This is a genomic window from Bradyrhizobium sp. Ken64 (assembly GCF_055807555.1).
This window is the reverse complement of sequence record NZ_JBVVPA010000001.1, coordinates 110,842-334,458: the sequence shown is the minus strand read 5'-3', so window position 1 is coordinate 334,458 and position 223,617 is coordinate 110,842. Positions and strand designations below refer to the sequence as shown.

The window sequence follows — 223,617 nt, the reverse complement described above, 5'->3', positions numbered from 1 at the left end:
GCCGTACCCGCGCCTATCGCCTGCGCGCGGTCGGCATGCTGCGCTATTATGCCGGCCAGACCACCGCGATTCACGGCGAGACCATCGAGAACTCGCTGCCCGGCGAAATCTTTTCCTACACGCTGAAGGAGCCGATCGGCGTCGTCGGCGCCATCATTCCCTGGAACGGTCCGCTGACTGCGACGATCTGGAAGATCGGTCCGGCGATCGCGACCGGCTGCACCGTCGTGCTCAAACCCGCCGAAGAAGCGCCGCTGACCTCGCTGCGCATTGCCGAACTCGCGATGGAAGCGGGCGTGCCGCCCGGCGTCATCAACGTCGTGCCTGGCTACGGCGAGACCGCGGGCGCGGCGCTTGCCGCGCATCACGACGTCGACAAGGTTGCCTTCACCGGCTCGCATATCACCGGCCAGTCGATCATCCGCGCCTCGGCCGGCAACCTCAAGCGTGTCTCGCTCGAGCTCGGCGGCAAGTCGCCGGACATCGTGTTCGCGGATGCCGATCTCGATGCGGCCGTGCCGGGAGCCGCGATGGCGGTGTTTGCCAATTCGGGGCAAATCTGCAGCGCCGGCACCCGGTTGTTTGTCGAGCAGTCGATCTACGAGGAGTTCGTCGGCCGCGTCGCCGAGTTCGGCAAGAAACTGCAGGTCGGCAACGGTCTCGATCCCAACACCCAGATCGGACCACTGGTGTCCGAGCAACAGCTCGAGCGCGTCACCAGCTATCTCGACATCGGCCAGAAGGAAGGCGCGCGGGCGCTCGCTGGCGGTGGCCGCGTCACCGAAGGCGCGCTTGCAAAAGGCTTCTTCGTGTCGCCAACAGTGTTCGCGGGCGTTCAGGACAGTATGCGGATCGCGCAGGAGGAGATTTTTGGTCCCGTCATCTCCGCGATCGCGTTCAAGGACATGGACGAGTTGGTCAAGCGCGCCAACGCCACCACGTTCGGTCTCGGCTCGGGCCTGTGGACGCGGGACGTCAGCAAGGCGCATGCGGTCGCGAAGAGCCTGCGTGCCGGCTCGGTGTGGGTGAACTGCTACCAAGCGATGGACCCGGCCGTCCCCTTCGGTGGCTACAAGATGAGTGGCTACGGCCGCGAATCCGGCAAGCAGCACGTCGAGGAATATCTCAACGTGAAGGCCGTCTGGATCAAGACGGCCTGACGCGCCATCGCGTCCGGACTTCAGCGGTCGAGTCTTGCCTGCGGCGACGCGAGTCCGCTTGCGGCGACCAAAGGTTGTTGCCCGGACGCTACAAGCGGTTTGAAAGCGCGCGTCGTCCGCGATTTTACAAGACTTGCTATCCCATTTCGAATGTTGGCCGGTTAGTTCTGGTCACCGTCAATCTTCGGAATTGGAATATCGATAATGCTTCGCTTTGCTCCGATCGTGTTTGTGGCTTTGGGCGTCGCCTCGGCGTACCCCGCGCTCGCGGCCGACATGACCGCACGTGCGCCGGCGTACAAGGCCTCGCCACTGCCCGTCGCCTACAACTGGTCGGGCTTCTACGCCGGCGTGAATGTCGGATATGGGTGGGGCGATGGTGCGAACGATCTCGCGCCGCATGATCCGGTCTTCACCGCCGGCGTGCTCGACGTCGCACTGGCGGGCGGCCTTGTCCCTGCTTCGCTGGCAACAAACGCGCGTGGCGTGATGGGCGGCTTGCAGGCCGGCTACAATGTGCAGACGGGCTCGTTGGTGTGGGGCGTCGAAGCCGATATCGCGGCGGCCGACATCAAGGGTAGCTCAACGGTGACCCGAACCTTGCCGGTCTTCCCGACGATCATGACCACGCAAGATCAGAAGGTCGACTGGTTGGGGACCGTGCGAGGCCGGATCGGTGCCACCGTCGTGCCCGACTTGTTGCTGTACGCGACCGGCGGTCTTGCCTATGGGCACGTCAAGGCGTCGACGTCGATCGTGGATCCCACGGGTGCGAGTGGCACGCCCTGCCTCAATGTAATCTGTAGCGCCGGCGCGGTGGAAAGCTGGCGCGTGGGCTGGACGGTCGGCGGCGGTGGCGAGTACCGCTTTGCGTCGAACTGGAGCGTCAAGCTCGAATATCTCTACTACGATCTCGGCAGCGAGAAATACACCATCTTCAATCCGCTGTTCCCTTTCACGCCCGGCCCGGCACGCGGCTTTGACTCAACCGCGAATTTCTCGGGCCACATCGCGCGCGTCGGTTTGAACTACAAGTTCGGCGCAGGCGCGGTCGTCGCAAAATACTGACCTGCAATTCTGAACAGACTACAAGCCCCGGGCTCGGCCCGGGGCTTTTTTTATTCCCCGCCTCTTTTGGCTGGCCAGCCATTCCCCCATGCAGCTTCCGAGCTGCGAGCCTTTCTCCTATGATCCTCGTCCTCTCATCGTTCATTTTGGGGCCGGCATGAAATTCGAGGCGTTGTTTCAACCGTTGCAGGTCGGGCCGTACAAGCTCGCGCACCGCATCGCGATGGCGCCGTTGACGCGCATGCGGGCCGAGCGCGAGAGCTTTTCGCCGCGGCTGCTCAACGCCGAATATTACGGTCAGCGCGCCACCCGAGGCGGCCTGCTCATCGCGGAGGCCTCGCCCGTGCTCTCGCACGGCCGCGGCAATCCGGCGACGCCCGGCATCTATTCGGAGACGCAGATCGCGGGGTGGCGCAAGGTCGTCGACGCCGTGCACGCCAAGGGCGGCATCATCTTTCTCCAGCTCTGGCATGTGGGCCGCGTCTCGCATTCCTCCTTCCACGGTGGGGAGCTGCCGGTCTCGGCCTCGGCGATCCCGATCAGGGCCGAAGGCATGAAGGCAATGACCGCCGACGGCAAGATCTCCGACTACGAGACGCCGCGCGCGCTGGAGACGGACGAGGTCAAGGGCATCGTCGAGGCGTTCAGGCAGGGTGCGAAAAACGCGCTGGCCGCCGGCTTCGACGGCGTCGAGATCCACGGCGCCAACGGCTATCTGCTCGAGCAATTCCTGCAATCACGCAGCAACCAGCGCAACGATCAATATGGCGGTTCGATCGAGAACCGCGCGCGGCTTCTGCTCGAAGTGACCCAGGCCGCGATCGACGTCTGGGGCGCGGGCCGCGTCGGCGTGCGGCTGTCGCCCCACGGCATCGCCAATGATTCCGGCGAGCCCGATCCGATGCCGCTCTACACGCACGTGGTGAAGGCGCTCGACAAGCTCGGTCTTGCCTATCTGCATTTCATCGAGCCGCGCTCCAGCGGCTCGGGGCGCGCAGAAGTCAACTGGCAGAACGTGCCGTCGGCAATGCTGCTGTTCCGCCCGCTCTACGGCGGCGTGCTGATGACGGCAGGCGGGTTCACGGGCGAGACCGCGAACGCCGCGATCGCGGAGGGACATGCCGACCTCATCGCCTTCGGCCGCATCTTCATCTCCAACCCCGATCTGCCGCGCCGCCTGCAGCACGATTACTCTCTCACGCCGTATAACCGTGCGACGTTCTACGGTGGCGAGGAAAAGGGATATACGGACTATCCCGCGTATGACGAGCTGACGCCGGTCTGACATTGCTGTAGCCCGGATGAGCGAAGCGATATCCGGGGCCTTCACCCAAGCTCTGGTCTTCCCGGATGTCGCTTCGCTCATCCGGGCTACGGAGTTATCGTGTTGCCCCGACGGACGCCACGAATTCCGTCATTGCGACCGATGGGGGAAGCAACCATGGCCAAAGCCGCAGCCGCCGCAGGAGTTGCAACCGGCCAATGCCTCTGCGGCAAGGTTACCTTCGAGATTGACGTCCCCGCACGCTGGGCCTGGCACGATCACTCCGCCGCCAGCCGTCGCGCCCACGGCGCCGCCTATGCGACCTATGTCGGAAGCTGGAAGAAGCGGTTTCGCATCACCGCAGGCAAGACGGCGCTGACCCGCTACGAGGACAAGGCAACGAAGACCGCGCGCAGCTTCTGTGCGCATTGCGGCACGCCGATCGTATTTGAGCGCCCGCGTGGGCCGCATATGGTCAACATCCCCCGCGCGCTGTTTAGGGAACGCACCGGCCGCCAGCCGCTCTATCACATCGCGATCGAGGAGCTGCAGGAATGGACCTATACCGGCGAGCCGCTGGTGCCGCTGAAAGGCTTTCCCGGTGTGGTCTGGCAACGCTCGAAAAAGAAGAAGCGTGCGGGCGGCGAGGATCCGTTCGAGCTGGGGCGGGAGGAGATGTAGCGCGAGCCGCGTACGCCGCTTTCGTGCCCCGGACGCAGCGCAGCGCCTCTTCGGCGGTGCGCTGCTGAGCCGGGGCCCATCTAACAACGTTGTCGGTGCACGATGGGGTCCCGGCTCTGCGCCGCAACGCTTGCGCGCTGCGTCGCGTCCGGGACACGAGAGCGGAGATCGGCGCGCGCTCATGCAACGCAGCCATGACCGCGCTTCCTTGCGCGCCTCCCGCGATTTCGGTCATCATGCGCCCGTCCTTGCGGCAACGTCCGCCTCTGGAGGAAACATGAAGAACAAGATCACCGGCCGCTCCGCCTTTCTCGCGCTGCTCAAGGACGAGGGCATCACGCATCTGTTCGGCAACCCCGGCACCACCGAGCTGCCGATCATGCACGCGCTGAAGGACCATCCTGATCTCACCTATGTAATGGCGATGCAGGAGAGCCTGGTGGTGGCGATCGCGGATGGCTATAGCCGCGCCTCCGGAAAGCTCGTCGCCTGCAACGTCCATGTCGCGCCCGGCCTCGGCAACGCGATGGGCTCGCTCTACAACGCCCAGTTCACAGGCACGCCGATGATCCTGACCGCGGGCCAGCAGGAGCAAGGCCACGGCCTGATGGAGCCGGTGCTGTACGGACCGCTGGTGCGCATGGCCGAGCCGCTGGTGAAATGGGCGGTCGAGGTGACGCGGCTCGAGGATCTGCCGCGCATCGTGCGCCGCGCCGCAAAAGTCGCGACCACGCCGCCGACCGGGCCGGTGTTCATTTCGTTGCCCGGCGACATCCTCAACAGCGAGGCCGGGATCGATCTCGGCCGCTCCACCCGCATCGACGCCCGCACAAGGCCATCGGACGAGGCACTCAAGGCGTTCGCCGCGCGGCTGCTCAGGGCCGAACGTCCTGTGATCGTCACCATGGACGAGGTGGTCAAAAGCGATGCGCTCAAGGAGGCCGCTGAGCTTGCCGAGCTATTGGGTGCGGCCGCGTACCAATCGTCGACGCCCTATGGCTCGCACTTCCTCTCGGAGAGCCCGAGCTTCGTCGGCACGCTGGCACGTGTCCAGAAAGTCGCGCGCGAGACGCTTGCGCCGTACGACCTCTTGATCGCGCTCGGCGGCGATCCCCTGCGGATGTCGGTCTACAGCGAGGTCGACGCGCTGCCGGAGGGTCTTGGCATCGTGCAGATCGGCCTAGCCGATTGGGAGATCGCCAAGAACTACGGTGCCGAGATCGCGCTGAAGGCGGATTTGAAGGAAACGCTGCGCGCGTTGATCCCGGTGCTGAAGGAGATGGGCGGCGCTGCCCTGGCGCAACGTGCGAGGCAGCGTCTCGCCGAGTTCGCCTCGAAGAACTGGACCGCAAGGCGTACCGCGCTGGTCGAGCAGATCGGCAAGGCCGCTGACCGCAGCCCCATCGATCCGGACTGGCTGGTGCTGCAGATGGTCGAGGCCATGCCCGCCAATGCCATCCTCGTGGACGAAGGCCTCACCTCCAGCCGCCAGATCACGGCGCTCCGCGCGCACCGCGATCGCTTCGACTATCACGGCCTTGCTTCCGGCGGCATCGGCTGGGGCCTGCCGGCTTCCGTCGGCGCCAGCATCGCTAATCCCGATCGCCCCGTGGTCTGCTTCTCCGGCGACGGCAGCGCGATGTATTCGATCCAGTCGCTGTGGACGGCAGCGCATCACAAGCTGCCGCTCAATGTGGTCATTGCCAACAATGGCGGCTACCGCATCATCAAGCAGCGTCTGCTCGCCTTCCATGGCGACGACAATTACGTCGGCATGGATTTTATCGATCCGCCGGTGGATTTCGCGGGCGTGGCGAAGGCCTTGGGATGCGAGGCGATCAAGGTCAGCGACCCCCGCGAGCTCAAGGCGACGCTGGCGTCGGCGTTTGGCCGGCCCGGAACCAAGCTGATCGAGGTGATGGTGGACGGGAAGGTGTAGCCCTACTGTCGTCCTGGCGAAGGCCAGGACCCATACCGCGTGATCTATCGACTGCGGGTGGTGCCGGTCCCGAACGACCCGTCTTCGCCAAATTGCTTCCTGGGGTTATGGGTCCTGGCTTTCGCCAGGACGACTGCGGTGGCGCTACCCCTTCCTCCCCACCCTGAACCCCGCCGCCGGATGCAGCGCACCCAGCCGTGCACGCCCCTCACCGAACAGCTTCTCCCGTAGCGTGCCCTGCGCGTACTCCGCCTTGTACCGCCCGCGCCGCGTCAGCTCCGGCACCAGCATGTCGGCGATGTCTTCGAAATCGCCGGGTGAGATCGCGAAGGCGACGTTGAGGCCATCGACATCGGTTGCCTCGAACCACGCCTCGATCTTGTCCGCGACCATCTCCGGCGTGCCGACCACGACGGGACCGGCGCCGCCGACGCCGACATGCTCGATGACATCGCGCACGGTCCAGACGCGATCTGGATCGGCGCGGGTGACGTTATCGAGTGCGCTGCGACCGGCGTCGTTCTGGACATGGCGCACCTGCTGATCGAGCTCGTAGCCGGAGAAGTCGATTCCGGTCCATCCCGACATCAGCGCGAGCGCGCCCTCCGGGCTGATGTGGCGGCGATAGTCGGTGTATTTTTCGTTCGCCTCGGCCTCGGTCCGCCCGAGGATGATCGTCATCATCGAGAACATCAGGATTTCCGCCGGATTGCGGCCGAACGCGGCGGCCTCCTGACGGATCGCCGACACGCGCGGCGCGATCACCTTGGCCGACGGTCCCGACATGAACACGCATTCGGCATGCCGTGCCGCGAACTGCCGTCCGCGCGGCGAGGTGCCGGCCTGGTACAGCACGGGCGTCCGCTGCGGCGACGGCTCGCTCAAATGGATGGTGTTGTTGATGCGGTAGTTCGCGCCCTCGTGGTTGACGCGATGGACCTTTGTGGGATCGGTGAAGATGCCGCGCTTGCGGTCGCGCAGCACGGCGTCGTCCTCCCAGCTCCCTTCCCAGAGCTTGTAGACGACCTGCATATATTCGTCCGCGATCTCGTAGCGGTCGTCATGACCGATCTGCTTGTCCTTGCCGGCGCCGCGCGCGGCGCTGTCGAGATAGCCGGTGACAACGTTCCAGCCGATCCGTCCCTCGGTGAGATGATCGAGCGTCGACATCCGCCGCGCGAACGGATAGGGCGGCTCGAAGGAGAGATTGCTGGTGACGCCGAAGCCGAGATTCTGCGTGACCGCGGCCATTGCCGACAGCAGCAGCAGCGGATCGTTCGAGGGCGACTGGGCTGCATTGCGCAAGGCTGCGTCAGGACTGTTGCCGTAGACGTCATAGACGCCGAGCACGTCGGCCAGGAACAGGCCATCGAAACGGCCGCGCTCCAGCGTTTTGGCAAGATCGATCCAGTAGGGCAGGCGATTATATTCGGCAGTGCGGTCGCGCGGATGGGTCCACAATCCCGGTGATTGGTGTGCGACGCAATTCATCGCAAATGCATTGAGCCTGATCTGCTTGGCCATGATGGTCCCCCGGCGCCCTGTACCGGGCACTCTTCGAATGATAGAGCCGCGCCCGAACTTGGCGAAGTTCTTGCATATAGCGCGACGTTGGCAAGGCCAAAATCAGCGGCGCTGCCGCGCTTGGCAAGCCAATCTCAAGAGAGCAAGGACGAAATCCCAAGACTATCGAAGTCCCCGCCACTTTCGGAGGCCTGCCCGTATCGGGTATGCTCCTTCGCCTCGCAACCTAAAAAGAAAATAATGACCAGAGCCGATGCCATCGCCCGCGCCCGTGACGATTTCAAATCGGGCGCGTTCCTCGCCGAACTCGACCGCCGCGTCGCCTACCGGACCGAGAGCCAGAATCCGAACCGGAGTGTCGAGCTGCGCGCCTATCTGGAACAGGAGATGGTGCCCGCTTTCGCCGCGCTCGATTTCGAAAGCCGGATGATCGAATCTCCCAGCGGCAAGGCGCCGTTCCTGTTCGCCGAGCACCACGAGAGCGAGACGGCGCCGACCGTGCTGATCTACGGCCATGGCGATGTCGTCGACGGCATGGAAGGCGAGTGGCGCGACGGCCGCGATCCCTGGCGCACCACGGTTTCGGGCATGCGAGTCTACGGCCGCGGCACCGCCGACAACAAGGGCCAGCACAGCATCAACATGGCCGCGCTTCGCGCGGTGCGCGAGGCCCGCGGCGGCAGGCTCGGCTTCAACGCCAAGTTCATCCTTGAGATGGGCGAGGAGATCGGCTCGCCGGATCTTGGCAAGGTCTGCGATCTCAATCGCGATGCGCTCAAGTCCGATCTGTTCATGGCCTCCGACGGGCCGCGCCTGTCCGCTGACCGTCCGACCCTGTTCCTCGGCTGCCGTGGCGGCATCCGCATTCATCTCGATGTGAACCTTCGCGACGGCGGCCATCACTCCGGCAATTGGGGCGGCGTGCTCGCCAACCCCGCGACCATTCTGGTCAACGCGATCTCGACGCTGGTCGACGGCCACGGCCGCCTTCAGCTGGACGCGCTGAAGCCGCCGCGCCTCACCAACCAGATCCGCAGCTATCTTGCGGACGTGCAGGTGGTGCCGACCGAGGACGAGCCGGCGTTGGCCGAGAATTGGGGCGAGGAGGGTCTTTCGGCGGCCGAGCGGCTCTATGCCTGGAACACGCTCGAAGTGCTGGCGATGTCGTCGGGCAATATCGAGAAGCCGGCCAACGCCATTCCCGGCCACGCCAATGCCGTGCTGCAACTGCGTTTCGTGGTCGGCACCAAGGTCGACGGCCTGATCGAAGCCGTCCGTGCGCACCTGGTCGAAAGGGGTTTTCCGATGGTCGAAGTGCGGGCCGCACAGAGCTTCGCGGCATCGCGCACCGATTTCGACAGCCCCTGGATCACATGGGCGGCGAATTCGGTGAAGGAGACCACAGGCAAGCCGCCGGCCGTGCTGCCGAATTTCGGCGGCTCGCTGCCCAATGACGTGTTTTCCGAGATATTGGGCCTGCCGACGATCTGGGTGCCGCACTCCTATCCCGGCTGCTCCCAGCATGCGCCCAATGAGCACATCCTGCTGCCATTGACCGAAGAGGCCTTGACGGTGATGGCCGGCCTGTTCTGGGATCTCGGGGAATTGCCAAGCGCGCTAACAAGCCCGCTAACGCGCCCGCCGGCCTGAGCCGTTAACCGGAGCCGCGATCCAGCCAAAAGTCACATTCTATTCCAATCCAATTTGTGCTTGCATCCCGCCGGCATCATCCTGAAAGGGGACCAAAAAGTGAAACATTTCCGTAGCATCGGCCTCGCGCTCGCCGCGACCTTCGCCGTCAGCCAGGCCGGGGCCGAGGAGCTGACCGGTACGCTGAAGAACATCAAGGACACCGGCGCCATTACGCTCGGCTTCCGCGACTCCTCGATCCCGTTCTCTTATCTCGACGACAACCAGAAGCCCATCGGCTTCGCGATGGACATCTGCTACAAGATCGTCGACGCCGTGAAGAAGGAGCTCAAGCTCGACAAGCTCGAGGTCAAGCTCAATCCGGTAACCTCGGCGACCCGGATCCCGCTGATGGCGAACGGCACCATCGACCTCGAATGCGGCTCGACCACCAACAATGCCGAGCGCCAGAAGCAGGTTGCCTTCACCAACACCCATTATTTGACCGCCAGCCGCTACGTCTTCAAGAAGTCGAGCGGCCTAAAGGCGATCGACGATCTCAAGGGCAAGACGGTGGTCTCGACCGCCGGCACCACCAACATCAAGCAGCTCACCGAGGCCAATGTTGCAAAAAGCCTCGGCGCAAACATCATCCCGGCCAAGGACCACGCCGAAGCCTTCCTGATGGTCGAGACCGACCGCGCTGTGGCTTTCGTGATGGACGACATCCTGCTCGCGAGCCTCGTTGCCGGCTCGAAGTCGCCCGCTGACTACGTCATCTCCAAGGACGCGTTCTCCAAGCCTGAGCCCTACGGCATCATGCTGCGCAAGGACGACGCGGCCTTCAAGAAGGTTGTCGACGCGGCGACAGCTGCGCTCTACACCTCCGGCGAGGGCCAGAAGATCTACGACAAGTGGTTCACGCAGAAGATCCCGCCGAAGGGCCTGAATCTCAACACGCCGATCTCGGCCGAGCTGAAGAACGAATTTGCCAAGCCGACGGACTCGCCGAACCCGGACGATTATAAGTAAGCTGAGTTGTTCGCCTCTCCCCCGCTTGCGGGGAGAGGCAGCATATTCCGGCCATTCTGGAGGGAGAGTGGCCGGACATTTGCATAGGCGCCGGGACATCGATGGCTGGCGCGTTCGCGCGGGGGACACGTGAACTATAACTGGAACTGGGGAATCTTTTTCCAGCCGAACCCGATGGGCACCGGCACCTATCTCGACATGCTGTTGTCGGGCTTGGTGCTGACCCTCAAGACGGGTGCGCTCGCCTGGATCATTGCACTGATCACCGGATCGATCGTCGGCGTGATGCGCACGCTGCCGTCGAAGGGGGCGTACTGGTTCGGCTTTGCCTATGTCGAATTCTTCCGCAACATGCCGCTGCTGGTGCAGCTCTTCCTGTGGTTCTTCGTGCTGCCGGAACTGCTGCCGAAATCTGCCGGCCTCTGGCTGAAGCAGCTGCCGAATGCGCCGTTCTGGACGGCGGCGATCGGCATCGGCTTCTTCATGTCGGCGCGCGTCGCCGTGCAGTTGCAGGCCGGCATCGGATCGCTCCCGCGCGGGCAGAAGATGGCGGCGACCGCGCTCGGCCTGACGACTTTGCAGGCTTATCGCTACATTTTGCTGCCGATGGCGTTCCGCATCATCCTGCCGCCGCTGACGTCCGAGTTCCTCAACACCATCAAGAACACGGCTGTGGCCATCACCATCGGCTTGCTTGAGCTGACTGGACAGGCGCGCTCGATGCAGGAATTCTCGTTCCAGGTGTTCGAGGCCTTCACCGCCGCGACCCTTCTCTATCTCCTCGTCAACGCCGTCGTCGTGACCGCAATGCGCTTCCTCGAGCGCTACGTCGCGATCCCCGGCTACATCACGGGGAAATAGCACCATGTTCAGCAATTTCGATTTCGAGGTTATCCGTCGCGCACTGCCCTATCTGTTTTACGAGGGCATGACGTTCACGCTGATGCTCACGGGGCTTGCGGCGCTCGGCGGTCTGATCTTCGGCACGGCCATCGCGCTGATGCGGCTGTCGGGCTTCAAGATCCTGGGCCGCATCGCCGGGGTCTATGTCGACTTCATGCGATCGCTGCCGCTGGTGCTGGTGATCTTCTGGTTCTACTTCCTGGTGCCCTATATCGGGCAGTGGGTGACCGGCGCGTCGCGCCCGATCAGCGTCGGCGCGTTCGCATCCTCGCTCATCACCTTCATCATGTTCGAGGCCGCGTATTTCTCCGAGATCATGCGTGCCGGCATCCAGTCGATCTCGCGCGGCCAGCCGGCCGCAGCCAACGCGCTTGGCCTGACCTACGCCCAGACCATGCGCTACGTGGTGCTGCCGCAGGCCTTCCGTAACATGCTGCCGGTGCTGATCACGCAGACCATCGTGCTGTTCCAGGACACCTCCCTGGTCTACGTGCTGTCGATCACCGATTTCCTCGGTGCGGCAAGCAAGGTCGCGCAGCGCGACGGCCGTCTGGTCGAAATGTATCTGTTCGCAGCAATCGTCTACTTCACCATTTCCTGTGTTGCGTCCTTCGGCGTTCGCCGCCTGCAGGCGCGCATCGCCATCATTCGATAGAGTCTGTCATGATCGAGATCAGCCACGTCGACAAATGGTACAGCCCGAGCTTCCAGGTGCTGACCGACTGCACCACGAGCGTCTCCAAGGGCGAGGTGGTCGTGGTCTGCGGCCCGTCGGGATCAGGCAAGTCGACCCTGATCAAATGCGTCAACGCGCTGGAACCGTTCCAGAAAGGCGACATCAGCGTCGATGGCACCAAGGTCAACGATCCCAAGACCAATCTGCCCAAGCTGCGCTCGCGTGTCGGCATGGTGTTTCAGCACTTCGAGCTGTTTCCGCATCTGAAGATCATCGATAATCTCTGTCTCGCACAGCAGAAGGTGCTCGACCGGTCGCGCGACAAGGCGCTGGCAAAAGGCATGCAACTGCTGGAGCGCGTCGGCCTGAAGGAACAGGCGCAAAAGTATCCCGCGAACCTGTCCGGTGGCCAGCAACAGCGGGTGGCGATCGCTCGCGCGCTCGCAATGGATCCCATTGTCATGCTGTTCGACGAGCCGACCTCGGCGCTCGACCCCGAAATGGTGAGCGAGGTGCTCGACGTCATGGTGGACCTCGCCCATGAGGGCATGACCATGATGGTCGTGACGCACGAGATGGGCTTTGCCCGCAAGGTTGCCAACCGCGTGATCTTCATGGACCGCGGCGAGATCGTCGAGGACGCCCCCAAGGACGATTTCTTCGGCAAGCCCCGCAGCGACCGCGCGCAGAAGTTCTTATCGAAAATTCTGTCGCATTAATCCTGTCGTCACTCCGGGACGCGCCTCTTGGCGCGGTCCGGGAATCCATATCCCCGACTGGTGGCTATGGATTCTCAGATGCGCAATTGCGCATCAAAGCTCGTCGCTTCGCGCCGCCCCGGAATGACGAATAGAGGGGTGATCGGCCGCGGCAACTGGCGTATAAGCGCACAAAATCCCATTTCCCCCAGGAGACCTGCCTTGGATCCGATCGCCTATGTCAACGGCTCATTCGTCCCGCTCTCGGACGCCAAAATTTCGGTCCTCGATCGCGGCTTCCTGTTTGCCGACGGTATCTATGAGGTCTCGGCCGTGCTCGACGGCAAGCTGATCGACAATGCCTCACATTTGACGCGGCTGGAGCGCTCGGTCGGCGAGATCCAGCTGAAGCTGCCCGAGACGGTCGAGCGCATCACCGAACTCCAGAAGGAGCTGATCGCGCGCAACAAGGTCGAGAACGGCCTCGTCTATCTCCAGGTCACCCGCGGCGCCGACAAGGGCCGCGACTTCGCCTTTCCCAAGGGCGACGTCAAGTCGAGCCTGGTGATGTTCACGTCGGAGAAGGACATCATCAACGCAGCCTCGGCCAAGACCGGTATCAACGTGATCACCGTGCCCGACATCCGCTGGGAGCGGCGCGACATCAAGAGCGTGGCACTGCTCGCGCAAGTGCTGGCGAAGCAGGCCGCGGCCGAGGCCGGCGCGGGCGAAGCCTGGATGCTGGAAGACGGCTACGTCACCGAAGGCGGCTCGTCCTCGGCGTTCATTCTCACCAAGGACGACGTCATCGTGACCCGCAAGAATTCCAACGCGATCCTGCCGGGCTGCACCCGCAAGGCGGTGGTGGCGCTGGCGGAAGAGCGTCAGCTCCGCATCGAGGAGCGTTCCTTCACGGTCGCCGAGGCGCTCGCCGCCAAGGAAGCCTTTGCCACATCGGCATCGCTGTTCGTCCAGCCGGTGGTTGCGATCGACGGCAAGAAGGTCGGCGATGGCAAGCCCGGCCCGATGGCGATGCGGCTGCGCGAGATCTACGTGGAGTTCGCCAAGGCGACGGCGGTTTAAGCCACACGCTCGGTGTCATCGCCCGGCTTGACCGGGCGATCCAGTACTCCGTGACGGGAGTGCTGGACTCGAGAAGCCGCGGCGTACTGGATGCCCCGGTCGAGCCGGGGCATGACAGTCGAATGTGTTGAGGCAGTTTGGCCTCATGCGTCAGCATCTCACGCCACTGACGCCTTCACCTTTACCGGATGAACCGCACGGAACGCGATCGCGATTCTGTTCCAGGCATTGATGGCGCCGATCAGCATGGTCAGGTTCACCGTCTCCGCATCGGAGAATTGCGCGCGGACCTGCTCGTAGACGTCATCAGGTGCATGCGTCTCGGAGATCAGCGTCACTGATTCGGTCCAGGCCAGCGCCGCGCGCTCGCGGTCGGTGTAGAGCGGGGATTCGCGCCAGGCGTTGAGGAGATAGATGCGCTGCTCGGTCTCGCCGCGCTTGCGGGCGTCCTCGGTGTGCATATTGATGCAGAAGGCGCAGCCGTTGATCTGCGACGCGCGGATCTTGACGAGCTCGATCAGCGATTTCTCCAGGCCCGTCGACTGGATCTGCTCTTCCAGTGCCATCAGGGCTTTCATCGTGTCGGGTGCGGCCTGGTAGAAATTCATGCGGGGTTTCATGGTCGTTCTCCTTGCTTGCTGGGTTGACGTCAGTGGGCGCCGCCGGCCGAGGCGTGGCCGGCCTTCTTCAGGAAGAGGGTGGCGAACAGCGCGACGATCAGTGCCACGCCGAGCAGATAGAAGGTGTCGCTGAAGGCAAGGATATAGGCCTGCTTCTGCACGATGTGGCCGATCGCGACATAGGCGCGATGCGATGCATCCGCCCGGTCGAGAATGCCGTGATTGACGAAGTATTGGGTGAGCTGTTCCAGCCGTGTCCGCGTCGCCTGCTCGAACAGCGAGACCGACTGCATCAGAACGTTTGAGTGATACTGCTCGCGCTTGGTCAGCAAGGTCTGTAACAACGCGATCCCGACGGCACCGCCGAGATTGCGCATCATGTTGAAGAGGCCGGAGGCTGAGCCCGCGTTTTCCGGCTCGATGCCCGCGGTCGCCACCGCAGATAGCGGTGCCATCACCAGCGCCTGGCCGATCGCACGAACCACGTTGGGCCAGAGCAATTGATCGGCGGCATAGTTGCCGGTCATGGTGATGTTCATGAAGTTGGAGGCCGCGAACAGGACGAAGCCGACGCCGATGATGAGCCGCGCATCGAGCTTCTGCATCAGCCGCGGCACCATGGGGATCAGCAGGAGCTGCGGCAGGCCGGTCCATGCCAGCACCATGCCGATCTGCTCGGCATTGTAGCCCTGGATGCGGGCCAGATATTGCGGCAGGATGAACACCGAGCCGTAGAGCGCGATTCCCAGCAGGAAATTCGCGAGCATGCCGAAGCCGAAATTGCGGCGGACCAGCAGTCGCAGATTCAGGAGTGGCTTCTTCACGGTCAGCTCGATGATCAGGAAGGCGGTCAGCGCCACGGCCGCGATGACAGATAGCTTGACGATGAAGGGCGAGCCGAACCAGTCGTCCTTGTTGCCTTCCTCGAGCACGGTCTGCAGTGCCGACAGTCCGATCGCCATGGTGATAATGCCGGCCCAGTCACCGTCGCGCAGCAGCGACAGCTTCATGGGCTTTGCGTCCAGTGCGTACCAGAGCATGCCGACCATGATCGCGCCGGGCACGAGGTTGACGTAGAAAATGTACTGCCAGCCGAAATTCTCGGTGAGATAGCCGCCGATGGTCGGGCCGATCGCGGGCGCGAACGTCGCCGACAGCGCGAACAGCGCAAGGCCGACCGGCTGCTTTCCGCGCGGCAGCAATGTGATGATGAGCGTGAACGCCATCGGAATCAGCACGCCGCCGGTAAAACCTTGCACTGCGCGCAGCACGATCATCTGCGGCAGATCCTGCGCCAGAGCACAGGCGGCCGACAGGACCAGGAACAGGACCGCGTTGGTGAGGAGATAGATGCGGATCGAGAACACCTGCGCCAGCCAGCCCGAGAGCGGGATCACCACGATCTCCGCGATCAGATAGGAGGTCGAGATCCAGCCGCCGTCATCGATGCCGGCGCCTATCGCGCCCTGGATATCGGCGAGCGAGGCATTGACGATCTGGATGTTCAGCACCGCCATGAAGGCGCCGAGCGTCGCGCCGATCACGGCGATCCAGGTCTTGGCCGAGACGGCGGGCGTTGCGGGGGCCGCGACTGGAGCGGGGATATTGGCCGGGGAGGCGGTATTGACGGTCCGTTGGAGCGTGCTCATGGAAGCCTCGTCTCGGTTACGGAGACAGGATGCATTAGGCGGACGGTTTCGATAATCGACGAAGTTTGGGAAGGATCATCCGGCCTGATTTGATAATCCCGCCGGACCCTTCCGGCTTCAGCCGCCGTTAGGACGGGCCGCGTTGTCGGCGAGATGCTTTGCCGTCTCGCGCTCGGCCATGACGGCCTGTTTGGTGTCGATGGTCGGCACCGCGGACATGCCGGGGCGCAGCAGGCCGGTCAGGCTGCGGTCGTCGAGCACGATCTTCACCGGCACCCGTTGAACGATCTTGGTGAAATTGCCGGTGGCGTTGTCGGGCGGCAGCAGTGCGAATTCGAGCCCGCTCGCCGGCGACAGGCTATCGACGTGGCCGCGCAGGGTCTGGTTATGGAAGCTGTCGACGTGCAACTCGACCGGCTGGCCGGCGCGGACATGGGTGAGCTGCGTTTCCTTGAAATTCGCCACGACATAGACCGCATCGAGCGGCACCACTGCCATCAATTGCGTGCCGGCCTGCACGAACTGTCCCACGCGCAGTGAGCGGGCGCCGACCGTGCCGTCGACCGGCGCAGTGATCTCGGTGTAGGAGAGATTCAGGGTCGCCTGCTCCGCGACCGCGCGCGCGTGTTCGAGCTGGGCTGTAGCCTGCGCGCGCTGGGTGGTGAGCACGTCGACCTTGCGTTGCGCGGCCACGAGGCCCGACCTGGCATGTTGCAGCTGCGCGTTGCTGGCGCGCAACGCAGCGTCAGTCTGTTGTGCGCGCTGAATCGTGCCGGAGCCCGACTTCATCAAATCGTCGTAGCGGGCGCGCTCCTCCTGCGCAAATTTCAGATTCGCGTCCGCAGCAGCGACATCGGCCGTGCTCTGCTCGATGAGCGGCTGCTGGAGTTCGAGCTGGGCGTCGAGGTTGCGCACCGATGCTTCCGCCGCAGCGACATCGGCGCGGGCCTGGTCGAGCGCCGCTTTGAAGTCGCGGTCGTCGATCTTCGCCAGCACCTGGCCCGCTTTGACCTTTTCGTTGTCGCTGACCAGCACCTTGGCGATGTAGCCCGAGACTTTTGGCGCCACGATCGTGGAGTCGGCCTTCACATAGGCGTCGTCCGTTGTCTCGAGATAACGGCCGTTGACCCAGTAGTCGTGTCCGTAATGGACAATCGCTGCCGTGCCCGCGAGGAACGCGAGTACCAACGCCGCCCGCCGGACCATATTCCGAGCCTGACCACGCACCGGCGCCGTGAGGGAAGCTTGAGTTATCTCAGTCGCTTGCTGGAAGTTTTCGGTGCGGGGCATCTCGGACATGGCAGTCTCCTATCGGCTGGCTGAGACTATCGGTCTTCTTCGCTCGATCGATAATCGGCGAAATACCGGAAGGATTATCCGTTGGGAGTGGATGGTCCGGCCATCTCGCCTTCGCCTAGGGTTTAAGGAGCCGGAGGTCCGGCTGCCCCAGAGCAATTGCCGCGTCTGTCGAGGAATTGCGGCTAACCCATCCGCCATGCACGGACCAGATGATCTGATGGATAATCCGAGGGAAATCCTTGCGATTGTCGATCAAGAGCGGATAATCAGTCGGCATGGACCGATTGACCAGTCTCGAAGTCTTCAGCCGGGTGGTCGAGACCGGCGGCTTCTCTGCAGCAGCCCGCAAGCTCAACATGTCGACCACCATGGTGAGTAATCACGTCCAGGCGCTGGAAGACCGGCTCGGGGTGAGGCTGCTTCAGCGCACCACGCGCAAGGTCAGCCTCACCGACATCGGCAAGGCCTATTACGACCGCTGCGTCCAGATACTTGCCGAGCTCAAACAGGCCGACGATATCGCGAGCGAATTGCAGTCGGTGCCGCGTGGCACGCTACGAATCCACGTCGCCACGCACATGGTGCCATTCGTCGCGCCGGTGGTGGCGAAACTTCTGTCGGCCTATCCGGAGCTCAAGATCGATCTGCGCATGGGCGAGGCCGACATCGACCTCATCGAAGAAGGCTATGACGTTGCTCTGCGCATGACCTCGCCACCGGATTCGAGCCTGATCGTCCGCAGCCTTGCCACCTGGCGTCACGTGCTGTGCTGCTCGCACGACTATCTCCACAAGCACGGTCGCGTGCAGAAGCTCGGTGAGCTCACCACACACAATTGCGGGCGCCATTTGAATTATCCGTTCGGCGACGATTGGCGCTTCTTCGATCGCAAGGGCGCACCGGCATCGGTGCGCATCTCCGGTAGCTTCATCACCAACAGCGGTGAGGCCTTGCGAAAGGTGGCGCTGGAAGGCGCTGCCGTCTGCCTGATGGCCGGATTTCTGATCCGCAACGATCTCGAGGCCGGTCGGCTGGTGCGCCTCTTGCCCGAATATCGTCCAGTCGAGATGTCGATGAACGCCGTCTATCCACACCGCCATCATCTGTCGGCCAAGGTCAGGACCTTCATCGACATGCTGGTGGAGTACAGCGCCGAACAGCAGAAGCTGATCAATCCGTATTCATGACGGGCGCGGCGGCGGCAATCGCCCGAACACGGCGTCGAGCGCCAAGCCGATCGCAAGCAGCCGGCGATCGCTTCCGGCCGGGCCGTCCAGCTCAAGTCCGATCGGAAGCTTGCTGACCGCGCCGAGCGCAATCGGGATCTGGATTCCAGGAATTCCGGCATTGCTGCCGGGATCGGTGTTCTGGATGAACAGGCCGAAATTATCCAGGCTGCTGGAATCGGGATTGGAGGCAATAGCGACGCGCGGCGTGGTCGGGAAGGCGATGGCATCGAGCCGGTTGTCGGCGAAAGTCCTGCTGTAGAGCGCCTGCAGGGCCGGACGCGCGGACCTGATGGCAGCGTCATAGATCGGCTCGGCATCGACCAGCGTATTGTCTGGACCAGGCAGCTTGCGCGGGATCACGAGGCCGTCATAGGTGCCCTTGACGTCGGGGCTAGCGATCTCCCGCGCCAGTGCGTCGATGGTGATGCCGGTGCCGGTGTGAGCAAGATAGGCCACCATGTCGTCATAGGCCTCGTACAGCGCGACGGGAAAGCCGACCTGGCCGTTGAGTTCGGCCAATTGCGGCATTTCGATCTCGACCACCGTGACGCCCTGCGCCTTCAGTTTCGCGACCGCCGCCTGGAAGGCGGTCTCGGTGTCGGTATCGAGATTGATCAGCATCGACCGCACGATGCCAATCCGCATCTGCTTCAGATCGGCTGCCTGAACGGCTTCGGCACCCGCAATGACGCGGTCGAGCAGTTCGACATCCGCCATGGTCGCTGCCATGGGCCCCGCGGTGTCGCGGGTGTGCGAGATCGGCGCGATGCCGGCTTGCGGATAGCGTCCGGCCGTCGGGCGCAGCGACGCGCATCCGTTCAGTGCGGCGGGGACCCTGACCGATCCGCCAGTGTCGGTGCCGAGCCCGCCCGCGACGATCCGCGCGCCAATCGCCGCGCCCGTTCCGGAGGAGGAGCCGCCCGCGATCAAGGCGCGGTCATAGGCGTTGCGCACGCCGAATTCCGCGCCGGTCTTGAACGCGGTGTTGTAGCCGGAGATGCCGAAGGCGAGCTCGTGCATGCTGGTCTTGCCGATGATGACCGCGCCCGCCGCGCGCAGCTTTGCGACCACCGGCGCGTCCGCCTTCGGAACGTAATGCTGCAGCGCTGGCGTTCCTGCGCTGCAGGGGAGCCCCGCGACCTCAATATTGTCCTTGATCACGATAGGAACGCCGCCGAGCAGCTTGTCCTTGTTGTCGGCCGCGTCGAATGCGGCCGCAGCCTTCAGGGCACCGGCCTCGTCCAGGGCGATGAAGGCATTCAGATCGGCATTGGCCTCGGCGCGAGCGAGAGCTTCCGTCGTGAGCGCGGTGCTCGTGATTTTTCCGGCGCGGAGGTCGGCCACAGCCTGGGTCAGGGTCAACTGGTCGAAATCCATGAGGCGTCACCCGGTTGCAGGAGCGCCATCAGGGCGCGCCTCGGCTCCAGAGGCTGAAGCCTCGTCGGCGCCCCGTCAACCGTAGGCGCGCATCTTTGCAGGTGATGGCGCATCGAGCTCGGCGAACAGCCGTTCGACCTCCGCCTTCACCTTCCCGATCGCGGCGTCCTTGACCGGCCCGTAGCCCCGGATATCCATCGGCGCTTTTGCAATGGCGACCAGACTTGGCAGATGCGCCGCGTCGAGCCTCCGGAGCAGCCGCTCGACGACGCCATCATACCAGGTGATCAGTTCCCGCTCGGCGCGCCGTTCCGCCGTGTAGCCGAACGGATCGAACGGCGTCCCGCGCAATCTCTTCAATCGCGCCAGCAGCGCAAGCGGCGTCTGGATCCACTGTCCGAAGGCGCGCTTGCGCGGACGTCCGCGGGCGTCGCGCTTCGACGGCAGGAACGGAGGGGCAAGGTGATATTGGATGCTGAAGTCGCCTTCGAATTCGTCTTTCAACTCGTCGAGGAACCCACCCTGCATGTGCAGCCGCGCCACCTCGTACTCGTCCTTGTAAGCCATCAGCTTGAACAGCGCGCGCGCGACCGCCTCGGTCAACCCCTCGCTATTCAGTTTGGCTTCGGCATTGCGAACATTTGCAACGAGCGCTCGATAACGCGCTGCATAGGCATCGTTCTGATAGGCCGTGAGGAAGTCGGCGCGGCGGTCGATCAGCTGGTCGAGGGTCTCGGCCTTCGGCGCTCCGTCCACCTTCGGAAAGAAGTCGGTATCGGCGGCCGCAATCCGGCCCCAGGCAAAGGCCTGCTTGTTGCTTTCGACCGCAACGCCGTTGAGCTCGATCGCGCGCAACAGCGCCGACAGCGAGACCGGCAGCAGCCCGTGCTGCCAGGCAAAGCCCAGCATGACGATGTTGGCATAGACGGCATCGCCGAGCAGGCGCTCGGCCAGCGCATTGGCGTTGATGGTGTCGAGATTGCCGTCGCCGATCACCTGGCCGATCGCGCGCAGGCGGGCGGGTGAGGCGAGATCTGCATCGCGGAAGCGGACGACGTCGCCGGTCGGCATCTCTGCGGTGTTGACCGCGGCGCGCGTGCCTTTCCGATAGGTGCCGGACGCCTTCGGCGAGGAGCTGACGACGAGGTCGCAACCGATCAGCGCATCGGCCGCGCCCTGGTCGATACGGACCTGATGCAACGCTTCGGGCGAGGCGGCCAGGCGGATATAGCTCAGCACGGGACCGAATTTCTGCGCAAAGCCGGTAAAATCCAGCACGGAGACGCCGTTTCGTTCGAGATGCGCCGCCATGCCGATCAGCGCGCCGACCGTGATCACGCCGGTGCCGCCGACGCCCGTGATGAGCAGATCATAGGGACGGTCGAGCGTTGCGGGCGCGGGCAAGGGAAGCGTGGCCGCGTGGCCGACCGCGTCGATCCGGCTCGCGCCCTTCTTCCGGCGCCTCGCGCCCTCGATGGTGACGAAGCTCGGGCAGAACCCGTTGAGGCAGGAGAAGTCCTTGTTGCAGGATGAGAGGTTGATCCGGCGCTTCCGGCCAAAGGGCGTCTCCTTCGGCTCGACACTGAGGCAGTTGGATTCGACCGAGCAGTCGCCGCAGCCCTCGCAGACGAGATCGTTGATATAGGCGAAGCGTTTGGGGTCGGCCATCTGTCCACGCTTGCGGCGCCGCCGTTTCTCCGTCGCGCAGGTCTGCTGATAGATCAGCACGGAGACGCCGGGGATATCGCGCAGCTCGCGCTGCACGCTGTCCATCTCTTCGCGCGGATGGATGGACACGCCGACCGGAAGATCGCCTGGCGAAAATTGCGCTGGATCGTCCGACACCAGCGCGACGCGCGCAACGCCCTCGGCGCGGACGCTGTGCGCGATAGCGTGGACGCTGATCGGGCCGTCGACGGGTTGGCCGCCGGTCATCGCGACGGCATCGTTGAACAGGATTTTGTAGGTGATGTTGGCTTTGGCCGCGATCGCCTGCCGGATCGCCATCGAACCCGAATGATAATAGGTGCCTTCGCCGAGATTCTGGAAAACGTGCTTGTTACCGGTGAATCGTGAGGAGGCGGCCCAGTTCACGCCTTCACCTCCCATCTGGATCAGGGACGATGTCTCGCGGTCCATCCAGCTCGCCATGAAATGACAGCCGATGCCTGCCAGCGCCTTCGATCCCTCGGGCACCTTTGTCGATGTATTGTGCGGGCATCCCGAACAGAAATAGGGCGTGCGCGTTGCACCAGAGACGTTGATCGTGCGCGCGGCCTCGGGCATCAAACCGGCTGCGCGTGCGGCGAGATTGAGGCCTGGGAACATCGGATCGAGCCGGCGTGCGAGTACCCCGGCGAGCGCACGCGGCGACAATTCCCCGATCCAGGAGATCAGCCGTGCGCCGGTCTCGTCGTGCTTACCGACCATGCGCTCGGGCTTTTCGCCCGGATAATCGTAAAAATATTCCTTGAACTGGCTTTCGATGATGCCGCGCTTCTCCTCGACCACGAGGATCTCGCGCTTGCCCTTCACGAACGCCATCGCGTCATGCAGCGCCAGCGGCCAGACCATGCCGACCTTGTAGATGTCGATGCCGATGCTGCGGCAGGCCGCTTCGTCAAGACCCATCAACCGCAGTGCTTCCATCAGATCGAGATGTGCCTTGCCTGTGGTGACGATGCCGTAGGTGGCGCCTGGGATGTCGTAGATGTGACGATCGATCGGATTGGCCTTTGCGAAGGCATAGACCGCATGCTTCTTCGCCTCCAACCGCTCTTCGATCTGTGGGCCCGGCAGATCGGGCCAGCGATAGTGCAGGCCGCCTGGCGGCGGCGCGAAGTCCGGCGTGTGGAAGACGCGCGGCGGGCGCAGCGCGACGGAGGCGCCGGATTCCACGATCTCCGAGATCGCCTTGAAGCCGACCCACATGCCGGTGAAGCGGCTCAGAGCGTAGCCATATTCACCGAATTCGAGGTACTCGCTGACGCTTGCGGGGTGGAGTGTCGGCATGAACCAGCTCATGAAGGCGACGTCGGACTGGTGCGGCATCGAGGACGAGACGCAGCCATGGTCGTCGCCGGCAACCACCAGAACGCCGCCATGCGGCGAGGAGCCGTAGGCGTTGCCGTGTTTCAGCGCATCGCCGGAGCGATCGACGCCGGGGCCCTTGCCGTACCAGAGCCCGAACACGCCATCGACCTCGCGGTCAGCCTGCGTCTCGACCTGTTGCGAGCCGAGTACGGCGGTTGCGGCAAGGTCTTCGTTCACTGCGGGGAGGAATTCAATGCGGTCCGGCTTCAGTCGCTCCTGGATGCGCCACAGTTCGAGGTCGATGCCGCCGAGCGGCGAGCCGCGATAGCCCGAGATGAAGCCTGCCGTGTTCAGTCCGGCGGCACGGTCGCGCCGCACCTGGTCGAGCGCGATGCGAACGATGGCCTGCGTGCCCGTGAGGAAAACGCGGCCTTCTTGGCGATCGTAGCGGTCGGAAAGCTCGTAGGCGTCGAGTGACGATTTGGCGTCCATGCGGACCTCCCGCGGCATCCTTGCCGGATAGGAGAAGGGTAGGCCTGGGCGACTGGTAGGTCTTACCTATCTTTCCGAACATTGCGCCAATTCTGGTAGAATTATCCAATCTAATATATATTCAGGTCGAATAATCCATTTTGGTGGCTTCCATGATCGAGGACCAGGATGCGCGGATTCTCGCCTTCCTTCAGAAGGACGGCCGCGCCACCAACCAGCAGCTCGCCGACGCGGTCGGCATGTCCACCTCGGCATGCTGGCGCCGGGTGCGCGCGCTGGAGGAGAGCGGTGCCATCCGGGGCTATGCGGCCCTGGTCGCGCGCGAGCAGGCCGGCTTTGCGATGTCCGCGATCCTCCACGTCTCGCTGGAACGGCACGACGCAAAATTCGTCGACGAGTTCGTCGCGCGGGTGACCACGCGGCGTGAGGTGCTGGAGTGCTTTGCGACCACGGGCGATGCCGATTACCATTTGCGCGTCGTCGTGCAGGACATGGCGGCCTACAACAGATTCCTCGACGACTTCATGTTCCGCATTCCCGGCATTCGCTATGTGAGAAGCAATGTCGTGCTGAAAGAGATCAAGACGGGCGTGGCCCTGCCGTTTTGAGCTGCGGCGTGTTCAAATCTGCCGCCTCACCCTCTCAGGATGAGGATCACCGCTCTTCCCGCACGAACCTGTTCCGCAGCGTGCCGATGCCGGTGATGTCGATCTCCACGACGTCGCCGTGCTTGATGTCAGGCGAGGGTCCGTCCGTGCCCATCCAGATCACATCGCCCGGCCATAGCGTAAAGTATTTGGTCAGCTCGACCAGGAACGGCACCACGCCAAAGATCATGTCGTTGGTGTGGAAGCGGTTGGTCTCCTTGCCGTTGACCCGGACGATCGTTTCCATCTTGGCGAGGTCGGCTTCGGTCTCGATCCACGGGCCCATCGGCTTGAACGTGTCGGCGTTCTTCGATCGCCACAGGCTGCGGTCGGCCTTCTGCCAGCTGCGTTCGCTGACGTCGTTGCCGATGGTGTAGCCGAACACGCAATCCATGGCATTCTGTTTGGTGAGATGCTTGACCTTCTTGCCGATGACGACGACGAGTTCGCCTTCGTAGTGGATCTTGTCCGTCGCAAAGGACGGGATCACGACCTCCTCGTCATGTGCGATCAGCGCATTCTGGGCGCGATAGCCGATCTCGGGTCTGTCCGGCACCGCTGGCACCTCCCCGCGCTTGTCGGCGGCCTCCTTCAGGTGCTTCAGATAGTTCAGGCCGACGCAGTAGAAGGTGCGCGGAATCAGCGGCAGCTCGATTCTAACCTGCGACAGCGGATGCGTGCGCGAGGTGCGCTGCCATTCGCCTAAGGGATCGCCATCGACGGCGATGACCTGGTCACCCTCGACGATTCCCCAGGACATCTTGTCCGCGGCGGTGAATTTCAGCCAGCGCATGCCGTGTCTCCGTTGTTATTCCACGGCATCGCGCGGCTCCACTTTCCAGTCGCCGGCAGCCGGCCGCTTGAGCCCGAGATTTTCCCGCAGCGTCTTGCCGCGATATTCCTTCTGGAACAATCCTCGCCGCTGCAATTCCGGGACGATATGTTGCACGAAATCGGCATAGGAGCCGGGCACATAGGTCGCGGCGATGACAAAACCGTCGCAGCCGCGCTCGACGAACATTTCTTCGAGCTTGTCCGCGATCTCCTTGGGGCCGCCAACCATCGCATCCTGGACCTGGCCGCGGCCGGAGAAGGTGACGAAATCGCGCGCGCTCGGATTGCTCTTGCCGGAGTTCTTGAGCACGCCGTCGCGGATGCCCAGAATGCCCTGCATGCTCTTCAACTCTTCCGTCGTCAGCGGCTCGTCGAGATCCTTGGAGGCGAAATCGTAATTGAGCGCTTCGGCCAGTAGCGACAGCGCGTCGATCTGCAGCGGCAGCTTGTTGATCAGCGCCATCTTGTCTTCGGCCTCGGCCTTGGTCGCGGCGCAGACCGGTGTCGTGAGGTTGCAGAGGAACATCGCCTCCGGATCCCGGCCGGCTTTCGCGGCCTCATTACGCACGGACGCATAGCCTTCCTTGGCGGCGGCGAGGTTGCGTGCGGCGGTAAAGATCACCTCGCCCCATCGTCCTGCAAAGCGTTGCCCGCGGCCGGACGCACCAGCCTGGATGATCACGGGATGGCCTTGATCCGAGCGCGGTACGGTGAAGGGACCGCGCGACCTGTAGAATGGGCCCCTGTGATCGAGCCGCTTCACCTTGGCTGGATCGGCAAAGCGGCCGCTCGTCTTGTCCATGATGAGCGCGCCGTCTTCCCAGGTGTCCCAATGGCCGAGCACGACCTCCATGAACTCGTCGGCCTTGTCGTAGCGGGAATCATGTTCGGGATGAGAGTCGCGCCCCATGTTGTGTGCTTCGCCGTCGTTGAGCGAGGTGACGACATTCCACCCGGCGCGTCCGCCGGACATCAGGTCGAGCGTTGCGAAGCGGCGGGCGATGTCGAAAGGTTCGAAATAAGTCGTCGAGCCGGTCGCCCCCAACCCGAGCTTCTCTGTAACCATGCCCATCGTTGTCAGCACGATCAGCGGGTCCATCTTCACGCAGCGGATACCGTATTCGACGGTGTGGGCGTGATCGTTGCCGTAGCGGTCCGGCATCGCCAGCCGGTCGTCGAAGAAGGCCATGTGGAACTTGCCGGCTTCGAGGATTTTAGCGATCTCCTGATAATAGTCCGCCGACATCGAATCGTCGCGCGAGTCCGGATGGCGCCATGAACTCGGCAAATTCGTGCAGTTCTGGGCCTGAAGGAAGCCGACCAGTACCATCTGCCGCGTCATGCTGCTGTTCTCCGAATTGCGTCAGGCCAGATCAAGGACCGTATCCAGCCTGTACTCGCGCGCCAGCGCGCGCAGTTTTTCCCACGTCGCATCCTCGATCTCGATGCCGTCGCGCCGGCGCTGCTGCTCGCGCACGCCCTCGATCTCTCCGGGATAGAACACGCCTTTGCTGCCCTCGGAGGGCGGGGTCGATTTGAGATAGTGCGCGAACTCGGCAACCTCGCGCTTGAAGTCTTGCAACGGGCGAAATGCGGCGACGTTGAACACGGCCATGAAGCAGCCGTCATTGTGCCGGCCCGTGGGCTCGACGCCGAAACCAAGGCCGGTGAGCAGGCCGCACAGGACCTCGACCATGGCGGCGAGGCCGCTGCCCTTGTAGCCCTCGGTTCCGCCGAGCGGCAGCAGCGCGCCGCCCTTGCGGTATTGGGTCGGATCGGTGGTGTGTCGTCCTTCGGCATCGATGATCCATCCTGTCGGAATCTCCTCGTCGCGGGCGACCGCGAGCTGGATCTTGCCGGCCGCGACCGCAGAGGTCGCCATGTCCAGATAGAACGGCGCATCGAGATCGGACGGCACCGCTATCGAGATCGGATTGGTGCCGAGCCGTGCCTCCTTGCCGCCGAACGGCGCCACGTGCTTCGGCGAGCGGCCGGAATCCGCCGTTGCGATCCCGATCATGCCTTCGCGCATCGCCATCAGCGGATAGGCGGCGAGGCGGCCGACATGGCTTTGCCGGAACACGGTGCACGCGGCGACATTCGCCGTCTTCGCTTTCTCGATCGTCAGTGCCATCGCCTCGGCGTTGACGTGGAAGCCAAAACCCCACTGACCGTCGATCACGGTGGTCGTCGGCGATTCCCGGACGATGCTCCATTTGGCGCCGGGTACGATGTGGCCGGCCTTGATCCGGTCGACATAGGTGGGAATGGCGATCACGCCGTGGGAATCGTGGCCGGCGAGATTGGCGTTGACGCAGCCGCTTGCGACAGCGTCGGCCTCTTCCTCGGAAGCTCCGGCGGCACGAAGCAGCGCGGCGCTGATGCGCGTGAGGCGGTCGGCCTGGACGATCGGCATGGCGTTTCCCCGGCTGGTGCCCTTAACAGGCTGCTTGTTGGGAGCCATGGTCTCAAAGCGCGGCTGCGATATCAATCTCCCGTAAACCAATACAGGGCTGCAAATTCGTAAACAGAACGCGTGGTCGGTCGAAACTGCCATCCCGTACAGCGGGATTTCGCGCCGGTTGTTCGCAGCTCGTTCACTTTGATTGACGGTTTGCGGGAACCAATAACCCCCACTTAGGCCATCCGCCCTCATAAGCTATCCGGGATAAAATGGCAGAGATGCCGGGGGAGTGAGATCGTGCAGAGGACCCTCGCGCGCACACTTGCAGCGTTGAGCGACATCAACGAAGCGATCCTTTACGCGAAGTCGCCGGACGAGCTGTACCAGAAGGTCTGCGACGCCGGGTTTTCGAGTGGGGACTTCATGGCCGTCGCCGTCTTCCTGGCGGAGCCGGATGGCCAGCGGCTGCGGTTTGCGGCCGGCTGCGGCGACGACGTTGCGCGGCTGCGTGCGATCAAGATCACCACGGCGGCCGGCACGCCGGAGGGATCGGGCGTCGGCGGCGAAGCCTTTCGCAGCCAGGGGATCTGCATCAGCAACGATTACCTGAACGATCCGCGCTCGCTCGCGTGGCGCGAGGGCGCGGCCGGGGCGGGTGTCGGCGCAGCCGCGGCGCTTCCCCTGATCTGCGGCGGTCGCAGTATCGGCGTGTTGTATGTGACCCGCTCGGGGGCAGGCACGCTCGACGAGGCGATGGTCTCGCTGTTCGAGCGGATGTCGAGCAATATCTCACATGCGCTGGAGAATTTCGCGCGCGAAACGGCGCGCCTGGACGGCGAGCGGGCAGTGCGGCGGCTCAACCGCATGTTCGGTGCCCTCACCGCGACGAATGAAGCAATCCTTCACGCGGGCACCGAGCAGGATCTGTACCAGCGGGTCTGCGATGCCGCTGTGTACAGTGGCAAGTCGCTTGCAACTTTCGTTCTGCTGCGCGAGCCGGATTCCGAATGGCTGACGCCGGTGGCAGCGACCGGACAAAATCTGGATCTGATCAGACAGTCGCGCTACTCGATCGATCCGGAGAGTCCCTACGGCAAAGGCATGTCCGGCGAGGTGTTCCGGACGCAGAAAGCGGTCGTCGAGGACGACCTCGTCAATCGTACCAAGGGGACCACCTGGGAGCAGGCCAACGTCAATGCCGGCGCCGTCGCCTGCGTGGCTGCTCCCCTGATCAAGCGTGGTACCAGCATCGGCGTGCTGTTTTTCTTCGTGAGCAAAGCCTGGGCGAAAGACGAAGGCATCGTCGCACTGTTGCTGCGCATGACTGAAACCGTATGCTTTGCGCTCGAGAATTTTGACCGCGACAAGGAGAAGGCCCAGATCGCGCTGGAGGAGGAACGGCTGGCGCGCATGTACGCGGCGCTAAGCGCGACCAACGAGGCCATTCTGCGGGCAAGATCCCGCAGCGAACTGTTTGATCTAGTTTGCGAAGCCACGGTGCAGGGCGCGAAGTTCGCCTCGACCTCGATCGCATTGCTCGACCGCGACGCGGGACTGCTTCGCATCGTCGCATCGTTCGGACCGAACGCCGCTGAGGTACGAACCTTCAGGTTGCCGGTCAGCGACGAGGTGCCGGAGGGACGCGGGCTGACCGGCACTGCGTTCCGGACGCGACAGCCTTGTATCAGCAACGACATCCTGGCCGACACTCGCCTCGAGCCTTGGCACGCCAGCGCGCGTCGCAACGGTATTGCGTCGTCAACCGCGCTGCCGCTGTTCAACGGTGACAGGGTCGAGGGCGTATTCCTGTTCAACTCGCGCGAGCGCGGCACTTTCACGGACGAGTTCGTCGAGCTCCTGCGCAAGCTCCAGGCCAACGTCGCCTTCGCGCTGGAGAATTTCGATCGGGCCGACGAAAAAGCGCGGGCCGACAAGCAGCGTGATCGCCTGAGTGGCATGTTCGAGGCGCTGAGCGCCACCAATGAGGCCATCATGCGCGCCAAGACGCGCGAGGAGCTGTTCGAGGTCGCGTGCCAGGCCGCCGTGCTCGGCGGGGTGTTCGCCTCCGCGACAATCGGCACTTTGGACGACAAACGTGAGCTTGTCCGGGTGGTCGCCGTGAAGGGACGCCTGCAGGAACGAATGGTGGGACGCACCTGCCTCGTTTCCGCCGACCATCCTGAGGGCCAGGGGATCATAGGGATATCGCTGCGGACCCGCCGGGCCAGTGTCATCAACGATTATCTGAATGATCCGCGATCGGTGCACTGGCATTCCAAGGCGATCGAGGATGGAACCCGGGCTGCTGCCAGCTTCCCACTGCTGAGGGCCGGCCAGGAGCCGATTGGCATCCTGCTTTTCCTCGCACCAGAAGAGAATACGTTCACACCCGATCTGGTCGAACTGCTCGGACGCCTGGCTGAAAACGTCTCTTTCGCCCTCGACAATTTCGATCGTGCCGAGGAGAAGGCCCGCACCGAGGCGCAGAAGGAACGCCTGACGCGGATGTTTGCGTCGCTGAGCGCCACCAACGAGGCGATCATGCGGGCGAAGTCGCGCGCCGAACTGTTCGACCTCGTCTGCCTTGCCGCCTCGAATGGCGCAAAATTCACCTCGACCACCATTGCACTGTCGAGGGCCGACAGCGACCAGCTGGAGATCGTGTCCAGTGCCGGACCATCGTCTGACACCACGCGCAATGTCCGCCTGTCAATCGACCCCGAACGTCCCGAGGGGCGCGGAATGAGCGGCACGGCGTTCCGCACCCGCCAGCCCTGCATCAGCAACGACTATCTCAACGACGACCGCGTTCGCGCCTTCCATGCCATTGTCCGCAACGACGGCGCGCGGTCGGGCGCGGCATTTCCGCTCGTCGCGCACGATCAGGCCGTCGGCGTCATGATCTACATGTCCACCGAGCCGGGCACCTTCACGGCCGAGTTCGTTGAGCTGTTGCAGCGCCTCGCCGACAACGTCTCCTTCGCGATGGAGAATTTCGACCGGGCCGACGAGAAAAACGAGGCCGACGAGCGGATCGAATACCTCGCTTCGCACGACAGTCTGACCGACCTGCCGAACCGCGAGACCTTCAACGCGCTGCTGCATGAGGCGATCGACGAAGCGCAGCGCCACGACCACCGCTTTGCGGTGCTGTTCATCGACCTCGACCGTTTCAAGGTCATCAACGATTCGCTGGGCCACGAGGCCGGCGATCTGCTCCTGCTCGAAGTGGCCAACCGGTTGCGTGGTGCGCTGCGCGCAAGCGACGTGGTGGCGCGGCTCGGCGGAGACGAGTTCGTGGTGATCCTCGACCAATGTGGCGAGATCGATGACGTGCAGCGCATCGCGAACGAGCTGTTGACGGCGCTTGCCGAACCGATGGAGCTGGCGGGGCATGAGTGCCACACCACGGCCTCGATCGGCATCGCGATGTATCCGACCAACGGCTCCGACGCACAGACACTGACCAAGAACGCCGACATGGCGATGTATCTCGCCAAGGAAGACGGCAAGAACGGCTACCGCTTCTTCTCCAAGGAAGTGAAGACGCAGTCGATCGAGCGGCTGTCGCTGGAGAGCGCGCTGCGCCGGGCGCTGGAGCGCGATCAATTCACTTTGAACTACCAGCCCAAGGTGGACATGGAGACCGGCCAGATCACGGGCGTGGAAGCCCTGCTGCGTTGGACGCACCCGGATCTCGGCAGCATCTCGCCGGCGCAGTTCATTCCGCTTGCGGAAGAGACCGGATTGATCGTGCCGATCGGCCGCTGGGTGGTGAAGGAGGCCTGCGCGCAGGCCATGGCCTGGCAGCGCCGCGGCCTCTTGCCGGTGTCGATGGCGGTCAACCTGTCACCGCGGCAGTTTGTGGACGAGCATCTGTTGCAGGACGTCGACGAGGCGCTGGCCGCCAGCGGCATGTCACCCGTGCTGCTCCAGTTGGAGGTCACTGAGAGCATGATGATGCGCAACGTCGGGCGCGCGCTCAAGGTGCTCGACGCCATCCAGAGCCGCGGCATTCGCTTGGCGATCGACGATTTCGGCACCGGCTATTCGTCGATGTCACTGATGAAGCATTTTCCGATCGACACCATCAAGATCGACCGCTCCTTCGTTCGCGACTTGCCGCAGGACGCGGAGGATCAGGCGATCGCGCAGGCGATCATCAGCATGGGCAAGGCGCTCGGGATGACCGTGGTGGCGGAAGGCGTCGAGAACGCCGAACAGGAGGCGTTCCTGCGCGCCCATGGCTGCGACGAGATGCAGGGTTTCCTGATCTCCATGCCGCTGCCGGCGCGGGAGATGGCCGAGCTGCTGCGGCCGATGGAGCTGCCCGTCGCGCCGCCGCTCCAGCCGGGGCCGGACCATGTCGCCACCGAGGCCGCGGCGCTACGCTTGAAAAGCGCTGTCGTCTGATGGCTGCGGGTGCAGTTCGCGGACGTCCTCGTCCCTGATCTCTGCCTTGCGTGGAAAATGATCGGGCCAGGGAAGCGAGGTTTGTTCGGCGAAGAGCGTGATAAGGACATGCGCTCCTTCGGCGAAGCTCGAGCCCTCGCCAAGGCCGAGCTCACGACACCAAGCCTGGCGCATCGGCTCGTGCGTGTCGAGCACCGCCATCGCCGGACCCCACCACCAGGCAGGCGCCGGCGATCGTTCGTCCTCCGGCACGGCATGCCAGAGGACGAGCTCGTCCATCATGCGCTCGAATTGCAGGCTTGCGGCCTGATGCATTCGTTCCGTGCTCCCTTGGGTCGCGCCTGAAAGCAGGCCGATGCGCGGACTCGATCGTGGCCTTCGCTGTGAAAAGCTGGCTCGCGCTATCGGCTGAGCCCATTGTGCCGCTTGTGTCGGCGGTCATACAAAACATGCGGCGGCCGGGAAAGTTACCGACGCCGACTGTGACGGTCTCTTTAGCCGCTTATGAGCCCGGCCCGCAAGGCGCAATACCGGCGCCGCTGGCGTTGAAAGAACGCAGTCGGGGCTGATGACCGGCGGGGGTCATGTCGTTCTCTACTCAGCGGTTGAAGGGCCGGTTGCGGCTGAACAGCAGATAGATCGCGCGTGGGTTGGTGGTCAAATAGCGCCAGAACAGGCGGCGGGGCTCGAGCAAGGTGCGCCAGGCCCATTCCAGCCCGATCTTCTGCATCCATCGCGGCGCGCGGGCGCGGCTACCCGACAAAAAGTTGAACAGGCCGCCGGATGTCTTGATGACGCCGACATTGGTGAGATGCGGGGTGAATTCCTCGACGAACGCCTGCTCGTTTGGCACGCCCAGCGCAACCCAGAGATAATCCGGCGCTAGCGCGTTGATCTCGTCGACCTTCGCGCGCAGCGCATCGCCACGGAGATAACCATGGCTGTAGCCGACGATCTTGAGGTTTGGATACATCTTCCGAACGTTCTCGACCGCAGCGGCGTTCTCGTCCTCGCTGGCGCCGAACATATAGAAGGTGCGGCCGACCGCCTCAGCCTTGCGCGCGACGACGTGAAACAGGTCTGTCGTGGCGACGCGCTCGGGCAGCGGAAACCAGGATTGCAGCCTGGACGCCGCCACCAGCGGCTGGCCATCGGCATTGATGAGGTCGGCGCCGCGGAACAGGCGCTCGGTCTCCGGTTCGGTCGAGCACCGGGCCAGCACCTCGCCATTGGCCGAGGTCAGGTGCAGCGGACGGCCGATGCGATGGCGCGGATCGGTCGCCTCGATCATGAAATCTGCGGTCGCTTCCAGGTCGATCGCAGCCATGCGGAGGCCGCCGATGGTGATCCGCGGCACGTCGGCGGTTGCGGCCCGGCCATCGAGATTGATGCGGCGCTCAAGCATATTGTCTGCCTCGTTGGCGAGCTTGGGCCATAGGGGTGAGTTCGTCGAGCACGACGCCGACGAGCTTGCGCTCGGCGCGGCCTAGCGTGCTCAATATCTCTTCCAGGCCGTCGTTGATGTCGAGGCTGGTCGGCAGCACCGCCACCAGCGCGTCGGCATCATCGAGCAGCTTACGGCTAGCGGCCGTGAGTGGTGCCGCGGGACCGTCGAGGATCACGAGGTCATAGCCGCCGGCGGAGCGCGCCTGCCCGATGGCCTTGCGGATGGCGTCGGTGGCCTTCCCTGCGTCGCGTTCGGCGGCCGGCAGTACCGAGATGCCGTTGAGTGTCTTGATCTCGCGCGCGGCCTTGCTGCCGATCGAAAGCCATCCGACCTTGCTCGGCTCGCTCTTGCCGGGACGGCTGACCTTGTTCGAGAGCGGGTGCGCCTGATGGTCGGCATCGATCATCAGCACCCGGGCGCCGTCGCGCGCGGCCGCGAGCGCGAAATTCAGCGCGGTCACGCTGCGCCCGGTGGTCTCACTGGCACCGACGAGCGCGATGACCGGCATTGTCTTTCCGCCGGCGCGCCGGGCCGCCGTAGCGCGCATGTCGCGCCAGGCGTTGAGCAGCGTCGTCAGTGGAAAGCCGGGGCGCAGCGTTGGCCAGCCCAGCCGGGTGAGGTCGATGCCGCCGCCGGTGGCGAGAATGGCACCGAGCGTGTGGATGACGTCGGCCTCCTGGAGGCGCGCGATCAGCGGCTTTTCGATCAGGGGCTTCTCGACCATCGAAGGTTGCAGCGGCGGGGCGGCGAGTTCCGGCAGTGCCTCCGCGACTTCCGGGGCTCGCGAAACTGACTGAGGCCGGGCGGTCTCCGGCGCCCGCGAAGGCTCTGGAGTTCGCGGAGCTTGCGGTAACGGAGTGCGATTGGCACGGGCCGGCGCCGGCGCGAACGCACCGGCGAGCAGCAGTTCGGCCGCGACGAACCAGCTCGATGCAGCGATTGCGCCGAAGATGAAGCCGATCATGGCGAACAGGCTCATCGCCGGCGGGAACGAGCGCCGCTGCGGCACCGTCGCCTCGCCGATGATTCGGGCCGCCGAGGTGTTCAGCGTCTCCTGCTCCTCGGTCTCGCGCGAGCGCTTGAGGAAGGATTGATAGACGTCACGGCTGGCATCGGCTTCACGCTCGAGCTCGCGCAAGCGCACGGCGGCCTGGCTGAGCTGGACACTCTGCCGCTTCTGCGCCTCCAGCGCCCGGCTGAGCGAGGCTTCAAAGTCGCGGGCGCGCGTCAAATCGTTCTTGGCGGACTGGGCGAAGCGGTCGATCTCTTCGTTGATGGTGCGCTTGAGATCCTCGACCTGCTTCTCGGTCTGGCGCAGCGCCGGATGACGCGGGCCGAGCTCGCCGGCCTGCTCCGCATATTTCTTGCGCGCGTCGGCATATTGGGCGCGCAGGTTCGCGATGGTCGGCGATTGCAGCGCCTCGGAGTTCGCGCCTGCATCTGCCGTCGTGCGTCGGCTCGCCTCGATCTGGTCGAGGCGCGCCTGCGCGTCCATCGTCGCGGCGCGGGCGGCGGAAAGCCGCTGGTTGCTGGCGGAAAGCTGCTGGTCGCTGATCAGCGCATCCTGGGTGCCGACGAAATTGTTCTGGGCCTTGTAGGTCGCGAGCACGGTCTCGGCGCTGCGCAGCCGCTCGCGCAGCTCCTTCAGGCGGCCGGAGAGGTCGTTGGTGGCGCGCCGGGCGGCGGACGCCTGCGAGTTGCGGGATTCCGCGAGGTAGGCGCTGGTCAGCGTGTTGGCGAGCATCGCCGCTTTCGCCGGATCGGTCGACCAGACCTCGATGTCGACGATGAAGCTCTTCTCGGTCTTGCGGATCGTGATGTGCCGGTTCAGCGCCTCGAGAGCGGCGAGCTGCACTTCCTTTTTCTCCGTGGCGGAGGGCGCGTGGGACTGAAGGCCGATCAGCCCGAGCAGCGACGACATCACGCCTTTGCCATCGGCGCCGCCGCCGAATTCGGGATCCTTGTCCAGATCAGCCTGCTGGATCACCTGGAGCAGCACGCTGTTGGACGTGATCAGGCGCGCCTGGCTCTCGACCACCATCGACATGCCGGAGACATCCTGCGCGCGAGGCGTCAGCTCGCGGTCGACGAGCTGAAGCTCGCGCGGGTCGACATAGAGCTGGGCGGTGGCGGTGTAGCGGGGCGTCAGGCTCTTGCCAACGGTGACGGCAAGCGTCGCACCGAGCAGCGCGGCCACGGCAATCGCGATCTTCCGCCGCCAGAGCAGATTGACCAGCTCCAGCACGTTGAAGCCGGCCTGAGGCCGCTGCTGCGGGGCCTCCGGTCTGGCCCGATCTATCGGCTGGTTATAGTCAAGCATGATCCCCAGCTTTCATTCCAAGTGCCGCGTGCTGAGGGGGTACTCTTCGCTCTACGCCACGCACCTCACATATAGGTGCCCACTCAACGCAACAGGGAAAATTAACCATACTCATTGAGGGACTATTCACCGAAATGGCAAACAAAGCGTTTAAGCGCATGCCGCTCTTCGACGCGTCGCCGTGACGCGTGCGATGGCGCGGTCCCTCAGAGATTAACGGTTCGTTACCCCGTGCGGCGTGGCCGCGAGGCTTCGCCGGTCTTGCGATCGGCCGCGCGCGCACCATGGCCGTCAGCTTTTCCGCAGGATGACGTGATAATCGCCGCGGCGGACGTCCGTCCCGCGCGGGAGCACGGCGTTGAGCACGGCGGCACCGGCGTCGACCAGGGCTGCGAGCAGCGGCTTGCGCCGGCGCATCTCGGGATAGCGCGGGCTCTCGACCTCACGGCGGTAGATCATCTCGAGGCCATTGGCGGCGGCGAACGCTTCGAGCCTCGGCAGCGACACCAGGGGATGGAAGAAGGTCGGGAACGGCGGCTCGCCCGGCAAGCCGGCATCCTTGATGCCTCGAATGTGCCGGTAGAACCAGACGTGGAACCAGTGCGGCGAGTATTTGGTGACGACCCCGGACAACGAGCGCGGATTGGGCGCGCCGATCAGGATCATCCCGCCCCGCTTGAGCGCATCGCGGAAATTCAGGAGTGCGGCGTCGACGTTGGGAAGATGTTCGATCACGTTGTAGCAGATCACCAGATCGAAGGTCTCGCGCCCGAAGCGGTAGGTCTGGACGTCACCGAGGATCGCTTCGTCCGCATAGCTGTTGTTGCGAACCTGGTCTTCGTCGATGTCGACGACGGTGACCTTGCTGCGGCTCAGCAATTCCGGTGGCAGGACGCTGCACGAGCCGCCTCCGGCTTCGTAGGTGGCGAGCTGGCCCTGCGGCAGTTCGCGACGCAGTACGTCGTGGACGGCGAGCAGGCTGTCGCGGGCTTCACCGGGGACGAGATCGTGCAGCGCCTGAGTGTGTGCACTGGCCGCGGGAATTTGGACCGCCGTGGCGGTCGCGAAATCGATCGTGGCTGGCTTGTTCATTTTTTTCCGACCGCGCTTGTTCGACTTAAATTTACAGGAAAAATCTCGTGTACCCGTAGAGCAAATCCGATGCCGCGACGCTTCACCCGTCGCAGTGCTTACGGTCAGGTTAATGAGCATGTGCGTTAACTACGGTATCTTCCGCGCCAGCCGCCATCGGCACAGTGGACCGCGAATTGCAGTATCACGCGCGCAAGGTTTGGCAGCAGAAACGCCCGAAAGCAGTTAAGTGCATGGATGGCGGAAAATCGGCGGCGTTGCGCCGTCGCGAGGCTCAAACCGGCCGTTCATTTTGGGACGTGCCTGTTCCGCGGCGATGTGCCGTCGCGGGACGACGCTGATCCCCGGGATCGAAGCAGGGCTTTTTCAATCTATCTCGGACATCTAGAACGTCATGACATTGATCCCGACAGACCTGTCCGCCATGCGTATCTCGGATGCCGTGCGCGATCCCAACCGGGAGATCGCGGCCAGCTCCCGGATCATCGACCTGTCGGTTGGTATCGTCGTCTGCATCCCCTGCTTCCGCCGCCCGCGGCATCTTCGGTTGACGCTGGACTCGCTCGCGAGCCAGCGCACCCCGCGCTCCTTCGCCGTCGTCATGGTCGAGAACGATGCGGTCCGGCGCGAAAGCGCGCCCGTTGCCGCGGAATATCTCGCCGATGGCAGGCTTCAGGGTGTCTGCCTGGTCGAGAAACGGCAAGGCAACGTCCAGGCGATCAACGCCGCGTTCGAGACGGCGCTGGCGCTGTTTCCCGCCGCGACCCGGTTCCTGATGATCGACGACGACGAGATCGCCTCGCCCGATTGGCTCGAGCTGATGGTCCGCACCGCGGAGGCGACCGGCGCCGATCTGGTCGGCGGGCCGGTGCTGCCGGTCTTCGAGGACCACAGCATGCCCTGGCTTTCGCGCCACCCCGTTTTCTGTCCCGCCTATGATTACAGCGGCGCTGTGCCCCTGATCTACGGCTGCGGCAATTGCCTGATCACGCGTGCGGCATTCGAGAGCTTCGCCCGTCCCGCCTTCGACCCCCGCTTCAACTTCCTCGGCGGCGGTGACTGCGATTTCTTCGTGCGCTGCCGCGATGCCGGCATGACGTTCCACTGGACGGCGGAGGCAGTCATCACCGAGACGGTGCCGCAAAGCCGCACCAGTTTCGGCTGGATCGTGAAGCGCGGCCTGCGCATCGGCGCGATCAATTATCGTGTGCAGTCCAAGGCCGCGCAGGGGGCAGCGGCGCGAGTGTGGGTCTTTGCGCAGATGCTCGCAAGGTTGCCGCTGGCGCTGGTGCGCGCGGCCGGTCTGCTGAAATCGTCGAAGGCCGTGGTCGCGATGCATCCCGTGATGGTCGCGCTCGGCTCGCTGCTCGCCGCGTTCGGCATTGAGCCGAAACCCTATGAGGCCTCGAAGATCGCGTCCTGACGCCGAGGCGGCGGGCTAAATACCAAAGCAGGCGAGGGCGACCCTGACCGCGGAGCGCGGCAGCGATTTGAGCGAGCGGCGCCCGACCATCCCGAGATAGGCCAAGGCCTGGCGATATCTGCCGAAGCGGACCGCTTGCATCGCCGAATACGTGACGAGATGAACCTCGGCGGCTTGGCGCAGTGCGGCCGCCATGCCCGCGGGCAGTCGTGCCATGATCAGCCCGTCGTCGAACACCCGCGCGATGGCCGGAAAGAAATCCTGTGGCGTCCGCACCGCAGCGTTCATGGTGTTGGCCGTGTGCAGGCGGTAATCGAGCAGAAGGTTCGGCGCAAATTCGAATTCGCCGATCGCGGCAAGGCGGCACCAGCAGTGCCAGTCCTCGCAATATCTGAGCGAGACGTCGAAGCCGCCGATGGCGCGGAAGGCCTCTGCACGTGCGAGCGCAATGCCGCCATTGACGATGAAGTTGCCGGCCGCGAGCCGCGTCAGCACGTCGCCGGACGGCTTGCGGCGTCCTTTCAGCAGATCCCGACGGCCGATCTGCCGTCCCTCGCTGTCGATCGTGTTGTAGTCGCCGTAGACGAGAACCGCTCGCGGCGCACCCCTCGCAGCCGCCAGCAGCGCCGCGACCGCGCCGGGCCGCAGGCGATCGTCGGCGTCGAGGAAGAGCAGCCATTGGCTGCTCGCATGCTGTGCGCCGAGATTGCGCGCTGCCGATACGCCGGCTGCGCCGTTGGTCATCAGGCGCAGTCGCGGGTCACGAATGGCATGGACGATGGCGGTGGTGCCGTCGGTCGAGCCGTCGTCCACGACGATCACTTCGCTGACCTCGGCCTGCGCCAGTGCGCTGGCGAGGGTTTCGCTAATATAGGCCGCAACATTCTTGGCCGGAATGACGACGGACACCGATGTGGTTGAGCCGACCTGCAGCGGGAGGCGCGCCGCCGGAACCACACGCGATGTGGCGGGCAATTCGAGAATGTCTTCCGCGGTGATCAAGATACGACTCGCCTTTAACCGTCTGTTAACCAGGGCGCGTCTGCGAGTTGGCAATGCGATCGAGCGCAACCTTGGCCGTCGCGAATAATACTCGCATTGGGAAAAAAGCGTCGCCACGAAGGCTGCCGCAGCGTTGGTTTCGTCAATTAGCGTTAAGCCGCCGGCATTAAGCCTGTGGCAAATTTGGAAGAGTGCGACAGCCGGTACCATGCGAGAATGCGCACCAGGCCGCCGCGGATGGATCCCAGTGCCCGCAAAGACATTCGACTACGATCCCGACGACATGGTCCTCAACCTGTTCTACGAGGACAAGGACGATCGCTGGTTTCCCGGCGATCGGCATCTGCGGCGCATGGCGCGTCGCATGCTGCTCGGCGAGCCGCGCATGAGCGGGCAGCTCCGCGTGTTCCTCAATCTCTGTGCGGGGCTCGATCGGCTCGGTATCCGCTATCGCGTCAACGACTACGGCTACATCGCGCGGCATCCGGGCGAACTCGCCTGCATCATCGGCCGCACCTTCCTGCTCGACAAGTTCGCCTGGAAAAATCCGATCCTGCTCGGCGTCGCCGCCCACAATCATCCGCTCGACGATCCCGACCTGTTCAGGCGCCTACCGGTCAAGAAGGTCGTGGTGCCAGGTCCATGGTACGCCGAGATGTATCGGCCGCATTGGCCCGACACGGAGGCCTGGCCGATCGGCATCGACACGGATCTCTGGGCACCGTCGCCGACGTCGCAAAAGAGCGTCGACGTCCTGATCTACGACAAGGTGCACTGGGACCGCGATCGCTACGCGGCGGAGCTGATCGAACCCGTCCGCGCCCGGCTCACGAGGGAAGGCCGCTCGTTCACCGAGCTGCGTTACGGCAGCTACAAGGAAGAAGACTATCGGGCCGCGCTCGCGCATTCGCGTGCGATGATCTTCCTGTGCCAGAACGAGAGCCAGGGCATCGCCTATCAGCAGGCATTGTCTTGCGGCGTGCCGGTGCTCGCCTGGGATCCCGGCGGGCCGTGGCGAGACCCCGACTACTATCCGCATCGCGTCCAGTTCGCGCCGGTGTCGTCGGTGCCGTACTGGGACGATCGTTGCGGCGCCAAATTCGTCGACATCGCCGGGTTTGAGGCGGGCTGGGATGATTTCTGGGCCGGGTGCGCCGCCGATACCTTCGAGCCGCGCGGCTTCGTGCTCGACAATCTCACGCTGGAACAGCGTGCGCTTCAATATTACGAGATCGCGCGGAGCATCGTGCGGGAGCAAGCGGTGCCGCAGAGCGCCGCCGGACTGGTTGACGAATGCTTAACAGGGATCGGCTAAGACTTGGAGCTCCGCCGGCTTCACCACCAGCCTCGAGCCATGGATCGCAGCGCCACTGACATGACCGATGTCGAGGTCCGATCGTTCGGCGGCGTCCTGCGCGATGGGCTTGCGAGGCTCAACGCCGTGCGGGCGGCGCGCTGCCTTGTTGCGGTCGCAGCCCTGCTCCTCGTGCTGGTGACGCTCGATCCGTTTCCTGACCTGCGCAACGAGGATGTCACCACCGTCGTCGGCGGACGGATGGCGCTCACTTATGTCGCCTGGGGCCTGCTGGCCGCGGTCGCGGTCCTGTTCGTCGCCGCAACGGATGCGCCTGCGCTGAAGACCCTGGTGACGCCGCTGCATCTCTGCCTGGTCGGATGGCTGTTGATCAACATCGTCTTCTCCGAGAATCGCGGAGTCTCGATGCAGCGCTTCGTGCTCGCGGCCAGCGTGATGTCGCTTGCGGTGCTGTTGCCGTTGCTGCCGCCGACGCAGCGCAGCTTCAATCTGTGTCTTGGCGGCGCCGCGCTCGTATTGCTCGCACTCTGCTATCTCGGCGTCATCATGGCCCCGCAATACTCGATGCACACTGCACTCGACGTCACCGAGCCGCAGTTGGCCGGCGACTGGCGCGGCAGCTTTGGCCACAAGAACATCGCCTCGCCGGTGATGACCATTTTGGTCTATGTCGGCATCTACCTGTCCGCTGTCGGCTCGTTCGTGATGGGCCCGGCCATCGCCGCGCTGGCCGGAATCTTCCTGATCTTCACCGGCGGCAAGACGTCGTCGGTGCTGTGTCTTGCAATCTACGCGCTCGCCTCGCTGGTCTGCGTCACGCCGAGCCTGTGGCTGAAGCGGATCATCTGCTTCGTGCCGCTGATCGTGATGAACCTGCTGACGGTTGGCAGCGTCCTGAGCCCGGCGCTCGGGACGATGACGCGGCTGCTTCCGCTCGATCCCACTTTCACCGGCCGTTCCGCCATCTGGGAGTTCGCGCTTGCAGCTGTCGCCGAGAAGCCGATCATCGGCCACGGCTACGCCGCGTTCTGGGACGACGTGACCGCGCGGCAGACCGCGCAGGGCGCCGAATGGGCGACGAGCGCGGCGCACAGCCACAACAGCTATCTCGACCTCGCGGTGACCATCGGCGTGCCGGGGCTGTTGCTGGTGATCCTCATCTTCGTGCTCGCGCCGCTCGGCAATTTCCAGACGGCCCGAACTCACAACCGCAGCGGTGCGTTGGCAAAGCTGTTCCTGACCGTATGGCTGTTCGGCCTGTACTACGGGGCCACCGAGACCTTCCTGCTCGAACGGCAGAATCCGATCTGGTTCATGTTCGCCGTTGCCGTGGCCGGCCTGTACTTCCTGGCCAGGTTCCAATGCGTCGCGGAAACGGAACCGGATGACATGTCGCAGTCGGTGCCGCCGCAGTGGCATCGGCTTAACGATAAGCGGTGAGGTCAGTTGTGGCCGCGACCAAACATAATCTATCCGGAGGCACCCAGTAATCGTATGTCCCGCGGATGACGATCCTCAGCGTCGAGCAACCAGATGGTCTTGTGTCCAGCACGTCGGGAATCGCGGTCGATTTCGTGCGTGACTGGGAGCGGGCCGCATCGCGCCTGAACGCAGGCCATCGCACTGCATTCCAGCATGGCTGCTGGCTCGGCGCCTGGTACGAGGCGTTCCACGATCTCTCGCCGCTGATTGCATTGATCTCCGATGCCACGACCGGCAGGGACATCGCAATGGTGCCGATGATCAGCCACCTCAGGCGCGGCATCCGCATCGTCGAATTCGCCGATTTCGGCGTCTCCGACAACAACGCGCCGATCCTGGCGCTCGATGCCGCGTTGGACGCGGCGGCGGCGGATGCGATCGGCAAGGCGCTGATCGACGCATTGCGCGCATTGCCGGACCGCTTCGATCTGCTCCGCCTGAAGAAGATGCCGGCCCAGATCGGCGGCAGGCCGAACCCGCTGGTGTCGCTCGGCCAGATCGGATCCTGCTCGCTCAACGGCAACCTCGTGCTGACCGGCGACGACTATGAAGATTACCAGGCCTCGATCAAGCGCATGCAGATGCCACGCTGCTGGCGCGTCTTCAATCGTCACGCCGGCGCGCGATTCGAGATCGCCACCGGTGTCGCGCGTGCGCGCGAGCTGCTGGACGTGATGGATGTCCAGCAGCAGGCGCGCATGCGAAAGCTCGGCTCGCGCTTCGTCCTCAACGACGAAACCCATGCGCAGTTTTATCGCGAGGTCGCGCGTCGGGGCGTCGCGAACGGTTACGCCGTCATTTCGGCGCTGGTCTGCGGCGAGGCCGTCGTCGCCACCACACTTGGCGTCAGGTTCGGTGCGACCTATTTTCTCCTGCGCATCAGCCATGCCGGCGATTCGTGGTCGAGCTGCTCGCCGGGACTGCTCGTGACCGAGCGCACCATGGCGGCCCTGCATGCGGACGGCGTGCGCCGTTTCGACCTCAGCATCGGCAACCAGGATTACAAGCGCCGCTTCGGCGCCGAGCCGCTGCCGCTGATCGATGTCAGCGTCGCGCTCTCCTGGCGCGGCATGCCCTTCGCGTGGCGTGACCATGTCGCGCAGGGCCTGCGCCGTCACCCCAGGCTCGCCGCCTTTGCGGCGCAGGCGATGGGCAAGAGGGCGCGCTGACGCGCTGCCCTGGATTGCAGGGTCACTCGATTATCGCAATCGCTGTGTTATCGTCGCCTGTTTCCCGGAGGCGACATGGAAGATCGTTCGGCAAAATATCGCGCATTCTATGCGCAATTGATCTGCGCCGCGGCGAGGGCCGCGGACCCCCGTATCGAGGAAGCCTTTCGCACCGTCAGGCGCGAGCCGTTCGTCGGGCCTGGACCGTGGTCGATCTCTCTCGGCGGTCACCCCTATGTCGCGACGCCCGATGATGATCCCGCCTACCTCTATCAGAACACGCTGCTTGCGCTCGACAGCACGCGGAGTCTCAACATCGGGATGCCCGGCGCGCACGCCTATTGGCTCAGCGGTTGCGCGGTAAAGGAAGGCGAGACCGTGATCCAGATCGGCGCGGGGAGCGGCTATTACACCGCGATCCTCGCGCATCTCGTCGGCCCCGGCGGCCACGTCCATGCCTACGAGATCGACGAACGTCTGGCGGGATTCGCGCGCGAGAATCTGAAGGAGATCGTCCATGTGGATGTGCGGGAACGTTCGGGCGTGGCGTCCGATCTGCCCAAAGCCGACGTGGTCTATGTCTGCGCGGGCGCGGCGCAGCCGGCCATCGAATGGCTCGATGCGCTCCGGCCCGGCGGGCGGCTGGTGTTTCCGCTCGCGCCCGAAGGCATGCTCGGCGGCATGCTGATGATCACGCGCCCGGACGACGGTGCGGTCTGGCCCGCCAAATTCCTCGGGCGGGCCCAATTCATCGGCTGCGCGGGACTGCAGGATGCCGATGCCGCCCGGCGACTGGCCGAGGCGTTCGCAGGGGGATGGGAGGGCGTGCGGTCGTTGCGGAGAGAGGGCGCTCCCGACGAGACCTGCTGGTTCGCCGGTGACGGCTGGTGGCTGTCGACGGCACCAGCGCCTGTCGCGACTGCGCCCATCAAGCCCCGCGCGGACATCACGCAGGCCTAGTGGCTAGAACATCATGACTTCGCGCAGCCGGCACAGTGAAAGCGGCCGCGTGAGGCCCTGAACAGGCTGCGGCAATACCAGCGCCGCGCCAGCGCCTGAGCGGGCCTGCGGATCATCTGCGCGATCAACAAGAGTTCGAAAGCCATTCGTATCGCTTGTCGTGAAATATCCTGACCACAGAGATGGGGCGGCATCCCCAGAAGAGAATGCCGCCCAGATCGCACCTGCCATGCAGTGGTTCGGACGTAAAGCTTAACCGCGCTCAGCCGTGCAGCTTCCTGGCTGTCTCCGCGATCTGGCGGCCCTGATAGCGCGCACCGGCGAGCTCGTTGGCGCTGGGCTGGCGGCTGCCGTCGCCGCCGGTGATGGTGGTGGCGCCGTAAGGCGCGCCGCCGGTGACCTCGTCGAGCTTCATCTGGCCGGCAAAGCCGTAGTTCAGGCCGACCACGACCATGCCGAAATGCAACAGGTTGGTGATGATCGAGAACAGCGTCGTCTCCTGGCCGCCATGCTGGGTCGCGGTCGCCGTGAAGGCGCCGCCGACCTTGCCGTGCAGCGCGCCTTTGGCCCAGAGCCCACCGGCCTGGTCCAGAAAGTTCGCCATCTGCGAGGCCATGCGGCCGAAGCGGGTGCCGGTACCGACGATGATCGCGTCGTAATTGGCGAGGTCCTCGATCTTGGCGACGGGGGCGGCCTGGTCGAGCTTGTAATAGGACGCCTTGGCGACCTCGGCCGGCACCAGTTCGGGCACGCGCTTGATGTCGACGGTGGCACCGGCTTCGCGGGCGCCTTCGGCAACGGCATTGGCCATCGCTTCGATGTGGCCATACGCGGAATAGTAAAGGACGAGAACTTTGGTCATGATGATCTCCGTTGGATGCAGATTTGATGCGTCGGTGTCGGGAGCGTCATGCCGGGGCAAGCCCGCCATGACGAAGGTGTTGCTAAGCCGCGTCAACGAGCACGATCTCGGAATCTTCCAGTGCCGTGATCTTCAGCGTTTCCTCGTCGCGGATCGCGGCGCCGTCGCGGGCGTTGACGCGCACGCCGTTGATCTCGACTGACCCCGCCGCGGGCACCAGATAGAGGTGCCGTGACTTGTGCGGCACGTATTCCGCGCTCTCGCCCGCCTTCAATGTGGTGGCGAGCACCCGCGCATCGGCGCGGATCGGCAGCGCGTCCGTGTCATGCTCGAAGCCGCTCGCGATGGTGACGAGCTTGCCCGAGCGATCTCCTTTCGGAAAAGGCTTCGAGCCCCAGGTTGGCTGTCCCCCGCGTGCGGTCGGCTCGATCCAGATCTGGAAGATGCGTGTCTTGGTCGGCTCGAGATTGTACTCGGAGTGGCGGATGCCGCTGCCGGCGCTCATCACTTGCACGTCGCCCGCTTCGGTGCGTCCCTCGTTGCCGAGGCTGTCCTGATGGGTGATCGCGCCCTCGCGCACATAGGTGATGATTTCCATGTTGGCGTGGGGATGGGCTGGAAAGCCGGTGTTCGGCGCGATCTCGTCGTCGTTCCACACCCGCAAGGCGCCGTGACCCATGTTGTCGGGGTCATAATGGCTTGCGAAGGAGAAATGATGCTTGGCGTTGAGCCAACCGTGATCGGCGCCGCCGAGCTTTGCGAAGGGTCTGAGTTCGATCATCTGCGTAATTCCTTGTTTGAGCGGGTGGCGCCTTGATCAGGCGCCGAAACCGCCGTCGACGTTGAGCACCGTGCCGGTGACGAAGGAGGCTTCCGGGCTTGCGAGGAAGACGATTCCGGCGGCGACTTCCTCGGGGCGGCCGAAGCGCTGCAACGCGTGCTGCTTGCGCTGGGTCTCGGCGAACTCGCCGCCGTCCTTCGGGTTCATGTCGGTGTCGATCGAGCCGGGCTGCACCACATTCACGGTGATGCCGCGCGGGCCGAGGTCGCGCGCTGCGCCCTTGGTGTAACCGACCACGGCCGCCTTGGTGGCGACGTAGTCCGCAAGGCCGGGGAACGAGGCGCGGTCGGCGAGCATCGAGCCGACGGTGACGATGCGGCCGCCTTCGCCCATCAATTGCGAAGCGGCACGGATCGCCGCGATCACGCCATGCACGTTGACGGCGTCCTGGCGGGCGAGCGCCTCGGTGTCGGCATTGGCATCGTCGATCGCGCCGCCGCTCGCGACGCCGGCATTGTTGACGAGGATGTCGAGATGGCCGAACTCCTTTGCGACATCGTTGACGAGCTGCGTCACGTCCTTGGCCGAAGCCTGGTCCGCCCTGAAGGCGCGGGCCTTGACGCCCCGGGCCTTCAACTCGGTGACGACCGCCTCCGCCTTTTCGGGAGAGGCGACATAGCTGATGGCGACATCAGCACCTTCATCGGCGAGTGCGCGGGCGGAGGCCGCGCCGATACCGCGCGAGCCGCCGGTGACGAGGGCAACCTTGCCTGAGAGCTTCTTGGTCATTGGATTTCTCCAGTCCTGAATTTCTGATGACCCTTGGATAAGCCTCCGCCTGTGGTATAGAAATAGAAACTGTCGAAACACATTGTTTCCTTAAGAAGCCCAATTGGATCCGCTTTCATGGCCAAACTCCCCGATTTCGAGGCACTCGCGATTTTCGCAAAAGTCGTGGAATTACGGTCGTTTGCGGGGGCCGCGGGCGAGCTCGCGATGTCGAAGGCGACGGTGTCCAAGGCGGTTACGCGCCTCGAAGAGCGGCTCGGCGCCCGGCTGTTCAACCGCACCTCACGCCGGCTCGCGCTGACCGACGCCGGGCACAAGCTCGCCGAGCGTGCGACGCGACTGCTGTCCGACGGCGAGGCGGCGGAGAACGAGGCGCTGGCGCAGTCGGTCGCGCCGCGGGGCCTGGTGCGGCTCGCTGTGCCCATGTCGTTCGGGATCAAGGCGGTGGCGCCGTTGCTGCCGGGGTTCTTCGAGGCTTATCCAGAGGTCTCGGTCGATCTGCATCTGAGCGATGCGACCATCGATTTGATCGGCGAGGGCTTTGACATGGCAGTGCGGATCGCACGGCTGCCGGACTCCTCGCTGATTGCGCGGCGGCTCTTCACGATGCCGCGCTTTACGGTAGCTGCGCCGTCCTATCTGAAGCGCGAGGGACGACCGACGCATCCGATGCATCTGGCCGCGCACAAATGCTTCAGCTATACCTATCTCTCTACGCCGAACGTCTGGCACTACACCAATGCGGCCGGCGAGCAGGCGAGTGTACGCCCAGGCGGCCAGCTCCGCGTCAACAACGGCGAAGCGGTGATGCCGGCGCTGATCGCCGGCTTCGGCATCGCAGACCTTCCGGAATTCATCGTCGGTGACGCCATCTCCTCCGGCGACGTCGAGGTGATCCTGAAGGACTGGAAGCAGCCCGAAGGCGCCGTGCATCTGGTGACGCCACCTGGCGGCCCGCGCCCCGCACGCGTCGAGGCGCTCGGCGATTTTCTCGCGGCCAAGCTGCCCGGTACGTGCAAGCAGCGGGCAAAGAAGAGCGAGCGAACAGCGTAGGTGCCGTAGGGTGGGCAAAGCGAAGCGTGCCCACCAATTCATGCGAGGGACCGCAAGTGCCTCAGTATCGCCGAGCGCAAGGCAACATGTTCTTCTTCACCGTCGTGCTAGCCGATCGGTCAAGTACGCTACTCGTCGACCAGGTTGATCGCCTACGCCAGATTTACCGAACGGTCGTGCAACGCCGGCCGTTCGAGACCGTCGCTATCTGTATCTTGCCGGACCACCTCCATGCGATCTGGGCGTTGCCTGAGGATGACGCCGACTTTTCGTCGCGATGGAATCTGATCAAGGGCAGCTTTTCGCGAGGCTTGGAGATCGGCGAGCGTTCAATCAGTAAATCGAGGAAGCGAGAGAAGGGCATTTGGCAACGCCGGTTCTGGGAGCACGCAATTCGCGACGATGCTGACTTGGAGCGGCACGTTGATTACATACATTTCAATCCTGTGAAGCATGGCCTCGTCGCGCGTGTGCGCGATTGGTCTTTCAGCAGCTTCCATCGCTATGTTGATCAAGGCGCCCTTCCTATGGATTGGGGAGGGGATGCGCGTGACATCGCAGGACACTTCGGCGAATGATTGGTGGGCACGGCGCTTTGCGCCTTTGCCCACCCTACGGCATATCGCCCAGTAGTACGACTAAGACACCTTCACGCCATCCTTCGCGACCACGCGCAAGTTCGGCTTCAGCGTTTCCTCCAGTTGCGACTTCAAATCATGAACACGCGGGTCGCGCGAGCGCTTCGCGCAGACCGCGTATTGATGCACGGATTGCGCCAAGGCGCGGCGCGCTTCCGGCGTTCGCGTCAATTCGGGCTTTGAAAGCCGCAGGACGATAGCGGCGAGATTCACCAGCATCTCGTCCAGCGCCACGTCAATGGTCTGAAGTCTATTCATCGCTCCACTCCCTGGGAGGCAACGGTAGAGTCCGGGGGGCGTTCCTGACCGGGCGGAACATGGCTAATGCTTCGTTAATCCCGCCGCGCGGCTTGTTCTTGTGGACGGTCACGCTAGGTTGGCAGCGACACAAAAAAACAGGGGGAGGAAGTCTGCCATGGATCGACGCGATGTCCTGCGCGCCGCTGCCGCATTGCCGTTGTTGCCTGTGTTGTCGAGTGCGGCTTTCGCGCAAACCTATCCCTCTCGCAACGTCACCATGATCGTGCCGTTTCCGGCCGGCGGCCAGGCGGACCTCGCGGCCCGTCCCGTCGCACAGGCGCTGGAGCGAATCCTCGGCAAGGCGGTCATCGTCGACAACCGCGCCGGCGGTGGCGGTGGATCCGTCGGCAATGCCGCGGCGGCGCGCGCCGAGCCTGACGGCTACACGCTGCTGATGACGCTGTCCTCTCTTGCAGTGCTGCCCGAGGCCGACCGGCTGTTCGACCGTCCGGTCGCCTACGAGCTCTCGCAGTTCATGCCGATCGCACGGGTGCTGGCCGATCCCACGCTGCTCGCTGTGCCGGCCTCGGCGCCGTGGAAGACGGCGCAGGATTTCGTCGAGGACGCCAGGAAGCGCCCCGGCCAGATCACCTATGGCTCGTCGGGGCCTTACGGCACGCTGCATGTGGCGATGGAGATGTTCGCAAACAGCGCCGACATCAAGCTGCTGCATGTGCCATTTCGCGGCGCAGGTCCCGCACTGACCGCGCTGCTCGGCGGCACCGTGCAGGCGATCGCCGCCGCACCGGGAACGCTGAAGCCGCAAGTGGAGGACGGCAAGCTGCGCGTGCTCGGCAATTGCGGCGCCAAGCGAATCGCAAGCTTCCCCGATGTGCCGACGTTCCAGGAGCTCGGCTACAAGGACGTCGAGATGTACATCTGGGCCGGACTCTTTGCACAGAATGCTCTTCCTGCACCGATCGCGACTCGCCTGCGCGAGGCGATGGCGCAGGTGATGACGAGCCCGGACGTGCTCAAGGCCTTCGAAACGTCGGGCAGTCTCGTCGCTTATCAGGACGCGCCGGCGTTCGCCGAGTTCGTGGCGGTCGACAGCGCGCGGCTGATTACGGCGGTCAAGAAGATCGGCAAGGTCCAATAGGTTCCTGGCCCGTTTTCACAATTTTTTGTTGGTCCAGAACCTCTCCGCGTCTCATTGATTGAACAGAATTTGAGAGACTCGCGAAGGAATCGGACATGCGAACAGAGCGGATTGCGCTGGGTGTGGCGCTTGCGATTGGGGGCATCGTCGCGCAGGGCGTTGCATCCGCTGAAGAGTATCGCGGAACCATGGAGCAGCAGATGGCCTGCACGCCGGATGTGTGGCGGCTGTGTAGCGACCAGATTCCTGACGTGAGCCGCATCACGGCCTGCTTGCGGCAGAACACGCCGCAGCTCTCCAGCGGTTGTCGCGCGGTGTTCCAGTCCAACAACCAGATGCCCCCGCAGCAGCAGGTTCCGGGCAACCGCGTGGCGCCGGCGCCGCGATACAACAATGTGCTGCCACCACCTCCGCAAGCGCAGCCGCGGCCTTATGACGATAGCGACGATTAGTGCTGCCCAAGGCATGATCCGGGCGCGCGCACAGCAGTGGGCGCGAAGATGCGGTTGTGCCGCCTCGTTCAGCGCTCGCCCTTGCCGCCCGACTCAGGTCGATCCCGGAGCGCCGTCCGCATGATGGCGCCGAAGAGCAAAGCTGCCACCGGCCAATGGAACCAGATCTTGTGCATGCCGGTGAAAATATTGATCAGAATCAGAAAGGCCGACACCGTGAGGGCCGCCGCAACCGGGCGGGGCAGCTTCGCCAGCCCGTCTGAAACGAAGCCCATCCAATTGGATGACTCGGATCTGTCGCGGCGCGCTGCGTCAGTTTGCGAGCCCGCCATTGCGGTCTGAGACGTCAGGCGTTCGCCAGGCGGAAAGCTCCGTGCTTGAGCGGTTTGGCCGCTCATGGTCACACGATAGCTGGTCACGGGCGCAATGTTTTTCATTGGACGCTGGCCGAGGCAGTCGAAGCCAACAGATAATTTGTTGTGCACCTGATCATAGGCGGAGCTGGAGATCACGATGCCGCCGGGCTCGGCAAGTTCCTGCAGACGCGCCGCGATATTGACCCCGTCTCCGTAGAGGTCGGAACCATCCACCATCACATCGCCGAGATTGATGCCGATGCGAAACCGCATCGGGGGAGGTGGGCCCGAATCCTGGTTGGAAATTTCCTGCTGAATCTCGACCGCACACTGCACGGCTTCGACGACGCTAGCGAATTCGGCGATGACAGCATCGCCCCAGGTATTCACGATCCGCCGTCATGGCGCTCCACCAATCGCGCGATGGCCGTGCGGTAGCGGCGGAGTGTCTCCAGCGTTCCCGCCTCGTCTGCTTCCATGAGACGAGAATAGCCGTGCACATCAGCGCATAGCACGGTGGTCAGCCGCCGTTTGACCTTATCGTCGGGCATGGTCCGTACATTAGCCTCCCTGACCGGCAAATGCATCAGGCATCCCGCAGCTGCCTTACGGCCTGACCTCGCAGACATCGACCCATTCCGCTGCGGTCAGCTCGGCCATCCGTTCCGGCGTGATGCGCACCGCGCTATGGGTCGAGCCGGCGGCCGGCACCACCACGTCGAAGGCTTTCAGCGAGACGTCGCAATAGACCGGCAGCGGCGCCTTCAGTCCGAACGGGCAGACACCGCCGACCTCGTGGCCGGTGACCTCCGCGACCTCTTCCAGCCCCAGCATCTTCGGCTTGCCGCCGAACGCCGCCTTCACCTTCTTGTTGTCCATGCGCGAGGTGCCGGCCGCGACGATCAGGATGACGCGCTCGCCGATCCGCAACGACAGCGTCTTGGCGATCATTCCGGGCTCGACGCCATAGGCCTCGGCGGCCAGCGGCACGGTGGCGGAGCTGATCGGGGATTCGATAACGGTGATGTCGGGGGCTTTTTCAGCGAAAAAATCGCGAACGGATTGAAGGCTCATTCAGATCGGCTCATTCCAGACTTATGGGCGGGCGGCGATGTCTAAGCAATCCCTGGCAGCTCCGAGAGCGCCCGGACACGATGATCCGGCGCAAAGCCGAGTTCGTCCATTTGGGTGCGGATCGCCTTGAACATCGTCAGCGGTGCCACGAGTTCGTTCTCGACGCAAGCCAGCGCCATCGCCTCGGGCGACACCCGTTCGATCCATGCAATGTTCAGTCCGAACGCTTTCGCGCCCGCGACATCCCAGGGATTGGAGGAGACGAACAGCACCTCGTCCGGCGCGGTGCCGAGCATCTCGCCGATCAGCATGTAAGCTTCCGGGCTCGGCTTGAAGATCTTCTTCGCGTCGACGCTGATCGTGGCGTCGAGCAGGGCGTCGAGACCGGAGTTGCGCACGAGCGCATTCAGCATGTCCGGACTGCCGTTGGAGAGGATGGCGAGTTTTCGCGGTTTCAGAGCCGTGAGCGCTGCGGTCGCATCCGGATAGAGATCGAGATGCAGGTACTTCTCGACGACGCGCTCGAATGCCTCGTTCTCGTAAGCGAGCCCGAGCACGCGCAGCGTATAGGCAAGCGAGTCGCGCGTGACGGCGGCAAAATCCTGGTAGCGCCCCATCAGCGAGCGCAGCCAGGTGTATTCGAGCTGCTTGATCCGCCAGATTTGCGTGATGATCTCACCGTAGCCGGGAAACGCATCCTCGGTGGTCTCCGCGACCGACTGGATGTCGTAGAGCGTTCCGTAGGCATCGAAGACAACGGCTTTGAGGCTCAATTGACCTGTCCTCCGGGATCGTTGCGGTCCACGGACTATACAAGGCGCCGCGAAATCGGTCCAAGACGCAATAGCGACTTGGGCCTCTGTTTTCTAGAATCTGATCACGATCTTGCCGAAATGTGAGCCGGTCCGCAGGTGCGCATATGCTTCGGGGACGTCGTCGAATTCGTAGATCCGATCGACGATCGGGTGGATCGCATGTTCGGTCAGGAAGCGATTCATCGCGGCAAAGTGTTCCACCGATCCGACGGTGACGCCGATGATGTCGGCATTCTCCCACTGAAGGCGCGCGAGGTCGGGCTTGGGGCCGAAACCCGTCAAAACCCCGATCTGGACGATCTTGCCACCTGAAGCGACCGATCGCAGCGATCGGTCGTAAGTGCCGGGACCGCCGAGTTCGAGGATATGACTGGCCCCTGCGCCATCCGTTGCCTTCATCAGGGCGACATCCCAGTCAGGCGTATCGCGGTAGTTGATGAGGATCGAGCCGCCCAGCGTCTTGGCGCGGGCGAGTTTTTCGTCCGAGGAGGATATCACGATCGCACGCGCTCCCAGGGCGGATGCGAATTGAAGACCGAACAGCGCAACGCCGCCTGTTCCCTGGACCAGCAGCGTGTCGCCTTTGCGCATCCCGCCGCGTGCGATCAGGCCGTGGAAAGCCGTGACGCCGGCGCAGGGCAGGGTCGCGGCCTCCACCGCAGACAAATGTGCCGGCACCGAGACCAGCGCGGTTGCCGGCAGCACGACATACTCAGCCAGCATTCCGTCCATCGTGTTGCCACCGAGGGATGACGGAATATAGCTGGACTTGAACGGCCCCGAGATCCAGTCGCGGAAGAACGATGCAGCGACGCGGTCTCCGAGCCGCCATTGCGCGACGTCGGCGCCGATGGCGTCAACGACACCCGCACCGTCGGAGAGTGGCACGCGGCCGTTGAACTCGCCTTGGCCTGCGCGGTCGAGGATCAGGAGGTCGCGGTAATTCAGACTTGCCGCTTCGACCCGCATGCGGACCTCGCCATTGGCGGGTTCAGGTTTGCTGATTTCGGCGCGCGCAAGGCGGCCAGCACCAGCATTCAAATGGTAGGCTTTCATCGTTGGCTCCCTTCACAAGTGGATTCACTTGGACGAGCAAAGTCTGTAAGGTCTGACAGTGCTGTCAGGGTCAAGAGGCTTCAGATGAAAATCGGCGAACTCTCCCGGCGGACGGGGGTCAGCGTCAGAATGCTGCGCTACTACGAAGGCGAAGGACTGCTTGCGCCGCTGCGGACGAACTCCGGCTATCGCGACTATGGCCCGGCCGAAGAGGAAACCGTACGGCGCATCAAGATGCTCGGCGGCGCGGGGATGACACTCGAAACCATCAAGCGCTTGCTTCCCTGCGTCAGGAACAACGATCCAGCTTTCACGCCATGCAACGAGCTGCGAAAAATACTCACGCAGCAGGTCGGCCTGATCGATGAACGTATCGAGACGCTCAGCGAAAGCCGGACAATCTTGGCGGGCTATCTGGCAAGCGTGAACTGATCGCATAACGCGGCCGTCGGATTCAGCGCGACAAGGCCGCCATCCGCGATTTAGACCTGCGCGGCGGCATCCGCTCAAGTCTTAGGCCTTGAGGGCCTGAGCGTGAGGGCTTCGATAGCAGCGTCGAAGCCCTCGATGCGCTGACGGGATCGCCCCTAGATCCCCAGCAGCTTCCGCGCGTTCGCCTTCAGCACCTTCGGCCGGATCTCGTCGCGGATCTCGATCTTGGCGAAATCCGACAGCCAGCGGTCCGGTGTGATCACCGGCCAGTCCGAGCCGAACAGCATCTTGTCCTGCAGGATCGAGTTGATGTAGCGCACCAGGATCGGCGGGAAATATTTCGGAGACCAGCCCGAGAGGTCGATATAGACGTTCGGCTTGTGGGTCGCGACCGACAGTGCTTCCTCCTGCCAGGGGAAGGAGGGATGGGCGAGGATGATCTTGAGGTCGGGGAAGTCGGCCGCGACGTCGTCCATGTACATCGGGTTGGAATATTTCAGCCGCATGCCCATGCCGCCGGGCATGCCCGAGCCAACGCCGGTCTGGCCGGTGTGGAACAGCGCGATCGCGCCGCCATTGTTGATTTCTTCGTAGAGCGGATAGGCCATGCGGTCGTTGGCGTAGAAGCCCTGCATGGTCGGGTGGAATTTGAAGCCGCGCACGCCGTATTCCTCGATCAGCTTGCGCGCCTCGCGCACCCCGAGCTTGCCCTTGTGCGGATCGATCGAGACGAAGGGGATGAGGACGTCGAGATGGTCGGCGGCGATCTCCAGCATCTCCTCATTCTTGTAGCGGCGGAAGCCGGTCTCGCGTTCGGCATCGACCGGGAAGATCACGGCGGCGATGTTCTTGGATCGATAGTAGGCGGCGGTCTCCGGCACGGTCGGCGGATGCTTGTGCGGCGACTTGAAATAGTCCGCCATCTGAGCCTGGAAGTCGTCATAGCCGTCGTCGGGGTGGGTGCCGCAGGGCTCCTCGGCATGGGTGTGGATATCGATGGCGACGACGTCGTCGATATTGGGCAGCTTCAGCTTCGGCATGGGTTTCCTCCCGACGGGTTGCCGAATTGATTATATGATATAACGAATTTGGCAAGGCATTGTGGGACAAGGCGTTGTAGTACAGGCGTCCTCCCGCGCCGAGATTGGGCCGATCCGGCCGCTTCTACTTTGCATGGGGTTGTTTTCCAGAATTTGCTGGGTGGGATCGGGGCAGTTAACATTGACATCCGGTCCTCCCATGCCTTAAGAACTGCCCCGTCCCGGGCGGTCGGTCCGCCAGCGGGAAAATCTCATTTTGCCTCATTCGCGCGTGCCGAAACGGTAGTGCCGAACACGGCCTTTCGAACGTTCAGGATTCTGCCATGAAGGTCCGTAACTCGCTGAAATCGCTGCGCGGTCGCCATCGCGCCAACCGCCTGGTCCGCCGCAAGGGCCGGGTCTATGTGATCAACAAGGTGCAGCGCCGTTTCAAGGCGCGTCAGGGCTGATATCGCCCTGCCGGACGCCCGCGCGCCCGCAAGACCACGGTCTCACACGAGTTTGACGCCGCCCTGCTTTGCAAGGGCGGCTTTGCGCGTTTAGACTTCGACCATGGCAGTGAGATTCCTCGTCGCGCGCACCCTGTGTCTGGCTCTTGTGCTGGGAGCCGCCGGACTTGCTCCGGCGCTGGCGCAGGCTGATCCGCCGGCCCCGCCCGGCAAGCAGAAGAAACTTCCGGAAGCGCCGGCCAAGCTGCCCAAGGTCGATCGCACCAAGAATCTCGATTTCCTGTTCGGCGCGCTGAAAGCTGCGCCCGACGAGGCCAGCGCCAAGCACGTCGAGGCGCGGATCTGGGCGATCTGGATCCAGACCCCGAGCGACACCGCGGCACTGCTGATGGCGCGGGCCAAGACGGCGGTCGACGCAAAAAAGATCGAGGTTGCGATCAAGCTGCTGGATTCGGTCGTGAAGCTCAGGCCCGATTACATCGAAGCTTGGAATCGTCGCGCGACGCTCTACTACATGCAGAACGATTATGGCCGCTCGCTCGCCGACATTCGCGAGGTGTTGATCCGCGAGCCCCGCCATTTCGGCGCGCTCGCAGGCCTCGGCATGATCATGCAGGAAGTCGGCGACGAAAAGCGTGCGCTTGAGGCCTACCGCAAGGCGCTCGCCGTCAATCCGCACCTCGAGAAGATCCCCGATCAGGTCAAGGCGCTGACCGAGAAGGTCGAAGGCCGCGACATTTAGCGGACAAGTCGATCATTGCTCGAGCGAATGCGGCGCTAGCCGATTAACCACGATGACACGCGCCGCGTTACGAGGGGTATGGGTGGCCCCGCCGCAGGCCTACCTTCATCGCGGGAGCACAGCCATGAAGCGTTTGATCTTTGCAGGTATGTTGCTGTTGGCATCGAGCACGGCGAGCCTTGCCGACGGACTGTTCTGGGTGGTCGGCAACCGCGCCACCGGACAATGCAACATCGTGACCAGCAATCCCGTGATCATCGGCGACGTCTGGTTCGGGGACGGTCCCTACAAGTCGAAGGCCGACGCCAAGCTTGCCCGTTCGACCATCCGCGCCTGTCCCGCACCCACGGCTGACGAGGAAAAGGACGAGGACACCACGAACTAGGTCGACAGCGACCTAGTGCAAAACGCTGCCTTCACGCTCGGCGAGGCCGCGATCGACCGCTGCGGCGTAGGCCTTTGCCAGCTCCGTCTCGAGGTGCTCGTTGATCAGCAGCAGCGCGCGCACGGCACCGCGCAGGTCGCCGTGGCAGCTTGCCACGATCTCGTCGATCGCAGTGTCTTTGGATCTCAGGCTCATCGAAATTCTCCGGTTCAAATCAGGATAAATCCTGCCGGTCTTTCCCGCATCCCCGAGGGTTGCGAGCACGATCGGCGCCCACCCGCGTCTAAATGGCGGAACCGACCGTGGCGATTATAAGGAAGCCGCGATGACGACGGCATGAAGCTGTTTCGAAGCCTGCGTGCTTCGGGGAGCGGTATTGATTTCGTTGCGTTTTTCCCGCTTGAATTATGCACATATCCACAGCCCCGCCATTTCAAGTGGAGCGCGGGGGCTCCCCGGGCGAAACTGCCGCCCGTAAGCCGCGTAACTGCCCTGTGCCCTGGATCGCCCGGATTCCATCCATGATCGTGATGTCAGTCGTGACCGCGCTGGTTCTGCTGGCGCTGGTCACGCAGGCCGGCGTCCTCGCCGTGCAACGCGCCTTTCCACCGCAGGGCCGGATGATCGAGGTCGATGGCGCCGTGCTTCACCTCGTCGATATCGGCCCGCACGATCCGGGCCTGCCGATCGTGATGCTGCACGGCGCGAGCTCCAACCTCGAAGCGATGCGGCGGCCGCTCGGCGACCTCCTTGCCAGGGATCATCGCGTCATCCTGATCGACCGTCCCGGCCACGGCTGGAGCACGCGGGCGCGGCGGCAGGATTCGACGCCGGAGGTGCAGGCGCGGATGATCGATGAGGCGCTTGGCAAGCTCGGGATCGATCGCGCGGTCTTCGTGGTGCATTCCTGGAGCGGCGCGCTCGGCGCGCGGCTGGCGCTCGATCATCCCGGCCGCGTCGCGGGCCTTGTGATGCTCGCGCCCGTCACCCATCCCTGGCGCGGCGGCGTCGGCCGCTACAACGAGATCATCGCAACGCCCGTGATCGGCCCGCTGCTCGCCTACACCATAACCCTGCCGCTGGGCTACTTCCTGAGCGAGCCTGGCGCGCGCAACGTCTTCCTGCCGCAAATGATGCCGGAAGGTTTCGTGCAGGACTCCGCGACGCCGCTACTGCTGCGCCCGCGCGAGTTCATCGCCAATGCCTATGATCTGGTGACGCTGAAGGAAGCGGTCGCCGCGCAGGTCGCGCGCTACGGCGAGATATCGGCGCCGGTCACGATCATCGCCGGCGAGCCCGACAAGACGGTGAAGACCGCCATTCACGCGCGCCCGTTCGCCGCCGCCGTGCAGAATGCCAAGCTGATCGTGCTGCCCGATCTCGGCCACATGGTGCAGAACGCGGTGCCGGATCTCGTGAAGACGGAGATCGAGATGATGATCGGGAAAATCGCGCCGGCGCAGGCGGCCGCCGATTAGCGGCCGCCGTTCCGCCGCTTACTGCTTGACCTTCCCGTCCTTGTCGAACTGCGACACGTAGGCCCAGAGATTGTTGATCTCGGTCTCGTTCTTGATGCCGGCGAATGCCATCTTGGTGCCGGGGATCTTGGCCTTGGGGTCCTTGATGTATTCCTTGAACTGCGCCTCGTTCCAGGTGATGCCGGAATTCTTGTTGGCGTCGGAGTAATTGTAGTCCGGCGCGGTGCCGGACTTGCGGCCGTCGAGGCCGTTGAGCTCGGGGCCGACCTTGTTCTTGGCGCCTTCGCCGATCGCGTGACAGGCCAGGCATTTGTTGAACGAAGACTTGCCGGCCGCGGCATCCTGCGCCATCGCGGCAGGTGCGGTGGCAATCGCGGTGAGGATGGTCAAGGCGCCAAAAATCAGTTTTGTCATCGGGTGCTCTTCGTCTCTTCCCTGGGGGCTGGTCAGTTGCATGCCTGATCGGCAATGGTCGGACCTGCCGGTTTTGGCAGGCCTGCTCGGATTGGACAAGCCGCCAAACCATGGCAGGTTTCACGATTTCCTACTTGTCCCAGAGCGAACTCGCGCAAGATCGTCGATCCGACTTTCGGATGGCCTACCCAAACCACCGCGGACGTGGTTGATTTCCCGCGACAAATCGATCGTGCCGCCTTGGCCGGAAGGATATGCCATGAAGGAAATGTTATGGCCATCATGATGCCCGCGAGCGACCAGGCCGTGCTCGCGCGCCGCGCTGAGATCGTGGCTGCATTGCGCGCAATCGTGCCGGGCGAGGGCGTGATCGATACGCCTGCCGAGATGCGGGCCTATGAATCCGACGGATTGACGGCCTATCGGCAGCCGCCGATGGTCGTGGTGCTGCCCGACACGACCGAGCAGGTTTCGCTCGTCCTGAAATATTGTGCAGCGCAGGGCATCAAGGTGGTGCCGCGCGGCTCCGGCACCTCGCTGTCCGGCGGCGCGCTACCGCTGGAAGACGGCGTGCTCCTGGGCCTCGGCAAGTTCAAGCGCATCCGCGAGATCGATTTCGACAACCGCGCCGTCGTCACCGAGCCCGGCGTCACCAACCTCGCGATCAGCCAGGCGGTCGCGCATGCCGGGTTCTACTACGCGCCGGATCCGTCCTCGCAGATCGCCTGCTCGATCGGCGGCAATGTCGCGGAGAATTCCGGCGGCGTGCACTGCCTGAAATACGGCATGACCACCAACAACGTGCTCGGCTGCGAGATCGTGCTGATGAGCGGCGAGATCCTGCGCATCGGCGGCAAATCGGCGGAGAATTCCGGCTACGACCTGATGGGCGTCATCACCGGCTCCGAAGGCCTGCTCGGCGTCATCACCGAGATCACGGTGCGCATCCTGCAAAAGCCGGAGACGGCGCGCGCGCTGATGGTCGGATTCGCGCAAGTCGAGGCGGCCGGCGAATGCGTGGCGCGCATCATCGGCGCCGGCATCATTCCCGGCGGGATGGAGATGATGGACAAGCCGGCAATCCACGCCGCGGAGGCCTTCGTCCACGCCGGCTATCCGCTCGACGTCGAGGCGCTGCTCATCATCGAGCTCGACGGTCCCAAGATCGAGGTCGACGAGCTGATCACGCGGGTCGAGACGATTGCGAACGCTTGCGGCTCGACCACCTGCCAGATCTCGGCCTCGGAGGCCGAGCGCAACCTGTTCTGGGCCGGCCGCAAGGCCGCGTTCCCCGCGGTCGGCCGCATCTCGCCCGACTATCTCTGCATGGACGGTACGATTCCGCGCGGCGCGCTGCCGAAGGCGCTGGCGCGCATCCGCGAGCTATCGGAAAAATACCAGCTCGGCTGCGCCAACGTGTTCCATGCCGGCGACGGCAATCTGCATCCGCTGATCCTCTATGATGCCAACAAGCCCGGCGAGATCGAGCGCGCCGAAGCCTTCGGCGCCGATATCCTGCGCGCCTGCGTCGAGTTCGGCGGCGTGCTCACCGGCGAGCACGGCGTCGGCATCGAGAAGCGCGATCTGATGCCGGAGATGTTCAGCGAGATCGACCTCAATCAGCAGCAGCGCCTGAAATGCGCCTTCGATGCCCAGGGCCTGCTCAATCCCGGAAAGGTGTTTCCGACCCTGCATCGCTGCGCCGAGCTCGGCCGCATGCACGTCCACGCCGGCAAGCTGGCGTTTCCTGACATCCCGCGTTTCTAGCGTCGCCTCGCTGCAACGCGCCAAATTTGATTTTCGCTGCAAACTTCGTTACCCGCTACAGGCGTGGATACGCTCAAGGTACGAGACGCCAAAGACGTCGAAGAGGTGGTGCGCGCGGCGATTGCCAATGAGCAGCCGCTCGAGATCATCGGCCATGGTTCCAAGCGCGGCATCGGTCATGCGATGGCGACCAACGCCGTGCTCGACGTCTCCGCGCTGAACGCCATCACCGCCTACGAGCCCAACGAACTCATTGTCACGCTCCAGGCCGGGGCGCCGCTGGCCGACGTGCTGTCGCTGATCGATGCCAAGAACCAGCAATTCGCCTTCGAGCCGATGAACACCGCGCCGCTGCTCGGCACGCCGGTATCAGGCACCATCGGCGGCATGATTGCGGCTGGCCTGGCCGGTCCGCGCCGGATCAAGGCGGGCGGGGCGCGCGACCATCTGCTTGGGGCGCATGCCGTCTCCGGTTTCGGCGACAGCTTCAAGACCGGCGGCAAGGTGGTGAAGAACGTCACCGGCTACGACCTCTGCAAGCTTCTCGCCGGTTCCTGGGGCACGCTGTCGGTCATGACCGAGGTCACGCTGAAGGTGATGCCGAAGCCGGAGGCCGAGCGGACGCTGTTGCTGCGCGGGCTCGACGATGCCGCCGCCAACAAGGCGATGACGGCGGCGCTCGGCTCGCCCTTCGACGTCTCCGGGGCCGCGCACCTGCCGACATCGGCGTTCCGGACCAAGATCGAAGGCCTCGGCGATATCGCAGGTCAAAGCGAGGCGTTGACCATGCTGCGGCTCGAGGGCATTACCGCCTCGGCCGCCCACCGTGCCGGCTCGCTGCGCGAATTGCTGGCGCCGTTCGGAACCGCGACGCTGGTCGAGGACGTCGCGTCAGCGGCGCTGTGGACCACGATCCGCGATGTCCTGCCGTTCGCGGCTGACGGCGCGCTGGGGGCCTGGCCGGTCTGGCGGATCGTCTGTCCGCCGGCGTCGGGCGCGGCGCTCGGGACGCTGCTGGCGCGCGAGACCGGTGGTGAATTGATCTACGATTGGGGCGGTGGACTGGTCTGGGCGGCTTTGGCACCGACGCCGGACGCGCATGCCCCGGCCGTGCGCGAACGTGTCAATGCGGCCGGCGGGCACGCCACGCTGATCCGGGCGGCCGAGGACATCAGGCGCACGATCGATGTATTCCCCCCGCAGGCCCCTGGCCTTGCCGCGTTGAGCGAGCGGGTCCGCGCCAGTTTCGATCCGAAGACCATCCTCAACCGGGGCCGGCTGACGCGGGGCGCTGCGGTATGAAGACGGAATTCTCACTCGCGCAGCTCGCCGATCCCGACATCGCGGAAGCCGACAAGATCCTGCGCGCCTGCGTCCATTGCGGCTTCTGCACCGCAACCTGCCCGACCTACGTGCTGCTTGGCGATGAGCTCGATAGCCCGCGCGGCCGCATCTATCTGATCAAGGAGATGCTGGAGAAGGACCAGACGCCGACGGCCGAAGTTGTCAAACATGTCGACCGCTGCCTGTCGTGCCTGGCCTGTATGACGACCTGCCCCTCGGGGGTGAACTACATGCATCTGGTCGATCAGGCCCGGGTCAGGATCGAGCAGCGTTACGAGCGGCCGCTTGCCGAGCGGTTGCTGCGCCGGGTGCTGGCCTTCGTCCTGCCGGACCCGCAGCGTTTCCGCGCCAGCATGTGGCTGGCGCGGCTGGCCCGCCCGCTGGCCGCGTTCCTGCCGACGCCCCGGCCGTCGGCGACACCCGGCCTGATCCTGCGCCTCAAGGCGATGCTGGCGCTGGCGCCGGACCGGCTGCCGCCACCGGGGCCCGCCGCCGGCAGTGTGTTCGCGGCACTCGGCAAGAAGCGCGGCCGGGTCGCGCTGCTCCAGGGCTGCGCCCAGCAGGTGCTGGCGCCGCGCATCAACCAGGCCGCCATCAGTCTCCTCACGCGCCACGGCATCGAGGTCGTCCTCGTCAGGGACGAGCAGTGCTGCGGCGCGCTGACCCATCACCTCGGCAACGACCAGGACGCATTGGGGCGGGCTCGCGCCAATGTCGCGGCGTGGCGCGCGGAAGCGGCCGGCGAGGGGCTCGACGCCATCCTGGTGACGGCGTCAGGCTGCGGCACCGTGATCAAGGACTACGGCTATCTTCTGCGAGAGGACGCTGCGTTTGCCGCCGATGCGGCGAAGGTCTCTGCGCTCGCCAAGGACATCACTGAATACGTCGCCGGCCTTGGACTCGCGGCCACCGCGCGACAGGACAACATCGTCGTCGCCTATCACTCTGCGTGTTCGTTGCAGCACGGGCAGAAAATCACGGGCCTTCCGAAAGAATTGCTTTCCAATAATGGATTCGTGGTGAAAGATGTGCCGGAGAGCCATTTGTGTTGCGGTTCGGCGGGGACTTACAACATTCTCCAGCCCGAGCTTGCGGGCCGGTTGCGCGATCGCAAGGTCGCCAACATCGCGAGCGTCAAGCCGGACATGATTGCCGCAGGCAATATCGGCTGCATGGTGCAGATTGCCAGTGGCACGTCAGTTCCGGTCGTACACACGATTGAGCTTCTCGATTGGGCTACGGGCGGATCGCGGCCGGCATTGAACGCGCAAGACTGAGCTTTCGAAGACTGAGCTTTCGAGGGCTGAGCTTTCGTCCGGAGGTGACGGTTGAAGACACCCGATCGACCATTGTTCGGCGGCAACAGGAGGACCACGATGGCGAAAGCGAAGAAGAAAAAAAGCAAGAAGGCCAAAAAGGCCAAGAAGGCGGTAGCGGCGAAGAAGACCTCAAAGAAGGCAGCCAAGAAGTCCGCGAAGAAGTCTGCCAAGAAAGCCACAAAGAAATCTGCCAAGAAGGCCGCGCCGAAGAAGGCCGCCAAGAAGTCGGCCAAGAAAGCCGCTAAGCAGGCTGCCCCTAAGAAGGCCGCCAAGAAGGCTGCGAAGAAAGCGACGCCGAAGAAGGCGAAGGCAGCTCCCGCGCCGAAGCCGTCAACGCCGGCAGCTCCGGCTCCCGAGGCCGCCGCCGAGACAAGCTGGGCGATGCCTTCGTCTTCTGCGGACACGACACCGGCCGAAGGACAAGGGTAAGCCCAAGGTCAGGCCGAAGGCTGGATCCCATCCGACGACCACGATCGACAACAGGAAGGCCGCAGCGGTGATGCTGCGGCCTTTTTTTGCATCGGCGCGCCGGCGGGCGGAGGATGGTCTTGTCCGGAAGCAGCCTGATTCGTGGTGGGGGCAGCACGGTACCGCAGGACCCGTACTAACCCGGGCCTCCCAGTGCACTTTGGAATGCAAATAATGTGTTCGAGAAGACACACAGGCTGACAACCTTCCGTGGAATCGTCAGAACGCCCAAAAAGTCGGCAGATGCCCGCGTTTTTTGCTTCTCGGTTTACGCCACTGCATCCAGATTGCCGCAGTTACGAAATTTGCAATCAGGTCGTGCGTTCCGGGGGGCTTCCGGGATCCGGCTGGGGTCTTAGAACTGGTGATGGGGATCGAAATGAAAAAAGTGGCTTTGTTGGCAACGGCGCTGGCAATGGTGACGGGCTCGGCTTTCGCGGCGGACATGGCGGTGAAGGCTCGGAAAGCCCCGCCGGTGGTTGCGTTTGATCCCTGGGATATCGCCTTCGGCGGCGCCATCATGAACGATTACATCTTCCGCGGTATCACCCAGTCGAACCACAAGGCGTCAGTCGCAGCCTATTTTGAGCCGCGCTACAACGTCACCAAGGACCTGCAGCTGTACGCCGGTGTGGCCGGAGAGAGCATCTCCTTCCCCAATCGTGCGGCCGCTGAGATTGACATTTACGGCGGTATTCGTCCGACCTTCGGTGCCTTCGCTTTCGACGTTGGTGTTTGGGGTTATCTGTATCCGGGCGGCACCTGCTACTATGGCGGCGGCGCTGTCACCGACACCGCAGGAAACGCGCTGAACGCTGAGTGTATCGCCAATACACTGACCAACTTCAACGTCGCGAAGAGGGATGCGAGCTTCTACGAGGTCTATGGTAAGGTGACCTACACCGTGAACGACAGCTTCTCGTTCGGCCTCAACGAATTCTATTCGCCGAATTTCCTCAATACCGGCGCTTGGGGCAACTACCTGTCGATCACCGGCAAGTGGATCGCGCCGAGCACGACATTTGGTTCGAGCGGCGTCGGAATGTACGTTTCGGGTGAGTTCGGCCGCCAGTGGTTCGGAACTTCGGATTCCTTCTATGGCGTGGCTCAGCTTGCTGGCTTCCCGAACTACACGGCAGGCATTCCCGAGCCCAGCTATAACACCTGGAACATCGGCATCGGATTCACCTATAAAGTGATGACGCTGGATCTGCGTTACTCCGACACCGACCTGAGCAAGGGTGATTGCAACGCTTTCACCAGCGCGTTCAATGCCACCGGCACCACTAGCGTTACCCCGATCAATCCGGGCGGTGCTAGCTCCAACTGGTGCGGCGCGGCCGGCATTGCCAAGCTGTCGTTCGACCTGACGGCAATGAGCAACCTGAAGTAAGCTTCTTCCCGAAGCGACTTGATGAGGGCGGCAGGGCAACCTGCCGCCCTTTTGCTTTTGGGGCTTTGGGGCCAGGCCACGGGCCTGCATGGTTCGAGAAGCCCGCGCGGCGGGCTCCTCACCACGAGGGCTCACAGATTTCACCCCGACGACAGACCTCCTCCTGAGAGCCCGCCAAAGGCGGACGTCTCGAAAGATGGCCGCAACGAAGGGCCATAGCGTCAGGCTTATTCGAGCCGTCTCAGCGTGCCGCGCTCGGCTCCTTCTCGACCGGCACACCACCGTCATCGAGGACGTGGATCGCGCCGTGCTTCACCATCGTCACCTTGCGGGTATGGAAGGCTTCCAGCGTCGAGCGGTGGCCGATCGAGACGAGGGTGGCCTGTGGCAGCTTCTCCGCCAGCAACCGGTACAGGCGGGCCTCGGACGGCTCGTCCAGCGAGGCCGTGGCCTCGTCCATGAACAGATAGTCCGGCGCGTGCAGCAGCGCGCGGGCGAGCCCGAGGCGCTGCTGCTCGCCGAGCGACAGCATCCGGTTCCAATGACCGTCCTCCTCAAGCCGCTCGGCGAGGTCGGGCAGCCCGACCGCGATCAACGCATCCCTGACGCGTGAGGTTTCGAACGCGCCCGGCGCGGCCGGGTAGACCACCGCGTCGCGCAGCACGCCGACCGGGAAATAGGGGCGCTGGGGCAGCATCATCAGCTTCGCCTTTTCCGGGACGAAGATGCTGCCGGTGCCGAACGGCCAGATGCCGGCGATGGCCCGGAACAGCGTCGACTTGCCGGAGCCCGATGGTCCGGTCACCAGCACGCGCTCCGGCGTCTGGACGGAGAAGGCGTCGGCGGCGACCAGCGGCGTGCCGCTCGGCAGGTTCACGCAGAGCTGCTCGAGCGCGATATTGCGATTGCCGCCGGCGGCCTTGAGGGCAATCGCAGGCTCGTGCGGCGGCAGGTTCGCGGCCGCATCGACCGACATCTCGAAGCCGTCGAGGCGGGCGACGATCGAGCGCCATTCCGCCAGCGACCGGTACGCCGTCACGAAGAACGACAATGCGCCCTGTACGCTCGAGAAGGCGGAGGCGGTTTGCATCATGTCGCCGAGCTGGATCTTCTTGGCGAAGAAGGCCGGCGCCACCAGCACGTAGGGAAAGATCACGGCGGCCTGCTGATAGCTCGCGGTGAACGCGGTGAGGCGCTTGGTACGGCTCATGATGGCGTACCAATTGCCGATCACGAAGCCGAAGCGATCCAGCAGGCGGCCGCGCTCGGCGCCTTCGCCCTTCAGCAGCGCGATCTGCTCGGAATTCTCGCGGACGCGGACGAGGTTGAAGCGGAAGTCGGCCTCATAGCGCTGCTGCTCGAAATTGAGATTGACCAGTGGAGCACCGATCCAATGCGTCAGCGCGGTGCCGAAGATCGCGTAGACCAACGCGCCCCAGCACAGATATCCGGGAATCATGAGGTCGGCGCCGAACAGGTGCAACGGCGCAGCGTTGGAAAGCCCCCAGAGGATGATCACGAAGGAGAACAGCGTCACGATCGATGAGAGCAGGCCGAGCCCGATGGTCAGGGTCTGCTCGACGAAGTTCTTGACGTCCTCGGTGATGCGCTGGTCCGGGTTGTCGGCCGCATCGCCCTTGAGCTGCATGCGGTAGTGGGTGGCGCCTTGCAGCCATTCGCCCAAATAGTGCCGGGTCAGCCATTGCCGCCAGCGGATCTGGAGCCACTGGTTCAGGTACAGCTTGTAGACCGCCAGCGCGATGAAGGCGGAGGCGAGGCCGATGAAGATCCAGATCTCCCTGACGAAGCTATCCCAGTCACTTGCCTGCAGCGAGCTGTAGAACCGATTCTGCCATTGATTGACCAGGACGTCGATCGCGACCAGCGCCAGCTCCATTGCGATGACAGCGGCGAGCAGGCCGCGGCCGGCCCATTTGTCCTCCGACCGGAAATACGGGGCGGCGATTCGCCAGACGATCGCGAGCGTGGCGCTGATGTTCTTCACAGAGCTCTGTCTCCTGAGGGGATGTGCACAACTGCCCGGGCCAAAGACCTGGGACGATGGCGGAAATCGGCGCACTTAGACTAAAGTCGCAAGTCCTGCAATTTGCGTTGGCTTGTCGCAGCTTGCAACCCTAGCATGGGCCCATCGGCGCGGGGTGGGGGCCTCCGGGATTTCGCGAGCTTGTGAGCGGACGGGAACCGCTGCATTCGCGAGGAATTCGCGTCCAGCTCGGGGGTTATCGCTTCAGCGTCAAGCAGGATCGGCTGTCCACGCGGGCCGCCTGCAGCACACATGCGTGGGGAGGAAGATCATGTGGAATCAAGTTTATGACCCGTTGCACAGCCCTGTGCTGTCGACGATCGCGGCGGCAGTCCCTGTCGTCACATTGCTGGTCCTGATCGCGAGCGGCCGCGTCCAGGCTCATATCGCGGCGGTCATTGCCGTGATCGTGGCCAATTTGATCACGATCTTCGTCTTCACCATGCCGGCGAACATGTCGATCCGCGCCTCGGTGCTGGGCATCGTCACCGGCTTCTTCCCGATCGGCTGGATCGTTCTCAACGTCATCTTCCTCTACCAGGTGACGGTGACCACCGGACGCTTCGAATTGCTCAAGCGCGCGGTCGGCGGCGTCACCGAGGACCGGCGGTTGCAATTGCTGCTGATCGCATTCTCGTTCGGCGCCTTCTTCGAAGGCGCCTCGGGCTTCGGCACGCCGGTCGCGATCACGGGCGCCGTCCTGATCGGCCTCGGTTTCTCGCCGCTTGCAGCAAGTGGCCTGTCGCTGATCGCCAACACCGCGCCGGTCGCCTATGGCGCGCTGGGCACGCCGATCCAGGGCCTTGCCTCGGTCACCGGGCTTGATCCCTACATCCTCGGCGCGATGGTCGGCCGGCAATTGCCGTTCTTCTCGCTGATCGTGCCGTTCTGGGTGGTGTGGGCGTTCGCGGGCTGGAAGGGCATGAAGGATGTCTGGCCGGCGATCCTGGTCACCGGCGTGTCGTTCGCGGTCCCGCAATTCGTGATCTCCAACTACGTCAATCCCTGGATCGTCGACATCGGTGCGTCGCTGATCTCGATGGGGGCGCTGATCCTGTTCCTGAAGGTCTGGCAACCCAGGCAGCTCTGGCTGTCGCCGGCGCTGCGCGGCCGCGATGAATCGGCCGCCACCATGGCCGCGGCAAGACCGATGGACAAGACGCCGCTGACGCAAAGCGAGCTGTTCAGCGCGCTGCTGCCGTGGATCATCGTCTGTATCGTGATGCTGATATGGGGCAATGGTGGATTCAAGACCTGGGCGAACTCGATCTTCACCTGGAGCTATCCCGTTCCCGAGCTGCATCAGATGATCAACAAGATGCCGCCGGTTGCGCCAGGGCCGACGAAAGAGAGCGCGGTGTTCGGCTTCACCTATCTCTCGTTCACCGGCACGGGCATGCTGATCGCCGCGATCATCTCCGGCTTCCTGATGGGCGTCGGGCCCGGCAAGCTCTTGATCCAGTACGGGCGCACCATCCGGCTGTGCGCGATCTCGCTGATCACGATCTCGGCGATGCTTGCCATCGGCACGCTGACGCGGCTCTCCGGCGTCGACGCGACGCTCGGCCTGGCCTTCGCTGCGACCGGCGTGCTCTATCCCTTCTTCGGCACGCTGCTCGGCTGGTTGGGCGTGGCGCTGACGGGATCGGACACCGCCTCCAACGTGCTGTTCGGAAACCTGCAGAAGATCACCTCCGAGCAACTCGGCCTGTCGCCGATCCTGATGGGTGCGGCGAACTCGTCCGGCGGTGTGATGGGCAAGATGATCGACGCGCAATCGATCGTGGTCGCATCCACGGCCACCAACTGGTACGGCCACGAGGGCACCATCCTGCGCTTCGTGTTCTGGCACTCGATCGTGCTGGCCTGTCTCGTCGGTGTGCTCGTGACGCTGCAGGCCTATGTCTATCCGTTCACGGCGATGGTGCTGAAGTAGCAGGCCGCGCCCGGCTTCAACGCAAATCCCCGCGAGGTTGGTCCTCGCGGGGATTTTTGCGTTGTGCATGGGCGAACCTTCTCAACGGCGCCGCCGTCTTATAGAAGGTGCCGCAAATCAGGTCGGTCGAGAGGTCTCATGGTTTCGTTCAGGCAGACGGTGTGTGCGGCGGTTGCAATGCTCGCGATGTCGACGCTCGCGCGTGCGGAGGACGGTTTTCCGTTCGGCACCGAGATGACGCTGGAGGCGCTGCCGCAGCCGGGCTCGAAGCGGATTCCGAACATCGAGATCGGCGACAATGGCGAGGTCGTGCTGGAGCTCTGGTGCAAGGGCGGCAAGGGCCAGTTCTCGGTTGCCGGCAACACCGTGATCTTCGTCCCCGGCCAGATCCAGGACCGATCCTGCCCGCCGGCAAGGGCCCAGTCCGACGACGATCTCGTTGCAGCCCTGGGCAGCGTCGAGACCTGGAAGCGCCAGGGCGACGTGCTCACGCTCGTCGGCCCCAAGCCGCTGCGCTTCCGCGTCAACGGCAATTAGGTCTCGCTCTCGTGTCCCGGACGCGCTGCAGCGTGCACGCTGCTGCGCAGAGCCGGGACACAGGTATCTGCCGTCGATCTCGTGCGCGGCTTCTGGGCCCCGGCTCAGCAGCGCATCACTGACGTGCTGCGCTGCGTCCGGGCTACGAGGGTCTACTTCCACACCGACTTGTCTGCGTCCCAGCGCTGGCCTTTCAGCTCCTTGGCGAGCGCCTCGACCGAACCGTTGTCGTCGGGCTGATCGCCTTCCTCGTCGGCCGAAGCATCATCCGAGAGATTGAGCTTGGCGCCGCTGCTCTCGTCGGTGGTCGTGGTCACGGGACTCCCGATCCAGAGCATGAGCTTGTCGGTCGTGCCGGGCTTGTCAGGCGAGACGAGACCCGCAACCTCGATCGTGTCGGTGAGCTCGAGCGCGGGAAAGTCCTGGTTCGGCCGCTTGAACACCAGCTTGAGCTTGCCGGTCGCCGGGTTGAAGCTCTGCGAGACCGGCTTTGCAGCGAGCGTCCTGCTCAGCACGCCAGCTACCGCGGCCGCGAGCTTGTCGCGGTTGATCTTGTCGCCGTCGCGCCAGTCGGCGGCGGCAATGCGGATGGTGCGGTCCATCTCGGTCATGCCCGCGGTCCAGCCCGCGGCGGTGACGCCGGGCGTCGCCTTGAATTTTGCCAGCAGCGCGCCGGCGCGCTCCGGATCGACCGACATGTTGATGGTCTGCTCGCCCGCGCGCAGCGCGTCGCAGCCGACGGTGAGGCTCGCCAGCGTCACCTCGACATCCTGGCCCTTCAGGCTCTTGAGGAACTCGGTTGCGGCATCCAGCTTGACCTTGACCGCGATCGCTTCCGGCGAGACGTCGGTGAAATCCTTCGGCTGTGGCGTGATGCCGTCGTCGGAAGTCTGGTTGTCGAGGAATTCCTTCTCGCTGAGATCGGAATTGTCTGGCGAGGTGACCTCGGTCACGGCCTGGCCAATGCTGATCTGGCCGCGGAATTCGAACGTGTCTCCGGCCTGTTTGCGCAGCAGCTTGACGGTGACTGGCGCCTTCGCGCCGAGGCTCTGCGTCGTACCCGTCAGGTTCTGGCCCGCGACCTGGAGATTGACGACGAAGCGGTCCTTGCGGTCGGAATTCTTCGCGACGGGATAACAGACGTCGAGCACGGCTGCGGTGACGGTCTTGCCCTGGCGTGTCTCCTTCAGGATCACATCGGCATTGCCGTCCATCAGCCCGTCGATCGAGGTGAAATAGCGCGTCTCGACGCCGCCGGGCGCCGTGGCCTTCGGCGCCAGCTTCATCTGGGCGGATGCGACCTCAGGCGAAACTGCAAGCAGAGCCGCCAGAACGGCCGTGGAGCAAAACAGAAGCGCGCGCATCGATGAAATCCCCGAGGCAATGGGGCATGATCCGGAAAAATGTGAAGCGGTTTTCCGATCAGATCAGGCCCAAACAATTCGAATCGGGCGTCACCGTAGTGGGTTTTGGCCGCCGGTTGAATTGGAAAGCACGGGCCATGATCGGCAAAAAGAAGGCCGCCCGGAGGCGGCCTTCGCAACACTGTCAGGCGAGGACGGCCTTAGAAGCCGCCCATACCGCCACCGGCCGGCATGCCGGAGGCGGCTTCCTTCTTTGGCGACTCCGCGACCATGGCCTCGGTGGTCACCAGCAGGCCGGCGATCGAGGCGGCGTCCTGGAGCGCGGTGCGCACCACCTTGGCAGGGTCGATGATGCCCTTCTCGACCATGTCGACATACTCCTCGGTCTGGGCGTCGAAGCCGAAGGTCTCGGACTTGTTCTCCAGGATCTTGCCGACGACGATCGAGCCTTCCACGCCCGCGTTCTCGGAGATCTGGCGGATCGGGGCTTCCAGCGCCTTCAGCACGATGTTGATGCCGGCCTGGACGTCGGCATTGGCGTTGGTCAGACGACCGACCGCCTTCTTGGCGCGAAGCAGCGCGACGCCGCCGCCGGGGACGATGCCTTCCTGCACCGCGGCGCGGGTAGCGTTCAGCGCGTCCTCGACGCGGTCCTTCTTCTCCTTGACCTCGATCTCGGTGGCGCCGCCGACGCGGATCACCGCGACGCCGCCTGCGAGCTTGGCGAGGCGCTCCTGGAGCTTCTCACGGTCGTAATCCGAGGTGGTTTCCTCGATCTGGGCCTTGATCTGGCCGACGCGGGCCTCGATCTCCGGCTTCTTGCCGGCGCCCTTGACGATCGTGGTGTTCTCCTTGTCGATCACCACCTTGCCCGCGCGCCCAAGCATCTTCACCGTGACGTTCTCGAGCTTCATGCCGAGGTCTTCGGAGATCAGCTGGCCGCCGGTGAGGATCGCGAGGTCCTCGAGCATGGCCTTGCGGCGGTCCCCGAAGCCCGGCGCCTTGACGGCGGCGACCTTCAGGCCGCCACGGAGGCGGTTGACGACCAGGGTGGCCAGCGCCTCGCCCTCGACGTCCTCGGCGATGATGACGAGCGGCTTGCCCGACTGCACCACGGCTTCCAGCACCGGCAGCATGGCCTGCAGGCCGGACAGCTTCTTCTCGTGCAGGAGGATGTAGGCGTCCTCGAGCTCGGCGGTCATCTTCTCGGGGTTGGTGACGAAATAGGGTGACAGATAGCCGCGGTCGAACTTCATGCCCTCGACGATGTCCACCTCGGTGTCGAGCGACTTGTTCTCCTCGACGGTGATGACGCCCTCGTTGCCGACCTTCTGCATCGCCTGCGCGATCATCTTGCCGATGGCGGCGTCGCCGTTGGCCGAGATGGTGCCGACCTGGGCGACCTCGGAAGAGGCGGCGACCGGCTTGGCGCGCTTCTCGATGTCCTTGACGACGGCCGCAACCGCGATGTCGATGCCGCGCTTGAGGTCCATCGGGTTCATGCCGGCGGCAACCGACTTGGCGCCTTCGCGTACGATGGACTGGGCCAGCACGGTCGCGGTGGTGGTGCCGTCGCCGGCCAGGTCGTTGGTCTTGGAAGCGACCTCACGCACCATCTGGGCGCCCATGTTCTCGAACTTGTCCTCGAGCTCGATCTCCTTGGCGACGGTGACGCCGTCCTTGGTGATGCGGGGCGCGCCGAACGACTTCTCGATGAGCACGTTGCGGCCCTTCGGGCCGAGCGTCACCTTGACGGCATTGGCGAGAATGTCGACGCCGCGCAGCATGCGATCGCGCGCGTCTCCGGAAAACTTGACGTCTTTGGCAGCCATGGTCTGCAATTCCTCTTCTTTTTTCGTGATGTGTCTTGCTTATTGGGTCGCCTCATTCCGAGGTCCGCGATCGAACCCGGCGGAATGATGCATGCCCGGATCGAGTGACCCGGGCATGCATTCAGCGGCCGTTCAGGCGTCTGGCCTTAGGCCATCACGCCCATAATGTCCGACTCCTTCATGATCAGGAGCTCATCGTTGTCGATCTTGACCTCGGTGCCCGACCACTTGCCAAACAGCACACGGTCGCCGACCTTGAGGTCGATCGGGATCAGCTTGCCGGCCTCGTCGCGGCCACCGGGGCCGACGGCGACGACTTCGCCCTGGGACGGCTTTTCCTTGGCCGTGTCCGGAATGATGATGCCGCCCTTGGTCTTTGACTCGGCGTCGATACGTTTGACCACGACACGGTCATGCAGCGGACGAAATTTGGATTTAGTCATGACGTTTCCCTTTGGAGGCTCGCTTCGGAAGGAGAGGAAATGGGCGGGCGGCGCTTCCGTCCACCCTTCCCGAGGATCGATCGGCGCGCGTTAGCAATCCATCTTTCAGAGTGCTAATGGTGCGTCCGGGAATATGGCTTGGCCGCGATCCTGTCAAGCAAAGGTGGTTAAGCGATTGGTGAGACGGATATAGGATGGTGACATTGGAAACTTGTTCGGGGCGCCGGCGTATTAAAGGACGTCATTGCTCCGGCAGCGGTTTTGCGCTTGGCTGCGTCAGGGGTGCGGCCATGGTTTTGTCCGGGGGAATGCCATGATCAGTTCGGCTCACGCGCGCACGGTCGCCAATCTGGCGGCGGCTTCTTGCCTGGCGCTGCTGCTTGGCGCCTGCGGCGGCGGCATGAGCCTGCCGTCCTTTTCTTCGTCCTCACCGCCCCCCGAGGCCGAGCCCGGCACCGGTCCGGAAATGCCCGCGTCGATCCGCGCCGACGAGATCGTCGGGCGCTGGGGCCTCGCCTCGTTCCAGAACCCGGCCGACCGCGCCCGCACCGAGGCTGCCGCCCGGGCCCAATGCAAAAATCCTTATGTGATCACCGCCGGCTCCTCCGGCGGCGTGATCATGCATCTGGCGGACCAGGCAACACCGCAGGAGCTGCGGCTGAAGGGTTCGCCCAGCGGAAAAAACTATATCGGACCGGCGGGTCCGACGCCCGGCGAGCAGGACCGCGAGATCGTCTCCTTCGACGGCCGCGTCCTCATCACCCGCTTCATCGACAAGGACGCCGCCACCCGCTACGGCAACATGGTCTACGTCCGCTGCGCGCCGAGGGCGTGATCGCGGCGCCGGCCTAGCCACTCGTCATTGCGAGAAGCGAAGCGACGAAGCAATCCAGGCTGCCTCCGCGGATACAGTCTGGATTGCTTCGCTTCGCTCGCAATGACGAAAAAAACGCCGGCTTGCGCCGGCGTTTTGTTTTTTCAGAGTGCCGCGTCCGCTCAGTCGAACAGCGCGTCGATGTCGTCCTGCGAGGCGTGGCCGACGTCGCCGGCGAGCTTCGGGCCGTTGAGAAGCTTGTCGTCATCGCTGCGGGTGTCGACCTGCGGCACGACGTGGGACTTGATCGCGTCGACGCCGCCCCAGATCTCCATCATGGAATTGATGTGCTGCTCGATGAACTTCATCGTGCTCATGACCTTGCTGATGCGCTGGCCGGTCAGGTCCTGGAAGTTGCAGGCTTCGAAGATCGAGATGACGCGTTCCTGGATATCGTCGGCGAGCCGCTTCTGCTGATCGGCCGATTGCACCTTGGCCATCGCGCTGGCCGCCTGGTCGATCGACTCGGCGGCTTCGAGGATCTGCTGGGTTGCCTGTTCGGTGCCGCCGACGACCGCGCCGAGCTCGCCATTGACCTTGGCCATTTCGCCGCCGTCGAAGCTCTTGCCATGCAGTGTCGCGATCTCGCGCTTGGTACGGTCGATGGCGTCGTGGATGAGGTCGAGCTCGACCTTCAGCTTCTCGCACTGCTCGATCTGCGCCCGGTAGGTATCGAGCATGGTGCGGGCTTCGGAGAGCTCGTGGGCCGTGGAGGCGTCGATCGCCGCCATGGCGGCGCTGCCGGACAAGGGCGCGGTGCCCTTCGCCATCTGTGCACGGATCGCACGCAACTCGGCCATGATCTCGCTATGCATCGGTGCAGCCTCCTCAATCATTTCGGGGCTGGGCATCTCGCCGACAATAGCCTCCTCGACACGAAAACGTTTGCGGTGAATAGCCATCAAGAACTCCCCCCACCTCACTCACGCGTCTTTGTAGGCAGAAGCGATTTAACACGAAGTTCACAGCCGGAACTATCGTCCCGGTTGTGCGCGACAGCTTGCAAACGAGCGATTAACCATGCGTGCGCGGCGTTCATCGAAAATAAACGCTGATCGCCAAATTGCACCGCTGCCGACGACGTGGTGAATCGAAACGGCGCTTCCGTTTACCAAACAAAACGGCTTTTGCTCTTTATTGACCACGTCGCGGGTGCGGATCAGCCATCACCTCGCCACGACGCGTGTGATCTAGACGAAACAGTACAGAGTACGTCGATGTTCAAGAAAATGTCTGTTGCGCTGCTTGGCAGCGCTTGCACCTTCATTGCCGGCGCCAACAGCGCCAGCGCCTTCGACAATAGCGTGCCGAACGATCCACCCGCGGTGCTGTACCAGCCGCAGGTGCCGCCTGCGCCGGTTCGCGTCGCCTCCAATTCGAACATGGGCGGCGGCTTCATCGAGTTCATCTTCGGCGACGGACCCGGTCGCGGTCCGGCCTACGCTCCGCAGCAGCCGGTGTATCAGCAGCAGCCAGGTTACTATGACCAGCGTCGCCTGCCGCCGATGGGCGAGCCGCAGATGCAGGGCGCAGGTCTCCAGCAGGAGGCGGTGGATCCGCGGCAGCGTCAGTTCGACCCGAGATTCGAGAAACAACTCGTTGACTATAGCGGCAACGAAAGCGCCGGCACGGTCGTGGTCGATACGCCGAACAAATTCCTCTATCTGGTCGAGGGCAATGGCCGCGCGATGCGCTACGGCATCGGCGTCGGCCGCCCCGGCTTCACCTGGTCCGGCGTGAAGTCGATCACGGCGAAGCGCGAATGGCCGGCGTGGACCCCGCCGGCGGAAATGATCGCGCGCCGTCCTGACCTGCCGAGGCACATGGAAGGCGGCCCGGAAAATCCGCTTGGCGCGCGCGCGATGTATCTGGGCTCCACGCTCTACCGCATCCACGGCTCCAACGAGCCCTGGACCATCGGCACCAACGTCTCCTCAGGCTGCATCCGCATGCGCAACGAGGACGTCATCGACCTCTACGGCCGCGTCAATGTCGGCACCAAGGTCGTGGTGATGTGAGACCTGACGGCATGCTTTGATGCCGGGGAAGTGAACGATCGTGAAGGGATGGCGGACTGGTGCGGCAAGGGCCGAAGCCTAGCTACGCATGGCAACTCAATAGGAGCAATTGCGATGCGTACGATCTTGGCGTTGGGTATCCTTGTCGCCCTGACCGCCTCGGCCAGTGCCGGGACGGCAAATCATAAGCGGCATGTCGCGCCTGCCACACAAAGTTTCACCCCCCATGTCACGCCGCGTGCGGCTGCGGGCTTTGCCTATGTTCCCTACGCGGCCCCGTACTCGTCATCGGGCGGATACAGCGATCCTTACCAAAGCCAGCACTGGGGCGGCTGACCTCAACTACCCTTTGAAACAAGACGGCCGCTCGATGGGCGGCCGTTTCGCTTTGGAGCAAGGATAAGAAGCGTCAGGCGTAATCGCTGCCGCCATCATCTCCGCCGCCGAAGTCGCTGTCGTCGGCGAAGTCGCCATTGTCGTTCTGATCGCTGTAATTCTGGTCGTCGTTCGAAGCGTGGTCGGCGAAGCCCTGCCGGGACGCATCACCACGGTCGCGGTTCGAGCCGATGTCGTCGAGGCCGGCATCGCGCGCGAGCGAGCCGCCGGACTGATCGCTGCCGCTCCAGGGACCTCCACCAGCGCTGCGATCGCCCAGAGCATTGGTGTCGCCGAAGGCCTGCTGATGCGATCCGCCCATCATGCCGCGAATGCTGGAGAGCAGCAGCGAGCCGCCGACGACGCCGGCCGCGGCTGCCGCCGCCGTGCCGAGGAACGAGCCGCCTCCACCGCCGACCGGCGGCGGCGCGCCATAGCCCTGGCCTGGGCCCTGACCGTATGCCTGCCCATAAGGCGGCTGGCCGTAACCGGGCTGGGTCTGCTGCATCGCCTGGCCGCTGTTCCACACCGGCCGCGAATCACGCGGCGGCACGTTCGGAACCGAGCCGCGCGACGGGGCCCCGCCGAACAGCGTGTCGCGCATGGTGTCCAGGAAACCGCCGGACTGCGCCTGCTCGGGCGCCTGCGCCGCCTCCAGCTCCTGGATGCGATTGTGAGCACGCTTCAGCGCCTCGTCCTGCAACAGCACGGTCTGCACCAGCGCATAGATCGCGCCGGGCGCCTTGCGCAGGCCGTCGGAGATCGCGGCGATCGCGTCGGGATCGCGCGGTGCATTTTCCAGTTTCGAAAGCCGGTCGAAAAGCTCGTCGACGAGTTGGCGTTCCTGCGGCGTCATGGTCAGTCTCCCTCGCGCAAAACAAGCGCGAGGCAGATGTAGGGTTCCATTGTGGCCCCAACAGTGCCGGCTGGATTAAATTTCGGTATGCGACAAGCTGCCTCTCGGGCGGCTTTCTCGCAAACTTTCGCCGGTTCACCCCAGCGTGACGCCGCTGTCCGTCAGCAGGCGCGCGAAGGCATCGCCGGCGAGATAGGCGTGCTCGCGTTCGCGGACATCCGTCATCGGGTCCAGCCCGGTGAGGATGTCGTCGACGAAGCCGGGATGGCACATGATGAGGCCGCCATCCGGCAGGCCTTCGAGGAATTGCCGCATCAGCGCGCCGAAATCGGCCGCCTGCGTGAAATCATAGGCGCCGGCGAAACCGGGATTGAAGCGGAGGCCCGCGCTGCCGGCGCGGCGGCGGAATTGCGCGCTGAGGATGTCGAGCACCATGGCTTTCGGTGAGGCCAGCCGCTGCATCAGCGGCAGGTCGCGTCCGCCCTGGCGCACCCACGCTTTTGGCGCGACTTCGGCGACTGCGTCGACAAAGCCGTCGCGCACCTGCGGGTAGAGCTGCACATGCTGATGACCGTCGACGAAGTCAGGCGCGCGTCCGAACGCTTTCGCGAAGGCTGCCAGCTGCGCCTTGACCTCGTTGCGAAAGAACTCGCGGTCGAGCCTTCGCGCAAGACCCGCGCGCAGCAGCTTCGGAAACGGGAGAAACATGTCGCCGTCGAGCGGACGGAAATGCATGGTGAGCGGCCGGAACGGTGCCGACAACGTCACGTGCAATCCGATCGCGCAGCGCGGGCTCGCTTGCGCCGCCGTCTGGAGCGCCTCGATCTCGCTGCGCTCGACCGCAGGTCCCACCATCATCACCGAGGTGGCGTTGAGACGGCCGCGTTCGATCAGGTCGCGGATGGCGCGATTGACACCCGGGCTGATGCCGTAATCGTCGGCGCAGAGCCAGATCCGCCGCGGCGGCGCGGCCGCGCTCATTCGGCCGCCGTCCTCTTCGAGGCGTCCAGGCTTGAAGCGTCCTGGCTTGAAGCATCCTGGGCCTTGTCGGTCTCGAAATGCTTTTCACTGTGCTCGGCGACGAAGTAGATCGGCCGCGCCTTCAGCTCGGACAGGATCTTGCCGATATATTCGCCGACGATGCCGATCATGATGAGCTGCACGCCGCCGATCGTCATCAGGCCGATCACGAGTGAGGGATAGCCGGGCACCTGCTTGCCGGTGGTCAAGACCTCCCACAGGATCGACAGACCGAACAGGAACGCTCCGCCTGCGAGGATCACGCCGAGCAGGCTGGCGAAGCGCAGCGGGGCCACCGAGAACGAGGTGACGCCTTCGATCGAAAGACCAAGCAGACGCGCGGCGCTGAAGGTCGTCACGCCATGGGTGCGCGGCGCGGGCTCGTAATCGACGCGGATCTGGCGGAAGCCGATCCAGCTCGCGAGGCCCTTGAAGAAGCGGTTGCGCTCCGGCAACTGCCTCAGCGCTGCGACCGCGCGCGGCGACAGCAGGCGGAAGTCGCCGGCGTCTTCGGGAATCTTCTGGCGTGCGCCCCAATTGATCAGCGCATAGAAGCCGCGACCGGCAAGCCGCCGCAGGAACGGTTCGTTGTCGCGATGCGCCTTGGCAGTATAGACGACGTCGTAGCCGTCCTCGATCCAGTGCCGCACCAGTCGCTCGACCAGCGACGGCGGATGCTGGCCGTCGCCGTCCATGAACAGCACCGCGCCGAGCTTGGCATGGTCGAGGCCGGCCATCAGCGCGGCCTCCTTGCCGAAATTACGCGACAGCGACACCACCTGGACGTCGATCGCGTCGGCCGGCAGTGAGCGGGCGATCGACAGCGTCGCGTCCGCGCTGCCGTCGTCGACATAGACGATCTCGCAAGCCAAGCGATAGCGCTGCCGCAAGGTCTTTGCGAGATCGCAGATGCGCTGGTGCAAGGCGGCGAGACCGGCCGCTTCGTTGTAGAGCGGGACGACAATCGACAGTCCCTTCGCGGCGGCGCTTGCCGCGGTGGTCGTCATGCCGGAAACGTCAGAGCCCAGCGTCATCGATCAAGGTTCCAGAGGCGATCAGGTTTTCTTGCAAGGTCATCTCAACAGCATATGGTAGCTGCCGTTTGCTGTCGCTACGCTGAACGGAATTGCTCAACAAACTTTGGGCTCACTGCCGCAGGAACGCCTCGAGCCTGGCGAACAGCGGGTTCTCCCGGTCGAACACGTAATCCAGCGAAACCACCGAGACGGTCTCGGCGCCATGCCCGCGCAGGAAGCTCGCGAGTGCATAGAGCTGGCCGGGCGGGCAGTGCAGCGTGAGCATGCCTGACGAGGTCGGCCCGCCGAACGGGGCTTCGACGCCGAAGCGCTCGTGGGCCTCGGTGAGCATGGCCGCGTCGCACTGGCGGAAGCGGGTGCGGACTTCGCGGTATTTGTTGGCCCGCGCCCGCGCCGCGATGTGATCGAGGATGATTCGCGCGGTCTCCCGCGCCTGCGGCGACCAATCGGCGTCCCTTGAGGCGACCAGATTGGCCTGGCTGCGCAGGATCACGCCGTCGTCGAGCACCCGCAATCCGTTGGCGGCGAGCGTCGCGCCGGTCGTGGTGATGTCGACGATCAACTCGGCACTGCCGGCGGCCGGTGCGCCTTCGGTCGCGCCCGTGCTTTCGACGATGCGGTAATCGGTGATGCCCTGGCTCTGGAAGAAGGCGCGGGTGAGATTGATGAACTTGGTCGCGACCCGCATCCGCATGTGATGCTGCTCGCGGAAGCCGGTGGTGACATCGTCGAGGTCGGCCATGGTGCGGACGTCGATCCACGCCTGCGGCACCGCGACGACGACGTCGGCATAGCCGAAGCCGAGGCCTTCGATCAGAGAGACGCGCTTGTCGGCGTCCGCGATGGTCTCGCGCACCAGATCCTCGCCGGTGACGCCGAGATGCGCCGAGCCGCGGGACAGTTGCGAGGCGATCTCGCTCGCCGAGAGATAGGCGACCTCGACATTGTCGAGGCCCGCGAGCGTGCCGCGATAGTCGCGGGCGCCGCCCGCCTTCGCCAGCTTGAGCCCGGCGCGGGCGAAGAAGGCCTCGGTGTTTTCCTGCAGGCGGCCCTTGGAGGGAACGGCCAGAACGAATGGCGCGCTCATGACTTAAGCTCCCACCTTGCGGCCGATCCGGGTCAGCGCATCCACCCAGACCGAGAAACCGACCGCGGGGATCGGCTCGGCCGATCCAAGCTGGGTCATCAGCCCGTCATAGCGGCCGCCGGCAACCAGCGGCTCGGCGCCGTTGCCGCGATGATGCAGCTCGAATTCGAAGCCGGTGTAGTAGTCGAGCCCGCGTCCGAACGCGGTCGAAAAGCGCGTCGCCTTCACATCGATGCCGCGCGCCGCCATGAAGCCGACCCGGCTTTCGAACTGGTCGACCGCAGCACTGAGGTCGAGCTTCGCGTCATTGGTGAGCGCGCGCAGCTCGGCGACGGCGTCATCGGGGTTACCCGATATCGACAGGAAACGCTTGAGCACGGCGATGGCCTCGCGCGGCAGCGCGCCGCCCTTCAGCGTCGACTGCTCGAGGAAGCGGTCGGCAATCTCGGCGGTGGTGCGGCCGCCGACATTGGTGGTGCCGGCGATCGACATCAGATCGGTAACGAAAGCGAGCGCCGCCTTGCGGTCGGAGCCGGCGAGCGCCGCAAGCACGCCCTCATATTCGCTGCGGGTCGCGGTGGTCGCGGCCGCCAGCCGCTCCAGATCCTGCTCCAGGCTGATCTTGCGGTTGAAATCCTTGACCAGGCGGCGGCGCCAGACTGGATAGAGGTCGAGCGCGTCGAGCAGCGCGTTGAACAGCGCCACGTCGCCGGTGCGGATCTCGACGTCGCGGACCCCGAAGGCGGCGGTCGCCTCCAGCGCCAGTGCCAGCATCTCGGCATCGGCCGCGGCGCGGTCCTGGCGGCCGAACGATTCGATGCCAGCCTGCAGGAATTCGCTGCTCTGGCCGTTGCGGTAGCGGAACACCGGGCCGAGATAACTGAACCCGGCCGGCTGGCCGGCACGGCCAGAGCTGAGGTAATCGCGGGCCACCGGAATGGTCAGATCCGGGCGCAGGCAGAGCTCCTCGCCGGAGAGGTCCGTGGTCAGGTACAGGCTCTTGCGGATATCCTCGCCGGAGAGATCAAGGAACGGTTCGGCCGGCTGCAGGATTGCAGGCTCGGCCCTGACATAGCCGGCCTGCGCGAACGACAGCAGCAGCGTGTCCGCCCAGGCGGCGGAGCCGGCAGCATTTGAGGTGGCAGTCGGAGTCATCTCGGGGTCCATCATCCCGGTGGAACCGGGCAGGGCAAGCAAGGGAAGCGAATTGCCGCAGGCCTTAGCATGGCCCGAAAGCGGTTTCGACCTCCAAAGGATCAATCGCTTAACAGTGTCGGAGCGACGCGCAGTCATCACAGGAGGCGAAGCTTAAATTAGGTCTCGCGCCAACTCGGGTAATATAATACCTGCCTATCCCGCTGCATCGACCCAGATGGACAGGGAGGCCTCACCCTCATTCATTTCGGGGCAGGGACGTCTCCGGGGCGCTTCCATGGGTCGCCTGGGGCGGAAAGCTCGGCCGCCTCCTCCGCAACTCATCCGCGAGCTGCCCGGACCGTTTGAGAACGCTCCACAGGTCGCATACTCAATTTGGGTAGGGGGACGATCCGTTCGCGGAACCTTCGTTTACAATGCGAAAGTTGGTTTCGATTCATGCGCAATGCAACCGATGTTACCCGTACGGTCTCACGACACGCGCTGGCCCTATATGCCGTTTTCGATCTGCGAGATGTTCCGGCACTACGACGAATTCGATCCGCTCGACCTTCTGATCGTTCATGCCACTCTCAATGCCGCGCGACCCGCGGCGCGCCGGCGTCAACGGGCCGAATGATTTGCGTGGCCCTAAAGTCGCCGTTTCCAAGAAGAAGCCCAGGTAAGCAGCAGAACATGGATCAAAGCCGTCTAGTCCCTGCTTGCGAGGGAATGCAAAAGAGTGCGGCGGATCGCTTGATGTCGTTCCAGGATCTCAAGCCGTCCTCGGCGCTCGAGCTCAAATCGTATGACATCGATCATTTCGGCGAGACCGAGAAATACGCCGGCGCATCGAGCATGCCGTTGTCGGCCGGGGCGACCGCGATCATGCGTGCCCGGCTCACCTTGCCGACCCTGACCCTGTCGCTGTTGAAAACCTTCCCCCGGATCATTCGCGGCTATCAGCTCACCAATGCTGCCGCAGTGGTGGTCCCGATGGATCACGTGACCTCTGTCCGCATCAACGGGCAATCAATCGGCGGTTCTGTTATCGTTCTAAAAGGCGGTTCAGATTGCCTGGTGCATGAGCCGGAGGGGCGTCTGCTGTCTGTCGTCTACTTCAGCCCATCCGGGCGTGAGCCATTGCCTGAATTAGGCGATGGATGCCATTTGCTGAATCCGGCGCCGGACGTGCTTGCCTCGCTGCGCCGTCTGATCTCGATATCGCTTGAAACCGCAGCAAATGACCCAGACTTCCTGAACGAGCCCGCTTCGCAAACGATTGTCGAACAGTCACTGCTCAGCACGATGGATGCGGCGATCTGGTCCAGCGTCGCAAGCGGACCTGTGTCATCCACCACCGAGCATTATCGGCGGATCGTAGCCGATATGGAGAAACTGATCCGGCGCGATCTGATGATCTGGCACAAGACGACCGAACTGGCGGAACAGGCGGGCGTGTCGGTCCGGACTCTCCAGAGTGCGACACGGGCCATCTGCGGCATGAGCCCACATCGCTATAGCCGAGTCTTACGCCTCTGGTCGGTGCGCAAGCAACTGCGCACCGGTCGAGTAGGCCGGAGTGTGAAGTCCTGTGCGCTTGCGCATGGTTTCTGGCATCTCAGCGAGTTCGCAGCCAGCTACAGAGAGGCTTTCGGAGAGTTGCCTTCCGAGACTCTGAACCGGTCGCTACGAGGCGAATAGCACGGTGCGGTCGCCGTCGACCTGGTTCGGTGGCCTGGGGCTGCTCGGACGATCGGCAGCCGGAAGGCCAACTAACAATTGCCTTAGCCGCGTTCACCACCCCAGTCGCCCAGCACTGCCTGCACCAGCGCCAGCGCGGCCACCGCGGCCGTGTCGGCCCGCATGATCCGGGGTCCCAGCGCCAGCCGCAGGATTTTCGGCTGCCGCAGCAGCAGCGCCCGCTCTTCCTCGGCAAAGCCGCCTTCGGGGCCGATCAGCACGTCGATGCCCTCCGCCATGCCTGCGTCTTGCAGGCTTTGAACGGGGTTTTCGAGCTCCGCCGCCTCGTCGCAGAAGATCAGCAGCCTGCCGACGACGCGCTGGCTGAGGAAGCGCTCCAGCGGCATCGGTTCGGCAACGGTGGCGATGCTGAGAATGCCGCATTGCTCGGCCGCCTCGACGACATTGGCGCGCATCCGCTCGGTATTGACGCGGGAAGCCTGGGTAAACCGGGTCAGCACCGGCTGAAGGCTGGCGGCGCCCATCTCGATGGCCTTCTGCACCATGTAGTCGAGCCGGGCATGCTTGAGCGGGGCGAAGACGTAGGCGAGGTCGGGCAGCCGGTCCTGCGGCCGGGTCTGCTGGAGGATGACGAGGCCGTCCGGCCGCTTGCGGCCTTCAATGGCGGCCTGCCATTCGCCGTCGCGGCCGTTGAACGCCAAAACCTCGGCCCCGGCGGTAAGCCGCAGTACATTGCCGAGATAATTGCTCTGGTCGCGGTCGAGCTCGACCCTGCCGTCCTGGGCCAGGGGGGCATCAACGAACAGGCGGGGGCCGCGGAAATCGTAGGAAGGCATCGTCAAAGGTCCGATTTGCCGCCGTTCTTAACCGAAAGCAGTACTTTCGGGGTAAATTTTGCCAAAACGGTGCGTCGGCGCGCCGCGCTCTCGCCCTATTCAACGGGTTGTTAAGGGCCGGCGGGAATCGTAAAATCGCGAGCACGCTGGTTGCGCTTCTATTGGGAAGACGCCGAACCCCGCAAGCTCCTGCCGGAGAGACTGCCTTGATGATCCGTCATTTGATGGTTCCGATCACTGCCGCCATGGTCACGATGGGCGCCGTTGGTGCCTATGCGCAGGGTTTCCCCGCGCCGCTGCCGAGCCAGGCCCCAACCAGTTCCGCCTTCCCGCCCGTGAATGGCTCGGCGCCCGTCGCCTCTGTCGGCGGCGCGCCGCAATCGTCCTTTCCCGTGAACGGCGCCGCACCCGTCGGTGGTGCCGGCGCCTTCAGCGCGGCCCCGCCGACGCAAGCCGGTCCCAGCGAGGACTGCATGAAGGCCTTCATGCCTCTGCGCGAGGATGCCGAAAAGCGCGGCAAGCTGATCAAGGCCGCGAGCGACCGTCACGCCCCGCCCGACGAGGCCTGCAAGCTGATCCGCAATTTCAGCCACGCTGAGACCAAGATGATCAAGTTCATCGAGGCCAACGCCTCGAAGTGCGGAATTCCGGCGCAGGTCGGCGCGCAGATGAAGGACGGCCACAAGAACACCGAAACCATGGCGGCGAAGGTCTGCAATGTTGCGCAGCAGATGCAGAACCAGCCGCGCGGTCCGGCCGGTCCGTCGCTGAGCGAAGTGCTGGGTTCGGGCTCGGCGCCCGAGGCCAATGCAGGCAAGAAGGGCGGCAGCACCTTCGACACACTCAACGGCAACGTCCTGACCCGATGATACACGTGCCGCCGATTTGAAGTTCCTACGGTGCCTGCCGCGAGATCCTCTTAGGAACTTCAAATCGATAAGCGGCACGTGAATTATAATTTCTTGCTAGTGCCCTTGTAGTTTTCGAAGTTCGTACCGGGATACGCCGCGATGGAATACGAACTTCGAAAACTGGGCACTAGCACATCAGCCCGCGTTGCCGATTCCACCGGCAACTGGGTTGATACGCGTGCGCCGCAATGGGCGCGGCCTTATCTGCGCTTGTCCCGCTTCGATCGTCCGATCGGCTCCTGGCTCCTGTTGATGCCGTGCTGGTGGTCGGCGGCGCTCGCCGCCGGAATGGCGCATGACGTCCGCGGCCTGCCGCTCACCATCATCCTGTTCTTCATCGGCGCCTTCGTGATGCGAGGGGCAGGCTGTACCTGGAACGACATCACCGACCGTGACCTCGACGACAAGGTCGAGCGCACCCGCTCGCGGCCGCTGCCGTCGGGCCAGGTGAGCGCGAAGCAGGCGCTGGCCTTCATGGTCGCGCAAGCGCTGATCGGGCTCGTGGTGTTGCTGCAGTTCAACCGCTTGGCGATCCTGACCGGCATTGCCTCGCTGGTGATCGTCGCGATCTACCCGTTCATGAAGCGCATCACCTGGTGGCCGCAGATCGTGCTCGGCCTCGCGTTCTCCTGGGGCGCCCTGATGGGATTTGCCGTCACCTTCGGACGGATCGACGTCACCGCGCTCGTGCTCTATGCCGGCGCGATTTCCTGGGTGATCGGCTACGACACGATCTACGCGCATCAGGACGCCGAGGACGATGCGCTGATCGGCATCAAGTCCACCGCGCGCCTGTTCGGCACGCATACGCACCAGGCGCTGATCCTGTTCTACGGCCTGGCGGTGCTGCTGATCGGCGTGGCGCTGGCGTCGGGCGATGCGCGCTGGCCGGCCTGGCTCGGACTTGGGGCCTTCGCCGTGCATCTGGCCTCGCAGATCGCGCGGCTGAATATCAGCGACGGCGATCTCTGCAAGCGCCTGTTCTATTCGAACCGAGATGCGGGATTTCTGCTGTTTGCGGGTTTGCTGGCCGACGCGGTGATACGGGCGGCTTAAGTCCGGGCGATGATCTCGTGCTCATCGCGATGCACCGACAACTCCCGTGCGACACCGGTGCGGCGACGCATCAGAAATTTTGGACGGCGGTCGCGGATCGCGTTGGCGCGGCGACGGCGCGGCGCGGGTTTGCGTGCGCCTTCGTCGAGCTGCGGAAGCGCGAACAGCTCGCTCCAGATCGCCCAGGCTTCAACGAGTTCGTCACCATCGGCGCTGACCAGCAGCGGAATGGAGAGCGAGGGATCGCGATGCACGAGGACGAGGGTCTGGGCCTCGTCGTTGCCGCGCAGCGCGACGCCGGTGAAGTCGCTGACGCGGACGTTGATCGCCATCCGCATGCCGCGGACGGCACGGTGCAGCACGACACGTTCGCGATGAAGTTCGATCTGCCGGACATATCCGTCGGCGCGCGGATCATGCGCATCGAAGCGGACCGGAAGGGAAAGGGGGTCGAGCCGCAGGGAGCGGCTCGACCCGGCGGGAGCGATCCCGCTTGTTGCTGTTTGACGCCTCACGGCTTTCGTTCTCCCCGCCGGGATTATGTTCCCGGTCGATGTGAGGACCTTAGCGCGCGCCTTTCCGAAACCGCTTAAAAAGGCTGGTTAATCCAACCTCACCGCCGCGCATGATTGACAAGACCTTGGCGCGCATGATTGACGAGACGTTGCGCGCAAGGTGCGAATCTGAGCTTTTGGTGGGCTGAAAATGCTTGAAGTCCGCGCAATCAGGGCACATCTGTGGGTTCCGGTCCCGCAGCCCGCCCCAACAGGATTTCGTTTGTGAACCCTTCACCAAGCTCGACGCTTTCGCCCAAGGATTTGTCCACAGCCAGTCGCGACCTATTCGATCAGTCTGCGCTCTCCGATCTCGCGCAGCGGCTGGTGGATGCTGCCAGGCGCGCCGGCGCGGATGCGGCCGATGCGGTTGCCGTGCGTGGCGTCTCGCAAGGCGTCGAGGTGCGCGACGGCCGGGTCGAGGAATCCGAACGTTCCGAGGGCGACGATGTCGGCTTGCGCGTGCTGGTCGGCCGGCGCCAGGCGGTGGTCTCGACCAACGATGCCAGCGGCGATGCCGTGACCAAGCTTGCCGAGCGAGCGGTTGCGATGGCGCGTGTCGCGCCCGACGACAAATATGTCGGTCTTGCCGATCCCGCACTGCTCGCGCGCGACTTCCCCGATCTCGATCTGCTCGACCCCGACGTGCCCGCGACCTCGGAGCTCGAGCGGCGCGCGCTCGAAGCCGAGGCTGCGGCGCTCGGTGTGAAGGGCGTGACCAAATCCGGCGGCGCCTCGGCCTCCGCCGGCATGGGCGGCATGGTGCTCGTCACCAGCACCGGCTTCCACGGCTCGTATCTGCGTTCCAGCCAGGGCATCTCCGCCACCGCCATTGTCGGCGACGGCACCGGCATGGAGCGCGACTACGACTTCACCTCGGCGCCGCATGGTGCCGACCTCTTGTCGCCGGAGATCGTCGGCCGTTCCGCGGGCGAGCGCACCGTGGCCCGCGCCAATCCACGCAAGGTCGAGACCTGCAAGGTGCCTGTGGTGTTCGATCCGCGCGTCGCGGGCTCGCTGGTCGGTCACGTCGTCGGCGCCATCAATGGCGCTTCGATCGCGCGCAAGACCAGCTTCCTGAAGGACAAGCTCGGCCAGCAGCTGTTCGCCAAGAACATCCGCATCATCGACGATCCCCTGCGCAAACGCGGCCTGCGCTCGCAGACGTTCGACGCGGAAGGCGTTGCCGTGAAGAAGATCGCGCTGATCGACGAAGGCGTGCTGACGACCTGGCTGCTCGATTGCGCCACCGCGCGTGAGCTCGGTCTCACCACCACCGGCCACGCCCATCGCGGCGTCTCCTCCTCGCCGTCGCCCGGGCCGTATAATCTGCATCTCGAACCCGGCACGCCGACACCGGCCGAACTGATTTCCGACATCAAGCAGGGGTTCTACGTCACCGATCTGATCGGCTCGGGCGTCAACGGCGTGACCGGCGATTACAGCCGCGGCGCCTCCGGCTTCTGGATCGAGAACGGCGAACTCACCTATCCCGTGAGCGAGGTGACGATCGCCGGCCATCTGTTCGAGATCTTCAAGTCGATGCAGCCGGCGAACAATCTCGAGTTCCGCTACGGCGTCAACGCGCCGACGGTGCGCATCGAGGGTTTGACGCTTGGCGGACGTTGACGCGAACGCAACAGGTGAAGCCATCCTGACACGCGACGCGGCGCTGCTGCAAGACACGGTGCGGGAGGCGGGCGCACTCGCGCAATCGATGTTCCGCACCGAGCTGAAGAAGTGGACCAAGGGCGCGTCCTCGCCGGTCTCGGAAGCCGACATTGCCGTCAACGATCTCCTGGAAGCGCGCCTGCGCGCGGCGACGCCCGACTATGGCTGGCTGTCGGAGGAGAGCGCCGACGACGAGGTGCGGCTGACGCGGCGCCTGACCTGGATCGTCGATCCCATCGACGGCACCCGCAACTACCTCAACGGCCACGACGAATGGTGCGTCAGCGTCGCGCTGGTCGAGGATGCCTCGCCTGTTCTCGCCGCGGTGTTCGCGCCGACCAGCGATGAGTTCTTCTTCGCCGCCCGCGGCCACGGCACGACCCTCAACGACAGGCCGGTGCAGGCGACGGCGGGATCCGGGCTCGACTTCTCGCGTGTCGCGGGTCCGAAGCCCCTGGTCGAGCGCCTGAAGCCGTCGCTGGGCGAGATCAAGCTGCATCCGCGAATCGGTTCGCTCGCGCTGCGTCTGTGCCGGGTCGCCCATGGCGCGCTGGATGCGGCTTTTGCGGGCGGCAACAGTCATGATTGGGACCTTGCGGCGGCCGATTTGATCGTGCAGGAAGCCGATGGTAGGATGAGCGATCTCTCCGGAGATCCCATCCTCTATAACCGCCGGCAAGTCACGCATGGGGTGCTGGTGGCAGCGGGTCGCGATCGTCATGCGAGCATTGTCTCGCATTTTCGAAACCGCCCCTTGCCGTGAAGCGCTTTCTCGTGCTTGTCGAACACTGCTTTGCCGGGCAGCCCGTTAGGAACAGAACCGATGCCAGATAGTGCCCCGCAACAACTGCTCCACCTCGTCGTCGGCGGCGAGCTCGTCGATCTCGAGCACAACACCTTCAAGAATCTCGACGACGTCGAGATCGTCGGCCTCTATCCGAACTATGCGACCGCGCACGCCGCTTGGCGGGCCAAGGCGCAGAGCACGGTCGACAACGCGCAGATGCGCTATTTCATCGTCCATCTCCACCGGCTGCTCGACCCGAATCAAGAACCGGCGCGTTGAAAAAGCTGCTTCGCAATACGCTGAGGAGCAGCTTCGTTCAGCGTGCCGTCGGAATCCTGGCGGCGGAATATCTGCGTCTGGTCTGGTGGACGAACAAATTCACGTTCGATCCACCTGACGTCTATGACCGCGTCGAGCCGCAGATCCCGGCGATCTTCGCCTTTTGGCACGGCCAGCATTTCCTCACCCCCTTCATCAAGAACAAGGACTGGTACAAGGCCAGGGTCCTGATCTCCCGTCACCGCGACGGCGAGTTCAACGCGATTGCCGCCGAGCGGCTCGGCATCGGCACCATCCGCGGGTCCGGCGACCATGGCGGCGCGTTTCATCGCAAAGGCGGGGTCGGTGCCTTCAAGGAAATGGTGCGGACGCTCCAGGACGGTTGTAATGTCGCGCTGACCGCCGACGTCCCCAAGCGCTCGCGCGTGGCCGGGCTCGGCATCATCATGCTGGCACGGGAATCGGGGCGGCCGATCATGCCTTTTGCGATGGCGACCAGCCGCTTCGTCCGGCTCAAGAACTGGGACCGCACCACCATCAACCTGCCGTTCGGGCGGGGCGCATTGGTCGGCATCAAGGAAATCCACGTTCCGCCGGATGCGAACGCCGCCACCATGGAAGCGCTGCGGCTCGAGCTGGAAGAGACCTTGAACGAGGCGACCCGCCGCGCCTATGCGCAACTCGGCCGGCCGGGACCTGCAGATGCCTAAATCGCTGCCCGGCTCGCTGCCGTTGACGCTGCGGATGTACCGGCGCCTGGCGCGCGGCCTGGTGCCGCTCGCGCCTGTGCTGATCAAGCGGCGCCTGAAGCAGGGCAAGGAAGATCCCGCGCGCGTCGGCGAACGGCGCGGCCTGTCCCGGGACGTGCGGCCGCACGGTCCGCTGGTCTGGATTCACGGCGCCAGCGTCGGCGAGGTCCTGGCCGCGGCGGCACTGATCGAGCGCCTGCGCGATCTGAACCTGCGCATTCTGCTCACCTCGGGCACCGTCACGTCGGCTGCCATTGTCGCAAAGCGCTTTCCGCCCGACGTCATCCATCAATACGTGCCGTATGATTCCCCGCGTTATGTCGCGCGCTTCCTCGACCATTGGAAGCCGTCGCTGGCGCTGTTCATCGAATCCGATCTGTGGCCGAACCTGATCCTGGCCGGCGCCGCGCGCCGCGTGCCGATGGTGCTGATCAACGGGCGGATGTCGCCGCGCTCGTTCCCGCGCTGGCGCCGCATGCAAGGCACCATCTCGGCGCTGCTGTCGCGGTTCGACATTTGTCTGGCGCAGTCGAAGACCGATGCCGCGCGCTTCTCGGCGCTCGGCGGCCGCGACGTCGTCACCACGGGCAATCTCAAGCTTGACGTGCCGGCGCCCCCGGCCGATCCCGCCAAGCTCGAACGGCTGCTGGCGATGACGCGCGGGCGTCCGGTCATCGTCGCGGCCTCGACCCATCCGGGCGAGGAGGAGATGCTGGTGGCGGCGCATCGCAGCCTCAGCGGTTTCTTCCCGCAGCTCCTGACCGTGATCGTGCCGCGCCATCCGGATCGCGGCTCCTCGATCACGGGCCTGATCACGGCGTCCGGCCTGAAGCCGGCCCTGCGCTCGCGCGACGAATTGCCGACGGCGACCACCGACGTTTATATCGCCGACACCATGGGCGAGCTCGGCCTGTTCTATCGCCTCTCGGACATCGTGTTCATGGGCGGATCGCTGATCCACCATGGTGGCCAGAATCCGATCGAAGCGATCAAGCTCGGCGCGGCCATCGTCCATGGTCCGCACGTCTTCAATTTCGCCGATGTCTACGAGGCGCTCGATCACAGCGGCGGCGCGCGCCAGGCCGACACGCAGGAACTGCTGATCAAGCAGCTCGGCCAGCTGCTCGCCGATCCTGCCCTGCGCCAGAAGATCCACCAGTCGGGCGCCGGCGTGGTCGAGGATCTCGGCGGCGCGCTCAACCGCACCATGACCGCGCTCGAGCCTTATCTTCTGCAGTTGCGGATCGAGATGGGGGCCGCCAATGCGTGAGCCGGCCTTCTGGTACCGGCCACGTTCGCTCGAATCCTACGCATTGGGGCCGCTGGGTGCGCTCTACGGCGCGATCACGGAACGGCGGATGCTGCGCGAGGGCGTCGACGCCGGCATCCCCGTGATCTGCGTCGGCAACTACCATGTCGGCGGCGCCGGCAAGACGCCGACCGTGCTGGCGCTGACGAAGCTTTTGCGCGAGCTCGGCGAGACGCCGGTGGTGCTCAGCCGCGGCTATGGCGGCAGCCTCAAGGGCCCGGTGATGGTCGACCGGACGCGTCATACCGCGTCCGAGATCGGCGACGAGCCGCTGATGATGGCGCGCGACGTCCCTGTCACGGTTGCGCGCGACCGCCTCGACGGCGTCGTGCTGGCGAAGTCGCAAGGCGCCACCGTGATCCTGATGGACGACGGCTTCCAGAATCCGCGCCTTCTCAAGGACACCTCGCTGATCGTGATCGACAGCGAGCGCGGCCTTGGCAATGGCAAGGTGTTTCCGGCCGGTCCCCTGCGTGCGCCGCTGAAGGCGCAGCTCGCGCGCACCGACGCGCTGGTCCTGATTGGCGGCGGCCGCGCCGCCGACGATGTCGCCGCCGAGCTTGCTCGGCGCAACAAGCCGGCGCTGCGCGCGCGGCTGACACCCGACGCCGGGTCGGTTGCAAGACTGTTGGGCACGCCGGTGTTCGCGTTCGCCGGCATCGGCGATCCCGAACGGTTCTTCCGCAGCTTGCGTGCTGGCGGTATCGAGGTCGCGGCTACGCGTGCCTTTGCCGATCATCACATGTTTTCGAACGACGAGATCGCAGCCCTCGCCGCGGAGGCCCGGCGCGAGCAGCTGATGCTGGTGACCACGGAAAAAGATCTCGCGCGCCTGCACGGCCGCGAAGGCGTGCCGGATGGCATCGTGCCTTTCGCGGTGCAGCTCGAGTTCGACGACCCGGCTGCGCTCAAGCGACTGATCAGCGATCATCTCTACAAGGCGCGGGAACGGCGGTTCTCAAGGCGCTGAAACCCACTGTCGTCCTGGCGAACGCCAGGACCCATTGCCACCGAATTTAGTTTTGCGATTCACTGTGGCTCCCGCTTTGCCTCACACGCGCTCGCGGGGTAATGGGCCCTGGCTTTCGCCAGGGCGACGAGGACATTCACGCGACGTTCATCGCAAAACGCCTACCGGTTTGAACCGCTCAGGAGAATGCGATGAAGTTGTTGCCCCCGGCCTCACGCTTGCGGCTTGGGCGCGCCCGGATAATGCCGCTCGAGCACGGCGGCGGGCGTGGCGTAGGCTTCCTGCAAATCCACGCTCCAGTATTTCAACTCGTCGAGCGGGATGCGCGTATCGGTGATCGCGCAGCGCACGAAGGTCCCCGGCGAGATCACGCGGAAATCGCCGTCGAGATACTGCACCTGCGCTTCGCCATGGCCCGAGGGGCCGAACTTGTTCAGCACGGTCGAAAGTCTCCGTGGAAGGCCGCTCCGGGATCACATGGGAGGGCGCGATGTGTTGGACGGGATGTAGCATAGATAGGGTGGCTTGTCCGCCCGGTAAACCCACCGGTTTGTGATGTTTTGGCGCCGTTTCCGCATGATAGTGCCTGAGCGAAGGATCCAACGGCAAAGTTCGATGCGCCTTCCGTTCACCGCCCTGTTCCTGACGCTCCTGATGTCGGCCGCGCAAGGCTCGCCGGCGCCGCAGCCGGTCGAGATTCCGCTGGCATCCGGCGTGCTGCATGCGCAGCTCTACAAGCCCGAGGGCACCGGGCCGTTTCCGACCGTGATCGCGCTCCACGGCTGCGGCGGTCTCGGTGGCCATTCCGATTCCGTGCTGCCGCGCTATCGCGAATGGGCCGAGCGGCTGCTCAGATCCGGCAACGCCGTCCTGCTCCCTGACAGCTACGGCTCGCGCGAGCTCGGGCCGCAATGCCGCGTCAAGGAGATGCACGTCAAGGCGCGGCGCGAACGCGTCACCGACATCGCGGCGTCGCGCGCCTGGTTGATGCGGCAGAGTTGGGTTGCGCGCGACCGCGTCAGCCTGATGGGATGGGCCAATGGCGCCAGCGCGTTGCTCTGGGCCGTGCGTCCGCAGAACCTCGCGCGCGATGTGGGCCCGGATTTCCGCGCCGCGATCGCGTTCTATCCGGACTGCAGGATTTCCGCGGGCCTGGGCTGGAGCACACGGGTGCCGACGCTGGTGCTGATCGGCGGCAATGACGACGTCTCGTCGCCGCCGGCCTGCCGCCAGATGGTCGATGGTGCGCATGGCCGCAGCGCGCTCGCGCGCATCGTGGTCTATCCCGGCGCCTATCACGATTTCGACCGCGCCAACACGCCGCTGCATGCAGCGAGCGGCAGCCTTGATGCCGCCGCACCCGAGCACGGCCATCTCGGGACGGATGCGCAGGCGCGCGCGGAGTCGCAGAAAGAGGTCGTCGAGTGGCTGGCGCGGTAATGGCAGTGCCGTAGCCCGGATGGAGCGAAGCGCAATCCGGGAAGGTCGTTGTGTGTGGCGCGAACCCCGGATTACGCTCCGCTCCATCCGGGCTACACGCTCCACCGCAGCGGGGCCGACCGTGAATCTACGGACCGCGCGCCGTGATGGTTTCAACCCGCGGCAACGCCATCATTCGACCACGATGTCGATTAAACGCAATCCCATGCGCAACCGCTTCGCCCTGTTCTCCTCCGCCCTGATCGTCTTCACCGTCGCGGTCTTCCTGTTCGAAGCCCATGCCGGCGCGCCGCAACTCGCGCCGGAACATTGCGGCTTCTGGACCACGATCGACGCAGGCTTGTCCTGCCGCTGAGACGCGCAGTCTTGTAGACCGGATGAGCGTAGCGATGTCCGGGGCCACTGGTCCCGCATATCGCTACGCTCATGCGGGCTACGACGGCTGAGCACAAGCCTCTCCCAGCGTCGTCCTGGCGAAAGCCAGGACCCATTACCCCAGGGAGTAGTTTGGCCAAGACTGGTCGTTCGGGATTGGCACCGCGCGTACCCGATAAACCTCGCGGTATGGGTCCTGGCTTTCGCCAGGACGACGGCGAGAATGTTGCGCCGCTGTCGCCCCTCAGAACAAATTCCCCTGATCCACCGGCTTGCCCACGCGCTTCGGCGCGGGCTTTGCCTCTTGCGCCGCCGCCTTCGCTTGCGAAGGCGCGCGCTTTGCCGTCGGTGCTGCACGATCCGCATCCGCGGTCGCACCCACACGTCCATCCGCAAACTCGATTTCGACCCTTGCACCAGGCCCGATCGCGTCTGCCGCATGCAGCGGATGCCCGGCCTCGTCGCGCACCAGCGCAAAGCCGCGCGCGAGCACGCCGCGATAGGACAGGGCGGAGAGCAGCTTGCCGCTGTTCTCGACCCGGGCATCGAGCCGCTGCAACAGCGTCACCAGCGCGCGGCCCGCGCGCTCGGCCAGGCGATGGGTGCGCTCGCGCTGGCGCGCAATCGCGTTGCGCTGCGCCTGCGCATTGGAGAGTTTTGAGGCGCGCAAGCGCACTTCCAGCCCGGCGAAACGATCACGCCGCCGCCGCAGCAGCGAGCGCGTGGACAGTCCGAGCCGCTCGCCGCACACGGTGAGGCGATGATCGGCCTGCGCGATCTGGCCGTGCAGCACCCGCAGCGTCAGCTTGGCGCCTGCGGCGGTGAACCTGCGGAAATGCGCGTGCGTGTTGGCCTTGAGGCAGCGGGGCAGGGACGCGCCCGCCGAATCCAGCCGCTGCCGCGGGATCGCCAGCAGATCGCCGGCGGCCGGCAGCGCGCGCGCGGCCGCACGCAGCTCGCTGCGACGGCTCTCCTGGCTGCGCAGCCAATAGGCGCGGGTGCGTCGCCCGAGATCGCCGACCTCGACAAAGAGATCGCTGCGCACCGGCACGGCCATCTCGGCCGCCGCGGTCGGCGTCGGCGCGCGCTTGTCGGCGACGAAATCGATCAGCGTGATGTCGGTCTCATGCCCCACCGCCGAGATCAGCGGGATCATGCTCTCGGCCGCGGCACGGACCACGATCTCCTCGTTGAACGACCACAGATCCTCCAGCGAGCCGCCGCCGCGCGCGACGATCAGCACGTCGGGCCGCGGAATCCTGCCGCCCGGGGCAATCGCGTTGAAGCCGCGGATGGCTGCCGCGACCTGCTCGGCCGAGCCGTCGCCCTGAACTTTCACCGGCCACACCAGCACGTGGCGGGGGAAACGATCCTCCAGCCGATGCAGGATGTCGCGGATCACGGCGCCGGTCGGCGAGGTCACCACGCCGATCACCTCCGGCAGCCACGGCAAGAGCTGCTTGCGCGCCTCGTCGAACAGGCCTTCGGCGGCGAGCTTCCGCTTGCGCTCCTCCATCAGCGCCATCAGCGCGCCGATGCCGGCCGGCTCCAGCGCCTCGATCACGATCTGGTATTTCGAAGAGCCCGGATAGGTCGTGAGCTTGCCGGTGGCGATGACCTCGAGCCCCTCCTGGGGCTTGAAGCGCATGCGGCCGTGCACGCCCTTCCAGATCACCGCCTCGATCTTGGCGCTCTCGTCCTTGAGCGCGAAATAGCAATGGCCGGAGGAGTGCGCGCCGCGGAAGCCGGAGATCTCGCCGCGGACCCGGACATGGCCATAGGTGTCCTCGACCGTCCGTTTCAAGGACTGCGAGAGCTCGGAAACGGTGAATTCGGGAGTGTTGAGCAGGGGTTCCGCTGAAGGCATCGGCAAACGATTCGGCATGTGGGGATCAGACCCGACGTTAAGGATTTTTGCAGCGCCGCGCCAATCCGGGGATTGATCAGAAGAGTACTCTGTATTATAGAGTTCTCTATAGTTTGTCAGTTTGAGGGGAGTGGATCATGGCAATTCGATCGCTGCGCGGCGTCTTGAGCGGACTGAAATGGGCCCTGTGTGCGGTCGGCGGCGTGGCGCTGATCCTGGCCGTGATGATCGCAACGCCGCTGGAGCGGCCGCCGGAGATGAAGTCGGTCTCCGACTCAGCCAAGGGCATCGACTGGACCACCCTCCCGCCGCTGGAGCGCTTCCAGGCCCGCGACGGCACCTGGATCGGCTTCCGCCACTACGCTGCCAAAGCGTTTTCAAGCGAAGTGGAAGCCGGTTCGCGTGAAGAAAACGCGTCAAAACAAGAATCCGGAGCCCATCGGAACGGAAATGGCTCCGGTGCTGCAACCGGCCGTGGCGCGATCTTCATCCACGGCTCGTCCGGCTCCAGCGGCACCGTCAATCATGCCCTGACCCATGCGATCGCCGCGCGCGGAGTGGAGACCTGGGCGCTCGACATTCGCGGCCATGGCGGCTCCGGCACGCGCGGCGACATTGGCTATGTCGGCCAGCTCGAAGACGACCTCGTCGACTTCGTCGCCGAGGTGCGCAAGACCGCGCCGGAGCTGCCGCTCACCCTGATCGGCCATTCCGCCGGCGCCGGCTTCTCGCTGCGCGTCGCCGCGACGCCGATCATGCAGGACATGTTCGTGCGCACCGTGCTGCTCGCGCCTTATCTCGGCTATGACGCGCCGACCAACAAGCCGCATTCCGGCGGCTGGGCCAATGCCGACCTGCCGCGCCTCTTCGCGCTCGCCACGCTGCGCAAGCTCGGCATCGACTGCTGTTCGCAGCTTCCGGTGCTCGCGCTCGCCGTGCCGGCGACTTCGGCCAAGTATCTCGTCGCCACCTATTCCGAACGCCTGATGCGCAATTTCGCGACGCGCGGCTATCGCATCGATTTTCCGGCGACGACCCGCCCGGTCACGATCTTCGGCGGCGCCGAGGACGAGATGATGATCTCGGACAAGTATGCGGAAGTCGTGCAGGCCATCAAGCCGTCGGTCGACGTCAGGATCATCGACGGCATCAACCACATGGGCATCGTCACCAGCCCGAAGGCGATCTCGCTCATCGCCGACGATGTGGCGACGCGCGGGGCAGGGCAGTCATGATGCGCCCCGTTGATGACAGGGTAACCGCATATGAGAGCGAACGATGGAGCGGCATCGGCGGTAGGCTCCCTCCCCCGCTTGCGGGGGAGGGCTGGGGAGAGGGCTGTCGCCGCAATGGGATCGTCGAGAATTGCGGAAAAAATCCCCAAGTGGAGAGAGCCCTCACCCGCCGCGCGCGGGACGATGCTGGCGCATCGCCCGGGTCGCGTCGGCCTCTCCCGCAAGCGGGAGAGGCCGGAGCAAGCCGCCTGGTCCGCCTGACGTCTCGAAGGACGAGGCGCTTGCTCAGCTGTCACCGAGCGTCATACGAGATAGCCCAGGGACGGAAAGGGACGACATGATCGACAGCAAGGAAGCGTCCGCGGCGCTGGCCGATATCGACGACATCGTCCAGCGCGTGAAGCAATCGCAGCTCTATGAGCTGGCGAGCCACGCTGCCGTCTGGTGGGGCATACTGGTGTTCGCCGCCAATCTCGTGACCTGGCTTTGGCCGGTCTATGCGGTCTACGCCTGGGTTGCCGCGGACGCTTTGGGCGCCGGCGGTCTGGTGGCGCTGCGCATCTTCAATCCGCCGCACCACTCCCACGGCGCCGCCTTCAACGTCAGACTCCTTCTGGTGTTCGTGCTGTTCTTCGCCTTCGGTTATCTCTGCACCAATTTGCTCGGTCATTTCGGTCCGCGCCAGCTCGGCACGTTCTGGCCGCTCTACTTCATGCTGTTCTATTCGCTGGCGGGTCTCTGGTTCGGCTATGCCTTCATGGCGATCGGTCTCGGCATCTCCGCGCTGACGCTGATCGGTTATTTCTACATCGGCGAGGCGTTTCCGCTCTGGATGGCCTTCGTCAATGGCGGCGGCCTGATCCTCGGCGGCCTCTGGATGCGGCGGATCTGATGGCCGAGCTCGACGACATCATCCACCAGCCGTTGCGGCTGAAGATCATGGCGGCACTGAACGCGCTGCCGGCCACCACAGGATTGGAGTTTTCCCGGCTGAAGAAGCTCACCGGCGCGACAGACGGCAATCTCGGTGCGCATATCGAGACGCTGGCCAAGGCGGGCTACGTTTCGGTGGAAAAAGCCTTCGTCGGCAAGAAGCCGCAGACCACGGTGACTGCGACTGCGGCGGGCCGCGGCGCTTTCGCGCGGCATGTGGCGACGTTGCAGGAGATCATTGCGGGGAGGCCGAACTAGGGTGCGTACTCATGAATTGCAAACCAGTCCGCTTTGCTCCGATGGCAACCACAAATGTGCAGCCGCTGCAAATGATGCGATGGGCAGCAGATTACGAAACTTCCACCGTCAGTCCAGCCCGCCATCGATGGAAATGTTAGGCTCACTTGGTGATATTTATCCAAATCCCTACAGCCGCGCGCGGACATAGAGAGGTGGAGTTTCACTTAGCATACCCAGCAATTACCTATTGATTATAAACGAGAAATTCAAGTTTGTTGCTTTGTTCTATAAATGTTCCTACTTATCGATAGTGCCGTTGATGCTGATCCCGCGCGTTATTCGTAAGCCCAAACAACCGTAGCGGAACCGGTCTAGACCGGCTTACTCTCTTGGATAGTGAGTCCTCACAATGGCAACCTTGGTGTCTGAACGACTAGACGAGCCTTGGCGGCGTCGAATGCTTCTCCCCGCCTACCAGATCAGCGAGGCTGCCGACTATGCTCAGGTAGCGCCGCAGACTGTTGCGGCGTGGCATCGGATTGAAGCCGAATTGCTCAAGCAGCGCGAGCAGCGGTCGGCGCTGAGCTACATGCAGTTGATCGAGGTTGCAGTGGTCGCGGCCTTCCGCAAAGCTGGGGTTTCCATGCCCCGGATCAGAAAGGCTCGCTCCTGGGCGGCGCATGAACTCAAGAGCGAGTTCCCGTTCGCTGAGTACAAGTTCAAAGAGAACGCCAAGCACCTGTATTTGGACGCGCAGCAAATCGACGTGGGGCCAAATACCGTTGTGCAAGCTGATGCTGAAGGCCAGCTAGAATGGGAATCGGTCATCGGTCGGCTCAAGGAATTCGAGTACGAGGAACATGTTGCCTTGCGTTGGCACGTAGCTGGTGCGGGAAAGTCGATCATTATCGACCCGCGTATATCGTTTGGCGCGCCTGCCGTTCGCGGAATTGCGACTTGGGTCTTGCGCGGTCGCCACGATGCCGGCGAGTCCGACAGCGACATCGCGGAAGATTTTGGCCTCGATAAAAGCGAGGTCCGAGAGGCATTAAAGTTCGAAGGACTTTTAGGGGCTGGGAGGCGTAAATCGCCGCGTCTAAACTGACGTTTTACTTTGATAGGAATTTCGGCAAGCGCCTTCCGGAAGCGGTACGGGCGGCGCGCCCGAAGTCATTTTCCGTCGAATACCACCACGACCCGAAGAACAAGTTCAAGTTTAAACATGATACGCCGGACGACGTGTGGCTTGAGGCGGTCGCTAAAGAGGGCTGGATTGTTCTGAGCCACGACCGAAAATTTCACACACTCCTGCCGGAGAAATCGGCAGTTAAGCAGCACAAGGCTGGTTGTTTCTATCTTCCAGGTGCGAACGACGAGACATGGGAAAAGCTGCGCTACTTTGTCCGCGCTTACGACGGAATGTCAGAGCGCGTGAGCGTGATAGCAAAACCGTTTATCTTTGAGTTTTCGAGCGCTGGGCGCTTTAAGGTCGTCTCACTCGCGTGACTTTTTAGGCGACCTCGCCACCATGTGGAACGCCCTTGACGGCATCGCCAATGGCATCAACTGCGATGGCTTTGAAATTAGTGCACTGTCACCGTAATACCCGTAGCTGACCTGCCGCCCGCAGCCGGTGGAGGACCGCTTGTGACCCAAAGCGGACATCGTTAGCGCTTAGTAACGACCGCATACTAAATGATCTTTCTTCGATTTGGGTTCTGTTGATTGGCATGATGCAACCTGCGCTCGTTGGACAACATGCAGCCAAGTTGGCAAAAACCTGTAAGAGCCATTAATGAAGGTTAAGCTCGCTGTTGCAGCTGTCTCGATCTTTGGTGCTATTGTTGTTGGCTATGCCTACATTCGTGGCTACCCGCCGCTCACCTCTCAATTTGTGCAGACCTGCGACAAAGCGGTTCAGGAGCGGCTGGCGGTGCCCTCCACCTATCAAAGGATTGGTGTAGACGAGTCTACGAGGACACTCACGTTCGACGAGTTTTTTACCGACCCGATGCGAGCCGTGCCTGAACCAGTCAGAAAATCGATGATCCAAGCCGCACGGGTGCCGCCGGTGCAGTATGTCGCGCTCATCGACTATCAGGCCCAGGACTTCATCGGCGCCATCATTCGAGAAAGAGCGATATGCACCTTCAACTCACTTGAGGGGGCCGATGCGCCAACCCGTAGCCATTGGGTGAAGATCGACGGCGAATTTAATTTCGATTGGTCCAAAAGGCAACCCAATGCCGCAAATCTCCAGCGGCGGATGCGGGAGAATCTGTGACGTGGCGACAGGTCGCCTGTTGGCCCATCGCTTCCGTTGACGTGGTGCCGCTACATGTCGGTTCACGAGGCTAGACCGGAAGTTTGCATCGGAGCGCCAAACCGGCGCGAATGTCCCATTGCGGACATATCGGGGCGTCGCGATCGCGGTGCAAATTGCTGTGCTCCCTTCTGGGAGAGGGCATCTCCGTTGGCAGACACGGGTACAGTCGGGTGAGGGGTCTGTCTCCGCAAATATTTGTGCGTTTGGATGGAAACGCCTCATTCGGCGCTTCGCGCGAGAAAAACCCTCTCGATACCAGCGCTCACCGTGACGCCGTTTTACTCCAGTGGAAGTCGCCAGGTATTGCGGACCAGCGCATTCCCAATGCGCAAGCCGCAACACCGCTACTAGTATGGACGGCCGCGGACGGAAGAGAAAAAACCGCTGACCAGGCCAACCACTTGAATGATCGTCCACTTTCCGCAGCGATGTTTTATCAAAGTCTCTTTCCGTCATGTTGTCGCGCTATCGCGCGGGGTTTTGACAGCGCACTCAGATACTTATCGGCATAGTAGTTTTCGGTCGCCTACATCAGCGGTTTTTTTGCAAGAGCGCTGATGACATTGCGTCCTGCTTAAGGCCTTACGATCACTCAGGATCTTTCTTGAGCGCCGAATAATCTTGGCACCACGTGCCGACGCTGACCCAATGGCGACATCGGTTCGGATCGTCTGAGCCAAGTAGCACGGAGCTAATGTGGTGGACCAATTTCAACGACTCGAAATACACTTCTTCGGAGCAGTTATCCGTGCAGACGGAGTGGTTGGCATAGCTGCGGCGGTTGTGATTATCACCATCATTCTGTTGATGTACTTGCACGCCGAGGGGCTGTGACGGACAATGGCGCTAGCGCTCAAGCAACTAATAGCTTCCTATCGAAGCGATTTGGACTCGCCTTTCCAAAAACTTCGCTATCAGGTGCGCATCAAGCAGGGCCGCACGTTCGATCGGATAAGTGAGAAATACGGCCACCATCAGGTCCGAGGCATCACGGCGCCAACGCTGCTTTACTGGTACAAGGTTTCGGGTTCTGGCGGTCGGACTGCCGCTGCGAATGAAATGATCGCGCGGCTTCGGGCTCTATTTAAGTTTGGCTTTACGCTGCTCGAAGATCCAGAGTGCAGGCGTCTTGCGGAAATACTTCGCGAGAGCCGGTTTAGCACTCAGGGACCGCGCTTCGTGCAGCTAACTGCCGAGCATGTCCAAGCTATCCGTTGCACGGCTCGCGAACACTTTGGTTGGTATTCGATAGCTCTCGTTCAAGCGTTTCAATTCGAATTGAGGCTTGGCCAAAAGGATGTAATTGGTGAGTGGGTTCCTGTCGGGGAGCCGGGAAGCTCCGACGTTGAAATCCATGGTCGGAAGTGGCTCCGTGGCCTACGTTGGTCTGACATCGATAAAAATTTGATCTTGCGGCACACGACAGGATCAAGCGGCCGCCCGATTGAAGTCGATCTGAAGAAGGCTCCGATGGTGTTGGCGGAGTTCAAGGCCCTTGGCCTCGACATTTTGGCCCTCCCAACGTCCGGCCCAATTATCATAAACGATGTCACCGGCTTACCTTGGTCCACGACCGAATTCCGCAGAAAGTGGAGATTGGTGGCTAAGAAAGCGGGGGTACCTGATGTGGTAAAGAACAGGGACAGCGTTCCAACGGGCACAATAGTGGGCGGCCCGGATCAGGCTCCAGTGTCGCAGCGGATTACGCTTGCGCGCATTAGTCAAGTTTGAGAAGGGCCCGTCGCTAGAAGGGCAGCTTCGAGGGCGTGTGTCTTTGCTCCTCAATCGACTAGGGGCGTGCTGATGCGCAAAGAACATCGCCAATCGGCTTCGGCATCGGTCTACGCCATGGATGGGCAGCAGGAGCACGCGCGCCCCGGAATGACGGGGAGTTCGGGGCAGGCCCCCCTTGAGCCCCACCCCGATTCGTGCGACCTCCGCCGCAAGCCAAACCCCTCATTCTGAGCCCTCGATGCACATTCTCCTGCTCGGTTCCGGCGGCCGCGAACATGCGCTGGCGTGGAAGATCGCGGCCTCTCCCCTGGTGACCAAATTCTGGTGCGCGCCGGGCAATGCCGGGATCGCGCGCGAGGCGGAATGCGTGGCGCTCGACATCGCCGACCATGCCGCCGTGATCGCCTTCTGCAAGGCGAATGCGGTCGAGCTCGTGGTGGTCGGCCCGGAGACGCCGCTGGCGGCCGGGATCGTCGATGACCTCACCGCCGCCGGCATCAAGGCGTTCGGGCCGGACAGGATCCCCGCCCAGCTCGAAAGCTCGAAGGGCTTCACCAAGGCGCTGTGCACCGAGTTCGGCATTCCGACCGGCGCCTACAAGCGCTTTACCAACGCCGCCGATGCGCGTGCCTACGTCGAGAGCCAGGGGGCGCCGATCGTGGTCAAGGCCGACGGCCTTGCCGCCGGCAAGGGCGTCGTCGTCGCCAAGACCGTGCGCGAGGCGGAGGACGCCATCGCCATGATGTTCGAGGGCGGCTTCGGCGAGGCTGGCGCCGAGGTCGTGATCGAGGAGTTTCTCGCAGGCCGCGAGATCAGCTTCTTCGCGCTGTGCGACGGCGAGACCGCCATTCCGCTGGCCTCCGCGCAGGACCACAAGCGCGTGTTCGACCATGACGTCGGTCCGAACACCGGCGGCATGGGCGCCTATTCGCCGACGCCGCTGGTGACGCCGGCGATCCACGACGCGATCATGGCCAAGATCATCAGGCCTACGGTATCAGGCATGAAGCAGCGCGGCACGCCGTTCCGCGGCATCCTCTACGCCGGGATCATGCTGACGACGCAAGGGCCAAAACTGTTCGAGTTCAACGTGCGCTTCGGCGATCCCGAGTGCCAGGTGCTGATGCTCAGGATGATGTCGGACATCGTGCCGGCCTTCCTCGCCGCCTGCGACGGGCAGCTGAAGAACTTTGACCTGCGCTGGCATCCGGAGGCCGCGCTCACGGTGGTGATGGCGGCGAAGGGCTATCCCGGCGACTATCAGAAAGGCACGCGGATCGAGGGGCTCGATGACGCCGCCAGGGTCGAGACCGCCGAGATCTTCCACGCCGGCACGGTCGAGAAGGACGGCGCCATCCTCGCCAATGGCGGCCGCGTGCTCAATGTCTGCGCGCTCGGCAAGACCGTGACGGAGGCGCAGGCCCGCGCCTACCAGGCCGTGGACCGCATCAACTGGCCGGAAGGTTTTTGCCGCCGCGACATCGGCTGGCAGGCGGTGGACGCCGAGAAGTCCAAGAGCTGACAGGCTTTTTTCGCGCGCCCGCGCAATTTCGGTCGTGCCCGTCGGCACTTCGAAATTGTGTAGGCGGCTGTTGGACTTAGCTACTGTGCATGGGGTTGTTTTTCGACTTTTTGTTTTGGGGCATTCTCAGGACCGAACAGATCCCGCGCTGACAGATAAGGATGCAGAAGATGTCCGATCTCGCCGACCTCTATCCCGGCTTCGCCTCCGAATGGATCAACACCTCCTTCGGCCGCGTCTTCGCCCGCGTCGGCGGCAAGGGACCGCCGCTGTTGCTGCTGCACGGCTTCTCCGAGACCAACGTGATGTGGCACCGCGTCGCGCCGCAGCTGGCCGACCGGTTCACGCTGATCATCGCCGATCTGCCCGGCTATGGCTGGTCCGACATGCCCGAGAGCGATGCGCTGCACATCCCCTACAGCAAGCGCGCGATGGCCAAGGCCATGGTCGAGGCGATGGAGCAACTCGGCCACGTGCACTTCGCGCTCGCCGGCCACGACCGCGGCGGCCGTGTCTCGTATCGGCTGGCGCTCGATCATCCCGGCCGGCTGTCGAAGCTTGCGGTGCTCGATATCCTGCCGACCTATAATTATTGGGAGCGGATGAACCGCGCCTATGCGCTGAAGATCTATCACTGGACGTTTCTGGCGCAGCCCGCGCCATTGCCGGAGACGCTGATTTCAAGCAATGGCGAGTTCTTCCTCCGCTTCAAGATGGCGAGCCAGACCAAATCGAAGACGCTCGATGCCATCGACGCGCGCGCGCTCGAACATTACATCGCCCCGTTCCGCGATCCCGCCCGCGTCCACGCGATGTGCGAGGATTATCGCGCCGGCGCCTATGTCGATTACGATCTCGACAAGGCCGATTTCGAGGCCGGCAACAAGATCACCATTCCCATGCTGGCGCTGTGGGGCAATGCCGGCGTGGCGCAAGCCGCCGCCACCCCGCTCGACATCTGGAAGCAATGGGCGACCAACGTCGTGGGCCATCCCGTGGATTCCGGCCACTTCCTCACCGAGGAGAACCCCGACGTCACCGCGAAGGCGCTGCGCGAGTTCTTTGCCGCGCCTTAGCGCCGCTCGCGAAAGAAGTCCTTGAGCAGCCGCGCCGCCTCGCTTTCGCCGACCCCGGAATAGACATCCGGAACGTGATGGCAGGTCGGCGAGGTGAAGAACCGCACGCCTGATTCAACCGCGCCGCCCTTGGGGTCGGCGGCGCCGTAATACAGCCGCCTCACCCTTGCAAACGAGATCGCGCCCGCACACATGGTGCAGGGCTCCAGCGTCACGTAGAGGTCGCAGTCGACCAGGCGCTCGCTGCCGATTTTTCTGGCCGCCTCGCGCAGCGCAACGATCTCGGCATGCGCCGTGGGGTCGTAATCGGTGAGCGTCCGGTTCGCCGCGGTGGCGATGACCTCGTAATTGCGGACCACGACGCATCCGATCGGAACTTCGCCCGCCTTTCCGGCGTTTTCGGCCGTTTTGAGCGCCAAATCCATGAAAGAGGGGGCTTTCAAGCCTCGTATCATCGCCAGAAACCTGCTAGTAGCTGCGCCTTCAGCAGAAGTGCTTACCGATTTTGCCTGAGCATGCGGCTCGAGACGAGCGCGCACAATGCTTTCTGGCCACCCCCTGAGTGAGATTATTCATGCCTCGCGACAGCGACAAAGACAACGATTCCCGCGGCCGTCGCGATCGCGGCCCGGCCAAGGGCGGTCCGGCCAAGGGCCGCTCCGGCAAGCCCCGCGGGCCCGACAAGAAGTTCGCCAAGCGCGGCTTTGAGGGCAAGGGCGATGCCCGCCCGCCCCGCGGCGACCGCGACAGCCGTCCGGTCCGCCGCCGCGAGGAGGGTGATGCGCCCCGCCGCGACTTCAGCGACCGCCCGAAGTTCAATCGCCAAGACCGGCCGCGCGAAGACCGGCCGCGCGGCGAGGATCGTGGCGAGCGCAGCTTCAAGCCGCGCGGCGATCGGCCCTTCAAGCCGCGTGAAGACCGTCCGTTTTCCGATCGTCCCTCGCGCGACGGCGAGAAGCGCCCGTTCAAGCCCCGTGGCGACCGCCCATTTTCTGATCGCTCCTCGCGCGATGGCGAGAAGCGGCCGTTCAAGCCGCGCGGTGATCGCCCGTCCTATGGGCGTGATGACCGTCCGCCGCGCAGGGATCGCGACGAGTCCCGTCCGGCCGGCCGAACCGGTGACGCGAAGTTTGGCGACAAGCGAGCTTACGCGCCGCGTGGCGACCGTCCGGAACGCAAGTTCGACGGCGAGCGGAAGTTTTCGCGCGGCGCACCGGACCGCAATCGCAGCGAGCGCAGCGATTCGAAGCCCTGGCAGAAGCGCGATGCGGCTCCGCGCGGCGACCGGCCGCCACGCAAGGACTTCAGCAAGGGTCCGCGCAAGGAGTTTGGCGGCAGCGACCGCGGTGGAGACAAGCCCTGGCAGAAGCGTGAGGATCGGCAAGGCGGCGGCGACGACCGTCCGCGCTTTTCGCGTTCGCGCGACGATCGTCCATCGGGTGACCGTCCGTTCCGCGAGCGGCCCAAATTCGATCGTCCCAAGGTCGATCGTCCCAAGTTCGATCGTCCACGCGATGATCGTCCGAGGTTCGATCGCGGCGGCGACCGCCCGAAATTCGATCGTCCGCGCGAGCGCTCCGAGGGCCGCTCCGACTGGCACGAGCATCCCCGCAGCGAAGCTCGCTCCGGTGATCGTCCACGCCGCGAAAACGAGGACGAGAGCAGGATCTTCGAGAAGCGTCCGGCCTTCGGTGGCCGCGGCGCTTATCGCGAGCGCGATCGTGATACCGAGCGGCGGCCGCGCCGCGAGGAAGAGACCAAGCCGAAGAAGGCCGGCGAGCGTATCGCCAAGGTGCTGTCGCGCGCGGGCCTCGCCTCGCGCCGCGATGCCGAGGAGATGGTCACGCAGGGCCGCGTCAGCGTCAACGGCCGGGTGATCAATTCGCCGGCGCTCGACATCACCTCGAACGATGTCGTCACCATCGACGGCAAGCCGTTGCCGGAGCGCGAGCGCACGCGGCTGTTCCTCTATCACAAGCCCCGCGGCCTGATGACGACGCATGACGATCCCGAGGGGCGTCCGACCGTGTTCGACAATTTGCCGGAAGGTCTGCCGCGGCTGATCTCGATCGGCCGGCTCGACTTCAACACCGAAGGCCTGCTGCTGCTCACCAATGATGGCGGGCTCGCGCGCACGCTCGAGCTGCCGGACACCGGCTGGCTGCGCCGCTACCGTGTCCGCGCCCATGGCGAGGTCACGCAGGCGCAGCTCGACGAGCTGAAGAACGGCATCGAGATCGAGGGCGTCAAATATGGTCCAATCGACGCCACGCTGGAGCGTGACCAGGGCGCCAATGTCTGGCTGGTGTTCGCGATCCGGGAGGGCAAGAACCGCGAAGTGCGCAACGTCTGCGCCCATCTCGGGCTCGAGGTGAACCGGCTGATCCGGGTGTCCTACGGCCCGTTCCAGCTCGGCGAGGTCCCCGAAGGTCAGGTCGAGGAGATCAAGTCCCGCGTGCTGCGCGACCAGCTCGGCGAAAAGATCATCGAGAAATCGGGCGCGCAGTTCGACGTGCCGCAGAAATCTGCCTCGCATGAGGGGGACGACGCGCCGCGCGAGAAGAAGCCGGCGAGCAAGCGCGGCGTGATCAATGACCGCAAGGGCCGTCGCGTGCTGGTGCAGCGCACCGGCAGCGAGGAAGCGCGCGAGCGTAACGAGGCTGAGGCGAGCGGCTACGGTCCGCCGCGCCGTCCCAAGCGCGGCTATCACGGCAAGCGCGATCTGGCGCCGAAGGAGGACTGACGTTGCGCGTCGTCGGCGGTCGATTGAAGGGGCGCAATCTGGCCTCACCGTCCTCGCGCGACATCCGCCCCACGGCGGACCGCCTGCGCGAGTCCGTGTTCAACATCCTCGTGCACGCCTATGACGATCCGATTGCGGATGCGCGCGTGCTCGATCTCTTCGCCGGCACCGGCGCGCTCGGCATCGAGGCGTCGTCTCGCGGCGCGAAATTCGTGCTGTTCGTCGACAACGGCGCGGAAGCGCGCGCCCTGCTGCGGAATAATGTCGAGACGCTGGGCTTGGGTGGCGTGACAAAAGTCTATCGTCGTGATGCCACCGATCTCGGCCCTGCCCATCCGGTCGAGCCTTTCTCGCTGGTGTTCCTCGATCCGCCCTATGGCAAGGGGTTTGCGGAGAAGGCGCTCGCGAGCTTGCGCGACGGCGGCTGGCTGGCGCCGGGCGCGCTGCTGGTGGTCGAGGAGGCCAAGGCTGCGCAGTTCGTCACGCCGGAGGGCTTCGAGGAATTGGAGCGGCGCGCTTATGACGACACGGAGTTCGTGTTTTTGAGGCGGCCGTAGTCTCGCTGCCGTAGGGTGAGCAAAGCGAAGCGTGCCCACCAACTCTGTTGGGATCGTGGATAGATGGTGGGCACGTTGCTGCGCGCCTTTGCCCACCCTACGGCACTGTCACCTCCGCCCGAACAGCTTCTCCACGTCGCTCAGCTTCAGCTCGACATAGGTCGGGCGGCCGTGATTGCACTGGCCGGAGTTCGGCGTGTCCTCCATCTCGCGGAGCAGGGCGTTCATCTCCTCCGGCCGCAGCCTGCGGCCGGCGCGCACCGAGCCATGGCAGGCCATGGTGGCGGCGACGTGCATCAGGCGGCGCTCCAGAGGCAGCGCCTCGTCCCACTCTGTCATGTGCTCGGACAGATCGCGCAAGAGCCCGCCTGCGTTGGTCTTGCCGAGCAGCGACGGCGTCTCGCGCACCGCGACCGCGCCGGGGCCGAAGGACTCGATCGCAAGGCCAAACGACGCCAGCTCCTCGCTGCGCTCGAGCAGGCGCTCCACCGTGGCCTCGTCCATCTCGATGATCTCGGGGATCAGCAGGATCTGCCGCTGCACGCCGTTGGCCGACAGCGAAGCCTTCAGCCGCTCGTAGACGATGCGTTCATGCGCGGCATGCTGGTCGACGATGATCAAGCCGTCGCGGGTCTGCGAGACGATATAGGTCTCGTGGATCTGGGTGCGGGCCGCGCCGAGCGGACGGTCGACCAGGTCGCTGACGGGCTGGCTCTCGATCCGCACGTCCGCACTGGGCGCGCCGACGTCGAACGCGGACTGTGCGCGCTCGGCGAAGGCGGGCGCAGCGGAGCCTTCGAATGATGGCATCGGCGCCACCGGGGCGGATGGCGACGCCCGCCAGTCCCAGCTTGCCGGGCGCGGCGTGAATGCGGGGCGGAACGACGACAGCGCGCTTTCGCCGCTGTTGGCGGCGGTGCGCCGGCCCTCCCGCGCAAGCCCTTCCTTCAATCCGTGCACGATCAGCGCGCGTACGAGGCCGGCGTTGCGAAACCGCACCTCGGTCTTGGCCGGATGCACGTTGGCGTCGACCTCGCGCGGATCGAGCGTGACGAACAGCGCCAGCACCGGATGACGGTCGCGCGGCAGATAGTCGGCATAGGCCCCGCGCACCGCCCCTAAGATCAGCTTGTCGCGCACCGGGCGGCCGTTGACGAAGAGATATTGCCCGAGAGCGTTGGCCTTGGTTAGCGCCGGCGCTGCGGCATAGCCGGCGACCACCACGCCCTCGCGCTCGGCGTGGACCTCGATGGCATGGCTGCGGAACTCTGCCCCCAGGATGTCGCCGAGACGCGTGAGGCGACCGGCGACGCCGGGCAGTGCCGCAGCCCAGGTCACCGGCGCGCGCTCTTCGCCCGCCAGCGTGAAGGCGATTTCGGGTCGCGCCATTGCCAGGCGCCGCACCACCTCACGGATCGCTTCTGCCTCGGTCCGGTCGGTCTTCAAGAACTTCAGCCGCGCCGGCGTCGCGTAGAAGAGGTCGTTGACCTCGACCCGCGTGCCGTGCGCGAGCGCGGCCGGCATGATCTCGGACTTCTCGCCGCCCTCGACATTGAGCGCCCAGGCGTGCGGCTCGCTGGCATGCCGCGTGGTGATGGAGAGTCGCGCCACGGAGCCGATCGAGGGCAGCGCCTCGCCGCGGAATCCAAGCGTTCGGATCTGCAGCAAGTCCTCATCATCGAGCTTGGAGGTGGCGTGACGCTCGACCGCCAGTGACAGGTCCCTGGCGGTCATGCCGCCGCCGTCGTCGGTGATGCCGATCCGCCGACGCCCGCCGCCATCGGTAAAGACGTCGATCCGGCTTGCGCCGGCATCGATGGCGTTCTCGACCAGTTCCTTGACCACGCTCGCGGGACGTTCGACCACCTCGCCGGCGGCGATGCGGTTGACGACCTGTTCTGGCAATTGGCGGACGGGCATGAAGGAACTCAAGGCGGTGTTCAGGCGCCCAATCTAGCCGCTCAAGCCGCCAAATGCATGGGCCAGGTCCGGACTACCCACATGACAGACCGCGCCCACCGAGCGGGCTCTCTCAGTCGTCGATGCCACGGCCGCCGCCCCGTTTGGATTTGATGTCGCTGCGGCGCTTCTTGCCCTCGAGCCGGCGTTGCTTGGAGCCAAAGGTCGGCTTTGTCGCGCGCCGCGGCTTGGGCCGGATCATGGCTTCGCTAAGCATCTCCGTAAGCCGGTCGATGGCGTCCTGGCGGTTGCGCTCCTGGGTGCGGAAGCGTTGGGCCTGGATCACGATCACGCCGTCCTTGGTCATGCGTTGCCCTGCGAGCCGGGCGAGGCGCAACGCGGCATCCTCTGGCAGCGTCAGCTTGCGGGTGTCGAAGCGCAATTGCGCAGAGGTCGCGACCTTGTTGACGTTCTGCCCGCCCGGGCCGGAGGCGCGGACAAAGCCGATCTCGATGTCGTCCTCGTCGATGACGAGATCGCGGGATATCCGCAGCATGGTGGCACCAGGAAAAGGATTCGCGCGCGCAACATATCTGCTTTGAGCGAAATTTGCCGCGCTCTATCCGTTCCCTCCCCCCTTGTGGGGGAGGGGCAGGGAGGGGGGTAGCCACCGGCGAGAGCAGAGTTCGTGGCTACCCCTCTCGCCAACCCTCCCCCACAAGGGGGGAGGGAGCGCAGCCGTGCCCTGTGCGAGAATGGTCGCTACGGCCAGTCAGTTCGACTTCGTCACCGGTGCGGCTGCCGGTTGCGCCGCGGCCTGCGGAGCGCGGCCGACGACGACGGTCAGGAGCCCCTGGCCCCAGAGGCGCCTTGCGGCCGCCTTGGCGTCGTCCATGGTGACTGCATCGACGACGGCGTTGCGCTTCTCGATATAATCGATCGGCAGCTTGTCCTGTTGATATTGCAGCAGCGCCTGCGCGAGCTTCGAGGAGGTGTCGAGCGCCAGCATCTGCGAGCCCTTGAGGTAGGACTTGGCCTCGTCGAGCTCCTTCTGCGTCGGGCCTTCTTCGGCGATCCGGCGCACTTCCTTGTCGATGGCGTCGATGGTGTCGCCTGCGCGGTCGGCGCGGGTGCCGGTATTGCCGATGAAGACCGCCGAATGCTCCATCCAGAGCAGCGATTCGAACACAGAATAGGCCAGCCCGCGCTTCTCGCGCACCTCGCGATAGAGCCGCGAGGACAACCCGCCGCCGCCGAGGATGTGGTTGACGACATAGGCTGCCATGAAGTTCGGATCGCTGCGCTTCACCCCGGGGCCGCCGAAGGTGATCACGGTCTGGGGCACGTCGAGCGTCACGAAGGCGCGTTGCGGCGGCTTGGCGGCCTCGACGTCGGGGACCGGCACGAGGTTGGCCTTGGCGGGCAGGCTGCCAAACGTGTGGTCGAGCAGCTTGCCGAGCGTATCGGGATCCACGTCGCCAACCACCGCGATCTTGAGCGTGTCCTTGGCGAGCACGCGGCCAACATAATCCTTCATATCGGCAACCGTGATGGTCGGAACGCTGTCGAGGTTGCCGTTGGACTGCCGACCGTAGGGATGACCGCCGAAGGCAACCTCGAGGAATTTGCGGCTCGCCAGCGAGGTCGGGTTGGTGGTCTCGCGGCGCAGGGCCGAGATTACCTGCGAGCGAATGCGTTCGACGTCGGCAGTTTCGAAATGCGGCGAGGTCAGCGCGCTTCGCAGCAGGTCGAAGGCCTCGTCCTTGTTGTCGCGCAGCATGCGCAGGCTGCCGCGGAAAGTGTCGCGGGTTGCGCTGAAAGAGAGCTCGATGGCGCGGCGATCGAGTCGCTCATGGAAGGTCTTGGAATCGAGATCGCCGGAGCCTTCGTCGAGGAGATCGCCGACCAGATTGGCGACGCCCGACTTGTCCTTGGGATCCTGGGCCGAGCCGCCGGCAAAGGAATATTCCATGGCGATCAACGGAACGGTCGCATCCTGCACGAACCAGGCCTCGATGCCACCCGGCGAGGTCAAGTGCTGGATCTTTGCAGCCGCCTGCGACGGCGAAACGGTAGCGAGCGCGAGTGCTGCGCCGGTGGCAAAGGAGAATGCAACGCGTCGAAGGAAGGGATGGGTCACGAACGCTTCTCCTCGCGCTTGGCGGCGCCGGTGTCCTTGATCAGATAGCCCGTCACCGAGCGCTTTTTCTCGAGCCATTTCTGCGCGACGGTGCGGACCTGCTCGGCGGTGACGGCGCGGATGCGATCTGGCCAGCTCCGGATGTCCTCGATCGACAGGCCCGTGGTCAATGCACCGCCATACCAGCGTGCCAGCACCGCCTGGTTGTCCTGGGCGTAGATCGCCTCGGCGATGAGCTGGGTCTTGACCCGCTCGAGATCCTCGGCACGGATCGGATTCTGCGCGATGTCGGCAATGACGCCGTCGATCACCTGCTCGACCTCGGCGAAGCTGACGCCGGATTTGGGGGAAGCCGAGATCGCGAACTGGGTCGGGTCTAGCGAGATGCTCGAATAGCTGGCGCTGGCGGAGACCGCGAGCGGCTTGTCGACCACGAGCGCGCGGTAGAGATAGGAATTGCTGCCGCTGCCCATCAGCTGCGCCAGCACGTCGAGGGCCGCGCTTTCGCCGGCCGCAGCCGTGGTCGCCGAGGGCACCAGGTAATAGCGTCGCAAGCCGGGTTGCTCGACGCGCGGATCGGCCAGGGTCACGGTGCGCGGCGCCGCGGGCTCCGGCTCCTGCGGGCGGACGCGGCGCGCCGGGATTGCGGGCTGGGCCGGGATGGAGCCGAAATTGCGGTCGACCAGCGGGCGGATGTCGGCGGGCTCGACGTCGCCGGCGATCACCAGGGTCGCGTTGTTCGGCGCATAGAAGCGGCGGTAGAAGGCGAGCGCATCCTCGCGATCGAGCTTCTCGATCTCCTGATGCCAGCCGATCACCGGCCGGCCGTAGGGATGATTGAGATAGAGCGCCGCCATGATCTGCTCGTTCAGCCGCGCGTCCGGATTGTTGGCGACGCGCATGTTGTATTCTTCGAGCACGACGTCACGCTCGGGCAGCACGTTCTCGTCCTTGAGGATCAGGCCGGTCATCCGGTCGGCCTCGAACTCCATCATCTTCGGCAGCTGCTCTTTCGGTACCCGCTGGTAATAGTTGGTGTAGTCCACCGAGGTCGAGGCGTTCTCGTTGCCGCCGACGCGGAGCACGGTCTGGGAGAATTCGCCGACCGGATGCTTCGATGTGCCCTTGAACATCAGATGCTCGAGGAAGTGCGCGAGCCCGGACTTGCCCGGCGTCTCGTCCGCCGAGCCGACCTTGTACCAGATCATCTCCGTGACAACGGGCGTGCGATGGTCGGGGATCACCACGACCTGGAGACCGTTGCTGAGCGTGAAACTGGCGGGCGGCGCAGACGTGACGGTCGTCTGGGCGAGTGCGCTGCCGACGTCGAGGGCAGATGTCGAGAGCAGCGCGGCGAAGAGGCAGGCAACCGATCGGTGTGAGGACATCACGATCCTTGTGAAAGCCCGGACTCCGATGTCCGGGCGTGAAAACACGGCATGCTACACCGCGCGACTTTGAGCTTCGGGTCACGAAGCAGAGAACGCGGTCAAGTTGTACTTAAAAATAGGTCATCTGCCGCGTCCGGCCTACACCGTACGATTGCGGCGGGTCTACGCCTGGTTGCGACGGGCAAGGAGCCTATTGCTCCCTTTCCTTACCCGACCTGACGTCGAAATAGGTCCGCCGCGACTTATCCTCGCCGGTACCATAGGCATAGCTCGACGAAGGCGTCTGATATCCCGGCGGCGGCTCGGTCAGAGACTGACGCGGCGGCTCGGACGTAAATGGCTTGTTCTCGCTCTTGTTGTTCGAAAACATGTTCCACAGACCGCCGGTATAACCGAGCTCGGCCGGGCTCATCGTCGGGTGGTTGACATCGCCGCCCGGCGCGACCGGATCCCTGCTGGTCTTTTCGGCGGCGGCCGTCTTGCTGGCGCTCAACTCGGCGGGCGACAGCGGCTGGGCGTTTTTCCAGTACTCCTCTGCCCCGTTGCGGCCGCCCTTTTTCCGCTGAGCGATGGCCTCCTTGCGGCGCCTCACGTCCGGATCCTTCGGCCAGTTCGGTGCGTTGGCGGCGTCGGCGCTGGCGGGCGGCGGCAAATCGAGCTTCGGCGGCACCACCAGCGGCGACCGCTCGCGGTACTCGATGCCCTTCTTTTCCATGCCCTTGGCGCCAATACCGGACATCAGATTGTCGATGAGCTTCTCTTCGAAGGTCATGTCGTCGTCATCGTCGCCGTTGTCACCGGCGCGGGCGGCGCCAGCCGACATGACGAGACCGATGCCGAGCGCGACAGCGGACAATTTCAACGCCCGCCAGAACCCCTGCCGGGGGTCTCCAACCATCGAACTGCTGGTCTTCGAGCTGCGCATCACTGTACCTGTTCCAAATTGTGGCAGTTTGCCGCTCTCGCGCGGCATAATCCCTCGCAAAAGCAAGGTTCCGCCTGCCGGTCCGTATCGGCCGGGATCAGGGCGCTTTTGCGGCGGGTACCCCCAGGAAGGAATCATACAATAGCGCCGCCACGCCAGCAACGATGGCCACGTCCGCGAGGTTGAACACGTACCAATTATAGGTCTTTCCGCCGATCTCGATGTGGAACAGGGCGAAATCGACCACCGCGCCATAGGCCAGGCGGTCGATACCATTGCCGATCGCGCCGCCGATGATCAGGCCGAGCGCGATGGTTGCCAGCAGGGTGTGCGAGCGGGCCATCCAGATCGCCAGCGCGACCACGGCGAGGACCTTGACCGCCATCAGCGCCATTTGCGCGGCCTGACCGTCGTTCTGGAGCCAGCCGAAGCTGATGCCGATGTTCCAGGCCAGCACCAGGTCGAAGAACGGGGTCACGGTCACCGCGCCGCGACGGGCGAGGTCGAACATGTTCAGCAGCCAGAGCTTTGAGGCCTGGTCGGCCACGAGCGTGACCACGGCCGTGAGGATGCCGGCGCGAAGCGGGGTCATAGGCGGGTGATCTCTGTCGCCACCACAAGCACCGCCGTCGTCCCGGCGAACGCCGGGACCCATACTCCGAGGCGATCATGGTTTGAAAGACTCGTGGTCATCAGCCTTCGCTGCAATCGGCGGTGGTGGTTATGGGTCCCGGCCTTCGCCGGGACGACGCAGAGTTAAACGCTGACCCCCAGCGCTTTCCATTCGCGCAGCGCCTTGGCGTCGCGCGGGGTGACGTCGGGGTATTCGGGGTCTTCACCCACCGTCGGCGAAATCTTCCAGGAACGGGCGCATTTGGTGCCGACCGCCTTTTCCACCATAACCGCCACGCCTGGAACCGCATCGAGACGGAAGGCGGAAGCCGGCGCCTCGCCCTCGCGCACCTCGTAGTTCGAGGTGATACAGATCTCGGCGAGGTCGGTGTCGAACAGGGTTGCAAGCATGTCGCGGTCGGCGACATAGATGACCGGCGATGCCTCCAGCGACGAGCCGATGTTCTTGGCGGCGCGTTCGAGCTCCAGCGCACCGGTGACGACGCGGCGGACGTTGCGGATCGCTTCCCACTTCGCGGCGAGCTTGTCGTCGCGCAAGCTTTCGAGGTCGTCGGGAAACTGCGTCAGGTGAACCGAGGGCTCGGCGTTGGGCCTGTACATGCGCCAGGCTTCCTCCGCGGTGAAGCTGAGGATCGGCGCCAGCCATTTCAGGATCGAGCTGCACAACAGATCGATCGTGGTCAGCGCTGCCTTGCGCGTCGGCGAGGACGGCGGATCGCAATACAGCGTGTCCTTGCGGATGTCGAAATAGAACGCGGAGAGCTCACTGTTCAGGAACGCGGACAAGGTTGCGACCACGGTCTTGTAGTCGAACTCCTGATAGGCCTTGCGGACGACGGCAGCACGGACCGCGAGTTCGTGCAGCATCAGCCGTTCGAGCTCGGGCATGTCGGCGGGCGCGACTGCGTCGGCCGGCCTGTAGTGATCCAGCGTTCCCAGCATCCAGCGCACGGTGTTGCGCAGCTTGCGATAGGTCTCGATGGTGTTCTTCAGGATCTCCGGGCCGATGCGCTGGTCGTCGGCATAGTCGGTGGCGCAGACCCACAGGCGCAGGATATCCGCGCCCGAATCCTTGATCACCTTCTGCGGCTCGACGGTGTTGCCGATCGACTTCGACATCTTGCGGCCGTTCTCGTCGAGCGTGAAGCCGTGGGTGAGCACGATGTCGTAGGGCGCGCGGCCGCGCGTGCCCGCGCTTTCCAGCAGCGAGGAATGAAACCAGCCGCGATGCTGGTCGCTGCCTTCCAGATACATCACGGTGTCGTCGCCGCCATCGACCTTGCGGACGATATTGCCGAGCTGCGGGAAGTTCTGGCGATCCTCGAGCACGAAGGCATGTGTGGAGCCGGAATCGAACCAGACGTCGCAGATGTCGTCGATCTTCTTCCAGTCTTCCTTCGCGCGCGATCCAAGGAAGCGCTCGCGGGCGCCTTCCATGTACCAGGCGTCGGCGCCTTCCTCCATGAAGGCCTCGGTGATGCGCTGATTGACGATCTCGTCCTGCAGGATCTCGGCCGAGCCGTCGCTCTTCTCGCGCACGAACACGGCGATCGGAACGCCCCAGGCGCGCTGGCGCGAGATCACCCAGTCCGGACGGTTGGCGATCATGCCGTTGATGCGGTTCTCACCCGACGGCGGCACCCATTGCGTGACCGAGATCGCATGCAGCGCGCGGGCCCGCAGTGTATCGCCCTTCTTGGCGTGGCCATCTTCGCTGATGTCCTTGTCCATCGCGATGAACCATTGCGGCGTGTTGCGGAAGATCACCGGCTTCTTCGAGCGCCATGAATGCGGATATTGGTGCTTGAGGCGGCCGCGCGCGAGCAGCTTGCCGGCCTCGACCAGCGCCTTGATCACGGCCTCATTGGCATCGCCCTTCTCGCCCTTGTCGTTGAGCACGCGCTTGCCGGTGAAGCCGGGGGCCTGCCCGGTATAGGCGCCGTTCTCATCGACAGTGTAGGGGATAGCGGTCGAGATGCCGCGCTCATCGAGCTCGCGGGTGTTGGCCATCCAGACGTCGAAGTCCTCGCGGCCGTGGCTCGGCGCGGTGTGCACGAAGCCGGTGCCGGTATCGTCGGTGACATGCTCGCCGGCGAGCAGCGGCACGATGAATTCGTAGCCGCCATCGAGGCCGCGCAAGGGATGGGCGCACTCCACGGCGTCCAAGGTGTCGCCGGGAATGTCGCGCAGCTTCTCATAGGCCGTGACGCGCGCCTGCTTGAATACCTCTGCGGCGAGCGCATCGGCCAGGATCAGGAGATCGCCGGTCTTCGCCCAATTGTCTGCGGCCGCATCCGTCACCTTGTAGAGGCCGTAGGCGATCTTCGGCGAGAACGAGATCGCGCGGTTGCCGGGCAGTGTCCAGGGCGTGGTGGTCCAGATCACGACCGAAGCATTGGCGAGCGCACCATGTGCCGGGGACGTGACGGGAAACTTCACCCACACCATGTCGGAGGTGTAGTCCTCGTACTCGACCTCGGCCTCTGCAAGCGCGGTCTTCTCGACCACGCTCCACATCACCGGCTTGGAGCCGCGATACAGCGTGCCGTTGGCGGCGAATTTCATCAGCTCGCGGGCGATCTGCGCTTCGGCGGGATAGCTCATCGTCTGATAGGGATGATCCCAGTCGCCGATGATGCCGAGCCGCTTGAACTCCTCGCGCTGCACGTTGATCCAGTGTGTCGCATAGGCGCGGCATTCCTTGCGGAATGCCACCATCGCGGCGGAGTCGCGGAAGTCGGGCTTCTGCTTGCCCTTGGAGCGGTAGTTCTCCTCCTCGATCTTCCATTCGATCGGCAGGCCGTGGCAGTCCCAGCCGGGCACATAGTTGGAGTCGAAGCCGAGCATCTGCTGGCTCTTGGTCACGACGTCCTTGAGGATCTTGTTCAGCGCGTGCCCGATATGGATGTTGCCGTTGGCGTAGGGCGGGCCGTCATGCAGCACGAATTTGGCGCGGCCCTGGGCTTCCTGGCGCAGCTTGTCGTAAAGGCCGATGTCGTTCCAGTATTTCAGCAGCTCCGGCTCGCGCTGCGGCAGGCCGGCGCGCATCGGGAATTCGGTTTGCGGCAGGAACAGGGTTTTCGAATAGTCTTTGGCTTCGGATTTTTGGGACTTTTGTGGCTTGTCGGACATGAGGCTGACTGGCTCGGAAGGGCGCGGGAACGGATGGCGATGCGGAATCGCGGGTGAAACGACAACATCCCGGTCTTGCGCCGAGCCGAAGGCTCAGGCGGAAGCCGGGCCGCTAATCCCTATGATGCGCCGCGCAAACATGGGCTCTCCATAGCAGGGGGCCAAGGGAAGCGCAAAAGGTTCGGCGGGCCCGTTTTCGGCCTCAGTCGATCGTCCCAAGCCTCGGAAACGCGTCCGGGGCGGCGGCGAGCATGGCGCGGGCACGGGCGGAATCGTCATCCATCTGGCGGATCAGGGCCTCCAGGCTGTCGAATTTCAGCTCCTCGCGGATGAAGCCGATAAAGGCGCAGTCGAGCGTCTGTCCGTAAAGATCGCCCTTGAAGTCGAACAGGAAGATTTCCAGCAGCGGCGCACCATTATCAAACGTCGGGCGGCGGCCGAAGCTTGCCACCCCGTCCAGCCGCTCCGCGCCGCGGCCGACCCGCACCGCATAGATGCCGTGCTTGAGGCCACAATTGGCATCGAGGCGGATATTGGCGGTGGGATAACCGAGGTCCCGGCCGCGCTTCTCGCCGTGGATGACCTCGCCGGTGATGAACCAGGGCGCGCCGAGCATGGCCGTGGCCTCGTCGAGTTGGCCTTCGGCCAGCGCGATCCGGATCGCGCTGGACGAAACCGGCCGCTCGTCGATATCGACATGCGGCTGCACGTCGACCTCGATGCCGAGCCGGGGCGCCTCGTTGACGAGGAGGCTCGGCGAGCCGACCCGACCCTTGCCGAAATGGAAGTCGTAGCCGACGGCGATTCCGCCGATGCCCAGGCGCCCGATCAGGTCGTGGTGAATGAAGTCTTGCGCGCTGGTCCCGGCGCGGGACTTGTCGAAGGTCATGACCACGGCGCCGTCAAGTCCGGTGCCGGCCAGAAGCCGCAGCTTGGCACGCTCGTCCGTCAGGCGGAATTGCGGGGTGTTGGGGCTGAAAAACCGGCGCGGATGCGGCTCGAAGGTCAATGCCAGCGCAGGGCGGCCATGTCTCCGGCCCATTTCCAGGGCTGCGGCGATCACGGCGCGATGGCCGAGATGAACGCCGTCGAAATTGCCCATGGCGACCACGGCCCCCCTTGCAATGGCGGAGTCCGGCGTGGTGTCGCGGATAACGGTAAAATGCGGAGCCATCAGGGGAATCTCGAGCCGGCGGGACCGGCCGGGACCGTGGCGCGACGGGCCGGATGAAGTCAAGCGGGAGGGGGCGGCCGCATCGAAAGCGATATCAGTCCACCGGGGGCGTTCCCAGTTAACGCGCTGTTTAACGCCTTGGTGCTAGTCCTTGGGCATGGAACCGCGGGGCTCCGGCCCGGCTGGTCCGATCGTAATATTTCCTGGTTTGCGTTTGGGGGAGTCGAGATGGCGGTTGATTTGTCGATGTCGGTTCTGGTGGTTGACGACTACAGCACCATGATCCGTATCATCAGGAACCTCCTGAAGCAGCTTGGCTTCGAGAATATCGATGATGCAAGCGACGGTTCGGCAGCGCTGAACAAGATGCGCGGCAAGAAGTACGGGCTCGTGATTTCCGACTGGAACATGGAGCCGATGACGGGTTACGACCTGCTGCGCGAAGTGCGCGCGGATCCGAACCTCGCCACCACGCCCTTCATCATGATCACGGCCGAATCAAAGACCGAGAACGTGATCGCGGCCAAGAAGGCCGGCGTGAACAACTACATCGTCAAGCCGTTCAACGCGGCGACGCTGAAGACCAAGATCGAGGCGGTCTTCCCGGACATGGCGAGCGCGTAAGGCGCGATCGAAGCCATCGATTGAATTCGGAAGGCCCGGGCGATTGTCCCGGGCTTTCTGCGTCGGGTTCGTCGTTCCGGAATCGACGCCCCATATCAAGCGGGAACGACGATCAGCCTCGCTACCACTTCAGTTCGCGCATCAGCGCCTTCGGCGGATGGCCGAACAATTCCAGCACGGAAGCCGGGTCGAGCTGGTCGAGACCCTCGAACTCCTCGGCATGGATGCCGCGGGTCACGAACAGGCAATCGATGCCGAACGCGCGCGCGCCGGTGAGGTCGGTCCGGACGGAATCGCCGATCGCGAGCACCTTTTTGCGGTCGATCTGGTGGCCCTGGCGTTCGCCGGCGAGCGCCATCGCGCGCTCGTAGATCGGCCGGTGCGGCTTGCCGTAGAAGATCACCTGGCCGCCGAGCTCGCGATAGAGCTCCGCGATCGCGCCGGCGCAATAGATCAGCCGGTCGCCGCGTTCCACCACGATGTCGGGGTTGGCACAAACCAGCGTCAGCTTGCGCTCGCGCGCCTTCAGCATCATGCCGCGATAGTCTTCCGCCGTCTCGGTCTCGTCGTCATAGAGGCCGGTGCAGACGATGTAATCCGCCTCCTCCAGCGGCGCGGTCACCGCATCGAGGCCGCGATAGATCGAGTTGTCGCGCTCGGGGCCGAGCCAGAACATCTTGCGGCCGGGATGGTCGGCGACATAGAGCCGCGTCAGGTCGCCTGAAGACACGATCGCGTCATAGGTCTCGTCGGCGACGCCGAGCTTGCGCAATTGCCGCTGCACGGAGTCGGCCGGGCGCGGCGCGTTGGTGATCAGGATGACCGTACCGCCGTGGCTGCGGTAGGTGTGCAGCGCCTCGCAGGCTTCGGGGAAGGATTCGAGACCGTTATGGACCACGCCCCAGATGTCGCTGAGCACGACGTCCACGCCAGCCACGAGTTCACGCAGGCTTTCGGCGAAATGCAGCGTGGTCATGATGCGTGCGGCCGATCAGATGCGGCGCGCGAGCGCGGCGTTGCCGGTGACGCGCTGTGGCGCAGACGCAGCCGACGTTGCGCTTGAGCTCGGTGTGCCGGAGCCATTGGATCCCTGAGTGTCCTGTGCCTGGTTCGGCGCGGCGGTAGCAGATGACCCCTCCGGCCGCAATGGCCGGGGCGGCGCGAACAGGAACCCTTGGCCGAACCGCACGTCATAGTCGAGCAGGTCGATCACGGCTCGCTCGCCCTCGATCCGCTCGGCGATCAGATCGATGCCGAAGCGGCCGAGCAGGTCGGAGAGGTCGGACGGGTGGATGTCCGAGGCCGAAGCCTGCCTGGGGTCGAGCAGGAGCGAGGCCGGCACCTTGATGAAGCGCACGCCGCGATCGGCGAGCTCGCGCGGTTCGATACGCAAATCGGTGACATGGTCGATCGAGAAACGGAAGCCGCGCTGGGCGAGCGCGGCGAGATTCTCGGTCTCGGCCGGGCCGAGATTGCGGAAGGTCGATTGCTTGAATTCCAGCACCAGCGAGGGCGCCAGCGCCCGATTGGCTTCGAGGAAATCGAGGTATTGCGCGAAGGTCGTGGAATTGCCGAGCGTGGAAGCCGCGACGTTGCAGAACACGCCGACCTCCTTGTTGCGTACCATCAGGCGTCGCAGCACCTGCACGCAGCGCAGCATCACCATGTTGTCGATGCGCCCGATCAGGCCGGAGGCCTCCGCAATGCTGATGAACTCCTCGGCCGCCACCAGCTGGTCGCGCTCGTCGCGCAGGCGCGTCACCGCCTCGTAGAAGCGGACCTTGCGCTGCGGCAGCGTCACCATCGGCTGGAGGAAGATGTCGATGCGGTTCTCGTCGATCGCGTTGCGGAGCGTCGCCAGCAATTGGGTCTGGTTGCGGCCGTTGGCGGCCTGAACCGGATTGGCGGTCTGGGTCGGGATTGCCGGCGCTGCCGGCCGTGGCGGCGGCGCGGGCGCCGGGGGAGGGGTGGCCGGCCGCTCCTCCTCGAATGAAGCCATCAGGTCGAGCGGCGCGTCCGGCTCCAGCCTCGCGACCGGAGCGGGGGCCGTCGCCGGCGCGTTGCCGGCCATCAGATCCTCATGGGCCGACACGGTGGAGGCGAGCTGCCTGACCAATCCGCCGAGCTCGTTGATCTCGCCGACCACCGACTGGATGCGGTCTGAGTTGGCCGAATTGGAGGAGGCGATGCGTGCTTCGATCGTGGCAAGCCGGCGGCCGAACTCGGCGACCTGGCGGGCGAGGTCGGCGGTGCCGCGCGAAAGATCGGCGATCTGGCCGCCGACATCGCTGCGGTCGCGCAGTCGCATCGACACTGCGTTGTAGAGGATCAGGAAGGTCAGCGCGGTCAGCGCCACGATCGCGGATTCGGTTCCGCTGATGCCGGCGACCGCGTAGAGCACGAGCCCAAGCGAGGCGGCGAGCAGAACCATGCAGATGGCGATGAAGATCGTCGAAATACGAATCATGCCGCGCGTTACGCCTCAAGAGCTGACTGCCTGACCGGGAAAACACGGGTGGCGTCTCGAACCCGTCACGCCGCATGCTCCCCCAAGCGGCATGAGATTAACATCATTGTTGATTCGAGGGGATAGCGGCTCTCTTGCGGCTCAAGTCAGGCCGGCCCGGCGAAAACCTTCCAGATAGCGCTCGCAGTCGGGGTTGAGCTTGATCGGCATGAACTCTGCGATCCAGGCGAGCGAGACGTTCGGCTGGGCGCGGCGGAGTTCCTTCAGCGCCGCACGGGCAATCTCGCCGTGACCCGCCATGCCGGCGGCCGCAGTCAGCACCCGGTGCGCGCCGACGAAGTCGCTACGCTGGCGCAAAGCCTCCTGGGCGAGCCGGATGGCCTCCTCGTCGTCGCCGCCAAGAAAACGGGCATAGGCGGCGATGCCGAAATAGACGGGAGCATAGGGGTCGCGCGGACTGAGACGGATGGCGCGGCGCGCGGCCTCGTCGGCATCCTGCCAGCGCCCGCAATAGCTCAGCGCCAGGCCATAATAGCCCTGCGCCAGCGCAAAGTTTGGATTGAGCCGCAGCGCGGTCTCGAATTCGGCAAGCGAATCGTCGAATCGCCGCGCGAACAGATCGACATGGCCGAGCGCATTATGGGCCCAGGCATCCTCGTTATCGGCGCGAATCGCGGCCCGCGCCGCACGCTCGGCGGCCGGCATTGCCGTGGTCATATCCATCCAGCCCATATGCGCCGTGAACATGTAGCTGGTGCCGAGCAGTCCGAGCGCCTTGCCGTAGTTGGGGTCAAGTGCGATGGCCTTTTCGAGCAGGGCCTGTGCGACCAGGTGGTCCTGCCGTGTCACGCGCCAATAGTGGGAGAGCGCGCGCATCAGCAGATCCCAGGCATCCATGCTCTCGGGCGCCTTGCGCTGGGCGCGAAAATTTTCCGCAGCGTAGAGCTGCGGCTCGATCGCGGCGACGATGTGTTCGGTGATCTCGTCCTGCACGGCGAAGACATCGGCGAGCTTGCGGTCATAGCGTTCGGCCCAGAGATGGCTGCCGGTGGCGGTGTCGTTGAGCTGCGCGGTGATGCGGACGCGGTCGCCCTCCTTGCGAACGCTGCCCTCCACGACATAACGCACGCCGAGCTCCTCGGCGACCTGCCGCAGGTGAACGGTGCGGCCCTTGTAGATGAACGAGGAGTTGCGTGCGATGACGAAGAACCATCGCAGCTTCGACAGCGCCGTGATGATGTCCTCGCTGATGCCATCGGAAAAATAATCCTGCTCGGCCTCGCCGCTCATATTGGTGAAGGGCAGGACGGCGATCGCGGGGCGGTCGGGCAGCGGCAAGCCCGCCGGTGTCGGCGCAGCCGGCTTGATCGCACCAGCCGGGTTTGTCGCCCCGGTGAGCTCAGTCACCTCGCCGACGAACCGCACGCCCTTGCGCGCAATGGTGCGGATCAACCGCTGCTGCTCGCCACTGTCGTCGACCGCGCGCCGCGCAGCGTTGATCCGGCTGGTCAGTGTCGATTCCGAGACGACGCGGCCGTTCCAAATCGCATCGAGCAGATTGTCCCGCGTCACCACGCGCTCGCGGTTGCGGACCAGATAGAGCAGAAGGTCGAACACCTGGGGCTCAAGGGAGACGAGCGCACCCGACCGCCGCAACTCGCGGCGCTCGGAATCGAGCATGAAATCCTCAAATTGGTACGCCACGCTGCGCCCCGGTCCACACTCGGAAATCAAGGTGTTCTCAGCCTAAAATAATGCCGGTCTCAAGGCCAGAAGGCCACTTGCGCCCTATCGTCCCGGCGTTTTCAACCGCAGGAGATTGCCATGTCGACATCCGCCGCCCTCAAGCCGACCGCCGTCCAACCCGATCTTGCTGCCATCAAGCAGCGTCAGCATGTTGCGTGGTCGTCCGGCGACTATGCCATCGTCGGCACCACCTTGCAGATCGTCGGCGAGCAGCTCTGTGAAGCCTTGGATTTGCGTGCCGGCAGCAAGGTGCTGGACGTCGCCGCCGGCAATGGCAATGCGACGCTGGCCGCCGCACGACGCTGGTGCGACGTGACATCCACCGATTACGTGCCAGCGCTGCTCGAGCGTGGACAGGAGCGGGCGGCGGCGGACCATCTGACGGTCGAATTTCGCGAAGCGGACGCCGAAGCGCTCCCCTTTGCCGATGCGAGCTACGATGTCGTGCTCTCGACCTTCGGCGTGATGTTCACGCCCGACCAGGACCAGGCGGCCTCCGAGCTCGCGCGGGTCTGTAAATCCGGCGGCAAGATCGGCCTTGCCAACTGGACGCCGCAGGGCTTCATCGGCCAGCTGTTCAAGACGATCGGCAAGCACTTGCCGCCGCCGGCCGGTGTGAAGTCGCCGGCGCTGTGGGGCACGCAGGCTCGACTAGAGGAAATGTTCGGCGGCGCGGCCTCGGAGATCTCAGCCGAGCCGCGCATGTTCGTGTTCCGCTATCGCTCGCCCGACCACTGGCTCGACGTCTTCAAATCCTATTATGGCCCGATGCTGAAGGCCTTTGCTGCGCTCGACGAGACCGGCCAGGCCGCGCTGCGGCACGATCTCATGACCCTGCTCGGTGAGTTCAATCATGCCGATGACGGCACGGTGGTCGTGCACAGCGAATATCTGGAGGCGGTGATCACCAAGCGTTGATTGTGGTCGAGTCATGGTCAGGCCGGCTTCGGCCTGACCATCGCGTCAGGATGGCACTGCGGCGCCGACCGTGTCGGCCGAGACGGCCTGGCGGGTGCCAAGCGGCTTGGGCGCCCCCGTGGTCGTGTCGCGCAGGGTCTGCCGTTCGATCTCCGAATTCAGCTCGGCCCCGAACATGATGACGATCGCCGACATCCACATCCACATCATCAAGCCGATCGCTGCGCCGAGCGAACCGTAGGTCGCGTTGTAATTGGCGAATTCGGACAGATACCATGACAGCAGCGCCGAGCCGGCGATCCAGAGGATCGCAGCCGCCACCGCGCCGACGCTCAGCCATTGCCAGCGCGGGGCGTCGCGGCTGGGCGCGAAGCGGTAGAGGACGGCGAGCGCCGCAAGAAGAATGACGAACAGCACCGGCCATCGCGCCAGCGCCACGATCGTCTTGCTTTCGGGCGCCATGCCGAGGTGATTGAGCGCGAGCGGGAAGGCAACGACGGCGCCCACCATCAGCAGCAGGGCAACGATGCCACCGACCGTGAAAGCCAGTGAGACTGAGTTCAGCCGGATGAAGCTGCGCTTTTCACGCTCTTCATAGGCGACGTTGATGGCGTCGAAGATGGCCTTGACGCCGGCATTGGCGCTCCAGATCGCGAGGACGAGGCCAAACAGGAAAGTGAAACCAAGGGTCGCGCCGCCGTTCGACACGACCCGGGCGACCTGGTCCTCGACGATCTGGAATGCGCCTTCGGGCAGCATCATCGCGAGCGATTGCAGGTTGGAACTGATCGTCGAGGGGTCGGCGAACAGGCCATAGAACGAAACCAGAGCCGTGATCGCGGGAAAGATCGCGAGCAGCCCGAAAAAGACGACGCCGCCGGCGGTCGCGAGCAGGCGATCGTCGTCGATGCGCTGATAGGTGCGCCAGAAGACGTCCTTCCAGCCTGCCCAAGGGATCGCGAACGGGCTTTTCGCGCGGCGGCCGCGGCCGGGCTGCGAGGCGGCACCCGTCGGGCTCGTTTCCGGCGAATTCGCCTCGCCTTTGCGGTGGTCTTGCGGAGGTCCCGGCCGGACCATGCCGGAATCCTGGAAATACCGTTCCGCGGTGAGCACGAACACGGTCGTGGCTGCCACTAACAGCCAGCTGTCAAATTGTTCGGCGCGCCGCATAGGCATTCAGGTCTCCGCTCCGTGGCCGTGACGCCGCCGGCGCGCGGCCGTGAGCCCGACCAGCCCAACGGCCGCGAGCATCAGCCCGAGTTGCACGGGCCGGTTGGACCGAGCCGGCCACGTGCTGCCGCCATGTCCTGGTTGATGTCCTCGTTCGCCCGGCGCGAGCGGCGCCAGGGGAATTGTCGTGGCGACCTCTTTCACCGCCTGTTTCACCGTTCCGCGCGGGATGCGCGGGGTGGCGATCGCCACGCGCAGGCGGCTGGCGAGCGGCACGATCGGCCTGGTCTTGCGCTTCATCTGGGCCATAGCCACGCCGGCGCAGGAGGCGGCCAGGATCAGAAGCACGCCGCCAACGGCGCCGAACCCCCAGAATTGCCCGTAATGGATTGCAACCCAGCGGTAGAGCGCGATCAGGCCGACGAAGAAGGCTGCGACGACGAACAAGCCCGCAACCGCGAGAAGTCCGGCCGCAGTCGCGTACGACGTCATGCGCCCTGTGGCCTGATTGCTCCGGTCACGGGCATAGGATTGGGCGGCGCGCTTGAGATGGTTGAGCTTGAGCGCGACGCCGGCGCGCAGCAATTCGCCCGATGGCGCAAGCATGCGGTTATCCTCCGAGTGCGAGAAAATTCGTCGGGGGATGAACGTGGCGGTATTTGACTTGTTCCGAACGAGGTCGGCCGCCGCAATGGATCAGCCGAGATCGGCTGCCGCGATCCAGAACACTTCGCCCTCGGAGTCCTCGGTGTCGAGCCAGAGCAGCGGCAGTTCGGGAAAGGCCTCGTCGACCAATTCGCGGCCGCGGCCGATCTCGCAGATCAGCCCACCATCCGGCGTCAGGTGGCCGGGCGCGTCGCGCAGGATCCGGCGCACCACGTCGAGACCGTCGGCGCCGCCGTCAAAGGCGAGCTTCGGCTCGGCCCGGCACTCCGGCGGCAGCGCCGCCATGCCTTCGGCATCGACATAGGGCGGGTTGGTGATGATCAGGTCGTATTTGGCGGCACCGAGCGGGGCGAACAGGTCGCCGCGATGCAGGCTGATGCGGTCATCGAGCCCGTATTCGCCGACATTTCGTCTGGCGACGTCGATCGCGCCCTTCGAGATATCGACGGCGTCGATCGTGGCGTTCGGAAAATGATGCGCGGCCAGAATCGCGAGGCATCCCGATCCCGTGCAGAGATCGAGCACCCGCTCGACCGCGCTGGGGTCGTCGATCAGCGAGCCGGCTTCGCCGTCTCCGCCGAAATGCGATTCCAAGAGCTCACCGATGAAGGAGCGCGGAACGATGACGCGCTCGTCGACATAGAACGGCAGGCCGCGCATGTAGATCTTGTTGACGAGATACGCGGCCGGTCTGCGGGTGGTGACGCGCTGATGGATGAGATCGACAATGGTCCTGCCCTCGGCGGCCGTGACGCGCGCGTTGGCAAAAATCTCGAACTGCTCGGGATGCAGATGCAGGGCTTCACAGACCAGGAAGGCCGCTTCCGCGACCGGATCGGGCGTGCCATGGGCAAAGGCGAGCTTGGCCTCATTGAAGCGGCTGACCGCATAGCGGACGAAATCGATCAGCGTGAGAAGCTCGCCGCGGCCCACTTTCGCGAGCTTTGGCGCGGCGCGGCCGCGCACGGTCTTTTTGGACGTTGTTGCCATCAGGATCGGGTCCAGCGTGCGGCGGCTTCGTCGTCGCGGGTCTGGGCCTCGACCCAGCCGGTGCCGGTGGCGCTCTCTTCCTTCTTCCAGAACGGCGCGTTGGTCTTGAGATAATCCATCAGGAACTCGGCTGCCTGGAACGCTGCCTGGCGGTGCTGCGAGGCGGTCAGCACCAGCACGATGTTCTGGCCGGGCATAAAACGGCCGACGCGATGGATCACCGTGACGCCGTTGAGGGGCCAGCGCGAGGTGGCCTCATCGGCATGGCGCCTGATCTCTTCCTCGGCCATGCCCGGATAGTGCTCGAGCGAGAGCGCGGCGATCTTCGCGCTGTCCTCGTCGCCGCGGCAGATGCCCGAAAAGCTCACGACCGCACCGATGTCGGTGCGGTTCCCGGTCAGCACCGCGATCTCGCGCGCGATGTCGAAATCGTCTTGCTGGATACGGATGGTGACCGGGCAGGTGGTGACGGGCATGGCCTAGCCGCCGGTCATCGGCGGGAAGAACGCGATCTCGCGAGCGCCCGCGATCGCGGCGTCCGACTTGACGTGGGCATGGTCGATCGCGGCGCGGATCACCTTCGGCTTCTCGAATGCGTAGGCGTAGGCTTCGCTTTGGCCGGATAGCCAGGCGATCAGCTCTTCCACGGTGCGCACGGTCGCGGGCGGCTCGATGGTCTCCTCGGCCTTGCCGATGCGCTCGCGCACCCAGGCGAAGTACTTCACCTTCATCCCTCATCCTCCTTGATGAGGTGATGGATGCCGGCGCCGAAATAGTCGTAGCCGGTGTACATGGTGAGGATCGCCGAGGCCCAGAGCAGCGCCAGTCCGATCATCGAGACCATGGGCACGACCTCATCGCCGGCCGGACCAGCCAGCAGGAAGCCGATGGCGATGAGCTGAACCGTCGTCTTCCATTTCGCAAGCTTGGTCACGGGCACGCTGACGCGCAGCGCGGCAAGATATTCGCGCAGGCCCGAGACCAGGATCTCGCGGCACAGGATCACGATGGCGGCCCACAGCGACCAGCCGTGAATGATGCCGTCGGCGGCCAGCATCAGCAGGCACGAAGCGACCAGAAGCTTGTCGGCGATCGGATCGAGCATCCGGCCGAACGCCGATTGTTGATTCCAGATCCGCGCGTAATAGCCGTCGAGGTAGTCGGTGACCGCAGCCGCGATGAAAATGGCGACCGCGACCCAGCGCAGCCACAGCGGGCCGTCCATGATCGACTGTGCGTAGATGCACCCGACCACGACCGGGATCGCGGCGATCCGGCCGTAGGTCAGGATGTTCGGGAGGGACATCGCGCGGCTGGTCGTCCCTCGTGTCGTGGCGATGTTCATCCGTCCTACCAATACCGCTGCAGCGTGAAGGTCAACCGTTCCGCTCCCAAATGGGGTGCGGGATGCGACGACCATATGACCGCGGCCCCCCTTTATTTCACCCCGGCTGGGGATGGAAATACTCGAAAATCCTGCGAGCGCTCTCGGCGCTCACCCCCGGAACCTTGCCGAGATCGGTGATTGAAGCCCGTTCGATCTCCTTCAGGGTTCCAAAATGATGCAGCAAGGCACGTTTGCGTGACGGACCGATGCCCGGAATCTCCTGCAAGCCGGCCTCGCGGATGTCCTTCTTGCGCAGCTTGCGGTGTGAGCCGATGACGAAGCGGTGCGCCTCGTCCCGCAGCCGCTGGATGAAATAGAGCACGGGGTCGCGCGGCTCCAGCTTGATCGCCTCGCGCTCCGGCATGAACAGGGTCTCGCGGCCGGCATCCCGGTCCGGCCCCTTGGCCACCGACATCAGCGCCACCTGGGTCAGGCCGAGATTTGCAAAGATTTCCCGGACCGCGTTGAGCTGGCCGCGGCCGCCGTCGATGATCACGAGATCGGGCCATCGCGGGAAGTCGTCGTCCTTGGTTTTGGCAGCGCCCTCTTCGGGCGGATTGATCAGGCGCTTGAAGCGGCGCTCCAGCACCTCGCGCATCATCGCGAAGTCGTCGCCCGGCGTGATCCCTTCCGACTTGATGTTGAACTTGCGGTACTGGTTTTTCACAAAACCGTCCGGGCCGGCGACGATCATGGCGCCGACTGCGTTGGTGCCCTGGATGTGGCTGTTGTCGTAGACCTCGATCCGCTTCGGCGCATGCGGCAGGCTCAGGGTCGTTGCCATGGCGTCCAGCAGGCGGCTCTGCGTCGCGGTGTCCGCGAGCTTGCGGCCCAAGGCCTCGCGCGCGTTGGTGAGCGCGTGGGTGACGAGTTCCTTCTTCTCGCCGCGCTTCGGCGTGGACACCTCGACCTTGCGGCCGGCCTTGATCGACAGCGCGTTGGCGAGCAACTCGCTCTCCTCGATCTCGTGTGAGAGCAGGATGTTCCTCGGCGGCGGCTTGTCGTCATAGAACTGGGCGAGGAAGGAGCCGAGCACCTCTTCCGGCGTATACGTCTTCTCCGCGCGCGGGAAATAGGCGCGGTTGCCCCAGTTCTGCCCGGTGCGGAAGAAGAACACCTCGACGCATGAGAAGCCGCCCTCCTGGTGGATGGCGAACACGTCGGCTTCCTCCACCGTGCGCGGATTGATGCCCTGCTGCGACTGGATCGCGGAGAGCGCAGCGAGGCGGTCGCGGTAGAGCGCGGCGCTCTCGAATTCGAGCTCGCCGGAGGCCTTCTCCATCTCGCTAGCAAGCTCCTGTTTCACCGCATGGCTCCTGCCGGACAGGAAGTCGCTCGCCTCGCGCACCAGGGTCGTGTAGCCGGGGAAGTCGATCTCGCGGGTGCAGGGGCCGGCGCAACGGCGGATCTGGTAGAGCAGGCAGGGCCGCGAGCGGCTCTCGAAGAAGGAATCCGTGCAGGAGCGGATCAGGAACGCGCGCTGCAGGGCGGTGATGGTGCGGTTGACGGCGCCGGCCGAGGCGAACGGGCCGAAATAGCGACCGGGCCGCGTCTGCGCGCCGCGATGCTTCAGGATCTGCGGCGCCCAATGGTCGCCCGTGATCAGGATATAGGGAAACGACTTGTCGTCGCGCAGCTGCACATTGAAGCGCGGCCGAAGCTGCTTGATGAGGTTGGCTTCCAGCAGCAGCGCTTCGGTCTCGGTGTGGGTCGAGATGATTTCCACGGTCACCGTGGCGGCGATCATGCGCAGGATGCGCGCCGGTTGCGGCGCACTCTGGCGCGCATAGTTCGACAGGCGCTTTTTGACGTTCTTGGCCTTGCCGACATAGAGTACGTCGGCGTTCGCATTGAGCATGCGATAGACGCCGGGCGAGGTGGGGGCGAGGCGGACCGCGCGTTCGATCGCCTCGTGGCCGGTCGCCAGCGGCTCTTCGCCGACGGTGCCGCTCTCTTCCAGGATGTCCGGCAGCCGCGCATCATCCTCGTCGTCGCCGTTCGCGGTGGCGGGATCGAGGTCCGGCGGCGCCGCTTCAATTTCCTGGGGCGGGACGTCGGGCGCGTTGCCGCGCACGGGTTTGCGCGCGCGTGCGTCGTCCGGATTGTCGGGGGAATCGTGAACCATGGTGCGAATTTAGGCGCTGCGGGTGCCGATTTGAAGTTCCGGCCGTGCCGCACGCACAGGATGGCGGCGCAGTTCCCGGTAACGCTTGCTTAAGCCTGTTAACAGCGCGGTAACCCGGCTTAACAGGCCTTTAACTTAAAACTCTCGATAAATCTTACGCGAAAAAGGGATGGTTCCGTAACCATGCGGTTTTGCCTCGCGCGGCGGCGTGGGCACCGCAGCGGTGACGGCAGTTGCGTTGGAGTGTGTGATGAAGGGGCTCGTTGTGGGCGCAGCCGCGTTGGCTGCAGTCGGCTGGACGGCTTCGGCAGAGGCCGCCGATCTCAATTACGGGCAGCGTGCGCCTTACACGGTCAATCAGCCGCTCAATGCCTATAGCTGGGCTGGTCCGTATCTTGGCGCCAATCTCGGCTACGAATGGGGTTCGGTGAGCAACAATCCCGCAAAGCCGTCAGGCTTCGTCGGCGGCGTTCAGGCCGGCTACAATTTCCAGAACGGCCCATGGGTGTTCGGTGTTGAGGGCGACATCCAGGCCGCCGGTGCCGACGACACCTTCGCGCCGTGGAAGTTCTCCAATCCGTGGTTCGGCACCCTGCGTGGCCGCGCCGGCTACGCCTTCAGCAACGTGCTGTTCTACGGCACGGCGGGCCTCGCCTTCGGTGAGCTGCGCGCGCAGACGTTCGGCTGGACCGAGTCGCACACCAGCGCCGGCTGGACCATCGGTGCCGGCGCGGAAGTCGGGTTCGCGCCGAACTGGAGCGCCAAGCTCGAATATCTCTATATCGATCTGTCGACGAGCCAGTTCGCGATTACGGGCGTGTCAAACGGCTATAGCGCCAGCGTTGTGCGCGCAGGCGTGAACTATCGCTTCTGATAGCTAAGAAGAAAATACCGGACCAACCTCCCGGCCGCTTGCGGCCGGGATTTTTTTTACGCCAGGCGCGCTAGGGAAGGATGACCAAATCGACCGCCTTCGGCCCCTTGCCCTTCTTGTCCGGTTCGACTTCGAAAGTAATGCGCTGTCCTTCGGCAAGGTCCTTCAGTCCGGCCCGCTCCACAGCAGTAATATGCACGAAGACGTCGCGGCCCCCGTCGTCCGGTTTGATGAATCCGTAGCCGCGCTCACCGTTGAAAAACTTGACCGTTCCCGTCATGGCCATCGGGAAACTCCCCCTCATTGCTCCTCCGTCGTGACGCAGACGCACGTCACGACATGACCGGGCCTTACGAAGCCCGGGAGCTGGCCATCCTTGGGCAGACCATTCGGTCCGACTGGATCTTTCTTAGGCCTTCACTCCGCCGCAACCATTCGCGGAAGCGGAACGTAAAGCCAGTCACTGCAACAGCATAATACGGTTCTCTGCAGATTGACTACCGCTCCTGCATATTTTTCCCAAGATGCCGGAGTGTTACGGTCTCGGCACCTCTAATCGGAATCTGGCAGCGCCACCCTGGCCGAGCGGCATTTCCAGCTCGGGCAGGATCGTCTTGAGCTCGCCCTGCAGCGTGTAAGGAGGATTGACGATCAAGAGCCCGCTGGACGTGAGGGCTGCGCCGTCAGCTTGCGGCGCCACGCTGAATTCGAGGCGCAGGCATTTTCCCGGCGGCTTTGCTGCGGCTGCGAGCCGCGCCACTGATTGCACCAGCGTGTCGGTGGCGCGCCGGCTCTTGGCGGGATACCAGATTACATAGATACCGGTCGGCCATTTCGCGAAAGCCGCCGAGAAGGCCTCGCCGAGCTTTTCGAACTCGTCCTTGGCCTCGAACGGCGGGTCGATCAGCACGAGCCCACGCCGTTCCTTCGGCGGCACGAAAGCCGGCAGCGCCATCCAGCCGTCGAGGTCGACCACGCGGGCCTGTTCGTCGCGGCGCAGCACGCCGATCAGCGCCTTGCGCGCCTTCGGCTCGAGCTCGCAGAGCAAGAGGCGGTCCTGCGGCCTCAGCAGGCCGCGCGCGATCAGCGGCGAGCCCGGATAGGCCTTGAGCTCGCCCTTCGGATTGAAGGCGCGGACGATGTCGAGATAGGGCTTGGTCAGCGCCATGGCGTCGTTCGACAGCCGCGCCTGCATCAGCCGCGCAATGCCCGTCAGCCACTCGCCGCCGCGGCGCGCCTCATCGCTTTCGAGATCGTAGAGGCCGGCGCCGGCATGGGTGTCGATGATGCGGAACGCGCCCGGCTTGTCCTGGAGATAGGTGATGATGCGCGCCAGCACGATGTGCTTGATGACATCGGCGAAGTTGCCGGCATGGAAGGCGTGACGGTAATTCATGCAAGAGCACTACGCCACGTGACGGCTTGAGCAAAGAGGCACGACGCCTGGGCTAGCCACCCCGGATCGGCGGCATCGCCACCTGGTCGCGGCGGCAGGCGCGGCGGTCGATCTCCTCGCAGGCGCGGAATTGCAGGTCCTTGCTGAGGCAGATGCGGACTTCCGATAGCCGCGTCCGGTTGCAGGTGATCGAGACGGCGGCATCGCTGAGGCCCGGATTGGCCTTGATGAAGGCTTCCTCCACCTCCGCCGGCGCCACCGTCTTGGCCTGCGACAAATCGAGATATTCGGCCGGAATCTTGATCGCGGCGCGCGCCTTCCGGATCGTCTCGAAATAGCTGCGGTCGGCGAGCCCCGAGCAGGTGCCGTGCTTGTCCCACTCGTTGAAGATCAGCCCCGGCGCCGGCATCAGGTCGAGCATGGAGGAAACGATGCTGCGGTTCAGCCGCGGCGACGGCCGCTGGCAATATTCCGGGAAACCGTTCTCATATTGCGGCCACAGACCATGGACCACGAAAGCGTAGGGCCGTCCGCTGCACTGGATCTGCGAGCGGCCGCCGCGCTCCGCCGCCTCTTCGCAGAAGGAGGGCGACCACGACAGCGACAGCACATAAAAATCGAATTCGCCGGGCGTGTTCTGCCGCTTGTCCTGGGCCTTGGCGCCACCGGCCAATACAGCCAGCCCGGCCGCAAGCGTCAGCGAGATCATCAGGCGGGAGAACGAATGCAATCTGGAATGAAACATGGCGACGCCCCTCAACTAGACTGTGCAGACGAGCCTAGCAGGCGATAGGAACATTTCAAGAACAAAATGCGGGCAACCGTCGGTCGGCCGCCTGATCGGTCCGGATCAGAGCAATTATTGCTTGGCGGCGCGGCAGGCCGGGTTGTAGGCCCAGTTGCGGTCGAGCCCGACCACGCACCATTCGACGCCCTGGCCGTAGCCGGCGAAGCCGCCATCCTCGACGATCGAGAAATGCACCTTGCGCAGCTTGCCATCGGTGAGCATGGCTTCGCCGGTGCAATAGCGGCGGGGAATGTTGTCGGACGCCCAGGGCCGGAACGCAGTCTCGTGAACCGCGGAGAAGCCGGTGATCTTCAACGAGGAATTCCAGAACGAGCTTTCCTTCTCCCAGAACTGGGTGGCGATCGTCGGCAGCGCCCTGTCGCATTCGGAGACGTTGCCGTCATAGCGCGGCCCGCTCAGCCAGAAATTCAGCTCCAGCGGATTGGCGGCCCTGGCCTCGCCGAGCGACAGCGCCCCGAACAGAAGGCCGAGCACGGCGGCAAAGCGGAGCGATTTCAGGAAGGTCGAGGCGCGCATGGGCAATCCAGACAGCATGATCTGCGAGGGTCGGACGGTGCCGCGAAGGCCGGGGGAGGTCAAGTGCAGCGCGGCAACACTTGCCGACGAGTTGACCGCAATGCTGCGTTAGAGGGGTCTTCCGTTCTTTCCACCGCCGCGCCGGCACCGTAAACTGCCGCCAACCAATCGGAGTGACGGGAATGCGAATCATTGCGGCCGCGGGCCTACTTGCCCTGGGTATGTTGGCGAGCCAGTCGGCGCGCGCCGATCTCCTTCCGGTGCCTCCGTTCAAGGGCAACGACACCGGCGGCATCATCGCCTATTCAATGGCAACCCAGGTCGATGCGCGGCAGGTCGCGGTCGATCACTGTGCGCGCTATGGCAAGGTCGCCAAATTCCTGGCGATGCAGGCCTATGAGGGCGGCTACATCTCGTTCTCCTGCCGCTGGGTGCCCTATGGCGCCGCCGACCAGCCGATCCGCACGCTCTACTGAGGCGCTTTCGCAACGCCGCTATCTCGCAGCCGGGAGCTTCCCACATGACGCGCAAACTCGCTTTGCTCGGCTCCGCCCTTTGCCTCGTCTTGTCGGCAGGCAGCGCCCGCGCTGACGACCTGCCGGTGCGCAAGGCGGGCCTGTGGGAATTGAAGATGGTCAGGACCGGCACGCCGGTGCCCGAGATGACCATGCAGCACTGCACCGACGAGACCGTCGACAAGGAGATGAACAACAACGTCTCCCCGATGGCCAAGCAGATATGCGCCAAACAGGACATCAAGAAGACCGCAACCGGCTATGTCAGCGATTCCGAGTGCAATGTCGCCGGCATCAGCACGACCTCGCATGCTGAGATCACCGGCGATTTCAATTCGGCCTATACGGTGAAGACGTCGTCGCACGCGCAAGGCGGCGCCGCCGGCACGGCAGGCCGCGACACGAGCATGCAGCTCGAAGCGAAATGGCTGGGGGCCTGCAAGCCGGACCAGAAGCCCGGCGATATCGTGATGCCCGGCGGCTTCAAGATGAACGTACGCGACATGGACAAGCTCAAGGCGCTGTTGCCGAAATAGGGTGAGATCGTAGCCCGGATGGAGCGAAGCGAAATCCGGGACCGGTGCGTCGATCGCGAAGAAAGGATCCCGGATTGCGCTTCGCTCCATCCGGGCTACATCAGCTACACCGGTATCCGCACGCTCGCCCTTAATCCCCCCATCGGGCTGTCGCCAAGCGTGATGTCGCCGCCATGCGAGCGGGCGATGTCGCGGGCGATCGCGAGGCCGAGGCCGGTGCCGCCTTCGTCCTGATTGCGGGCGTTGTCCAGCCGCAGGAACGGCTTGAAAACCTCTTCACGCAGATGCGCGGGAATGCCCGGCCCGTCATCGTCGACCGTCACGGTCAAATAACGGTGATCGCGCTGGCCGGTGATGGCGATGCTCTTGCCATAGCGAGCGGCGTTGGTGACGAGGTTGGCGAGGCAGCGCTTGAACGAGGCCGGCTTCACCGTGACCACGGGCAGTCCGTTGAACGCGACGGTCGCAATGTGGCCGTGGCGCTCGGCGTCGCTGCGCAGCTCCTCGAGCGCCTGCGCCATGTCGGTCGGCTGCGACTGCTCGCCGGAATCGCCGCGGGCAAATGCGAGGTAGTCCTCGAGCATCATCGACATCTCGTCGACGTCCTTGCGCATGCCCTCCATCTCGGGGCTGTCGCCGATCAGCGCCAGCTCGAGCTTGAACCGCGTCAGGATCGTGCGCAGATCGTGGCTGACGCCGGCGAGCATCGCGGTGCGCTGCTCCATCGTCCGCTCGATGCGCGATTTCATTTCGAGGAAGGCGACCGACGCGCGCCGCACCTCGCGCGCGCCGCGCGGGCGGAAATTCGGCGCCTCCCGGCCCTTGCCAAAACTTTCGGCGGCGTCGGCAAGTCGCAGGATCGGCTTGATCTGGTTGCGCAGGAATAGCACCGCGACGATCAGCAGGATCGAGGACGTTCCGACCATCCAGAACAGGAAGATCTCCGAGTTCGAGGCATAGGCGGCGCTGCGCTGCGCGAACACGCGCATCACGGCGTCGTCGAGCTGGATCCGGATCTCGACGAGGTTGGAGCGGCCGACCGTGTCGATCCAGAAGGAGCGCCCGATCTGGCGGCCGAGCTGCACCGACAGCGTCTGGTCGAGCAGCGAGAAGAACGGCTTTGGTCCCGGCGGCGGCATGTCGCCGGCCGGGAGGAAATCGACGACGAGGCCGAGGCGCTGCTGCGCGATGCGGCGGATCTGGTCACGATCCTTGTCTTGCGGATAGCCCTTGTAGACGTCGATCAGCGCGGCGATGTCCTGCACTACGGCGGCCGACAGGCGCCGTGTCACCGTGTTCCAGTGCCGCTCCATGAACACGAAGGCGACGACCGATTGCAGGATCACCATCGGCACGATCATGATCAGCAGCGCACGCGCGTAGAGGCCGGTCGGCATCCAGCCCTTGAACGCATTGCCCATCCAGCCATTGGCGGCGGAGACGCGGCCGGCGGCGCTCTTCAAAAGCGTCAGGCCGGTATCGATCGTGCTCATCGGTGGCGCTTCACTCTTTATGGCGAGGCTACCAGCCGGTAGCCGATGCCGCGCACGGCCTGGAGGAACAGCGGATTGGCGGGATCGGTCTCGATCTTGCGCCGCAGGCGGTTGATCTGCACGTCGACGGCGCGCTCGTTGACGCTGCCATTGCCGGTCAGCGCGCTGCGCGGCACGGTCTCGCCCGGTGTCTCCGACAGAATCCGCAGCATCTCGCGCTCGCGGTCGGTCAGGTGAATGACGTCTTCGCCCTGGCGCAGTTCACCGCGCTCGATGTGATAAATGTACGGGCCAAACGCGATCTTCTCCACCGCAGCGGCCTGTGGCGGCGGCGCGGCGCGCTTGAGGATGTTGTTGATGCGCAGCGCAAGCTCGCGCGGCTCGAACGGCTTTGCGACGTAATCGTCGGCGCCGATCTGCAGGCCCTCGATGCGCGCTTCGGCTTCATGCCGCGCCGTCAGCATCACGATCGGCACCGAGGACGAGGTCCGGATGAAACGGGCGAGATCGAAGCCGGTCTCGCCGGGCATCATGACATCCAGGATCAAGAGGTCGAAGTTCAGGCCCAAAAGCTTGGAACGGGCGTCGCTGGCGCTGGCGGCGGTCGAGACGCGATAGCCTTCGCCGGCAAGGAAGCGCGAGAGCAGATCGCGGATACGGCGGTCGTCGTCGACCAGGAGGAGATGCGGGGCATCGTCGGCGGGACGTGCCGGCGGGCGTGCGAGCGTGGCAGCGAGCGGCACGGTCACTCCTTGTCTTGATTGACGGTGGCAAAGATCGTCTCCAGCACCTTGTCCGGATCGTCGCGGTCGATCATCGCGCGCAGGAAGCGCTTGACGGTCTCGGCATCCTGCGGCGCCATCTCGGCGAGCGCCTTGGTGATGCGCGTGGTCTGGAGGCCGGCGAGCTTCTGCACCAGCGCCTCGCCCTTCGGTGTCGCAAACAGCAGGCGTTGGCGGCGATCATTGTCGCCGGTCTTCTGCACGATATAGCCCTCGTCCAGGAGCTGCTTGAGTACCCGGCCGAGCGATTGCTTGGTGATGCGCAGGACGTCGAGGAGGTCGGCGACCTTGAGGCCGGGATAACGATAGACAAAGTGCATGACGCGGTGATGGGCCCGGCCGAAGCCGAACGCCTCCAGCTCCTGGTCGGGATCGCCGACGAAATCGCGATAGGCGAAGAACAGCAGTTCGATGATATCCCAGCGCAAATTGCCTCCGTCGTCTGCGGCCGGCCGCGGCCCGGCAGCGTCTTGAGAAGGAGTCGCGAAATTTATGTCAGGCATATTGACGTATCTTGGGTTCAATGTTACAAAACGATCAGCCCGTACGAAATTTTAGATCGTTTCGCGTCGGGTGGGGCATCGAAGCACGGCGGCCGCAGTGGGCCGGACAGGCGGAGACGGCCGGAGCAGATCTACCGTGCGATTGTCGAACGGCATTTCGGCAAAACATACTGGACTTCCGTCTTCCGCAAAAGCATGTCCTCGGTGACATGCTGGCCACGGAAACCGGCCGTAACAAGGCTGGCGGCGGTCCGGCCAGAAACCAATCGAGCCAGCCGGGCCCAAATCAGGGCAGGCGGGTGCCAGAACGGCGCCGCCACCGGCAGCGGGAGGCAAGGACATGAGCATGAAATTCGACATCCAGCCCGCATCCAATCCGACCCCCGAGAAGGATCGGGTCGCCAAGCTGGTTGACCCCGGTTTCGGGCGGGTCTTCACCGACCACATGGCAGTGGTCCGCTACAACCAGGCCAAGGGCGGCTGGTACGAGGCGCGTGTCGAGGCGCGCACCAATTTCCAGCTCGATCCGGCCGGCGCCGTCCTGCACTACGCCCAGGAAATTTTTGAAGGCCTCAAGGCCTACAAGCGCGATGACGGCGGCGTGAACCTGTTTCGCCCCGACGCCAATGCACGGCGCTTCAAGGACTCGGCCGACCGCATGGCGATGGCGCAGCTCCCTGAAGACGTCTTCATCGAGGCGGTCGAGCAAATCGTGCGCATCGACCGCGCCTGGATGCCCGGCGGCGAGGGCAGCCTCTACCTGCGCCCCTTCATGATCGCGAGCGAAACCTTCCTCGGCGTCAAGCCGTCGTCCGAATACATCTTCGCGGTGATCGCCTCGCCGGTCGGCTCCTACTTCAAGGGCGGCCCCGCGCCGGTCTCGATCTGGGTGTCCGAGAATTACACGCGCGCTGCCGTCGGCGGCACCGGCGCCGTCAAATGCGGCGGCAACTATGCCGCAAGCCTGCGCGCCCAGGCCGAAGCGATCCAGCACGGCTGCGACCAGGTCGTGTTCCTCGATGCGATCGAGCGCCGCTATATCGAGGAGCTCGGCGGCATGAACGTGTTCTTCGTGTTCGACGACGGCTCGCTGTCGACGCCGCCGCTCGGCACGATCCTGCCCGGCATCACCCGCGATTCGATCATCGCGCTGGCCAAAGACGCCGGCAAGACCGTGCGCGAGGAGCCGTACTCGCTCGACCAGTGGCGCAAGGATGCGGCAAGCGGCAAGCTGAAGGAAGCGTTTGCCTGCGGCACCGCGGCCGTGATCTCGCCGATCGGCACGGTGCGGTCGGTGAGCGGCGATTTCGAGATCAGCGGCGGCGCCGCGGGCCCCGTTGCCATGGGGCTGCGCAAGCAGCTCGTCGACATCCAGTACGGCCGCACCAACGATCCGCACAACTGGATACGGAAGGTGGATTGAGGCTTCGTGTTCCGGGCAGAGTGCCGGACCCAAGCTCGCTAAACGGAAACGCAGCGCAACTTGCTTGGAAGGAGCTGCGCTGCGTTTGCACGAATGGCGCTGACCTTTAGTTGTTGAATCCATCGGTGCAACTGTGCGACAATGACTAGGACATCAAGCTTCACGTTGCGACATGCCTGCCAATCTCTCTCAGCCAATCAAATGGGCCGTATCCGCTGTCGTCACGGCAGTCGCTCTCTTCGGCATTCTAACATTGAGGCCTGGACCGGCGGTCGAGGTGGCGGACCGGGTCATCAGCGTGGCCGACACCGACGCCGAGATGAATGCCGCGATCGCTCGCGCACGCGCTACCTTGCCTGTCTTCTGGGCTTCCTATGAAGCGCCAAAGCGAACGGAGACGGAGCACGCTCTCAAGGTTCGATTTCCGAGCACCGGGAACGACGAGCACATCTGGATGAGTGAAGTGAAGAAGCTTCCGGGTGGGGAATATGCAGCGCGGTTTGGGGATACGCCGCGAAATCTGCCAGGAAAGCGGTTGGGAGACCTCGCCGCGTTCAAGGATGCCGACATCTCGGACTGGATGTTCATGCGCAACGGCAAGATCGTCGGCGGCGAAACCATCAGGCCGCTGCTGAAATCCATGCCGAAGGCGGATGCCGACGCGCTCCGGGCGCGGATGGAGCAGCCGTAAGGGCCTACCCGGCAGTTGCCGCACCCCGCGTCGGCTGGTAAATGCCGCGCATGGCCGAAAAACCCAAAAAATCGCCGAAACTGAAGGCGCGCCTGCCGCGCGGGCTCGAGGATCGCGATCCCGCCGCGATCCGGGCCACGCGCGAGATGGTGGAGAAGATCCGCGCCGTCTACGAGCTCTACGGATTCGAGCCCGTGGAAACGCCGGCGATGGAATACACCGACGCGCTCGGTAAATTCCTGCCCGACCAGGATCGTCCGAACGAGGGCGTGTTCTCGTTCCAGGACGACGACGAGCAGTGGATCTCGCTGCGTTATGATCTAACCGCGCCGCTCGCGCGCTACGTCGGCGAGCGATACGGGACCGATGGTCTGGTCCTGCCCTATCGCAGCTACCGCGTCGGCTACGTGTTCCGCAACGAGAAGCCCGGCCCCGGCCGCTTCCGTCAGTTCATGCAGTTCGACGCCGACACGGTCGGCTCGGCGACGCCGGCGGCGGACGCGGAGATCTGCATGATGGCCGCGGACACGATGGAGGCGCTCGGCATCGCGCGTGGCTCCTATGTCGTGAAGGTCAACAACCGAAAAGTGCTCGACGGCGTTCTGGAAGCGATCGGGCTCGGCGGCGAAGAGAACGCAGCGCGCAGACTGACCGTGCTGCGTGCCATTGACAAGCTCGACAAATTTCCTGCCGAGGAAGTTCGCAAGCTCCTCGGTCCCGGCAGATGGGATGGCGGCGAAGAGGGCAAGGGCGACTTCACGAAGGGCGCCAACCTGAACGCGTCGGAGGCTGACGTCGTTCTTGCCATCACCAAGCCGCGCGACGATTGGAAAGAGGCCATTGCCGCCGCGGAAACCTATCTCGCCAAGAGCGAAGTCGGTCAGGCCGGCGTGAGCGAGCTGGAAGAGATCGCCAAACTGGTGACGGCGTCGGGGTACGGCGCAGACCGCATCAAGATTGATCCGTCCGTCGTGCGCGGCCTCGAATATTATACCGGCCCCGTCTACGAGGTCGAACTGCTGCTCGACACCAAGGACGAAAAAGGCCGCCCGGTCCGTTTCGGCTCGGTCGGCGGTGGCGGCCGCTATGATGGTCTCGTCTCGCGCTTCCGCGGCGAGCCGGTGCCAGCGACTGGATTTTCCATCGGCGTGTCGCGCCTTCAGGCCGCGCTGACGCTGCTCGGCAAGCTCGACACGAAGCCCGGCTTCGGCCCCGTCGTCGTCACCGTGTTCGACCGCGATCGCGTCGCCGACTACCAGAAGATGGTTGCATCGTTGCGAACCGCAGGCATTCGCGCCGAGCTCTATCTCGGCAATCCCAAGAACATGGGCAACCAACTCAAATATGCCGACCGCCGCAATGCGCCTTGCGTCATCATCCAGGGCTCGGATGAAAAAGCGCGTGGCGAGGTGCAGATCAAGGATCTGATCGAGGGCGCGAAGGCGGCGGCCGCGATCGCTTCCAACCAGGAATGGCGCGAGAGCCGCCCGGCGCAGTTCTCGTGCAGCGAGGCCGACCTCGTCGCCAAAGTGCGCGAGGTGTTGGCGCGCCATGACGTGAGCTGGGGCTAGCCATTCGCTGACGCCGCCATGCCCGGGCTTGTCCCGGGCATCCACGTCCTGTTTGATGACGACCGTCAATGGCCGGTGTTCGGCCCCAAGGGAGAGAAAAATGCCTGAGATCACTGTCAGCATGGCCGTGGGCCGCACCGACGAGCAGAAGGCCGGCATGATGCGCGACATCACCCAGGCGCTGGTGAAGAATCTCGGCGTCGATGCCGACGCCGTTGTCATCCAGATCAACGAAGCCCCGCTCGCCCACAAGATGAAGGGCGGCAAGACGTTCGTGGAGCGCGCGGCGGCTGCGAAGAAGTAGCTACCGCTGCAGCTGCAAGCGCAACTGTCGTCCTGGCCTAGTGCGCAATTGCGCACGGGGGCCAGGACCCATTACCCCAAGCGGCAGTTGTTGCAGCAGGTCGTGGTTTCGGCCGCGCATGACAATGTTCAGTCGGGGTAATGGGTCCTGGATCGGCGCTCGCTTTGCTCGCTTGTCCAGGACGACGGGGGAGGCTCCATGGACGCACGCGACTTCATCAAGGTCGGCATGAGCGCCGAGCGCACGCTGGTGGTGCCGGTGGAGCGCACGGTCGGGCATTTCGTGCCCGGCATGCCGATGGTCTATGCGACGCCGATGATGATTCTGGAAATGGAGATGACGTCGGGCGATGCGATTCGTGCCGCGCTTCAGCCCGGCTGGGTCACCGTCGGCACCGAGGTCGATATCCGCCATCTTGCGGCAGCTTTGGTCGGTGCGACGGTGCGGACCAGCGCGAAGGTTTTCGCGGTCGAGCGCCGCGTCATCCGCTTCGAGGTCGAGGCCTTCGAGGGCTTGCGAAAACTCGGCGAAGGCCGCCACGCGCGCGGGCTCGTCAATGTCGAGATGTTCAACAAGCGGCTGGGGGCGACATAGGAGCCGCTTGCTCTGCCCTCATCCTGAGGAGACCGAGCAGCGGTCGTCTCGAAGGATCGCCCCGGGCGAGAGCGGGGCCTGCATGGTTAGAGACGGCGCTTCGCGCCTCCTCACCATGAGGGGATAGCTTCCTTACTTCGCCAATTCCTTCGACCGCTGCGTCGCCGCCGCGATCGCGCGGATCATCAGATCGCGCAGGCCTGGTTCGCCCATCAGCACGCCGAGCGCTGCGGCCGTGGTGCCGCCGGGCGAGGTGACGTTCTGGCGCAGCGTGCTCGACGGCAGATCCGATTGGTGGAGAAGTTCACCCGAGCCGGCGACGGTTTCGCGCGCGAGTTTTGTCGCCAGTGCCTCGGGCAAGCCGGCCTCGACGCCGGCGCGCGCGAGCTCTTCCGCCAGCAAAAACACATAGGCCGGGCCGGAGCCGGACACCGCGGTCACCGCGTCCATCAGGCTCTCATCGTCGACCCATTCGACCGAGCCGGTGGCCCGTAGCAGCGCATCGGCCACCGCGCGTTGCGGCGCGCTGACGCTGTTCGCGGCGACAGCCACCGTGATGCCGCGACCGATCGCGGCCGGCGTGTTCGGCATTGCGCGCACCACCGCGCCGCCGCAGACCTCCTCGAGCGAGGCGATGGTGGTTCCCGCCATGATCGACACCACCGCGGTCTTGTCGGAGACGAACGGCTTCAGCTTGGCGCCGGCCTCGCGGAACATCTGCGGCTTCACCGCGACCACGAGCGTCTCGACCTGGCCCGCCGTCGTCACATCAGGATTGAGCGCGACGCCCTTGGCGGCAAGTGCGGTGATCTCGGCCGAGATGTGCGGATCGATCACCGCGACCCGGCGCGGATCGAGCCCGCCCGAAAGCCATCCGGTCAGCATTGCGCCGCCCATCTTGCCGGCGCCGGCGAGCAGGATGGTGCCGGTGATGTTTTCGAGAGTGCTGTTCGCCATCGCTGTCGCCACCGCCGTCGTCCTGGCCTAGTGCGCAATTGCGCACGGGGGCCCAGGACCCATTACCACGGCTGGTTCTAGTGGAAGGATGGCAGGGCAACAAGCATCGCGAGCTATACAAAGACCTCGCGGTATGGGTCCTGGCTTTCGCCAGGACGACGGTGGAAGAAAGCCGGGCTCGCTCGCCGCCTCGAGAGTGCGCTTACGCCTCGCCCACCGTGTCGAACATCGCCGCGTCCATGGCTTCCGTCGTGGACTTGCCCGCCCACACCACGAACTGGAACGCCGGGAAATAGCGTTCGCAGGCGTGGATGGCGCCGGCGAGCATGGCTTCGCATTGCCCAGTGGAGGCGATGAGCCCGCCCGGTAGCACCAGGGCCTGCCGGTGCATGATCATGCCGGTGGTGGTCCACAGGTCGAAGTGCCCGACCCACAATTGCTCGTTGACCGCGGCGACGAGCCGCTGGACCTCCGGTCGCCGTGCAACCGGAATCTTCATGTCGAAGGCGCAGGCCAGATGCAGCGCCTCGATCTCGCCCATCCAGGTGAAGGAGATCTGGTAGTCGGTCCATTGTCCCTTGGAGACAATCGTGAGTTCGTCTTCGCCGGAGCGTTCGAACGGCCAGTTGTTGCTGGCAGCGATATCCTCGACCACCGCGAGCGGATGGTTTTTGGAATCGATGGTGCCTTCGAGCAGGGACATGCCGTCTCGACCTCTTGCCTTTTTGTTGTCTTTGATACGCACGCGGTTGGTCCGGCGCGCGCTCCCTTTAAATTCGTTAAGGCGATCCGTTCGGATCAGCGCGGGCTTGTCGCGGATCAACTGATGTGATTTGCGGAATCTGCGCAACTGGCTGCCGAGTCCGTCCACAAGTCAGGACTCGTTCGTCCACAGCTCATCTCCGCCACAATTATTAACGGGAAGAACAAATCGGAATCGGATTCGATGGCCCGCCAATCGTTAATTCCGTCCCGTGCCCCTGGACCACTATAGCGGCATGGGACCATGCGGTTTTCCCATGCGGAACCCGCTTGCCGCGGCCCCCAACCGGCGTCATATTTCGGTCAGGCCGTTCATTCCGGACGGCCGATGTTCTCAGGGCGGGGTGAAAGTCCCCACCGGCGGTAAGGGCCGTAAGGCCCAAGCCCGCGAGCGCCTTCCTCAAAGCCTTGCTGAGGGGAAGGGTCAGCAGATTCGGTGCAACTCCGAAGCCGACGGTTAAAGTCCGGATGAAAGAGAACGGTCGGTGGCAGACGCATCGCAGGATGCGGCTGTTTGTCGTTCCGTGTGCCCTGATTCTGGTCCTTAACTGAGGAAAGCCATGAATCAGATGTTGCAAGATACCCAAGCCGAAACCTCCCAACCAACCCAAACGCCACCGCCGGTTCCGCAGGATCCGGCGCCCGACCATCCGCGCTTCGCGAAACCGCAGCGGGTGGCCTTCGTGCAGGCCTGCTGGCACCGCGACGTGGTCGCGGAGGCCCGTATCGCCTTCGTGAGGGAGGCGGAAGCACGCCACCTCAATCATGTCGACGTGTTCGAGGTGCCGGGCTCGTTCGAGATCCCGCTGCACGCCCAGATCCTGGCCAAGACACGGCGCTACACCGCGATCGTCGCGGCCGGCCTCGTCGTCGACGGCGGCATCTATCGCCATGAGTTCGTCGCCGACACCGTGATCAAGGCGCTGATGGACGTGCAGCTGCGCACCGAGGTGCCCGTGTTCTCCGCGGTGCTGACACCGCAGCAATTCCACGAGACCGAGGTGCACTACGATTTCTTCCGCAGGCATTTCGCGATCAAGGGCGTCGAGGTTGCGGCCGCCTGTGCGGAGACATTGCTCGGGCTCGAACGCCTGCGCGGCCAGGTCGCCGCGGGAATCGTGTAACGCGGCGCAACGACCATCCCTCATCCCGAGGGGCGCCAAGCGCGTCTCGAAGGATGAGGGGCGATCGCCGCCGTCATTACCCCAATGACACGCCCGCTTTGGCGCGGCTGATCCCGAGGGCCAGGATGCGCTGCAGGAGAGCCGGATATTTGAGCCCGTCATGTAGAGCCGCCGTGGCGAATTCCTGGCTCTTCGCGATCTCGGGATTGGGATTGGCTTCGATGAAATACGGCGTGCCGTCGGCGGTGAGACGAAAATCGATGCGCGCGTAGCCGTCGAGGCCAAGCACCCGGTAGATGCGTTTCGCGGCCCGCTGGATCCTGGCGGTCACTTCCGGCGCCAGATCCTTCGCGGGCCCGTCGACGATGCCGACCTTCTCCTGATAGTCGGTGTCGTGCTTGGCCTTCTCCGTGGCGATGTGCCGTGACGAGCGGCCGCCCATGCTGCCGAATTTCAACTCCCAGACCGGCAGAACGCGTAAGCGGTTGTTGCCGAGCACGCCGACGTAAAGCTCTCGCCCCTCGATGAACTGCTCGGCGATGGCGGCGGATTCAACCCGCTCGTGGATGAAGGCGACCCGCTCCGCCAGCTTCTCGTCGGTATCGACGATCGAGGCTTGCGAGATGCCGAACGAGCCATCCATGTTCAGGCTCTTGACGATCAGCGGCAGCGCAAGACGCGTCGGGCGTTTCACCTTGCGGCGCATCGGGAAGACGGCAAAGGCCGGCGCGGCGATCCGGCGGTGATGCACCAGCGTCTTGGACAAGTCCTTGCCGCGGGCCAGGGTCAGTCCGCGCGGATTGCACCCGGTATAAGGGACCTTCATCAGCTCGAGATAGCTCGCGATGTGCTGGTCGAAAGCGACGTTGTTGTGGAATTCCTCCAGCAGCGTGAACACCACGTGCGGCTTGAACTCCTCGATCGCTTCGCGCACCGGCTTGATTTCCTCCTGCGCGCCGAGTGGTCGAACCTCGTGGCCGGCTGCGCGCAAGGTACTCACCACGTCGTATTCGGTTTTCCACGCGTTGATTTCCTGCGCGGTATGCCCGTCGCTGGAGTCCGGCGGCACGAAGTCCGGATGCATGAGGACCAGAATGCGCAGACGTCTCATAGCGCGATCCATTTTCGTCGAGACGGGCCAAACATCGTGTGCATCGTCTTGGCGGTGACGAGGACGATGAAGTCGAGAACGAGCTTCTGTTCGGGACCGGCGGCGCGCAGATCGAGCTCGCGACAACGAGAGATCATCTCGTCAAGCACGGCATCGAGCGTAAGTTGATTCTCGCCGGTCCATCGGGAGACCAATTGCCTGATCTGGGAGCGGTGGCGCCTGATCAGGGCCGAAGCCGGCTTTGAGCGGTGATGCCGTGGATCGGCCGAAAACAGGCGGGAGAGATCGCGGTCGTAGGTCTTGGGGGGCGTGAAGGCGTAGAACGCCTGCTTCTTCTTGTAGTGCTCTTCGAGCGTCTGGCTGAGCCGACCCAGCGTATCGACACGCTCCCGTGTCGTGATCGGCGGTCGCTTGCCCGCGATCTCGCCCATCAGCTCGTCGACATATTCGAGCTTCTTCAACGCCGGCCACCCCGCGTATCGCGTCCGCCAGTTCGAACGGGGCCGCAGCCACACCGCAAAGGTCTCGGCGAAATCCTCGTCCGGGTGGCTCTGCGCATACCACAGCCGCAGATGCTGGACATAGCGCCGGCTGGCCGGATTGGGCCGGTAGTAGCGTGGATAATGTTTCGACGACGGGCCGAACAGTTGCTGCCAGCGCCGGCGGCGCTGCAACTGGTAGCCGTGCTGTATGGCGTGGCCCGCTTCGTGACGGAGGATGGCCATGCATTCGCGCCAGGTCCCGCCCTCGACGTCGAACATCATCTTCTTCTCGAGCTTCATCAGGCGCGGATGAGCGAGATAGAACGGAATGGCGATGCCGGGAACGCCGCCCGGACTGAACCATTCGCTCGACATCCAGGTGTGCGGCCGCAGCCGGATGCCGCGCTCCTCGAGCTCCTCGTACAGCGTGCTGACGCAGTCCTCGAGCCAGGTGCCTTCGACCGTAACCCTCAGGCTGGAGAGGCGTTGCTTGAGCAACTCGTCATCCGACAGCTTCTCCCAGGCAAATTTCCGGCGTGGCATCGGGCATCCAGAGGGCAGAGATGACTCGGGATTCGGATGATGTCATGGGCGCTCGTTGGCAACAACCCGCGCCTTGCGCGTGAGGGAGCCGTAGGGTGGGTTAGGCGCAGCCGTAACCCACCTCTTACTTTCCGCGGGGGCAGAAGTGGTGGGTTACGCCGAGCGGTCTGCGCTTCGCGCAGTCCGCAGGGCTAACCCACCCTACGAGGTCAGCGTGCTTAGTCGAACAGGCTCGACACCGACTCTTCCGCCGCGGTGCGCGCGATCGCGTCGGAGATCAGGCTGGCGATCGGCAGCGTGCGGATGTTCGGCGCCTTGCTCACCGCATCGGTCGGCAGGATCGAATCGGTGATCACCAACTCCTTCAGCCTGGAGTTCGTGATTCGGGCCGCAGCGCCGCCGGAGAGCACGCCGTGGGTGATGTAGGCGTAGACGTCCTTGGCGCCCTTGGCGATCAGCGCGTCGGCGGCGTTCACCAGCGTGCCGCCGGAGTCCACGATGTCGTCGATCAGGATGCAGGTGTAGCCGGCGACATCGCCGATCACGTTCATGACCTCGGATTCACCCGCCCTCTCGCGGCGCTTGTCGACGATCGCGAGCGGGGTGTTGATGCGCTTGGCGAGACCGCGTGCGCGCGCCACGCCGCCGACGTCGGGCGAGATCACCATCGTCCTGGAGAGATCGAACTTGTCCTTGATGTCGCGCACCATCAGCGGCGCCGCGTAGAGGTTGTCGGTCGGGATGTCGAAGAAGCCCTGGATCTGGCCGGCATGCAGGTCCAGCGTCATGACGCGGTCGACCCCGGCCTGCGTGATCAGATTGGCGACGAGTTTTGCCGAGATCGGCGTGCGCGAGCCCGATTTGCGGTCCTGCCGGGCGTAGCCGAAATAGGGCAGCACCGCGGTGATGCGGCGCGCCGAGGAGCGGCGCAATGCGTCGGTGATGATCAGCAATTCCATCAGATGGTCGTTCGCCGGGAATGAGGTCGACTGGATGACGAAGGCATCCGAGCCGCGCACGTTCTCCTGGATCTCGACGAAGATCTCCATGTCGGCGAAGCGCCGTACCACCGCCTTGGTCAGCGGCAGGTCGAGACCCTGCGCGATGGCCTGCGCGAGAGCCGGATTGGAGTTGCCGGCGACGAGCTTGATGGAGCCGTTCTTGGCCGACATGGACGCTTCCTCCCGCGCTTTGCTGGACACGATGTTCAACATCAAACAATACCCACTGGAAGCACGGTTACGACGGGCGAGGAAATATCAGGCCGGAGGCTGCAATGGCAACCCGGGACGCTACGTTTTCCCTGCGAAATCCCGAGTCCGGCCAACGGTTTGGCCGGAAGTTGGGACCGTGGTTTCGCGGGGGTTATCGCTCGGCATAGCCCAGCGCCGAGGCCGGCATCTCTGCCACCGGAGCCTCCGGTATCACGCTCGCCACGGCCGGCCCGCGCAAGCCGGGAGCCGAGTTCGGCGCATCCGGCGTGCCGTTGATCATGTTGGAAAGTCCGCTGAATCCGGCCTGGGCGATCTTCCGCAGCACGAGGTCGTCGGCAGCGCTCCAAGGATCGCGGGCAGCATCTCGGCCGCCCTTGGCCGCCGTCGGTTCCTCGCCGGAAAGGCGCAGCGCCCGCTGCTGGTTGGCGTCGTAGACGTCCCAGACCCAGGCGATCACGGTCTTGCCGCGCACGATCTGGGCGGAGAGGTAGCTGCGCACGCGGTAGGCAGCCGTCCCCTCGCGGGAGACCACGGACAGGCTGCGCAGCTTGGATTCGCTGTCGAGCACGCCGACCATGCGGTCGAACACTTGCGGCGGCGGTCCGTCGATCGATTCGAACGCGACCGTCGCCCCGGAGCCGGCGCTCGGCGCCATCGCATAGGAGTTCGCGGCACCACCGCCACCGGCACAGCCGCCAAGCGCGGCCGCAGCCGTCAGCAGCATGACCGCCAGCACGCGCGAACCCGCGCGGCGCAAGATGAATGACGCATCCCTCATTGTGGAGGGCAGCGATATCGTTAAAACGCATTAACGTCTAGGGCGGGGGCGCCACAGCCCACTGTCATCGCGCGCAGGCATCGCCCCGGAATGATACGGGTTGCCTTTGTGTTCACGCTTCGAGCGCGATTGCGTGAACGTGGCGGCCGTAATCCGGCTCCTTGCGATGCACCGAGCGGCGGTAGCTGAAGAAGCGTTCGTCGGCATAGGTGTCCAGACCGAGATCGTCGATCATCAGGATGCCCGCGGCTTCCAGGCGCTTCCGGATCAAGCCGGCGAGATCGAACATCGCGTGTCCATCGCGCACCGATGGGATGAAGAACATGGCGTTGTCCGCATCCGCCTCGATGAAGCGCGCCACGAACTCGTTGCCGACTTCATAACTGTCCTGGCGGATCAGCGGGCCGATCGCGGCGATGATGCCGCTGCGCGATGCCCCGAGTTTTTCCATCGCTGAAATGGTCTGCTCCAGCACGCCGGTGAGCGCACCCTTCCAGCCGGCATGCGCGCCCCCGATCACGCCAGCGTCGGGATCGACGAACAGCACCGGCCCGCAATCGGCGGTGGAGACGCCGAGCGCGATGCCGGGCACCTTCGTCACCAGCGCATCGCCCTTCGGCCGCGGCCCGTTCGGCCAAGGCGTCTCGGCTATGAGGACGTCCGGCGAGTGGATCTGGTGCAGGCTGAGAAAGCGTTCCGGTGCGACGCCGACATGCTCGGCCATGCGGCGGCGATTCTCCGCGACAAGGGCTTGATCGTCGTTGGAGCCGAGCCCGCCGTTCAGCGCGGAATAGATGCCGCCTGAGACGCCGCCCTCGCGGGTGAAGAAGGCGTGGCGCAGGCCGGGCACCGCCGACAGCAGCGAGGAGGCAAGCGTCATGAACCGTCTCCGGGGCGTTCGAGATCGCTGAGGCCCGCAAGGCCCGTCAACCGCGGCTCGGAAATGCCAAGCACCTTGAACATCGAGCCCATGCCGCTACGCCCGGTTTCGGTCAGGCGCTTGAGCGCGATCGAAATGTCGGTGGCGACGTCAGGCGCTGCCTTCTGCATCAAGGCGGCTGCACGGGTCTCGATGCCGACGCGCTTGAGGAAATCACCCTGCGTCACCGGCCCGTGCACGCGGGCACCGACGTCCTCCGCCCCGCGCGCGAGCGCCTGGAAGTCGACATGGGCTGTGACGTCGGCCTGGCCCGGCGCCTTCAGGGGATCGGTGAAGGTATGGCGCGCGATCGCCTGGAAGGTGTCGCCGGCATCGCTGCGCAGATGGCCGTAATCGATGATCAGCGCCGCGCCGTCCTGGTCGCGCACGCGGCTGGCGAGCTTCATGATCTCCGCATCGGGCCGCCATTCGAACACGGCACCGACGGGCGCGGCGCGCACCAGAGGCGGCAGCAGCACCTCGAAGCGCGGCGTCGGCTCCGCCGCCGCGCCGAATTGAAGTTTTCCGTTGGCGTCGACCTCGATCACGCGCTCGTGCCAGCCGTTCTCGTGACGGACCATCTGGTGGATCGGCAGCACGTCGAAATATTCGTTGGCGAGGATGATGCTCGGTCCCTCAGGCACGTCGTCGATGCTGTCGTGCCAGGCGATGTTGCGCACGCCCGACAGCGTCGCACTCTGCCGCTCGCGCAGGACCGGATTGACCTCGACCATGTGGATGTGGAGCGCCTGATAGAGCGGCGGCAGCACGCGGAGCGCACGCAGCGCATCAGCCATCATGGTGCCGCGGCCGGGGCCGAGCTCGATCAGCCGCAGGAATTGCGGTGCCCCCATCTGCTTCCACACCGAGGCGGTCCACAGGCCCAAGAGCTCGCCGAACATCTGGCTGACCTCGGGCGCTGTGGTGAAATCGCCTTCTCGTCCCAACGGATCGCGCGAGACGTAATAGCCGTAGCGGGGATGCATCAGGCACAGTTCCATGTACCGCCAGACCGGCATGGGGCCTGAGGATTTGATCAGCGCCTTGATCTCGTCGAGTAACGGCTGGTCGGTCACGGCCTATCTTCTCAAAAGGAATTAACGAATAGCCCCTGCGGGCTTCGGCGCATCGCGCCTCACGGCCAATACAATAAGTATGCCGCCCACAATAAGCATCGGGATCGACAACAGCATGCCCATGGTTAATCCGCCCCAGAGGAAGCCGAGCTGGACGTCCGGTTCGCGGAAATGCTCGCCGGCGATCCGGCTCAATCCATAGATCAGGATGAAGGCGCCGAGGATCATGCCCGGCCGCTTCAGGGCACCGAAGCGGATCATGACCGCGAGGACCGCAAACAGCAAAATGCCCTCCATGCCGGCCTCGTAGAGCTGGCTTGGATGGCGCGGCAGCTGGGTGGGATCGTTGGGGAAGATCATCGCCCAGGGCAGCTCCGGGTCGGCGGCGCGGCCCCACAATTCGCCGTTGATGAAATTGGCGATGCGGCCGAGCAGCAGCCCGACCGGGGCGACGGCGGTGGTGATGTCGCCGAGCGACAGGATCGAGATGCGGTTGCGATAGGCGAACCACATCACCGCGACGACGCAGCCGAGGAAGCCGCCGTGGAAGGACATGCCGCCTTCCCACAGCCTGAGGATCGCAGCGGGATGGTCGATGAAGAAGGGCAGATTGTAGAACAGCACATAGCCGGTGCGACCGCCGAGGATGATGCCAAGCGTGACCCACAGGATGAAGTCGTCGATCTGGACCAGCGACATCGGCGCCGGGCCGCCCCACAGGCGCTCTTTCTTCAGGAGCGAGCGCGCATAGAGCCAGCCGAACACGATGCCGCAGATATAGGCCAGCGCATACCAGCGGATCGCGAACGGACCGATCTCGATCGCGATCGGCTTGAAGGCGGGAAATTCGATGAGAAGAAGTTGCATCGCGCCTTCTATGACTAGACGAGATTGCGGCGATAGAGCGCCAGCAGACGCTCCCAATGCCGCTCGGCGGCGTCGCGGTCATAGACCGGACGCTTGGGGAAGGCGAAGCCGTGATGGGTGCCGGGATAGATCTCGACTTCGGCTTTGGCGCCGCTCATGCCCTGCTTCACCTTCTCGATGATCTCGGCGGGCGCGTAGATGTCGGTCTCGGCGCAGGCGAAGTAGAGCTCGGCCTTGGTCTTGGCCGCCGCGAGATGCGGGCTGTCGTCCTGGTCGGTTGCGAGCTGCGTGCCGTAGACCGAAGCGGCTGCCTTGACGCGATCGGGAAAATGCGTGGCGGCGTTGACGGCGTAGCGGCCGCTCATGCAGTAGCCGACGGTGCCGACCAGCTTGGTGTTCGCGGCCGCCTGGCCCTCGGCATAGGTGAGCAGTGCCCGTGTGTCGTCCATGATCATGGGGATCGTGAGCGATCCCATCAGCGCGAACATGCGCTTGCGCTCCGGCGCGTTCGGATCGGCCGGAAGCGCGCCGAGCTCCATCACGCCGGAGCGGTAATAGAGGTTCGGCAGCATCACGTAATAGCCCGATGTCGCGAGCCGGCGCGCCATGTCGCGCAGCTCTTCGCGGATCGCCGGCGCGTCCATGTAGAACAGGACGACCGGAAACGGCCCGCCGCGCTCAGGATGGCTGATGAAAGTTGCGGTGTGGCCGTCCTTGGTGGGGATCGCGATCTGCTGGTCGATCATCTCGAGCGCCTTTTGTGATTCTTCTTATGCAGGGACGTTGAATACGATTGCAAGGAAACCGGGGCATGACAAGGATACCGCCGATCGGCTCTTGAACCGGCCCAAACGGATTGCCATTGTCTTCCCGCGCGTTCGCGCAGAGTTCATCGAAAGCCGCCAGGAGACCGACATGACCCAGACCAACAACCGGTTTTTCGACGAGATCGGCCGCCTGATGAACGACGCCGCCGGTGCCGCGCAGGGCGTCAAGCGCGAGTTCGACACGGTGATGCGCACCCAGGCCGAAAAATTCCTGCGCGACATGGACCTGGTCAAGCGCGAGGAGTTCGAGGCGGTCAAGGACATGGCGCGTCTGGCGCGTGAAGAGAACGAGGCTCTGAAGGCGCGCATCGCGGCGCTGGAGGCCAAGCTCGGCGGCTAACTCCGCCGGGGTCCATCCGGGCGATCCGGTTCCGCCCGGTAGCCCATTCTCCTTGTCATTTCCGCGTCTTCCGGGTAAAAGCCCGCCACGTCCGCAGCCCCCGCACCCCTGGAGGCTTGCTGCGGCGTATGCCATGGGCCGCGTTGCGGCCCATTAACTTTTGCAAAAACAAGGACTTAACGTTATGGCGACCGTCAAGGAATTGAAGGCGACCGCACGTCCGAAGAGCGGCAAGGGGGCCGCCCGGGCTGAGCGTCGCGCCGGGAGAGTGCCCGGAGTGATCTACGGCAACAACCAGCCCCCGCTGACCATCTCGGTTGACGATCGCGAACTGCGCTCGCGCATCCTCGCCGGCCGGTTCCTGACTACGCTGGTCGACATCGATCTCGAGGGTAACAAGCACCGCGTGATTCCGCGCGACTACCACCTCGATCCGGTCAAGGATTTCCCGATCCACGTCGACTTCATGCGGCTCGGCGAAGGCGCCACCATCCGCATCAGCGTTCCCTTGCACGTGGTGAAGGCTGAAGGTTCGCCCGGCGTGAAGCGCGGCGGCGCCGTCAACATCGTTGCGCATGCGATCGAGCTCGAGTGCGGCGTGGAGAACATCCCGCAGTTCATCGAGGCTGACGTCGGTTCGCTCGAAATCGGCCACTCGCTGCATCTCTCCGACATCAAGCTGCCGGCCGGCGTGAAGGCGCTGACCGCCGAGGACGCGACCCTCGTCACCATCGTGCCGCCGTCCGGCTACGCCGAAGAGCTGAAGGCCGCGGCTGCTGCTCCTGCTGCGGGTGCTGCTGCTCCGGCGGCTGGTGCCGCTCCGGCTGCTGGTGCTGCTGCTCCGGCAGCGGCTGCCAAGGCCCCGGCTGCCAAGGCTCCCGCCGGCGGCGACAAGAAGAAGTAATCTCTCAAAGCTGGCGCGCGGTCCCTGACCGCGCGCCGAGCGAGGGGCGCGCCGCGTCATGCGACTCTTTGTTGGGCTCGGCAATCCCGGCCCGAAATTCGCACGTAACCGGCACAATGTCGGCTTCATGGCCGTCGACGAGATCGCGCGGCGTCATGGGTTTGCGCCCTGGCGCCGCAGGTTTCAGGGCGAGACCTCGGAAGGCACGCTCGGCACCGAGCGCGTGATCCTGCTCAAGCCGATGACCTACATGAATGAGTCCGGCCGCAGCGTTCAGGAAGCGGCAAGCTTCTTCAAGATCGCGCCGGGCGACGTCACCGTATTCCATGACGAACTCGAACTGCCGCCGGGCAAGGTGCGGGTGAAGATCGGCGGCGGCATCGCCGGCCATAACGGCCTGCGTTCGATCTCCGCCCATATCGGCAACGAGTACCGCCGGGTGCGGCTCGGCATCGGGCATCCCGGCGTCAAGGAATTGGTGCACGGCCACGTGCTGTCCGACTTCGCCAAAGCCGACAACGACTGGGTGGCGACGCTCTGCGACGCGGTGGCCGAGCACGCGGCACTGGTTGCCAAAGGCACGGACGCGACCTTCGCCAACAGGGTGCACCTCGCCATGCAGGCGAAGGGATTTTTGACCAAGGACGACAACGGCAAGGAATAACGCTCGTGGGATTTAAATGCGGGATCGTCGGGTTGCCCAATGTCGGCAAATCGACCTTGTTCAACGCCCTGACCGAAACGGCCGCGGCGCAGGCGGCGAACTATCCGTTCTGCACGATCGAGCCGAATGTCGGCGAGGTCGCGGTGCCGGATCCGCGGCTCGATAAGCTCGCAGCGATCGCCAAGTCGGGCCAGATCATCCCGACCCGGCTGACCTTCGTGGACATCGCCGGCCTCGTGCGCGGTGCGTCCAAGGGTGAAGGCCTCGGCAACCAGTTCCTCGCCAACATCCGCGAGGTCGACGCCATCGCGCATGTCGTGCGCTGCTTCGAGGATTCCGACATCACCCATGTCGAGGGCAAGATCGCCCCGCTCGCCGACATCGAGACCATCGAGACCGAGCTGATGCTCGCGGATCTCGACAGTCTCGAGAAGCGCGTCGACAATTTGTCCAAGAAGGCCAAGGGCAACGACAAGGACGCCAAGGAGCAGCTCGACCTCGTCAATCGCACCCTGGTGCTGCTGCGCGAGGGCAAGCCCGCGCGCCTCGTCGAGCGCAAGGCGGAGGAGGAGCGTGCCTTCGGGATGCTCGGCCTGCTGTCGTCCAAGCCCGTGCTCTACGTCTGCAACGTCGAGGAAGGCTCGGCCGCGACTGGCAATTCGTTCTCGAAGGCGGTGCAGGACCAGGCCGCCAAGGAAGGCGCCATTGCCGTCGTCATCTCGGCAAAAATCGAATCCGAGATCGCCACCATCTCACGTGACGAACGCGCCGACTTCCTGGAGACGCTGGGTCTCGAAGAGGCCGGCCTCGATCGCCTGATCCGGGCCGGCTACACGCTGCTCGACCTCATCACCTATTTCACGGTGGGCCCGAAGGAAGCGCGCGCCTGGACCATCTATCGCGGCACCAAGGCGCCCGGCGCGGCCGGTGTGATCCACACCGACTTCGAGAAGGGTTTTATCCGCGCCGAGACCATCGCGTATGAGGATTACGTCGCGCTCGGCGGCGAAGCCGGCGCCCGCGATGCCGGCAAGCTCCGCCTCGAAGGCAAGGAATACGTCGTCGCCGACGGCGACGTGATGCATTTCAGGTTCAATACGTAAGCTGACGTTGTCATTCCGGGGCGCGCGAAGCGCGAGCCCGGAATCCATTCATCCACTTGTCCTGAGGCTCGATGGATTCCGGGCTCGCCTCTGCGAGGCGCCCCGGAATGACGGGCCTCACCGCACCCCGCCGCCCTGATCCCTGATCGCGCCGAGATGCTCGTTGATGCGGAAGATGATCAGGATCAACTCGGCGATGATACGCGAGAACACGATCCCGACGACGACGCTCGCGATCGACGACAGCAGCATCAGGAAACCGCCGAACGGGCTGATCGCCATCATCGCGAGGCCGGAGAAGATGCCGGAGAGGCCGAACAGGCAGATCAGCGCGATCACCAGCCAGTAGAAGGTCTTGATGATCGTCGGCGTGATAAAGCGGTCCCATTGAAACAGGTCGCTGAATGAAAACATTGCTCTCCCCAGGGCAATTCAGGTGTTGTCGGGTCTTGCAAATGGATCGTGGCCCCTGATCGATCCGACTCAAGACCGACGCCGGCGCGCCGAATGTAGCACGAGCCATGCGGGCCAGCGGGTTGAGATTGCCGCAAAGTGCGGCCACAATCTGTCATTCCCTCAAACCTTTCCCAAGATGACCCTGACCTTCGAAGATTTCCCGCCCGGCCGGTTCGGAACATTCGGCCCGCGCCATGTCACGCGCGACGAGATCGTGGCCTTTGCCGCCGAGTTCGATCCGCAGCCGATGCACCTCGACGAGGAGGCCGCCAGCAAGAGCATGCTGCGCGGTCTGTCCGGCTCGGGCTGGCATCTCTGCTCGCTGATGATGCGGATGATGGCCGACGGTTTCATCACCCGCGCCGCTTCGCTGGGATCTCCCGGCGTCGATGAAGTGCGCTGGCTGTCGCCGCTCAGACCCGGCGACGACCTCCTGCTCGACGTTGACGTCGTGGAGGCCCGCACCTCGAAGAGTCGCCCGGAGCTCGGCATCGTCAAGTTCAAATGCACCGTGCGTAACGCCGGGGGTGATGCGCTGTGCGAGATGACCTCGCCGATCCTGATCAAGCGGCGCGAGGGGGCGGTCTGATGCCATTTTTCGAAGAGATCGAGATTGGGCATCGCCGCGAGATCGGCGCCTATACGTTCACGGCCGACTCGATCAAGACATTCGCCGCAAAATTCGATCCGCAGCGTTTTCACCTCGACGAGGAGGAGGGCAAGAACTCGCTGTTTGGCGGGCTCGCGGCCTCGGGCTGGCATGTCGGCTCGGCCTGCATGAGCCTGCTTGTCGCCGACGGCCAGCGCCTGGCGCGGGAAGCCGCTTCGCGCGGCGAGGAGGTCGCGGTGTGGGGCCCGTCGCCGGGCTTTCGCGACCTGCGCTGGATCAGGCCGGTGCTCGCCGGCGACATCGTCACCTACGTGAACGTCGTCATCGACAAGCGCAGCTCCGCCTCGCGACCCGGCTGGGGCATCCTGACCGCGCGCACCACCGGCACCAACCAGCGCGGCGAGGACGTCTACGCCATCACCGCCAGTGCCTTCGTGCCGATGCGTGTGAACGTCGGTTAGATTCGTTCCAGGATGAACGGCAAAAACAGCGTGCGAGTGTTGCTTCCGCGCTATGGACGCGATTCCGGGCGGCTGCCATAAGCCTGCGCAACATGGTTTTCCCGCGAAGCAGTTCGCGGAACCATCGAGTTGCTAACCAATTATGAACCTGTCGCTGTCTATTTGAACGAACTGGGCAGAGTACAGGGGACGAGGACCATGGCAGACCGCGGCGCACTCAAGCTGGTCGGATTCATCTTTGCTACCGCGACGCTGGCCGTGATGCTGGTCGCCGGCATGGTGGTGAAGGGCTATGCCGACGGCGCCTACACCCTGGAAGCCTCGACCGTGGAAGCCACCCGGTAAGACTTCGTTAACTCCGCACGGCCGCAACGCGGCCTCCGCCCTCAGCGGCTATAGACGAACGCCAATATCGCGATCGCAACCGCCAGCAATCCGACAAAACGCAGCATGATCGTGCCGAACTGGTTCGGCGCGGGCCGCAGCGGTATCGGGTCGGTGGTGTCGGGCCGAATGCTTTCCATGAACTGTCCCCGGGCCCGCCGCGATGGCAGGAGCGCTTGGCGTTAGTCGCCGGGGGGATGCGGGAAGTTCAAAGGGGTGACCTTCACCTCGCCCCGCTTGCGGGGAGAGGTCGGATCGCACAGCGATCCGGGTGAGGGGGACTCTCCGCGAGTCCATCTGTCACCGAATTTTCTGAAGCAGCCCCTCACCCCAACCCTCTCCCCGTAAGAACGGGGCGAGGGAGAGCACACACACACCAGAATCAAAACCGCCGCGCCCCTTTCGGAACGCGGCGGCTGGTGATGCGGAATCTCGCGATCAGCTGTTGCGCAGGCCGTCGGCGGCGCGCTTCCACTGCGAGACGTTGTCGGCGATCATGCGGGTCGACTTCATCGCGGCCTGGCTGAGCTGGGCGTAGCCGGAGATCTCGCGCTGGACGCGCTGGCCTTCGGCGTGGAGCAGATCGCGCAGGCTCTCGAGCTCGGAGATCAGATTCTCGATCTCGGCGAGCGAGGTGCCGGCGACGCGCTGGATCAGCGAGTTGACGTTGGTGACGGTGGCCTCCGCGCTCGGATCGAGCGGCGGCGCGTCCGTGGTGCTCGCTGCCGGACGGCGCAGATAGGCGATGTCGTTGCGGACGAAGTCACGGATGCCGGCTTCGACTTCCGTCACGGCGGCGAGGTTGGTGTCGATGGTCTCGGTCTCGGTGCCTTCGGTCTTTTCCGGGCGCATGGCGTTCATCGTTATTCCCCTGTTCGCGTTGAGCGCAGCGCGAGTGTCCCCCGCACGACGACGTCAGTCTGGGACTAGGGCGTCGGATTTTGGCCGCAACTTGGCCGAGGTGCGGCAAGGGCGGTCCATTCGGGGGCTTTGCCGTGGCGTATGGTTACGGAAGTCTGAACGCCGCCGCGCTGAACTTTCTAGTTCCTCATGGTGAGGAGCGCGAAGCGCGTCTCGAACCATGCAGGCCCAACTTTAGCAGCGGGGGCCTCGATCCTTCGAGACGCGCGCAAGAGCGCGCTCCTCAGGATGAGGAGAAAGATTAGCGCCGACCTACCAGCTCTTCTTGAAACCCGCCGTCAGGCTCTTGTTGATCGCCCCTTGCGAGGTTTCGCCGACCGAGCCGGAGACGGTGACGTTGTCGAAGAGCTTTTGCTCGGCGCCGACCTTGCGCAGCCATTTGTCGTCGGTGGTCGACAGCGACTGGCCCGCGGTGATGCTGGTGCCGGTGTCGGTGAGAGTGACCTTGGCCGACTGGTCGGTCTCGTAATTGCGCGTGATGTGACCGCCGACGCCGGGGAGCGCCGTGGTGCCCTGCTGGTTGACGCTGTAGCCGTTCTGGAGCGTCAGCGACGTGTCGCCCGACAGCGGCACCGACTTGATCAGCGAGGCCCCGAGCTTGCTCTGCTCGGCGCCGGGATCGACGCGGGCCTCCACCGCGGTCTTGTCCCAGATCGCGCCTGCGCCCGGCGCGGTCGCGGCCGCCCAGGCGCTGCCGGACGACTGAGGCACGCTGCCGCCATTGGTCGCCTTCTGCGCCAGGAGCTCCGACATCGTCCGCGGCTCGCTCGTCACCGTCATGTCGGCGCCGATGCGGGCGTCCCAGAATGAGGATACCGACTGCTTCACAGTCACCGCCGAGGAGCCGTTGGCGTTGGCGTTCGTCGTCCAGTTCAGCCCGTCCTTGGCGGCGGCCTGCGCACGCTTCTTGGCGGCGACGATGTCGTTGAGCGTGCCGGCGTCGATCGCGAGCTGGCCCCAGTCGAGCTTGTCGACGTCGATGCCGCTCAGCACGTCGGAGTCGTTGACATCGGGGGCCTCCGCCGCTTCGGCGTCCTCGTCGGGCAGCGCGGCCGGGCCGGGAGAGAAGGGCGGAATGATCTGCGCCGACACCGTCAGCACATATCCCAGGATGAAAGCGGCCGCCAGCATCGGCAGCCTGATCCAGCCAAACCCTGTCGCGAATTCCATCGTCCTGCCCGTCAGCCCAGTTCTCGCCGAGGATGCGGAACCATCATTGCGAAATTGTGGCGGTTCCATCGAACGCGAACCAACGGGCCGCGCGAAAGGCGCGCGCCCGATGACGAGCTTCTCCACGATTGCATCCGGCGGGGCTGGAGGCCAGGACGCGTCGCGGGGAGCATCAGCCTTCGGTCCCGAAGTGCGGGGCCCGTTGGTGTTCCGTTCAGCCGACGCTGGTCATCTTCGGCAGATGAATGGCGCGGCCAAGTGCCTGTTCTACCAGAGCAAACGTGTCGATCAGCACGCGCATGCTGGTGAGCTTGCCCGCCTTGAACTGGGCGAACTGCGCGACCCGCAAGCTGATCGGCTTGCTGGAATCCAAGGCGGTCAGCGAATAGCGCAGCATCGAGGCGGCGGAATCGACGCCGAGCATGATGCTCTCGCGGTCGAAGCGGCGAACCTGGAAATTGTCCGCGAGCTGGTGGATGACGTCGAGCACGGCGTCCTTGCCCTGGCGCGCGCCGAGGAACGGAAACATGTCGATCGGGCCGTAGAGCGCCCACTCGACGTCCTCGTCGATGAGGGCCTCGATGTCCTCGAAATGCCGGTCGTTGATCGCGCGGTGCAATGCGCGCGAGAAACGCCAGAGGCTGTGCTCTGTCATCTTGGGCAGTCCTGAAGCTGGCTTGCGATAAAAACGAAAAACAACCCCAAGCGCACAGGATAGGTGCCGCGGGGTCGCTCAACTCATTTGTATACGAACAAAATACGCCAATTCGGCCAAAACGCAATTCACGTTTTCGCAATGCACAATTGATCCCTGCGTGTGAGATTTACAATAGAACTCCGTATTTTCCCGGTTCGGGCCGGTTTGGAGAGAGCTAGCCCCCGTCCGCCCGCTCGCCCACGATCAGCGGGCCGATCTCGCGTTCCAGCACCTGCTGCACCAAATCGTAGGAATCGATGATCTCGCGGATCTGCGCCACCTGGCCGTTGCGGAAAGTGTAGAACACGGCCATGTCGACCTGAATGATGCGGTCGTTGCTGCGCTTCCTGAAGAACACGCGCAAATAGGCCGCGACCGCGTCGCCCTCGGCGACGATCTGCGGCACCTCGTAGCGGATCTCGGCGTATCGCTCCTGCACGGTGCGCCAGAATTCGCCGAGTTCCTCCTTGCCGTGGCAGGGGCCCATGTGGGGCAGCACGTCGATTGGCGCGTGGGTGAGGAAGTCGACGTCGTCGGTGCAGCACGACAGCGCGGCCTCGAGATCGCTGCGCGCGATGGCGTCGAGCAGATGCAGTACGCGCTGGCGATTGAGCTTCTCGACCGTCATTCCGCCCGTCCCTCGTTGGCCGTGTGGAGTTCGCGCAAAGCTAGCGCGCGGCCTCGGACACCGGCAATCCGCAAAACCACAGGGGATATTGCTGACGTATGACGCGCAAGCGCAATGCCAGGTTCATGGCTGCAATTAACGGTTGAGCGAACGCGTCCCTGCACGAATTCGCGTGGCGTTCGGCTGCATGGGCGCGCGAAGCAAAGGGGCGCGTGGGAAGCACTGGGTGCGGCCGCGCGCGGCAGCGAAGGCGGGGAACCCTGACAGGCCCGCGCCCGTTGAGAGCGCGACACCGCCTTCGGAGACATCGATCCATGAAATCCCTCGCCGCCATCGCCGCCGCACTTCTCATCTGTGGCGCGACCTCCGCCGCCAACGCCAAGGGCTGCATCAAGGGCGCCGTCGTCGGCGGCGTCGCCGGCCACTATGCCGGCCATCACGGCGTCCTCGGCGCAGCCGCCGGCTGCCTCTACGGCCGCCATCATGCCAAGGAGCAGCAAGAGCAGGAGAGGCAGCGGCAACAGCAGAGCCAGGTGAACGGGCAGGGCAAGCTGTAATCCTTCGTCATTCCGGGCGCGCCCCTTGTTCCCGCAGAGGAAATGGGCGTGACGCATCTCACATCAGGCCTCCCTGATGGCGGCTAGATTCATCCGCATGTCATCAGGGAGACGTGCCATGGCCGCCATCGCCAGAGTCAGAAAGTCCAACCTGCACAACGCGCTCGAAGGCCTCGCGCTGACCGCGACGCTGCAGAGCTTCCCGACCTTCGCCGCCGCCGCCTTCCTGCTCAAGCTGGTCGGCAACCACGACCTGGTCGGCGATCCCGGCGTCGCCATCTTCGTCGCCATCGCCTCGCTCGCCCATGCGCTGCTTGCGGTGACGTTCGGGCCGAGCTTCCCGCACCTCTTCAAGACCATCTACGAACCGAAGTTCTTCGAGGCCCATCTGTCGCTCGCCGACAAGATCACCGCATGGCGCACCCAGCCGGTCGCGTCGCTGCAACTGATGACCATCGTGCTGCTGCTGTCGGTGATGGCCGTGGTGACGGCGAGCGTGGGGTGATCGCATCATGCCCTTCATCACCGCGTCGAAATCTGGCCCGCTCAACTGGCTCGAAGGCTTTGCGCTCACCGCGATCCTGCAGGGCTTCCCGATCTTCGCCGCGGCGTCGCTGATGGTGAAGCTGCTGGGACATGACCGCGGTGGCAATCATGTCCTCACCATCGCGATGGCGTCGATTTTCTACAGCTGTCTCGCCATCTGGGCGGGATCGACATTCCCGAGCTTTGCAAAGAACGCCTACGAACCGCTGTTCTTCGACGCCAGCATGTCCTTCTCCGACAAGATCGCCCGCTGGCGCGCCAAGCCGGCGACGTCGATGCAGCTGGTCGCCTCAGTGCTGCTGCTGTCGCTGCTGGCGGCGAGCGTGGGGTGAGTGCGGACGCCGCCATCAATAACCATGGGCGGCGCCGGCGCTGTGCGCCCCTACCTCTTCTTCCACCCACCTCTATGCCCCGGCGCCCCTCCGCTCGACCGCGGCGATGGCCCGAACTCTGGCCCCGATTGCCTTGAGTCCGTCGGCTGGATGATGCGGCTTTCGCCGCCGAACGGTTTTGTCGGCAGCGCGCGATCCCCCCGATATGGCAGCGACTCCGGGCCGTGCATCTCGTCGAGATGGGGCTTGTGCACCTTCGAGCCGCTGCCGCCGCCGCTCGCCTTCAGCGCGGAGCTCACGGTTTTCTTCTTCATGGCGCTGACCGGCAAATTGGCGGCGTCGCCGTATTTCTTCGCGCCCGCATACGCGCCGGCCTTGCCCTGCACCGTTCGCTGCTTGACCGTGGGATCGTCGACCACCGCGAGCTCGGTGGCGCGCAGGCGCTTGACCTCGTCGCGCAGCCGCGCGGCTTCCTCGAAGTTCAAATCGGCGGCGGCCTCGCGCATTCTCGTCTCGAGATCGCCGAGCACGGCTTCGAAATTGTGGCCGATCGAGATGACGTCGTCGGTCATGTCGTGGCCGCCGATCTCGACCAGGACATGATCGCGCTCGTAGACGCTGTTCATGATGTCGCCGATCGACTTCTTGATGCTCTCCGGCGTGATGCCGTGCGCCGTGTTGTACTCGACCTGCTTCTCGCGGCGGCGGTCGGTTTCGGCGATGGCGCGCTCCATCGAGCCCGTCATCTGGTCGGCATAGAGGATCACCTTGCCGTCGACGTTGCGCGCCGCGCGGCCGATGGTCTGGATCAGCGAGGTCTCGCTGCGCAAGAAGCCTTCCTTGTCGGCGTCGAGGATCGCGACCAGCGCGCATTCGGGAATGTCGAGGCCTTCGCGCAGCAAATTGATGCCGACCAGGGCGTCGAAGGCGCCGAGGCGCAGATCGCGGATGATCTCGATGCGTTCGATGGTGTCGATATCGCTGTGCATGTAGCGGACGCGAATGCCCTGCTCATGCAGATATTCGGTGAGGTCCTCCGCCATGCGCTTGGTCAGCACCGTGATCAGCGAGCGATAGCCGGCCTGGGCGGTGGCGCGGACCTCGCCGACGAGGTCGTCGACCTGGGTGCGGGCCGGGCGGATGTTGACGGGCGGATCAATCAGGCCGGTCGGCCGGATCACCTGCTCGACGAACACGCCGCCGCTCTCGTTGATCTCCCAGGCGCTGGGCGTGGCCGAGACCGCGACCGTCTGCGGCCGCATCATGTCCCATTCCTCGAACCGCAGCGGGCGGTTGTCCATGCAGGAGGGCAGCCGGAAGCCATATTCGGCGAGGGTCGCCTTGCGGCGGAAGTCGCCGCGGAACATGCCGCCGATCTGGGGCACAGTGACGTGGCTCTCGTCGGCGAACACCAGCGCGTTGTCGGGCACGTATTCGAACAGCGTCGGCGGCGGCTCGCCGGGCAGGCGCCCGGTCAGATAGCGCGAATAGTTCTCGATGCCGGCGCAGCTTCCGGTCGCCTCCATCATCTCGAGATCGAAGGTGGTGCGTTGCTCCAGCCGCTGCGCTTCCAGCAGGCGGCCCTGGTCGTGGAGCTGGTCCAGCCGCATCTTCAATTCGGACTTGATCGACTTGATCGCCTGCACCAGCGTCGGGCGTGGCGTCACATAGTGCGAGTTGGCGTAGATCTTGATGAATTCGAGCTCGTCCTGCTTGTGGCCGGTGAGCGGGTCGAACTCCTCGATGGTCTCGACGGTGTCGCCGAACAGGTTCACGCGCCAGGCGCGGTCTTCATAGTGCGCCGGGAAGATGTCGATGACATCGCCGCGCACGCGAAATGTGCCGCGGGTAAAATCGGCCTGGGTGCGCTTGTACTGCAGGGCGACGAGGTCGGCGATGAGCTGGCGCTGGTCGATGCGCTCGCCCTTCTTCAGGGCAAAGGTCATCGCGGTGTAGGTTTCGACCGAGCCGATACCGTAGATGCAGGACACCGAGGCGACGATGATGACGTCGTCGCGTTCGAGCAGCGCGCGCGTCGCCGAATGGCGCATGCGGTCGATCTGCTCGTTGATCGAGGAGTCCTTTTCTATGTAGGTGTCCGTGCGAGGGACATACGCTTCCGGCTGGTAATAGTCGTAATAGCTGACGAAATACTCGACCGCGTTGTCGGGGAAAAAGCTCTTGAACTCGCCATAGAGCTGGGCGGCGAGCGTCTTGTTCGGCGCCAGGATGATGGCGGGGCGCTGCGTCGCCTCGATCACCTTGGCCATGGTGTAGGTCTTGCCGGAGCCGGTGACGCCGAGCAGCACCTGCGAGCGGTCGTTGCGATTGATGCCTTCGACCAGCTCGGCGATCGCGGTCGGCTGGTCGCCGCGCGGCTCGTAGTGCGACTTGATCTCGAAGCGCACGCCGCCTTCGGACTTCTCCGGGCGCGGCGGCCGATGCGGGGTCCACACCCTGGTGGAGCCGTCGTCCTTGCGGAACTCCGGCCGGCCCTCGCGGATCAGCGATTCCAGCGCGTCGGCGGTCGCCTTGACGCCGAGCGCCTCCATCTTGCTGCGCGGCGGGCGCGCCAGGGCTTCGGCATCGTCCTCTTCGGTGGGAAGGCCGAGCTGACGGGCCAGTTCGGGATCGAGCGTCGGGATCGTGGCCGCGGTTCCGTAATTGGCCTGCGGCGCCTCGTCGAAGCCCGCGTCGCGGGCGCCGGGCGGCTGCGGATTGGGCCGCAGCGGCATCGGCCGCGTATTGTCCTGCGGAAACTCCTTCGGCGTCGAAGCGCGCGCGCGATGCGCGGCGGCCTCGCCCCCGGAGCGGCGGTCGCGCGAATTGTCCGGCGGCGGCTGCAGGCCGGTGCCCGATCCGAGCCCGGCATCGCCGCGATTGATCGCGGGATTGAGCAACTCGGCCAGCGCCGGCCCGATCGGCTGCACGTCGGGGCGAGACGCCTTGGAATTTGGCGCCTTGGAATTTGGTGCCTTGGCGGTCGGAGCCTTGGTCTTGGGGGATTTGCCGGATTTTTCGGAGGATGCAGGTTTCTTCGCCATGCTCCGAATATGGGGCGAGTCCGGCTCTCAGGAAAGGGCGAAAGCCCTTCCCGGATCAGACTGCTGACAGCAGGTTGGCAGCAGCCTTGGGATCACGGATATTGCGGTTCACGCCGCCGGCGACGGTCCCTCATCGTCCCCGGCCGCCTGACGCGGCTCGAGGATGTCGAGATGGATGCCGCCGCAATCGGTGCAGCGCATGGCCCAATACTCGCATCCGGCACGGCCGCCGATCACGCGGAGCACCGTGAGATCGCCGTCGCATTCCGGGCAGCTGGACAACACATTGCGGGTGTAAATCCTCGGCCGCGGCGTGTCTTCGAATTCGATGACTGACATGACCGGTTTCCCCCTTTGACCCTGCGCCGTTCCTTGGTTCGCCTGCAGTCCCGCTCGCTTATTCGTCGTCGCTGTCGTCGGCCCGCCGGCGGAAGCGATCGATGTGATGCTTGGCATGGGCAATCGCGGCATCGGGATCGGGCCAGGCGAAGCCGACTTCCATGGCCGGAAACAGCACGCCGTCGATGGCAACCGGGCTGAAATCGGCACGCCGGATACGGGCGTGCCACAGCCCCTTGCCAGCTTCGAAGGATTCGATGTCAAAGCCGTCGTAGAGGGTCGTCATTGCAGTCCCCAAAATGTTTTGTTCGAGCGCCTTGTTGGAGGGTCAGGGGACCACGTTTGCGGATTCTGGGATGTGAAGCCGTTCACAAGCGGCCGGCTTTTTTGCCCAAGGTCCGGTCGCAGCGTCAGTTCCGCGCGCCGGTGCGGCCGGACCGCCGGACGGGACGGGCGGCGGGTTCCGACGCCGCGCGCATGATCCAGCGGCGGAACGCGGCAAAGTCGCGCTGCTCGGTCTGGAAGCTGCGATAGAGCAGGTACCAGCGCATGCCCTTGGGCACCGAGAGTTCGAATGGCGCCACCAGCCGGCCGGCGGCGAGATCGTCGTCGATATAGGGCCGGATGCCCATGGCGATGCCGAGCCCGTCGGCGGCGGCCTGAAGCGCCTGGCCGTAGAACTGGAACTCCGGCCCCCGCGCGTTGATGCGCGCGAGGTTCGCGGCCCTGAGCCAGATCGGCCAGTCCTCGGGCGAATGCGCCACGCGGATCAGGCTCGGTCCCCTAAGATCGGCCGGGCGCTTCAGCGAGGAGGCGAGGCGGGGCACGCAGACCGGTGTGAGATCGCCGGCGAACAGCGGCTCGGCCACCAGCCCCGGCCAGTCGCCGGTGCCGAGCTGGATGCCGCAGCTCCAGTCCTCGCCGAACGGCACCGACGCACCGCCGGTGGTGAAGCGTACCTCGATGTCGGGCTCCTCGTTGCGAAACTCCGACAGGCGTGGGATCAGCCAGCGCATCGCGAAGGTGTGGCCGATGCCGATGGTGAGCACGCGGACGCTCGAGGGCGCCGTCACCTGGGCCGTGAGGCTCGCGAGCGCGTCGAAAATTGGCGTCAGCCCGCTCTGATAGGCGCGGCCCGCCTGCGTGAGGAGCAGCCTGTTGGCCTTGCGCTCGAACAGCGCGACGCCGAGCCGTTCTTCCAGGATGTGCACCATGCGGCTGACGGCGGCTGCCGATACGCTCAGCTCGAGGCCGGCCGCGGCAAAGCTCCCGGCCCGCGCGGCGGCTTCGAATGCCTTGATGCCGTTGAGAAACAGCAAGCGCCGCAAATGACCGACCCTCAGGAAAGCTGATGCCAGGCCAAGATAACTCAGTTTGCGTAGACGGGGCAAGCGGGGCAGAAATATCGGCGTAATCCAGGCTGATTTGCTGAAGCGCAGGCGGGTGAGGGGGACTCTCCGCGAGTCCCACTGCTGGCTCCCTTGCGGAGACTCCCCCTCACCCCACCCTCTCCCCGCAAGCGGGGCGAGGGAGTGAAGCACCTTTGCGTCCGTTACATGCCACCACCGGAGACATCGCGTGACGCCCATCATGATCGCTGCCCTTGGATTGCTGATGGTCGGCACCGCGTTCCTGTCGGGGCTGTTCGGCATGGCGGGCGGGCTGATCCTGATCGGCGTGCTGCTGGCCTTGATGCCGCTGCCGACCGCGATGGTGTTGCATGCGATCACGCAGATGGCCTCCAACGGCTGGCGCGCCTTTCTCTGGCGCGCGCATATCCGCTGGCGGCCGGTCGCGAACTATATGGCCGGCGCGGCCGTCGCGCTCGCGGCGTGGTCGCTCACCCGCTATGTGCCGGACAAGCCGGTCGCGCTGCTGCTGCTCGGCGTCACCCCATTCATGGCGCGGCTGCTGCCCGCGAACATCAAGCCGGATCCGGATCGTCTCTGGCAGGGCACCGTCTACGGCACGATCTGCATGGGCCTCATGCTGATGACCGGCGTGTCGGGACCGCTGCTCGACACCTTCTTCCTCGGCGGCAATTTCGGCCGGCGCGAGAAGGTGGCGACCAAGGCGATGTGCCAGCTCGTCAGCCATTTCATCAAACTGATCTATTTCGGCGGCGTGATCGACCAGGCCGCGACGCTCGATCCCGTGATCGCGGCCGTCGCGATCGCAGCATCCATGCTCGGCACCACGCTGGCGCGGCGCATCCTCGAAGCCATGACCGACCAGCAATTCTTGGCCTGGTCGATGAAGCTGATCACCACCATCGCCTGCTACTATATCGCCTATGGCAGCTGGCTGCTGGTCCGCACGCCCGTGCTGGCAGCCTTCGACAAGGGAGGTTTGCAATGAGCGAGACTGCCGACCCGCTGGTGCTGGACTTCGTCGAATGGGTTGCGCGCGAGCCGCGCGCCTATGCCGAGGTGATCGCGACCTGGAAAACCTCGTGCCCGCGCCTTACCATCTGGGAAGACGCCGCCGACCGCGGCTACGTCGCGCGCGAGACGCTGCCCGGAATGGGGTTGATCATCGCGGTGACAAGGGACGGCGAGAAGCTGCTGCGCTCGAACGGGCGGTGACTCGGGTCCGGTCTGAGCCACTCCTGCTAGCGCGAAGGCGCCGCAAGCCGCGGTCGGATGATCTCGACCATGCGCTCGGCCGAGGTGCCCGGCGGAAAGAAGCCGAGATATTTTCCGTCGCGGTCCATGAGATAGATGAAGGACGTGTGGTCGATCGTGTAGTCTCCGGCCTCCTTGCCGACCGGAATCTTGTCAAAATAGACCTTGTAGGCGTCTGCCGCTGTCCCGATTGCGTCAAGGCTGCCGGTTAACCCGAGCAGCCGCGGGTGAAACAGCGGCACATATTCGGCAAGATGCTCGGCCGTGTCACGTTCGGGGTCGAGTGTGATGAAGACCGGCTGCACGGCGTCGGCATCCGGACCGAGTTGCTCGAGCGCCAGTCCGATCGCCATCAGGTCGGTCGGACATGCGTCAGGGCAGTAAGTAAAGCCGAAATAGACCAGCATAAGCTGCCCGCGAAAGTCGCGGTCGCTGCGCAGCTTGCCGGTCTGGTCGATTAACTCGAACGGTCCGCCGACCGGCTCCCGATTCCACATCAGGACGTCCATGGTCTGCGCGGCCGAGCGCGCCTGCGCCGCTGCCGCCCCGCAGGCGAGCGCCAGCATCATCAATAGCCCCGCGCTCACACGTCGCATCACAGCCCGAAGGTGAGGCGGCTGCCTGTTGTCGTCACCACGACCTTGCCCTCCATCTGGACATTGGCTTCCTGCGCGAAGTTGAGCCCGCTGCAATGCATTGGCACCACGACGTCAGGATTGAGCGCCTTGATCTCGCTCACGACCTGCGTGAGGTAGTCCTTGGGCGCCGGGCCGAGATGGAAGCCGCCCACGATGGCGTGCACCTTCTGGATACCCGACACTTCCTGCGCCTGCTTCACCGAGTTGACGATGCCGACATGGCCGCAGGACGAGATCACGACCAGACCGAGATCCCGCACATTGAAGCAGGTGGCGTGCTCGTGGGTGTGCTCGTCCGGCACGATCTTGCCCTCCATCTCTGCCGGGAGATAGTGTCCGACATTGCAGCCAAGCCCGTCCTTGATGCCAAACTCGACGAGAGTGTTCGGCAGCACGCGTTCGCTGCTGCGGCGTGTGATCTTGCCCGTGGTGAAGGCATGGTCAGCGATCAAAGTCGGCGTTTCGCACAGCACAGTCGTGACCTTCTGTGCCGCGAGCTGCCGGCGGTCGAGAGTGCCGAAATCCGCGAACTGTCCCTGTGTCGGGGTCGGGTTGACGCGATGACAGAAATTATCCTCGCCACCCGCATAAAGCTTGAGGTCGGCGGGCAGCTTTTCCCGGAATTTGTCGAGGAAGCCGTTCAGGCCGCCGAAATGATCGTAATGGCCGTGACTGACGATCAGCGCGTTGAGCTTCGCCGGATCGACGCCGATCAGCGCCATGTTGTTGAGCAGCACCTCGGGCGTGTAGCCGTAATCGAGCATCAGCGTGCGCTGATTGCCGCCGCCTTCGGATTCCAGCCAGAGCGACAGACCCCATTCGTTGTGCAGCGATTTGCGGAAATCGCTGCCGCGCGGCGCAGGTGCGATCGAGACGCCGTTGATCTGCTTGGGACGGAAGAACAGGTCGAAACTCGAATCCACCAGCACGCGGATCGAGAGTTTGTCCACGGTCGGGACGGCAATCGGCGCAGCGCTCGCGATCTCGACACAGGTGAACGCATTGGCAGCCGCAGCACCTGCGAGCGCTGCCGAACCCAACAGGAAATCGCGTCGTGGCAGGTTTCTGGTCATTGCAATTCCTTCCGTATGAATGCTGGAAAGCCCCGAGCTTAGGTCCAATCCGGAATGCCCTCAACAAGCCTCAGGTAGATTCCCGTCGTCAGTCTCACGAGCGCGAGCAAGCTCGGCGGTTGACAGAGTGGTACGATGTTACGAAACTAATGCAGCTGCATCATTGCAGGGCAGGCCCATCATGTCGCTTAAACTCTTCGAACTCGTCGGCACTGACGCCTCGCGACCGTTCAGCCCGTTCTGCTGGCGCACGCGGATGGCGCTGGCGCATAAGGGCCTTTCGGCGGAAACGCTGCCCTGGCGCTTCACCGAGAAAAGCGCGATTGCGCCGCACGGCTCGGAGAAGGTGCCGGTGCTGCTGCATCACGACCAGCCGGTGGTCGATTCCTGGACGATCGCGAATTATCTCGAAGACAAGTTTCCGGACCGTCCGTCGCTGTTCGGGGGCGAGGGTGGCCGCGCCATGGCGCGCATGCTCAACGCCTGGGGCGACATCGCCATCGTCGGCGGCATCTTTCCGCTGATCATCGCCGACATCCCGAAGAATCTGGACGAGGTGGACGCCGCCTATTTCCGCCAGTCGCGCGAGGCGCGTTTCGGCGGCAAGACGCTTGAAGAGATCATGGCCAGCCGCGATGCCGGCGTGGTCGCCTTCCGCAAATCGCTCGAGGTGATGCGGCAGACCCTGAAGAAGCAGCCCTTCATCGGCGGCGCCGCACCGAACTATGCCGATTACATCGTGTTCGGTGGTTTTCAGTGGGCGCGCGTGACGAGCCCGTTCAAGCTGCTGGAAGCGGACGACCCGGTCTACGCCTGGCGCGAAAAGCTGCTGGATGCGTTCGACGGCATGGCGCGGAAATCGCCGGGGCACGCGGTGTAAGCTTCGTAGCCCGGATGGAGCGCAGCGCAATCCGGGACGGTCGCAATGCGTGGCACGAACCCGGATTACGCTTGCGCTCCATCCGGGCTACGCGTCGCCGCCGCCTCGCGCAAGCAAGCCTGGCACAAGCAATCCTCGCCCTTGACCGGCATCGGCAGCCGCGCTGTTTCTTCCGCGCACCAGCACGCGCCTGAGAGATCGCAACCGAACTCGGCGCCGCAACGGGAGCAGGCGAGGCGGCGCGGTTTCTGCACTGGAATGTCTTGCGGATTTGTCATGATTTGCGCGAAAGCTGTGCTGTCATTTTCATGCCGGGTTCATCTCCCGCTGCGGTATATTATGCCTCGCGCACAGACTCGGAAAGCGGTTGGCAACGCGCGAAGGACATATCGATGGCCCGCGATTCGCAAGCCGCGCTCGTCGCGCTCAACCGTTTCGGCTTCGGCGCCCGCGGCGGCGCATCCGGCGATCTCGTCAACGCGGCCTCCGATCCTCGCGGTTTTGTGAAGGCGGAACTCGCCCGCCCCAACGCTGTGCTGCTGGAGGCGCCGGGCCTGCAATCCACGCCGCAGCTCGGGCAGGCCGTGTTCGCCTATCAGGATCAGGTCAAGCAGGCGCGCGAGGCCGCCGCCAAAGCCGGCGCGCCGACCGAAGCGCCGGCCGATCAGAAGCCCGGACCGCGCCGCAATCTCTCGCTGAACGCCGTGGCAACCGAGATCGCCGGCCAGATGGCTGAGGCCAAACCTACTGACAATAAGCCGACTGACAATAAGCCGGCGGACATGCAGCCCAACACGGCCGCGCCGGCTGCGGCAAAACCCGCCCCGCAGCCGCTCAACGTCATCCAAAAGACCTTTCGCGCCGAGGCGTTGGCGCGGTTGCAGCGCGCGACCCTGGTCGAATGCGGCTTCACCGAACGCCTGGTCGTGTTCTGGTCCAACCATTTCTGCATCTCCGCCAGCAAGGGCGAGCTGGCGCGGATATGGGCCGGCGCGTTCGAGCGCGAGGCGATCAGGCCGCACGTGCTCGGGCGTTTCGCCGACATGCTGAAGGCGGTGGAGCAGCATCCGGCGATGCTGTTCTTCCTCGATAACCAGCAATCGCTCGGACCGGACTCGCGCGCGGGCCAGAACCGCAAGCGCGGGCTGAACGAAAATCTCGCGCGCGAGATCATGGAGCTGCATACGCTCGGCGTCGGCGGCGGCTACACGCAGGACGACGTCACCTCGCTCGCGCGCATCATTACCGGCTGGACCTTTGCCGGCCGGCAGGGACAGCTGGGAGCGCCCGGTTCTTTCGTGTTCAACGTCAATGCGCACCAGCCCGGGCCGCAAATGCTGCTCGGCAAGAGCTACGAGCCAACCGGCCTTGCGCAAGGCGAAGCCGCGCTCGCCGACATCGCGCACCATCCCTCGACTGCGAACTTCATCGCCACCAAATTCGTCCGCCACTTCGTTGCGGACGATCCGCCGCCGGCGCTGGTGGCGCGATTGCGCGATGTCTTCATCAAGACCGACGGCGATCTCAAGGCGCTTGCAACGGCACTGGTCGATTCCGACGAGGCGTGGAAGGCGCCGCTGACCAAGATGCGCAACCCTTATGATTTCCTGGTCGCGAGCGGCCGGCTGCTCGCGCGCGTGCCGGAGGATCCCGGCGCCTATCTCAACAACCTCAATATGCTGGGCCAGCCGCTGTGGTCGCCGGCCGGCCCGAATGGTTTTCCCGACACCAGCGCCGCGTGGGCTGCGCCCGAAGGCATCAAGCTCCGGCTCGATATTGCCGCGCAAATGGGCGCGCGGCTCGGGCCCAACATCGACCCGCTCGATTTGTTGGAATTTGCCGCCGCAGATGCGACCTCGATCGAAACGCGGCGCACCATCGAGCGCGCGGAGTCGCGGCAGCAGGCGCTGGCGCTGCTGTTGATGTCGCCGGAAATGCAGAGGAGATGATGATGATCGACTGCGTCGAGAACCGGCTCCTCACCTCGCGCCGCGGCCTCCTGCTCGGCGGCGCCTCCTTCGCGGCCTGGGCTTATTTGCCGAAATTTGCCCGCGCGGCCGACGGTCGCGATCCCCGGCTGATCGTGGTGATCCTGCGCGGCGCGCTTGACGGACTCTCGACCGTCGCGCCGGTCGGCGATCCCGATTATGCCGGCCTGCACGGGGCGATCGCGCTGACGGCGGACGGCGCCCATCCCGCGATCATGCTCGATACTTTCTTTGCGCTGCATCCGGCAATGCCCGAGTTCGCACGCATGTATCGCGACAGGCATGCCGCGGTGATCCACGCGGTGGCGACGCCCTATCGCGACCGCTCGCATTTCGACGGCCAGGACGTGCTCGAAAGCGGCTATGCCGGGCCCGGTCGCGTGCAATCCGGCTGGCTCAACCGCGCGCTGGAGGCGCTGCCGCGCGGCGAGCGGGTGTCGAGTGCTCTTGCCGTCGGCCCGACCACGCCGCTGGTGCTGCGCGGCAATGCGCCGACCGTCGGCTGGGCGCCGGTGGCGCTGCCGCAAGCCGATGACGACACCGCGATGCGTCTGGTCGAGCTCTATCGTCACCGCGATCCCGCGCTGGCGGCCGTGCTGTCGCAGGGTCTTCAGCTGGAAAAGGCCGCGAGCGGCGCCGACATGAAGCCGAAGCCGGGCAACGCGGTCGCGCAGATGCGGCAGGTCGCGCGCGGCGCCGCAAAACTGATGGCGTCCGACGACGGCCCGCGCATCGCGGCGCTCGCGTTCGATGGCTGGGATACGCACGCCAATGAAGGCGGCCCTGTCGGTCGCCTCGCCTTCCTGCTGGGCGGGCTCGACGGTGCGCTCGCCGAATTCGAAAGCGGCCTCGGCGACCGCTGGCGCGACACCGCCGTGGTGGTCGCGACCGAGTTTGGCCGCACCGCGCGCATCAACGGCACCGACGGCACCGATCACGGCACGGGAACGATCGCGCTGCTGGCCGGCGGCGCGGTGAAGGGCGGCCGCGTCATCGCCGACTGGCCCGGCCTCAAGCCCGCCAACCTCTTCGAGGCCCGCGATCTCAAGCCCACCACCGATCTGCGCTCCGTGATCAAGGGCGTGCTGCAGGGACAGTTCGGCCTGTCCGATCGCGTGCTGGCCGAGACGGTGTTCCCCGACAGCGCAAGCGCACGACCGATGAAGGGGCTGGTTGCTTAACCTCTCCCCGCTCTTCTGCGGGGAGAGGTCGGATCGCCCCGGCGATGCGCAGCGTCGTCCGGTACGATCCGGGTGAGGGGCAGGGCACACGGTTGCCGAAATGACGGTCCATCCGACTCGCACAATGACGGTGCGCGGACTACGGACTTCAATTACAATTCGGACCGAACCTGGAGCGGTGCGTCCTTGCGGCGAGAGCTGAGTTGAAGAGTCCAGGTGAGGGACAGGGCAATGCGTGGCCACGATGAGAAGTCCATCCGACTCGCACGCCGGCTCCGCGTCGATCAAACGGACGCAGAGACAGTCCTCTGGAATCGGATTCGTAACCGGCGGATCGATGGCAACAAGTTCGTCAGGCAAGAGCCCATTGCTGGTTACATCTGCGACTTCGTCTGCCGTGAAAAGTGCCTCGTTATCGAAGTCGACGGTGGTCAGCACAATGAATCGGCGACAGATGCTATTCGAGACGAACGCTTGAGAGAAAAAGGTTACAAGGTCGTTCGCTTCTGGAACAATGACGTTCTTGGAAATATCGAGGGCGTTCTGCTTACAATTCAGACCGAACTCGCGGAGGCAGCCCCTCACCCCACCCTCTCCCCGTAAGAACGGGGCGAGGGGGCGAAAGGCCGGTGCATTCCTGATTCTAAAGGCGATCGAATTTCCAGCGCCTGCCGCGAGTTTCAACCTCTCCCCGCCCTTCAGCGGGGAGAGGTCGGATCGCGCAGCGATCCGGGTGAGGGGCCGGGCACATCGCTTGCCAAGACGACATTCCATCCGACTCGCACAATGACGGTGCGCGGATTACGGACTTCAATTACAACTCAGACCGAGCTTGCGGAGGCAGCCCCTCACCCCTCCCTCTGCCCGTGAGAACGGGGCGAGGGAGCGAGAGGCCGGTGCCTCTCTTACGATCGCGCCTTATAGGAGACTACGCTGTACATCGCCATGAACCGCTTCCGCGTCGCCAAGGGCTCCGAGGCTGCTTTCGAGCAGGTCTGGCTTTCGCGCGATACCCATTTGGACAAGGTGCCGGGCTTCGTCGAGTTTCATCTGCTGCGTGGCCCCGAGCTCGAGGACCACACGCTGTACGCCTCGCACACGGTGTGGGCGAACCATGGGGCGTTCGAGGCCTGGACCAAATCGGATGCTTTTCGTGCCGCGCATGCGCGGGCCGGCGACACCAAGCCGACCTATCTCGGCCATCCCCAGTTCGAGGGCTTCGAGGTGATGCAGACGGTGGGGCGCGGCGCCAAGTAGCGCGCCACGCCGTAACGGTCAGCCCAGCGTGATCTTGTCGATCTCCGCCATCTCCTCCGCACCGAGCTTCCACGCAATCGCCTTCACGTTCTCCTCGACCTGCGCGACGCGGGTGGCGCCAGCAATCACGCTCGACACTTGCGGGCGCGCGGCGAGCCAGGAGAAGGCGAGCTCGAGCATGCTGTGCCCGCGCGCTTTCGCGAAGGCCGTGAGCCTCTCGACGATGTCCTCGTTGCGCGGAGTGACATAGCGGTCGCGTAACGCCGGTACCTTGCCGAAGCGCGTATCGGTCGGGGCGGCTGCGCCGCGCTGGTACTTGCCGGTGAGGAGCCCGCTTGCGAGCGGGAAGAACGGCAGGAGGCCGAGCTTGTACTCCTGTGCGGCCGGCAGCAGGTCCTTTTCGACGTCGCGCACCAGCAGGCTGTATTCGTCCTGGCAGGAGACGAAGCGGCTGACATTCATCGCGCGCGCAGTGAATTCGGCCTCCGCCATGCGCCAGGCCGGGAAATTGGAATTGCCGATATAGCGCACCTTGCCCTGACGGATGAGATCGTCGAGCGCGCGCAGCGTCTCCTCCATCGGCGTCAGCGGGTCGTAATCGTGCTGCTGGTAGAGATCGATGTAGTCGGTCTTCAGCCGCGTCAGGCTCGCCTCGACTGCGTTCATGATGTAGCGGCGCGAAGCGCCCTGCTTGGTTCCGTCGGTCGCCATCGGCTTGGAATATTTGGTGGCGAGCACGATATCCTTGCGGCGGTCGCCGAGCACGGTGCCGAGCACCGTTTCCGAACCGCCCATGCCGGCATAGATGTCGGCGGTGTCGAACAGCGTGATGCCGAGATCGAGCGCGCGATGGATCACCTTGCGCGAGGTCTCCAAATCCGTGCGCTGGCCGAAATTGTTGCAGCCGAGGCCGACCGCAGACACGCGCAGGCCGGAGGCGCCGAGATTACGAATTTCCATGGGAGATCCCTGTCGGAGATTGGCAGGGGCGTATTGTGACTGCGGTGCGCCGCCGCAGCAAGCCGCGCGCCGCGTTGCTGCCATGTCGACAAGGAGCTGCCGACAAGGAACTGCCGACAAAAAAATGCGGCCCCTGTCAGACGCGGCGACTGACGGGGACCGCTTTGGGGCGCTTGATCGGTGACGGGGGCTGACCAGACGCAGCTGCAGCCTAGTCGCGCTATGTTACGCGCGGGTGACAGGCAGAGTTATCCACAGGCGTCGCGATCGCGAGGATCAGAAGATCTTGCGATAGACGATGAACCCGGAACGCTCGGCGACCTTGTCGTACAGGCGCTGCGCCGTCACGTTGGTCTCATGCGTTTGCCAGTACACGCGCGGAGAGCCTGCGAGCTTCGCGCGCTCGTAGACGCCGTGGATCAGCGCCGAGCCGACGCCCTTGCCGCGTGCGGCCTGGGTCGTGAACAGGTCCTGCAGATAGCAGGATGGCTCGATCGCGGTGGTGCTGCGGTGAAACAGGTAATTCGTCATCCCGAGCAGGTGGCCGTCGCTCTCGGCGACCAATCCGTGCACCGGCTCATAGGCATCGAAAAAACGCTGCCACGTCACGCGCGTGATTTCGGGCGAGAGCGCGGTCGGACCGGAGCGGCCGTAGAAGGCGTTGTAGCCGTCCCACAGCGGCAGCCATTGTTCGTAGTCCTGCCTGGTGACGGGGCGAATGGTGAGCGACATATGAATTCCCGCGATCGATGAGGCCTCCTTCATACGTGATGAGGGAGGTCCTGATCAATTGTCTTACGAGTCGGATGGATATCCAGTCATGGCAACGGTGTGCCATGCCCCTCACCCGGATCGCTCAGGCGCGCACTTGCGCGCCAAAGCGATCCGACCTCTCCCCGCAGAAGAGCGGGGAGAGGTTAAGACGCGCAGCTCGCAGTGATGTCCTAAGTGAGGGACGCACTGTTCTCTCGCTCCCTCGCCCCGTTCTTACGGGGAGAGGGTGGGGTGAGGGGCTGTCTCCGCGAGCGCCCGCTCGCAATCGCATCACTCCGCGACGCGCAGATACCGGATCAGCTTGCGGCCCGCGGGATCGCGCAGCGAGCGGTAGTAGTCGGCGCGGGACGGCGCATCGGTGTGGCGCACGAGGTCGGTCACGGGCGTGTAGCTCAGCATGCGCCCGCCATCGGGCAGCGTGGCACAGACGAAGCGCAACACCTCGCCATTGCGCAACGCGATGTTGATCGGCGTGGCATCGCCGATCCGCACCATCTCCATGCGCTGTGCGATGAAGGTGCCGAGCTCGTCCTCGGGCAATTCGAACGCGCCGGTGTCGCGGCCGTGATACATCAGCGCGATGAACGGCGGCTTGCCGTCGGCGATGTCGTCCGGCACCGCAAAATAATCGCGGAACGCCCGGTTGATGAATTCGGCGCGCGTCTCGGCATCGAGCAGCACGATGCCGATATCGGCCTGGTCGAGCGCCGCCGACAGCCGCGCGGCGGCGGCGTGGCTCCGACGTTCGGCGGCAAACGTGCCGAGCAGCCGCTGGCGCATCAAGCCGGTGATGCCTGCGGTGCCCGCGGCCGTCGCGGCCAGGAGGCCGAGCCGGATCATATCCGCCGTGGTCAGGCCTGCAACGCCGTGCCGGCTGAGGAGCAGCAGTGCTGCGCCGATGACGGCGATGGCTACGCTGGCGACGGCGGAAGCGGGACCCGAGAGCGCGCCGGCGAGCGCCACGATGCAGACGAGCAGCGGCGCGGGCGAGGGAACGGGGACGAAGCGATCGAAAAACATCGTCAGCAGCAAAGTCGCTGCCGTCAGCGCCGGACCGGAGATCGCACGCCATCCCAACCGCATGGGCCTGTCTCGCTCCTCCCTGGACGAGGTAAGGCGGCAACACTGACCGAACATTGCGCCATTGCGATGCGGTTTTGCGCGGTGTGCTTAAGGTGCGCTTTGGTTCATGCGCAAAGCTTTCGGATGATTTTAGACCAAGTGCGCGTGCTTGAGACGTTGTTGCAGCGCGGGCGCATTCAGCGTCGACGTCCCCTGGCCCTTGCGCGTGCCGACGAAGATCAACAGCGATGCCGCGACCAGGATGGCCGCGGTCAGGGTGATTGCAACGATGACCACAGGTGATTTCATCGAAATCCTGTCGCGATGCCGGTCGGCGCGGGCCACGCGGCGCCTTGAAGGCGGGTCCAGGATGAAGCGGGAATCAGACCGGCAGGCCCATCGCCATGGTCGCCTTGGTCGACAGCACCGTCAGGGTGACGATCAGGCACAGCGAGAGCGCGGCGACGGCGAGCGAGGCCGCGACCGCGTTGGTCAGCCGGGAAGACGAAACGGTAGCGGGTGGGCCCTGAAAGCCTGCCGTGCCGGACGCCCGAATCATGGTCTAAATCCTTCAACGCGCGAGCGAATCACCCGCGACATCGAACAATTTCACTGTTGCAATCGGCAATATTGCGGCGGCCAATCGCGCGAAAATGGCGAGATTGCGGCAATGTTGACCCTTATGCCCGCTATCCGCCAGAGCGCGATCGCCCCTCAGGCACCAGCGGCGATGCTGGCGGGGTCCTCGATGTCAGCCGGCCGCCAGTCCATTGCGACGAAGCCGGGGGCCGCTTCCACGCGCTTCAGCCAGTCCCGGATGGCCGGGAAGGTCGAGAGGTCGAAGTCGCAGCGGTCGGCGAGGTGGGTGTAGCCGTACAGCGCGATGTCGGCGACCGTGAGCTGGCGGGCGGCGAAATAGTCGTTGGTCTTGAGGTGATTCTCCATCACCTGGAGCGCGCCATAGCCGCGCTCCATCCAATCCTCCAGCGAATGAGTCTGGAGGTCGCGGCCACCCCTCACCAGCGACAGCCAGAAATAGGCCGCGCCGATGTTCGGCTCCAGCGCGTGCTGCTCGAAGAACATCCATTGCAGCGCGTCGGCGCGATCGATGCGGTTCTCCGGCGCGAGCGGCGTGCCGACGGCGACATACCACAGGATGGCGTTGGACTCGGCGAGATAGCGATCGTCGCCGACCTCGAGCAGCGGCACCTGACCGGATGGGTTCTTGGCCAGGAAGTCCGGGGTGCGGCTCTCGCCGCGCAGAATGTCCACCTCGACCGCTTCGTAAGGCAAGTTCAGCAGCGCCAGCGCAAGGCGGACCTTGTAGCTGTTGCCCGAGCGCTGCATCGAATAGAGCTTGTACATTCTGAGGATGATTCCGGAAGACGGGAGGGCGCGGCGCTTGTTGCCCCGCAACGCGGCTAAACAATGATGCCGATGCGAATCCGCCGCAAGACCCGGCCAATAGAAAAACTCGAAAACCCTACCGCATTGCAATGCGGCGGAAGATCATTTCCGTGCGACCATCCAACTCAGTTCACGCTTGCGTCAACGCACAAGTGCGTTGCTCGACGCGATCGTTTGCGAGAAGCGGCGGTCGCGTTTTGGGCACTGAAGCTTCCGCATTGTCATGGCCCTCGAAGGCGCCAAAATTGCTCCGAGGACACGCCTTGTCGGATATGTGGGATTTGCCTGGCAAAGTTGCGCAATATTGCGGGAAATCGCGGCTTGATGCGCGTCAGACACGTAAACTTTTGCGGGATCGGGCCGAAGTTTCTTGCGGTGCAACGGCACTCGTTTTAGGGTGGCTCATTCCCACAATCGGAGTCGTGAAGCCAAAGGGTTCACGACGCTTGTCAGGAGATGACGATGTCCTTCCTTGCCGCTGCGCTCGACCGTGTGAAGCCGTCCGCGACCATCGCGGTCACGGATAAAGCACGTGCGCTGAACGCGGCGGGCCGCAACGTCATCGGCTTAGGTGCCGGCGAGCCCGACTTCGACACGCCCGCCAACATCAAGCTGGCCGCGATCCACGCCATCGAAGCCGGCAAGACGAAGTACACCGCCGTCGACGGCATTCCCGAGTTGAAGGAAGCCATCATCGCCAAGTTTCAGCGCGAGAACGGCGTCGTCTACAAGGCGAACCAGATCATCGTCGGCACTGGCGGCAAGCAGGTGCTCTACAACGCGCTGATGGCAACCATGAATCCGGGCGACGAGGTGATCATCCCCGCGCCGTACTGGGTCAGCTATCCCGAGATGGTCGCGCTCGCCGGCGGCGAGCCGGTGCCGGTGGTCTGCACCGCCGCGACCGGCTTCAAGCTCCAGGCCGAGGCGCTCGAGCGCGCGATCACGCCGAAGACCAAATGGGTGATCCTGTGCTCGCCGTCGAACCCGACCGGAGCTGCCTACACCAGGACCGAGCTGAAGGCGCTGACCGACGTGCTCGTGAAGCATCCGCACGTCTGGGTCATGACCGACGACATGTACGAGCATCTCGTCTATGACGACTTCCAGTTCACCACGGTCGCGCAGGTCGAGCCGAAACTCTACGACCGCACGCTCACCGTGAACGGCGTGTCGAAGGCCTATTGCATGACCGGCTGGCGTATCGGCTATGCCGGCGGCCCGGCGCAGCTCATCAAGGCGATGTCGACGATCCAGTCGCAGTCGACCTCGAACCCGTCGTCGATCGCGCAATGGGCCGCGGTTGAGGCGCTGAACGGTCCGCAGGACTTCATCCCCGCCAACAACAAGGTCTTCAAGGAGCGCCGCGACCTCGTCGTCTCCATGCTGAATCAGGCCAAGGGCATCGAGTGCCCGCGGCCCGAGGGCGCCTTCTACGTCTATCCGTCCTGCGCCGGCACCATCGGCAAGACCGCGCCGTCGGGCAAGGTGATCGACAATGACGAGACGTTCGTCACCGAACTGCTGGAGACTGAAGGCGTCGCCGTGGTGCAGGGCTCGGCCTTCGGCCTCGGCCCCGCGTTCCGCATCTCCTACGCGACCAAGACCTCGGACCTCGAAGACGCCTGCAAGCGCATCCAGCGCTTCTGCGGCAATCTTCGGTAAGGCTATCGCCGCAGTGCAAATTGGAAGGGCCCGCTTCGCGCGGGCCTTTTTTATGAGTGCTTCGATGAGTGAAGTTGGATGGACGAATGCTTGGGCCGATGCTGTGCCATGCCCCTCACCCGGATCGCTCAGGCGCGCACTTGCGCGCCAAAGCGATCCGACCTCTCCCCGCAAAAGAGCGGGGAGAGGTTTAAGTAACGCCTGGCCGTTGTTCATCGTAAGGGGCGCGCCGACCTCTCACTCCCTCGCCCCGTTCTTACGGGGAGAGGGTGGGGTGAGGGGCTCCCTCCGCGAGTTCGGTTTTGGACGTGTTCGTTCTGGCACGCACAGAACTCTTGTGGCATAGACCATCGCGCATCACGGGTAGGGCGCTCTCTCTGCTCGCATCACATTCATCGCCGGAGATATTCATGCGCCGTTCACTCCTCCTCGCCGGGCTTGCCGTTGCGAGCCTCGTTGCCTCCGTTGCGGGCGCCGGCGCGCAGTCCCGGATGGTGCAGGTGGGCGTGCTCGAATGCCGCGGCGGTGCCAGCGTCGGCTTCATCGTGGGATCGGTGACCCATCTCGGCTGCGTGCTGCGCGTCGATGGTTTGCCGGACGACCGTTACGTCGCGACGATCCGTAAGGTGGGCCTCGACCTCGGCATCACCCAGGAAACGGCACTCGCCTGGGGCGTGTTCGCGCCGGTGAACCGGCTCGGACCGGGCGATCTCGCCGGCACCTATGCCGGCGCGCAAGGCAGCGCCTCGGTCGGTGTCGGCCTCGGCGGCAACGTGCTGGTGGGCGGCTCCAACAATTCGATCGCGCTCCAGCCGCTCAGCGTGCAGGGCCAGGTCGGCCTCAACGTCGCAGCCGGCCTCGAGAGTCTGGAACTCCGCCCGGGCCGTTAACAACCCCGTGTGCGAATCGCGTCGCTCCGACGCGATTCCGGCAACGACGCACCGCAGCGACGTTTGATGCTTGCCAAATCTCGGGGACGGGCAGAGCATCGGCGTTTGCCGACCCAATCATGGGCCGAGCTCCACACCAAGGAGGCGGCGAATGGGACAAGACGTCAGAAGTCCCCGAGGTCCACGGTGCATCGCGCTGGTGGGCCCTTTCCAAAGCGGTAAAACCACACTTCTCGAAGCGATCATGGCACGAACCGGCGCAATCCCGCGCGCCGGCAGCGTCGATGCCGGAACCTCCGTCGGCGACGCCACGCCAGAGGCCCGTCATCACAAGATGACCGTCGGGCTGACTGCCGTCACCACGAGTTTCATGGGCGACAGCTACACCTTCCTCGATTGTCCCGGTTCCGTCGAATTTGCCCACGACATGCGCGCCGCGCTACCCGCGGTCGATGCCGCGATCGTGGTCTGCGAAGCCGACGAGAAGAAGCTGCCGCAGCTTCAGATCATTCTGCGCGAGTTGGAGGAGCTGAAGATTCCGCGCTTCCTGTTCCTCAACAAGATCGACCGCGCTAACAAGCGCATCCGCGAGACGCTCGAGATGCTGCAGCCCGCCTCGCGCGTGCCGCTGGTGTTGCGCCAGATCCCGATCTGGAAGGACGAGCTGATCGAGGGCTTCGTCGATCTCGCGCTGGAGCGCGCGTTCATTTACCGCGAGCACAAGGCCTCCGAAGTGGTCGCGCTCCAAGGCGGCGATCTCGATCGCGAGAAGGAGGCCCGCTTCTCGATGCTGGAGAAGCTCGCCGATCACGACGATGCGCTGATGGAGCAGCTGCTCGAGGACATCCAGCCGCCGCGCGATGCCGTGTTCGACGATCTCGCGCGCGAATTGCGCGACGGGCTGATCTGCCCCGTGCTGCTCGGCGCCGCCGCACGCGAAAACGGCGTGCTGCGCTTGATGAAAGCGTTGCGCCACGAGGCGCCCGGTATCGCGGAGACCGCAAAACGCCTCGGCGTTCCCGAGACCAGGGACGCCCTCGGCTTCGTCTTCAAGACGCTGCATTCGCAGCACGGCGGAAAGCTGTCGCTGACACGGATGCTCGCCGGCCATCTCGACGACGGTGCCACGCTGCAATCCTCTTCCGGCGGAGCCAGCCGCATCTCCGGCATCCTCGCCGTCACCGGGGCCTACGACACCAAGCGTGCCGCGGCGGAAGCCGGCGACACGGTGGCGCTCGCCAAGCTCGACCCGATCAAGACCGGCGATACGGTCTCGAACGGCAAGGCCCCGCCGGCAGCGCTCGTCGCTGTTGAGCCCACTCCGCCGGTGCTCGCGATCTCGGTTGCGGCCACCGACCGCAAGGACGACGTCAAGCTCGGCCAGGCGCTGATGCGGCTGCACGAGGAGGATCCCTCGCTCGTCTTCGTGATGAACGCGCAGACCCACGACACCGTGCTGTGGGGGCAGGGCGAGATGCAATTGCGCGTCGCGAGCGAGCGGCTGCGCGATCGTTTCGGCGTCAAGGTCGCCTCGCATCCCCCCGCGATCGGCTATCAGGAAACCATCCGCAAGCCGATCGTCCAGCGCGGCCGCCACAAGAAGCAGTCCGGCGGCCATGGCCAGTTCGGCGATGTCGTGCTCGACATCAGGCCGCTGCCGCGCGGCGAGGGCTTCAAGTTCGCCGAGAAGGTGGTTGGCGGCGCGGTGCCGCGCAACTACATCGGCGCGGTGGAAGAGGGCGTCGTCGATGGGCTCGCACGCGGTCCGCTCGGTTTCCCGGTCACCGATTTGCAGGTGACGCTGACCGACGGCTCCTATCACAGCGTCGATTCCTCCGACCTCGCCTTCCGCACGGCGGCGCGGGTCGGGCTCAACGAAGGCCTGCCGCTATGCCAGTCTGTGTTGCTGGAGCCGATCCACGTGGTCGAGATCGTCTGCCCGACCGACGCTACCGCCAAGATCAACGCGATCCTGTCGGCGCGGCGCGGCCAGATCCTCGGCTTCGACACCCGCGACGGTTGGAGCGGATGGGACTGCGTCCGCGCCATGATGCCGGAAGCCGAGATCGGCGAATTGATCGTCGAACTGCGCTCGGCCACGGCAGGCGCCGGCAGCTTCACCCGCCAGTTCGACCACATGGCCGAAGTCACGGGGCGCGCCGCCGACCAGATCATCGCAGCGCATCAGCACGCGGCGTGATCGGTCTGCCGAAGTAAGGGACGAATCACTCTCTCCCACCCTCTCCCCGTTCTTACGGGGAGAGGGTGGGTGGGGTGAGGGGCTGCGCCCTCCCACGCCTGATCGTGAGCGCAGCAAGGCTCTAACTCCGTCATCCTGAGGTGCGAGTTGCGCAGTGCATTTGCACTGCGCGGCGAGCCTCGAAGGATGCGCGGCCCTGTTGCTGCAGCCGGGCCGTCGCCCTTCGAGGGCCGCTAAAGAAGCGGCCACCTCAGGGTGACGGTCAGGGAACAAGTGCTCGCTATGGCAGAGGGGCGGACGGGCCCGCGGGAGGCCCCCCTTGCGCTTCCTCGGATATGATGTATTTAACATCATTGTGCATGCTCCAGACATCATTTATAATCGTTCATACGTGAGGCCAAGGTGATCACGTCGTTCCAGATGCGGGCAGCGCGCGCGCTGCTCGGCATTGACCAGAGGGCCTTGGCGGAGCTTGCAGGCGTATCGCTGCCGACCATTCAGCGGATGGAGGCGAGCACCGGCAACGTTCGCGGCGTGGTCGAGACCTTGATGAAGGTGGTCGAAGCTTTCGATCGGGCCGGCGTCGAGCTGATTGGCGAGCAGGCGCGCAGCGAAGGCGGCGGACGTGGCGTTCGGCTCAAGGAGCCGGGACCGCCGCGGCGGGTGGGGGGCGTGATTCCGCAATGATCATGCTCGGGAGCAGACTTAACTAACGCACCGTCGCGCCCCGATACGCGGCCGCACGATGCATCGGAGCGTTGTGGGCAGCGGAGCATTTTGCTGAAATGAGCGTCACAGGCGAACACGCAGGCAAGCTGCACCAGCTTCGTCGGCCGACCTTTACCGAACTGTATCTGCCAAAGCTCGTCACCGTGTGGCGTGAGGGCTACGGCTGGTCGGATTTCCGCGCCGATGTGTTCGCGGGCCTCACGGTCGCGATCGTCGCGCTGCCGCTGTCGATGGCGATCGCGATCGCCTCGGGCGTGACGCCGGATCGCGGACTCTACACCGCTGTTGTCGGCGGCTTCATTGCGTCACTGCTCGGCGGCAGCCGGTTCCAGATCGGCGGTCCCGCCGGCGCCTTCATTGTGCTGGTTGCGGCGACCGCCGACCGTCACGGGGTCGACGGCGTGATCCTGGCTACGCTGATGGCGGGCCTGTTCCTGATCGCTGCGGGCTTCCTGCGGATCGGCACCTATATCAAGTTCATTCCGTATCCGGTGACGGTCGGCTTCACGGCCGGCATCGCCGTCATCATCTTCGCCAGCCAGCTGCGCGATCTCGGCGGGATCACGCTGGTGGCGAAGGAGCCGAGCGAATTCGTTCCGAAACTCGTCGCGCTCGCCGGCGGCCTGCACACCGTCAATCCGTCGGCCGTCGCGGTCGCGATCGTCAGCATCGCCATCATCGCCGGCCTGCGGCGCTGGCGCCCGTCCTGGCCGGGCATCCTGATCGCGGTCGTGCTCGCGGCGGTCGCATGTGCCGTGCTGTCGCTGCCGGTCGAGACCGTCGGATCGCGCTTCGGCGGCATTCCGCGCGAACTGCCCTGGCCGGCCTTGCCTGCGTTCTCGCTCGCGAAGGCGACCGCCGTGCTGCCGGATGCGATCTCCTTCGCGCTGCTCGCGGCAATCGAATCGCTGCTGTCGGCGGTGGTGGCCGACGGCATGACCGGACGCCGTCACCGCTCCAATTGCGAGCTGGTGGCGCAAGGCGCCGCCAATGTCGGCGCGGCGCTGTTCGGCGGCATCTGCGTCACGGGGCTGATCGCGCGCACCGCGACCAACATCCGCGCCGGCGCGCGGGGGCCGCTCGCGGGCATGCTGCATTCGGTCTTCCTGCTGCTGTTCATGCTGATCGCTGCGCCGCTCGCGAGCTACATCCCGCTGGCCGCGCTCGCCGCCGTGCTCGTCGTGGTGGCCTGGACCATGGCAGAGAAGCACGAATTCGCGACGCTGCTGCGCTCGTCATGGGGCGATGCCGTCGTGCTGCTCGCAACCTTCCTGCTCACCATCTTCCGCGATCTGACCGAAGGCATTCTGGTCGGCTTCGCGCTTGGCGCGGTCCTGTTCATCCATCGCATGGCGGAGATGACGGGCATCGAGGAACGTTCGCCGCTGGTCGCCGCCGATCGTCCCGACGACGATAATGGCGGGCGCGTGCCTTACGACCCCGCGCTCGCGGTCGATCGCGACGTGCTGGTCTATCGCATCACCGGTGCGTTCTTCTTCGGCGCGGCCTCGGCGATCGGCAGCGTGCTCGACGGCATCGCCGGCAAGCGCAAGGGGCTTGTGGTCGATTTCGCCGACGTGCCGTTCCTGGATTCGACCGCGGCCAACGTGCTCGGCCGCGTCGCCGCCAAGGCCCACCGCCAGGGTATCCGGCTGTTCATCACGGGGGCATCGCCAACGGTTCGCCGCGCGCTGCTCACCCACGGCGTCACGCCGCCACGCGCGCGCTATCGCGAGACCATCGCGCGTGCGGTCGCCGACATCAAGGGCGGCGCGGCGCACCCCGCGGCCAGTGAGGCGGGCACGACCTGACGTCGAGCCTCTTCCGATCCGGCCCGCGCGCTTGACAGCGCCTGCGGGACGCGAAATGGATCGCCTCCGAAACGATCCCAGGGGAGGACGACCGTGACCAAGGCTCCCGCAGCCTGTCTGATCGGATGGCCGGCCGCGCATTCGCGCTCGCCGCTGATCCATCGTTACTGGCTGCGCACGCTCGGGATCGAGGGCGGCTATGTCATCGAGGCGGTTCCACCGGATAATTTGCGCGACTTCGTGTTGCGGCTGTCGCTGCGCGGCTTCGTCGGCGCCAACGTCACCATCCCCCACAAGGAGGGCGTGCTCGAGCTCTCGACGCCCGATGCCCGCGCGCAGGCGGTCGGTGCCGCCAACACGCTGTGGTTTGCGGACGGCGAGCTGCGCTCGACCAACACCGACGTCGAGGGCTTTATCGGCAATCTCGATGCCAGCGCGCCCGGCTGGGACGCAGCCAGCGAGGCGCTGGTGCTCGGCGCCGGCGGCTCCGCGCGCGCCATCGTGTTCGGGTTGCTCGAACGCGGCATCAGCTGCGTGCATCTCGCCAATCGCACCATCGGCCGGGCCGAGATGCTTGCAAGGCAGTTCGGGCCGAAGGTGCATCCTGTTGCGTGGGACGGCATCGACGACATTCTGCCGCGCGCAAAACTTCTCGTGAATACGACCTCGCTCGGCATGCACGGTCAGCCTTCACTCGACCTTGAAGTGGCGCGCCTGCCGGATGGTGCCGTGGTCGCCGATCTCGTCTATGTCCCGTTGGTGACGCCGCTGCTCGCGGCCGCAAAGGCGCGCGGGCTGAAGACCGCCGACGGGCTCGGCATGCTGCTGCATCAGGCGGTCCGCGGCTTCGAGCTGTGGTTTGGCCAGCGACCGCAGGTCACGGCAGAGCTGCGTGCGCTGGTCGAGGCCGATCTCACAAAGACTTGAGAGAATAGCGCGTAACCTCCGGAGTTCTATGTCCGTAAGGGCGATAGGGACAATCGGAGACCATCATGTCTGTTCAACGTGCAACTTTCACACGTCCGCTCATCGCCGTCGCGATGGTGGCCGTCTCGACCCTCTCGGCACTTGCGCAAAGGGCGCCGGTGCCGACGCGCGTGCGCGGCACGATCGAAAGCGTCAATGGCGACACGATGCAGGTCAAGGCGCGCAGCGGCGAGGATGTCAAGCTGCACATCGCCTCCGACGTGAACGTGTCGGGCATTACCAGGATTTCACTTGCGGACATCAAGCCCGGCTCCTTCGTCGGCGCCACCACCGTGCCGGGACCGGACGGCGGCGCGAACGCGGTCGAGGTCCACGTGTTTCCGGAGAGCATGCGCGGCACCGGCGAGGGCTCGCGCCCCTACGACCTCAAGCCCAACTCCAGCATGACCAATGCGACCGTGGCGGAGAGCGTGGTCGGCAATGACGGCCATACGCTGCTGGTCAAGTACAAGGACGGCGAGAAGAAGGTGTTCGTTGCCGACAATACGCCGGTGGTGACCTTCGTGCCCGGCGACAAATCCGATCTCAAGGCCGGCGCCAAGGTGATCGCCTTCATGAAGCAGCTGCCGGACGGCTCGTTCGAAACCAACCGCGTCAGTGTCGGCCGCGACGGCCTGACGCCGCCGATGTGAGCGGAGAATAACAACATGTCCAAGAGAACCTGGATATCACGTATTGGCGTGGCCGCATTCGCCGCCTGCATCGTTACGTCATCCGCCCTGGCGCAGCAGCCGTCGACGGTCCGCATCCGCGGCACCATCGAGAGCGTCGACGGCAACACGCTTGGCATCAAGACCCGCGAAGGCAGCGACGTGAAGGTGCGCATGACCGACAACGTCGCCGTCTTCGCGGTGGTGAAGACGTCGTTGTCGGAGATCAAGGACGGCTCCTATATCGGCGTTACCGGCCTGCCGGAGCCCGACGGCACCCAGAAGGCGATCGCGGTGCACATCTTCCCCGAAAACCAGCGCGGCGCGGCCGAAGGCTTTCGTCCCTGGGACGCGCGCGCCAACTCGACCATGACCAACGCCACCGTGGCGCAGACGGTGAAGGGCACCGACGGCCAGAACATCACGGTGAAGTACAAGGACGGTGAGAAGAAAGTCGTGGTGCCCCCGGACACGCCGATCGTCACCTTCGTCGCCAGCGACAAATCCGAGCTCAAGCCGGGCGCCAAGCTGATCATTTTCGGTGCGGTGAAGAAGGACGATGGTTCGCTGGAAGCCAACCGCGTCAACGTTGGCAGGGATGGGGTGACGCCGCCGATGTGAGGCGAGAAATATAGAGCGCAACTGCCGCAACAAATTCCACTGTCGTCCCGGACAAGCGTAAGCGCAGATCCGGGACCCATAACCACAGGGAGAAGTTGTTGCGCGATGCAGGTTGCTCCGAGTCCCCCGTAACCACGCTTCCCTGTGGTTATGGGTCCCGGATCAGCGCTCCGCTTCGCTGCGCTTGTCCGGGACGACAGCTGTTATTGCAGCTGCATCCCGGTAGACGCTCACATCGCGATGATATGCTCGTCGATCTCGTCAATCCTGTTGACGCCGCACAGGCCCATGGTGGTGAGCAGCTCCTTCTGGATGATGTCGATCGCCTTGGCGACGCCGGCCTGGCCGCCGGCGCCGAGGCCATAGGCATAGGCGCGGCCGATCATGCAGGACTTTGCGCCGAGCGCGAGCGCGCGCATCACGTCCTGACCGGAGCGGATGCCGCCGTCGAACATGATCTCCATCCTGTCACCGACCGCCTCGGCGATCTCGGGCAGCACCTCGATCGATGACGGCGCGCCGTCGAGCTGACGGCCGCCGTGGTTCGAGACGACGAGAGCCTGCGCGCCGGTCTTGGCGGCTTCCTCGGCGTCCTCGACGTCCAGAATGCCCTTGATGATCAGCTTGCCCGGCCAGATGCTGCGGACCCATTCGACGTCCTTCCAGTTCAACGACGTGTCGAACTGCGACGCCGTCCACTCGGCGAGGCGATTGAGGTCCCCGGTGTTCTTCACATGGCCGGCGATGTTGCCGAAGGTGCGACGCTTGCCTTGCAGCACGCCGGAGACCCAGGTGGGCTTGCTGGCGAAATCCAACAGCTTCGAGAGCGACCATTCCGGTGGAACCGTCATGCCGTTCTTGATGTCGGCGTGGCGCTGGCCGATCACTTGCAGGTCAACGGTCAGCACCAGCGCGGAGCACTTCGCCGCGATCGCGCGCTGGATCAATTCCTTGATGAAGCCGCGGTCTTTCATCACGTAGAGCTGGAACCAGAACGGCTTCTCGACACTGGCCGCGATGTCCTCGATCGAGCAGATCGACATCGTCGACTGCGTGAACGGGATACCGGCGGCTTGCGCGGCGCGGCAGGCAAGGATCTCACCATCGCCATGCTGCATGCCGAGCAGGCCCACCGGCGCGAGTATCAGCGGCATGGTCGAGGGCTCGCCGAGGATCGTGGTGGAAGTGTCGCGTTTGGAGACGTCGACCAGGATGCGCTGGCGGAACTTGATCGCCTGCATGTCTTCGCGGTTGGCGCGCAGCGTTTCCTCGGCGTAGGAGCCGCGGTCGCAATAATCGAAGAAGGCCTTCGGCACGCGGCGCTGATGCAGTGTGCGAAGATCGTCGATACAGGTGATGTGCTTCATGAACGTTTCCCCGGCCCGTCTCGTACTGGAAGAGTCTTGCATCGGAGGACTCTTGCATCGGAAGATCGAGGGGTCATCTAGCATGGTTGGATGCAGAGCCAAATCGTTTGCAAATCCTTTGTGGAGAGGAGGGCGCCATGACCAGGCCGCACACCGGACCGACGCCGGAGGAGATCAAGGAGAAGCATGATCTCGAGGACGCGCTGGAAGAAGGTCTGGAAGAGACCTTTCCGGGCTCCGATCCCGTCAATGTCACCCAGCCGGCGCCGAGCCGCGCCGACGGCCATGTGAAGCGCTCGGACTAGGCGCGGTTCCGCCCTGTTCCGGCGTCCTCGCTGGAAATATAACGTTAACAGCACCTTACCGGCACCGGGGTACGCCCGGTTCCGTAATGATTCATCATATTTTTTGAAGCCAAGTTAGCCGCGATGGCTTTATAAGACCTCAGCAAATCAGGGATGCGGGTCCCGCCAGGGCACCCGCAGGTTGTATTGGGGATCCCTGGTTGTCGCGTGGGGGACGAGATGAGCCGCAAATATTTCGGGACGGACGGGATCCGGGGCCGCGCCAACGGACTGATCACGCCGGAGCTCGCGCTCAAGGTCGGGCAGGCCGCAGGCCTGGCGTTTCAGCGCGGTGACCACCGCCACAGGGTCGTGATCGGCAAGGACACCCGCCTGTCCGGCTACATGATCGAATACGCGATGGTGGCGGGCTTCACCTCGGTCGGCATGGACGTGCTGCTGGTCGGCCCGATGCCGACGCCCGCGGTCGCGATGCTGACCAAGTCGATGCGCGCCGATCTCGGCGTGATGATCTCCGCCTCGCACAATCTGTTCGAGGACAACGGCATCAAGCTGTTCGGCCCGCAGGGCTTCAAGCTCTCCGATGACGTCGAGAAGCAGATTGAGCAGCTGCTCGACGAGCCCATCGACAAGCGTCTCGCCCAGAGCGCCAGTCTCGGCCGCGCCCGCCGCATCGACGGCGTGCATGACCGCTACATCGAATTCGCCAAGCGCACGCTGCCGCGCGATCTGTCGCTCGACGGCTTGCGCGTCGTGGTCGATTGCGCCAATGGCGCCGCCTACAAGGTGGTGCCGGAAGCGCTGTGGGAGCTGGGTGCCGACGTGATTCCGATCGGCGTCGAGCCCGACGGCTTCAACATCAACAAGGAATGCGGCTCCACCTCGCCCGAAGCGCTGTCGAAGAAGGTCCGCGAGATGCGCGCCGACATCGGCATCGCGCTCGACGGTGACGCCGATCGCGTCATCCTGGTCGACGAGCGCGGCCACGTCGTCGACGGCGACCAGCTGCTCGCGGTGATCGCGCAGAGCTGGAAGGAAGACGGCCGGCTGTCGCGATCGGGCATTGTCGCTACTGTAATGTCGAACCTCGGGCTCGAGCGCTTCCTCAATGCGCAGGGGCTCGAACTCGTGCGCACGCCGGTCGGCGATCGCTACGTGCTCGAGCAGATGCTGAACGGCGGCTACAATCTCGGCGGCGAGCAGTCCGGCCATATCATCCTGTCCGACTACGCCACCACCGGCGACGGCTTCGTCGCCGCATTGCAGGTGCTTGCCGTGGTGCAGAAGCTGCGCCGGCCGGTGTCGGAAGTCTGCCACCGCTTCGATCCGCTGCCGCAGATCCTGAAGAACGTCCGTCACAAGGGCGGCAAGCCGCTCGACAATTCCGACGTCAAGTCGGCGATCTCCGACGGCGAGCAGCGGCTCAACGGCCACGGCCGCCTGCTGATCCGCTCCTCCGGCACCGAGCCGGTGATCCGCGTCATGGGCGAGGGCGAGGATCGCATCCTGGTCGAGGACGTCGTCGATACCATCGTCTCCGCGCTCGGGCAGGCCGCGGCCTGAGGCGCTACGCGAGAACGATCGTAGCCCGGATGGAGCGCAGCGAAATCCGGGAATCCTGCAACAAGCGAACGGCCCCGGATTGCGCTTCGCTCCCTCCGGGCTACGAACTCCCGCAAGGGATGGAGCGAAGCGCATCCCAGCCATGGGGGTTTGGCGGTGGATCGGTCGCCGCGTGCATCGTAATCAGCTTGTCGCAGCAATCTGCCGCGCCCGCCGGGATGCTCCATTGAACAAGCCTGTCGTCGTCTCAGAGGAAACGCTGACCGAGCCCGTCATCGTCGGTGACGTCGCGCCCGCCGCTAAAGGTGCCGCGGGGCCGGCCTATGTCGTGCTGGCCGGCATCAGCTTCTCGCACTTCCTCAACGACACCATGCAGTCGCTGATCGCTTCCGTGTATCCGATCCTGAAGGACACCTACGCGCTCGACTTCGCGCAGATCGGCATGATCACGCTGGCCTTCCAGTTCACGGCCTCGCTGCTCCAGCCGGTGGTCGGTCACTACACCGACAAGAAGGCGCAGCCCTATTCGTTGTCGATCGGCATGGCCTCGACCTTCTTCGGTCTGTTGCTGCTCAGTGCCGCCCACCAATATCTGGTCATCCTCGTCGCCGCCGCGCTGGTCGGCCTCGGCTCGGCGGTGTTTCATCCCGAATCGGCGCGCATCGCGCGGCTCGCCTCCGGCGGCCGGTACGGCTTTGCGCAATCGGTGTTCCAGCTCGGCGGCAGTTTTGGCACCTCGATGGGACCGGTGCTCGCCGCGCTCATCGTCGTGCCGTTCGGGCAGGGCAGCATCGCCTGGTTCTCCTCGATCGCCTTCCTCGCGATCCTCATCCTCTGGCGCATCGGCCGCTGGTACGAACCGCAGATCAAGGCGAAGAAGACCGCGGTCGCTCAAGCCCATCCCGACGCGCCGAACTCGCGTCGCGTCGTCGTTGCGCTCCTCGTGCTGGTCGCGCTGCTGTTCTCGAAACAGCTCTATGTCTCGAGCCTGTCGAGCTACTACATCTTCTATCTGATCGACCGCTTTGGCGTGTCGACCCAGGCGGCGCAGATGTATCTCTTCATTTTCCTCGCGGCGAACGCGGTCGGCGCTTTTCTCGGTGGTCCCTTGGGTGATCGCTTTGGCCGCAAGATCGTGATCTGGATTTCGATCCTGGGGGCGCTGCCGTTCACGCTGGCGCTGCCCTATGCCGGGCTCTATGCGAGCGCGGTGCTGTCCGTGGTCATCGGCCTGATCATCTCCTCGACGACGTCGTCGATCATCGTGTTCGCGCAGGAGCTGGTACCGCATCGCTTCGGCATGATCTCCGGCGTATTCTTCGGTGTCGCGTTCGGCATCGGCGGCCTGGGCGCCGCCGTGCTCGGCAAACTCGCCGACCACACCTCGATCGCCTTCGTCTACCAGGTCTGCGCTTACCTCCCGGCGATCGGCCTGCTTGCGGTGTTCCTGCCCAAGCTGCCGCGGCACGGGCGTTAACATATCCTGTCTTGCTGCAACGCGGCTTCATACATCGTTAGGAAATGCGGCGGCGGCGTCGCATTTGGCGCTGCATTTCTGCAACGCTCGCGCCGCCCGCGCGTGTGAGTTGAGAAAAAATCAACCTTAAAAATTAGGGTTAAGTGGCGCTTAAACATTTGCTGGCATCGTCCGGGACGTGAGTTTCCAGAACGTGAGGCGCCGTATTTGCCTCACCGGCCAAAAGGACGAAGCCAATGCGTAGCGTTAAGTCTCTCCTTGCCGCGGGTGCGGCAACCCTGATCTCCTCGATGGCGTTCGCCGCCGACATGCCGATCGCGGCGCCCCCTCCGATGTACGCTCCCCCGGCTCCGCCCGCCGACTTCGGCGGCTGGTATCTGCGCGGCGACGTCGGCATGACCAACCAGCGCGCCAAGAGCATCGAGGGCGCCGTAGCGCCTGGGTTTACGAAGACGACGGAGGGACTCGGCTTCGACTCGGCGACGCTGTTCGATCTCGGTGTCGGCTACCGCTTCAACAACTGGTTCCGTGGCGACGTGATCGGCCAGTACCGGGGCAGGGCCAATCTGCACGGCAGCGACAACGTCATTGGACCCGGCTTCGTCGGCGTCAACAATTACAGCGGCAGCAAGTCCGAGTGGGTCGTCATGGCGAATGCCTATGTCGATCTCGGCACCTGGTGGTGCATCACCCCGTTCATCGGCGCCGGTGTCGGCGGCTCCTACAACAAGATTAGCGGCTTCCGCGACGACGGCGTGTCGTACAGCCCGCTGCTCAACAACAGCGTCGCCTACTTCGCCGACAACGGAAAGTGGAACCTCGCCTGGGCCGCCCACGCCGGTCTCGCTTACAAGGTCAATCCCGGGTTCACCGTCGAACTGGCCTACAGCTACATGAACCTCGGCGATGCGGCGCCCGGCAACTACCGGTTGTTCGACAACAGCGCCTCGGGTCCGTCCACGATCAAGATCAAGGAGCTCACCTCGCACGACATCAAACTCGGCGTGCGCTGGGATCTCAGCAGCCCGCCGGCCTACATGCCGCCGCTCGTCACCAAGGGCTGATCGGCAGCCTGATTGGTTAGGACTTCTTAACGGCGCGGGATCATCCCGCGCCGTTTTGCTTTGCGTATTTTTCATGGCGCGCGGCGACGAAAGGCTCCGGCGCAACCATTGGTTAAGGTTAACGAGCCATGATCACGAGCGAAAGTTCGAGTTCGATGGAGCGTTCGATGCGTAGGCTTTTATTGGCGGCGGCGATGTTGGGGACGGTCTCTGCGGCGCACGCGGCCGATCTCTCCGACTTGCCCATACTGCGCGGCAGCTTCACCGACGGCCTGAGCAAGTCCGGCGTCAACTGGCAGGGAAGCTATATCGGCGTTCAGGGCGGCTACGGCTCGTCGGACGAGAACTTCAAGGGCTCGACCAGCAACATGATGGCGGCGTTGTTGGCCGATACCTTGATCGAAAGCGAGATGGGCGTATCGCAGTGGAATCTCGGACTTGGCAAGGCGTCGCAACGCACCAGCGGCTACGGCGCTTTCGTCGGCTACAATGCCCAGTGGGACGATGTCGTACTCGGCCTTGAATTCAGCTACCTGCACGGCAAGTTCGGTGGAAGCGCGTCAGCCTCGGAGCGCCGCGTCAGCGCCGTCGCCCTGTCCGACGGCAATTTTCACGACGTCACGGCGACCTCCACGTCATCGATCAACATCAACGACATGGCGACATTCCGCGGCCGCGCGGCTTACGCCTGGGGATGCTTTCTGCCCTACATGTTCGCGGGTCTCGCACTCGGAAATGCCGACATCATCCGCACGGTCAGTGCGCAGGACCGCATCAGCGCGACCCTGATAGGCCCTTATACTACACTCGCGCCGCTGAGTTCGACGGACGCCCAGCATAACCATTTGATCTACGGCTACAGCGCCGGTCTTGGTGTTGACGTCAATCTGGTCGGTGGCCTGTTCTTCCGCGGTGAGTACGAATACATCCGCTTCAGCTCGGCGGTCGACACCAGCATCAATACCGTCCGCGCGGGCCTCGGCTATAAATTCTGACGCGCCAGCGCGGGCCGATTGACAGGCCGCCTCCGTCCTGATGCTCTGTCGCCGAATGCGCGGGGGCAGCGATGCGGATCTACGGCGATACCAATTCCGGGAATTGTCTGAAGGTGAGGTGGGTCTGCGACAAGCTCGCGCTGCCCTACCAGTGGATCGAGATCGACACCCGCAAGGGTGAGACCCGCACGCCGCAATTCCTCGAGATGAACGGTGCCGGCCAGGTGCCCACCATAGCCTTCGAGGACGGTCGCACGCTGGCGCAATCCAATGCCATCATCCGCTATCTCGCGCGCGACAGCGCGCTCATTCCGCGCGATGCCTTCACTGCCGCCAAGATGGACGAATGGCTGTTCTGGGAACAATACAGCCACGAGCCCTATATCGCGGTGTGCCGCTTCCAGCTCGTCTATCTCGGCAAGGACGCCTCCGAGCTCGACCCCGAAAAGGTCAAGCGCGGCTATGCGGCGCTCGATCGCATGGAGCAGCATCTGGCGGCAAACCGCTTCTTCGCCGGTGATGACGTTTCGCTTGCCGACGTCTCGCTGCTTGCCTATACGCGCGTCGCGCATGAAGGCGGCTTCGATCTCGGTCGTTATGCCGCCATCCGCCGCTGGATCGGCGAAGCCGAGACCTTTCTCGGGCTTCCTAAGGTGCGCTAAGGCGCGCTGAGGCAGGAGTAACTTAATGAACGCCGAATCCGTCTTCATTCGTCCCGCGCGCCGCGAGGATGTTGCTGCGATCGTGGCGATGCTCGCCGACGATCATCTCGGGAGCGCACGCGAGCGCGTGGAAGATCCGTTGCCTGCGTCCTATTACGAGGCATTCGTGCGGGTCGAGCGCGATCAAAATCTCCAGCTCGTGGTTGCCGAGAGCGAGGGCAGGGTGGTCGGCTGCCTGCAGCTCGCGATCCTGCCGGGTCTCAGCTCGCAAGGCGGCCTGCGCGGTCTGCTCGAAGACGTCCGCGTTGCTTCCGATTGCCGCAGCCACGGGATCGGCGAGCAATTGGTGCAATGGGCGGTGACGGAAGCGAAAGCGCGCGGCTGCAATCTGGTCGAACTGCTGACGCACCAGACGCGAACGGATGCGCAGCGCTTCTACAAGCGGCTTGGGTTCACGGCGAGTCACGTCGGCATGACTGTCCGCTTTTGACGCAGCATGCTATGAGCCTTGCGCGATCAGCTAAATCCGATCGCGCATACGTTCATATTAAGAGCTGATAAACCACCGCTACGGCGTTCACGTTGGTGAAGGAACGAACGGTGCTACGGGACGTCGAAACCGGGCTCGATCGGTTCGGGGATTTCGATGACAAGCTATTCGATGATCAAGGTCGGCAACGACTACGTCGTGCAGGCCAATGACAAATGCATTTTGAAAGTCGGCAGCCGCCGCCGCGCCGCGCAATTGATCAGCGAAGCCACGGACTTGCTGAACGCACTCGCCGCCGTCGAATCCCCCAAAATCGCGCCGGAGGCGCCATCACTCGCGCGTGAGGCCCCGGAACTTCCTTGACGACCCTTCCCGATTCCCGTATCAGCCGCGGCGGGACACCTCCCCCCAACGGGAGGCTTACTATCTGGAAGGGTAGACGATGACTGTAGCGAAGCCCGCTTCGCGGCCGAACGTGCCGCATTTTTCCTCCGGCCCCTGCGCCAAGCGCCCCGGATGGAATGCCCAAAATCTCAAGGACGCAGCGCTCGGCCGTTCGCATCGCGCGAAGGTCGGCAAGACCAAGCTCAAGCTCGCGATCGATTTGACGCGCGAAGTGCTTGAAGTGCCCGCCGATTATCGCATCGGCATCGTGCCGGCCTCCGATACCGGCGCGGTCGAGATGGCGCTGTGGTCGCTGCTGGGTGCGCGTCCCGTCACCACGCTCGCCTGGGAATCCTTCGGCGAGGGTTGGGTCAGCGACATCGTCAAGGAATTGAAGCTCAAGGACGTCACCAAGCTCAACGCGGCTTACGGTGAACTCCCCGACCTCTCCAAGGTCGATCCGAAGTCCGACGTCGTTTTCACCTGGAACGGCACCACGTCGGGCGTGCGCGTGCCGAATGCCGACTGGATCAGCGCGACCCGCGAAGGTCTGACCATCTGCGACGCCACCTCGGCCGCCTTCGCGCAACCCCTCGACTGGGCCAAGCTCGACGTCGTCACCTTCTCCTGGCAGAAGGCGCTCGGCGGCGAAGCCGCGCACGGCATGCTGATCCTCTCGCCCCGCGCGGTGGAGCGGCTCGAAACCTACAAGCCGGCCTGGCCGCTGCCGAAGATTTTCCGCATGACCAAGGGCGGCAAGATCAACGAAGGCATTTTCGTCGGCGAGACCATCAACACGCCGTCGATGCTCTGCGTCGAGGATTATCTCGACGCGCTGAACTGGGCCAAGTCGATCGGCGGCCTGAAGGCGCTGATCGCGCGAGCCGACGCCAACACCAAGGTGCTCGCCGACTGGAAGGCGAAGACGCCCTGGATCGACTTCCTCGCCAAGGACGCCGCGATCCGCTCCAACACTTCGGTGTGCCTGAAGTTCACCGATCCCGCGATCACCTCGCTCTCCGAGGACGCGCAGGCCGACTTCTCCAAGAAGCTGGTGGCGCTGGTCGAGAAGGAAGGTGCCGGCTACGACTTCGCCTACTACCGCGATGCGCCCGCCGGCCTGCGCATCTGGTGCGGCGCCACCGTCGAGGCCAGCGATGTCGCGCTGCTGACCCAGTGGATCGACTGGGCCTTTGCCGAGACCAAGGCCACGCTCGCCAAGGCGGCGTAGTTTTTTTTACCTCTCCCCGTTCTTACGGGGAGAGGTCGGGTCGCGCAGCGATCCGGGTGAGGGGCTTTCTCCGCGAGCACCTCGCCTGTGGCTGCCCCTCACCCCGTAAGAACGGGGAGAGGGAGAGCAAAGAGCTTCCGAGCAATTCCCCATTCCGGCCCTCAGGCCGATCTCCCTCTAGGGACGGCGAAGGACACATTCCCATGACCAAACCCAAAGTTCTCATTTCCGACGCGCTCTCTCCCGCCGCCGTTCAGATCTTCAGGGATCGCGGTGTCGAGGTCGACTTCCAGCCCAATCTTGGCAAGGACAAGGACAAGCTCGCCGAGATCATCGGCAATTACGACGGCCTCGCGATCCGCTCGGCGACCAAGGCGACCGCGAAGATCCTCGAGAAGGCGACCAATCTCAAGGTGATCGGCCGCGCCGGTATCGGCGTCGACAATGTCGAGATTCCCGCCGCCACGGCCAAGGGCATCATCGTGATGAACACGCCGTTCGGCAATTCGATCACGACCGCCGAGCACGCCATCACCCTGATGCTGGCGCTGGCGCGCGAGATTCCGCAGGCTGACGCTTCGACCCAGGCCGGCAAATGGGAGAAGAACCGCTTCATGGGCGTCGAGATCACCGGCAAGGTGCTCGGCGTCGTCGGCTGCGGCAACATCGGCTCGATCGTCGCCGACCGCGCGCTCGGCCTGCGCATGAAGGTGATTGCGTTCGATCCGTTCCTGTCGCCCGAGCGCGCCAGGGACATCGGCGTCGAGAAGGTCGAACTCGACGACCTCTTCAAGCGCGCCGACTTCATCACGCTGCACACGCCGCTGACCGAGAAGACCAAGAACATCATCGACGCAGCCGCGATTGCCAGGATGAAGAAGGGCGTGCGCCTGATCAACTGCGCCCGCGGCGGCCTCGTCGACGAGCAGGCCGTGGTCGACGCTTTGAATTCCAAGCACATCGCGGGCGCCGCCTTCGACGTCTTTGTCGAGGAGCCCGCCACCGCGAACGTGCTGTTCGGTCATCCCAACGTGATCTGCACGCCGCATCTCGGCGCGTCCACCACCGAGGCGCAGGAGAACGTCGCGCTTCAGGTCGCCGAGCAGATGTCGGACTATCTGCTCACCGGCGCGATCTCGAATGCCGTCAACTTCCCCTCGATCACGGCGGAAGAGGCGCCGAAGCTGAAGCCGTTCATCGCGCTCGCCGAAAAGCTCGGCTCGTTCGCCGGACAGCTGACCGAGAGCGGCATCCTCAAGGTCGAGATCACCTATGAGGGCCACGTCGCCGAGATGAAGATCAAGGCGATCACCTCCGCCGTGCTGTCCGGCCTGCTGCGGCCGATGCTGGGCGAAGTCAACGTCGTCTCCGCGCCCGTCGTCGCCAAGGAGCGCGGCATGGTGGTGGACGAGATCGTCCGCGCCGCCCAGAGCGACTATGAAAGCCTGATCACCGTCACGGTCACCACCGAACGGCAGGAGCGGTCGGTCTCGGGCACGGTCTATGCCGACGGCAAGCCGCGCCTGGTCGACATCAAGGGCATCCGCGTCGACGCTGAATTCGGCAAGTCGATGATCTACGTGACCAACGAGGACAAGCCGGGCTTCATCGGCAAGTTCGCGAGCCTGCTCGGCGATGCCAAGATCAACATCGCGACCTTCCATCTCGGCCGCGTCGCGCCGGGCTCCGATGCCATCGCGCTGATCGAGGTCGACGGCGCGGTGCCGGCCGATCTGCTCGCCAAGGTGCAGGCCCTGCCGCAGGTCAAGCAGGTCAAGGCGCTGACGTTCTGAGTAACTGTCATTCCGGGGCGCGCGTAAGCGCGAACTATGGTGCGCGATTGCGCACCTGAGAATCTCGAGATTCCGGGTTCGATGCTGCGCGTCGCCCCGGAATGACGCCGATCGTATATTCCGACCCGCGGAACAACGCCGCCCTCTCGCGAGGGCGGCGTTTTTATTTCTCCCGCGACCGCTGGACATTGTGTACCAATGGCGCCGAGAAGACGTCGATCGACGCTCCGTTCAAAATCGTTCGAAAAGGGAGAAAACAATGCGTGAAGCCGTCATCGTTTCCTATGCACGCACGGGCCTCGCGAAATCCGGCCGCGGCGGGTTCAACATCACCCCGCCGATGTCGCTCGCGGCCCACGCCATCCACCACGCGGTCGACCGCGCCGGCGTCGAGAAGGACTATGTCGAGGATTGCTATCTCGGCAATTGCGCCCATGGCGCGCCGAACATCGGCCGCCAGGCCGCGCTGCTGGCGGGAATGCCGAAATCGACCGGGGGCGTCTCGGTGAACCGGTTCTGCTCGTCCGGTCTCCAGACCATCGCGATGGCCGCCAACTCGATCCGCTCGGACGGTTCCGATTGCATCGTCGCCGGCGGCGTCGAGAGCATCTCGATGCCGGGCGGCGGCACGCCGAAGGAATCGATCGATCCCGAACTGCTCAAGACGGCGCCGGCGATCTTCATGGCGATGATCGACACCGCCGACATCGTCGCCGAGCGCTACAATCTCAGCCGTGAATATCAGGACGAATATTCGCTGGAGTCGCAGCGCCGCATGGCCGCCGCGCAGCAGGCGGGCAAGTTCAAGGACGAGATCGTCCCGATGAAGACCAAGATGAAAGTGGTCGACAAGGCGACCAAGGCGGAGTCGATCGTCGATTACGTCGTCGACCGCGACGAGTGCAACCGACCCGAGACCACGCTGGAAGGTCTCGCCAAGCTCGAGCCCGTCAGGGGTCCCGGCAAGTTCGTCACGGCGGGCAACGCCAGCCAGCTGTCGGACGGCGCCGCGGCCGTCGTGCTGATGGAAGCCAAGGACGCGGAGAAGCGCGGCCTCAATCCCATGGGCCGCTTCGTCGCCTGGGCGGCCGCGGGTTGCGAACCGGACGAGATGGGCATCGGGCCGATCTTTGCCGTGCCGAAGCTGTTGAAGCGTCATGGTCTGAAGATCGACGACATCGATCTGTGGGAGCTCAACGAAGCCTTCGCCAGCCAGTGTCTCTATTCGCGCGACAAGCTCGGCATCGATCCCGCCAAGTACAACGTCAACGGCGGCTCGATCGCGATCGGCCATCCCTTCGGCATGACCGGCGCGCGTCTCACCGGCCACATCCTCCAGGAAGGCAAGCGCCGCAAGGCCAAGTGGGGCGTCGTGACGATGTGCATCGGCGGCGGCCAGGGCGGCGCGGGATTGTTCGAAATCTACAGCTGAGACGATAGCCTCATTGAATGCGAAGGGCACGGCGCCGCAAACGCCGTGCCCTTTTTGTTTGGGTGATTTGGGCTTGCGAGCTCTCTCAACGCGGGTCGTCCTGGCCTTCGCCGGGACGACGATGTGGTGAAGGCTTACGCCTTCGCCAGCGCCGGTGCGAACACCACCTCGATCAGCGAGCCGGAGTTCGCCGCGCTCTTGATGTTGAACCGGGCGCGGTTGGCTTCGACCAGGGCCTTGGTCAGCGACAGGCTCAGCGCCGAATTGTCCTCGGCGTCGCCGGGCGGCGGCGTCCGGAACGGCTCCATCGCGGCGGCGACTTCGCGCTCGCTGAGGCCGTGGCCGGTGTCGCGGATGCGAAGTGCGACCTCGCCGCGGTCGGTGAGCGCGGTGGAGACGATGACCTGGCCGCCGGCGCTGGCGAGCCGGATCGAGTTCGAGATCAGGTTCATGGTGATCTGCCGCATCGCGCGCGCATCCGCGCTCACCTGCGGCAGGGCATGGCCGAGCGAGGTGCGGATGATGATGCGCTCGCGATTGGCCTGCGGCTGCATCACCACCACGCAGGCCTCGACGAGATCGTTGAGGTTGAGGTTGGCGAAGTTGAGGTCGAGCTTGCCGGTCTCGATCCGCGACAGCTCGAGCAGATCGTCGATGATGGCGATGACGCGCTCGCCGGAGGCGCGGATGTCCTTCATGTACTCGCCGTAGCGCTCGTTGCCGAGCGTGCCGAAGCGCTCCGAGATCATCACCTCCGAAAAGCCGATGATGGCGTTGAGCGGCGTGCGGATCTCGTGACTGATCCGCGCCAGCATGTCGGCCTTGGCATTGGCCGCGCCGTCGACCAGGCGTCGCGCCTGCGTCAGCTCGCTCTCGCCCTGCTTGCTCTGCGAGAGGTCGCGGAACACGGCGAAGAAGTTCGGGCCGTCGGGCCGGGTGCGGCCCATGATCATGGCGAGCGGAATGACGCCGCCCTTCTTCTCGCGCCCGAGCACCTCGCGGCCGTGGTCGAGCAGGCTCGCGATGTCCTGGCTCTTGAGGTTTTCCAGATAGTCGATGACGACATGCTGGCTCTCCGGCGCGAACAGCGTCACCAGATTCTGCTGCATCAGCGTCTCGCCGTCATAGCCGAACAGCGCCTCGGCGCTGCGGTTGCAGGCGTGGATGTTGCCTTCGGCGTCGAACATGACGATGCCCTCGGCCGTGGTGTCGAGGATCGCGGCGAGATCTTCCGCGGCCGCCTCGCCGACCTCGGGCTCGGTGGGCAAGATCTCCGGAACAATGGTCTCGGGGACAATGGCCTCAGCGACCACGGTCTCCACGACGACGGGCGCAACGGGCGCTGCTTGCGGCAGCGCGCAGATCAGCGCATGCGCGCTCTCGCCGTCCCAGTCGATCGCGTGCAGATGCGCCTCGGTGGTCGGCAGCGGCGCTTCGCCATTGGCGAGCGTCGCGCTGATCGTGACGGGCGTGCCTGCTTGCGACGTGCTGCTGGCCGCGGACACGCCCGGCTCGACATAGAGCGCATCCAGTCCACCGGCGTGCTCCAGTGCGCTCAGGCTGGCATAGCCCATGCGCGCGAGAAACGCGGGGTTGGCGTAGAGCAGGCGGTCGAGCCGGTAGATCAGGATGCCGGTCGGCAACAGGTCGAGCAGCGCGCGGTCGCGCGTGCTGTGGCCGAGCGCGGGCGGCGCGGGCGCGGTCAGCCATTCGGCCGGCGCGTGCGGCGGTTCAGCCTCAGGCTTGGGCTCCGGCGCCTCAGGCGTGATCTCGGCATCCGCAGGTTCGGCCGATGCCGCGATGGTTTCCTTGTCGCGTTCGAGGCGCTCGGACAATTGCCGGGCGAGCTCGTTGAACGCGCTGTTCTCGACCGGCGTCAGTGTCGGCGATCGCGTGTCGCCGGGCGCGCGGAACGGCAGGACATTGGGAGGCGTTTCCACTGGCGTTTCCGGATCGGTTGGATGTGAATTCGCGTCGGTGATGGGTTCGGGCAGTTCAGCTTCAGGCTCAGGCTCAGGCTCAGGCTCAGGTGGCGGCGGCTCGATCGGCGGAGGCGGCGGCGCCTCTAACACTGGCTCCGGTTCGGGCTCCGGCTCGACCACATCGGCGGGCAGGCTCTGCGGCGCCGCCGGTTCGGCCAACAGCTCAAAACGCCTGAGCGCATCGAGCCGGTTGAGGCCGTCGAGATCGCGGCAGACGCCAAAACCCCTGAAGCCCGCGAAGTTGCGGTCGCCGTCATAAACCGGAAGCCCGGCAAGCTCGACCGGCAGATGCTCGCCGCCGTCGGCCGGCCAGTTCACGGTGATCCCGGCCCAGGTGTCCTTGCTGGCAAGCGCCTGCGCCACGCGGTTGTCAGGGTCGAGCGCGAATGCGTCGGCGATCTCGTGCCAGGGGCGGTCGAAGCCGGCGGCCGTGCGCGGACCGATCAGGTGAATGAATTCGTCGGAGAGCAGCACAAAGCGGCCCTCTGCATCCGCCTTCCAGAGGAAGCGCAGCGGATGCTGACGCGGTGCGGGCGGCTCTTCGTGGCCCGACGGCGGCTCGACCATGTCCGTCACGGTCGGCGCGGCCTGCGGCGACACCATGGCTTCCGCCGAGTTTTCAACCGGAGTCTTCTCTTCAACCGGAGTCTTGTTTTCAACTGGAGGCTTGGGCGCGATCGTCTCGCTTCCTTCCGGCGCATCGACCGGCTCGGCAAAGGCATCGAACAGCGCGATTTCGGATGGCGTCTCGTGCGGCGGCGCTGCTTGCACATGCTCCGGCACGGCGGCGGGAGCAGGGGCAGGCGCCGGCTCAGGCTGAGCGATGTCTTCGCGCACGTCATCAGTCGCAGCCGTCGCCTGCTGCACGGCAGGCTCGATCAGCGCGACCAGGCCGACATCGGCCCCGCTGCCGACCCGCTGCAGCACCATCTGGCCGATGCCGATCGGTGTCTCGGCGCGGCCCTGGCGAAGCGCATCGCTGCGCGCCTGTTCGAGTCCTGCTTCGCCGAGATCGCGGAAGCCGAGCAGGGTGCGGGCCGTTTCGCTGGCGCCGACGAACAGGCCGTCGGGCGCGAACGCCGCCATCGGCGTCCTGGCGCCGTCGACCAGACGAAGCAGGCGCTCGACCAGCGGCATGGAGCGGAGCATCGGATCCATCGCCGTGACGAGCACTGCGCGGCCGCCATCGGCGAACTCAAGCCGGGCACAGGCGCAGGTCATCAGCGTGCCGAGCCGCGCGCCGAAGCCGCGCAGCCGTTCGAGCCGGATGGCCCCGTTCGCAGGCAGCCGGCCGGCCAGCCGGACGATCTGGCGGCGGTGGCTGTCGGCGGGCCCGAAAATCTTCTCCGCGAGCGCCGTGGCATGGGCCGCGCCGAACAGCCTTGCCCCGACCGGATTGGCCCAGAGCACGCGCGTGCCGTCGATCGACCACAGCCAGGCGGGCAGCGGCGAAGTCGCGTGCACGGCCAGCCGGGGATCGCCCACGCCTCGCAACTGGAAATCCGAACTCGTCATCCGACCGGCTTCGCGTCCCGCTTGTGCGCATGGCTGCCGGGAATGGCAGCCTTAAGAAAGGGTTAGTATCGCCCGCAGCCGCGGGCAGGTCCACGTCCCAAGCCTACGGAGCAAGGCCTAAAGCCGCGATAACCTTAATGTCCCCAGGCCCGCAAGGCGTGCCAGCGTTGCATCCGCAGGATTCGCGCGTGGGGGATGGTCAGTCGCATCAAGCCGAGCTCGCGCCCCAACCCCCCTGCGTTCCCTCCCCCCTTGTGGGGGAGGGCTAGGGAGAGGGGTAAGCCCAGCAAAAGGTGTGAGCCGTTGCCTACGGCCCGGAGCGCAACGGAGAGAATCCCCGTGTGGCACCCCCTCCCTGACCCTCCCCCACAAGGGAGGAGGGAACGGAGACAGCGCGGCCAGCGCACTCAATTACCTCAACCACCGGTTCCCCTGCCCGGGAACCTCATCCTCCCCGAGATTAAATTTGCGCAACGCACCCTCAAACCCGTTGCGATGCACAATGTTGACATTTTAGGCAGGCATGGTCTCGGCGCTGGGCGAGCCATCATTCGTTTTGTGTTTCCAGTCTTCGCACCCGTCACCCGGTCGGCCGGCGGGCGCGCCTGAAGGCTCACTCCGTTTTTTCATTCGTGTGAGGGACAAACCATGACAGGTGCGACTGATCCGTTTTCTGCCTCGATCATTCCGTTCGAGGTCCCCGAGCAGATGCGTGCGTTCGCCGAAAAGGGCGTGTCGCAGGCCCGCGAGAACTACGCCAAGTTCAAGGACGCCGCCGAGACCCACAACGGCACCGTCGAGGCCGTGTTCTCGTCCGCCCACAAGGGCGTGAGCGAATACACCGCCAAGCTGATGGAGTTCGCGAAGGCCAACACCAAGGCCCATCTCGACTTCACCCAGGAGCTGTTCAGCGTGAAGGCGCCGCAGGATGCGTTCGCGCTGTGGACCAACCATTCCAAGGCGCAGCTCGAGACCTTCCAGGCCCAGGCCCGGGAGCTCGCCGAGATCGCCCAGCGCGCCGCCACTGCCGCCGCCGAGCCGATCAAGGCCTCCGCCTCGAAGCTCTACCCCGCCGCCTGATCCGGCGCGGCCGTCTGAATTAAGAAACCCGGGCCTAGAGCCCGGGTTTTGCTTTGGAAATAACCTCGTTTGCGGGACGTTTTGAGGGTGTTGCGGCCTTGCCAAAAACGCCCGTTGCACCTAGTTTCCGCCCCGTCCAGCCCCCCTTAGGTACCGGCCCTATCAAGGGCGCCCCTCGGGCGGCTCGCAAGGATGCAGTTGTAGCTCAGTTGGTTAGAGCGCCTGTCTGTGGAACAGGAGGTCGGTGGTTCGAGCCCACCCAACTGTACCAAGCAAACTCAATCAATTGGCTACTAGTAAATCCGATCCGGTCCTGATCAGTAGCGGGCTAGGTATCGAAACAAGCGGCTTTTTGCCCACAAGCTCGATCATGCAGCCCCCGTTCTACCGAGGCAGGTGACGTCTTTGACGCGCACGGCGCGTTCATGCAATTTGTCGGCGATGAAGAAATGCGATTGTGGCGGAGCATCTTTGCGGCTAGCTCGTCCAGTCTTCTTTCTCGATCAGATCGGCAACGCCGCAATGATCGATATTCTGGGCGTCGCACACGTCGGGGATGCGTTCTTTCCCGGGATGCTCCTCCGTTACGACCCACATTTGCGGAGCGGTGCTCGCCGCGAGAGCAATCACGAATGGATCGGCGCCTGACCGGCCCTTCACAGTGTCAACCAACTTGGGATGTGCGGCCATTATCTTCGCGACGATCGCCTGCGTCGGATCGTCGATCTCGACAAACATGCTTTCCTTGCGATCCTTGCACCACGCGAAGAGCTCGTCGTCTTTCTTCTGAAGTTCGTTATAGACCTCGATCGACGACTTAAAGCGGCTTTCGGCAATCAGCTTGTCGAAGCCGTCCCACACAAATCTAAAATTCTTCGGCCGATAAATCCGGTGCCAAGCGTGGATCAGCGCGCTGCTGTCGATGCTATAGACTAAGCTGGCCATGCGACTATCTGAGCCCCGCCGCCTTCGCCAGCTTCGGGATGTGCTTCACCTTTAACCCTAGATAGCCAGAGATCGCACTGAGCGTCATCCGATCTTGCCAGTAGTTGCTCAGAAGCATCCGAACCAACGGCTTGCCGAAGTGGCTCACCGTCTCTTGCGGCATATTCCGCTTGATCTCTGTGGTTTGCTCCCGCTGGCGAGCGCGCTGAGCCTGATACTCGGCGATGTATTGGCCTCGCTTGCGGGCGTAAAATGCTTGCGTGGTGCGATCGAATGTCAATAGCCTGCGCAGGATCGCTTCGCGGCTCACGTTGAACCGCCGCGCCATTTCGCCGATTTGCGCATCTGTCCAAGCTTCCGAGCGGGAGCCTTGTTCTTTTACGCCCGGATAGGCGAGCACAGCGGCCTTTGGCATCAACGCAGCAGCAGCGACCTGATTGCAAAACACTTCGATGGCTTGATCTTCCGGCGGACGCTTCGCGTCGGTCTCAAGATCGGACACGCCGCTAACGTGCAACATCAGATGTGCGAATTCGTGGAGTAAGCTGAAAGTTCGGCGCGTTAGCGTATCCTTCCGATTTACGGAGATCACCGGGGATATATCGTTGAAGATTGCAAAGCCTGAAGCTTCTTCGCTGCCGATGGCCGTCGACTGAAAAACCAGCGTGCCGGTTCCTTCGATCTTACCCCGCCAGGCATTGAAGCCGTTGCGACCGTCAGCGTCTCGCCACTCCTTTTGTAGTTCATCCGTTACGCCGAGTTCCGTACGAATGCGCTGCCCGACGACTTCGGGGTCTTCTTTCAAGTCGGCCTTGAGGCTAAATTTCGGCAGTTCCTCGTCAAGATCGTCTGCCAAATCGAGCGCTAGCTCACGCCGTTCGGCAGCGGCACGAATCTCCAATTGCAAAGCCGGCGAGTAGTGACGCGGCCCTGTACCCGGAAGCCGGCGCAGGTCGCGCATCACGTCAAACTTGGTCGGGGGACTGGGTAGATAGAAGACTGCCAGAGGTCGCTTGAACAGCGTTGCAAGCTTGCGCAATTGGGGGATTGAGGGCGACGCGTCGCTGTCGGGGTTTTCCCAATCCGCGAGTACATCGGTGTTAATCTTGAGTTTGTCGGAGGCTTCAGCGATCGAAAAGCCAGCCGTCTCCCGCGCCCACGTAACGAGGGCTGGAGTGATCAGGGCTTTCACGCGAGTTGCCATTGGTCTGCCTTTGTCAGAGTAGGTAGCTTATAATGGTAAACGACTGACCGACCTAGTGCTGTGTGGCGTACCGCCACAATGAGAATCAACGTTTTAACGGTGCCCAACTCGTAAAGTGCTGCAGCGCTGTGCGACAGCTTCGCACCACCTCGATGTGTCGGGTCACGCTTCCATACGGTCAGGCAAGAAACATCGAATTGGTGCGCTGCCAGGGTAATCCCTTCCTCAAGCGCGAAAGCTAGAACCCAATGTCATCGCCCATCAGGAGATCATCGCCTTGATCTGCGCAGTGTCCGCGAACTCGATCAACTCGACGATCTTGCCGTCCTGAAATCTGAACAGGTCCAGGATCTCGGTGCTGGAAGCCTGCCCGGTCGGACGGTATCGGACGTTCACGCGGGAATGGACGGCGACGCGATCTCCGTCGACCAGCTCAGCCAGGATTTCGCGACCTTCGAAGCCGAAATCAGCAATCAATTTACTGAAGGCCCCATGCAGGGTCGGGTGCCCCTGCATACTCCCTGTCAGTGCGAGCGCGCTCTTGTCGCCCATGAGGGTGAACAGCCCCTCGGGATGAAAAGCTGTCACCAAGCCCTCGGCGTCACCGCCGTCACGTGCCGCGTAAGCGCGTCTGATCACTGCCAGCATCTCTTCACGCTGTCCCATGTCACCCTCCCTGCAGGACGTATCAGGGCAGCCTAACGACCTTTGCGTGTAAACGCAAAACTATCGAGTTGAGGGGGCGAGGCTCAGCACGCCACGAAGCAGGATCGTTCGCTTTCGTTCCCCGATTTCAGGAGAAAACGGCGTCGGGCTACCCCGAACCTTTTCACGACCCTGGGTGTTTGTGTTGCGGCAGGACTGATAACGCTGAGGAGCTGAGACATGAACGGTTATCTATCTGGTCGGACTCGTCGTCGTGATTGGTGTTGTGATCTCGTTCCTGGGCCTGCGCTGATCGGGTATTTGGGAAGTGGTGCGGCGCACTCTCCAGCATTGCGGTGACAGTGCACAAAACTCTCGGCGCGGGGAGTGTCCGCAACGCTGCTCAAAGCCAGCTTTGTCCGCGGTCACCGTAGCTCCCCGGTCCGCAATGCGCTATCGGTAGCTTGCCAAAGACGTTCATGGACAAGCAGGCCGGGCGAAAAAGATCGTGAGTTTCTTCGAGCGTCTCAAGACAGCAGCATCCGTTGAGTGGCGGGCCTACACCGAGCATCCCTTCACGAACGGATTGGCAGACGGTTCGCTTCCCGAAGCGGCGTTTCGTCACTACCTCGTGCAAGACTACCTGTTCCTCATCGAGTTTGCTCGCGCCTACGCGCTCGCGGTCTACAAGTCGCCCAGACTTGCCGACATGCGTGAAGCCGCGGCCGGCCTTTCGGCCATCCTCGATGTCGAGATGAACCTGCATGTGAAGCTCTGTGCCGATTGGGGCCTGTCCCCGACCGACCTTGAACAGGCGCCTCCGGCAGCCGAGATGCTGGCCTATACACGCTACGTACTCGACGCGGGAATGCGCGGCGACCTGCTGGCTCTCAAGGTGGCGCTTGCCCCCTGCGTGATCGGGTACGCGGAGATCGCGACGCGGCTCGCCTCGCTCCCCCTCGCGGGCGCCGCGACGAACGCGTACCGCGTCTGGATCGCCGAGTACGCCGGCGCGCCGTACCAGGAGGTCGCTGCCAAAGCGCGGGCGCATATGGAGCATCTCGCCGATCTCTACGCCACGCCGGCCCGCGAGGCAGAGCTGATTGCGATCTTCAAGGAAGCCACCCGACTCGAGGCAGACTTCTGGGAGATGGCCTGGCGCGAGGGCCAGCGTGTTCATTAGCTCTTTCGGCAGTCAGGATGGGGGCGGGGGCTCAGCACGCCACGACGCAGGATCGGTCGCTTTCGTTCCCCCATTTCAGGAGAAATCGGCGTCGAGCAATGCCGAACCTTTTCACGACCTCGGGTGTTTGTTTCGCGTCAGGACTGACAACGCTGAGGAACTAAGACATGAACGGAATTATCTATCTGGTCGGACTCGTCGTCGTGGTGGGTGTAGTGCTTTCGTTCCTGGGCCTGCGCTGATTTGAAATTGGGAGGTGGTGCGGCGCACTCGCCAAGCCGCCGACCACCTCACTTCGCCACCACCCACACCACCACCGGCAGCGTCACCGCCGCCAGCAACGTCCCCAGCGCCACCGCGCCTGACACCGGATTCACCAGCCGCTGATACTGAACCGCGAAGATATACGCATTCGCGCCGGTCGGCATCGCCGCGAACAGCACGACCACACCCGCCGCGAGTGGCGGCAGGTCGAGCAGATTTGCCAGCACGAAGGCGGCGGCCGGCATCGCCAGCAGCTTCAGCGCGCTCATGGCGAGGATGCCGAGCTTCTCGCCCTTGACCTCGAACCTGAACAGATTGATGCCGAGCGCGATCAGCGCCGCCGGCGAGCCCGCCTGCGCCAACAGTTCGACGGTCCTGTCGACGACGGGATGCAGGCCGAGGCCGGTGAGGCGCCAGAGCAGACCGAAGCCGATCGCCAGCATGATCGGGTTGCGGGAAAGATCCAGCAGCACCGGCACGATCAGCGACGCGGCCGAGGCCGTCTGCTTGCGGTCGACCAGCTCCATCTGCAGCGTGCCGCAGAGCCAGAGCAGTGGCGTGTTCACGGACAAAATCAGCGCCATTGGGCCTGCCGCCTCGTTGCCCAGCGCCGAGAGCGTGAGAGGAATGCCGAGCATCACGATGTTGCCGTAGACCGAGCCGATCGCGAACACGACGCCGTCCTCGCGGTCCTCCCTCCGCTTGCGCAGCAGCGCCGAGAGGATGAGCGCCGCGATCCAGGTGAGCGCGAGCGCGCCGTAATAGGCGCCCCACATCCGCCACGGGCTGACGCCGGAAAATTCAGACACGACGATGGTGCGGAACAGCAGCGCGGGGATCGCGATGCTGAAGGCGAACTCGCTGATGCCCTTGTGCGCGGTCTCGGAGACGAAGCGAAACAGCACCGCGGCATAGCCGGCCGCGATCAGCGCGAACACCGGCGCAACGATCAGCACGGTGGCCATGCGCCGCTACGATCCCATCTCGATGATCCGGCGCGCCATGCGCACATTCGCATAGTCGATCATCTTGCCGTCAAGGGTCACCGCGCCCTGGCCCTGCGCCTCGGCCTGCTCCATGGCCGCGACGACCCGGCGCGCGTGCGCGAGCTCGGTGTCGGACGGGACGAACGCCCGCAACGTCGGTTCGATCTGGTCGGGATGGATCACCTGCTTGCCGTCGAAACCCATCGCCGCCGCCTTGAGCGCGCTGCTTTCAGTCAGTCTGCCATCCCGGAACGCGCCGCACGGACCGTCGATGGCGCGCAGGCCGAACGCGCGCGCGGCCACCAGCAGGCGCATCATCGGATAGGCGAACAGATCGAGCGGCGCGGAGGCATAGCTGCTCTGGGCGGAGCCCACATGCCGGTAGCCGTCCGGCGATGCGCCGATTTCCGAGGAGCGCGCGCCGATCGAGGCGGCGAAATCGCCGACACCGAGATGAAGGGCGGCGACGCTGTCGTGCGCGGCGGCAAGCGTGTCGACATTGACGAGACCCAGCGCGGTCTCGATCAGCAGTTCGAGCGCCACAGGAGAAGAGCGACGGGGCGCGGCCGCGCGCAGCTGATCGGCGATGGCGGCGATGTCGCTCGGGCGCTCCGCCTTCGGCACGATCACCGAATCCAGCCTGGGCAGCGCAGCGAGCTTGCGGATTTCCTGCGCGATGAAGGGGCTGTCGACGGCGTTGAGCCTGACCGCGACGACCTTGTGGCCCCAATCCAGCGAGGACAACGCTTGCGCGGCTTCCTCCAGCGCCGCGCTCTTCTCGGACGGCGGCACCGCGTCCTCGAGATCCATGAACACCGCATCCGCCGCCGAGGCAGCCGCCTTGGCGACGAGACGGGAGCGATGCGCGGGAACGGCCAGATAGACCCGCGTCGGCCGCTGAGGCGCCATCGTCATGTCTCCTTTGCGAGACCGAGCTCGCTGAGGATGGATTGGTTGTGCTGCCCGACGTCAGGCACCGGATCCATCCGGGGCGACAGCCCTGGAATGGTGAGAGCCGGCAGGAAGCTCATCACCGGGCCGCAACGAGTGCCCACCGTTTGCACCCGGTCGCGGGCGCGGAGCTGCTCGTGCTCCAGGAAGGCCTCGACCGAATTGAGATGCGCGTTGGCGATCGAGGCCTCGTCGAGCAGCCGCAGCACCTCGTCACTGGTCATCGCTGCAAAACGCTGCTCGATATGGACCTGCAGATCGTCCCTGTTCTGCATGCGCAGCGGGTTGGTGCGGAAGCGGGGATGGTCGGCAAAGGCCGCGTCGCCAAGCACAATGGCGCACAGCGATCGCCATTCCCGGTCGTTCTGGATGCCGAAGAAGATCGTGTTGCCGTCGCCGACCCGGAACGGGCCATACGGCGCTATCGTTGCATGCTTGGCCCCGGTTCGCGGCAGCGGCCGGCCCGTACTCTGCGTGTAGAAGGCGGGATAGCTCATCCAGTCCGTGATGGAATCGAACAGCGAGGCCTGGAAGGCGGTGCCCTTGCCGGTGCGCTCGCGGCGATACAGCGCCATCAGCACGCCGTTGAGGATGTACATGCCGGTGGCGATATCGACCACCGAAAGTCCGACCTTGGCGGGCTCCGCCTCGGTGCCGTTGATGGCGAGGACGCCGGCCTCGCACTGCACCAGGAGATCGTACGCCTTCTTGTTGCTGTAGGGTCCGCCGGCACCATAGCCCGACACGTCGCAGGCGATGATCCGGGGAAACTTCCGCAGCAATGATGCGGCATCGAGACCCAGCCGCTCCGCCGCGCCGGGCGCCAGGTTCTGGATGAAGACGTCGGCCTGCGGCAGCAAGGCGTCGAGCACCTTCTGGCCTTCAGGACTCTTGATGTCGATAGCGAGGCTCTCCTTCGACCTGTTGGTCCAGACGAACTGGCTCGACATCCCGTTCATCACGCGATCGTAGTCGCGGCAGAAATCGCCATCGCCCGGCCGCTCGATCTTGATGACGCGCGCACCCCAGTCCGCAAGATGCCGGCTGGCAAGAGGAGCCGCGATCGCCTGCTCGAGCGAGACCACCGTCACGCCCGACAGCGGCAGCTCCGCCTCATGTCGCTCCATGCAATCGTCTCCGCTCCCGCTCACGCTTTTGTCCAGCGCAGGAGACAAGCCGACCACCCCACGCACGTTCTGTGATGATGGCATCATGCGCCTGTTTTGCCCGACGAGTCAAATCCAATTTCGTAAAATCCGCAAAACGCGATTCACAAAGTTCAATCGGTACATGGACTTGGCTACTGTGCATGGGGTTGTTTTCGCGGTTTTTGTTTTAGGGGGCCCTGTTGCCGAGACCGCACACGTCGCGGCTTTCGCATCTCGCCTCGGTTGCCAACGAACCGCCGTTCACCCACTATCCGCTCCGACTCGACATTTGGGGGGATCGATGCCGCGCTTTAAGAAATCTTTGGCTGCTGCGATCACGGGGATCGCCCTGGCCGTCCTGATCCACCCGGGTGAAGGCTTTGCCTACTCCCAGGAGGAGCAGCAGGCCTGCACGCCCGATGCGATGCGGCTGTGCGGCGAGTTCGTACCGAACGTCGACGCCATCACCGCCTGCATGATCCAGAAGAAGTCGCAGCTCTCGCCGCAGTGCCGGGTGTTCTTCCGCCCGGGGCCGGAGCCGGGCATGGCGGCCGCGCCCCGCGCCGGCAAGCCGACCAGCATCGCGCCCAAAACCTCGAAGAAGAGCACGAAGACGGCCAAGAAGAAGAAATCCAGCGAAGGCTGACCGCGGGCACCGCGTTCCCTTTCTGAAACTCGATCATGCCCGGGCCACAGCGCGCAGTGCGTTTGAAGTCCCGGGCATTTGCGTGTCCGGTCCCCTCGTTCGCTGTCCCCTTGAGTCAAACTGACCCGGGCATCAGCCCCACGCCAGCCACCGGACTCGTTTTGTTCGCCTCCGGATGCGGACGCTTGCGACCAGGCGGGATGGAAACGGCTAGCGGAATGGTTTGCGCGGCGAGGTTGCATTCCATTTTTTCCCGCCGGACTGCTCAATAAATGCACGATTGCCGCCGTGAAGCCGTCGTCGCACGCAGCAGTGTGACTCAAAAGCCAACGCGCTTTGTTATTTCATGGCGCCGACATAACTTATGATAAATTTTTCTTTCCCGAATCACCGCGGTGATTCATTTTCGCCGCCTGGGGTCAATCTGGAGGCAGAGGTATGAACGTTATTGTTTTTGCATCGCGTAAAGGTGGCTCAGGCAAGAGTACGCTGGCCGCGCATCTCGCCGCGCAGATCAAGGCGACCAAGCCGATCCTGCTCGTCGATGCGGATCCGCAGGGCTCGCTCACGCTGTGGCACAAGCTGCGCGGCACGAACGAGCCGCCGATCAAGTCCGCGGTGAACTCGGTCAGCGGCATCGTCTCCGCTGCCAAGCGCGACGGTTATGAATGGGTGTTGATCGACACGCCGCCGAACCTGTCGGCCGTCGTCGACGACGCCATCCGCAATGCCACCATGGTGGTGATTCCCGCCCGTCCCGGCGTCTTCGACGTCAACGCGGTGCAGGAAACCATCCAGATGTGCCGTGCGGCGCGCAAGCCCTACGCGGTCGTGCTCAACGGTGCGCCGGCGCGCCGCGACGAGTCCGAAAGCCCGATCGTCACCATCGCCCGCGAGGCGCTGGCGAAATTCCGTGCTCCGGTGTGGGGCGGCCAGATCACCAACCGTTCGGATCTGCTGATGGCGCTGAGCCACGGCGAGGGCGCGCGGGAATATCAGGCCGAGAGCCGCGCGGCGCAGGAAATCGCAAGGCTGTGGGCGGCGATCGAGCGTTCGGTAAAGGCTATTCGCGGCACGGCGTCGGCTTCCGGCGCAATGCACAAGCAGGCGGCATAATTTTTCATAAATCATTCCCCGGACGAAAAACGCGCGGACATCCGCGCGTTTTGCGTTTTTGGGCGAGCACTATGAAAGTTATGCCACCATCAGCATGTAGAACACGATCACCGGCGACAAAGTGAGGATCACCGACCAGATGCCGGCGGCCCAGAGAATGTCCTCGGTGGTGAAGCCCTGCTCTCCAGCGTCGTAATGCGACGCCATTTCGTTATGATGATTCACAAACGCCCCCGCGATTTCTTCGCTTATGGGCATGAACGCTACACGGGATATTTTAAAAATCCGGGTCGCAGTTTAACGCGCTTTCGAACACAGGTGCTACCACGGGTTAACCATCCGGACCTGCGCTGGCATCACGCCAGCCAGACTCGAAACACCAGCACCGGCATCAGGCCGAGCATCACCGCCCAGAAGCCGAACGACGACACCACCAGAATTCCCCGCATGAAATCGGCCGACGCGAACATCTCTGCCGCCGTCGGGCGGATGCGTTGCCCCATGATCATTCCCCCATTTGAAAAGACTTTGAATGAAGACGATAGGCGCGATTGCGTAAACGAGCCGTGGATGCACCATGCGGCAGCAGCGAAGGCCGTTGGGGCGCGGTTAACCACGGCGGTTTTTTCCCTCCCCCCTTGCGGGGGAGGGTGGCTCGCCGCGATAGCGGCGAGACGGGTGAGGGGTCGTCTCCGCGACTGCATCTGCTGCAGTGAGCGCGCGGAGAGAAACCCCTCATCCGGCGCTTCGCGCCACCTTCTCCCGCAAGGGGAGAAGGGGAACGGCGTGCGGAGTGACAAAGCTACGCTGCGACTTGCATCCGCCGTTCGATCTCGCGATCGATCTGGACTGCGAGTTCGCTGCCGACCTCGACCATCGGCAGGCGCACTTCGGGGCTGTCGATCAGGCCCGTGCGCCACAGCCAGTACTTCGCCGGGGCGGGACTGGGCTCGGTGAACAACAGGCGCGTCAGGTCCGCGACCTCCTGCCAGCGCGCCAGCGCTGCATCGTGGTTGCCGCGCTTCAGCTCGGCATGGACAGCCGCAAACGTCGCGGTCTCGAGATGGGCTGACAGCACGATGCCGCCGTCGGCGCCGTCGCTGAGCGCCTCGAAATAATTCGCATCCTCGCCGGTCAGCACGCGAAAGTCCGCAGGGCGGTCGCGCAGCAGCGCGATGGATTGCTCGCGGCTCGCGCCGCAATCCTTCAGGCCGATGATGTTCGGATGCCCGGCAAGCCGCAGCAGCGTCTGGTTGGTGATGTTGACCGAGGTGCGATACGGAATGTTGTAGAGCGCGAGCGGCCAGGCGGCGTGATCGGCGAGCGCCTCGAAATGCGCCAAGAGCCCGCGCTGCGACGGCCGCACATAATACGGGCTCGCGATCAGATAACCGTCGATCGGCCAGTCCGCGGTTTCGTCGAGACGCTCCTTCAGCCGCGAGGTGTCCGCGCCTGAAAGTCCGAGGCAGATCGGAAGCTTGCTGTGGCCGGCGGTCAGTTCGTCGCGCACGATGGCGACGAGGCGTTCGAGCTCGGCGTCGCGCAGCGTCATGCCCTCACCGGAGGTCGCCCCCAGGATGAAGCCGTCGACGGCCTGTCCGCTGTAATGCCGTGTCAGCCGGCGCAGCGACCTCTCGTCGAGAGCGCCGTCGCGAAACGGCGTCACCAGCGGCAGCCAGAGCCCGTGCAAATGTTCCTGTAGTCCGGTCATGTTCCATCTCCTTCTCGGGAAAAATCCTGAGACGGGGGCACATGAAAAAACCCCGTCCAGGCGGCGGGGTTTTCGAAGTTTCGGCTCGCGATGACGAAGGCTGTTAGCGCGCGCAAAAATCCGAGGTCCCCAGATGGGGGCCTTTTTTCGAGGCGATTGCCTGCGACGAGATTGCGCACGACTTCGTGATCATTTGCAAATGATGCGGGGTAAGCATGGAACTGTCAATACACGTGGAGGGCGAAGGCCGAATCCGCCAAAAAAAAGCCGGGCTCGATCGAGCCCGGCTTAAGGTATTGGCCACGTGAGGCCGACACAATCACCTTCCAAGAGGGATTACTGAACTCCCGCGCCACTGGAGGAGGGGGACAAATGCGCAACGCGAAGGCTCAGCGTAGAAACATTATGGGCTAGCCTCGCGCCCTGCATCAAGCGTCCGAGCCGCATGTCTGACATGCGGAAATCAGGACGGCCAGCGCTGCGCTTTGCTCACCACGAAGTCGCGGAACACTTGCACGCGCGCGACCGTCTTCAGCTCTTCGGGATAAACAAAATACGTATCGAGCTGGATCGAATCCGATTCGCCGAACAGCTGCACGAGGCGGCTCTGTTCTTCGATCAGATAGTCCGGCAGCGCGGCGATGCCGAGGCCCTGCTGACAGGCGCGGACGAGGCCGAGAATGTTGTTGACCCTGAAATAGGCTTCGCGCGGACCCGAGCCGTTGCGCCCCGCTTCGACCAGCCAGTTGCGGTTCTGAAGATGCGGCGCGAAGTTGCCGTCGGAGAGCGTGATGATGCGGTGGGAGTCGAGCTCCTCCAGCGTGCGCGGCGTCCCGAAGCGCTTGATGTAATCAGGCGAGCAATAAGCGTGGAAGCCCATCGCGAACAGCTTGCGCTGGATGAGATCCGGCTGCGTCGGCTTGCGGGTGCGGATCGCGACGTCGGCCTCGCGCATCGAGAGATCAAGCTCCTCGTCGGTGACGATCAGCGAGATCCGGATCTCCGGATAGAGCGCGGTGAATTCCCCGAGTCGCGGGATCAGCCAGTTGATGCCGACGCCGGGTGTGGTGGTGATCTTGAGATCGCCGCTCGGCCGCTCGCGGCTGTCGGTCAGTTTCGCGCGCGCCGCCTGCAGCTGCATGAACACGTCATGCGCGGTGCGGAACAGGAGGTCGCCCTGCTCGGTGAGGATCAGGCCGCGGGCGTGGCGGTGGAACAGCGAGACCGAGAGCTCCTGCTCCAGCGCCGAGACCTGGCGTGACACCGCCGATTGCGACAGGCCGAGCTGCTCGCCCGCGTGCGTGAAGCTGCCAGCTTCCGCCGCCGCGTGAAACACCTTCAGCTTGTCCCAGTCCATATCCGTAAATCCGTCGCGTGTGCGTGCCATGATGTCTATTCCGCTGCCGCGCGCTCGCTGGCGCGCAGGGCCAAAAATCGTTCCGCCTCGAGCGCTGCCATGCAGCCGAGGCCGGCCGCCGTGACCGCTTGACGATATGTCTCGTCGGCCACGTCGCCGGCGGCGAACAGGCCGGGGATCGAGGTGGCGGTCGAGTTCGGGGCGACCTCGACATAGCCCGACGGTTTCAGCTTGATCTGCCCGGCCACGAGCTCGGTCGCCGGGGCATGCCCGATGGCGACAAAGACGCCGTCGGTCGGCACGTCGGTCAACGCGCCGGTCTTGACGTTCTTCAGTCGCACATGGGTGACCTTGTTCGGATTCTCGGTGCCGCAGATTTCGTCGACGGCCGAGTCCCAGACCACCTTGATCTTCGGGTGCTTGAACAGACGCTCCTGCAGGATGCGTTCGGCGCGGAAGTGATCGCGACGATGCACGATGGTGACCTGCGAGGCATGGTTGGTGAGGTACAGGGCTTCCTCGACCGCGGTGTTGCCGCCGCCGACCACAACGACGTCCTTGTTGCGGTAGAAGAAGCCGTCACAGGTGGCACAGGCCGAGACGCCGCCGCCCTGGAATTTCGCTTCGGACGGCAGCCCGAGCCAGCGCGCCTGGGCGCCGGTGGCGAGGATGACGGTGTCGGCGAGATAGACGTCGCCGCTGTCGCAGGTCAGGCGAAAGGGTCGCTGCGAGGTGTCGAGCTTCGTCACCAGATCGGTCTTGATCTGGGTGCCCACATGCAGTGCCTGCTTCTCCATCTGCTCCATCAGCCAGGGGCCCTGGATCACGTCGGCAAAGCCGGGATAGTTCTCGACGTCGGTGGTGATGGTGAGCTGGCCGCCTGCCTGGATGCCCTGGATCAGGATCGGCTCGAGCATCGCGCGCGCGGCGTAGATCGCCGCCGTGTAGCCGGCGGGGCCGGAGCCGATGATGACGACCTTTGCATGGACAGCGGCGGACATTTCGACGGATGCCTTTCACGGGGGATTGCAGCGCGGGCGCGGAACGTGCCGGGAGGCCTCGCGGAGGCGCTGAAATATCAGAGGTAATCTAAGCCTTCTGGTGAGCTATGCAAGAATTGCATTCCCTGTCGGCGGATTTTTCCAACAAGGAACAAAAGTCGATTGCGCTGCACGCGCAATAAAATTGCGCCAGTCGTGCGGTCTGGGCTATGAGGATTGCGACAGACCCACCAATACCGCCGCAAATGCCAGGAGTTCCAATCACGTGTCGCGGAACCTAGACGAGATCGACCTGAAAATTCTCACCGAGATTCAGGCCGACGGTCGAATCACGAATGTCGAGCTGGCCAAGCGCGTCGGCATTTCGCCGCCGCCCTGCCTGCGCCGAGTCCGGGCGCTGGAGGAGGAGGGTTATATCCACGGCTATCGCGGGCTTCTGGACGCGCGCAAGCTCGGCTTCGACGTTACGGTGTTTGCCGCAGTGCATCTCTCCAGCCAGGCCGAGGCGGATTTGCGCGCCTTCGAGGAGTTCGTCCGCGCCGAGCCGCTGGTGCGCGAGTGCTGGATGCTGTCGGGCGAAGTCGATTTCATCCTGAAATGCGTCGCACCCGACATGGCGACCTTCCAGGATTTCGTCACCCATTTGACCGCCGCCCCACACGTCCGCAACGTGCGGACCTCGCTGGTGCTGCACAATTCGAAATACGAGGCGGCCGTGCCGCTGGACGTGAGGGGACGAAGGTAGCGCCTCCTCCGTCATTGCGAGCGGAGCGAAGCAATCCAGGCGGTCTCCGCGGAAGGATTCTAGATTGCATCGCTTCGCTCGCAATGACGCGGGGGGAGGATCATCCCACCTCATTGCCAGCAACACACACATAAAAAAGGCCGCGCGGTGCACGGCCTTTTTCAAATCACACGCGACGGCAAATCGCTACCGCCACTCCACCTTGGTGATCTCATAAGCCTTGGCGCCGCCGGGTGCGTTGACCTCGACGGTTGAACCCTTCTTCTTGCCGATCAGCGCGCGCGCGAGCGGCGAGGTGATGGAGATGCGGCCCTTCTTGGCGTCGGCCTCGACCTCGCCGACGATCTGCCACACCGTCTTCTTTTCGGTGTCCTCGTCGACCAGTGTCACGGTGGCGCCGAACTTGATGGTGTCGCCGGACAGCTTCGAGATGTCGATGATGTCGGCGCGCGCCAGCTTGTCCTCGAGCTCGGCGATGCGGCCTTCATTGTGGGACTGCTCTTCCTTCGCGGCGTGGTATTCCGCGTTTTCCGACAGGTCTCCGTGCGAGCGCGCCTCGGCGATATGCTCGATGATCCGCGGACGGTCCTCCGACTGGCGCTTCTTCAGTTCTTCCCCGAGCGCCGCAAAGCCGCCCGCTGTCATCGGTACCTTTTCCATCTCTTCTCTCGTCCTTCGGTCGCGCGCGCCCTGACATGTCAGCGCGCACGCAACTTGATTCGTCAGTCTGTCCGGGGGCTCAACGCGCGTGCCGCCGAACGTTCATATGGGCTTGGCACCGGAACAGAACAACCATATGGCCGGACAGTTCCTCCGGCCATAGTGGCTTAATCGCCAATCACTTAGCGGAAGGTGGGGCCTTCCGCTCGCGATCAGGTTTCCGAAAAGTAGCTCTGCAGGGTCCGAACCTCAAGGTCCCCGCCCAGATAGGCGCGGATGCCCTGCGCGGCCGCCACGGCCCCGGAAAGAGTGGTGTAATACGGCACTTTATGCAAGAGGGCCGCGCGCCGCAGCGAACGGCTGTCGGCGAGCGCCTGCGGGCCTTCGGTGGTGTTGAAGACGAGCTGGACGTCACCATTGGTGATGGCGTCGACGATGTGCGGCCGCCCCTCCAGCACCTTGTTCACCTTCTCGGTCGGGATGCCCTGGTCGGTCAGGAAGCGGGCCGTGCCCGACGTCGCCAGCACCTTGAAGCCGAGCGAATGCAGCTCGCGAACGGCCTCGGTGATGCGCGTCTTGTCGCTCTCGCGGACCGAGACGAACACCGTGCCCTTGCGCGGCACCCGCGTGCCGCCGCCGAGCTGGCTCTTGGCGAACGCCACCGCGAAGGAGCGGTCGATGCCCATGACCTCGCCGGTCGAGCGCATTTCGGGGCCGAGCACGGTATCGACCCCGGGGAAGCGGGCGAACGGAAACACCGATTCCTTCACGCCGACATGATCGAGGTTCGCCTTCTTCAGCTTGAAATCGGCAAGCTTCTCGCCGGCCATGACGCGCGCCGCGATCTTCGCGACAGGCGTGCCGACCACCTTGGCGACAAAGGGCACCGTGCGCGAGGCGCGCGGATTGACTTCGAGCACGTAGATCTCGCCGTCCTTGATGGCGTATTGCACATTCATCAGGCCGACGACGTCGAGGCCGAGCGCCAGCTCGCGGGTCTGCCGCTCCAGCTCCTCGATCATCTTGTCGTCCAGCGAGTGCGGCGGCAGCGAGCAGGCGCTGTCGCCGGAGTGGATGCCGGCTTCCTCGATGTGCTCCATGATGCCGACGATGAAAGTGTCCTTGCCGTCGCAGAGGCAGTCGACGTCGATCTCGGTCGCATCGGACAGATAGCGGTCGAACAGCAGCGGGTTCTTGCCGAGCACGGTGTTGATCTGGCCGGTCTTGTCGTTCGGGTAGCGCGCCTTGACGTCCCCCGGCACCAGCTCCGGCAGCGTGCCGAGCAGGTAATCGCTGAGCTGGTTTTCC

General features: G+C 64.4%; 220 protein-coding genes, 1 tRNA gene, 1 pseudogene and 1 riboswitch (2 of these 223 cut by a window edge). Of the genes and pseudogenes, 112 read left to right on the top strand and 110 right to left on the bottom strand.

The features are described from left to right. The 5 genes from AC0L2F_RS01640 to AC0L2F_RS01620 form a co-directional block, all read left to right on the top strand. A protein-coding gene (locus AC0L2F_RS01640; RefSeq protein WP_473247271.1) for an aldehyde dehydrogenase family protein crosses the window boundary here: on the top strand, window positions 1-1,160 show its 3' portion. The gene continues 337 nt to the left of window position 1, outside the view; 1,160 of the gene's 1,497 nt are visible here — the last part of the coding sequence; its start codon lies off the left edge, out of view; the stop codon is at window positions 1,158-1,160. A 204-nt stretch (window positions 1,161-1,364) separates the two neighbouring features. Next, on the top strand, window positions 1,365-2,228 hold the full coding sequence (locus AC0L2F_RS01635) for an outer membrane protein (protein WP_473247270.1): 864 nt from the start codon (window positions 1,365-1,367) through the stop codon (window positions 2,226-2,228). 157 nt (window positions 2,229-2,385) lie between these two features. Beyond that, a complete protein-coding gene (locus tag AC0L2F_RS01630) occupies window positions 2,386-3,513 on the top strand; it encodes an alkene reductase (protein WP_473247269.1) in 1,128 nt (375 codons plus the stop codon). A gap of 156 nt (window positions 3,514-3,669) precedes the next feature. After that, complete coding sequence (locus tag AC0L2F_RS01625; RefSeq protein ID WP_473247268.1) at window positions 3,670-4,173, top strand: GFA family protein; 504 nt, start codon at window positions 3,670-3,672, stop codon at window positions 4,171-4,173. A gap of 277 nt (window positions 4,174-4,450) precedes the next feature. Further along, window positions 4,451-6,112, top strand: a complete 1,662-nt coding sequence (locus tag AC0L2F_RS01620; RefSeq protein WP_473247267.1) for a thiamine pyrophosphate-binding protein — start codon at window positions 4,451-4,453, stop codon at window positions 6,110-6,112. Between the two features lie 144 nt (window positions 6,113-6,256). Here the strand turns inward: AC0L2F_RS01620 and AC0L2F_RS01615 are convergent, their stop codons facing one another. After that, window positions 6,257-7,636 carry an LLM class flavin-dependent oxidoreductase gene (locus tag AC0L2F_RS01615; protein ID WP_473247266.1) on the bottom strand — a complete coding sequence of 460 codons (1,380 nt, stop codon included), beginning with the start codon at window positions 7,634-7,636 and terminating at the stop codon, window positions 6,257-6,259. Between the two features lie 240 nt (window positions 7,637-7,876). On the opposite strand from AC0L2F_RS01615, the gene AC0L2F_RS01610 reads away from it, so the two are divergent. From AC0L2F_RS01610 to AC0L2F_RS01585, 6 genes are all read left to right on the top strand, one after another. Then, window positions 7,877-9,286 (top strand): M20 family metallopeptidase, encoded by a 1,410-nt coding sequence (locus tag AC0L2F_RS01610; RefSeq protein ID WP_473247265.1) that lies wholly within the window; start codon window positions 7,877-7,879, stop codon window positions 9,284-9,286. Window positions 9,287-9,385: 99 nt separating this feature from the next. Continuing rightward, on the top strand, window positions 9,386-10,297 hold the full coding sequence (locus AC0L2F_RS01605) for an amino acid ABC transporter substrate-binding protein (protein ID WP_035975248.1): 912 nt from the start codon (window positions 9,386-9,388) through the stop codon (window positions 10,295-10,297). Between the two features lie 129 nt (window positions 10,298-10,426). Continuing rightward, on the top strand, window positions 10,427-11,158 hold the full coding sequence (locus tag AC0L2F_RS01600) for an amino acid ABC transporter permease (protein ID WP_063994005.1): 732 nt from the start codon (window positions 10,427-10,429) through the stop codon (window positions 11,156-11,158). A gap of 4 nt (window positions 11,159-11,162) precedes the next feature. Continuing rightward, window positions 11,163-11,855: an amino acid ABC transporter permease gene (locus tag AC0L2F_RS01595; protein WP_007597029.1), complete on the top strand. Its 693-nt coding sequence runs from the start codon at window positions 11,163-11,165 to the stop codon at window positions 11,853-11,855. 8 nt (window positions 11,856-11,863) lie between these two features. After that, on the top strand, window positions 11,864-12,595 hold the full coding sequence (locus AC0L2F_RS01590; protein ID WP_007615073.1) for an amino acid ABC transporter ATP-binding protein: 732 nt from the start codon (window positions 11,864-11,866) through the stop codon (window positions 12,593-12,595). A 201-nt stretch (window positions 12,596-12,796) separates the two neighbouring features. Further along, on the top strand, window positions 12,797-13,657 hold the full coding sequence (locus AC0L2F_RS01585; protein WP_473247264.1) for a D-amino-acid transaminase: 861 nt from the start codon (window positions 12,797-12,799) through the stop codon (window positions 13,655-13,657). Between the two features lie 158 nt (window positions 13,658-13,815). Here the strand turns inward: AC0L2F_RS01585 and AC0L2F_RS01580 are convergent, their stop codons facing one another. The 3 genes from AC0L2F_RS01580 to AC0L2F_RS01570 all read right to left on the bottom strand — a co-directional run bounded on the left by AC0L2F_RS01580 (window position 13,816) and on the right by AC0L2F_RS01570 (window position 17,225). After that, entirely contained in the window at window positions 13,816-14,277 is a 462-nt protein-coding gene (locus AC0L2F_RS01580) for a carboxymuconolactone decarboxylase family protein (RefSeq protein WP_007615070.1), read from the bottom strand. 29 nt (window positions 14,278-14,306) lie between these two features. Beyond that, the gene (locus tag AC0L2F_RS01575) at window positions 14,307-15,926 is read right to left on the bottom strand and encodes an MDR family MFS transporter (protein WP_473247263.1); all 1,620 of its coding nucleotides are present in this window, start codon (window positions 15,924-15,926) and stop codon (window positions 14,307-14,309) included. A gap of 117 nt (window positions 15,927-16,043) precedes the next feature. After that, the gene (locus AC0L2F_RS01570) at window positions 16,044-17,225 is read right to left on the bottom strand and encodes an HlyD family secretion protein (protein WP_473247262.1); all 1,182 of its coding nucleotides are present in this window, start codon (window positions 17,223-17,225) and stop codon (window positions 16,044-16,046) included. Window positions 17,226-17,500: 275 nt separating this feature from the next. On the opposite strand from AC0L2F_RS01570, the gene AC0L2F_RS01565 reads away from it, so the two are divergent. After that, window positions 17,501-18,412, top strand: coding sequence for a LysR family transcriptional regulator (locus AC0L2F_RS01565; protein ID WP_473247261.1), 912 nt, complete (start codon window positions 17,501-17,503; stop codon window positions 18,410-18,412). Here AC0L2F_RS01565 and iaaH read toward each other — a convergent pair. Both iaaH and AC0L2F_RS01555 read right to left on the bottom strand, forming a co-directional pair. Beyond that, complete coding sequence (gene iaaH, locus AC0L2F_RS01560) at window positions 18,407-19,831, bottom strand: indoleacetamide hydrolase (RefSeq protein WP_473247260.1); 1,425 nt, start codon at window positions 19,829-19,831, stop codon at window positions 18,407-18,409. The two genes, AC0L2F_RS01565 and iaaH, sit on opposite strands and share 6 nt — an antisense overlap. Window positions 19,832-19,906: 75 nt before the next feature. Further along, the gene (locus AC0L2F_RS01555) at window positions 19,907-23,356 is read right to left on the bottom strand and encodes an indolepyruvate ferredoxin oxidoreductase family protein (protein WP_473247259.1); all 3,450 of its coding nucleotides are present in this window, start codon (window positions 23,354-23,356) and stop codon (window positions 19,907-19,909) included. A gap of 152 nt (window positions 23,357-23,508) precedes the next feature. On the opposite strand from AC0L2F_RS01555, the gene AC0L2F_RS01550 reads away from it, so the two are divergent. Further along, window positions 23,509-23,964, top strand: a complete 456-nt coding sequence (locus tag AC0L2F_RS01550; RefSeq protein WP_027520474.1) for an Lrp/AsnC family transcriptional regulator — start codon at window positions 23,509-23,511, stop codon at window positions 23,962-23,964. Window positions 23,965-24,010: 46 nt separating this feature from the next. On the opposite strand, the gene AC0L2F_RS01545 is transcribed toward AC0L2F_RS01550, so the two are convergent. Genes AC0L2F_RS01545 through AC0L2F_RS01535 form a run of 3 tightly spaced genes read right to left on the bottom strand, consistent with a single transcriptional unit; the run spans window position 24,011 to window position 27,253 of the window. After that, window positions 24,011-24,796: a fumarylacetoacetate hydrolase family protein gene (locus AC0L2F_RS01545; protein WP_473247258.1), complete on the bottom strand. Its 786-nt coding sequence runs from the start codon at window positions 24,794-24,796 to the stop codon at window positions 24,011-24,013. Window positions 24,797-24,811: 15 nt separating this feature from the next. Beyond that, a complete protein-coding gene (locus AC0L2F_RS01540) occupies window positions 24,812-26,179 on the bottom strand; it encodes an LLM class flavin-dependent oxidoreductase (RefSeq protein ID WP_473247257.1) in 1,368 nt (455 codons plus the stop codon). A gap of 21 nt (window positions 26,180-26,200) precedes the next feature. Continuing rightward, entirely contained in the window at window positions 26,201-27,253 is a 1,053-nt protein-coding gene (locus AC0L2F_RS01535) for an Ldh family oxidoreductase (RefSeq protein ID WP_473247256.1), read from the bottom strand. A gap of 285 nt (window positions 27,254-27,538) precedes the next feature. Here AC0L2F_RS01535 and AC0L2F_RS01530 point away from each other — a divergent pair, with 285 nt between their 5' ends. Continuing rightward, the gene (locus AC0L2F_RS01530) at window positions 27,539-31,654 is read left to right on the top strand and encodes a GAF domain-containing protein (protein ID WP_473247255.1); all 4,116 of its coding nucleotides are present in this window, start codon (window positions 27,539-27,541) and stop codon (window positions 31,652-31,654) included. On the opposite strand, the gene AC0L2F_RS01525 is transcribed toward AC0L2F_RS01530, so the two are convergent. The 4 genes from AC0L2F_RS01525 to AC0L2F_RS01510 form a co-directional block, all read right to left on the bottom strand. After that, complete coding sequence (locus tag AC0L2F_RS01525) at window positions 31,628-31,969, bottom strand: hypothetical protein (protein ID WP_473247254.1); 342 nt, start codon at window positions 31,967-31,969, stop codon at window positions 31,628-31,630. The genes AC0L2F_RS01530 and AC0L2F_RS01525 overlap by 27 nt on opposite strands. Window positions 31,970-32,252: 283 nt before the next feature. Next, window positions 32,253-33,059: a WecB/TagA/CpsF family glycosyltransferase gene (locus tag AC0L2F_RS01520; protein WP_473247253.1), complete on the bottom strand. Its 807-nt coding sequence runs from the start codon at window positions 33,057-33,059 to the stop codon at window positions 32,253-32,255. Further along, window positions 33,052-35,421: an exopolysaccharide transport family protein gene (locus tag AC0L2F_RS01515; RefSeq protein ID WP_473247252.1), complete on the bottom strand. Its 2,370-nt coding sequence runs from the start codon at window positions 35,419-35,421 to the stop codon at window positions 33,052-33,054. The genes AC0L2F_RS01520 and AC0L2F_RS01515 overlap by 8 nt, the downstream gene beginning before the upstream one ends. Window positions 35,422-35,712: 291 nt before the next feature. Continuing rightward, on the bottom strand, window positions 35,713-36,513 hold the full coding sequence (locus tag AC0L2F_RS01510; RefSeq protein WP_473247251.1) for a class I SAM-dependent methyltransferase: 801 nt from the start codon (window positions 36,511-36,513) through the stop codon (window positions 35,713-35,715). A 394-nt stretch (window positions 36,514-36,907) separates the two neighbouring features. Here AC0L2F_RS01510 and AC0L2F_RS01505 point away from each other — a divergent pair, with 394 nt between their 5' ends. Beyond that, complete coding sequence (locus tag AC0L2F_RS01505; RefSeq protein ID WP_063993994.1) at window positions 36,908-37,936, top strand: glycosyltransferase family 2 protein; 1,029 nt, start codon at window positions 36,908-36,910, stop codon at window positions 37,934-37,936. Window positions 37,937-37,951: 15 nt separating this feature from the next. Here AC0L2F_RS01505 and AC0L2F_RS01500 read toward each other — a convergent pair whose 3' ends face one another. Beyond that, window positions 37,952-38,938 carry a glycosyltransferase gene (locus tag AC0L2F_RS01500; protein ID WP_473247250.1) on the bottom strand — a complete coding sequence of 329 codons (987 nt, stop codon included), beginning with the start codon at window positions 38,936-38,938 and terminating at the stop codon, window positions 37,952-37,954. A 247-nt stretch (window positions 38,939-39,185) separates the two neighbouring features. Here AC0L2F_RS01500 and AC0L2F_RS01495 point away from each other — a divergent pair, with 247 nt between their 5' ends. The 4 genes from AC0L2F_RS01495 to AC0L2F_RS01480 all read left to right on the top strand — a co-directional run bounded on the left by AC0L2F_RS01495 (window position 39,186) and on the right by AC0L2F_RS01480 (window position 43,864). Then, on the top strand, window positions 39,186-40,253 hold the full coding sequence (locus AC0L2F_RS01495) for a glycosyltransferase (RefSeq protein WP_473247249.1): 1,068 nt from the start codon (window positions 39,186-39,188) through the stop codon (window positions 40,251-40,253). Window positions 40,254-40,292: 39 nt separating this feature from the next. After that, a complete protein-coding gene (locus AC0L2F_RS01490; RefSeq protein ID WP_473247248.1) occupies window positions 40,293-41,693 on the top strand; it encodes an O-antigen ligase family protein in 1,401 nt (466 codons plus the stop codon). 65 nt (window positions 41,694-41,758) lie between these two features. Next, on the top strand, window positions 41,759-42,904 hold the full coding sequence (locus AC0L2F_RS01485; protein WP_473247247.1) for a GNAT family N-acetyltransferase: 1,146 nt from the start codon (window positions 41,759-41,761) through the stop codon (window positions 42,902-42,904). Window positions 42,905-42,979: 75 nt separating this feature from the next. Next, a complete protein-coding gene (locus AC0L2F_RS01480; protein WP_473247246.1) occupies window positions 42,980-43,864 on the top strand; it encodes a protein-L-isoaspartate O-methyltransferase family protein in 885 nt (294 codons plus the stop codon). A gap of 3 nt (window positions 43,865-43,867) precedes the next feature. Here AC0L2F_RS01480 and AC0L2F_RS01475 read toward each other — a convergent pair whose 3' ends face one another. The 4 genes from AC0L2F_RS01475 to AC0L2F_RS01460 form a co-directional block, all read right to left on the bottom strand. Further along, complete coding sequence (locus AC0L2F_RS01475; protein WP_473247245.1) at window positions 43,868-44,095, bottom strand: hypothetical protein; 228 nt, start codon at window positions 44,093-44,095, stop codon at window positions 43,868-43,870. Between the two features lie 31 nt (window positions 44,096-44,126). Beyond that, window positions 44,127-44,726: an NAD(P)H:quinone oxidoreductase gene (gene wrbA / locus AC0L2F_RS01470; RefSeq protein WP_063996700.1), complete on the bottom strand. Its 600-nt coding sequence runs from the start codon at window positions 44,724-44,726 to the stop codon at window positions 44,127-44,129. Between the two features lie 82 nt (window positions 44,727-44,808). Next, window positions 44,809-45,507, bottom strand: coding sequence for a pirin family protein (locus AC0L2F_RS01465; RefSeq protein WP_473247244.1), 699 nt, complete (start codon window positions 45,505-45,507; stop codon window positions 44,809-44,811). Window positions 45,508-45,543: 36 nt separating this feature from the next. After that, a complete protein-coding gene (locus AC0L2F_RS01460; protein ID WP_473247243.1) occupies window positions 45,544-46,296 on the bottom strand; it encodes an SDR family NAD(P)-dependent oxidoreductase in 753 nt (250 codons plus the stop codon). A gap of 117 nt (window positions 46,297-46,413) precedes the next feature. Here AC0L2F_RS01460 and AC0L2F_RS01455 point away from each other — a divergent pair, with 117 nt between their 5' ends. Both AC0L2F_RS01455 and AC0L2F_RS01450 read left to right on the top strand, forming a co-directional pair. Continuing rightward, window positions 46,414-47,349, top strand: coding sequence for a LysR family transcriptional regulator (locus tag AC0L2F_RS01455; RefSeq protein ID WP_473247242.1), 936 nt, complete (start codon window positions 46,414-46,416; stop codon window positions 47,347-47,349). Window positions 47,350-47,405: 56 nt separating this feature from the next. Beyond that, window positions 47,406-47,927, top strand: a complete 522-nt coding sequence (locus AC0L2F_RS01450) for an REP-associated tyrosine transposase (RefSeq protein ID WP_007615024.1) — start codon at window positions 47,406-47,408, stop codon at window positions 47,925-47,927. Window positions 47,928-47,987: 60 nt separating this feature from the next. On the opposite strand, the gene AC0L2F_RS01445 is transcribed toward AC0L2F_RS01450, so the two are convergent. Next, entirely contained in the window at window positions 47,988-48,245 is a 258-nt protein-coding gene (locus tag AC0L2F_RS01445) for a hypothetical protein (RefSeq protein ID WP_063993989.1), read from the bottom strand. A 157-nt stretch (window positions 48,246-48,402) separates the two neighbouring features. Here AC0L2F_RS01445 and AC0L2F_RS01440 point away from each other — a divergent pair, with 157 nt between their 5' ends. Next, a complete protein-coding gene (locus AC0L2F_RS01440; protein ID WP_007615015.1) occupies window positions 48,403-49,386 on the top strand; it encodes a tripartite tricarboxylate transporter substrate binding protein in 984 nt (327 codons plus the stop codon). A 95-nt stretch (window positions 49,387-49,481) separates the two neighbouring features. Then, the gene (locus AC0L2F_RS01435) at window positions 49,482-49,838 is read left to right on the top strand and encodes a hypothetical protein (RefSeq protein ID WP_473247241.1); all 357 of its coding nucleotides are present in this window, start codon (window positions 49,482-49,484) and stop codon (window positions 49,836-49,838) included. 68 nt (window positions 49,839-49,906) lie between these two features. Here AC0L2F_RS01435 and AC0L2F_RS01430 read toward each other — a convergent pair. The 4 genes and pseudogenes from AC0L2F_RS01430 to AC0L2F_RS01415 form a co-directional block, all read right to left on the bottom strand. Next, window positions 49,907-50,745, bottom strand: a pseudogene (locus tag AC0L2F_RS01430) (adenylate/guanylate cyclase domain-containing protein). Window positions 50,746-50,800: 55 nt separating this feature from the next. Beyond that, window positions 50,801-51,268, bottom strand: a complete 468-nt coding sequence (locus tag AC0L2F_RS01425) for a YbaK/EbsC family protein (RefSeq protein ID WP_473247240.1) — start codon at window positions 51,266-51,268, stop codon at window positions 50,801-50,803. Between the two features lie 41 nt (window positions 51,269-51,309). After that, window positions 51,310-52,041: a haloacid dehalogenase type II gene (locus AC0L2F_RS01420; RefSeq protein WP_473247239.1), complete on the bottom strand. Its 732-nt coding sequence runs from the start codon at window positions 52,039-52,041 to the stop codon at window positions 51,310-51,312. Window positions 52,042-52,134: 93 nt separating this feature from the next. Beyond that, window positions 52,135-53,139 (bottom strand): zinc-dependent alcohol dehydrogenase family protein, encoded by a 1,005-nt coding sequence (locus AC0L2F_RS01415; RefSeq protein WP_007615007.1) that lies wholly within the window; start codon window positions 53,137-53,139, stop codon window positions 52,135-52,137. Between the two features lie 84 nt (window positions 53,140-53,223). On the opposite strand from AC0L2F_RS01415, the gene AC0L2F_RS01410 reads away from it, so the two are divergent. After that, the gene (locus AC0L2F_RS01410; RefSeq protein ID WP_063993983.1) at window positions 53,224-53,571 is read left to right on the top strand and encodes a MerR family transcriptional regulator; all 348 of its coding nucleotides are present in this window, start codon (window positions 53,224-53,226) and stop codon (window positions 53,569-53,571) included. 155 nt (window positions 53,572-53,726) lie between these two features. On the opposite strand, the gene AC0L2F_RS01405 is transcribed toward AC0L2F_RS01410, so the two are convergent. Beyond that, entirely contained in the window at window positions 53,727-54,611 is an 885-nt protein-coding gene (locus tag AC0L2F_RS01405) for an amidohydrolase family protein (RefSeq protein WP_473247238.1), read from the bottom strand. Between the two features lie 323 nt (window positions 54,612-54,934). Here AC0L2F_RS01405 and ykgO point away from each other — a divergent pair, with 323 nt between their 5' ends. The 3 genes from ykgO to AC0L2F_RS01390 all read left to right on the top strand — a co-directional run bounded on the left by ykgO (window position 54,935) and on the right by AC0L2F_RS01390 (window position 56,187). Next, the gene (gene ykgO / locus AC0L2F_RS01400) at window positions 54,935-55,060 is read left to right on the top strand and encodes a type B 50S ribosomal protein L36 (protein ID WP_006611362.1); all 126 of its coding nucleotides are present in this window, start codon (window positions 54,935-54,937) and stop codon (window positions 55,058-55,060) included. A gap of 103 nt (window positions 55,061-55,163) precedes the next feature. After that, complete coding sequence (locus AC0L2F_RS01395; RefSeq protein WP_007615005.1) at window positions 55,164-55,802, top strand: tetratricopeptide repeat protein; 639 nt, start codon at window positions 55,164-55,166, stop codon at window positions 55,800-55,802. A 124-nt stretch (window positions 55,803-55,926) separates the two neighbouring features. Beyond that, complete coding sequence (locus AC0L2F_RS01390; RefSeq protein ID WP_473247237.1) at window positions 55,927-56,187, top strand: hypothetical protein; 261 nt, start codon at window positions 55,927-55,929, stop codon at window positions 56,185-56,187. A gap of 12 nt (window positions 56,188-56,199) precedes the next feature. Here the strand turns inward: AC0L2F_RS01390 and AC0L2F_RS01385 are convergent, their stop codons facing one another. Then, window positions 56,200-56,382: a hypothetical protein gene (locus AC0L2F_RS01385; protein ID WP_007596968.1), complete on the bottom strand. Its 183-nt coding sequence runs from the start codon at window positions 56,380-56,382 to the stop codon at window positions 56,200-56,202. Window positions 56,383-56,708: 326 nt separating this feature from the next. Between AC0L2F_RS01385 and AC0L2F_RS01380 the strand changes: the two genes are divergently transcribed. Next, the gene (locus tag AC0L2F_RS01380) at window positions 56,709-57,665 is read left to right on the top strand and encodes an alpha/beta fold hydrolase (protein WP_473247236.1); all 957 of its coding nucleotides are present in this window, start codon (window positions 56,709-56,711) and stop codon (window positions 57,663-57,665) included. An 18-nt stretch (window positions 57,666-57,683) separates the two neighbouring features. On the opposite strand, the gene cycA is transcribed toward AC0L2F_RS01380, so the two are convergent. Next, window positions 57,684-58,079, bottom strand: a complete 396-nt coding sequence (cycA, locus tag AC0L2F_RS01375; protein WP_007615001.1) for a cytochrome c-550 CycA — start codon at window positions 58,077-58,079, stop codon at window positions 57,684-57,686. Window positions 58,080-58,352: 273 nt separating this feature from the next. Here cycA and AC0L2F_RS01370 point away from each other — a divergent pair, with 273 nt between their 5' ends. The 5 genes from AC0L2F_RS01370 (at window position 58,353) to AC0L2F_RS01350 (ending at window position 64,370) form a co-directional block, all read left to right on the top strand. Then, on the top strand, window positions 58,353-59,846 hold the full coding sequence (locus tag AC0L2F_RS01370; protein WP_473247235.1) for an FAD-linked oxidase C-terminal domain-containing protein: 1,494 nt from the start codon (window positions 58,353-58,355) through the stop codon (window positions 59,844-59,846). Window positions 59,847-59,909: 63 nt separating this feature from the next. Beyond that, window positions 59,910-61,148, top strand: a complete 1,239-nt coding sequence (locus AC0L2F_RS01365; protein ID WP_473247234.1) for an FAD-binding protein — start codon at window positions 59,910-59,912, stop codon at window positions 61,146-61,148. Then, window positions 61,145-62,467, top strand: coding sequence for a glycolate oxidase subunit GlcF (glcF, locus tag AC0L2F_RS01360; RefSeq protein WP_007614996.1), 1,323 nt, complete (start codon window positions 61,145-61,147; stop codon window positions 62,465-62,467). The genes AC0L2F_RS01365 and glcF overlap by 4 nt, the downstream gene beginning before the upstream one ends. Before the next feature lie 99 nt (window positions 62,468-62,566). Continuing rightward, on the top strand, window positions 62,567-62,938 hold the full coding sequence (locus tag AC0L2F_RS01355) for a hypothetical protein (protein ID WP_007614995.1): 372 nt from the start codon (window positions 62,567-62,569) through the stop codon (window positions 62,936-62,938). A 418-nt stretch (window positions 62,939-63,356) separates the two neighbouring features. Then, the gene (locus AC0L2F_RS01350) at window positions 63,357-64,370 is read left to right on the top strand and encodes a TorF family putative porin (protein ID WP_473247456.1); all 1,014 of its coding nucleotides are present in this window, start codon (window positions 63,357-63,359) and stop codon (window positions 64,368-64,370) included. A 241-nt stretch (window positions 64,371-64,611) separates the two neighbouring features. On the opposite strand, the gene AC0L2F_RS01345 is transcribed toward AC0L2F_RS01350, so the two are convergent. After that, window positions 64,612-66,375 carry an ABC transporter ATP-binding protein/permease gene (locus tag AC0L2F_RS01345; RefSeq protein ID WP_473247233.1) on the bottom strand — a complete coding sequence of 588 codons (1,764 nt, stop codon included), beginning with the start codon at window positions 66,373-66,375 and terminating at the stop codon, window positions 64,612-64,614. 310 nt (window positions 66,376-66,685) lie between these two features. On the opposite strand from AC0L2F_RS01345, the gene AC0L2F_RS01340 reads away from it, so the two are divergent. After that, window positions 66,686-68,350, top strand: coding sequence for an L-lactate permease (locus AC0L2F_RS01340; protein WP_473247232.1), 1,665 nt, complete (start codon window positions 66,686-66,688; stop codon window positions 68,348-68,350). A gap of 138 nt (window positions 68,351-68,488) precedes the next feature. Continuing rightward, window positions 68,489-68,887 (top strand): META domain-containing protein, encoded by a 399-nt coding sequence (locus AC0L2F_RS01335; RefSeq protein ID WP_473247231.1) that lies wholly within the window; start codon window positions 68,489-68,491, stop codon window positions 68,885-68,887. 152 nt (window positions 68,888-69,039) lie between these two features. Here AC0L2F_RS01335 and AC0L2F_RS01330 read toward each other — a convergent pair whose 3' ends face one another. From AC0L2F_RS01330 to AC0L2F_RS01320, 3 genes are all read right to left on the bottom strand, one after another. Continuing rightward, the gene (locus AC0L2F_RS01330; RefSeq protein WP_473247230.1) at window positions 69,040-70,251 is read right to left on the bottom strand and encodes a hypothetical protein; all 1,212 of its coding nucleotides are present in this window, start codon (window positions 70,249-70,251) and stop codon (window positions 69,040-69,042) included. A 200-nt stretch (window positions 70,252-70,451) separates the two neighbouring features. After that, window positions 70,452-72,083 (bottom strand): chaperonin GroEL, encoded by a 1,632-nt coding sequence (gene groL, locus AC0L2F_RS01325; protein ID WP_007614985.1) that lies wholly within the window; start codon window positions 72,081-72,083, stop codon window positions 70,452-70,454. Window positions 72,084-72,229: 146 nt separating this feature from the next. Further along, window positions 72,230-72,526 (bottom strand): co-chaperone GroES, encoded by a 297-nt coding sequence (locus tag AC0L2F_RS01320; RefSeq protein WP_007596954.1) that lies wholly within the window; start codon window positions 72,524-72,526, stop codon window positions 72,230-72,232. Between the two features lie 313 nt (window positions 72,527-72,839). Here AC0L2F_RS01320 and AC0L2F_RS01315 point away from each other — a divergent pair, with 313 nt between their 5' ends. Continuing rightward, window positions 72,840-73,361: a hypothetical protein gene (locus AC0L2F_RS01315; RefSeq protein WP_007596953.1), complete on the top strand. Its 522-nt coding sequence runs from the start codon at window positions 72,840-72,842 to the stop codon at window positions 73,359-73,361. A 161-nt stretch (window positions 73,362-73,522) separates the two neighbouring features. Here AC0L2F_RS01315 and AC0L2F_RS01310 read toward each other — a convergent pair whose 3' ends face one another. Then, window positions 73,523-74,302 carry a protein phosphatase CheZ gene (locus AC0L2F_RS01310; RefSeq protein ID WP_007614982.1) on the bottom strand — a complete coding sequence of 260 codons (780 nt, stop codon included), beginning with the start codon at window positions 74,300-74,302 and terminating at the stop codon, window positions 73,523-73,525. A gap of 315 nt (window positions 74,303-74,617) precedes the next feature. Between AC0L2F_RS01310 and AC0L2F_RS01305 the strand changes: the two genes are divergently transcribed. Beyond that, complete coding sequence (locus AC0L2F_RS01305; RefSeq protein WP_473247229.1) at window positions 74,618-75,418, top strand: L,D-transpeptidase; 801 nt, start codon at window positions 74,618-74,620, stop codon at window positions 75,416-75,418. A gap of 409 nt (window positions 75,419-75,827) precedes the next feature. Here the strand turns inward: AC0L2F_RS01305 and AC0L2F_RS01300 are convergent, their stop codons facing one another. The 5 genes from AC0L2F_RS01300 to AC0L2F_RS01280 form a co-directional block, all read right to left on the bottom strand. Continuing rightward, window positions 75,828-76,649 (bottom strand): DUF2076 domain-containing protein, encoded by an 822-nt coding sequence (locus tag AC0L2F_RS01300; RefSeq protein WP_007614972.1) that lies wholly within the window; start codon window positions 76,647-76,649, stop codon window positions 75,828-75,830. Window positions 76,650-76,784: 135 nt separating this feature from the next. Then, the gene (locus AC0L2F_RS01295; protein WP_473247228.1) at window positions 76,785-77,630 is read right to left on the bottom strand and encodes a ChbG/HpnK family deacetylase; all 846 of its coding nucleotides are present in this window, start codon (window positions 77,628-77,630) and stop codon (window positions 76,785-76,787) included. Then, window positions 77,627-78,703, bottom strand: coding sequence for a glycosyltransferase family 2 protein (locus AC0L2F_RS01290; protein ID WP_473247227.1), 1,077 nt, complete (start codon window positions 78,701-78,703; stop codon window positions 77,627-77,629). The genes AC0L2F_RS01295 and AC0L2F_RS01290 overlap by 4 nt, the downstream gene beginning before the upstream one ends. 112 nt (window positions 78,704-78,815) lie before the next feature. Beyond that, on the bottom strand, window positions 78,816-79,793 hold the full coding sequence (gene hisG, locus AC0L2F_RS01285) for an ATP phosphoribosyltransferase (protein ID WP_007614966.1): 978 nt from the start codon (window positions 79,791-79,793) through the stop codon (window positions 78,816-78,818). 3 nt (window positions 79,794-79,796) lie between these two features. Then, on the bottom strand, window positions 79,797-80,948 hold the full coding sequence (locus AC0L2F_RS01280; protein ID WP_035975244.1) for an ATP phosphoribosyltransferase regulatory subunit: 1,152 nt from the start codon (window positions 80,946-80,948) through the stop codon (window positions 79,797-79,799). Between the two features lie 738 nt (window positions 80,949-81,686). Between AC0L2F_RS01280 and AC0L2F_RS01275 the strand changes: the two genes are divergently transcribed. Next, window positions 81,687-82,631 carry a helix-turn-helix domain-containing protein gene (locus AC0L2F_RS01275; RefSeq protein WP_473247226.1) on the top strand — a complete coding sequence of 315 codons (945 nt, stop codon included), beginning with the start codon at window positions 81,687-81,689 and terminating at the stop codon, window positions 82,629-82,631. 83 nt (window positions 82,632-82,714) lie between these two features. On the opposite strand, the gene AC0L2F_RS01270 is transcribed toward AC0L2F_RS01275, so the two are convergent. Continuing rightward, on the bottom strand, window positions 82,715-83,467 hold the full coding sequence (locus AC0L2F_RS01270) for a 16S rRNA (uracil(1498)-N(3))-methyltransferase (protein WP_473247224.1): 753 nt from the start codon (window positions 83,465-83,467) through the stop codon (window positions 82,715-82,717). A 209-nt stretch (window positions 83,468-83,676) separates the two neighbouring features. Here AC0L2F_RS01270 and AC0L2F_RS01265 point away from each other — a divergent pair, with 209 nt between their 5' ends. Together AC0L2F_RS01265 and ubiA are read left to right on the top strand one after the other, a co-directional pair. Continuing rightward, window positions 83,677-84,336 carry a hypothetical protein gene (locus tag AC0L2F_RS01265; protein WP_473247223.1) on the top strand — a complete coding sequence of 220 codons (660 nt, stop codon included), beginning with the start codon at window positions 83,677-83,679 and terminating at the stop codon, window positions 84,334-84,336. A gap of 141 nt (window positions 84,337-84,477) precedes the next feature. Next, window positions 84,478-85,434, top strand: coding sequence for a 4-hydroxybenzoate octaprenyltransferase (gene ubiA / locus AC0L2F_RS01260; RefSeq protein WP_473247222.1), 957 nt, complete (start codon window positions 84,478-84,480; stop codon window positions 85,432-85,434). Here ubiA and AC0L2F_RS01255 read toward each other — a convergent pair. Further along, window positions 85,431-85,949, bottom strand: coding sequence for a DUF6101 family protein (locus AC0L2F_RS01255; RefSeq protein WP_007614953.1), 519 nt, complete (start codon window positions 85,947-85,949; stop codon window positions 85,431-85,433). The two genes, ubiA and AC0L2F_RS01255, sit on opposite strands and share 4 nt — an antisense overlap. Window positions 85,950-86,213: 264 nt before the next feature. On the opposite strand from AC0L2F_RS01255, the gene AC0L2F_RS01250 reads away from it, so the two are divergent. From AC0L2F_RS01250 to lpxK, 6 genes are read left to right on the top strand one after another with little or no spacing between them, the layout of a single operon-like run. Further along, the gene (locus AC0L2F_RS01250) at window positions 86,214-87,617 is read left to right on the top strand and encodes a TldD/PmbA family protein (protein ID WP_473247221.1); all 1,404 of its coding nucleotides are present in this window, start codon (window positions 86,214-86,216) and stop codon (window positions 87,615-87,617) included. Then, on the top strand, window positions 87,604-88,422 hold the full coding sequence (locus AC0L2F_RS01245) for a 3'(2'),5'-bisphosphate nucleotidase CysQ (RefSeq protein WP_063993964.1): 819 nt from the start codon (window positions 87,604-87,606) through the stop codon (window positions 88,420-88,422). Before AC0L2F_RS01250 ends, AC0L2F_RS01245 begins: the two co-directional genes overlap by 14 nt. A gap of 60 nt (window positions 88,423-88,482) precedes the next feature. Next, the gene (locus AC0L2F_RS01240) at window positions 88,483-88,725 is read left to right on the top strand and encodes a DUF4170 domain-containing protein (protein ID WP_007596929.1); all 243 of its coding nucleotides are present in this window, start codon (window positions 88,483-88,485) and stop codon (window positions 88,723-88,725) included. After that, window positions 88,722-89,435 (top strand): lysophospholipid acyltransferase family protein, encoded by a 714-nt coding sequence (locus tag AC0L2F_RS01235; protein ID WP_007614948.1) that lies wholly within the window; start codon window positions 88,722-88,724, stop codon window positions 89,433-89,435. Before AC0L2F_RS01240 ends, AC0L2F_RS01235 begins: the two co-directional genes overlap by 4 nt. Then, window positions 89,398-90,744, top strand: coding sequence for a 3-deoxy-D-manno-octulosonic acid transferase (locus tag AC0L2F_RS01230; protein ID WP_473247220.1), 1,347 nt, complete (start codon window positions 89,398-89,400; stop codon window positions 90,742-90,744). Before AC0L2F_RS01235 ends, AC0L2F_RS01230 begins: the two co-directional genes overlap by 38 nt. Continuing rightward, a complete protein-coding gene (gene lpxK, locus AC0L2F_RS01225; RefSeq protein ID WP_473247219.1) occupies window positions 90,737-91,753 on the top strand; it encodes a tetraacyldisaccharide 4'-kinase in 1,017 nt (338 codons plus the stop codon). The genes AC0L2F_RS01230 and lpxK overlap by 8 nt, the downstream gene beginning before the upstream one ends. A 212-nt stretch (window positions 91,754-91,965) precedes the next feature. Here the strand turns inward: lpxK and AC0L2F_RS01220 are convergent, their stop codons facing one another. Continuing rightward, on the bottom strand, window positions 91,966-92,193 hold the full coding sequence (locus AC0L2F_RS01220; protein WP_007596922.1) for a DUF2093 domain-containing protein: 228 nt from the start codon (window positions 92,191-92,193) through the stop codon (window positions 91,966-91,968). Between the two features lie 175 nt (window positions 92,194-92,368). On the opposite strand from AC0L2F_RS01220, the gene AC0L2F_RS01215 reads away from it, so the two are divergent. Both AC0L2F_RS01215 and AC0L2F_RS01210 read left to right on the top strand, forming a co-directional pair. Then, the gene (locus tag AC0L2F_RS01215; protein WP_473247218.1) at window positions 92,369-93,193 is read left to right on the top strand and encodes a dienelactone hydrolase family protein; all 825 of its coding nucleotides are present in this window, start codon (window positions 92,369-92,371) and stop codon (window positions 93,191-93,193) included. A gap of 121 nt (window positions 93,194-93,314) precedes the next feature. Then, window positions 93,315-93,548: a hypothetical protein gene (locus AC0L2F_RS01210; RefSeq protein ID WP_167552228.1), complete on the top strand. Its 234-nt coding sequence runs from the start codon at window positions 93,315-93,317 to the stop codon at window positions 93,546-93,548. 264 nt (window positions 93,549-93,812) lie between these two features. On the opposite strand, the gene xseA is transcribed toward AC0L2F_RS01210, so the two are convergent. Further along, window positions 93,813-95,435, bottom strand: coding sequence for an exodeoxyribonuclease VII large subunit (xseA, locus tag AC0L2F_RS01205; RefSeq protein WP_473247217.1), 1,623 nt, complete (start codon window positions 95,433-95,435; stop codon window positions 93,813-93,815). A gap of 137 nt (window positions 95,436-95,572) precedes the next feature. Here xseA and AC0L2F_RS01200 point away from each other — a divergent pair, with 137 nt between their 5' ends. The 9 genes from AC0L2F_RS01200 (at window position 95,573) to AC0L2F_RS01160 (ending at window position 104,501) form a co-directional block, all read left to right on the top strand. Next, window positions 95,573-96,670, top strand: a complete 1,098-nt coding sequence (locus AC0L2F_RS01200; RefSeq protein ID WP_473247216.1) for an alpha/beta hydrolase — start codon at window positions 95,573-95,575, stop codon at window positions 96,668-96,670. A 337-nt stretch (window positions 96,671-97,007) separates the two neighbouring features. Further along, entirely contained in the window at window positions 97,008-97,562 is a 555-nt protein-coding gene (locus AC0L2F_RS01195) for a hypothetical protein (protein ID WP_473247215.1), read from the top strand. Continuing rightward, the gene (locus AC0L2F_RS01190) at window positions 97,562-97,861 is read left to right on the top strand and encodes a winged helix-turn-helix domain-containing protein (RefSeq protein ID WP_473247214.1); all 300 of its coding nucleotides are present in this window, start codon (window positions 97,562-97,564) and stop codon (window positions 97,859-97,861) included. Before AC0L2F_RS01195 ends, AC0L2F_RS01190 begins: the two co-directional genes overlap by 1 nt. Window positions 97,862-98,300: 439 nt before the next feature. After that, window positions 98,301-98,948 (top strand): DUF433 domain-containing protein, encoded by a 648-nt coding sequence (locus AC0L2F_RS01185; protein ID WP_473247213.1) that lies wholly within the window; start codon window positions 98,301-98,303, stop codon window positions 98,946-98,948. Next, complete coding sequence (locus AC0L2F_RS01180; protein WP_158267987.1) at window positions 98,930-99,349, top strand: PIN-like domain-containing protein; 420 nt, start codon at window positions 98,930-98,932, stop codon at window positions 99,347-99,349. Before AC0L2F_RS01185 ends, AC0L2F_RS01180 begins: the two co-directional genes overlap by 19 nt. A 289-nt stretch (window positions 99,350-99,638) precedes the next feature. Continuing rightward, complete coding sequence (locus AC0L2F_RS01175; protein WP_473247212.1) at window positions 99,639-100,127, top strand: hypothetical protein; 489 nt, start codon at window positions 99,639-99,641, stop codon at window positions 100,125-100,127. A gap of 882 nt (window positions 100,128-101,009) precedes the next feature. Beyond that, window positions 101,010-101,900, top strand: a complete 891-nt coding sequence (locus tag AC0L2F_RS01170; RefSeq protein WP_473247211.1) for a hypothetical protein — start codon at window positions 101,010-101,012, stop codon at window positions 101,898-101,900. A gap of 241 nt (window positions 101,901-102,141) precedes the next feature. Then, window positions 102,142-103,425: a phosphoribosylamine--glycine ligase gene (gene purD / locus AC0L2F_RS01165; protein ID WP_473247210.1), complete on the top strand. Its 1,284-nt coding sequence runs from the start codon at window positions 102,142-102,144 to the stop codon at window positions 103,423-103,425. A gap of 170 nt (window positions 103,426-103,595) precedes the next feature. After that, window positions 103,596-104,501 (top strand): alpha/beta fold hydrolase, encoded by a 906-nt coding sequence (locus AC0L2F_RS01160; protein WP_473247209.1) that lies wholly within the window; start codon window positions 103,596-103,598, stop codon window positions 104,499-104,501. On the opposite strand, the gene AC0L2F_RS01155 is transcribed toward AC0L2F_RS01160, so the two are convergent. After that, entirely contained in the window at window positions 104,498-104,956 is a 459-nt protein-coding gene (locus AC0L2F_RS01155; RefSeq protein ID WP_473247455.1) for a nucleoside deaminase, read from the bottom strand. The two genes, AC0L2F_RS01160 and AC0L2F_RS01155, sit on opposite strands and share 4 nt — an antisense overlap. Before the next feature lie 119 nt (window positions 104,957-105,075). Between AC0L2F_RS01155 and AC0L2F_RS01150 the strand changes: the two genes are divergently transcribed. Continuing rightward, window positions 105,076-107,244, top strand: coding sequence for a pseudouridine synthase (locus AC0L2F_RS01150; RefSeq protein ID WP_473247208.1), 2,169 nt, complete (start codon window positions 105,076-105,078; stop codon window positions 107,242-107,244). 2 nt (window positions 107,245-107,246) lie between these two features. Next, window positions 107,247-107,801: a 16S rRNA (guanine(966)-N(2))-methyltransferase RsmD gene (gene rsmD / locus AC0L2F_RS01145; protein ID WP_063993952.1), complete on the top strand. Its 555-nt coding sequence runs from the start codon at window positions 107,247-107,249 to the stop codon at window positions 107,799-107,801. A 108-nt stretch (window positions 107,802-107,909) separates the two neighbouring features. Here the strand turns inward: rsmD and mutL are convergent, their stop codons facing one another. The 8 genes from mutL to AC0L2F_RS01105 all read right to left on the bottom strand — a co-directional run bounded on the left by mutL (window position 107,910) and on the right by AC0L2F_RS01105 (window position 119,095). Continuing rightward, on the bottom strand, window positions 107,910-109,721 hold the full coding sequence (gene mutL / locus AC0L2F_RS01140; protein ID WP_473247207.1) for a DNA mismatch repair endonuclease MutL: 1,812 nt from the start codon (window positions 109,719-109,721) through the stop codon (window positions 107,910-107,912). Window positions 109,722-109,833: 112 nt separating this feature from the next. Next, the gene (gene arfB, locus AC0L2F_RS01135) at window positions 109,834-110,256 is read right to left on the bottom strand and encodes an alternative ribosome rescue aminoacyl-tRNA hydrolase ArfB (RefSeq protein ID WP_473247206.1); all 423 of its coding nucleotides are present in this window, start codon (window positions 110,254-110,256) and stop codon (window positions 109,834-109,836) included. 216 nt (window positions 110,257-110,472) lie between these two features. Then, a complete protein-coding gene (locus AC0L2F_RS01130) occupies window positions 110,473-111,840 on the bottom strand; it encodes a M16 family metallopeptidase (RefSeq protein ID WP_473247205.1) in 1,368 nt (455 codons plus the stop codon). Beyond that, complete coding sequence (locus tag AC0L2F_RS01125; protein ID WP_473247204.1) at window positions 111,837-113,228, bottom strand: M16 family metallopeptidase; 1,392 nt, start codon at window positions 113,226-113,228, stop codon at window positions 111,837-111,839. The genes AC0L2F_RS01130 and AC0L2F_RS01125 overlap by 4 nt, the downstream gene beginning before the upstream one ends. A 193-nt stretch (window positions 113,229-113,421) precedes the next feature. Continuing rightward, window positions 113,422-114,156 (bottom strand): hypothetical protein, encoded by a 735-nt coding sequence (locus AC0L2F_RS01120; RefSeq protein WP_473247454.1) that lies wholly within the window; start codon window positions 114,154-114,156, stop codon window positions 113,422-113,424. A 97-nt stretch (window positions 114,157-114,253) separates the two neighbouring features. After that, the gene (gene lspA, locus AC0L2F_RS01115) at window positions 114,254-114,748 is read right to left on the bottom strand and encodes a signal peptidase II (RefSeq protein WP_007614911.1); all 495 of its coding nucleotides are present in this window, start codon (window positions 114,746-114,748) and stop codon (window positions 114,254-114,256) included. Window positions 114,749-114,912: 164 nt separating this feature from the next. Beyond that, window positions 114,913-117,921 carry an isoleucine--tRNA ligase gene (gene ileS, locus AC0L2F_RS01110; protein WP_473247203.1) on the bottom strand — a complete coding sequence of 1,003 codons (3,009 nt, stop codon included), beginning with the start codon at window positions 117,919-117,921 and terminating at the stop codon, window positions 114,913-114,915. Window positions 117,922-118,123: 202 nt separating this feature from the next. Continuing rightward, window positions 118,124-119,095: a bifunctional riboflavin kinase/FAD synthetase gene (locus AC0L2F_RS01105; RefSeq protein WP_473247202.1), complete on the bottom strand. Its 972-nt coding sequence runs from the start codon at window positions 119,093-119,095 to the stop codon at window positions 118,124-118,126. Window positions 119,096-119,323: 228 nt separating this feature from the next. Between AC0L2F_RS01105 and AC0L2F_RS01100 the strand changes: the two genes are divergently transcribed. Next, on the top strand, window positions 119,324-119,719 hold the full coding sequence (locus AC0L2F_RS01100; protein ID WP_007596883.1) for a response regulator: 396 nt from the start codon (window positions 119,324-119,326) through the stop codon (window positions 119,717-119,719). A 121-nt stretch (window positions 119,720-119,840) separates the two neighbouring features. On the opposite strand, the gene AC0L2F_RS01095 is transcribed toward AC0L2F_RS01100, so the two are convergent. From AC0L2F_RS01095 to AC0L2F_RS01085, 3 genes are all read right to left on the bottom strand, one after another. Beyond that, window positions 119,841-120,695: a TIGR01459 family HAD-type hydrolase gene (locus tag AC0L2F_RS01095; RefSeq protein WP_473247201.1), complete on the bottom strand. Its 855-nt coding sequence runs from the start codon at window positions 120,693-120,695 to the stop codon at window positions 119,841-119,843. A gap of 15 nt (window positions 120,696-120,710) precedes the next feature. Further along, window positions 120,711-122,186, bottom strand: coding sequence for an EAL domain-containing protein (locus AC0L2F_RS01090; protein ID WP_473247200.1), 1,476 nt, complete (start codon window positions 122,184-122,186; stop codon window positions 120,711-120,713). 141 nt (window positions 122,187-122,327) lie between these two features. Next, window positions 122,328-123,890: a winged helix-turn-helix domain-containing tetratricopeptide repeat protein gene (locus AC0L2F_RS01085; protein ID WP_473247199.1), complete on the bottom strand. Its 1,563-nt coding sequence runs from the start codon at window positions 123,888-123,890 to the stop codon at window positions 122,328-122,330. A gap of 120 nt (window positions 123,891-124,010) precedes the next feature. On the opposite strand from AC0L2F_RS01085, the gene AC0L2F_RS01080 reads away from it, so the two are divergent. Next, the gene (locus AC0L2F_RS01080) at window positions 124,011-124,850 is read left to right on the top strand and encodes a class I SAM-dependent methyltransferase (protein WP_473247198.1); all 840 of its coding nucleotides are present in this window, start codon (window positions 124,011-124,013) and stop codon (window positions 124,848-124,850) included. Window positions 124,851-124,895: 45 nt separating this feature from the next. Here the strand turns inward: AC0L2F_RS01080 and AC0L2F_RS01075 are convergent, their stop codons facing one another. From AC0L2F_RS01075 to uvrC, 7 genes are all read right to left on the bottom strand, one after another. Further along, entirely contained in the window at window positions 124,896-126,026 is a 1,131-nt protein-coding gene (locus tag AC0L2F_RS01075) for a YihY/virulence factor BrkB family protein (protein ID WP_007614890.1), read from the bottom strand. Then, window positions 126,027-126,626, bottom strand: a complete 600-nt coding sequence (locus AC0L2F_RS01070) for a phage holin family protein (RefSeq protein ID WP_473247197.1) — start codon at window positions 126,624-126,626, stop codon at window positions 126,027-126,029. A 90-nt stretch (window positions 126,627-126,716) separates the two neighbouring features. Beyond that, window positions 126,717-127,676 (bottom strand): 50S ribosomal protein L3 N(5)-glutamine methyltransferase, encoded by a 960-nt coding sequence (prmB, locus tag AC0L2F_RS01065; protein WP_473247196.1) that lies wholly within the window; start codon window positions 127,674-127,676, stop codon window positions 126,717-126,719. Beyond that, window positions 127,676-128,152: a molybdenum cofactor biosynthesis protein MoaE gene (locus AC0L2F_RS01060; protein WP_473247195.1), complete on the bottom strand. Its 477-nt coding sequence runs from the start codon at window positions 128,150-128,152 to the stop codon at window positions 127,676-127,678. The genes prmB and AC0L2F_RS01060 overlap by 1 nt, the downstream gene beginning before the upstream one ends. A 3-nt stretch (window positions 128,153-128,155) precedes the next feature. Further along, complete coding sequence (gene moaD, locus AC0L2F_RS01055; protein ID WP_007614873.1) at window positions 128,156-128,407, bottom strand: molybdopterin converting factor subunit 1; 252 nt, start codon at window positions 128,405-128,407, stop codon at window positions 128,156-128,158. Continuing rightward, window positions 128,404-129,021: a CDP-diacylglycerol--glycerol-3-phosphate 3-phosphatidyltransferase gene (gene pgsA / locus AC0L2F_RS01050; RefSeq protein WP_007596859.1), complete on the bottom strand. Its 618-nt coding sequence runs from the start codon at window positions 129,019-129,021 to the stop codon at window positions 128,404-128,406. Before pgsA ends, moaD begins: the two co-directional genes overlap by 4 nt. 97 nt (window positions 129,022-129,118) lie before the next feature. After that, a complete protein-coding gene (gene uvrC / locus AC0L2F_RS01045; RefSeq protein WP_473247194.1) occupies window positions 129,119-131,188 on the bottom strand; it encodes an excinuclease ABC subunit UvrC in 2,070 nt (689 codons plus the stop codon). Window positions 131,189-131,438: 250 nt separating this feature from the next. Here uvrC and AC0L2F_RS01040 point away from each other — a divergent pair, with 250 nt between their 5' ends. Then, window positions 131,439-132,062 carry an outer membrane protein gene (locus AC0L2F_RS01040; protein WP_007614867.1) on the top strand — a complete coding sequence of 208 codons (624 nt, stop codon included), beginning with the start codon at window positions 131,439-131,441 and terminating at the stop codon, window positions 132,060-132,062. A gap of 70 nt (window positions 132,063-132,132) precedes the next feature. Here the strand turns inward: AC0L2F_RS01040 and AC0L2F_RS01035 are convergent, their stop codons facing one another. The 4 genes from AC0L2F_RS01035 to AC0L2F_RS01020 all read right to left on the bottom strand — a co-directional run bounded on the left by AC0L2F_RS01035 (window position 132,133) and on the right by AC0L2F_RS01020 (window position 134,782). After that, window positions 132,133-132,348 carry a cold-shock protein gene (locus tag AC0L2F_RS01035; protein WP_007614865.1) on the bottom strand — a complete coding sequence of 72 codons (216 nt, stop codon included), beginning with the start codon at window positions 132,346-132,348 and terminating at the stop codon, window positions 132,133-132,135. 249 nt (window positions 132,349-132,597) lie between these two features. Further along, window positions 132,598-133,458, bottom strand: a complete 861-nt coding sequence (locus AC0L2F_RS01030; RefSeq protein WP_063993937.1) for a 23S rRNA (adenine(2030)-N(6))-methyltransferase RlmJ — start codon at window positions 133,456-133,458, stop codon at window positions 132,598-132,600. A 52-nt stretch (window positions 133,459-133,510) separates the two neighbouring features. Continuing rightward, entirely contained in the window at window positions 133,511-134,203 is a 693-nt protein-coding gene (locus AC0L2F_RS01025) for a ribonuclease T2 family protein (protein WP_063993936.1), read from the bottom strand. A gap of 114 nt (window positions 134,204-134,317) precedes the next feature. After that, window positions 134,318-134,782: a hypothetical protein gene (locus AC0L2F_RS01020; protein WP_007614859.1), complete on the bottom strand. Its 465-nt coding sequence runs from the start codon at window positions 134,780-134,782 to the stop codon at window positions 134,318-134,320. A gap of 182 nt (window positions 134,783-134,964) precedes the next feature. On the opposite strand from AC0L2F_RS01020, the gene AC0L2F_RS01015 reads away from it, so the two are divergent. Together AC0L2F_RS01015 and AC0L2F_RS01010 are read left to right on the top strand one after the other, a co-directional pair. Next, window positions 134,965-135,258 (top strand): hypothetical protein, encoded by a 294-nt coding sequence (locus AC0L2F_RS01015; RefSeq protein WP_007614858.1) that lies wholly within the window; start codon window positions 134,965-134,967, stop codon window positions 135,256-135,258. A 44-nt stretch (window positions 135,259-135,302) separates the two neighbouring features. Continuing rightward, the gene (locus tag AC0L2F_RS01010) at window positions 135,303-135,833 is read left to right on the top strand and encodes a DUF3617 domain-containing protein (protein WP_063993935.1); all 531 of its coding nucleotides are present in this window, start codon (window positions 135,303-135,305) and stop codon (window positions 135,831-135,833) included. Between the two features lie 104 nt (window positions 135,834-135,937). Here AC0L2F_RS01010 and AC0L2F_RS01005 read toward each other — a convergent pair whose 3' ends face one another. From AC0L2F_RS01005 to AC0L2F_RS00995, 3 genes are read right to left on the bottom strand one after another with little or no spacing between them, the layout of a single operon-like run. Further along, window positions 135,938-137,326, bottom strand: coding sequence for an ATP-binding protein (locus tag AC0L2F_RS01005; protein WP_007614856.1), 1,389 nt, complete (start codon window positions 137,324-137,326; stop codon window positions 135,938-135,940). Between the two features lie 17 nt (window positions 137,327-137,343). Beyond that, window positions 137,344-138,075 (bottom strand): response regulator, encoded by a 732-nt coding sequence (locus AC0L2F_RS01000; RefSeq protein WP_473247193.1) that lies wholly within the window; start codon window positions 138,073-138,075, stop codon window positions 137,344-137,346. Further along, entirely contained in the window at window positions 138,072-138,611 is a 540-nt protein-coding gene (locus AC0L2F_RS00995; RefSeq protein ID WP_007596846.1) for a MarR family winged helix-turn-helix transcriptional regulator, read from the bottom strand. The genes AC0L2F_RS01000 and AC0L2F_RS00995 overlap by 4 nt, the downstream gene beginning before the upstream one ends. A gap of 340 nt (window positions 138,612-138,951) precedes the next feature. On the opposite strand from AC0L2F_RS00995, the gene AC0L2F_RS00990 reads away from it, so the two are divergent. The 5 genes from AC0L2F_RS00990 (at window position 138,952) to AC0L2F_RS00970 (ending at window position 143,194) form a co-directional block, all read left to right on the top strand. Further along, on the top strand, window positions 138,952-140,034 hold the full coding sequence (locus tag AC0L2F_RS00990) for a branched-chain amino acid aminotransferase (RefSeq protein WP_007614854.1): 1,083 nt from the start codon (window positions 138,952-138,954) through the stop codon (window positions 140,032-140,034). 172 nt (window positions 140,035-140,206) lie between these two features. After that, window positions 140,207-140,725, top strand: coding sequence for a YegJ family protein (locus AC0L2F_RS00985; RefSeq protein ID WP_007614853.1), 519 nt, complete (start codon window positions 140,207-140,209; stop codon window positions 140,723-140,725). A gap of 50 nt (window positions 140,726-140,775) precedes the next feature. Further along, a complete protein-coding gene (gene hisS / locus AC0L2F_RS00980; RefSeq protein ID WP_473247192.1) occupies window positions 140,776-142,296 on the top strand; it encodes a histidine--tRNA ligase in 1,521 nt (506 codons plus the stop codon). 55 nt (window positions 142,297-142,351) lie between these two features. Continuing rightward, a complete protein-coding gene (locus AC0L2F_RS00975) occupies window positions 142,352-142,600 on the top strand; it encodes a tautomerase family protein (RefSeq protein WP_088931232.1) in 249 nt (82 codons plus the stop codon). A 198-nt stretch (window positions 142,601-142,798) separates the two neighbouring features. Then, entirely contained in the window at window positions 142,799-143,194 is a 396-nt protein-coding gene (locus AC0L2F_RS00970) for a thioesterase family protein (RefSeq protein WP_473247191.1), read from the top strand. 132 nt (window positions 143,195-143,326) lie between these two features. Here AC0L2F_RS00970 and proC read toward each other — a convergent pair whose 3' ends face one another. Beyond that, window positions 143,327-144,151 carry a pyrroline-5-carboxylate reductase gene (gene proC / locus AC0L2F_RS00965; RefSeq protein WP_473247190.1) on the bottom strand — a complete coding sequence of 275 codons (825 nt, stop codon included), beginning with the start codon at window positions 144,149-144,151 and terminating at the stop codon, window positions 143,327-143,329. A 202-nt stretch (window positions 144,152-144,353) separates the two neighbouring features. After that, on the bottom strand, window positions 144,354-144,854 hold the full coding sequence (locus AC0L2F_RS00960) for a type III secretion system chaperone family protein (protein WP_018453509.1): 501 nt from the start codon (window positions 144,852-144,854) through the stop codon (window positions 144,354-144,356). Window positions 144,855-145,239: 385 nt separating this feature from the next. Then, window positions 145,240-145,397, top strand: a riboswitch (FMN riboswitch). Between the two features lie 76 nt (window positions 145,398-145,473). Here AC0L2F_RS00960 and AC0L2F_RS00955 point away from each other — a divergent pair. Next, entirely contained in the window at window positions 145,474-146,037 is a 564-nt protein-coding gene (locus tag AC0L2F_RS00955) for a 6,7-dimethyl-8-ribityllumazine synthase (RefSeq protein ID WP_473247189.1), read from the top strand. Window positions 146,038-146,113: 76 nt separating this feature from the next. Here AC0L2F_RS00955 and AC0L2F_RS00950 read toward each other — a convergent pair whose 3' ends face one another. From AC0L2F_RS00950 to AC0L2F_RS00915, 8 genes are all read right to left on the bottom strand, one after another. After that, window positions 146,114-147,148: a D-alanine--D-alanine ligase family protein gene (locus AC0L2F_RS00950; protein ID WP_007596826.1), complete on the bottom strand. Its 1,035-nt coding sequence runs from the start codon at window positions 147,146-147,148 to the stop codon at window positions 146,114-146,116. After that, complete coding sequence (locus AC0L2F_RS00945; protein ID WP_473247188.1) at window positions 147,145-148,173, bottom strand: putative zinc-binding metallopeptidase; 1,029 nt, start codon at window positions 148,171-148,173, stop codon at window positions 147,145-147,147. The genes AC0L2F_RS00950 and AC0L2F_RS00945 overlap by 4 nt, the downstream gene beginning before the upstream one ends. 218 nt (window positions 148,174-148,391) lie before the next feature. After that, window positions 148,392-149,345, bottom strand: coding sequence for a ribose-phosphate pyrophosphokinase (locus tag AC0L2F_RS00940; RefSeq protein ID WP_007614838.1), 954 nt, complete (start codon window positions 149,343-149,345; stop codon window positions 148,392-148,394). 193 nt (window positions 149,346-149,538) lie between these two features. Next, window positions 149,539-150,165 (bottom strand): hypothetical protein, encoded by a 627-nt coding sequence (locus AC0L2F_RS00935; protein ID WP_473247187.1) that lies wholly within the window; start codon window positions 150,163-150,165, stop codon window positions 149,539-149,541. A gap of 112 nt (window positions 150,166-150,277) precedes the next feature. Continuing rightward, window positions 150,278-151,045, bottom strand: coding sequence for a peptidoglycan editing factor PgeF (gene pgeF, locus AC0L2F_RS00930; RefSeq protein ID WP_473247186.1), 768 nt, complete (start codon window positions 151,043-151,045; stop codon window positions 150,278-150,280). Then, on the bottom strand, window positions 151,042-152,160 hold the full coding sequence (locus AC0L2F_RS00925; protein WP_473247185.1) for a class I SAM-dependent methyltransferase: 1,119 nt from the start codon (window positions 152,158-152,160) through the stop codon (window positions 151,042-151,044). The genes pgeF and AC0L2F_RS00925 overlap by 4 nt, the downstream gene beginning before the upstream one ends. Before the next feature lie 21 nt (window positions 152,161-152,181). Then, window positions 152,182-153,027 (bottom strand): prolipoprotein diacylglyceryl transferase, encoded by an 846-nt coding sequence (lgt, locus tag AC0L2F_RS00920; protein WP_473247184.1) that lies wholly within the window; start codon window positions 153,025-153,027, stop codon window positions 152,182-152,184. Between the two features lie 14 nt (window positions 153,028-153,041). Beyond that, window positions 153,042-153,773 (bottom strand): dienelactone hydrolase family protein, encoded by a 732-nt coding sequence (locus tag AC0L2F_RS00915; RefSeq protein ID WP_007614833.1) that lies wholly within the window; start codon window positions 153,771-153,773, stop codon window positions 153,042-153,044. 169 nt (window positions 153,774-153,942) lie between these two features. Here AC0L2F_RS00915 and AC0L2F_RS00910 point away from each other — a divergent pair, with 169 nt between their 5' ends. The 4 genes from AC0L2F_RS00910 (at window position 153,943) to ychF (ending at window position 156,865) form a co-directional block, all read left to right on the top strand. Next, entirely contained in the window at window positions 153,943-154,194 is a 252-nt protein-coding gene (locus AC0L2F_RS00910; RefSeq protein ID WP_007596812.1) for an accessory factor UbiK family protein, read from the top strand. A gap of 184 nt (window positions 154,195-154,378) precedes the next feature. Then, window positions 154,379-155,098, top strand: coding sequence for a 50S ribosomal protein L25/general stress protein Ctc (locus AC0L2F_RS00905; protein ID WP_007614832.1), 720 nt, complete (start codon window positions 154,379-154,381; stop codon window positions 155,096-155,098). 58 nt (window positions 155,099-155,156) lie between these two features. Beyond that, a complete protein-coding gene (gene pth / locus AC0L2F_RS00900) occupies window positions 155,157-155,762 on the top strand; it encodes an aminoacyl-tRNA hydrolase (RefSeq protein WP_007614831.1) in 606 nt (201 codons plus the stop codon). A 5-nt stretch (window positions 155,763-155,767) separates the two neighbouring features. Further along, window positions 155,768-156,865, top strand: coding sequence for a redox-regulated ATPase YchF (gene ychF / locus AC0L2F_RS00895; protein ID WP_007614830.1), 1,098 nt, complete (start codon window positions 155,768-155,770; stop codon window positions 156,863-156,865). Window positions 156,866-156,982: 117 nt separating this feature from the next. Here ychF and AC0L2F_RS00890 read toward each other — a convergent pair whose 3' ends face one another. Next, window positions 156,983-157,279 carry a DUF4282 domain-containing protein gene (locus AC0L2F_RS00890; RefSeq protein ID WP_007596805.1) on the bottom strand — a complete coding sequence of 99 codons (297 nt, stop codon included), beginning with the start codon at window positions 157,277-157,279 and terminating at the stop codon, window positions 156,983-156,985. Window positions 157,280-157,457: 178 nt separating this feature from the next. Here AC0L2F_RS00890 and AC0L2F_RS00885 point away from each other — a divergent pair, with 178 nt between their 5' ends. From AC0L2F_RS00885 to AC0L2F_RS00875, 3 genes are all read left to right on the top strand, one after another. Then, window positions 157,458-157,910, top strand: a complete 453-nt coding sequence (locus AC0L2F_RS00885) for a MaoC family dehydratase (RefSeq protein WP_063993928.1) — start codon at window positions 157,458-157,460, stop codon at window positions 157,908-157,910. After that, the gene (locus AC0L2F_RS00880; protein ID WP_007614828.1) at window positions 157,910-158,392 is read left to right on the top strand and encodes a MaoC family dehydratase; all 483 of its coding nucleotides are present in this window, start codon (window positions 157,910-157,912) and stop codon (window positions 158,390-158,392) included. Before AC0L2F_RS00885 ends, AC0L2F_RS00880 begins: the two co-directional genes overlap by 1 nt. A gap of 198 nt (window positions 158,393-158,590) precedes the next feature. After that, on the top strand, window positions 158,591-158,737 hold the full coding sequence (locus AC0L2F_RS00875; protein WP_007614826.1) for a hypothetical protein: 147 nt from the start codon (window positions 158,591-158,593) through the stop codon (window positions 158,735-158,737). A 41-nt stretch (window positions 158,738-158,778) separates the two neighbouring features. Here the strand turns inward: AC0L2F_RS00875 and AC0L2F_RS00870 are convergent, their stop codons facing one another. From AC0L2F_RS00870 to AC0L2F_RS00850, 5 genes are all read right to left on the bottom strand, one after another. Next, window positions 158,779-158,916 carry a hypothetical protein gene (locus AC0L2F_RS00870; protein WP_007614812.1) on the bottom strand — a complete coding sequence of 46 codons (138 nt, stop codon included), beginning with the start codon at window positions 158,914-158,916 and terminating at the stop codon, window positions 158,779-158,781. Window positions 158,917-159,214: 298 nt separating this feature from the next. Further along, on the bottom strand, window positions 159,215-159,637 hold the full coding sequence (locus AC0L2F_RS00865) for a hypothetical protein (protein ID WP_063993927.1): 423 nt from the start codon (window positions 159,635-159,637) through the stop codon (window positions 159,215-159,217). A gap of 312 nt (window positions 159,638-159,949) precedes the next feature. Further along, window positions 159,950-160,867, bottom strand: a complete 918-nt coding sequence (locus AC0L2F_RS00860; RefSeq protein WP_179950126.1) for a hypothetical protein — start codon at window positions 160,865-160,867, stop codon at window positions 159,950-159,952. A gap of 214 nt (window positions 160,868-161,081) precedes the next feature. Beyond that, on the bottom strand, window positions 161,082-161,522 hold the full coding sequence (locus AC0L2F_RS00855) for a nuclear transport factor 2 family protein (protein ID WP_063993926.1): 441 nt from the start codon (window positions 161,520-161,522) through the stop codon (window positions 161,082-161,084). A gap of 217 nt (window positions 161,523-161,739) precedes the next feature. After that, window positions 161,740-162,192 (bottom strand): nuclear transport factor 2 family protein, encoded by a 453-nt coding sequence (locus tag AC0L2F_RS00850; protein ID WP_007614804.1) that lies wholly within the window; start codon window positions 162,190-162,192, stop codon window positions 161,740-161,742. Between the two features lie 314 nt (window positions 162,193-162,506). Between AC0L2F_RS00850 and AC0L2F_RS00845 the strand changes: the two genes are divergently transcribed. The 3 genes from AC0L2F_RS00845 to AC0L2F_RS00835 all read left to right on the top strand — a co-directional run bounded on the left by AC0L2F_RS00845 (window position 162,507) and on the right by AC0L2F_RS00835 (window position 163,627). Further along, window positions 162,507-162,749, top strand: a complete 243-nt coding sequence (locus AC0L2F_RS00845) for a hypothetical protein (protein ID WP_063993925.1) — start codon at window positions 162,507-162,509, stop codon at window positions 162,747-162,749. Window positions 162,750-162,867: 118 nt separating this feature from the next. Beyond that, window positions 162,868-163,254, top strand: coding sequence for a hypothetical protein (locus AC0L2F_RS00840; RefSeq protein ID WP_007614801.1), 387 nt, complete (start codon window positions 162,868-162,870; stop codon window positions 163,252-163,254). Between the two features lie 7 nt (window positions 163,255-163,261). Beyond that, window positions 163,262-163,627 (top strand): hypothetical protein, encoded by a 366-nt coding sequence (locus AC0L2F_RS00835; RefSeq protein WP_063993924.1) that lies wholly within the window; start codon window positions 163,262-163,264, stop codon window positions 163,625-163,627. A gap of 50 nt (window positions 163,628-163,677) precedes the next feature. On the opposite strand, the gene uvrB is transcribed toward AC0L2F_RS00835, so the two are convergent. The 4 genes from uvrB to AC0L2F_RS00815 all read right to left on the bottom strand — a co-directional run bounded on the left by uvrB (window position 163,678) and on the right by AC0L2F_RS00815 (window position 168,338). Then, window positions 163,678-166,671 carry an excinuclease ABC subunit UvrB gene (gene uvrB / locus AC0L2F_RS00830; RefSeq protein WP_473247183.1) on the bottom strand — a complete coding sequence of 998 codons (2,994 nt, stop codon included), beginning with the start codon at window positions 166,669-166,671 and terminating at the stop codon, window positions 163,678-163,680. Between the two features lie 108 nt (window positions 166,672-166,779). Continuing rightward, on the bottom strand, window positions 166,780-167,010 hold the full coding sequence (locus AC0L2F_RS00825; protein WP_473247182.1) for a hypothetical protein: 231 nt from the start codon (window positions 167,008-167,010) through the stop codon (window positions 166,780-166,782). Window positions 167,011-167,068: 58 nt separating this feature from the next. After that, a complete protein-coding gene (locus tag AC0L2F_RS00820) occupies window positions 167,069-167,296 on the bottom strand; it encodes a hypothetical protein (RefSeq protein WP_007614796.1) in 228 nt (75 codons plus the stop codon). Window positions 167,297-167,420: 124 nt separating this feature from the next. Beyond that, a complete protein-coding gene (locus AC0L2F_RS00815) occupies window positions 167,421-168,338 on the bottom strand; it encodes a LysR substrate-binding domain-containing protein (protein ID WP_473247181.1) in 918 nt (305 codons plus the stop codon). Between the two features lie 250 nt (window positions 168,339-168,588). Here AC0L2F_RS00815 and AC0L2F_RS00810 point away from each other — a divergent pair, with 250 nt between their 5' ends. Continuing rightward, a complete protein-coding gene (locus AC0L2F_RS00810; RefSeq protein ID WP_473247180.1) occupies window positions 168,589-169,368 on the top strand; it encodes a TSUP family transporter in 780 nt (259 codons plus the stop codon). Further along, on the top strand, window positions 169,365-169,595 hold the full coding sequence (locus tag AC0L2F_RS00805; protein ID WP_473247179.1) for a hypothetical protein: 231 nt from the start codon (window positions 169,365-169,367) through the stop codon (window positions 169,593-169,595). Before AC0L2F_RS00810 ends, AC0L2F_RS00805 begins: the two co-directional genes overlap by 4 nt. Window positions 169,596-169,621: 26 nt before the next feature. Here AC0L2F_RS00805 and AC0L2F_RS00800 read toward each other — a convergent pair whose 3' ends face one another. After that, window positions 169,622-170,230, bottom strand: a complete 609-nt coding sequence (locus AC0L2F_RS00800; protein WP_473247178.1) for an SCO family protein — start codon at window positions 170,228-170,230, stop codon at window positions 169,622-169,624. Continuing rightward, a complete protein-coding gene (locus AC0L2F_RS00795; protein WP_473247177.1) occupies window positions 170,230-171,345 on the bottom strand; it encodes an MBL fold metallo-hydrolase in 1,116 nt (371 codons plus the stop codon). Before AC0L2F_RS00795 ends, AC0L2F_RS00800 begins: the two co-directional genes overlap by 1 nt. A 181-nt stretch (window positions 171,346-171,526) precedes the next feature. Here AC0L2F_RS00795 and AC0L2F_RS00790 point away from each other — a divergent pair, with 181 nt between their 5' ends. Continuing rightward, on the top strand, window positions 171,527-172,225 hold the full coding sequence (locus AC0L2F_RS00790; RefSeq protein ID WP_473247176.1) for a glutathione S-transferase family protein: 699 nt from the start codon (window positions 171,527-171,529) through the stop codon (window positions 172,223-172,225). A 65-nt stretch (window positions 172,226-172,290) separates the two neighbouring features. Here the strand turns inward: AC0L2F_RS00790 and AC0L2F_RS00785 are convergent, their stop codons facing one another. After that, complete coding sequence (locus AC0L2F_RS00785) at window positions 172,291-172,503, bottom strand: cysteine-rich CWC family protein (protein WP_473247175.1); 213 nt, start codon at window positions 172,501-172,503, stop codon at window positions 172,291-172,293. 114 nt (window positions 172,504-172,617) lie between these two features. On the opposite strand from AC0L2F_RS00785, the gene AC0L2F_RS00780 reads away from it, so the two are divergent. The 4 genes from AC0L2F_RS00780 to hmuQ all read left to right on the top strand — a co-directional run bounded on the left by AC0L2F_RS00780 (window position 172,618) and on the right by hmuQ (window position 176,651). Continuing rightward, window positions 172,618-174,174: a DUF1800 domain-containing protein gene (locus AC0L2F_RS00780; protein ID WP_473247174.1), complete on the top strand. Its 1,557-nt coding sequence runs from the start codon at window positions 172,618-172,620 to the stop codon at window positions 174,172-174,174. Window positions 174,175-174,176: 2 nt separating this feature from the next. Then, window positions 174,177-175,394, top strand: coding sequence for a DUF1501 domain-containing protein (locus tag AC0L2F_RS00775; protein WP_473247453.1), 1,218 nt, complete (start codon window positions 174,177-174,179; stop codon window positions 175,392-175,394). Between the two features lie 231 nt (window positions 175,395-175,625). Then, on the top strand, window positions 175,626-175,997 hold the full coding sequence (locus AC0L2F_RS00770) for an endonuclease domain-containing protein (RefSeq protein WP_063993918.1): 372 nt from the start codon (window positions 175,626-175,628) through the stop codon (window positions 175,995-175,997). 330 nt (window positions 175,998-176,327) lie between these two features. Beyond that, the gene (gene hmuQ / locus AC0L2F_RS00765; RefSeq protein WP_473247452.1) at window positions 176,328-176,651 is read left to right on the top strand and encodes a heme-degrading protein HmuQ; all 324 of its coding nucleotides are present in this window, start codon (window positions 176,328-176,330) and stop codon (window positions 176,649-176,651) included. Window positions 176,652-176,669: 18 nt separating this feature from the next. Here hmuQ and AC0L2F_RS00760 read toward each other — a convergent pair whose 3' ends face one another. The 6 genes from AC0L2F_RS00760 to AC0L2F_RS00735 all read right to left on the bottom strand — a co-directional run bounded on the left by AC0L2F_RS00760 (window position 176,670) and on the right by AC0L2F_RS00735 (window position 180,812). Continuing rightward, window positions 176,670-177,611: an aldo/keto reductase gene (locus tag AC0L2F_RS00760; RefSeq protein WP_473247173.1), complete on the bottom strand. Its 942-nt coding sequence runs from the start codon at window positions 177,609-177,611 to the stop codon at window positions 176,670-176,672. 276 nt (window positions 177,612-177,887) lie between these two features. Beyond that, window positions 177,888-178,343, bottom strand: a complete 456-nt coding sequence (locus AC0L2F_RS00755; protein WP_473247172.1) for a GNAT family N-acetyltransferase — start codon at window positions 178,341-178,343, stop codon at window positions 177,888-177,890. A 312-nt stretch (window positions 178,344-178,655) separates the two neighbouring features. Further along, window positions 178,656-179,468, bottom strand: coding sequence for a PAS-domain containing protein (locus AC0L2F_RS00750; protein WP_473247171.1), 813 nt, complete (start codon window positions 179,466-179,468; stop codon window positions 178,656-178,658). Window positions 179,469-179,597: 129 nt separating this feature from the next. Then, complete coding sequence (locus tag AC0L2F_RS00745; protein ID WP_156526862.1) at window positions 179,598-179,792, bottom strand: hypothetical protein; 195 nt, start codon at window positions 179,790-179,792, stop codon at window positions 179,598-179,600. A gap of 37 nt (window positions 179,793-179,829) precedes the next feature. Then, entirely contained in the window at window positions 179,830-180,006 is a 177-nt protein-coding gene (locus tag AC0L2F_RS00740) for a hypothetical protein (protein ID WP_007614766.1), read from the bottom strand. Between the two features lie 155 nt (window positions 180,007-180,161). Then, window positions 180,162-180,812 (bottom strand): glutathione S-transferase family protein, encoded by a 651-nt coding sequence (locus tag AC0L2F_RS00735; RefSeq protein ID WP_007614765.1) that lies wholly within the window; start codon window positions 180,810-180,812, stop codon window positions 180,162-180,164. 504 nt (window positions 180,813-181,316) lie between these two features. Here AC0L2F_RS00735 and AC0L2F_RS00730 point away from each other — a divergent pair. From AC0L2F_RS00730 to AC0L2F_RS00695, 8 genes are all read left to right on the top strand, one after another. Beyond that, window positions 181,317-182,519: a pyridoxal phosphate-dependent aminotransferase gene (locus AC0L2F_RS00730; protein ID WP_473247170.1), complete on the top strand. Its 1,203-nt coding sequence runs from the start codon at window positions 181,317-181,319 to the stop codon at window positions 182,517-182,519. Between the two features lie 410 nt (window positions 182,520-182,929). After that, on the top strand, window positions 182,930-183,409 hold the full coding sequence (locus tag AC0L2F_RS00725; protein WP_007614763.1) for a DUF992 domain-containing protein: 480 nt from the start codon (window positions 182,930-182,932) through the stop codon (window positions 183,407-183,409). Window positions 183,410-183,560: 151 nt separating this feature from the next. Beyond that, on the top strand, window positions 183,561-185,609 hold the full coding sequence (locus tag AC0L2F_RS00720) for an elongation factor G (protein WP_473247169.1): 2,049 nt from the start codon (window positions 183,561-183,563) through the stop codon (window positions 185,607-185,609). Window positions 185,610-186,011: 402 nt separating this feature from the next. Continuing rightward, the gene (locus AC0L2F_RS00715) at window positions 186,012-186,296 is read left to right on the top strand and encodes a helix-turn-helix domain-containing protein (RefSeq protein WP_473247168.1); all 285 of its coding nucleotides are present in this window, start codon (window positions 186,012-186,014) and stop codon (window positions 186,294-186,296) included. Window positions 186,297-186,394: 98 nt separating this feature from the next. Beyond that, the gene (locus AC0L2F_RS00710; RefSeq protein WP_473247167.1) at window positions 186,395-188,149 is read left to right on the top strand and encodes a SulP family inorganic anion transporter; all 1,755 of its coding nucleotides are present in this window, start codon (window positions 186,395-186,397) and stop codon (window positions 188,147-188,149) included. 93 nt (window positions 188,150-188,242) lie between these two features. After that, on the top strand, window positions 188,243-189,076 hold the full coding sequence (locus AC0L2F_RS00705; protein WP_473247166.1) for a shikimate dehydrogenase: 834 nt from the start codon (window positions 188,243-188,245) through the stop codon (window positions 189,074-189,076). 65 nt (window positions 189,077-189,141) lie between these two features. Beyond that, window positions 189,142-189,768, top strand: coding sequence for a hypothetical protein (locus AC0L2F_RS00700; RefSeq protein ID WP_473247165.1), 627 nt, complete (start codon window positions 189,142-189,144; stop codon window positions 189,766-189,768). Window positions 189,769-189,783: 15 nt separating this feature from the next. Beyond that, entirely contained in the window at window positions 189,784-190,407 is a 624-nt protein-coding gene (locus AC0L2F_RS00695) for a single stranded DNA-binding domain-containing protein (protein ID WP_473247164.1), read from the top strand. Window positions 190,408-190,637: 230 nt separating this feature from the next. Here the strand turns inward: AC0L2F_RS00695 and AC0L2F_RS00690 are convergent, their stop codons facing one another. Then, window positions 190,638-191,774 (bottom strand): alpha-hydroxy acid oxidase, encoded by a 1,137-nt coding sequence (locus tag AC0L2F_RS00690; RefSeq protein WP_473247163.1) that lies wholly within the window; start codon window positions 191,772-191,774, stop codon window positions 190,638-190,640. Window positions 191,775-191,911: 137 nt separating this feature from the next. Here AC0L2F_RS00690 and AC0L2F_RS00685 point away from each other — a divergent pair, with 137 nt between their 5' ends. The 11 genes from AC0L2F_RS00685 (at window position 191,912) to AC0L2F_RS00635 (ending at window position 203,170) form a co-directional block, all read left to right on the top strand. Next, window positions 191,912-192,079, top strand: coding sequence for a hypothetical protein (locus AC0L2F_RS00685; protein ID WP_007614753.1), 168 nt, complete (start codon window positions 191,912-191,914; stop codon window positions 192,077-192,079). A 219-nt stretch (window positions 192,080-192,298) separates the two neighbouring features. Further along, on the top strand, window positions 192,299-193,642 hold the full coding sequence (glmM, locus tag AC0L2F_RS00680) for a phosphoglucosamine mutase (RefSeq protein WP_473247162.1): 1,344 nt from the start codon (window positions 192,299-192,301) through the stop codon (window positions 193,640-193,642). A 226-nt stretch (window positions 193,643-193,868) separates the two neighbouring features. Next, window positions 193,869-195,119 (top strand): MFS transporter, encoded by a 1,251-nt coding sequence (locus AC0L2F_RS00675; protein WP_473247161.1) that lies wholly within the window; start codon window positions 193,869-193,871, stop codon window positions 195,117-195,119. 236 nt (window positions 195,120-195,355) lie between these two features. Then, a complete protein-coding gene (locus AC0L2F_RS00670) occupies window positions 195,356-196,183 on the top strand; it encodes an outer membrane protein (protein ID WP_007614746.1) in 828 nt (275 codons plus the stop codon). Window positions 196,184-196,350: 167 nt separating this feature from the next. Then, complete coding sequence (locus AC0L2F_RS00665; protein ID WP_007614744.1) at window positions 196,351-197,178, top strand: outer membrane protein; 828 nt, start codon at window positions 196,351-196,353, stop codon at window positions 197,176-197,178. A gap of 71 nt (window positions 197,179-197,249) precedes the next feature. Then, window positions 197,250-197,840 (top strand): glutathione S-transferase family protein, encoded by a 591-nt coding sequence (locus AC0L2F_RS00660; RefSeq protein WP_473247160.1) that lies wholly within the window; start codon window positions 197,250-197,252, stop codon window positions 197,838-197,840. A 25-nt stretch (window positions 197,841-197,865) separates the two neighbouring features. After that, window positions 197,866-198,330 carry a GNAT family N-acetyltransferase gene (locus tag AC0L2F_RS00655; protein ID WP_473247159.1) on the top strand — a complete coding sequence of 155 codons (465 nt, stop codon included), beginning with the start codon at window positions 197,866-197,868 and terminating at the stop codon, window positions 198,328-198,330. 171 nt (window positions 198,331-198,501) lie between these two features. After that, window positions 198,502-198,693, top strand: a complete 192-nt coding sequence (locus AC0L2F_RS00650) for a hypothetical protein (protein ID WP_231170993.1) — start codon at window positions 198,502-198,504, stop codon at window positions 198,691-198,693. Window positions 198,694-198,772: 79 nt separating this feature from the next. Then, window positions 198,773-199,945 carry a phosphoserine transaminase gene (locus AC0L2F_RS00645; protein WP_473247158.1) on the top strand — a complete coding sequence of 391 codons (1,173 nt, stop codon included), beginning with the start codon at window positions 198,773-198,775 and terminating at the stop codon, window positions 199,943-199,945. 203 nt (window positions 199,946-200,148) lie between these two features. Then, window positions 200,149-201,738, top strand: coding sequence for a phosphoglycerate dehydrogenase (gene serA, locus AC0L2F_RS00640; RefSeq protein WP_473247157.1), 1,590 nt, complete (start codon window positions 200,149-200,151; stop codon window positions 201,736-201,738). A gap of 259 nt (window positions 201,739-201,997) precedes the next feature. After that, the gene (locus AC0L2F_RS00635; protein ID WP_007596708.1) at window positions 201,998-203,170 is read left to right on the top strand and encodes a thiolase family protein; all 1,173 of its coding nucleotides are present in this window, start codon (window positions 201,998-202,000) and stop codon (window positions 203,168-203,170) included. 134 nt (window positions 203,171-203,304) lie between these two features. On the opposite strand, the gene AC0L2F_RS00630 is transcribed toward AC0L2F_RS00635, so the two are convergent. Further along, entirely contained in the window at window positions 203,305-206,667 is a 3,363-nt protein-coding gene (locus AC0L2F_RS00630) for a PAS domain-containing sensor histidine kinase (protein ID WP_473247156.1), read from the bottom strand. Window positions 206,668-207,315: 648 nt separating this feature from the next. Between AC0L2F_RS00630 and AC0L2F_RS00625 the strand changes: the two genes are divergently transcribed. Both AC0L2F_RS00625 and AC0L2F_RS00620 read left to right on the top strand, forming a co-directional pair. Further along, on the top strand, window positions 207,316-207,747 hold the full coding sequence (locus tag AC0L2F_RS00625; protein ID WP_473247155.1) for a phasin: 432 nt from the start codon (window positions 207,316-207,318) through the stop codon (window positions 207,745-207,747). A 194-nt stretch (window positions 207,748-207,941) separates the two neighbouring features. Next, window positions 207,942-208,018, top strand: a tRNA-His gene (locus AC0L2F_RS00620). A 206-nt stretch (window positions 208,019-208,224) separates the two neighbouring features. Here AC0L2F_RS00620 and AC0L2F_RS00615 read toward each other — a convergent pair. The 3 genes from AC0L2F_RS00615 to AC0L2F_RS00605 form a co-directional block, all read right to left on the bottom strand. Next, on the bottom strand, window positions 208,225-208,692 hold the full coding sequence (locus AC0L2F_RS00615; RefSeq protein ID WP_473247154.1) for a DUF4411 family protein: 468 nt from the start codon (window positions 208,690-208,692) through the stop codon (window positions 208,225-208,227). 4 nt (window positions 208,693-208,696) lie between these two features. Continuing rightward, window positions 208,697-209,884 carry an ImmA/IrrE family metallo-endopeptidase gene (locus AC0L2F_RS00610; RefSeq protein WP_473247153.1) on the bottom strand — a complete coding sequence of 396 codons (1,188 nt, stop codon included), beginning with the start codon at window positions 209,882-209,884 and terminating at the stop codon, window positions 208,697-208,699. Between the two features lie 273 nt (window positions 209,885-210,157). Next, window positions 210,158-210,562, bottom strand: a complete 405-nt coding sequence (locus AC0L2F_RS00605) for a nuclear transport factor 2 family protein (RefSeq protein ID WP_473247152.1) — start codon at window positions 210,560-210,562, stop codon at window positions 210,158-210,160. 487 nt (window positions 210,563-211,049) lie between these two features. Between AC0L2F_RS00605 and tenA the strand changes: the two genes are divergently transcribed. Then, window positions 211,050-211,724 (top strand): thiaminase II, encoded by a 675-nt coding sequence (gene tenA / locus AC0L2F_RS00600; protein ID WP_473247151.1) that lies wholly within the window; start codon window positions 211,050-211,052, stop codon window positions 211,722-211,724. Between the two features lie 290 nt (window positions 211,725-212,014). Here tenA and AC0L2F_RS00595 read toward each other — a convergent pair whose 3' ends face one another. From AC0L2F_RS00595 to AC0L2F_RS00585, 3 genes are read right to left on the bottom strand one after another with little or no spacing between them, the layout of a single operon-like run. Then, a complete protein-coding gene (locus AC0L2F_RS00595; RefSeq protein ID WP_473247150.1) occupies window positions 212,015-212,953 on the bottom strand; it encodes an AEC family transporter in 939 nt (312 codons plus the stop codon). Window positions 212,954-212,959: 6 nt separating this feature from the next. Beyond that, window positions 212,960-213,889 (bottom strand): HpcH/HpaI aldolase/citrate lyase family protein, encoded by a 930-nt coding sequence (locus AC0L2F_RS00590; protein ID WP_473247149.1) that lies wholly within the window; start codon window positions 213,887-213,889, stop codon window positions 212,960-212,962. After that, a complete protein-coding gene (locus tag AC0L2F_RS00585) occupies window positions 213,886-215,052 on the bottom strand; it encodes a CaiB/BaiF CoA transferase family protein (protein ID WP_473247148.1) in 1,167 nt (388 codons plus the stop codon). Before AC0L2F_RS00585 ends, AC0L2F_RS00590 begins: the two co-directional genes overlap by 4 nt. Window positions 215,053-215,374: 322 nt before the next feature. Here AC0L2F_RS00585 and AC0L2F_RS00580 point away from each other — a divergent pair, with 322 nt between their 5' ends. Together AC0L2F_RS00580 and AC0L2F_RS00575 are read left to right on the top strand one after the other, a co-directional pair. Beyond that, the gene (locus AC0L2F_RS00580) at window positions 215,375-215,719 is read left to right on the top strand and encodes a hypothetical protein (protein ID WP_063993891.1); all 345 of its coding nucleotides are present in this window, start codon (window positions 215,375-215,377) and stop codon (window positions 215,717-215,719) included. A 438-nt stretch (window positions 215,720-216,157) separates the two neighbouring features. Further along, window positions 216,158-216,835, top strand: a complete 678-nt coding sequence (locus AC0L2F_RS00575; RefSeq protein WP_007596685.1) for a ParA family protein — start codon at window positions 216,158-216,160, stop codon at window positions 216,833-216,835. Window positions 216,836-216,913: 78 nt separating this feature from the next. Here AC0L2F_RS00575 and AC0L2F_RS00570 read toward each other — a convergent pair whose 3' ends face one another. From AC0L2F_RS00570 to trxB, 5 genes are all read right to left on the bottom strand, one after another. After that, window positions 216,914-217,093, bottom strand: coding sequence for a hypothetical protein (locus AC0L2F_RS00570; RefSeq protein WP_007614707.1), 180 nt, complete (start codon window positions 217,091-217,093; stop codon window positions 216,914-216,916). Between the two features lie 98 nt (window positions 217,094-217,191). Then, complete coding sequence (locus tag AC0L2F_RS00565) at window positions 217,192-217,338, bottom strand: hypothetical protein (RefSeq protein ID WP_007614705.1); 147 nt, start codon at window positions 217,336-217,338, stop codon at window positions 217,192-217,194. 299 nt (window positions 217,339-217,637) lie between these two features. Beyond that, a complete protein-coding gene (locus AC0L2F_RS00560; protein WP_473247147.1) occupies window positions 217,638-218,546 on the bottom strand; it encodes a 4-hydroxy-tetrahydrodipicolinate synthase family protein in 909 nt (302 codons plus the stop codon). Window positions 218,547-219,009: 463 nt separating this feature from the next. Continuing rightward, a complete protein-coding gene (locus tag AC0L2F_RS00555; protein ID WP_007614700.1) occupies window positions 219,010-219,933 on the bottom strand; it encodes a LysR family transcriptional regulator in 924 nt (307 codons plus the stop codon). 5 nt (window positions 219,934-219,938) lie between these two features. Next, entirely contained in the window at window positions 219,939-220,904 is a 966-nt protein-coding gene (gene trxB, locus AC0L2F_RS00550; RefSeq protein WP_473247146.1) for a thioredoxin-disulfide reductase, read from the bottom strand. A gap of 265 nt (window positions 220,905-221,169) precedes the next feature. On the opposite strand from trxB, the gene AC0L2F_RS00545 reads away from it, so the two are divergent. Next, a complete protein-coding gene (locus AC0L2F_RS00545; protein ID WP_007596676.1) occupies window positions 221,170-221,649 on the top strand; it encodes an Lrp/AsnC family transcriptional regulator in 480 nt (159 codons plus the stop codon). Window positions 221,650-221,835: 186 nt separating this feature from the next. Here AC0L2F_RS00545 and greA read toward each other — a convergent pair whose 3' ends face one another. After that, a complete protein-coding gene (greA, locus tag AC0L2F_RS00540) occupies window positions 221,836-222,309 on the bottom strand; it encodes a transcription elongation factor GreA (protein ID WP_007596674.1) in 474 nt (157 codons plus the stop codon). A 212-nt stretch (window positions 222,310-222,521) separates the two neighbouring features. Further along, window positions 222,522-223,617, bottom strand: partial view of a carbamoyl-phosphate synthase large subunit gene (gene carB / locus AC0L2F_RS00535; protein ID WP_473247145.1) — the end only. The gene runs 2,369 nt beyond the window's last position; 1,096 of the gene's 3,465 nt are visible here — the last part of the coding sequence; its start codon lies beyond the right edge, outside the window; its stop codon occupies window positions 222,522-222,524.

Coding starts and splice junctions, on each gene's coding strand:
- AC0L2F_RS01635 (WP_473247270.1), top strand. CDS start 1,365: ATGCTTCGCTTTGCTCCGATCGTGTTTGTGGCTTTGGGCGTCGCCTCG.
- AC0L2F_RS01630 (WP_473247269.1), top strand. CDS start 2,386: ATGAAATTCGAGGCGTTGTTTCAACCGTTGCAGGTCGGGCCGTACAAG.
- AC0L2F_RS01625 (WP_473247268.1), top strand. CDS start 3,670: ATGGCCAAAGCCGCAGCCGCCGCAGGAGTTGCAACCGGCCAATGCCTC.
- AC0L2F_RS01620 (WP_473247267.1), top strand. CDS start 4,451: ATGAAGAACAAGATCACCGGCCGCTCCGCCTTTCTCGCGCTGCTCAAG.
- AC0L2F_RS01615 (WP_473247266.1), bottom strand. CDS start 7,636: ATGGCCAAGCAGATCAGGCTCAATGCATTTGCGATGAATTGCGTCGCA.
- AC0L2F_RS01610 (WP_473247265.1), top strand. CDS start 7,877: ATGACCAGAGCCGATGCCATCGCCCGCGCCCGTGACGATTTCAAATCG.
- AC0L2F_RS01595 (WP_007597029.1), top strand. CDS start 11,163: ATGTTCAGCAATTTCGATTTCGAGGTTATCCGTCGCGCACTGCCCTAT.
- AC0L2F_RS01590 (WP_007615073.1), top strand. CDS start 11,864: ATGATCGAGATCAGCCACGTCGACAAATGGTACAGCCCGAGCTTCCAG.
- AC0L2F_RS01580 (WP_007615070.1), bottom strand. CDS start 14,277: ATGAAACCCCGCATGAATTTCTACCAGGCCGCACCCGACACGATGAAA.
- AC0L2F_RS01575 (WP_473247263.1), bottom strand. CDS start 15,926: ATGAGCACGCTCCAACGGACCGTCAATACCGCCTCCCCGGCCAATATC.
- AC0L2F_RS01570 (WP_473247262.1), bottom strand. CDS start 17,225: ATGTCCGAGATGCCCCGCACCGAAAACTTCCAGCAAGCGACTGAGATA.
- AC0L2F_RS01565 (WP_473247261.1), top strand. CDS start 17,501: ATGGACCGATTGACCAGTCTCGAAGTCTTCAGCCGGGTGGTCGAGACC.
- iaaH (WP_473247260.1), bottom strand. CDS start 19,831: ATGGATTTCGACCAGTTGACCCTGACCCAGGCTGTGGCCGACCTCCGC.
- AC0L2F_RS01555 (WP_473247259.1), bottom strand. CDS start 23,356: ATGGACGCCAAATCGTCACTCGACGCCTACGAGCTTTCCGACCGCTAC.
- AC0L2F_RS01550 (WP_027520474.1), top strand. CDS start 23,509: ATGATCGAGGACCAGGATGCGCGGATTCTCGCCTTCCTTCAGAAGGAC.
- AC0L2F_RS01545 (WP_473247258.1), bottom strand. CDS start 24,796: ATGCGCTGGCTGAAATTCACCGCCGCGGACAAGATGTCCTGGGGAATC.
- AC0L2F_RS01540 (WP_473247257.1), bottom strand. CDS start 26,179: ATGACGCGGCAGATGGTACTGGTCGGCTTCCTTCAGGCCCAGAACTGC.
- AC0L2F_RS01535 (WP_473247256.1), bottom strand. CDS start 27,253: ATGCCGATCGTCCAGGCCGACCGCCTCACGCGCATCAGCGCCGCGCTG.
- AC0L2F_RS01525 (WP_473247254.1), bottom strand. CDS start 31,969: ATGCATCAGGCCGCAAGCCTGCAATTCGAGCGCATGATGGACGAGCTC.
- AC0L2F_RS01520 (WP_473247253.1), bottom strand. CDS start 33,059: ATGCTTGAGCGCCGCATCAATCTCGATGGCCGGGCCGCAACCGCCGAC.
- AC0L2F_RS01515 (WP_473247252.1), bottom strand. CDS start 35,421: ATGCTTGACTATAACCAGCCGATAGATCGGGCCAGACCGGAGGCCCCG.
- AC0L2F_RS01510 (WP_473247251.1), bottom strand. CDS start 36,513: ATGAACAAGCCAGCCACGATCGATTTCGCGACCGCCACGGCGGTCCAA.
- AC0L2F_RS01505 (WP_063993994.1), top strand. CDS start 36,908: ATGACATTGATCCCGACAGACCTGTCCGCCATGCGTATCTCGGATGCC.
- AC0L2F_RS01490 (WP_473247248.1), top strand. CDS start 40,293: ATGGATCGCAGCGCCACTGACATGACCGATGTCGAGGTCCGATCGTTC.
- AC0L2F_RS01485 (WP_473247247.1), top strand. CDS start 41,759: ATGACGATCCTCAGCGTCGAGCAACCAGATGGTCTTGTGTCCAGCACG.
- AC0L2F_RS01480 (WP_473247246.1), top strand. CDS start 42,980: ATGGAAGATCGTTCGGCAAAATATCGCGCATTCTATGCGCAATTGATC.
- AC0L2F_RS01475 (WP_473247245.1), bottom strand. CDS start 44,095: ATGGCAGGTGCGATCTGGGCGGCATTCTCTTCTGGGGATGCCGCCCCA.
- wrbA (WP_063996700.1), bottom strand. CDS start 44,726: ATGACCAAAGTTCTCGTCCTTTACTATTCCGCGTATGGCCACATCGAA.
- AC0L2F_RS01465 (WP_473247244.1), bottom strand. CDS start 45,507: ATGATCGAACTCAGACCCTTCGCAAAGCTCGGCGGCGCCGATCACGGT.
- AC0L2F_RS01460 (WP_473247243.1), bottom strand. CDS start 46,296: ATGACCAAGAAGCTCTCAGGCAAGGTTGCCCTCGTCACCGGCGGCTCG.
- AC0L2F_RS01455 (WP_473247242.1), top strand. CDS start 46,414: ATGGCCAAACTCCCCGATTTCGAGGCACTCGCGATTTTCGCAAAAGTC.
- AC0L2F_RS01445 (WP_063993989.1), bottom strand. CDS start 48,245: ATGAATAGACTTCAGACCATTGACGTGGCGCTGGACGAGATGCTGGTG.
- AC0L2F_RS01440 (WP_007615015.1), top strand. CDS start 48,403: ATGGATCGACGCGATGTCCTGCGCGCCGCTGCCGCATTGCCGTTGTTG.
- AC0L2F_RS01435 (WP_473247241.1), top strand. CDS start 49,482: ATGCGAACAGAGCGGATTGCGCTGGGTGTGGCGCTTGCGATTGGGGGC.
- AC0L2F_RS01425 (WP_473247240.1), bottom strand. CDS start 51,268: ATGAGCCTTCAATCCGTTCGCGATTTTTTCGCTGAAAAAGCCCCCGAC.
- AC0L2F_RS01415 (WP_007615007.1), bottom strand. CDS start 53,139: ATGAAAGCCTACCATTTGAATGCTGGTGCTGGCCGCCTTGCGCGCGCC.
- AC0L2F_RS01410 (WP_063993983.1), top strand. CDS start 53,224: ATGAAAATCGGCGAACTCTCCCGGCGGACGGGGGTCAGCGTCAGAATG.
- AC0L2F_RS01405 (WP_473247238.1), bottom strand. CDS start 54,611: ATGCCGAAGCTGAAGCTGCCCAATATCGACGACGTCGTCGCCATCGAT.
- ykgO (WP_006611362.1), top strand. CDS start 54,935: ATGAAGGTCCGTAACTCGCTGAAATCGCTGCGCGGTCGCCATCGCGCC.
- AC0L2F_RS01395 (WP_007615005.1), top strand. CDS start 55,164: ATGGCAGTGAGATTCCTCGTCGCGCGCACCCTGTGTCTGGCTCTTGTG.
- AC0L2F_RS01390 (WP_473247237.1), top strand. CDS start 55,927: ATGAAGCGTTTGATCTTTGCAGGTATGTTGCTGTTGGCATCGAGCACG.
- AC0L2F_RS01385 (WP_007596968.1), bottom strand. CDS start 56,382: ATGAGCCTGAGATCCAAAGACACTGCGATCGACGAGATCGTGGCAAGC.
- AC0L2F_RS01380 (WP_473247236.1), top strand. CDS start 56,709: ATGATCGTGATGTCAGTCGTGACCGCGCTGGTTCTGCTGGCGCTGGTC.
- cycA (WP_007615001.1), bottom strand. CDS start 58,079: ATGACAAAACTGATTTTTGGCGCCTTGACCATCCTCACCGCGATTGCC.
- AC0L2F_RS01370 (WP_473247235.1), top strand. CDS start 58,353: ATGGCCATCATGATGCCCGCGAGCGACCAGGCCGTGCTCGCGCGCCGC.
- glcF (WP_007614996.1), top strand. CDS start 61,145: ATGAAGACGGAATTCTCACTCGCGCAGCTCGCCGATCCCGACATCGCG.
- AC0L2F_RS01355 (WP_007614995.1), top strand. CDS start 62,567: ATGGCGAAAGCGAAGAAGAAAAAAAGCAAGAAGGCCAAAAAGGCCAAG.
- AC0L2F_RS01350 (WP_473247456.1), top strand. CDS start 63,357: ATGAAAAAAGTGGCTTTGTTGGCAACGGCGCTGGCAATGGTGACGGGC.
- AC0L2F_RS01340 (WP_473247232.1), top strand. CDS start 66,686: ATGTGGAATCAAGTTTATGACCCGTTGCACAGCCCTGTGCTGTCGACG.
- AC0L2F_RS01335 (WP_473247231.1), top strand. CDS start 68,489: ATGGTTTCGTTCAGGCAGACGGTGTGTGCGGCGGTTGCAATGCTCGCG.
- AC0L2F_RS01330 (WP_473247230.1), bottom strand. CDS start 70,251: ATGCGCGCGCTTCTGTTTTGCTCCACGGCCGTTCTGGCGGCTCTGCTT.
- groL (WP_007614985.1), bottom strand. CDS start 72,083: ATGGCTGCCAAAGACGTCAAGTTTTCCGGAGACGCGCGCGATCGCATG.
- AC0L2F_RS01320 (WP_007596954.1), bottom strand. CDS start 72,526: ATGACTAAATCCAAATTTCGTCCGCTGCATGACCGTGTCGTGGTCAAA.
- AC0L2F_RS01315 (WP_007596953.1), top strand. CDS start 72,840: ATGATCAGTTCGGCTCACGCGCGCACGGTCGCCAATCTGGCGGCGGCT.
- AC0L2F_RS01310 (WP_007614982.1), bottom strand. CDS start 74,302: ATGGCTATTCACCGCAAACGTTTTCGTGTCGAGGAGGCTATTGTCGGC.
- AC0L2F_RS01305 (WP_473247229.1), top strand. CDS start 74,618: ATGTTCAAGAAAATGTCTGTTGCGCTGCTTGGCAGCGCTTGCACCTTC.
- AC0L2F_RS01300 (WP_007614972.1), bottom strand. CDS start 76,649: ATGACGCCGCAGGAACGCCAACTCGTCGACGAGCTTTTCGACCGGCTT.
- AC0L2F_RS01295 (WP_473247228.1), bottom strand. CDS start 77,630: ATGAGCGCGGCCGCGCCGCCGCGGCGGATCTGGCTCTGCGCCGACGAT.
- AC0L2F_RS01290 (WP_473247227.1), bottom strand. CDS start 78,703: ATGACGCTGGGCTCTGACGTTTCCGGCATGACGACCACCGCGGCAAGC.
- hisG (WP_007614966.1), bottom strand. CDS start 79,793: ATGAGCGCGCCATTCGTTCTGGCCGTTCCCTCCAAGGGCCGCCTGCAG.
- AC0L2F_RS01280 (WP_035975244.1), bottom strand. CDS start 80,948: ATGACTCCGACTGCCACCTCAAATGCTGCCGGCTCCGCCGCCTGGGCG.
- AC0L2F_RS01275 (WP_473247226.1), top strand. CDS start 81,687: ATGTCGTTCCAGGATCTCAAGCCGTCCTCGGCGCTCGAGCTCAAATCG.
- AC0L2F_RS01270 (WP_473247224.1), bottom strand. CDS start 83,467: ATGCCTTCCTACGATTTCCGCGGCCCCCGCCTGTTCGTTGATGCCCCC.
- AC0L2F_RS01265 (WP_473247223.1), top strand. CDS start 83,677: ATGATCCGTCATTTGATGGTTCCGATCACTGCCGCCATGGTCACGATG.
- ubiA (WP_473247222.1), top strand. CDS start 84,478: ATGGAATACGAACTTCGAAAACTGGGCACTAGCACATCAGCCCGCGTT.
- AC0L2F_RS01240 (WP_007596929.1), top strand. CDS start 88,483: ATGCCAGATAGTGCCCCGCAACAACTGCTCCACCTCGTCGTCGGCGGC.
- AC0L2F_RS01230 (WP_473247220.1), top strand. CDS start 89,398: ATGCGCAACTCGGCCGGCCGGGACCTGCAGATGCCTAAATCGCTGCCC.
- lpxK (WP_473247219.1), top strand. CDS start 90,737: ATGCGTGAGCCGGCCTTCTGGTACCGGCCACGTTCGCTCGAATCCTAC.
- AC0L2F_RS01215 (WP_473247218.1), top strand. CDS start 92,369: ATGCGCCTTCCGTTCACCGCCCTGTTCCTGACGCTCCTGATGTCGGCC.
- xseA (WP_473247217.1), bottom strand. CDS start 95,435: ATGCCTTCAGCGGAACCCCTGCTCAACACTCCCGAATTCACCGTTTCC.
- AC0L2F_RS01200 (WP_473247216.1), top strand. CDS start 95,573: ATGGCAATTCGATCGCTGCGCGGCGTCTTGAGCGGACTGAAATGGGCC.
- AC0L2F_RS01195 (WP_473247215.1), top strand. CDS start 97,008: ATGATCGACAGCAAGGAAGCGTCCGCGGCGCTGGCCGATATCGACGAC.
- AC0L2F_RS01190 (WP_473247214.1), top strand. CDS start 97,562: ATGGCCGAGCTCGACGACATCATCCACCAGCCGTTGCGGCTGAAGATC.
- AC0L2F_RS01185 (WP_473247213.1), top strand. CDS start 98,301: ATGCTTCTCCCCGCCTACCAGATCAGCGAGGCTGCCGACTATGCTCAG.
- AC0L2F_RS01175 (WP_473247212.1), top strand. CDS start 99,639: ATGAAGGTTAAGCTCGCTGTTGCAGCTGTCTCGATCTTTGGTGCTATT.
- AC0L2F_RS01170 (WP_473247211.1), top strand. CDS start 101,010: ATGGCGCTAGCGCTCAAGCAACTAATAGCTTCCTATCGAAGCGATTTG.
- purD (WP_473247210.1), top strand. CDS start 102,142: ATGCACATTCTCCTGCTCGGTTCCGGCGGCCGCGAACATGCGCTGGCG.
- AC0L2F_RS01160 (WP_473247209.1), top strand. CDS start 103,596: ATGTCCGATCTCGCCGACCTCTATCCCGGCTTCGCCTCCGAATGGATC.
- AC0L2F_RS01155 (WP_473247455.1), bottom strand. CDS start 104,956: ATGATACGAGGCTTGAAAGCCCCCTCTTTCATGGATTTGGCGCTCAAA.
- AC0L2F_RS01150 (WP_473247208.1), top strand. CDS start 105,076: ATGCCTCGCGACAGCGACAAAGACAACGATTCCCGCGGCCGTCGCGAT.
- mutL (WP_473247207.1), bottom strand. CDS start 109,721: ATGCCCGTCCGCCAATTGCCAGAACAGGTCGTCAACCGCATCGCCGCC.
- arfB (WP_473247206.1), bottom strand. CDS start 110,256: ATGCTGCGGATATCCCGCGATCTCGTCATCGACGAGGACGACATCGAG.
- AC0L2F_RS01125 (WP_473247204.1), bottom strand. CDS start 113,228: ATGTCCTCACACCGATCGGTTGCCTGCCTCTTCGCCGCGCTGCTCTCG.
- AC0L2F_RS01120 (WP_473247454.1), bottom strand. CDS start 114,156: ATGCGCAGCTCGAAGACCAGCAGTTCGATGGTTGGAGACCCCCGGCAG.
- lspA (WP_007614911.1), bottom strand. CDS start 114,748: ATGACCCCGCTTCGCGCCGGCATCCTCACGGCCGTGGTCACGCTCGTG.
- ileS (WP_473247203.1), bottom strand. CDS start 117,921: ATGTCCGACAAGCCACAAAAGTCCCAAAAATCCGAAGCCAAAGACTAT.
- AC0L2F_RS01105 (WP_473247202.1), bottom strand. CDS start 119,095: ATGGCTCCGCATTTTACCGTTATCCGCGACACCACGCCGGACTCCGCC.
- AC0L2F_RS01100 (WP_007596883.1), top strand. CDS start 119,324: ATGGCGGTTGATTTGTCGATGTCGGTTCTGGTGGTTGACGACTACAGC.
- AC0L2F_RS01095 (WP_473247201.1), bottom strand. CDS start 120,695: ATGACCACGCTGCATTTCGCCGAAAGCCTGCGTGAACTCGTGGCTGGC.
- AC0L2F_RS01090 (WP_473247200.1), bottom strand. CDS start 122,186: ATGATTCGTATTTCGACGATCTTCATCGCCATCTGCATGGTTCTGCTC.
- AC0L2F_RS01080 (WP_473247198.1), top strand. CDS start 124,011: ATGTCGACATCCGCCGCCCTCAAGCCGACCGCCGTCCAACCCGATCTT.
- AC0L2F_RS01075 (WP_007614890.1), bottom strand. CDS start 126,026: ATGCCTATGCGGCGCGCCGAACAATTTGACAGCTGGCTGTTAGTGGCA.
- AC0L2F_RS01070 (WP_473247197.1), bottom strand. CDS start 126,626: ATGCTTGCGCCATCGGGCGAATTGCTGCGCGCCGGCGTCGCGCTCAAG.
- prmB (WP_473247196.1), bottom strand. CDS start 127,676: ATGGCAACAACGTCCAAAAAGACCGTGCGCGGCCGCGCCGCGCCAAAG.
- AC0L2F_RS01060 (WP_473247195.1), bottom strand. CDS start 128,152: ATGCCCGTCACCACCTGCCCGGTCACCATCCGTATCCAGCAAGACGAT.
- moaD (WP_007614873.1), bottom strand. CDS start 128,407: ATGAAGGTGAAGTACTTCGCCTGGGTGCGCGAGCGCATCGGCAAGGCC.
- pgsA (WP_007596859.1), bottom strand. CDS start 129,021: ATGAACATCGCCACGACACGAGGGACGACCAGCCGCGCGATGTCCCTC.
- uvrC (WP_473247194.1), bottom strand. CDS start 131,188: ATGGTTCACGATTCCCCCGACAATCCGGACGACGCACGCGCGCGCAAA.
- AC0L2F_RS01040 (WP_007614867.1), top strand. CDS start 131,439: ATGAAGGGGCTCGTTGTGGGCGCAGCCGCGTTGGCTGCAGTCGGCTGG.
- AC0L2F_RS01035 (WP_007614865.1), bottom strand. CDS start 132,348: ATGGCCATGACGGGAACGGTCAAGTTTTTCAACGGTGAGCGCGGCTAC.
- AC0L2F_RS01030 (WP_063993937.1), bottom strand. CDS start 133,458: ATGAATTACCGTCACGCCTTCCATGCCGGCAACTTCGCCGATGTCATC.
- AC0L2F_RS01025 (WP_063993936.1), bottom strand. CDS start 134,203: ATGTTTCATTCCAGATTGCATTCGTTCTCCCGCCTGATGATCTCGCTG.
- AC0L2F_RS01020 (WP_007614859.1), bottom strand. CDS start 134,782: ATGCGCGCCTCGACCTTCCTGAAATCGCTCCGCTTTGCCGCCGTGCTC.
- AC0L2F_RS01015 (WP_007614858.1), top strand. CDS start 134,965: ATGCGAATCATTGCGGCCGCGGGCCTACTTGCCCTGGGTATGTTGGCG.
- AC0L2F_RS01010 (WP_063993935.1), top strand. CDS start 135,303: ATGACGCGCAAACTCGCTTTGCTCGGCTCCGCCCTTTGCCTCGTCTTG.
- AC0L2F_RS01005 (WP_007614856.1), bottom strand. CDS start 137,326: ATGAGCACGATCGATACCGGCCTGACGCTTTTGAAGAGCGCCGCCGGC.
- AC0L2F_RS00995 (WP_007596846.1), bottom strand. CDS start 138,611: ATGCCTGACATAAATTTCGCGACTCCTTCTCAAGACGCTGCCGGGCCG.
- AC0L2F_RS00990 (WP_007614854.1), top strand. CDS start 138,952: ATGAGCATGAAATTCGACATCCAGCCCGCATCCAATCCGACCCCCGAG.
- AC0L2F_RS00985 (WP_007614853.1), top strand. CDS start 140,207: ATGCCTGCCAATCTCTCTCAGCCAATCAAATGGGCCGTATCCGCTGTC.
- hisS (WP_473247192.1), top strand. CDS start 140,776: ATGGCCGAAAAACCCAAAAAATCGCCGAAACTGAAGGCGCGCCTGCCG.
- AC0L2F_RS00975 (WP_088931232.1), top strand. CDS start 142,352: ATGACGACCGTCAATGGCCGGTGTTCGGCCCCAAGGGAGAGAAAAATG.
- AC0L2F_RS00970 (WP_473247191.1), top strand. CDS start 142,799: ATGGACGCACGCGACTTCATCAAGGTCGGCATGAGCGCCGAGCGCACG.
- proC (WP_473247190.1), bottom strand. CDS start 144,151: ATGGCGAACAGCACTCTCGAAAACATCACCGGCACCATCCTGCTCGCC.
- AC0L2F_RS00960 (WP_018453509.1), bottom strand. CDS start 144,854: ATGTCCCTGCTCGAAGGCACCATCGATTCCAAAAACCATCCGCTCGCG.
- AC0L2F_RS00955 (WP_473247189.1), top strand. CDS start 145,474: ATGAATCAGATGTTGCAAGATACCCAAGCCGAAACCTCCCAACCAACC.
- AC0L2F_RS00950 (WP_007596826.1), bottom strand. CDS start 147,148: ATGAGACGTCTGCGCATTCTGGTCCTCATGCATCCGGACTTCGTGCCG.
- AC0L2F_RS00945 (WP_473247188.1), bottom strand. CDS start 148,173: ATGCCACGCCGGAAATTTGCCTGGGAGAAGCTGTCGGATGACGAGTTG.
- AC0L2F_RS00940 (WP_007614838.1), bottom strand. CDS start 149,345: ATGTCGGCCAAGAACGGCTCCATCAAGCTCGTCGCCGGCAACTCCAAT.
- AC0L2F_RS00935 (WP_473247187.1), bottom strand. CDS start 150,165: ATGAGGGATGCGTCATTCATCTTGCGCCGCGCGGGTTCGCGCGTGCTG.
- pgeF (WP_473247186.1), bottom strand. CDS start 151,045: ATGACGCTTGCCTCCTCGCTGCTGTCGGCGGTGCCCGGCCTGCGCCAC.
- lgt (WP_473247184.1), bottom strand. CDS start 153,027: ATGCAACTTCTTCTCATCGAATTTCCCGCCTTCAAGCCGATCGCGATC.
- AC0L2F_RS00915 (WP_007614833.1), bottom strand. CDS start 153,773: ATGATCGACCAGCAGATCGCGATCCCCACCAAGGACGGCCACACCGCA.
- AC0L2F_RS00910 (WP_007596812.1), top strand. CDS start 153,943: ATGACCCAGACCAACAACCGGTTTTTCGACGAGATCGGCCGCCTGATG.
- AC0L2F_RS00905 (WP_007614832.1), top strand. CDS start 154,379: ATGGCGACCGTCAAGGAATTGAAGGCGACCGCACGTCCGAAGAGCGGC.
- pth (WP_007614831.1), top strand. CDS start 155,157: ATGCGACTCTTTGTTGGGCTCGGCAATCCCGGCCCGAAATTCGCACGT.
- AC0L2F_RS00890 (WP_007596805.1), bottom strand. CDS start 157,279: ATGTTTTCATTCAGCGACCTGTTTCAATGGGACCGCTTTATCACGCCG.
- AC0L2F_RS00885 (WP_063993928.1), top strand. CDS start 157,458: ATGACCCTGACCTTCGAAGATTTCCCGCCCGGCCGGTTCGGAACATTC.
- AC0L2F_RS00880 (WP_007614828.1), top strand. CDS start 157,910: ATGCCATTTTTCGAAGAGATCGAGATTGGGCATCGCCGCGAGATCGGC.
- AC0L2F_RS00875 (WP_007614826.1), top strand. CDS start 158,591: ATGGCAGACCGCGGCGCACTCAAGCTGGTCGGATTCATCTTTGCTACC.
- AC0L2F_RS00870 (WP_007614812.1), bottom strand. CDS start 158,916: ATGGAAAGCATTCGGCCCGACACCACCGACCCGATACCGCTGCGGCCC.
- AC0L2F_RS00865 (WP_063993927.1), bottom strand. CDS start 159,637: ATGAACGCCATGCGCCCGGAAAAGACCGAAGGCACCGAGACCGAGACC.
- AC0L2F_RS00860 (WP_179950126.1), bottom strand. CDS start 160,867: ATGGAATTCGCGACAGGGTTTGGCTGGATCAGGCTGCCGATGCTGGCG.
- AC0L2F_RS00855 (WP_063993926.1), bottom strand. CDS start 161,522: ATGACAGAGCACAGCCTCTGGCGTTTCTCGCGCGCATTGCACCGCGCG.
- AC0L2F_RS00850 (WP_007614804.1), bottom strand. CDS start 162,192: ATGACGGTCGAGAAGCTCAATCGCCAGCGCGTACTGCATCTGCTCGAC.
- AC0L2F_RS00845 (WP_063993925.1), top strand. CDS start 162,507: ATGAAATCCCTCGCCGCCATCGCCGCCGCACTTCTCATCTGTGGCGCG.
- AC0L2F_RS00840 (WP_007614801.1), top strand. CDS start 162,868: ATGGCCGCCATCGCCAGAGTCAGAAAGTCCAACCTGCACAACGCGCTC.
- AC0L2F_RS00835 (WP_063993924.1), top strand. CDS start 163,262: ATGCCCTTCATCACCGCGTCGAAATCTGGCCCGCTCAACTGGCTCGAA.
- uvrB (WP_473247183.1), bottom strand. CDS start 166,671: ATGGCGAAGAAACCTGCATCCTCCGAAAAATCCGGCAAATCCCCCAAG.
- AC0L2F_RS00825 (WP_473247182.1), bottom strand. CDS start 167,010: ATGTCAGTCATCGAATTCGAAGACACGCCGCGGCCGAGGATTTACACC.
- AC0L2F_RS00820 (WP_007614796.1), bottom strand. CDS start 167,296: ATGACGACCCTCTACGACGGCTTTGACATCGAATCCTTCGAAGCTGGC.
- AC0L2F_RS00805 (WP_473247179.1), top strand. CDS start 169,365: ATGAGCGAGACTGCCGACCCGCTGGTGCTGGACTTCGTCGAATGGGTT.
- AC0L2F_RS00800 (WP_473247178.1), bottom strand. CDS start 170,230: ATGCGACGTGTGAGCGCGGGGCTATTGATGATGCTGGCGCTCGCCTGC.
- AC0L2F_RS00795 (WP_473247177.1), bottom strand. CDS start 171,345: ATGACCAGAAACCTGCCACGACGCGATTTCCTGTTGGGTTCGGCAGCG.
- AC0L2F_RS00790 (WP_473247176.1), top strand. CDS start 171,527: ATGTCGCTTAAACTCTTCGAACTCGTCGGCACTGACGCCTCGCGACCG.
- AC0L2F_RS00785 (WP_473247175.1), bottom strand. CDS start 172,503: ATGACAAATCCGCAAGACATTCCAGTGCAGAAACCGCGCCGCCTCGCC.
- AC0L2F_RS00780 (WP_473247174.1), top strand. CDS start 172,618: ATGGCCCGCGATTCGCAAGCCGCGCTCGTCGCGCTCAACCGTTTCGGC.
- AC0L2F_RS00775 (WP_473247453.1), top strand. CDS start 174,177: ATGATCGACTGCGTCGAGAACCGGCTCCTCACCTCGCGCCGCGGCCTC.
- AC0L2F_RS00770 (WP_063993918.1), top strand. CDS start 175,626: ATGCGTGGCCACGATGAGAAGTCCATCCGACTCGCACGCCGGCTCCGC.
- AC0L2F_RS00760 (WP_473247173.1), bottom strand. CDS start 177,611: ATGGAAATTCGTAATCTCGGCGCCTCCGGCCTGCGCGTGTCTGCGGTC.
- AC0L2F_RS00755 (WP_473247172.1), bottom strand. CDS start 178,343: ATGTCGCTCACCATTCGCCCCGTCACCAGGCAGGACTACGAACAATGG.
- AC0L2F_RS00750 (WP_473247171.1), bottom strand. CDS start 179,468: ATGCGGTTGGGATGGCGTGCGATCTCCGGTCCGGCGCTGACGGCAGCG.
- AC0L2F_RS00740 (WP_007614766.1), bottom strand. CDS start 180,006: ATGATTCGGGCGTCCGGCACGGCAGGCTTTCAGGGCCCACCCGCTACC.
- AC0L2F_RS00735 (WP_007614765.1), bottom strand. CDS start 180,812: ATGTACAAGCTCTATTCGATGCAGCGCTCGGGCAACAGCTACAAGGTC.
- AC0L2F_RS00730 (WP_473247170.1), top strand. CDS start 181,317: ATGTCCTTCCTTGCCGCTGCGCTCGACCGTGTGAAGCCGTCCGCGACC.
- AC0L2F_RS00725 (WP_007614763.1), top strand. CDS start 182,930: ATGCGCCGTTCACTCCTCCTCGCCGGGCTTGCCGTTGCGAGCCTCGTT.
- AC0L2F_RS00720 (WP_473247169.1), top strand. CDS start 183,561: ATGGGACAAGACGTCAGAAGTCCCCGAGGTCCACGGTGCATCGCGCTG.
- AC0L2F_RS00710 (WP_473247167.1), top strand. CDS start 186,395: ATGAGCGTCACAGGCGAACACGCAGGCAAGCTGCACCAGCTTCGTCGG.
- AC0L2F_RS00700 (WP_473247165.1), top strand. CDS start 189,142: ATGTCTGTTCAACGTGCAACTTTCACACGTCCGCTCATCGCCGTCGCG.
- AC0L2F_RS00695 (WP_473247164.1), top strand. CDS start 189,784: ATGTCCAAGAGAACCTGGATATCACGTATTGGCGTGGCCGCATTCGCC.
- AC0L2F_RS00690 (WP_473247163.1), bottom strand. CDS start 191,774: ATGAAGCACATCACCTGTATCGACGATCTTCGCACACTGCATCAGCGC.
- AC0L2F_RS00685 (WP_007614753.1), top strand. CDS start 191,912: ATGACCAGGCCGCACACCGGACCGACGCCGGAGGAGATCAAGGAGAAG.
- glmM (WP_473247162.1), top strand. CDS start 192,299: ATGAGCCGCAAATATTTCGGGACGGACGGGATCCGGGGCCGCGCCAAC.
- AC0L2F_RS00670 (WP_007614746.1), top strand. CDS start 195,356: ATGCGTAGCGTTAAGTCTCTCCTTGCCGCGGGTGCGGCAACCCTGATC.
- AC0L2F_RS00665 (WP_007614744.1), top strand. CDS start 196,351: ATGCGTAGGCTTTTATTGGCGGCGGCGATGTTGGGGACGGTCTCTGCG.
- AC0L2F_RS00660 (WP_473247160.1), top strand. CDS start 197,250: ATGCGGATCTACGGCGATACCAATTCCGGGAATTGTCTGAAGGTGAGG.
- AC0L2F_RS00655 (WP_473247159.1), top strand. CDS start 197,866: ATGAACGCCGAATCCGTCTTCATTCGTCCCGCGCGCCGCGAGGATGTT.
- AC0L2F_RS00650 (WP_231170993.1), top strand. CDS start 198,502: ATGATCAAGGTCGGCAACGACTACGTCGTGCAGGCCAATGACAAATGC.
- AC0L2F_RS00645 (WP_473247158.1), top strand. CDS start 198,773: ATGACTGTAGCGAAGCCCGCTTCGCGGCCGAACGTGCCGCATTTTTCC.
- serA (WP_473247157.1), top strand. CDS start 200,149: ATGACCAAACCCAAAGTTCTCATTTCCGACGCGCTCTCTCCCGCCGCC.
- AC0L2F_RS00635 (WP_007596708.1), top strand. CDS start 201,998: ATGCGTGAAGCCGTCATCGTTTCCTATGCACGCACGGGCCTCGCGAAA.
- AC0L2F_RS00630 (WP_473247156.1), bottom strand. CDS start 206,667: ATGACGAGTTCGGATTTCCAGTTGCGAGGCGTGGGCGATCCCCGGCTG.
- AC0L2F_RS00625 (WP_473247155.1), top strand. CDS start 207,316: ATGACAGGTGCGACTGATCCGTTTTCTGCCTCGATCATTCCGTTCGAG.
- AC0L2F_RS00615 (WP_473247154.1), bottom strand. CDS start 208,692: ATGGCCAGCTTAGTCTATAGCATCGACAGCAGCGCGCTGATCCACGCT.
- AC0L2F_RS00605 (WP_473247152.1), bottom strand. CDS start 210,562: ATGGGACAGCGTGAAGAGATGCTGGCAGTGATCAGACGCGCTTACGCG.
- AC0L2F_RS00595 (WP_473247150.1), bottom strand. CDS start 212,953: ATGGCCACCGTGCTGATCGTTGCGCCGGTGTTCGCGCTGATCGCGGCC.
- AC0L2F_RS00590 (WP_473247149.1), bottom strand. CDS start 213,889: ATGACGATGGCGCCTCAGCGGCCGACGCGGGTCTATCTGGCCGTTCCC.
- AC0L2F_RS00585 (WP_473247148.1), bottom strand. CDS start 215,052: ATGGAGCGACATGAGGCGGAGCTGCCGCTGTCGGGCGTGACGGTGGTC.
- AC0L2F_RS00580 (WP_063993891.1), top strand. CDS start 215,375: ATGCCGCGCTTTAAGAAATCTTTGGCTGCTGCGATCACGGGGATCGCC.
- AC0L2F_RS00575 (WP_007596685.1), top strand. CDS start 216,158: ATGAACGTTATTGTTTTTGCATCGCGTAAAGGTGGCTCAGGCAAGAGT.
- AC0L2F_RS00570 (WP_007614707.1), bottom strand. CDS start 217,093: ATGCCCATAAGCGAAGAAATCGCGGGGGCGTTTGTGAATCATCATAAC.
- AC0L2F_RS00565 (WP_007614705.1), bottom strand. CDS start 217,338: ATGGGGCAACGCATCCGCCCGACGGCGGCAGAGATGTTCGCGTCGGCC.
- AC0L2F_RS00560 (WP_473247147.1), bottom strand. CDS start 218,546: ATGACCGGACTACAGGAACATTTGCACGGGCTCTGGCTGCCGCTGGTG.
- AC0L2F_RS00555 (WP_007614700.1), bottom strand. CDS start 219,933: ATGGCACGCACACGCGACGGATTTACGGATATGGACTGGGACAAGCTG.
- trxB (WP_473247146.1), bottom strand. CDS start 220,904: ATGTCCGCCGCTGTCCATGCAAAGGTCGTCATCATCGGCTCCGGCCCC.
- greA (WP_007596674.1), bottom strand. CDS start 222,309: ATGGAAAAGGTACCGATGACAGCGGGCGGCTTTGCGGCGCTCGGGGAA.